At 43.6% G+C, this 177,545-nt stretch carries 137 protein-coding genes, 7 tRNA genes, 2 pseudogenes and 1 CRISPR repeat array (1 of these 147 only partly in view); of the genes and pseudogenes, 46 read left to right on the top strand and 100 right to left on the bottom strand.

Going from position 1 to position 177,545, the window contains the following annotated elements; all coding sequences use genetic code 11:
* The 10 genes from FPL27_RS03970 to FPL27_RS03925 form a co-directional block, all read right to left on the bottom strand.
* The coding region (locus FPL27_RS03970; RefSeq protein ID WP_221936579.1) for an IS1634 family transposase at positions 1–1,218 on the bottom strand (1,218 nt) is incomplete at its 3' end.
* 299 nt (positions 1,219–1,517) lie between these two features.
* Positions 1,518–2,450, bottom strand: a complete 933-nt coding sequence (gene ctlX, locus FPL27_RS03965; protein WP_235893364.1) for a citrulline utilization hydrolase CtlX — start codon at positions 2,448–2,450, stop codon at positions 1,518–1,520.
* Positions 2,451–2,506: 56 nt separating this feature from the next.
* Positions 2,507–3,436 carry a hypothetical protein gene (locus tag FPL27_RS03960; RefSeq protein WP_143959852.1) on the bottom strand — a complete coding sequence of 310 codons (930 nt, stop codon included), beginning with the start codon at positions 3,434–3,436 and terminating at the stop codon, positions 2,507–2,509.
* 96 nt (positions 3,437–3,532) lie between these two features.
* The gene (locus FPL27_RS03955) at positions 3,533–4,099 is read right to left on the bottom strand and encodes a hypothetical protein (RefSeq protein WP_143959851.1); all 567 of its coding nucleotides are present in this window, start codon (positions 4,097–4,099) and stop codon (positions 3,533–3,535) included.
* 86 nt (positions 4,100–4,185) lie between these two features.
* Positions 4,186–5,127, bottom strand: coding sequence for a hypothetical protein (locus FPL27_RS03950; RefSeq protein ID WP_143959850.1), 942 nt, complete (start codon positions 5,125–5,127; stop codon positions 4,186–4,188).
* Positions 5,128–5,185: 58 nt separating this feature from the next.
* Positions 5,186–6,532 carry a hypothetical protein gene (locus FPL27_RS03945; protein WP_143959849.1) on the bottom strand — a complete coding sequence of 449 codons (1,347 nt, stop codon included), beginning with the start codon at positions 6,530–6,532 and terminating at the stop codon, positions 5,186–5,188.
* 19 nt (positions 6,533–6,551) lie between these two features.
* The gene (locus FPL27_RS03940; protein WP_143959848.1) at positions 6,552–9,341 is read right to left on the bottom strand and encodes a TonB-dependent receptor; all 2,790 of its coding nucleotides are present in this window, start codon (positions 9,339–9,341) and stop codon (positions 6,552–6,554) included.
* Positions 9,342–9,650: 309 nt separating this feature from the next.
* The gene (locus FPL27_RS03935; protein ID WP_143959847.1) at positions 9,651–12,173 is read right to left on the bottom strand and encodes an ATP-dependent Clp protease ATP-binding subunit; all 2,523 of its coding nucleotides are present in this window, start codon (positions 12,171–12,173) and stop codon (positions 9,651–9,653) included.
* A 66-nt stretch (positions 12,174–12,239) separates the two neighbouring features.
* Complete coding sequence (locus FPL27_RS03930) at positions 12,240–12,890, bottom strand: WbqC family protein (RefSeq protein ID WP_143959846.1); 651 nt, start codon at positions 12,888–12,890, stop codon at positions 12,240–12,242.
* A gap of 184 nt (positions 12,891–13,074) precedes the next feature.
* Positions 13,075–13,704 carry an L-threonylcarbamoyladenylate synthase gene (locus FPL27_RS03925; protein ID WP_143959845.1) on the bottom strand — a complete coding sequence of 210 codons (630 nt, stop codon included), beginning with the start codon at positions 13,702–13,704 and terminating at the stop codon, positions 13,075–13,077.
* A 158-nt stretch (positions 13,705–13,862) separates the two neighbouring features.
* Here FPL27_RS03925 and mltG point away from each other — a divergent pair, with 158 nt between their 5' ends.
* On the top strand, positions 13,863–14,906 hold the full coding sequence (gene mltG / locus FPL27_RS03920) for an endolytic transglycosylase MltG (RefSeq protein WP_143959844.1): 1,044 nt from the start codon (positions 13,863–13,865) through the stop codon (positions 14,904–14,906).
* Positions 14,907–14,908: 2 nt separating this feature from the next.
* Entirely contained in the window at positions 14,909–15,319 is a 411-nt protein-coding gene (locus tag FPL27_RS03915; RefSeq protein WP_143959843.1) for an acyl-CoA thioesterase, read from the top strand.
* A 264-nt stretch (positions 15,320–15,583) separates the two neighbouring features.
* Here the strand turns inward: FPL27_RS03915 and FPL27_RS03910 are convergent, their stop codons facing one another.
* Positions 15,584–16,723 (bottom strand): DUF4221 family protein, encoded by a 1,140-nt coding sequence (locus FPL27_RS03910; RefSeq protein WP_143959842.1) that lies wholly within the window; start codon positions 16,721–16,723, stop codon positions 15,584–15,586.
* Positions 16,724–16,807: 84 nt separating this feature from the next.
* The gene (locus FPL27_RS03905) at positions 16,808–17,344 is read right to left on the bottom strand and encodes a hypothetical protein (RefSeq protein ID WP_143959841.1); all 537 of its coding nucleotides are present in this window, start codon (positions 17,342–17,344) and stop codon (positions 16,808–16,810) included.
* Positions 17,345–17,574: 230 nt separating this feature from the next.
* On the opposite strand from FPL27_RS03905, the gene FPL27_RS03900 reads away from it, so the two are divergent.
* On the top strand, positions 17,575–18,522 hold the full coding sequence (locus tag FPL27_RS03900; protein WP_143959840.1) for a YihY/virulence factor BrkB family protein: 948 nt from the start codon (positions 17,575–17,577) through the stop codon (positions 18,520–18,522).
* Between the two features lie 114 nt (positions 18,523–18,636).
* Positions 18,637–18,721, top strand: a tRNA-Ser gene (locus tag FPL27_RS03895).
* Positions 18,722–18,835: 114 nt separating this feature from the next.
* Here the strand turns inward: FPL27_RS03895 and FPL27_RS03890 are convergent.
* The 13 genes from FPL27_RS03890 to FPL27_RS03830 form a co-directional block, all read right to left on the bottom strand.
* Positions 18,836–20,164 (bottom strand): TolC family protein, encoded by a 1,329-nt coding sequence (locus tag FPL27_RS03890; RefSeq protein ID WP_143959839.1) that lies wholly within the window; start codon positions 20,162–20,164, stop codon positions 18,836–18,838.
* 1 nt (position 20,165) lies between these two features.
* Positions 20,166–20,840: an ABC transporter ATP-binding protein gene (locus FPL27_RS03885; RefSeq protein ID WP_143959838.1), complete on the bottom strand. Its 675-nt coding sequence runs from the start codon at positions 20,838–20,840 to the stop codon at positions 20,166–20,168.
* A 167-nt stretch (positions 20,841–21,007) separates the two neighbouring features.
* On the bottom strand, positions 21,008–23,413 hold the full coding sequence (locus FPL27_RS03880) for an ABC transporter permease (RefSeq protein ID WP_143959837.1): 2,406 nt from the start codon (positions 23,411–23,413) through the stop codon (positions 21,008–21,010).
* A 208-nt stretch (positions 23,414–23,621) separates the two neighbouring features.
* Positions 23,622–26,018, bottom strand: coding sequence for an ABC transporter permease (locus FPL27_RS03875; protein ID WP_143959836.1), 2,397 nt, complete (start codon positions 26,016–26,018; stop codon positions 23,622–23,624).
* Between the two features lie 93 nt (positions 26,019–26,111).
* Positions 26,112–28,535 (bottom strand): ABC transporter permease, encoded by a 2,424-nt coding sequence (locus FPL27_RS03870; protein WP_143959835.1) that lies wholly within the window; start codon positions 28,533–28,535, stop codon positions 26,112–26,114.
* A gap of 99 nt (positions 28,536–28,634) precedes the next feature.
* Positions 28,635–31,052 carry an ABC transporter permease gene (locus tag FPL27_RS03865; protein ID WP_143959834.1) on the bottom strand — a complete coding sequence of 806 codons (2,418 nt, stop codon included), beginning with the start codon at positions 31,050–31,052 and terminating at the stop codon, positions 28,635–28,637.
* 306 nt (positions 31,053–31,358) lie between these two features.
* Complete coding sequence (locus tag FPL27_RS03860; RefSeq protein ID WP_143959833.1) at positions 31,359–32,051, bottom strand: head GIN domain-containing protein; 693 nt, start codon at positions 32,049–32,051, stop codon at positions 31,359–31,361.
* A 146-nt stretch (positions 32,052–32,197) separates the two neighbouring features.
* The gene (locus FPL27_RS03855) at positions 32,198–34,621 is read right to left on the bottom strand and encodes an ABC transporter permease (RefSeq protein ID WP_143959832.1); all 2,424 of its coding nucleotides are present in this window, start codon (positions 34,619–34,621) and stop codon (positions 32,198–32,200) included.
* 185 nt (positions 34,622–34,806) lie between these two features.
* Entirely contained in the window at positions 34,807–37,254 is a 2,448-nt protein-coding gene (locus tag FPL27_RS03850) for an ABC transporter permease (protein WP_143959831.1), read from the bottom strand.
* A gap of 101 nt (positions 37,255–37,355) precedes the next feature.
* Positions 37,356–39,722 carry an ABC transporter permease gene (locus tag FPL27_RS03845; RefSeq protein ID WP_143959830.1) on the bottom strand — a complete coding sequence of 789 codons (2,367 nt, stop codon included), beginning with the start codon at positions 39,720–39,722 and terminating at the stop codon, positions 37,356–37,358.
* Between the two features lie 73 nt (positions 39,723–39,795).
* Positions 39,796–40,494 carry an ABC transporter ATP-binding protein gene (locus FPL27_RS03840; protein WP_143959829.1) on the bottom strand — a complete coding sequence of 233 codons (699 nt, stop codon included), beginning with the start codon at positions 40,492–40,494 and terminating at the stop codon, positions 39,796–39,798.
* 82 nt (positions 40,495–40,576) lie between these two features.
* Positions 40,577–40,930 (bottom strand): four helix bundle protein, encoded by a 354-nt coding sequence (locus tag FPL27_RS03835; protein WP_143959828.1) that lies wholly within the window; start codon positions 40,928–40,930, stop codon positions 40,577–40,579.
* Positions 40,931–41,149: 219 nt separating this feature from the next.
* Positions 41,150–42,400 (bottom strand): efflux RND transporter periplasmic adaptor subunit, encoded by a 1,251-nt coding sequence (locus tag FPL27_RS03830; protein ID WP_185974294.1) that lies wholly within the window; start codon positions 42,398–42,400, stop codon positions 41,150–41,152.
* A gap of 366 nt (positions 42,401–42,766) precedes the next feature.
* Between FPL27_RS03830 and FPL27_RS03825 the strand changes: the two genes are divergently transcribed.
* Together FPL27_RS03825 and FPL27_RS03820 are read left to right on the top strand one after the other, a co-directional pair.
* The gene (locus tag FPL27_RS03825; protein WP_143959827.1) at positions 42,767–44,155 is read left to right on the top strand and encodes a sigma-54-dependent transcriptional regulator; all 1,389 of its coding nucleotides are present in this window, start codon (positions 42,767–42,769) and stop codon (positions 44,153–44,155) included.
* Complete coding sequence (locus FPL27_RS03820; protein ID WP_143959826.1) at positions 44,145–45,497, top strand: sensor histidine kinase; 1,353 nt, start codon at positions 44,145–44,147, stop codon at positions 45,495–45,497. Before FPL27_RS03825 ends, FPL27_RS03820 begins: the two co-directional genes overlap by 11 nt.
* 14 nt (positions 45,498–45,511) lie before the next feature.
* On the opposite strand, the gene FPL27_RS03815 is transcribed toward FPL27_RS03820, so the two are convergent.
* Entirely contained in the window at positions 45,512–47,914 is a 2,403-nt protein-coding gene (locus FPL27_RS03815) for an ABC transporter permease (RefSeq protein WP_143959825.1), read from the bottom strand.
* 448 nt (positions 47,915–48,362) lie between these two features.
* Between FPL27_RS03815 and FPL27_RS03810 the strand changes: the two genes are divergently transcribed.
* From FPL27_RS03810 to FPL27_RS03800, 3 genes are all read left to right on the top strand, one after another.
* Complete coding sequence (locus FPL27_RS03810; protein WP_143959824.1) at positions 48,363–48,857, top strand: hypothetical protein; 495 nt, start codon at positions 48,363–48,365, stop codon at positions 48,855–48,857.
* Positions 48,858–49,004: 147 nt separating this feature from the next.
* Positions 49,005–49,427 (top strand): VOC family protein, encoded by a 423-nt coding sequence (locus FPL27_RS03805; protein ID WP_143959823.1) that lies wholly within the window; start codon positions 49,005–49,007, stop codon positions 49,425–49,427.
* A 236-nt stretch (positions 49,428–49,663) separates the two neighbouring features.
* On the top strand, positions 49,664–52,060 hold the full coding sequence (locus FPL27_RS03800) for an ABC transporter permease (protein ID WP_185974293.1): 2,397 nt from the start codon (positions 49,664–49,666) through the stop codon (positions 52,058–52,060).
* A 21-nt stretch (positions 52,061–52,081) separates the two neighbouring features.
* Here the strand turns inward: FPL27_RS03800 and FPL27_RS03795 are convergent, their stop codons facing one another.
* A complete protein-coding gene (locus tag FPL27_RS03795; RefSeq protein WP_143959821.1) occupies positions 52,082–52,387 on the bottom strand; it encodes an RNA polymerase alpha subunit C-terminal domain-containing protein in 306 nt (101 codons plus the stop codon).
* A 51-nt stretch (positions 52,388–52,438) separates the two neighbouring features.
* Entirely contained in the window at positions 52,439–52,912 is a 474-nt protein-coding gene (locus tag FPL27_RS03790; protein WP_143959820.1) for an OsmC family protein, read from the bottom strand.
* A gap of 229 nt (positions 52,913–53,141) precedes the next feature.
* Between FPL27_RS03790 and FPL27_RS03785 the strand changes: the two genes are divergently transcribed.
* Positions 53,142–53,678 carry a GNAT family N-acetyltransferase gene (locus tag FPL27_RS03785; RefSeq protein ID WP_143959819.1) on the top strand — a complete coding sequence of 179 codons (537 nt, stop codon included), beginning with the start codon at positions 53,142–53,144 and terminating at the stop codon, positions 53,676–53,678.
* Positions 53,679–53,697: 19 nt separating this feature from the next.
* On the opposite strand, the gene FPL27_RS03780 is transcribed toward FPL27_RS03785, so the two are convergent.
* From FPL27_RS03780 to FPL27_RS03755, 6 genes are all read right to left on the bottom strand, one after another.
* Positions 53,698–54,876: a Kelch repeat-containing protein gene (locus FPL27_RS03780; RefSeq protein ID WP_143959818.1), complete on the bottom strand. Its 1,179-nt coding sequence runs from the start codon at positions 54,874–54,876 to the stop codon at positions 53,698–53,700.
* Positions 54,877–55,052: 176 nt separating this feature from the next.
* Positions 55,053–57,497: an ABC transporter permease gene (locus tag FPL27_RS03775; RefSeq protein ID WP_143959817.1), complete on the bottom strand. Its 2,445-nt coding sequence runs from the start codon at positions 57,495–57,497 to the stop codon at positions 55,053–55,055.
* 143 nt (positions 57,498–57,640) lie between these two features.
* The gene (locus FPL27_RS03770; RefSeq protein ID WP_143959816.1) at positions 57,641–58,408 is read right to left on the bottom strand and encodes a LytR/AlgR family response regulator transcription factor; all 768 of its coding nucleotides are present in this window, start codon (positions 58,406–58,408) and stop codon (positions 57,641–57,643) included.
* Positions 58,409–58,416: 8 nt separating this feature from the next.
* Entirely contained in the window at positions 58,417–59,520 is a 1,104-nt protein-coding gene (locus FPL27_RS03765) for a hypothetical protein (protein WP_143959815.1), read from the bottom strand.
* A complete protein-coding gene (locus FPL27_RS03760) occupies positions 59,510–60,559 on the bottom strand; it encodes a sensor histidine kinase (RefSeq protein WP_143959814.1) in 1,050 nt (349 codons plus the stop codon). The genes FPL27_RS03765 and FPL27_RS03760 overlap by 11 nt, the downstream gene beginning before the upstream one ends.
* 32 nt (positions 60,560–60,591) lie before the next feature.
* Positions 60,592–62,016: a hypothetical protein gene (locus FPL27_RS03755; protein ID WP_143959813.1), complete on the bottom strand. Its 1,425-nt coding sequence runs from the start codon at positions 62,014–62,016 to the stop codon at positions 60,592–60,594.
* 525 nt (positions 62,017–62,541) lie between these two features.
* Between FPL27_RS03755 and FPL27_RS03750 the strand changes: the two genes are divergently transcribed.
* Positions 62,542–64,902 (top strand): ABC transporter permease, encoded by a 2,361-nt coding sequence (locus tag FPL27_RS03750; protein WP_143959812.1) that lies wholly within the window; start codon positions 62,542–62,544, stop codon positions 64,900–64,902.
* A 28-nt stretch (positions 64,903–64,930) separates the two neighbouring features.
* Complete coding sequence (locus FPL27_RS03745; RefSeq protein ID WP_143959811.1) at positions 64,931–65,551, top strand: thioredoxin family protein; 621 nt, start codon at positions 64,931–64,933, stop codon at positions 65,549–65,551.
* Between the two features lie 131 nt (positions 65,552–65,682).
* Here the strand turns inward: FPL27_RS03745 and FPL27_RS03740 are convergent, their stop codons facing one another.
* The 5 genes from FPL27_RS03740 to FPL27_RS03720 all read right to left on the bottom strand — a co-directional run bounded on the left by FPL27_RS03740 (position 65,683) and on the right by FPL27_RS03720 (position 71,240).
* Positions 65,683–65,973, bottom strand: coding sequence for a hypothetical protein (locus FPL27_RS03740; RefSeq protein ID WP_143959810.1), 291 nt, complete (start codon positions 65,971–65,973; stop codon positions 65,683–65,685).
* A 46-nt stretch (positions 65,974–66,019) separates the two neighbouring features.
* Positions 66,020–67,336, bottom strand: coding sequence for a S41 family peptidase (locus tag FPL27_RS03735; protein ID WP_143959809.1), 1,317 nt, complete (start codon positions 67,334–67,336; stop codon positions 66,020–66,022).
* Between the two features lie 70 nt (positions 67,337–67,406).
* Complete coding sequence (locus tag FPL27_RS03730; protein ID WP_143959808.1) at positions 67,407–67,844, bottom strand: nuclear transport factor 2 family protein; 438 nt, start codon at positions 67,842–67,844, stop codon at positions 67,407–67,409.
* A 245-nt stretch (positions 67,845–68,089) separates the two neighbouring features.
* Entirely contained in the window at positions 68,090–68,656 is a 567-nt protein-coding gene (locus FPL27_RS03725) for a protein N-terminal glutamine amidohydrolase (RefSeq protein ID WP_185974292.1), read from the bottom strand.
* Between the two features lie 70 nt (positions 68,657–68,726).
* Positions 68,727–71,240, bottom strand: a complete 2,514-nt coding sequence (locus tag FPL27_RS03720; protein ID WP_143959806.1) for a TonB-dependent receptor domain-containing protein — start codon at positions 71,238–71,240, stop codon at positions 68,727–68,729.
* 266 nt (positions 71,241–71,506) lie between these two features.
* Between FPL27_RS03720 and FPL27_RS03715 the strand changes: the two genes are divergently transcribed.
* The 5 genes from FPL27_RS03715 to FPL27_RS03695 all read left to right on the top strand — a co-directional run bounded on the left by FPL27_RS03715 (position 71,507) and on the right by FPL27_RS03695 (position 76,587).
* On the top strand, positions 71,507–72,586 hold the full coding sequence (locus tag FPL27_RS03715) for a sensor histidine kinase (RefSeq protein ID WP_143959805.1): 1,080 nt from the start codon (positions 71,507–71,509) through the stop codon (positions 72,584–72,586).
* Entirely contained in the window at positions 72,583–73,314 is a 732-nt protein-coding gene (locus FPL27_RS03710) for a LytR/AlgR family response regulator transcription factor (protein ID WP_143959804.1), read from the top strand. Before FPL27_RS03715 ends, FPL27_RS03710 begins: the two co-directional genes overlap by 4 nt.
* A 251-nt stretch (positions 73,315–73,565) precedes the next feature.
* Positions 73,566–74,516, top strand: a complete 951-nt coding sequence (locus FPL27_RS03705) for an NmrA/HSCARG family protein (RefSeq protein ID WP_143959803.1) — start codon at positions 73,566–73,568, stop codon at positions 74,514–74,516.
* Between the two features lie 545 nt (positions 74,517–75,061).
* A complete protein-coding gene (locus FPL27_RS03700; protein WP_143959802.1) occupies positions 75,062–75,724 on the top strand; it encodes a DUF6266 family protein in 663 nt (220 codons plus the stop codon).
* Between the two features lie 80 nt (positions 75,725–75,804).
* A complete protein-coding gene (locus tag FPL27_RS03695) occupies positions 75,805–76,587 on the top strand; it encodes a hypothetical protein (RefSeq protein WP_143959801.1) in 783 nt (260 codons plus the stop codon).
* A 127-nt stretch (positions 76,588–76,714) separates the two neighbouring features.
* On the opposite strand, the gene FPL27_RS03690 is transcribed toward FPL27_RS03695, so the two are convergent.
* Positions 76,715–77,863, bottom strand: coding sequence for a DUF4221 family protein (locus FPL27_RS03690; protein ID WP_143959800.1), 1,149 nt, complete (start codon positions 77,861–77,863; stop codon positions 76,715–76,717).
* 213 nt (positions 77,864–78,076) lie between these two features.
* Here FPL27_RS03690 and FPL27_RS03685 point away from each other — a divergent pair, with 213 nt between their 5' ends.
* Positions 78,077–78,415 (top strand): P-II family nitrogen regulator, encoded by a 339-nt coding sequence (locus tag FPL27_RS03685; RefSeq protein WP_143959799.1) that lies wholly within the window; start codon positions 78,077–78,079, stop codon positions 78,413–78,415.
* A gap of 33 nt (positions 78,416–78,448) precedes the next feature.
* The gene (locus FPL27_RS03680) at positions 78,449–79,681 is read left to right on the top strand and encodes an ammonium transporter (RefSeq protein WP_143959798.1); all 1,233 of its coding nucleotides are present in this window, start codon (positions 78,449–78,451) and stop codon (positions 79,679–79,681) included.
* Between the two features lie 264 nt (positions 79,682–79,945).
* Here FPL27_RS03680 and FPL27_RS03675 read toward each other — a convergent pair whose 3' ends face one another.
* From FPL27_RS03675 to FPL27_RS03635, 9 genes are all read right to left on the bottom strand, one after another.
* Positions 79,946–81,001, bottom strand: a complete 1,056-nt coding sequence (locus tag FPL27_RS03675; protein WP_143959797.1) for a hypothetical protein — start codon at positions 80,999–81,001, stop codon at positions 79,946–79,948.
* 6 nt (positions 81,002–81,007) lie between these two features.
* Positions 81,008–82,066: a hypothetical protein gene (locus tag FPL27_RS03670; protein ID WP_143959796.1), complete on the bottom strand. Its 1,059-nt coding sequence runs from the start codon at positions 82,064–82,066 to the stop codon at positions 81,008–81,010.
* Between the two features lie 11 nt (positions 82,067–82,077).
* Positions 82,078–82,749, bottom strand: a complete 672-nt coding sequence (locus tag FPL27_RS03665; protein WP_143959795.1) for a hypothetical protein — start codon at positions 82,747–82,749, stop codon at positions 82,078–82,080.
* Positions 82,750–82,795: 46 nt separating this feature from the next.
* Positions 82,796–83,041 carry a hypothetical protein gene (locus tag FPL27_RS03660; protein WP_143959794.1) on the bottom strand — a complete coding sequence of 82 codons (246 nt, stop codon included), beginning with the start codon at positions 83,039–83,041 and terminating at the stop codon, positions 82,796–82,798.
* Positions 83,042–83,403: 362 nt separating this feature from the next.
* Positions 83,404–84,858, bottom strand: a complete 1,455-nt coding sequence (locus tag FPL27_RS03655; RefSeq protein WP_143959793.1) for an alpha-L-fucosidase — start codon at positions 84,856–84,858, stop codon at positions 83,404–83,406.
* Positions 84,859–84,866: 8 nt separating this feature from the next.
* Positions 84,867–87,158 carry a GH92 family glycosyl hydrolase gene (locus FPL27_RS03650; protein ID WP_143959792.1) on the bottom strand — a complete coding sequence of 764 codons (2,292 nt, stop codon included), beginning with the start codon at positions 87,156–87,158 and terminating at the stop codon, positions 84,867–84,869.
* Positions 87,155–89,503: a glycoside hydrolase family 3 N-terminal domain-containing protein gene (locus FPL27_RS03645; RefSeq protein WP_235893363.1), complete on the bottom strand. Its 2,349-nt coding sequence runs from the start codon at positions 89,501–89,503 to the stop codon at positions 87,155–87,157. Before FPL27_RS03645 ends, FPL27_RS03650 begins: the two co-directional genes overlap by 4 nt.
* Before the next feature lie 14 nt (positions 89,504–89,517).
* Positions 89,518–91,434, bottom strand: coding sequence for a beta-N-acetylhexosaminidase (locus tag FPL27_RS03640; protein WP_235893362.1), 1,917 nt, complete (start codon positions 91,432–91,434; stop codon positions 89,518–89,520).
* A 253-nt stretch (positions 91,435–91,687) separates the two neighbouring features.
* On the bottom strand, positions 91,688–93,289 hold the full coding sequence (locus FPL27_RS03635) for a sodium:solute symporter family transporter (protein WP_143959791.1): 1,602 nt from the start codon (positions 93,287–93,289) through the stop codon (positions 91,688–91,690).
* Between the two features lie 150 nt (positions 93,290–93,439).
* Between FPL27_RS03635 and FPL27_RS03630 the strand changes: the two genes are divergently transcribed.
* The 3 genes from FPL27_RS03630 (at position 93,440) to FPL27_RS03620 (ending at position 96,855) form a co-directional block, all read left to right on the top strand.
* A complete protein-coding gene (locus FPL27_RS03630) occupies positions 93,440–93,967 on the top strand; it encodes a dihydrofolate reductase family protein (protein WP_143959790.1) in 528 nt (175 codons plus the stop codon).
* Between the two features lie 121 nt (positions 93,968–94,088).
* A complete protein-coding gene (locus FPL27_RS03625; protein ID WP_185974291.1) occupies positions 94,089–94,871 on the top strand; it encodes a carboxypeptidase-like regulatory domain-containing protein in 783 nt (260 codons plus the stop codon).
* Positions 94,872–94,926: 55 nt separating this feature from the next.
* A complete protein-coding gene (locus FPL27_RS03620) occupies positions 94,927–96,855 on the top strand; it encodes an alpha-amylase family glycosyl hydrolase (RefSeq protein WP_143959788.1) in 1,929 nt (642 codons plus the stop codon).
* A gap of 2 nt (positions 96,856–96,857) precedes the next feature.
* Here the strand turns inward: FPL27_RS03620 and FPL27_RS03615 are convergent, their stop codons facing one another.
* Positions 96,858–97,082 carry a hypothetical protein gene (locus tag FPL27_RS03615; protein ID WP_143959787.1) on the bottom strand — a complete coding sequence of 75 codons (225 nt, stop codon included), beginning with the start codon at positions 97,080–97,082 and terminating at the stop codon, positions 96,858–96,860.
* A 42-nt stretch (positions 97,083–97,124) separates the two neighbouring features.
* Entirely contained in the window at positions 97,125–98,432 is a 1,308-nt protein-coding gene (locus tag FPL27_RS03610) for a M20/M25/M40 family metallo-hydrolase (protein ID WP_235893361.1), read from the bottom strand.
* A gap of 81 nt (positions 98,433–98,513) precedes the next feature.
* Here FPL27_RS03610 and FPL27_RS03605 point away from each other — a divergent pair, with 81 nt between their 5' ends.
* On the top strand, positions 98,514–99,326 hold the full coding sequence (locus tag FPL27_RS03605; RefSeq protein ID WP_143959786.1) for a cyclase family protein: 813 nt from the start codon (positions 98,514–98,516) through the stop codon (positions 99,324–99,326).
* A gap of 233 nt (positions 99,327–99,559) precedes the next feature.
* Here the strand turns inward: FPL27_RS03605 and FPL27_RS03600 are convergent, their stop codons facing one another.
* Positions 99,560–99,751, bottom strand: a complete 192-nt coding sequence (locus FPL27_RS03600) for a cold-shock protein (RefSeq protein ID WP_143959785.1) — start codon at positions 99,749–99,751, stop codon at positions 99,560–99,562.
* A 175-nt stretch (positions 99,752–99,926) separates the two neighbouring features.
* On the opposite strand from FPL27_RS03600, the gene FPL27_RS03595 reads away from it, so the two are divergent.
* The 3 genes from FPL27_RS03595 (at position 99,927) to FPL27_RS03585 (ending at position 103,439) form a co-directional block, all read left to right on the top strand.
* Positions 99,927–100,589 (top strand): DUF2306 domain-containing protein, encoded by a 663-nt coding sequence (locus FPL27_RS03595; RefSeq protein ID WP_143959784.1) that lies wholly within the window; start codon positions 99,927–99,929, stop codon positions 100,587–100,589.
* A 67-nt stretch (positions 100,590–100,656) separates the two neighbouring features.
* On the top strand, positions 100,657–102,480 hold the full coding sequence (locus FPL27_RS03590) for a DUF885 domain-containing protein (RefSeq protein ID WP_143959783.1): 1,824 nt from the start codon (positions 100,657–100,659) through the stop codon (positions 102,478–102,480).
* 185 nt (positions 102,481–102,665) lie between these two features.
* Positions 102,666–103,439, top strand: coding sequence for an Ig-like domain-containing protein (locus FPL27_RS03585; protein ID WP_143959782.1), 774 nt, complete (start codon positions 102,666–102,668; stop codon positions 103,437–103,439).
* A gap of 58 nt (positions 103,440–103,497) precedes the next feature.
* Here FPL27_RS03585 and FPL27_RS03580 read toward each other — a convergent pair whose 3' ends face one another.
* Positions 103,498–104,547, bottom strand: coding sequence for an MBL fold metallo-hydrolase (locus FPL27_RS03580; RefSeq protein WP_143959781.1), 1,050 nt, complete (start codon positions 104,545–104,547; stop codon positions 103,498–103,500).
* A gap of 218 nt (positions 104,548–104,765) precedes the next feature.
* Between FPL27_RS03580 and FPL27_RS03575 the strand changes: the two genes are divergently transcribed.
* Complete coding sequence (locus FPL27_RS03575; RefSeq protein ID WP_185974290.1) at positions 104,766–105,623, top strand: SH3 domain-containing protein; 858 nt, start codon at positions 104,766–104,768, stop codon at positions 105,621–105,623.
* 30 nt (positions 105,624–105,653) lie between these two features.
* Here the strand turns inward: FPL27_RS03575 and FPL27_RS03570 are convergent, their stop codons facing one another.
* Genes FPL27_RS03570 through FPL27_RS03560 form a run of 3 tightly spaced genes read right to left on the bottom strand, consistent with a single transcriptional unit; the run spans position 105,654 to position 111,451 of the window.
* The gene (locus FPL27_RS03570; RefSeq protein WP_143959779.1) at positions 105,654–106,886 is read right to left on the bottom strand and encodes a PepSY-associated TM helix domain-containing protein; all 1,233 of its coding nucleotides are present in this window, start codon (positions 106,884–106,886) and stop codon (positions 105,654–105,656) included.
* 10 nt (positions 106,887–106,896) lie between these two features.
* On the bottom strand, positions 106,897–108,384 hold the full coding sequence (locus FPL27_RS03565; RefSeq protein ID WP_143959778.1) for a SusD/RagB family nutrient-binding outer membrane lipoprotein: 1,488 nt from the start codon (positions 108,382–108,384) through the stop codon (positions 106,897–106,899).
* 10 nt (positions 108,385–108,394) lie between these two features.
* The gene (locus tag FPL27_RS03560) at positions 108,395–111,451 is read right to left on the bottom strand and encodes a SusC/RagA family TonB-linked outer membrane protein (protein WP_143959777.1); all 3,057 of its coding nucleotides are present in this window, start codon (positions 111,449–111,451) and stop codon (positions 108,395–108,397) included.
* A gap of 81 nt (positions 111,452–111,532) precedes the next feature.
* Here FPL27_RS03560 and FPL27_RS03555 point away from each other — a divergent pair, with 81 nt between their 5' ends.
* Positions 111,533–112,534: a helix-turn-helix domain-containing protein gene (locus FPL27_RS03555; RefSeq protein ID WP_143959776.1), complete on the top strand. Its 1,002-nt coding sequence runs from the start codon at positions 111,533–111,535 to the stop codon at positions 112,532–112,534.
* 211 nt (positions 112,535–112,745) lie between these two features.
* On the opposite strand, the gene FPL27_RS03550 is transcribed toward FPL27_RS03555, so the two are convergent.
* The gene (locus tag FPL27_RS03550) at positions 112,746–113,837 is read right to left on the bottom strand and encodes a quinone-dependent dihydroorotate dehydrogenase (RefSeq protein WP_143959775.1); all 1,092 of its coding nucleotides are present in this window, start codon (positions 113,835–113,837) and stop codon (positions 112,746–112,748) included.
* 172 nt (positions 113,838–114,009) lie between these two features.
* Between FPL27_RS03550 and FPL27_RS03545 the strand changes: the two genes are divergently transcribed.
* The gene (locus FPL27_RS03545; protein ID WP_143959774.1) at positions 114,010–115,389 is read left to right on the top strand and encodes a hypothetical protein; all 1,380 of its coding nucleotides are present in this window, start codon (positions 114,010–114,012) and stop codon (positions 115,387–115,389) included.
* Here the strand turns inward: FPL27_RS03545 and FPL27_RS03540 are convergent.
* The 4 genes from FPL27_RS03540 to FPL27_RS03525 are packed head-to-tail and all read right to left on the bottom strand — an operon-like array spanning position 115,386 to position 118,852.
* Positions 115,386–115,967, bottom strand: coding sequence for a uracil-DNA glycosylase family protein (locus FPL27_RS03540; RefSeq protein ID WP_143959773.1), 582 nt, complete (start codon positions 115,965–115,967; stop codon positions 115,386–115,388). The genes FPL27_RS03545 and FPL27_RS03540 overlap by 4 nt on opposite strands.
* A gap of 43 nt (positions 115,968–116,010) precedes the next feature.
* A complete protein-coding gene (locus FPL27_RS03535) occupies positions 116,011–117,408 on the bottom strand; it encodes an NAD(P)(+) transhydrogenase (Re/Si-specific) subunit beta (protein ID WP_143962075.1) in 1,398 nt (465 codons plus the stop codon).
* A complete protein-coding gene (locus tag FPL27_RS03530) occupies positions 117,408–117,725 on the bottom strand; it encodes an NAD(P) transhydrogenase subunit alpha (RefSeq protein WP_143959772.1) in 318 nt (105 codons plus the stop codon). The genes FPL27_RS03535 and FPL27_RS03530 overlap by 1 nt, the downstream gene beginning before the upstream one ends.
* A 2-nt stretch (positions 117,726–117,727) precedes the next feature.
* Entirely contained in the window at positions 117,728–118,852 is a 1,125-nt protein-coding gene (locus FPL27_RS03525; RefSeq protein WP_143959771.1) for a Re/Si-specific NAD(P)(+) transhydrogenase subunit alpha, read from the bottom strand.
* A gap of 219 nt (positions 118,853–119,071) precedes the next feature.
* On the opposite strand from FPL27_RS03525, the gene FPL27_RS03520 reads away from it, so the two are divergent.
* Positions 119,072–119,527 carry a PA2169 family four-helix-bundle protein gene (locus tag FPL27_RS03520; protein WP_143959770.1) on the top strand — a complete coding sequence of 152 codons (456 nt, stop codon included), beginning with the start codon at positions 119,072–119,074 and terminating at the stop codon, positions 119,525–119,527.
* Between the two features lie 70 nt (positions 119,528–119,597).
* Here the strand turns inward: FPL27_RS03520 and FPL27_RS03515 are convergent, their stop codons facing one another.
* Positions 119,598–120,440, bottom strand: coding sequence for a hypothetical protein (locus FPL27_RS03515; RefSeq protein ID WP_143959769.1), 843 nt, complete (start codon positions 120,438–120,440; stop codon positions 119,598–119,600).
* Between the two features lie 221 nt (positions 120,441–120,661).
* Positions 120,662–121,474 carry a DnaB-like helicase C-terminal domain-containing protein gene (locus FPL27_RS03510; protein ID WP_143959768.1) on the bottom strand — a complete coding sequence of 271 codons (813 nt, stop codon included), beginning with the start codon at positions 121,472–121,474 and terminating at the stop codon, positions 120,662–120,664.
* 562 nt (positions 121,475–122,036) lie between these two features.
* Here FPL27_RS03510 and FPL27_RS03505 point away from each other — a divergent pair.
* Both FPL27_RS03505 and FPL27_RS03500 read left to right on the top strand, forming a co-directional pair.
* Positions 122,037–123,257 carry a DUF4960 domain-containing protein gene (locus FPL27_RS03505; protein ID WP_235893360.1) on the top strand — a complete coding sequence of 407 codons (1,221 nt, stop codon included), beginning with the start codon at positions 122,037–122,039 and terminating at the stop codon, positions 123,255–123,257.
* Positions 123,238–126,279 carry a GH32 C-terminal domain-containing protein gene (locus FPL27_RS03500; RefSeq protein ID WP_143959767.1) on the top strand — a complete coding sequence of 1,014 codons (3,042 nt, stop codon included), beginning with the start codon at positions 123,238–123,240 and terminating at the stop codon, positions 126,277–126,279. The genes FPL27_RS03505 and FPL27_RS03500 overlap by 20 nt, the downstream gene beginning before the upstream one ends.
* Positions 126,280–126,350: 71 nt before the next feature.
* Here the strand turns inward: FPL27_RS03500 and FPL27_RS03495 are convergent, their stop codons facing one another.
* The 6 genes from FPL27_RS03495 to FPL27_RS03470 form a co-directional block, all read right to left on the bottom strand.
* The gene (locus FPL27_RS03495) at positions 126,351–129,086 is read right to left on the bottom strand and encodes a hybrid sensor histidine kinase/response regulator transcription factor (RefSeq protein WP_185974289.1); all 2,736 of its coding nucleotides are present in this window, start codon (positions 129,084–129,086) and stop codon (positions 126,351–126,353) included.
* A gap of 106 nt (positions 129,087–129,192) precedes the next feature.
* Positions 129,193–130,719 carry a glycoside hydrolase family 32 protein gene (locus FPL27_RS03490; RefSeq protein ID WP_235893359.1) on the bottom strand — a complete coding sequence of 509 codons (1,527 nt, stop codon included), beginning with the start codon at positions 130,717–130,719 and terminating at the stop codon, positions 129,193–129,195.
* 98 nt (positions 130,720–130,817) lie between these two features.
* Positions 130,818–132,494 carry a RagB/SusD family nutrient uptake outer membrane protein gene (locus tag FPL27_RS03485; RefSeq protein WP_143959765.1) on the bottom strand — a complete coding sequence of 559 codons (1,677 nt, stop codon included), beginning with the start codon at positions 132,492–132,494 and terminating at the stop codon, positions 130,818–130,820.
* Positions 132,495–132,512: 18 nt separating this feature from the next.
* A complete protein-coding gene (locus FPL27_RS03480; protein ID WP_143959764.1) occupies positions 132,513–135,569 on the bottom strand; it encodes a SusC/RagA family TonB-linked outer membrane protein in 3,057 nt (1,018 codons plus the stop codon).
* Between the two features lie 34 nt (positions 135,570–135,603).
* The gene (locus FPL27_RS03475; RefSeq protein ID WP_143959763.1) at positions 135,604–136,500 is read right to left on the bottom strand and encodes a carbohydrate kinase family protein; all 897 of its coding nucleotides are present in this window, start codon (positions 136,498–136,500) and stop codon (positions 135,604–135,606) included.
* Positions 136,487–137,845 (bottom strand): sugar porter family MFS transporter, encoded by a 1,359-nt coding sequence (locus tag FPL27_RS03470; protein WP_143959762.1) that lies wholly within the window; start codon positions 137,843–137,845, stop codon positions 136,487–136,489. The genes FPL27_RS03475 and FPL27_RS03470 overlap by 14 nt, the downstream gene beginning before the upstream one ends.
* A gap of 53 nt (positions 137,846–137,898) precedes the next feature.
* Here FPL27_RS03470 and FPL27_RS19770 point away from each other — a divergent pair, with 53 nt between their 5' ends.
* Positions 137,899–138,036 carry a hypothetical protein gene (locus tag FPL27_RS19770; RefSeq protein ID WP_185974288.1) on the top strand — a complete coding sequence of 46 codons (138 nt, stop codon included), beginning with the start codon at positions 137,899–137,901 and terminating at the stop codon, positions 138,034–138,036.
* A gap of 72 nt (positions 138,037–138,108) precedes the next feature.
* On the opposite strand, the gene FPL27_RS03465 is transcribed toward FPL27_RS19770, so the two are convergent.
* Complete coding sequence (locus FPL27_RS03465) at positions 138,109–140,382, bottom strand: GH32 C-terminal domain-containing protein (protein WP_143959761.1); 2,274 nt, start codon at positions 140,380–140,382, stop codon at positions 138,109–138,111.
* Between the two features lie 207 nt (positions 140,383–140,589).
* Here FPL27_RS03465 and FPL27_RS03460 point away from each other — a divergent pair, with 207 nt between their 5' ends.
* Positions 140,590–142,122 carry a M20/M25/M40 family metallo-hydrolase gene (locus FPL27_RS03460; RefSeq protein WP_143959760.1) on the top strand — a complete coding sequence of 511 codons (1,533 nt, stop codon included), beginning with the start codon at positions 140,590–140,592 and terminating at the stop codon, positions 142,120–142,122.
* Here FPL27_RS03460 and FPL27_RS03455 read toward each other — a convergent pair.
* From FPL27_RS03455 to FPL27_RS03445, 3 genes are all read right to left on the bottom strand, one after another.
* Positions 142,106–142,861, bottom strand: coding sequence for a hypothetical protein (locus FPL27_RS03455; RefSeq protein WP_143959759.1), 756 nt, complete (start codon positions 142,859–142,861; stop codon positions 142,106–142,108). The genes FPL27_RS03460 and FPL27_RS03455 overlap by 17 nt on opposite strands.
* 76 nt (positions 142,862–142,937) lie before the next feature.
* On the bottom strand, positions 142,938–143,309 hold the full coding sequence (locus FPL27_RS03450; RefSeq protein ID WP_143959758.1) for a SpoIIAA family protein: 372 nt from the start codon (positions 143,307–143,309) through the stop codon (positions 142,938–142,940).
* Positions 143,310–143,475: 166 nt separating this feature from the next.
* A complete protein-coding gene (locus FPL27_RS03445; RefSeq protein WP_143959757.1) occupies positions 143,476–143,862 on the bottom strand; it encodes a nuclear transport factor 2 family protein in 387 nt (128 codons plus the stop codon).
* Between the two features lie 123 nt (positions 143,863–143,985).
* Between FPL27_RS03445 and FPL27_RS03440 the strand changes: the two genes are divergently transcribed.
* Positions 143,986–144,621: an HAD family hydrolase gene (locus FPL27_RS03440; RefSeq protein WP_143959756.1), complete on the top strand. Its 636-nt coding sequence runs from the start codon at positions 143,986–143,988 to the stop codon at positions 144,619–144,621.
* Between the two features lie 235 nt (positions 144,622–144,856).
* Here FPL27_RS03440 and FPL27_RS03435 read toward each other — a convergent pair whose 3' ends face one another.
* Positions 144,857–146,554: a DUF885 family protein gene (locus tag FPL27_RS03435; protein ID WP_143959755.1), complete on the bottom strand. Its 1,698-nt coding sequence runs from the start codon at positions 146,552–146,554 to the stop codon at positions 144,857–144,859.
* A 107-nt stretch (positions 146,555–146,661) separates the two neighbouring features.
* Here FPL27_RS03435 and FPL27_RS03430 point away from each other — a divergent pair, with 107 nt between their 5' ends.
* From FPL27_RS03430 to FPL27_RS03420, 3 genes are all read left to right on the top strand, one after another.
* Positions 146,662–147,744, top strand: coding sequence for a Gfo/Idh/MocA family protein (locus FPL27_RS03430; RefSeq protein ID WP_143959754.1), 1,083 nt, complete (start codon positions 146,662–146,664; stop codon positions 147,742–147,744).
* A gap of 170 nt (positions 147,745–147,914) precedes the next feature.
* Entirely contained in the window at positions 147,915–148,874 is a 960-nt protein-coding gene (locus tag FPL27_RS03425; RefSeq protein WP_143959753.1) for a UDP-glucuronic acid decarboxylase family protein, read from the top strand.
* A gap of 81 nt (positions 148,875–148,955) precedes the next feature.
* The gene (locus tag FPL27_RS03420) at positions 148,956–149,996 is read left to right on the top strand and encodes a hypothetical protein (RefSeq protein ID WP_143959752.1); all 1,041 of its coding nucleotides are present in this window, start codon (positions 148,956–148,958) and stop codon (positions 149,994–149,996) included.
* A 28-nt stretch (positions 149,997–150,024) separates the two neighbouring features.
* Here the strand turns inward: FPL27_RS03420 and FPL27_RS03415 are convergent, their stop codons facing one another.
* Entirely contained in the window at positions 150,025–150,438 is a 414-nt protein-coding gene (locus tag FPL27_RS03415) for a CBS domain-containing protein (protein ID WP_143959751.1), read from the bottom strand.
* A gap of 244 nt (positions 150,439–150,682) precedes the next feature.
* Here FPL27_RS03415 and FPL27_RS03410 point away from each other — a divergent pair.
* Positions 150,683–151,423 (top strand): annotated as a pseudogene (locus tag FPL27_RS03410) (NAD-dependent epimerase/dehydratase family protein); the annotation flags it as partial.
* A gap of 8 nt (positions 151,424–151,431) precedes the next feature.
* Here the strand turns inward: FPL27_RS03410 and istB are convergent.
* Positions 151,432–152,169, bottom strand: a complete 738-nt coding sequence (gene istB, locus FPL27_RS03405) for an IS21-like element helper ATPase IstB (RefSeq protein ID WP_143959262.1) — start codon at positions 152,167–152,169, stop codon at positions 151,432–151,434.
* Between the two features lie 43 nt (positions 152,170–152,212).
* Positions 152,213–153,751: an IS21 family transposase gene (gene istA / locus FPL27_RS03400; protein ID WP_143959261.1), complete on the bottom strand. Its 1,539-nt coding sequence runs from the start codon at positions 153,749–153,751 to the stop codon at positions 152,213–152,215.
* Between the two features lie 220 nt (positions 153,752–153,971).
* Between istA and FPL27_RS03395 the strand changes: the two genes are divergently transcribed.
* The gene (locus FPL27_RS03395; RefSeq protein WP_317129423.1) at positions 153,972–154,271 is read left to right on the top strand and encodes a Rossmann-fold NAD(P)-binding domain-containing protein; all 300 of its coding nucleotides are present in this window, start codon (positions 153,972–153,974) and stop codon (positions 154,269–154,271) included.
* Positions 154,272–154,499: 228 nt separating this feature from the next.
* On the opposite strand, the gene FPL27_RS03390 is transcribed toward FPL27_RS03395, so the two are convergent.
* The 9 genes from FPL27_RS03390 to FPL27_RS03350 all read right to left on the bottom strand — a co-directional run bounded on the left by FPL27_RS03390 (position 154,500) and on the right by FPL27_RS03350 (position 156,416).
* Positions 154,500–154,565: transfer RNA gene (locus FPL27_RS03390), tRNA-OTHER, on the bottom strand.
* Between the two features lie 47 nt (positions 154,566–154,612).
* Positions 154,613–154,837 (bottom strand): GIY-YIG nuclease family protein, encoded by a 225-nt coding sequence (locus FPL27_RS03385; protein ID WP_235893358.1) that lies wholly within the window; start codon positions 154,835–154,837, stop codon positions 154,613–154,615.
* Between the two features lie 66 nt (positions 154,838–154,903).
* Positions 154,904–154,969, bottom strand: a tRNA-OTHER gene (locus FPL27_RS03380).
* 28 nt (positions 154,970–154,997) lie between these two features.
* Entirely contained in the window at positions 154,998–155,240 is a 243-nt protein-coding gene (locus FPL27_RS03375; RefSeq protein ID WP_143959750.1) for a GIY-YIG nuclease family protein, read from the bottom strand.
* A gap of 160 nt (positions 155,241–155,400) precedes the next feature.
* Positions 155,401–155,643 carry a GIY-YIG nuclease family protein gene (locus FPL27_RS03370; protein ID WP_143959750.1) on the bottom strand — a complete coding sequence of 81 codons (243 nt, stop codon included), beginning with the start codon at positions 155,641–155,643 and terminating at the stop codon, positions 155,401–155,403.
* Between the two features lie 64 nt (positions 155,644–155,707).
* Positions 155,708–155,780: transfer RNA gene (locus tag FPL27_RS03365), tRNA-Lys, on the bottom strand.
* A 179-nt stretch (positions 155,781–155,959) separates the two neighbouring features.
* Positions 155,960–156,033, bottom strand: a tRNA-Arg gene (locus tag FPL27_RS03360).
* Between the two features lie 181 nt (positions 156,034–156,214).
* Positions 156,215–156,288 (bottom strand) — tRNA-Pro (locus tag FPL27_RS03355).
* A gap of 55 nt (positions 156,289–156,343) precedes the next feature.
* Positions 156,344–156,416, bottom strand: a tRNA-Lys gene (locus tag FPL27_RS03350).
* A gap of 856 nt (positions 156,417–157,272) precedes the next feature.
* On the opposite strand from FPL27_RS03350, the gene FPL27_RS03340 reads away from it, so the two are divergent.
* A complete protein-coding gene (locus FPL27_RS03340) occupies positions 157,273–157,890 on the top strand; it encodes a tetratricopeptide repeat protein (RefSeq protein ID WP_235893357.1) in 618 nt (205 codons plus the stop codon).
* Here FPL27_RS03340 and FPL27_RS03335 read toward each other — a convergent pair.
* Positions 157,887–158,513 carry an LON peptidase substrate-binding domain-containing protein gene (locus FPL27_RS03335; RefSeq protein ID WP_143959748.1) on the bottom strand — a complete coding sequence of 209 codons (627 nt, stop codon included), beginning with the start codon at positions 158,511–158,513 and terminating at the stop codon, positions 157,887–157,889. The two genes, FPL27_RS03340 and FPL27_RS03335, sit on opposite strands and share 4 nt — an antisense overlap.
* A gap of 73 nt (positions 158,514–158,586) precedes the next feature.
* Between FPL27_RS03335 and FPL27_RS03330 the strand changes: the two genes are divergently transcribed.
* Positions 158,587–159,378, top strand: coding sequence for a dienelactone hydrolase family protein (locus FPL27_RS03330; protein WP_221936578.1), 792 nt, complete (start codon positions 158,587–158,589; stop codon positions 159,376–159,378).
* A gap of 18 nt (positions 159,379–159,396) precedes the next feature.
* On the opposite strand, the gene FPL27_RS03325 is transcribed toward FPL27_RS03330, so the two are convergent.
* The 6 genes from FPL27_RS03325 to FPL27_RS03300 form a co-directional block, all read right to left on the bottom strand.
* Positions 159,397–160,122 (bottom strand): hypothetical protein, encoded by a 726-nt coding sequence (locus FPL27_RS03325; protein WP_143959747.1) that lies wholly within the window; start codon positions 160,120–160,122, stop codon positions 159,397–159,399.
* A gap of 77 nt (positions 160,123–160,199) precedes the next feature.
* Positions 160,200–161,090, bottom strand: a complete 891-nt coding sequence (locus tag FPL27_RS03320; RefSeq protein WP_143959746.1) for a sugar phosphate isomerase/epimerase family protein — start codon at positions 161,088–161,090, stop codon at positions 160,200–160,202.
* Between the two features lie 12 nt (positions 161,091–161,102).
* Complete coding sequence (locus FPL27_RS03315; protein WP_143959745.1) at positions 161,103–161,663, bottom strand: gluconate 2-dehydrogenase subunit 3 family protein; 561 nt, start codon at positions 161,661–161,663, stop codon at positions 161,103–161,105.
* Positions 161,664–161,675: 12 nt separating this feature from the next.
* Complete coding sequence (locus tag FPL27_RS03310) at positions 161,676–163,355, bottom strand: GMC oxidoreductase (RefSeq protein WP_143959744.1); 1,680 nt, start codon at positions 163,353–163,355, stop codon at positions 161,676–161,678.
* 27 nt (positions 163,356–163,382) lie between these two features.
* Positions 163,383–164,243, bottom strand: a complete 861-nt coding sequence (locus tag FPL27_RS03305) for a hydroxypyruvate isomerase family protein (RefSeq protein WP_185974287.1) — start codon at positions 164,241–164,243, stop codon at positions 163,383–163,385.
* Positions 164,243–165,487 (bottom strand): nucleoside permease, encoded by a 1,245-nt coding sequence (locus FPL27_RS03300; RefSeq protein ID WP_143959743.1) that lies wholly within the window; start codon positions 165,485–165,487, stop codon positions 164,243–164,245. Before FPL27_RS03300 ends, FPL27_RS03305 begins: the two co-directional genes overlap by 1 nt.
* A 329-nt stretch (positions 165,488–165,816) precedes the next feature.
* Here FPL27_RS03300 and FPL27_RS03295 point away from each other — a divergent pair, with 329 nt between their 5' ends.
* The 3 genes from FPL27_RS03295 (at position 165,817) to FPL27_RS03285 (ending at position 168,296) form a co-directional block, all read left to right on the top strand.
* Positions 165,817–166,977, top strand: coding sequence for a Gfo/Idh/MocA family protein (locus FPL27_RS03295; protein WP_143959742.1), 1,161 nt, complete (start codon positions 165,817–165,819; stop codon positions 166,975–166,977).
* Between the two features lie 155 nt (positions 166,978–167,132).
* Positions 167,133–167,561: a c-type cytochrome gene (locus FPL27_RS03290; protein ID WP_143959741.1), complete on the top strand. Its 429-nt coding sequence runs from the start codon at positions 167,133–167,135 to the stop codon at positions 167,559–167,561.
* A 3-nt stretch (positions 167,562–167,564) separates the two neighbouring features.
* Complete coding sequence (locus tag FPL27_RS03285; RefSeq protein WP_143959740.1) at positions 167,565–168,296, top strand: 3-keto-disaccharide hydrolase; 732 nt, start codon at positions 167,565–167,567, stop codon at positions 168,294–168,296.
* A gap of 145 nt (positions 168,297–168,441) precedes the next feature.
* On the opposite strand, the gene FPL27_RS03280 is transcribed toward FPL27_RS03285, so the two are convergent.
* The 5 genes from FPL27_RS03280 to FPL27_RS03260 form a co-directional block, all read right to left on the bottom strand.
* Positions 168,442–169,479, bottom strand: a complete 1,038-nt coding sequence (locus FPL27_RS03280) for a hypothetical protein (protein ID WP_143959739.1) — start codon at positions 169,477–169,479, stop codon at positions 168,442–168,444.
* Positions 169,466–169,864, bottom strand: coding sequence for a hypothetical protein (locus FPL27_RS03275; protein ID WP_143959738.1), 399 nt, complete (start codon positions 169,862–169,864; stop codon positions 169,466–169,468). The genes FPL27_RS03280 and FPL27_RS03275 overlap by 14 nt, the downstream gene beginning before the upstream one ends.
* Positions 169,861–171,015 (bottom strand): DUF4221 family protein, encoded by a 1,155-nt coding sequence (locus FPL27_RS03270; protein WP_143959737.1) that lies wholly within the window; start codon positions 171,013–171,015, stop codon positions 169,861–169,863. The genes FPL27_RS03275 and FPL27_RS03270 overlap by 4 nt, the downstream gene beginning before the upstream one ends.
* A 57-nt stretch (positions 171,016–171,072) precedes the next feature.
* Positions 171,073–171,258 (bottom strand): hypothetical protein, encoded by a 186-nt coding sequence (locus tag FPL27_RS03265; RefSeq protein WP_143959736.1) that lies wholly within the window; start codon positions 171,256–171,258, stop codon positions 171,073–171,075.
* Between the two features lie 380 nt (positions 171,259–171,638).
* Positions 171,639–173,864: an NADP-dependent isocitrate dehydrogenase gene (locus FPL27_RS03260; protein WP_143959735.1), complete on the bottom strand. Its 2,226-nt coding sequence runs from the start codon at positions 173,862–173,864 to the stop codon at positions 171,639–171,641.
* Between the two features lie 354 nt (positions 173,865–174,218).
* On the opposite strand from FPL27_RS03260, the gene FPL27_RS03255 reads away from it, so the two are divergent.
* Complete coding sequence (locus tag FPL27_RS03255; protein WP_143959734.1) at positions 174,219–174,749, top strand: CAP domain-containing protein; 531 nt, start codon at positions 174,219–174,221, stop codon at positions 174,747–174,749.
* Between the two features lie 66 nt (positions 174,750–174,815).
* On the opposite strand, the gene FPL27_RS03250 is transcribed toward FPL27_RS03255, so the two are convergent.
* Positions 174,816–175,946 (bottom strand): AAA family ATPase, encoded by a 1,131-nt coding sequence (locus FPL27_RS03250; protein WP_235893356.1) that lies wholly within the window; start codon positions 175,944–175,946, stop codon positions 174,816–174,818.
* A 100-nt stretch (positions 175,947–176,046) separates the two neighbouring features.
* A pseudogene (locus FPL27_RS03245) lies at positions 176,047–176,241 on the bottom strand (DUF3024 domain-containing protein); the annotation flags it as partial.
* Positions 176,242–176,549: 308 nt separating this feature from the next.
* Positions 176,550–177,545: a CRISPR direct-repeat array (repeat unit 37 nt; unit sequence GTTTCAATCCTTCTTATGATGGAATAGGCTCTGGAAG); it runs 1,814 nt beyond the window's last position.

Here is a 177,545-nt window from a genome sequence, read left to right as displayed (position 1 = left end):
TATTTTCCACAGATTGTTGTAGTTTTCTATTATTTGGTCTTTCCCCAGTCGTGTATTGGTGATATAGCCTTTCAGGCCGTCCCACCTGGAATCCTGTTCAAATCTTGCCCGGTCGATCTCAATTTTGATTTCGCCCTCCATTTTTAGGTACTTGTTGTAGCCCCTGTTGTTGATGTGCGATTTATTGAGCTTTCCCGACCTGAGCTGCTTCTCCAGCTTCTTCAGGCCCCTTTCCCTGTTGGACCGGTCTTTTCTGGCCCGCTTCTCAGAATAGCTGACAACCATTTTGAGCCCTTCTTCCCAATCCAGGATGGTGCTCTCCCCGTTGCACAGCTCAAGTGAAAGAACCTTTGATTTTTGGCCCTTACCGCCGGTCTTCAGCCTGGCTCCCAAAATGAACTCATATCCCTTTTCAACGAGGTCTTCAATATTCTTTTTTGAAAGCAGGCCCGAATCAGCTATGATGACGGGGGCGGGCAGGTTATATTTAGTCTTGAACTTCTCAATAACCGGGATCATCGTGTGGCCTTCAAACTTGTTTCCCTCGAAAATTTCATAGGCCAACGGATATCCCTCCAGCCCGACAAGAAGGCCCAGTACGATCTGTGGATTCTGATGTTTTCCCTCTTTCGAAAAACCTGTTTTTCTAAGGTCATCTTCCTGGTCTATTTCAAAATAGAGAGTGGTCACATCATAAAACACGACATTGATCGATCCCCCGAGTATTTTCCTGGTATGCTCAAAGCTGATCAGCTGGACGGTTTCTTTATAATTGTTGTACAGCTTGTCCATATACCTGTACAGGGCATGGACCTCGATGGAAAGCCCATGGAAATTGAAGAGGTACTCAGTGGTCTTGAGTTTACTGCCCGGAAAACACAGCCTTGAAAAAACCAGCCACCTGAATAGTTCATCCTTGACAGCGTTAAAGCCAATCATGTCAAAAATTTTCCCCAATAAAAGCTCTGTTCCGGTTACCGTAATTCCCGCAATATTGTCGAGAACGTTTTGAACAGCCTGCTTTTCGTTGTTGAATGGGAGCTCCAGTAGCCCACGTTGGGACTTAATCCACTGTTCTCCTTCCTTGACAAGTCTTTCTACTGTGTCCAAATCCGGGCTGCTGCCGACGGTTTTGACGACTTTATATTTACCAGATTTTTTCTCGATTACCTGGACACTGATTTTCCCGCTTTTATTGGGTTTTTTCCGGACAAACATGGGTGAAAATAAGGAAAAAGAAGGCTGGGACACCCATTGTCAACCACTAAAAATTATGATTTAATTGAAAATCAATTATTTAATCAAAAATGGGACTGACGACTGTCGAAAACAGGAAGGGTACTAAGTACGAAGTACACAGGCAACAAAAAATCGTTGTTCCAAGTCCAGAGCAACTTGCGCTGGACTCAGTGTTCAACCTATTCTTTGTGTCTTTCTTTTCCTTTGTGGCCATTGTGACCATGTCCTTAGTGCGGCTTCTTTTTTTAAACTTATGCTACTTCGTGACCTATTTAATTCTACGAGGGTTGTAAAAATACTTCTGCTATCATACACCTTGCACTTCCTCCACCCAACTTCTCTATCGTGGGGATATCAAATATGATCAACTCTGTGAATTTCTCCAGCAACTGCCGTTGCCCTTTCTTCAAACTATTATAGGCCGTTTGGGATAGGACCGTGAAATGCTCCCCCTCCTCATTCCGCAACTCCAACATATTGCCGGCAAAGGCAAATTTTTGATGAACACTAATCGGAAGCACGAGTTTGCCGGATTGCTGTAGTTTTTCCTTAATCCTCATCGCTACACTGGGCTGATCTATACAGTCTAGGCAAACGACTGCTACCTTGCTTCCCACGTGCATCATGACGTTGGTATGGTAAATGGGGACCTTTCTATCCTCATGTCTCTGAGAGGCAGAAAAACTCACCAACTCATATCCCAGCATGTCAGCGGCATAGTTTAAGGGTAAGGTATGGGTTCTGTCTGATAGACAAGCATAAATCACTCTATTCTCTCTATCCAGCACCATGCTTCCGGTACCTTCCAAATATTGACCATCATTTTCAAAAAAAGTAAGGTCTATAATTTCCTCAACCTTATAACCCTTGTTCCCAAGCATTTCGATTATATCCTTTCTCCTTTCCAATCTCCGCATGGGAGAAGCCATGGGATAAAGCAAAACTTTGCCATCTGCATGGGAGGAAAACCAATTGTTGGGAAACACAGCATCTGTGGTCAAAGGCTCTGGTTTATCTTCCACTACCATCACCTCAATCCCTTTCTGCTGAAGCTTGGCTACACTGCAGTCAAACTCCAGCGATGCTTGGCATTGGATACTCTTCGCAGACCTACCGTCCCTTTGCTGATAAATATTGGACTCCTCCGTTTCAGGATTAAATCCAAAAGCGGCAGGACGAACCATCAAAACAGTAGAGGTAGTTTGGGGCATAGATAGGGTTTGAAATATGAGATTTCGAAATAACGCAATTGTGGGAAGACAGCCAACTAATTGATGGAAGACTTTCGGGTGTATTTGTAAAGGATGGGGTCAACACGGAATCTCTTTTCACTTAAAGTGTAATAAGAACTTCCATCAGGCGAAAAGCCAATTGCCTCCCCTTGGGGTTCCGGCTTATAGGGCAACTGGGTAGCCTTTCTGGACAGGGCCTCTTGCAGAGTTTCTCCTTCTTCTCTTACCCAATAGTAAACTACCCAGTAATTTTTAATCAGAATCTGCTTTCCATCAGCAGATATGTCACCCCCGGTAGACATAGTTATGGGAAGCTCCATTACTTTTTCCAACACAAAAGGTTCTGGTCCAAGTTTTTCATACGGCGCTCTATAAAGGGCATTACTGGAATCACGCTTAGACAGCAAGTACAAATCTCCGTTCCAAGGGTCAACCATCATGGTTTCTGAGTCTTTGGCCCCATCTGGATATGTAAAAGTGAAAGTTTCAGGTTTTACGGAAAGCTTCTCCTGAATAACTTCAGGCTCGGGGAACCTATGCACCTGCAATTCTTTATACTCAGCAAGGTTGTCCCCTATTTCACCTACATAAATGTAATTTTTGTCTTTTTCCGGTCCTGGGCCAATAGCAATATCCTCCCAATCCCGGTTTTTCACACCCTCCAAACGGATCACTCCTTTATGCTGCCCCATACTGTCCAGCATGTGCACATCGGGCCTTCCCCCCCTGTCGTTGTGTGAATATATTAGACCCGGGTGGATTCTTGACACCACCAACCCACTGGCCTCTGCAAGCATTTTGGAATCCACTTCACCCACTTTTTCACCAGATGTGAAGATAGAATCTTCCACCAAGGGATTGAGCCTGACGTCAAAACGCTGTTGTACTTTCTCAGAAATAACAAAAGGGACCAGCGAAAACAAAAAGAAAAGCTTAAGAATGAGGTCCGTAATAAACAGTTTCATATTTTCCAGTTATGCAAAATCAACGCCACCTTTCTGGGTCTAGTTTCCTTTGCAAGGATTAAAAAACGTTAAGCCTCACGAGATTAACAACATCCTCTACTCAAACCTCCAAGCAAGAGACAAACTGTTGATCCTATAAAACTGCTCCCCGTCAAAGCTATACTTGACCACAAACGGCAACCTCCCCGGCAAGTAATAACCCACCGTCAAGTTAAGCATCAGAATCCTTCCGCTAATCAATCTGCTGGGATCATCATGTTCATTAGTTTCCAGATTATTGGCTCCAAAATAATGCTTGGCACCTATGCCTGCGTAAATAAGATGCTTATCCAAAACCAGCAAGTCCCGCTGCAAGCCTACTCCTCCCCAGACCGGTGCCATAAACCACATCGAGCGGCAGTTAGCATCACAACCCATGGTCTTGTCCACCCCAAACTGCAAACTGGCATTTACCTCGCTTTTGCGAAGCAAAGGTAGAATGGCCTCGCCATACATGCCCAAGGACTCGTTATAAGTATCCCGCCATGTATTATTGATATAAGAGGCTTTGGCCCCAATCAAAAAAGTAGGGCCTGACTTTTCCTGCCCATAGCTGATTTGTGAGAAAAATAGCAGCAATACTGTTATCAATGTAACTTTGGAAAAGTCTTCAGGAATTCGCATTTCAAATAAATAGGATCAGGGCGTAATATTAGAGAAAACTTTTCTGGTTATAAACACCTGTGGAGTTTTCTCTTAAACATCCCGACTTATTTTCTTTGATAATGATAGAGTACAGGCACTATCCCATTGCTAAATTCACTCAAGGTGTAATATCCACCATTTGGGTCAAAGCAGATAGCTTCCCCTTGTGGTTCTACTGGCTCGTAAGGGGCTAACTTTGGTGTCCTTGCTAAAATATCCTCAAAACTTTCTCCCTCATTTCTTTCCCAAAAGAAAATCCTGTCATCATTCTTAATCAACACTTCATTTCCATCTGCCGAAACAGTTCCAGCCAAGGCTCTTGTAAATCCTAAATCCCCAACATGGGTTAATGTAAACTTCTCATTGACAGGCTGCGGATATGGAGCTACAAACACCATAGACCTGAAGTCTCTTTTTGTTGCAATAAAAATATCCTTAGTAAAAGGGTCCACCATAAGTGCCTCCGCATCATGGCTTTTGTCTGGATAGTCAAATTCAATCAAGTCAAATTCCCATTCCAAAGTGACCACTTCACCCCTGTGGGCCTCCTCAAAAATAGGTTCTTCAAATCTGTATATCCTATAAGAGGAAAAAACTTGCCTATTGTCTCCTATCTCCCCTAAGTACAAATAATCCACCCCATCCACAGGACCAGGACCTATCTCCATATCTTCCCAATCCCGATTATTGACCCCAGGTATCCTATAGGCTGCTACCGTTTCGGCAGTATTGGCGTCCAGTAAGAATATAAGGTTATCATTGCTGCTGTCTTGATGTGACCAAACATGTCCAGGGTTTTTTCGGCTATAGGCCAAACCGGAGGCCTCAATCAAGGTGGACTCCCCTTTGTCTATGCCAGGCGATTCAAAATTCTGAACTCTTTCCAGATCATTTATTGAATATTCGGAGGAAAAAGGCTCCCATTGCTCCCACTTGTCAATTTGCGGTTCGGATGACTGCACACAAAACTGCAGGAGGATTAAGAATAAAATTGATAACTTTTTCATGATATAAAAAAAGAGGCTCTATAGATATAGAACCTCTTTCATTTTAGTTTGATTACGTTTAATTACCCTGTCCAAAAGCACCGAAGAATTCAGTTGGTCGTGGAGTTTCGTAAGTTTTACCATTCACTTCATAAGAAGCATATCTAGGCTCGAAACCTGTGTTTCCACCAGTCAAAGCTGGAGAACCTGCCTGCAATCTGAAATCTGCATTGCCCATTGGAGCAGTAGAACTTCCTTCTCTTGCAGCTTCGATGTCGAAACCTTGACCTAACTGATAGTTGACGAACATTGGGTCATTTTCAGCTACACCGCCAGCAACATCAGAGGTAGGGATTGCCTGTCCACCTTCTCTACCAATAGTACCATTAGAAGGATAAAACTCTTCTACTATGATATCCTCATCACCATAATAAAACTGGTGTCCATAAGTGGTGTTAGCCATGTCAGGCTGATTATCTGGTGGAACCATTCTCAAACCGTATCTAGAGTTTACCACCAAGTTATTGAAAGCAAGCCCTCTAGAACCATTTTCAAAGTTTAAAGAACCACCTCTACCAGCTTGAGATCTTCTCCAACCTGAATTTACAATGGTATTGTTGTAATAATAATTGTCAGCCTGAGGCTCTCTACCTTTAGAGTTAGCCACTTTCAAACCGTTAGTTGCTACTCCGTACATCAAGTTGAAGCAGAAGTCACCCACTGTTCCAGACTTGGCGTTCATAGCTTCTCCACCAGTTTCACCATTAAGTTCAAATACACTGTGAGCGATCAAAGTTTTGGCTCCGTTCAATCTGATTGCATCATCCTTAGAATAAGCAATTCTTGTGTGCCAAAGGATAAGATTAGAAGTCAACCCATCGTCCTGCATGTAAATTGCATAACGTGGCTCTCCTTCATCGATTTCCCCTTCCTGTACGATCGGGTTGTGTGCTTCACCAGCAGCTCCGGCAAATTCAATGTCAGTATATTCAAAAACCAAGTCTTGCACGGTTTCGGTAGTGGAGATTCCACCCCAAAGGCCAGCAAAATGATTGGCAGGAACTCTTTTATCTTCAGCTACAGTAATACTTACTCTGTTACTTTCAGTTCCGTAAGAATAAAGGCTACCTCTAACTACTATTTCAGGGCTACTTCCTTGACGGCCATCACCATCCATGATAACGGTAACACCTTCTTCCAATGTAAGACTCTCACCTTCTGGAATCACAATGTCTCCGGTTACAATGTAAGTTTCGTTCGCAGCCCACACGCCGCTCACCTCACCAAACATATTGTCTTGGGTCGGGTCTACATTTTCATCGTTGTCCTCGGAAGGATCTACGATTGGGTTTTGCTCATCACTACAAGCCATGAAGCCTGTAAAAAGAACACCCAGCATCCAAAATTTCAAAATCGACTTTTTCATTAGGTATTATTTATATTGGTTATTGATTCATTCTAAAGCGAAGTCCCAGTCTATAGGATTGACCAAATCGATCACTCCTCACCACTGTTTCATTCACGTTGTTTTGGTATGGGAAGACAGCATCTTCACGGGCCAATGGGCTTTTCACAAATAGCTCATATGGAGTGTCTAGTATGTTGTTGACTCTTACGAATACCGTCAAGGACTTGCCAATATTTTTGTCTATAGACAAATCCAGTTGGGTAATTGGTCTGGACCAGTGATCATTGTTGAGGAAAGGCGATACAAACTCGATTCTTTCACCTGTGTAGACTGCTGATATCTGTGCGTCAAGGCCCAAAACCTGATCCTTATACATCAAGCTAAGGTTACCAATATGGTCAGCTTGCCCTTGAAGTGGACGTGTTTGATCCACACTCACCTGCACGAGCTGGGAAGAAGGGTCTTCAGGATTTTCCCTTCTTCGCTCAATCTTGCTGGTGGTTATTCTTGAATTAGTATAGGTGTAGTTGAACCTGATACCTATTTTATTATAATACTTGATAAAATCTGCCTCAAGACCCCAATTGACCGCATTTCCAAAATTGGTAGGCTGAAGGGAAAGTGGCCCTGTGAAAATATTGGTTCTCGCTAGTGTATACTCTATTGGGTCCCGCAAGTCTTTCAGGAAGGCCCCAACCAAAACCTGCTCTGACAGGGTTGGAAAAAACTCATATCTTACATCATAATTATGGGCTCTCACCCTTTGAAGATTTGGGTTTCCACGCTCATCAAAACCGTCCTCTTCAGCCATTCTGTAAGGAACAATTTCGTGAAAACCTGGCCTGGAGAGGGCTTTATAGTAGGATCCCCTAAGATTCATTTTACTGTTTAAGCGATGCTTAAAAGAGACTGAAGGCAGTACATCAATATAAGTTTGGCTACTATCTGGGTTTACACTTTGCGACGCCACTGCTAGTGTGTACCCTTGATCTGTGTGCTCCACTCTAACCCCGGCATTGATTTCGGTATTGAAAACATCCCATTTGGTGTTAAGATAACCGGCAGCAATCCTTTCATAGGAATCGAAATTCAAAGGGTCAGATGTTCCTCCTCTTGGATTAAGTAAATTCCAACTCACATCTTCAAAACTTTCCCAGTGAACTCCTTCAACTTGGTAAGCTGGATTTGCGGGATCGAATATATATCTATTGAAAAAGCTATTTCTTTCTTTATCCCTGTACATCCCTCCAAATTGAATTCGGGTTTCTTCGTTGATTATGCCAGGAGCATAGCTGAAATTCAGAAATCCGGTCAGATCTCTATCGGTATTGTTCAGCCATTGTCTAAAGTTTCTTCTTTCGATATTTTGAGGTTGAAATTCAAAATTCCGCATCTCGCCGTTTCTCTTAAAAATCCCATCATCAGGGCTTTCACTTGTAGCCAGGCTGTAGACCCCAGACCAGTCCATTGTGAATCGGCCCCTGCTACCAAAGGAATGTTCGCCACCCAATGTAGAGGTCTGAATGTTTTGATATCTCGACGTAAATCTAGTGATGTGGGTAAGAATCCCATTTCCCGCCAAATAATTAAAATTCCTTCCATCGACATCCGTATCCAGCATTTCCCTCACCCTGAAGTCATTCAGGAAATAATTTCCAGCATATAAATAAAGCTTATGCTCGGGGTTAAAAACATAATCTACTTTGCTGTGAAAAGCTGCTCGCTGTTGTTGTGTGGAAGAAACCCTTTCTTGTAGTCTAGTCAAGGTAGGCCTTCCTGAGCCAAAATTGTCCACATCAGCTCTATACCAATTACTATTGGAGCCTCGGTAACTATTTTGGAAACTACCCCCCAACATTACCCCAAGTCTATCATTAAAAAATCTGTCACCATAGGTAAGGCTCCCCAAAATATCCGGAAGCGGTGTCTTATTTCTCAACATCATATTGGAGGTGCTAAAATCCTCCATATTAGCAGAGTAATCTGAACCAAACTGCTCATAGGGCGATCTCATATTAAGATTTGATCTATCGTAATGATAGAAGCCTCTGTCCAGATTGATTTGGTTATAACCCAATTGTATGTCCCCTTCTAGCATAAATTCCTCAGGGGCATCCTTCATGACCATGTTGACGGCTCCACCTATCGCGTCCCCTTCCATCATAGGAGTTAGGGATTTGGACACTTCCAGTCTTTCCAATAGCTGCGCCGGAAAAATATCAAGAGGGATAAACCTGTTTTGATTATCCGGAGAAGGGATTTTTACGCCATTCACTAAAGTATAATTATAGCGCTTATCCATGCCTCTTACGATGGCGTGCTGGGGATCACCACTTGCGTTTCTTTCCACCGAAAGACCCGATACACGTTGAACTATGTTAGCAACCGTAATATCTGGAGATAACTCAATAGCCTTTTTGGAGATTACATTGATGGTGTTTGCGGCATTTCGCTCGAGAGTTCGGGCCTGCATTTCCGATCCTTTTATGGCACTCCCACTCACCACCACTTCAGCCAGATCATTGTTGTCTAACTCCATATTAAAGTCTCGCTTTATATGCTGGCCGTTGACTGATAATGTCTCATTAATCTTTTGATATCCAACAAATGAAACCTCAACATCGTAGGTTCCTTCCGGAAGATTTTTCACACTATAAGAACCATCCAAACCAACTATCGCATAATAATCAGTACCTTTAAATTGAACTGTAGCCCCTATCAAGGGCTCTTGGGTTTCTTTATCAAAAACAAAACCCGAGATATTGGCGGCCTGCACAGCAAAAGAGAGAGCCACTAAAATCGAACTGAATATGAACCTTGCTTTCATACCCCAAAGGTGGGCAATACATGTTACTCCATAATTTCCCTACTATAATCTAAAAATTACCATTCTCTCAGCAGGTGTTAACCAAAAGTTACCCGTCTTCATCACTATCTTTCAACAACCTAGCTACCAAGACAGAAGGTCTTAACATTGAAAGAATAAATAGAATATTCAAATTTCCAAATTGGAAAAAGTAAAAATGAAATAAAGTAAAAAAGCGGTTTAGTTTCTTATTTTTTTTTAACAGTAATAAAAAAACCTCCCTAGCCGAAGCCAGGGAGGTTTTCCAACAATCAATCAATCTATATTCTTTTAATCCGCTTTTTCTTGCTTGGTCACCTTGATGCTGAGCTCATCACCTTCGCCAGGATAATCGGCTACGATCACATCGCCTTCAGACAACTCCCCTTTCAGGATCTCCTCAGCAATGGCATCCTCCAAGTATTTCTGGATTGCCCTATTCAAAGGCCTTGCACCATACTGCTGGTCATAACCTTTCTCTGACAAGAAATCTTTTGCCTTATCGGTAAGCTCAATTTTATATCCCAAGTCAGTGATACGCTTGAACAATTTAGCCAAGCTGATATCGATGATCTCATGGATATGCTCCTTAGTAAGCGAGTTGAATACTACCACATCGTCCAGCCTGTTAAGGAATTCCGGACTGAATGCTTTCTTCAAAGCACTTTGTATGGTGGCTTTCATCACATCATCTTGGTTGTCCAATTTCGCCTTGGAAGCAAACCCGATTCCCGAACCGAAGTCCTTCAAATCTCTTACCCCAATATTGGAAGTCATGATGATAATGGTGTTCCTAAAGTCCACTCTTCTACCTAGCCCATCTGTCAAGATACCGTCATCCAGCACCTGTAACAATAAGTTGAAAACATCAGGGTGAGCCTTCTCGATTTCATCAAGCAACACTACAGAATATGGTTTTCTTCTCACTTTCTCTGTAAGCTGTCCACCTTCCTCATACCCAACGTAGCCCGGAGGTGCTCCGACAAGTCTGGAAACACTGAATTTCTCCATATATTCCGACATATCCACTCTGATAAGAGAATCCTCTTTGTCAAACAGATAAGTTGCCAGCATTTTGGCAAGCTCGGTTTTACCCACACCCGTTGGACCTAGGAATATGAAGCTACCAATTGGTTTTTTAGGATCCTTCAAACCAACTCTGGTTCTCTGGATAGCCTTTGTCAACTTCTTGATGGCATCATCCTGACCTACCACTTTGCCTCTCAACTCTTGGCTCATGTTTAGCAACTTGGCGCCTTCGTTTTGAGCAATTCGCTTAGCTGGAATACCGGTCATCATGGCGATTACTTCAGCCACGTTTTCCTCTTCCACTGTATAGCGCTTGGTTTTGCTTTCCTCTTCCCACTTGGTCTTTGCTCGGTCAAGTTGTTCAAGAAGTTTCTTCTCACGATCTCTCAACTGAGCAGCCTCTTCATATTTTTGACTTTTGACTACCCTGTTTTTCTCGACTTTGATTTCTTCAACCTCATTTTCCAACTTGATGATTTCATCAGGCACGTGGATGTTGTTGATGTGAACCCTTGCCCCGGCCTCATCGAGAATATCGATGGCCTTATCCGGCAAGAATCTATCGGAAATGTATCTATCAGAAAGTTTCACACAAGCCTCTATAGCCTCAGGGGTATAGTTGACATTGTGGTGATCTTCGTATTTATCTTTGATGTTGTCCAATATTTGAATGGTTTCCTCTGGAGAGGTGGCATCCACCATCACCATTTGGAACCTTCTTGCCAAAGCACCATCTTTTTCGATATACTGTCTGTATTCGTCAAGGGTTGTCGCACCAATACATTGGATTTCGCCCCTAGCCAAAGCAGGTTTGAACATGTTACTGGCATCTAGGGATCCACTCGCACCGCCTGCGCCCACAATAGTGTGAAGCTCATCGATGAAGAGTATTACGTTCGGGGATTTCTCCAGCTCGTTCATTACAGCCTTCATTCTTTCCTCAAACTGCCCTCTATATTTAGTCCCAGCTACAAGGGAGGCCAGATCCAAGGTCACCACGCGCTTATTAAACAGCACTCGGGATACTTTTTTCTGAATAATCCTCAAGGCTAGGCCTTCCGCTATGGCGGTTTTACCGACACCTGGCTCACCGATTAGGATAGGATTGTTTTTCTTCCTTCTAGAAAGAATTTGTGCTACCCTTTCGATTTCTTTTTCCCTACCGATGATAGGGTCTAGCTTGTCTTCTTCAGCCATCTTGGTGAGGTCGCGACCAAAGTTGTCCAACACTGGTGTCCTGGATTTCTCGGCGCTACTCTTGGATGAACCGGAGGAACTACTGGATCCAAACAGCTTGCTTCCTTCCTCATCTGGGTCGTCAGCTTCAGCTCTGGATCTCGGGGTTTGGTCGGATTGGTATTCCAGCATTTCTTTTACGGCGTCATAGTTAGTATCAAATTTCTGCAATATCTGTGTGGCTATATTATCCTCATCTCGAAGGATAGAAAGCAGCAAATGCTCAGTTCCAATCAATTGGCTCTTGAATATCTTCGCTTCCAAATAAGTGATTTTCAATACTTTTTCAGACTGCCTAGTAAGGGGTATGTTGGCCAAATTCTTCACGTTGTGATTGGCCGTACCCTTCACCGCCCTTTCGATAGCGGTGCGAAGCTCGTCCAGAGGTACGCCAAGCTTCTTTAATATGGAAACAGCAACACCTTCTCCTTCACGAATCATACCTAACAAGAGGTGTTCCGTTCCAATGTAATCATGCCCTAACCGCAAAGCTTCCTCACGGCTCAGAGAGATCACCTCTTTGACTCTATTTGAAAATTTTGCTTCCATTAAATATCCTTTCTTAAATGTTGTTTCTCTTGCTTCAATGTAATCCAATTTGACTTAAAAACACAATCATTCGGGGCTTTGTTCAATAGTTTTTTTTGACTGTGAAATAATCTTTCCGGCTTGGGGGCCTTCGCAAAACAGCAAATCGATTACACTTAGGTTGGGTACAAAGTCTAAGCCAAAGAGCTGCATGTAAGACACCGGTCTATAAATCCCCCTAGCATCATAGGGTTGCTTGGGTTGAATCACCCCCCGTAGATCCTGAATTTCCACATTTGATTGGTATTCAGTACTTACGACTAATCTGACAGGATGTTGTAAAAATCTGAGACAAAGTGTCAGTAATTCCAGATTCAAATCAAAAAGCCTTGCCGGTTTGCTTTCGAATACGCTTTCATAATTTGGAAAAAAATATTCAAAAAACGCTGCCTTACCATAAGCACTTTTTATGCCACGAAGGTGAATGTTCACCCATTTCTGCTCATAATCTATTTCCACTTCCTTATAAAGCTTCCCTTTCCCCCCTTTTACAGGAATAGAAAGACTCTCTACTTTATTGGCCAGCCTTATGGATGCCCTGTTTCTATAGGTCTGTTTCTGGTAATTGTCCTGCCCTTCGATTATTAATTTTTCAAATCCATCTATGGCTGCAAAATACTCTATGGGAGGCAGGTATAGTAGATCGGTGATTATAGTCTTTTCAGTATCAGACTTCATTATTCATCATTCATCATTCGGTATTCATTATTTAATTGTACCAAGTACTAGGTACCATGGACTAAGTACACCGCAGGACAGACCATTTTTTCTTTCCATTTTGGCCTTCCCAGGACATTTAGTGGATGAGTTGGGTGTCGTACTTACGCTCCTTCGTCCTTCGTACTTCGTATTTCGTACTTACTCAAAGCACTTCCTCCACATTCCCCAACCCTTCTCTCACGATCAGTATTTCGTCACTGGTGCAGTCCAGGATAGTCGAGGCCACGTTGTTTCCATAGCCACCATCGATGACCACATCCACAAGGTCTTTGTACTTTTCATAAATCAGCTCGGGATCGGTACTGTATTCGATTACCTCATCCTCATCGCGTATGGAGGTAGTCACGATGGGTTGGCCAAGTTCCTTCACCAGGGCTCGGGGTATGGAGTGGTCCGGCACCCGGATACCCACGGTTTTCTTTTTGCTGTTGAGCAGCTTGGGCACGTTGTTGTTGGCATTGAGGATAAAGGTGTAGGGACCCGGCAAGGCTTTTTTCATCACTTTGAAAACCGGCGTACTCACCGTACGAGTATAGTCCGCAATATCACTTAGGTCATAGCAAATGAAGGAAAAATTCTGCTTTTGAGGTTTCACTCCCTTGATCTGGCAGACCTTTTCTATGGCCTTTTGGTTGAAAATATCACAACCGATACCATATACGGTATCCGTGGGATAGATGATTACCCCGCCGTTGCGCAGGACGTCCACAATGTGCTGTACTCTTCGGGGATCTGGATTTTCGGGATAAAGCTTGATGAATTCTGCAGGCATAAGCTGATAGGTTTTTGGCTGAAAAAGATTTATTAAAGATAAGTGATATTATTGGAAAAATGTTTACCCAGACAAAGTGGATGGCCTTTTCTCCTTCGCCTTTGCTCTTTTTTGACTACTTTTGAAAAAAATCAACCCATCCTGCGTTAATAAAGGATATGATCCCAGACAAAAAGACCAAACGTTATCTAATTGCCGTCATTGCCGTCACCGTATTGATGACCTCCATGACGTTTTATTTCTATCAGGCATTCTTCTCTCCAAATGCCCTGGTAGATAAAGAAGAACCAGCTCTGCTCAAAATTCCAAGAGGTGCCACGTTCAAAACCGTCTCTGACAGCCTGACCAAAAAAGGCATCGTCCACGACGTAGTCACCTTTTCATTTGTCGCCAAAGTGCGCGGCTATCAGGAAGCAATCAAACCGGGCCTTTACGAAATCAGACCCAAGATGAGCAACAAGGATTTGGTTGCCCTGCTTTCTTCGGGAAGGCAAACTCCTGTTAGATTAACTTTCAACAACGTCAGAACCAAGGAAGACTTGGCGGAAAAAGTAACCAGAAACCTGGAGATGGAGCAGGAGGAATTTGAAAACCTACTTACCGACAGCGTCTACTATTCCAAATTTGACCTCAGGGATGAAACGGTTATGAGTATTTTCATCCCAAACACCTACGAAGTATATTGGAATGTGACCCCAGAGGGCCTTTTCGACAGAATGTACAAGGAATATGAGAAGTTCTGGAATGAGGAACGCACCACAAAACTCACTCAGCTAAATTTGGACCGCAAGGAAGTCAGCACTTTGGCCTCTATTGTGCAGGCCGAGACGCAGATGTCGGATGAAAGACCACGCGTTGCCGGAGTGTACCTCAACCGCTTGAGAATGAACATGCCTCTTCAGGCCGATCCTACCTTAGTGTTCGCTCTGCAGGACTTCAGCATCAAAAGAGTGCTCAATGTGCATAAGGAGATTGACAGTCCTTATAATACTTATAAATACACCGGTCTGCCTCCAGGCCCGATCAACTTGCCGGATATAAGCTCTATCGATGCCGTATTGGCCGCTGAGGACCACAAATATATTTATTTTTGTGCAAAGGATGACTTCTCCGGATACCACGCCTTTGCCACCAACTACAACGAACACCTCCGAAATGCTCGCCGTTATCAGCAAGCGTTGAACCGGGCCAAAATCTACTAACCATGTTCACTACCGAAACCCAGATAAGGGTGCGATATGCCGAGACAGACCAGATGGGTTATGTCTATTACGGAAACTATGCTGCTTACTATGAAGTGGGAAGGGTGGAAGCCATGCGCAACATTGGCTTTTCCTACAAAAAACTTGAAGACGAAGGCATCATGATGCCGGCATTGGAAAATTACAGCCGATACTACAAGCCCGGCCGCTACGACGAACTCCTCACCATAAAAGTAGAAGTAAGGGAGATGCCTGGCGTTCGTATCAGGTTTGACTGCACTATTACAAATGAGGCAGGCGAAACCATCAATGAAGGATACACCTTGCTAACCTTCATTCGGACCGACAACCACCGCCCCTGCAGACCACCAAAGGACTTGTTGGAGCTGATGAGGCCTTATTATGAGGGGTAATAGTGTTTATGGTTTAAAGTTTAAGGCTTATGGGGTTAGGAGTTTTTATTCCCGCCGCTTCGCGGGGCGGGAGGTTTAGGAGTTTATAAAAAATCTTTGCGTCCTTTGCGGAGTTTTGGCGCTCTCCCGATTCGCTTCGCTGCTCGGGACAGGTTTGCGTGAAACTTTCCAGTTTAGTTTCTCGCAGCGTCGCAGCGAAAAACGCCGCGCCCGCTGCGAGAACATATTTTTTTCCTCTGCGTCCTTTGCGTGAAACTTTTTCTCCTACTCCACAGTGAATCTCACAAATCCCAGTTCGTCATCCATGTTTTCAAACATCCAGATCTGTCCGTCTTTGACGAAATGGTGGGCGGGTATTTTGGTCAGCCCTTCCAGGAACGTCTCCCCCAGCAGGTTCAAATCCGTATCGAAAGCACTCAGCCAAACCTTACTAGATGACTTGTTATTGCCCTCAGCGTCCTGTTTGGATTCGGTCAGATAACTGAACCTTAGAAATCTTTCATTTTTCTCATCCCACACCGGCTGGCTAAAAGCAATTTCCTTTTTAAAATCCGTCATGGCTTTGTTAAATTCCTCCTGCGAGTCTATGGTCTTTTTATATTTGCCGGTTTTCCTATGAGCAAAAAGCTGGTTGTCCATTTCCTTTTTTTCCACCAGCCCGTCCTCTGGGTTGTAAATATGAATGCTGTTATCCACATTGTTGGTAATAAAAATCTTATCCTTGGCATGGTTGACAAAATAGTTGGGACCCATCATGACCATGGGCATGCCCTTTTCATTTACCCAGCTGAAAAAATAATCCTTTTGGTATTCTTGCTCGGGAAAAGTGACCTTTTTCAGGGATTTTTCCTCCATGTCAATCACCCCAAAATAAAATTCCTCCTCATGGAAATTCGAAAAAGTACCATATAGCTTATTGGGGGCAGAATTTGGGATTATTCCACTGAACAGGTTTTCATTTACCTTCAACTCATCTCCAGTTAAATCCTGGGGCTTGAGGGATACTGATTTCTTTTTATTGCCCTGCTGATCAAAGATGCCGCCCCGGTCAAAAGAAAGAATGAAAAATTCATCAGAAGGGGCGCTAAAAATCCTATATACATATTGCCCCACACCCTTAGGACCTTCTTTTTCATATGGCGTGGCCCCCACCAACTTCAGCTCCTCCAAGTCAATCTTTTCAACTTGGCTCCTGTCGGCGTCAAAATTATATAAATATCTACGATCCTGTGAAAGCACAGATTGATACAAGCCCGTTTTCAAATACAAAATATCCTCTCCTGCATCCACCATTACGGTATCCTGACTGACCGCCAAGCCTCCATCTGGCCTCTCTCCTTCCTCGGACTTGCTGCAGGCCGCCACTATAAAAAACAAAAACATTAGCACTAAAACATTCTTCATAATTATTGGGATTTAAGATTTAAAAAACTCTCACTACCAATTTATGAATAATAACTTTATGAACTAATGTTTTTGTAAACAATCTTACCTGGTATAGGTAAGTTGACCTTCGAGTTTATTCTGTTGCGGAACTCCAGCATAATCCGTCTCTGTGATCATATCAATATGCAGCACGAGGAGCTGGTCAGTCATCTCTACCCGATAATCTTCATACTCTTCACCGTCCGGGCCAAAAACCCTCAGGATGTTTCCATTTCGTAGTTCATAAGCCCCACCATTCAAAAATGGCGGCATCTCCATCTCGGAGATCCTGCCTTCTTCAGATGGATCTTCACCATGGGACCACACTTCCATCCTTGCGACATAAGAGCCCCACGTGTTAAATTCATTAGGATTGGAATGAAATGCGGCACCCGAATCTATATCCTTGCCGGTCACCACACTGTTTGAGTTTAGGGTCTGACCCTGCACATCAAGAGTACTTTCGGTGGTATAATGGATACTTTGAAGCACCCACTCCCCCAAAAGCTCATCCTGGTTGATGGTTATTTCCTCATCCGAGTTACATGAGGTGAAAAGCAGCATTCCTGCGGCTGCACATAATAGAAAAACTTGTTTCATATATAAATATTTAAAGAGTTAATTGGTGATTTTAACCAATTAACTGATCAAAACAAAATATAAACTACATTTTAAACCAGTTAACAATGATTGACACCTAAAAATGATTTACTAAATTCATTACTAACAGCATTTTAGGGAAAATCGAAAGCGTTTTACTGGACTTGAACCATTCTTACCCCCTTCTTGAAAAATTTTCTTAATTTTAGCCTCATTTTTATTATTTTTCCATGGTGAAGCAAAAGTTTAAAGACTACGTCAATATCGCGGACAAGAGGGCCCAAGCACTGCGGCATGTGCATTTCGGCAATCCTGACCAAAACCTCTACGATGTAGGCAAGCTTTTCATTCAGCAGATTCAAAAGGATGAAATCACCGAAAGAGCCTATGCGGTGGCCTTCAATTTTACAGTGGCCATGTTTCCGCTTTTGCTTTTTCTGCTAAACATGATTCCCTACATACAGTATTTTTTTCCTGACGTGACTACTGGTAACATCCTGATGTTTATCCAGGAGATTGTGCCTCCGAGCATTTATCTAGAGGCAGAAGGTACCATCATGGATATTGTGAGCCGGCCCAGGCAAGGATTGTTGTCCTTCGGTTTCTTCCTTGCTTTATTTCTTGCCACCAATGGCGTCGTATCCCTCATGAACGCTTTTAACGCCTGCTATAGGACCAAGGAAAACAGGGGGTATTTCACGACCAGACTTTTAGCCGTGGGCATTGTGATGATCTTGGTTCTAGATCTCTGCGCGGCGGCCCTGGTAATGATTTTCGGTAACCAATTGTTGGGCATGCTTTCCGACCAAGGTTTTGTTTCTAGCGGTTTCAACTATTACCTAGTTGCTTCCCTGAGGTTCTTTGCGCTTCTGTTCCTGTTTATGATCGCTACTGCTTTCATATTCCGCTTTGCCCCCGCAGTGCATGACAAGTGGCGTTTTTTCAGCACTGGCTCAGTTACTGCAGGTCTTTTGATTACGCTGGGTTTCTACCTTTTTTCCTTCTACTTAAATAATTTTGCGACTTATAACAGACTTTACGGTTCGATTGGCACTATGATCGCGGTAATGTTGTGGCTATTGATCACCAGTTTTATTATTCTGATCTGCTTTGAAATCAATGTGGCTTTGGACAAGGCTGCTGAGAAGCGCAGCGTAACCAAATTTATTAAGCATTAAATCAATGATTTACAAAAAAGGAGTAGATTTTTCACCCTATACCATTTGCAAAAACAAAACTTAGCACTACCTTTGCAATCCGTTAAGACATAAAACGGAAACGCAAATAGACCCAGAGGAGTGGCAGAGTGGTCGAATGCGGCGGTCTTGAAAACCGTTGTACCGCAAGGTACCGGGGGTTCGAATCCCTCCTCCTCTGCAAAACAAAACCCTAACTTCAAATTTGTAAGTTAGGGTTTTTGCTTTTTTATTAGTTGGGATATGAGTTGCTAAACTTCGTATAATATATAGCAATTGTAATGTTTTTAAGGTATCAAATCTCCAAAACCCCTAATGTATATCTCAATATCACTTCTTGAAAATAGTGAGTATACTTCGCCTGGGCATGGTCGGACTGGGCCGTCACCAATTGCTGGTTGGCTTGGGCAAGGTCTACGAAGTTGCTTACACCTAGCCTAAACCTTTCTTCTATTACCTGCTGGGCGACTTCTGCCGCTTCTAGTTGAACTTTGGTGGCCTCTTCCCTCTTAATTGCCGCACGGTAGTTTTCATAGGCCAGCTTTGTCTCCTGAGTTAGCCTCCGTTCAATGGCTACCAATTCCAGTTCCTGATTGTTGTGCTCCACTTTACTCCTAGCCACGGCGACCCTGTTTTCAAAATTGTTGAAAACAGGAATAGTAATAGAGAACCCAAACGTTCTTTGAGGATAAATTACCATGTATTGATCTCGGAAGTTTCGTTCATCCAGAGAGGTGAAAAATGTATTATAATTGAAGAACCCATTAATTTGTGGGTAATAGAAGGATCTTGCTACAGAGATCATATCCTTTTGACCTGCCACAATCATTTTCTGGGCACGAAAATCCCTCCTGTTATGCACCGCAAGGTCATACAGCTCCTCTAGACCTAAATCTAAAAATTCACTTGGAACAGTTTCCAAATCTAGGGGAAGAAGCTGCGGCAGCGTATTAGGATCCAATTGAAGGGTTTCGGCAAATTGCCAAAGATCCGTCTCAAGTTGAATTTCAGCATCCAAAACAACGGTGGTTAACCTAGCGACTTCTGACTGCTGGTTATACTGGTCAGAAAGAGTCCTAAGTCCTGCCTCAACAAATCCTTCAATTTGCCTGAGCTGTTGTTTTTGGTTCTCCAGATTTTGAACAGCAATTCTATAAAGCTCCTGGTCTAGCAAGATTTGTAAATATTGTTGAGCCACATCAAAAACCACATCTTGGGACGCTCGATGAAGGTTCAGGTGACCTGCCTCCTCAAATTGTCTTGTGGCCCTAGTGGTAAAAAGCCTTCGTCCTGAATTGAATATGGGAAGATTGGCATTTAAACCGGTGGTCAAAAGGTCATTGGTCACATTGGTCACTACTAACTGCCCCTCTAACTGCTGGTATTGTTGCCCCATTTGCCGGAAAAGATTGTTGTTAATGTTCACCTTAGGCAGATGGCCCAAAGTAGCGGCCTGTCTTTCCCTTTTGAGGATATGTTGTTCATTTTTCCTCATCTGAAACGCCTGGTTCTGCCCTAGTCCGATCTCTACTGCATCCTGAAAGGAAACCAGCAAAGTATCCTGCGAATTGGCAGGAAAAACGATCCAGGCTACCGCGAACAGAATAAAAACTATTTTTTTCATCTTAAATACTTACTTCTTGATAAATTTTCCCATCCATCATTTCAATTAGACGGTGTCCATAATCGGCATTTTCCCGGGAATGAGTGGCCTGAATTATAGTTGTTCCTTCCCTATTCAATTCTTGGAAAACCTCCATGATTTCCTTGGCTTGAGCAGAATGTAAATTTCCTGTTGGTTCATCCGCAAGCAACACCTTAGGCTTACCGGCGATAGCTCTTGCTACACCTACTAGCTGCTGTTGCCCACCTGAAAGCTGTTCTGGAAAAAGATCTTTTTTGGCCACCATGTTAAAGCGATCCAAAAGTTCCGCAATTATGGATTTGCGTTCAGCTGAAGAAACATTCCTATAAAGCAGAGGGGTTTCAATATTTTCATACACTGTCAGCTCATCGATTAAGTGATAGGCCTGAAAAATGTACCCAAATTCACTTTTATGAAGAGCGGACCGCTGCCTATCCTTCATGGCCTTTATCGATTTGCCCTCAAAAGTATATTCCCCTTCATAATCTTCATCCAGAAGCCCAATAATGTTCAGTAAGGTGGATTTCCCCACGCCCGAAGGTCCCATCAAGGTCACAAAGTCCCCCTGTTCTATCGTAAGTTCAATTTCCTTGAGAATAAAAACCCGTTGGAAACGGGAGTCGATGTATTTGTTTATGTTTTGTAGGTGGATCATTTGATTTTGATGTTAGGTGTCGGATGACGGTTGTCCGATGTAGATGATATATTCTACATTCGTGCCATGGAAAATAGGCTCACAATGCCTCTATCAAGGCTTTTTATCGACCTGACAGGAAATTGAATCGAACACCTTTGTTCGCCAGCGGACGAATTATAAAATCTCTATTCACTCTTTAGCACATCTGCTGGATTCTTTTGCATGGCTTTGTAACTATGGAGCCCCACAATAGCTAAACATGCAAAAAGGGCTGCTATTCCTGCCAGAAAATATAAATCATAGGGCATGTTAATCTTGAAATAAAATTCTTTGAGCCAATTATTCAACAGATACCAAGTAGGTATAGCCGCCAACCCAAAGGCCACCGCCATCAACACCACGTACTCCTTAGAAAGGCTTACCAAAATTTCCATTGTCCCTGCTCCCAATACCTTGCGTATGCTGATTTCCTTTGTCCTCTGGGCAATAGTAAAGGATGTCAAGGCAAAAAGGCCAAGAAAACTTATCACCAAAGCTATCAAAGTGGCCAATCCCAAAACCTTCATCACCCTGAAGTCAGATTTATAAAAATTGGCAATGGTCTCATCAAAAAATTTGAACTCACCGTCCTCGAAGGGAAAATGCGCCTGGTAGATTAGCCCAAAATCCTCTTTGGCCTGCTTCAGATCTGTATTCGCTTCCATTTTTACGCTCAATAAAGTCGCGTTCCTTTGGGCGGGCTGAAGGATCAATGGCCTGATTTCCTCCCTTAAAGTCCTGGAATGGAAATCCGGAACCACCCCCACCACCTCTCTTTCCGCTTGGTTGAAATCCAGGGAATAACCTATGGCATCCCTAGCGTTATCAAAACCCAACCTTTCGACAAACTTTTCATTGATCAGAATTTCATTTGATGCGTCTCTAACATTTCTCCCTGCCTTGGGCTTCACTTGGTAAACATCCAAAAACCGGGAATCAATCATTTTTACCTGCACACTGATTTCCTTTTTTTCGGTGGGGGTAGTTACCTCCACTGAACTTGTCCACAAGCTGGAAGAAGCCAGAATATCACTTCCAAGGCTGGTATTACGCACCCCAGCCTGTTGGCTGATGACATGTTTAAATGTTTCCCGCTGACTGGAGTCTGACAAAAACGGAAGCCGGATGTACATCACCTGCTCTTTGTCAAATCCCAGCTCCTTGTTCATCATATATTGGATCTGACTGGAGACGACAAGAACAGAAATGATGAACCCTATGGACAGGGTAAATTGGATTACCGTAAGGTTCTTTTGAAGGAAATAAGTCCAGGAAAAACCGTTTATCTGTTTGAAATCACCCTTCAATACTTTCTGGGCCTGTAATGCCGAGAGCATTATGGCAGGCATAATGCCAGCAAATAAGGTCAAAAGCATTCCCATTGCAACCAAAAAGGCCACTCCCTCCGGTGCCAGGTAGTTGATCACAAATCCATCGGGCAACAGATCCTGCAGCCCCCTAACCAACAAATCACTGAAAACCAACCCTCCTGCAATAGCCAAAATGACAATGATGGCTGTCTCTGCCAAAAACTGGAAAATTAATTGGCTTCTGCTTCCCCCAAGTGTCTTTCGGATCCCGACTTCTTTGAATCTCACAAAGGACTGGGCCGTTTCCAGATTGATAAAGTTTAGGCAGGCCAGCACCAATATAAATAAGCCCACCAGAATCAATCCCTGCAATACTGACTTGTTGGCTGCAGGTCGGTCAAAATTTTCATGAAAATGAAGTTCCACTAAAGGTAAAAGTGAAAATTCGGTAAAGCCTTTTTCGCTCTTTTCCATGTACTTGTCAGGAATTGCTCCTAACTTCTCATTTACATGCTCCAGATTCGTATCAGCATGGAGCTTGACGAATAGTTGGGAAGAGGAATTCACCGATTGCCAGTTATCTACGGCATAGAAATCCTCACCATTTTCCTTCCGTGCATTCTGAATGGAAAGAAAATCGGTAAAAATAAAATCCGTATTGCCTGTGTAATCCTCAACTACACCCGCCACGGTTACCTGAACTGTGTCCAAGAAATAATAAGTCAGTTCCTTGCCCAGCACTTCCGGGGGAGGCAAACCCTGGAAATATAATTCGGCAGCCGCCTGGGTCAAGACCACCTGACCGGGTTCATTCAGGGCTGTGGAAGGATTTCCGGCAAGCCACTGGCGCTGAAATATCCTAAAGTGCTGATTATCGGTCATCACGGTGGGACGTTCCTTATAGATGCCCTTATCCTCTTCCAGATGGACTCTTACTCCCTCCAGCTGGTAAAAATGTGTTTTTGTTTCCACATCCGGGATTTCATCCTCGATTACACCGGCCATCGGAAAGGGAACACCCCCGTTCAACCAAGACTCTTCCTGATAATGGGTGTGGGTCATCACTTGGTAAATCCTGTCCCCATCCTCATGGAATTTATCGAAGCTGTTTTCATACCAGACCACATGAAAAACCAACAAACACACAGCCACCCCCAGCGAAAGCCCCAACACATGGACCAGCGTCCTCAATTTGCTCCTCAGGATGTTCCTATACCCGATGATGAAATAGTTTTTTAGCATAACGCCTAGGTTCAAAGCTTTTCCTATTTATTAGCAAGCTCAAAGCAATGAGCTTAAGTGATTATCAATCCGACCCTCCATAATTTTATTTTTATTTCGCGAAGTGGCTCTGTGAAACTCCTTTTTTAAACTCAGTGTAACCCTGCCTGCCATCCGCTAGCGCTTTGGCAGATCAGGCAGGTCTGTGTCCCTTTTGCTCCATCCCGCATCAATCATCCTTCAGCGTCTCCGCTGGCCGCCTCACAAAAACCGTCACCGTCCTGTACCCTATGGTCAGGAAGGAAATTAAGGCTACGACCAATATTGCCGCAGGGTAAATCCACAGCGGAATCACTGCCCGGTTGGCAAAGCCGGAAAGCCATTGGCCGCTGAACCATAAACCGAATGCCACTGCCAAGCCGGCCGACAGGGCCAGCAGGACAAAGAAATCGGCTGAGAGGAGTTTCAACACATCTGAACCCGAAGCCCCCAGGACTTTGCGGATACTGATTTCACGTGTTCTTCTCAGGGCTACATAAGATACCAGGCCGAAGAGACCCATACACGCTATCACCACCGCAATGCCCGCAAACAGGCTAAAAATCGTTCCCACACGCGCCTCGGATTGGTAAAGCTGGGCGTATTCCTGATCTACAAACCTGTAATTGAAGGGTCTGTCCGGCACTAGTCTCTTCCAGGTTTCCTCAAGATTTGCCAAATGCTCAGACGGGTTTCCTTTAGCCAATCGTACCAATAATAGATTGGTCTGCCCCTGATCTATAAAGATCATCAAGGGACCAACTTTATGGTGAAGGGAATTGAAATAAAAATCACCCACTACCGCTTTGACCCTCGCAGGAGTACCTGCTTGCACCTTCTTACCCACAGCCTCCTCAGGTGTCCAACCAAGCTCCCTCACCGCAGACTCGTTAAGGATAATGTTCAACTCCTCCCCTGTCTCAAAGGCTGTATTCCTATTAATGTCCTGCTCGGTAAAATCATTGCCAGCTATTATTTCAGCCCCTATGGTCCTGACAACATCCGCATCTACTGCATAACCGGTGATGCTAATTTCTTTGGTGTTATCGAAACCAGCCTGAATAGCATATCCACCCTTAATATATATGGGCATATCGGCTGCCAATGAAGCAGAACTTGCCAGTCCTTTCCTGGTCAATTCACTTTTAAGTGAAGGAATAGTTTCCATCATTTTATGATGTGTGTTGATAGAAATCAGCTGTTCCTTATCATATCCTAAGTTAACGGACTGCATATAATCCAGCTGCTGCTTGACAATCATGGTCGCGATCAACAGGCCAATGGAAATAAAAAACTGAATGACCACAAGAGACTTCCTCAGCCAGGCACCACCTCCGAGTTTGGTTTTCTTACCCAAAGCCTTGAGCGGATCCATCCCCGAAAGGATCACCGCTGGGTACATTCCGGCCAATAGGGCTACCATGAGCAAGAGCACCAGAAGAAAGCCAATTCCCCAAGGGGTGAAAAGAAGCCCAATCTGCATAGGCACTCCGGATATCTCTTCGAATTTATACCCCATCAAAGCCAATAATGCCAAACTGAAAACCACCCCAAAGGCTGAAAGGATAAAAGATTCTGAAATAAATTGATTGAAAAGCTGTCCCCTTTCTGCACCCATCACTTTTCTCAACCCCACCTCTTTATTCCTCTCGGTGGCCTCTGCCGTGGCCAAATTGACATAATTGATGATGCCGATAAAAATCAAGAGGATGGCCACAATTCCAAAAATGTAAATGTACTTAATGTCCGACCCCGGCTTTACACCTTGCAGACCATCCCCTCTCAAGTGGATATCGGTCACAGGCTGTAAATGCATCGCGGTCTGGAAATTGTAGTTTCTCTGTGTTTCTCCCAAGTATTTTTCCACCAACTGTTCCATTTTGGGATTTAGACCAGCGGGATCTGCTCCTTGGGTAAGCTTGATATAGGAGTAATAATTACTTGGAGACCATTCCGGCTCCCTGCCATGTCTGTGGGATTTGAAAGATGCTAAAAAATCAAAGTCCAAATGGCTGTTGGACGGGAAATCCTCCATAACTGCCGATACAGTATATTCACCACTTTCCACTTTCAAGGTTTTGCCTACAGTCCCTCTGGAGTCCCCAAAATACCGACGGGCAGTAGTCTCTGTAAGCACCAGCTGGTTGGGCTCGGCCAAAGCAGATTCTGGACTTCCTTCCAAAAGTCCAAAGTCAAAGACATTAAAGAAATTGTGGTCTGCATAGGCAAATTTCGACTCTTCCACGCTCAGTTCCTCTCCACTGATCAATACCGTGGAAAAAATACTGATGTCAAAAATAACCGTCCCTGTCTCCACCTCCGGAATATCCTCCAGGACTGCAGGTACCAAGGCGGAAGGAGATGTACTGACCATTTGCCCTTCACCACCTGAGGAAAATTCCTGGTTGACTTTGTATATGCGGTCATGTCCAGAGTACATTTTATCATAATTCCACTCATGGTAAATGTAAAGTGAAATTGCCAAAAAGCTTACGATGGCTATGGTCAAGCCCAAGATGTTGATCCCGGCATAAAGCTTCCGCTTGGCCAGATTCCTAATGGAAATGGTGAAATAGTTTTTCCACATGGCTTTCGTGATTATGTTGTATATATTGCTGTCCGATGACCGATGTCCGATGTCCGCTCATCCCGTCATCCGTCATCCGTCATCCGACCTCCGTCATCCCTCCTTAAAAGTATCCACTGGATTCACCAGTGCTGCCCTGATTGATTGGCTGCTGACCGTGATGGCTGCGACCAGAAAGGCCACCAAACCTGCCACTACAAATACCCACCAGCTTACCCCTACAGAATAGGCAAAATTGCCCAGCCATTGGTTCATGCCATACCAGCCTATTGGAATGGCGATTAGAAAACCTATCAGTACCAACTTGAGGAAATCCTGGCCGAGCAAGGTGACAATATTGGTCACACTGGCCCCCATCACCTTTCTGATGCCGATTTCTTTCGTCCTTTGCTCTGTGGAATATGCCGCAAGCCCGAAAAGGCCCAATACAGAAATCACTATGGCCAGCCCGGCAAAAAAGCCGAACAACTGCCCAACTTTTTCCTCAGTTTCATATTGCTCAAGAAATCTGTCTTCAATGAAAAATGGTGAAAAGGGAAAATCCGACTTCATGGCTATCCACTCATCCTGCAGAAATGCCATAGCTTCGTCCTGACTGTCAGGGTGGAGTTTGACAGCTACTTGGCTGAAACGGTCATCGGGCACCATGAAAACCATGGGACTGATGGGCTGGTGCAGGGATTCAAAGTGGAAATCTTCGATGATTCCCACCGCATAACCGCGGCGGTTGCCATAGTGGAACTGCTTTTCAACAGCCTCCTCAGGACTGGACCATCCAATCGCCCTTACAGCCGCTTCGTTCAAAAGAAATGCACCTGTGGAATCGCTGGCAAGGTTGAAATCCAAGTTCCTGCCGGCCACCAGGTTCATCCCGAAGGTATTCAGGAAGGAATGGCTCACGTGGATGTCGGCGATTCGCACATTGATAGGCAACAGCTCCCCGTTTACCTCCGCCTGGGTGCCCTGGGAGTCCAGTAGCCTGCCTGAGGGAACCCTGCTGGCCAGGGAAACCTCTGTTATTCCAGGGTGCTGAAGGAGCCTTTCCCGCATCATTTCATAATTGCCGGTGAACTCGCTATATGCCGGCAAGACCGCAATCTGTTCCTTGTCAAAACCCAAATCTTTGCTCTTGATAAAATTGAGCTGGTCCAACACCACCATTACGCCCACAATCATTACAATGGATATCGCAAACTGCCCCACCACCAGTACTGACCTGAATTTTTCGTGGGCAGAGCCGATTTTGAAGGTTCCTTTTAAAACCCTCACCGGCTGGAAGCCAGATAGAAAAAGGGAAGGATAACTTCCTGCCAGTGCCCCTACAAGCAGCACCAGTACGCCCATCCACAACAAAAGCTGTGGCTCCTCGGCGAGATTCAGGCTTAACTCTTTACCGGTGAAATTCCCAAAAGTAGGCAACGCTACCCACACGATCACCAAAGCGAACAGCAGGGCCAGAATTACCAGGAACATGGATTCGCTCATAAACTGCTTTACCAAAAGCATTTTATCCGCGCCCATCACCTTTCTGAGACCGACCTCCATTGCCCTTTTGGCGGATCTGGCAGTGGCCAGGTTCATGAAATTGATACAGGCGATCAGTAGAATAAACAAGGCAATGGCCGAGTAGATATAGACATTTTCTATGCTGCTATTTGGCTCAATTTCCGAATCGAGATTGGAATGCAGGTGGATTTCTGTCACCGGCCACAAATTGAGCTGGGTTTCCCGAGAAACGGGCACCTGGCTTTGGCTGGACATATGCCTGTCGATAAATGCGGGGAATTCACTTTCCAGCGCTTGGGGGTCTGCACCTTCAGCCAGTAACAGATAGGTGGAAAAAGAGTTGTTTCCGAAATTCTGCATCATTTGATCCAGGCTTCCATAGAAACTGATGACGGGATTCATGGAGGCCAGGAATTCTACGTTGAAGTGGGAATTGGCAGGAATGTCCTCCATTACTCCCCTTACCTGTAGATCCCAGGAAAACTCGCCTACTTTCATCTCAATGGCTTTTCCCATAGGGTCTTCATTTCCGAAATACTTTCTGGCCATACTTTCGGTAATCACCAATCCATCCGGAAAAGTCAATGCCTGCTCAGGATCCCCTTCCAGTAGGTTCCATGAGAACACATTGAAAATCTCCGGGTCTGAGAAGAAGAAACCTTCCTCCTGAAATGACCTGCCCTCGTAGATCAGAATGGGATTGTTGCTCAGCAACCTGACCGCCTCTTCCACCCTGTCGCCGAAGTCGGATTTGATCAAGGGTGCAAATGGCGGAGCGGCATGGCCCAGGTGAAGACTGATTTGCCCATCCTGGTTGACCCACTGCCTTGAAACCCTATAAATCCGGTCGGAATTCTCATGGTACCGGTCATAGCTGAGTTCGTGCTGTACAAAAAGGAAAATCAGAATACTTGCCGCCATCCCCACTGCCAGACCAAGTACATTGATCAACATGTAGGTGGGGTTGCGTCTCAGGTTTCGAAGAAAGATTTTGAAATAGTTGCTGAACATGTTTTTTTATGTTTGGATGTCGGATGACGGATGTTTTAATGACGGATGTCGGATGACCGATGTAGACCGAATCTAGTTTCCGTCTTCCGTCTCCCGTCTTTACTCAGATTTAAGGGAGTTCACAGGGTTTGCAAGGGCGGCTTTGAGGGCCTGGAAGCTTATCGTCCCATAAGCGATCAAGACAGCCACTAAGCCTGATATGATAAAAACCCATATGGACAGTTCGATTTTATAGGCGAAGCCCTCCAGCCACCTACTTGCCGCATAATATCCCAAAGGCGCCGCAATCAGGATGGCAATGCCCACCAAGACCAGAAACTCCTTGGACACCAGGGCTGTAATACTCCAGGTGCTTGCTCCTAATACCTTCCGAATCCCGATTTCCTTTGTCTTTTGCTCTGCGGTAAATGCAGCCAGACCAAACAGGCCAATGCAGGAAATCATTATGGCTATCGCTGTGAAATAAAGAATGATGGTGGAAGTTCTCTGCTCCTTTTCATAATTTCTCTGAAAATCAAGATCAAGAAATGAATAGGCAAATGGCGTGGCTTGATTAATGTTCTTCCAGCTGCTTTCGGCATAGGCCAAAACATCTCCCACTTGGGCAGCGTTGATTTTTGCAATGAGGTAAGGTGGACTTTGGGTTCTGACAAGTGCGAAAGGCTTAATTACCTTATGAAGGCTTTCAAAATGATAGTCTTTTACCACTCCTACAATTTCATATTCGCTGATTTGACCCTGCCATTCCATGATCAACTTTTTGCCCAATGCTTCTTCTTCACCCTCAAACCCATAGGTTTTTACGGCAGTTTGATTGATCACAATGTGAAGTCCTTCATCAGAAAATTGGTCAGTAAAAGGTCTCCCGGCGACCATCTCCAACCCCAACGTTTGTACGTAATCGTTGGCCACACGCGCAATATGGATCTGCACCACATCCTCCTTGGTTTTTCCCTCCGCATACAATAGCCAATCCTGCAATACCTCAAGTCCAGGATAGACTGAGCCGCCGGTTACAGATTGAACGCCTTGATGATTTTCCAGGCTGTTTTTCAGGACCGTAAAGTTTGCTAGCGATTCACTGCTCTGAAGGGAAAGAATAAGCTGCTGTTGTTTGTCAAAGCCTAGAGAAGTATCCTGCATGAAGGTCATCTGATTACGTATCACTAAGACCATGGCTATAAGGGCCACCGAAATGATAAATTGGAAAACAACTAGCCCTTTCCGTATCCCCGCAGCGGAATATCCATTCCCTTTGCTACCTTTCAATATCGAAACTGGCTTGAAGGCCGACAGGTAAAATGCCGGATATAGCCCGGCCAATAGACCTGTCAATACCGTTAATCCCGCCATAGTGATCAGAATCACCGGGTCCCCTAACAGTTCCAAAGATTTTCCTGAAAAATTATTGAAGAATGGGATTAGGGCCAACAAAATTAAGAAGGCAAGAATCAATGCCACAAAACTCATCAGAATTGATTCTCCAAGAAACTGCCGTACCAACTCGTTTTTCTGGGCGCCAATGACTTTTCTTACACCTACTTCCTTTGCTCTCTTTTCTGACTTGGCCGTGGAAAGGTTCATAAAATTAATACAGGCAATCAAAAGGATGAAAAAGCCGATGGAACCAAAGATATATAGGTACTTTATATTTCCATTGGTACCGATTTCATACCCCAAATCCGAAGTGAGATAAATGTCCCTGACAGGTTGAAGAAACATGCTGACGGATTGACCCATTGAGCGGGCGTCCTCTATGGTTTGTTTGGTGTAATAATCGTTGAGTTTTTGCCCCAACAGCTCTTGATCTGTTCCGGGCTGAACCCTAAGGTAGGTAAAGAACATATTGTTGCTTGTCCAGGAGGATTCCCCGGCCACATACTCGCCAATGTCGGTATTGGCCATGGAAAGAAAATAATTGGCGTCAATATGGGATTTAAGGCCTTTGTCCTCAAATACCCCATCCACAGCATAATCAAAATTCCCCTCGGGAAGTCCTACACTTATGGTTTCTCCCACAGGGTCCTGTGCACCAAAAATCTTATGTGCCAGAGAAGCTGAGAGGACAATGGTATTTGGCCTCCGTAGGGCTGTTCGAGGATCACCGGCTAGGAATTCATAGCTTAAAACATCAAAAAAAGTAGAATCCACATAGTATCCATTAGTCTCATTAAAAGTTCTGGTTTCCCCTCTTTCATCATAACTGAGAATCATAGATTCTAGCATAGGGTAAGGGAATACCCTTGAGGATTGCACGACCTCGGGAAAATTAGCTTTGAATGCCTCAGCCATAGGCGCCGGTGACGACGCTGCTCTCATATCATTAAATTGCATCGCCGCTCGGTAAAGCTCATCTTTATGTTCATGATGTTTATCATAGCTAGCTTCATCCCAGATGTATAGCATCATCAAAATACAGGTAGCCAACCCCACCCCCAAACCTACCACATTTATAAATGTGACCGTTTTGTTTTTCCAAAAACTGCGGAAGGTTGTTTTTAAAATATTTTTAACCATGCTTATAGATTATTAATACAATACTGCCAGGAAGCAATTCCCCTTTCCCTGCTTTGACATTCCCATCTTTATGCCATATAAAACCCCTTTAAAACCAACATTTACTGCATTTTCAGAAACTCACCCCGAATATTATCGAACACCTTTGTTCGCTGACGGGCAAAGTTTTCGTACACTAGGCTGAAAAAAAATGCCTATCCAAATAGATAGGCACTTTCCGAATTGTTTAAACCTTTAAAGAAAAGTCTGAAGACTAGAGACCATAGACCAAAAAAATGCATGGGGTCAAATACTGGTGACCAGTAACTATTTTTTAACAAGTTTGCCCGAGCCGGCAATCTTAACTTGGTTGATGCTAGGGTTGCCTTGGTAAGCAATATTTCCAGATCCAGAGGAAGAAACCTCCAGAGAACTGTTTGCCGTTATTTCGGTATTACCGGAACCGGCCTTGGTAATGTTCACTCCATCAGCCTGAAGGTTCATACCCTTAAAATTCCCCGAGCCGGATTGGTTGACTTTCAACTCGCCAACAGTTCCACCAGCAATATGTACATTACCTGACCCGCTCATTTTCAGGCTAAGGTGGTCAGCACGGATATCTTGAAAACGAGCATCTCCTGAGCCACCCAACGCTACTTTCAATTCGTCAGCAACAATATCACCTTCACTTATCAAATTCCCAGAACCACCAAAAGTTAGGCTTTCTAAGTTTCTAAAAGTAATGAAGACCGTCAGGCGAACATTATTATAGTTGCCTTTTTCCAGATACACATTCAGTTCGTCGCCTTGCACTTCAGTTTTTATTTTACTCAATTCAATATTTTTGGACTCCAAGCGCACCTCTTCCCGGTCCCCCTGCTGTATGTATACATTCCAGCTGCCACCGGTTTTTATTTTGGAAAATGATTCAACTTGCCTCGTCTCGGTTCCCTGGGCAAAACCAACCGATATTAAAAAGGTAAAAATCAATGCTAAAGAACTTGTTATGAGAGTTTTCATGATCAGTGGGGTTTTGTTGTCTAATATGGTTTCTACAAGCCTAATTGTATGCCATAGTCGAAAACTGGCATTCAGCCCTCAGGGGCATCATTCTTCCAAATCACCTGTCCGATATCTTCAAAAAATTGTCCAGCAGCGGTCAAATGTTATTCGTTTTTTAAGATCTCTGCAGGGTTGACAAGGGCTGTCTTTACTGTTTGAAATACAGTAGCGAGAGAAAAAATCAGAATTACCACTGCCGCCGGTAGCAGGTAAAACCACCAACCCAAAGTTATTTTGATAATAAAGGTATCAAGCCAGTTGGAAAAAAGGTAATAAGATGATGGTATCCCAATAACGAAACAAACTCCTAACCATGATATATATTCCTTGGATATGAGATAAAATACGTCCTCAAAACTTGCTCCCAATATTTTGCGAATACTCACCTCCTTACTTCGTTGAGCCAACAGTTGTGAAGTCACTCCTAAAATCCCCATAACAGCTATAAGAATGGCAACCATGGCCGCTAATCCAAACAATCGAACGAATAGTATTTCACTCTTATACTGCTTATCAAAATGTTCATCAAGAAAATAATACTCGAAAGGAGAGTTTGGAAAAAGTTGTTGAAAGGTGGCCTTTATTGAGGGCAAGGTGGTGGCCATCTGTCCTTTTTCTACATCCACCACATAGTAATTTAAATCCCCTGGAGAATAATTCAATACCATTGGATTCACCTCCACATTTACACCTTGTTGACGATAATTTGACACCACACCAACTATGGGCACACCTTGACTACTTCCCCGTCCGCCAAAAATGAGTTTTTCACCAATAGCGGCCTGATTGTCTGAAAAACCTAAAGCTTCCCGAGCCTTCTCATTGATAATGGCTTCCTCACCTTCATCTAGAGTTGTATTGAAACCCCTGCCGGACCTAATTTCAATGTCAAATAGGTCAAAATATTTTTTACCTACATGAAGCATAGTATACATTTCCCCACTCTTTTCCCCACCTTCGCGATAAAATTCACTTGACCTCCAATAAACTTCATTGCCGGGTATCTCATTGGTCACTCCAACATTTTTTACACCAGTCAATTCATTAAAATGATGACTGATTTCACTTTGATAATTGCCACTATCTTCTACAAAAAGCATTGGAGTTCTTACAACCAATTTATCCTGTATGGACAATCCAAGCTTCTGCCCTCTCATATGGTCTAGCTGCAGATAAACTGTAAAAATCCCGGACAAAATCAATAAGCAGAATACTAGTTGAACTACCAGTAAAGGACGTGAAAATGTGGTATTTATCTTAAATTTTAAAGTACCCTTCAGGGCATGCGCGGGGGAAAATGATGTAAGGACCATTGCAGGATACAGTCCAGAGGCCAAAGTACCTAAAACCCACAGTGCTAAGAGTGGAATGAATAGCACTGAAAGGCTAAAAACATCCTCTGGAAGACCCAAACCCATCAATTGAACCCATAGTTTACCAAACGCGTGAATCACTATTCCTGCAACGCAGACTGCTAATAGGTTGATTATGGCTGATTCCAGCATAAACTGGAAAAGGAGCTGTTGTTTATTGCCTCCGGAAGCCTTCCTTACCCCGATTTCCTTCGAACGGTTTAAAGCTTTAGAGTTAGCAATATTGATACTGTTCAGGTACACCATCAAGAGGACAAAAGCGGCAATCCATAAAAAATACTGAAGCTTCCTCCCGTCCACTCCTTTTGCAAACTCACCCACCAGATCAGGAGTAGTATGTATTTCTCCTATCGGTTGCAAAAAGAGTTTCCAATCGGTACCGGAGGAGGCTAATTGCTTTCCATAGTGGTTTTGCAAGACATTATTAATCTGGTCCTCTATATAAGCATGGGAAGTATTTTCTGAAATTTTTAGGTAAGAATAGAGGTTAAGCCAATCAAAAGACTCATCAATTTCTTTACCTATAAAATGGTGCAAGGTAGCATAGGAAATCAGGATTTCAGGCTGAAGGTGACGGTTAGCTGGCAAAGACTCGTATACTCCCACCACCTCGAACTCAACCGATCCATCAAAATTTGTACTGTTGATATCAAGCAATTTTCCTAAAGGATTTTCATCTCCAAAAACTTTAAGGGCCACTACTTCAGAGATCATTACTTTAAGGGGATCTTCCAACAAAGCCGAATTCCCTGTTTTAATATTAAGATCAAAAAAATCTATGTATTGAGGGTCTACTAAGAAAATATTTTCCTCTCGAATATAATCCTTTTCATAACCCGCAATTACCTCCCCAAGGATGACGACTCTACTCAATGCCTCCACTCCCGCAACCTCTCTTTCTATAACCGAACCTATTCCGGGAGAAGTTCGAGTGGAACGCTCAATCACTTGTCCTTCGGATTGAGAGTGAAGATTTACCCTAAAAAGTTGTGAGGAATGGCGCAAATCCCTGTCAAAGCTGAATTCAAAACGGAAATAAATCATGATGAGCATCACGGCCATTATCCCAATTGCTAAACCACCTATGTTCAAAAAAGCATATGCCTTATTTTTAAAAAGCTGCCTAAAAATAATTTTAAGGTAATTGTAAATCATAATGAAAAGGTTTTGCTAAAAATTAAATATAAATATTCTACTTTCATGCCAGTGAATACCCTATCATAAAGCCCACAGGGGGAGTTTATTTGAGTTTGGAACATCAACAACGACCAATTTCGTCCGTAAACGAACAAGGTTAAAAAGTTTTACCGGCTCTAAGAGGAAATGAATAAAAATGGCGATTACTCACTTTTTAATGATTCAACCGGATTGGCCAGGGCCGCTTTGAAGGTCTGGAAACTCACCGTCAACCAGGCCAACAACAGCACAAGTAATCCTGCTGCCAACATGACCCAACCGTTTACATTTACCCTAAAGGCAAAATTTTCAAGCCACCACTTGTCCATCAGCCACCAAGCTACCGGAGCCGCAAGCAGAAAAGCCAGCAATATCATCTTAGAGAAGTCCTTGTTCAGCATCAGAATAACCCCATAGACCGATGCCCCCAACACCTTTCTGACCCCTATTTCTTTGGTGCGGAGGCTGGTAACATAGGCAGAAAGTCCAAACAAGCCAATGCAGGACACGAATATGGCCAACCCGGAAAATATAGAAAAAATCTGCCCCACCTGTTGTTCTTGCCTATACTGATTGTTGAGGTTTTCATTTAGAAAAGAATACTGAAAAGCTTGCTCAGGTCCAATTTGCATCCATTTGGTCTCAATAGCAGAGATAGCATTAGGGATCTCATTAGGATGGATCCTAGCGACTACAAATTGACCACCTACCCCAAACAGCTCATTGCTCTGCAATACCAAAGGTGTGATTTCATCCCTCAGGGAAAGAAAATTAAAATCTCTAACGATGCCGATGATAGTGTGTTGAAGCACCTGAGTTTCATCCTCTTCATTTCTCACCTCGATCAACTTGGCGCCGATAGGATTTTCTATATCCATCAACTGCACAGCTGTCTCATTTAGAATTACATACAGGGAATCGTGGGAATTCTCGGAAAACCACCTGCCCTCTACCAGCTCCAATCCCAGCGTTTCCGCCAACCCATCAGCCACAACCATCGACTTCGTAGTCAATATTTCGGAGGATCCTTCCGGTTGAAAATGTATACCAAAAAATGCCCCTTCCCTACCGGGTAGGGCAAAAGTGGCCGCAGCCTCTTTCACTTCCGGCAACCCCCTGATTTCTTCCACAAAGGTCTGCAATTTCTGGGGTTCAAAGTTAAATCCGGTCTCAAGTACAAGAACATGTTCCTTGTCAAACCCGAGCGACACCTCCTGCATGTACTGCATTTGGTTTCTAATAACCAAGGTTCCGATTATCAAGATGATTGAAATCCAGAATTGAAAAACTACCAGTCCGTTTCTGATCCATTGGCCATTTTGACTGCCGGTAAACTTCCCCTTCATCACTTCTACTGGTTTGAAGGAAGAAAGCACAGTAGCCGGATAAATGCCCGCCAAAAGCCCCACTACCAGTACCAGACCCACAAATCCTATCACTGTCAAAAGGTTAAAAGGCAGCTCAATCTGCTTTTCCGTCAGCTCATTAAAGGCAGGCATCAGCAATACGGTGAGGGCCAAAGCTATAATCACACCCAGGGCAGCCAGACAAAACGCCTCCGTAAGAAACTGTCCCATCAATTGTTGTCTTAATGAGCCCATAACTTTCCTCACTCCGATTTCCTTGGCCCTTTCTGCTGATCGGGCAATGGAGAGATTCATAAAATTCACACAGGCTATACCCAAAATTAAAATAGCCACCCCTATTAAAATATAAATGGAATTGATGTTTCCAGAAGGCTTCATCTGGGCTTCAATGTTCTGGGGATCCAAATGGATGCTACTTAGAGACTGGAGAAAATATCGATAGCCATTGCCGGCTGCCTTATACTCTGTCCAGGACTTATTCAATTCCCGCTCTATTTGCCCGGCGGCATAAGTATCCACCAATTGCGGCATCTTGGATTCAATCACTTTAGGATCCACTCCTTCCCTAAGCTTGAAATAGGTATAAGCCGAGAAGGTAGTGTAATTTTCCCTAGTGATCATAGGATGGGCAAGGATGGAGATCAAGGCGCTGAACTTCATGTGGGAGTTTTCAGGCAAATCAGGGATTACCGCCGAAACGGCAAACTCCATTTCCTCCCCCAGTTTAATTACCTTCCCAATGGGATCTTCGCTTCCAAAATAACGTCCCGCAAATTCTTCCGAAATGACTATTTCATCCGCCTTTGTCAGCAGGTTTCCATATTTACCCCCAACAGGATCCATCGGAAAAACCTTGAGAAATGAGCTATCTGCTGCCAAAATAATTTCCTCGACAAACCGGACACTCTCCTCCCTTTCATTGATGTAAGTTAATTCCTGATTCGTGACTCTTGCGGCGATAGTGGCCTCCTCTATTTCACCGAAACTTTCCTTTGCCCTGGCAGCAAAGGAATGCGGCACCACTGCATAATAAGTGGAATGGTTAGGGTAAATCCTCTCCAGAGGCATGCGGTAAACCCGTTCGTGATCCTTGAAAAATCTGTCATAGGAAAACTCATGCTGGATGAAAAGCACAATCAACAGGCAGCTGGTTATACCTACAGCCAAACCAAGAATATTAATGAGGCTATAGGCTTTTTTCTTGGCCAGGTTTCGAAGGGAAACCTTGATGTAGTTTCGGATCATAATGTCTTTACAAAATGATGGTGGAAATGGGCAATTTTGATTATTCCGATTTAAGGTTCCCTTTGTAGGGGACGGAGAATTTTCCGCCCCTACAAAGTCCCTTATTCCGTTTTCAACGATTTCATAGGGTTGACCCGTGCTGCCTTGAAGGATTGCAGCGTCACAGTTAGATAGGCTATAGCCAGAATTACGGCTGCGGCTAATGGAATGAACCACCACTCAAAGTCTATCCTATAGGCATATCCATTCAACCAATTCTGCATAAACCAGTAGGCCACCCCAGAACCAATAGCTATTGAGACCAACACGATAATCAAAAACTCCCGATTGATGACATTTAAAATCGAAAATGTGGAAGCTCCCAACACTTTCCTAATGCCGATTTCTTTGGTCTTTTGTTCTGCAATATGCGCCGACAGACCAAGCAAACCCAGACAGGAAATCAGGATGGTTAGAATACTAAAATATTTAGCCAAATCCCTCAATCTGACATCCTCGCTATACATTCTGGCATAATTCTCATCCATGAAACTGTACTGAAAAGGGAAATCAGGATTTATTTCTGCCGCAGTTCTTTCCAAGGATGCGATGGTATTGTGTATATCGCCCGTTCCCAATCGAATAAAGCCCTGCCAGGCAAATGCCGGATCTAATAGGAAAATCGCAGGCTCCACAACTTGGTGAACACTCTGGAAATGAAAGTCGGCCACCACACCGGTGATGTTCCTCTCCTTGTCCCAAAGTTTAAAGGAAGTGGCCCCGGGGTTGTCCTGTGTGATGAGTTGGTAGGCTTTTTCATTGATTATGGCTCCTTGCAAAGAATCTGCTCCTTTATTTATATTGAAGTCTTCACCTTTAACTAGTTTCAGCCCTACTGTCTCCAAAAAACCATAATCTACCCGCATGATTTCAAACAATGCTGTAAAATTTGGATCTTTGCCTTCCCAGGCCACATCACCGGTATTGGAATTTCTTCCAAGCATACTGTGAGTAGATCTGCTTACCGCCTGGATTTCCGGATTTTGTTCCAATCTGTTTTGAAAGGTTTCATAGTTAGTGAAAAGTTGACCTTCAAGAGGCATCACTAATAGCTGCTCCTTTACATATCCTAGATCCTTCTTTAGGGCATAATTTATCTGCTGGTAAACCACCACCGTAGAAACGATCAACATCGTGGCTAAGATAAATTGCACCAACACCAAGCTTTTACGGGCCAAAACCACACTCTTCCCAGCTTTCATATTGTTCCGGAATACTGCCACTACTTTTGTCCCTGAAAGGTAAAAGGCAGGATAACTACCCGCAACCACCCCTGTGAAAAGAATAATGATCAGCAAATAGAGCCAAAAACCTCCATCTCCATAAGGAATGAACAGGGTTTTCCCAGTCAATTCATTGAATATCGGCATGGTCAATTCCACCAACAAAATGGCGAAGATGGAAGCCAAAAAGGTCAGCAGTAGAGACTCGCTCAGGAATTGGAAGATCAGGCTTTTGTTTTCAGCACCCACTACTTTTCTAACCCCCACCTCCTTGGCCCTTTTTTGGGATTTGGCTGTGGAAAGGTTCATGAAGTTGATACAGGCGATCAGCAGCACAAAGAGTCCGATGATGGAGAAAAGCCGGACATATTCAATTCTTCCACCCTGGAGTTTGCCATCCACAAATTTGCCATGGAGATAAAGCTCCTTCTGCGGATAGGCAAACAAGCTGACATTGCTGGTTTCGTGGCGTTCCTTGATAAAATCGGTAATACCATCAGAAAAAGCACTTCCGTCAACGTGAGGGTGTAGTTTAACCAGGGTGTTTGGCCCGTTATTTCCCCAATGTTGCAGCCATTGGTTAATTTCTTGATCAAACATAACCTGATATGGTAGAATGTATTCAAACTGCCAAGTGGTGTTTGTGGGAAGGGTTTCCAGAACAGCCTGTACAAAAAAAGTAGTCTCTCCCTCCTCTTTCATCACTACCGCTTCTCCGACTACATCCGTTTTCCCAAACAACTTGATTGCAGCCTCTTTGGTCAAGACCACATTTGATTTATCAGTTAGAAGGTTTTCCCTGTCTCCGTGGAGCAGATCGTACTGCAGGATATGTAGGTAGTCCGGTTGGGCATAAAAGCCGTTGAGTTTTACCCTATTTTCTCCCTGTATAAAAAGGTTGTTGTCAATCCAGGTAAAAGTGGCTGCGCGTTCCACCTCCGGCTGAACTTCTTTCAGCTCTCTGGCCAAAATGCCCGGGGTGGAAGTGAAAGTGAAAATCTCAGGACCATAGCTCTGGTGACCCATCACTCTATAGACCTGGTCAATATCCTTAAAATCTTTGTCCATGGACAATTCGTCCTTGACCCAAAGGCCGATAATCATGGCAACCCACAACCCTAAAGCCAAGCCAAAGAGGTTGATAAAAAAGGTCAGCTTGTGCTTCACAAAGCCCCTTAGTGCGATTTTGATGTAGTTTTGGTACATGGAAGAAAGTCCGATGTCCGATGTCCGGTGTCAGATGAGGTTACATCTGACATCCGACATCCGACATCCAGCATCAAACGTGAAACTGCTCCTTAATATTCTCTGTTACCACCTTTCCATCAAACAAGTTGATGATGCGGTGGGCGTAGTTGGCGTCGTGGGGAGAGTGAGTCACCATCACGATTGTGGTACCTTCATTGTTCAACTCCTCCAAAAGCCTCATTACTTCTTCCCCGTTGGCAGAATCCAGGTTACCTGTAGGTTCATCGGCGAGTATCACTGATGGACGTGCCACTATGGCTCTGGCTATTGCCACACGTTGCTGCTGACCACCTGAAAGCTGCTGTGGGAAGTGGTCTTTTCTGTGCATGATGTTCATACGAGTCAGCACTTCCTCCACTCTTTTCTTGCGCTCATCACCTGGGATTTTGAGGTAAAGCAAAGGCAACTCAACGTTTTCATAACAGGTTAGCTCATCGATGAGGTTAAAGCTCTGGAACACAAAGCCAATGTTGCCTTTTCTCAGTTGTGACCTCTGCCTTTCGGAGAATTTTGCCACTTCCTTGTCCAAAAAGTAGTATTCCCCTGCATCCGGGTTGTCCAAAAGTCCGAGAATGTTGAGCAAGGTGGATTTCCCACAGCCCGATGGGCCCATAATGGCCACAAATTCCCCTTTTTTAATTTCCACCTGGATATCATCCAAGGCAGTGGTCTCCACCTCCTCAGTGGTGTAGAGCTTTTTGAGATTGACAGTTTTGATGATGTTTTGCATATTGATGTAGATTTGTCGGATGTCAGATGTCCGATGTTTGAAGTCGTGTGACCGATATCCGATGACCGATGTTAGTTTTCGTTTATTTAATTTTTGATTTAAATGAGCCCATCATATTCATGAGATGAAAGGCTTCTGCGTATTGTGTTTCAAATTCTTCAAAGGTTATATATTTTCTCAATTTGGCTTTGTGAAGGCAGGTTACAACTTCGGCTAAAGACCGCATGGCATAACCCAGGAATTTTTTAAACTCAGGGTTGGACTGGCCAATGGAGCCTTCAGCTATATTTAGTGCAATTGAATCACATGCTCTTCTCATTTGAGATACTAAATTGAATAATTCTGCCTTCGGAAAACTATCACTTAACCTAAATATCTCTTCACCAAACCCCATTGCCTTCTGCCAAATCTGTAATTTCTCGAATTTAAATTTCATGTCAAAAAAGTTATATGAGAAAAAAATTAATACCTAATTTACTCTTTTTCAGCATAAAAACCTGTTGACAACAACTTTTTTCCAACTATCTTTTTTAATCTATTTCTGTCATCCGACATCCGACTTTATTTACAGACCTCTCCATTCCGTTTCGCTTCAGTCGAGATGACGGCGTCAACAACAGTCATCCGACATCTGTCATCTGACACCCTACATCCGTCATCTCAAGTTCAACACCTCATTCCTCCCAAAATTCTCATACCCGGACACGATCACCCTTTCTTCGGGGCTGAGGCCGTCGAGAACTTCGTAGTATTCTGGGTTTTTGCGGCCAAGGCGGATATTTCTTCGTTCAGCTTTGCCGGATTTCTCGTTTACTACAAACACCCAGTTTCCACCGGTGTCCTTATAGAAGCCTCCAGTAGGGAGAAGAACCGTCCTTTCGCTTTCCCCGAGTTCTAGCCTGATCCTTACGGTCTGACCTCTTCTGATGCCAGATGGCACTTCATCGGGAAAAACCATGTCGACTTCAAATCTACCACCGCTCACGTTAGGATAGATTTTACTGATTTCAAGGTCATAACTATTACCGGAAAAAGTAAAGGTTCCTTTTAGCCCGATCCCTACTCGAGGTAGGTATAGCTCGTCGATCGGCACCCTCACCTTAAATTTATCCAGAATATCAATCTGTCCGTAGCGCTCTCCAGCGTTGATGGATTGCCCAACTTCGATCTGCTCGGTAGAAAGCTGCCCGTTAATAGGTGCCTTCACTACAAGATTGTCCAGAATATGACCCACACCCTCAAGAGACTGCTGCATGCGGGACTCTGAGGCACTCAGCTGTCGTTTTTGAATATCACGCGCCATGGAATCATTGCGGTACGATTCATATGTAAGCCTTTTCCGCTTTACATTATATTCATACTGCTCTTTTACTTCCTCAAGTTCCCTGTCAGAGATCAGCTTTTTCCCATGCAGCTCCTGAAACCGTTCGTATTGTGGTTTTAAAAGATTGATCTGGTAGTCTATTTCTGCAAGAGCCGCCTGCTGGCTGAGGTCATTTTGATCCAACATCAGTCGGGTCTGTCTCAAGTTATTAATTTGAAAATAAAGATCCGTCTCCCTCTGCATCACATCCAGCTGTAGGTTGGAGTTAGTTAAAATCAGGATGGTGTCTCCTACTCCAACCATAGCCCCTGATTCGCGGACAATTTTTTGAATATTACCACGCTCGATGGCATCTAAATAAAAGATTTCGGCCGGCTCTATAATCCCGCTCACGGGAATGTAATCGGTAAACTCCCCTTCTCTTACGGTTGCAATGCTAATCCTTTCCTTTTCCACATTCATCGAAGACCGGGAGTCCGCAAACACCAACTGATAAAGCACAAAACTTATGAGCAGAACCCCAAATGCAATCATTGCTATCAACTTTGGCGTCCAGGTCTTCTTTACTAATTTTCTATCCATTATTTATTATGTATATATCTTTCCGTCTTCGGTCTTCGGTCTTCTACACAAAGCCAATTAATATGCCATGCCAAAAACAGCTCATTAAGGGCCAATTTGCCCATCAACGACAAATTCTTCATAGAAAATCCGAACAGAATTGTCCGCAAGCGACCAAAATTGTAAATTAGTGAACAAGCACGAGTGCCCCCTAATTCTTTTAAGATAAAAATAATCGCCCCACCAATGCCATATAAGTCTATTCTATAGAATTAATTAAACTTACAGTACATCAGGAACAAGTTTTGGCTTATATAATTTGTATCAATGCCATCAAACAACTAACATCGGACTTCGGACATCCAAAAATTTTGACTATTTTCATCCATGAAAGAACAGAAACCCGGTAAGATCCTCATTGTGGACGACAATGAAGACCTTTTAAAAGCAGCTAAAATCTTCTTGAAACGAAACTTCGGGCAGGTGGACACAGAAACCAACCCTGACTTGCTGCCCATCCTGATCGTCAACGAGCAGTATGATGTGATCATGCTAGACATGAACTTCACTAAAGATGTCAGCAGCGGACAGGAAGGTTTTTATTGGCTCGACAGGATTCTGGAACTGGACTCCTCTGCCGTAGTGGTAATGATCACCGCCTATGGCGATGTTAATACGGCAGTAAAAGCCATAAAAGAAGGGGCTACCGACTTTGTGCTGAAACCCTGGGAAAATGAAAAACTGCTTGCCACCATCAATTCTGCATTGAAACTGCGACAGTCCAAATTGGAAGTTCATGAATTGAAAAACAAGCAGCAACAGTTTTATCAAGACATTGACAGCAAGTTCAAGGATATTATCGGACAAAGCGATGCCATGCAGCGGGTATTTGAGACCATCGAAAGGGTAGCAGTGACAGACGCTAATGTACTTATCCTAGGAGAAAATGGCACTGGCAAAGAACTTATAGCTCGGGCAATTCATAGAAATTCAAAAAGACACCGAGAAGCTTTTGTAGGTGTTGACCTAGGGTCTATCACAACTACACTTTTTGAAAGTGAACTCTTTGGACATAAAAAAGGCTCCTTTACCGACGCCAAAGATGATCGGGCAGGCAGATTTGAGCAGGCTAATAAAGGAACGCTTTTTCTGGATGAAATAGGCAACCTTCCCCTTCCCCTTCAGGCCAAGCTTCTGGCTACTTTACAAAACAGGGAAGTTACGAGGGTTGGAGCCAATAAAGCCATCCCGGTCAACATCCGACTGATTTCGGCCACCAATATGCCCGTTCATAATATGGTGTATGATAGCACCTTCCGGCAGGATTTACTTTACCGGATAAACACAATTGAGATTACACTACCACCATTGAGGGAGCGGATTGAAGATATCCCCTTATTGGCAAATCATTTTATCGCCACCTATTCGCAGAAATACAACAAGGATATCCGCAAAGCGGGTGAAGGTCTGATCAAACGGATGCAAAAATACCACTGGCCAGGCAACATCAGAGAACTTCAGCACAGTATAGAAAGAGCCGTCATCATGACCAACCACAGCGTTCTCCAGCCAGAAGACCTGTTTTTTCAAAAAACATTGATGCCTGAAAAGCAAGAGGAAATGGTCAGTCTGGACCATTTGAACATTGAAGATGTGGAGAAGATTCTTATCCGAAAGGCACTCCAAAAGCACAACGGTCACATTACACGTGCGGCCGAAGAACTGGGTCTTACCCGCTCCTCCTTATATCGAAGACTAGAAAGGTATGGGCTTTAAATCTTTTGCCCTTGGTATAATATATAGGGTGATTGTATTAGTCGCCTTGGTTTTTCTGGGGGTCTCCATTTTCATAAGAGACAATTCCTATATGATGGGAATTGTATTTCTTTTTGCTATAGCATTTCAAACCTATAACCTGATCCAGTATGGCAATACCACAAATCGAAAAATAACCAAATTCCTGGAATCCATCCGATTTGCAGATTTTTCATCCTCCTTTACCAAGGACAGCAGTTTGGGTAAGTCCTTCAAAGAGATGAACATGTCCTTTAATGAAGTCATTGAAGCATTCCGGAAGACCAGAGCGGAAAAGGAGGAGCAGATGCTTTTCCTCCAGATTATGATCCAACATATCAACACCGGGATCATTTCCTTCGATCATACTGGCAGGATCGGAGTAATCAATGGTGCTGCCAAGCAGTTGCTGCAGATTCCCCAGTTTAAGGACATCAATGATTTAGGCAAGCTTTCTAAAGAGTTCCTCGTCAAAATCCTCCACCTGAAGCCTGGCGGGTCTTTTGCGATTAAAATCAACTCCGAACTCCACCTCAATGTGCAATCTGCCTCTTTTAAGATGGGGGGAAACAGATGGACCTTGATTTCCTTTCAGAACATTAAATCCGAATTGCAGAAAAACGAACTGCAGGCTTGGCAAAACCTTACCAAGGTACTTAGGCACGAAATCATGAATTCCATGACGCCAATAGCCAGCTTGGCCAATTCCCTAGGTATAATTCTAGAGGAAGATGTTGAGGAGACTTCAGAAGCTCTTGTTATTGAAAAGGACAGTTACCTAGATTTAAAAGAAGGCTTGACCACCATAGAAAAAAGGAGTTCCGGACTTATCCATTTTGTCAATGCTTACCGGGACTACACCAATATTCCCCAACCTGAATTGCGCACCTTTTCGGTCAAACTGCTCTTTGACAATATTGGAGTTCTTCTAAAAGAAGACCTGGCCTCAGAAGGGATTTGCTTGCAGTGTGAAATACTTCCCATTGAACTGGAACTTACAGCTGATCAGGACCTGATTCAGATGATATTGATCAATTTAGTCAAGAATGCCAAAGAGGCACTATCTAAAAGTGAAAGGAAAGAGATTCTCATGAAAGCAGGGCTCAATAATCACTCTTATCCCTTCATCCAAATTATAGACTTTGGGGAAGGCATAGTTCCAGAGGCCTTGGAAAGAATCTTCGTCCCTTTCTATACCACCAAGAAAACCGGCAGTGGCATAGGGCTAGCCATTTCAAGACAAATTATGAATCTGCACAAAGGCAACCTTCAGGTTCAATCTATTCCAAACGAAAAGACAATATTTACGCTGAATTTTGGGTGAGAGAAATGTGAATTCTATTCACTCCTCAAAGCCCTTACGGGGTTCATCAGGGCGGCCTTGATGGCCTGGGAACTTACCGTCAGCAGTGCGATCATGATAGAAAGTAGGCCAGCCACTGGGAAGACCCACCAGCTTATGGATATCCTATAAGCAAAACCCTCCAGCCAACCGTTCATGGCATACCAGGAAATGGGCGAAGCGATCAGAATGGCTACCAATACCAGTTTGATGAAGTCCTTTGAAAGCAAGCCCACTATCCCGGGAGTTTCGGCCCCCAACACCTTGCGGATACCTATTTCCTTTGTTCTTTTTTCTGCCGTATAGGTCGCCAATCCTAACAGTCCCAAACAGGCAATAAAGATAGCCAAAACAGAAAAGACCGTGAAGATTTTCTTAAACCTGAAATCGGAATGGTATTGTCGATCAAAATCCTTGTCCAAGAAGCTATATAAAAACGGACGGTGCGGAACCAGGCCGGACCAGATCTCCTCCACTTCGCTGACGGCTTGCTGCAAGTTGTCGCTTTTGACCTTGAGCGAAAGAAATCTACTTGCATAAGGTACTAATGGCAAAGTCATGGGTTCTATGCCCCGGTGCAGGGAAGTAAAATTGAAATCCTTCACCACTCCAATCACTTCGCCTTCCCTACCCCATTGGTCGAATCTCTTGCCGATGATGTCTTCCGGGTTGGCATAACCATATTGACGTGCCGCTGCTTCGTTGATGACAAGCGCCCCTTCCATATCCGAGGGATAATCCCTGGAATAGGATCTCCCTGCAGCCATCTCCAGTCCATAATGGGTGATAAAATCCTCCCCCACCTGGAACACCGGCTGTCCATCCCTTATCATTTCGCCGTCCTCGCTCTCGATGAAAGTCTCAGCATTGGGAAAATAGCTGCCCGGCACGCTCCTAGAAAATGCCGCCGACAATATCGCAGGATTGGCCTCCATCTCATTTTTCAACACCTCCCTTTTATCGTTTACCTCTTCATCATGGTTATAATCCAAGACCAGCATCCTTTCCTTGTCAAAACCCATGTCCTTCGTTTGCAAATGGTCCATCTGCTTGTAGACGATTATGGTGCCCGCTATGAGGGCTATTGATAAGCTGAACTGGAAAACCACCAGCCCCTTTTTGAGTCGCTCGCCATGGGAAGCGGAGCTGTTTATTCCTTTTAGAACAGAAACGGGTTTAAAGCTTGATAATACTAAGGCAGGATATGAACCGGCCAATAGCCCTATCAACAACAAGCCACCAATCAAAAGCGGGGCATTTCCCCAGTTGAGCATGTTTTCCATTGCCAGCTCCTTGGCAACCAGATCCGCCATGAGCGGCATAACAACAGACATGATGATCAAAGCAATCAGGGCAGCAAAGGCCACAATAATATAGGACTCCCCCAGAAACTGGAAAACCAGGCTCTTTCTATTTGCCCCGATGGATTTTCTGATACCTACTTCCTTAGCCCTTTCCATGGATCTGGCTGTGGAAAGGTTCATGAAGTTGATCACGGCCAGCACCAGGATGAAGATCCCGATGACCGAAAAGACATACAAGTTGGAAAGATTGCCCGTCTCACCTGGTTGCCGCTGTGCCTCTGATTGTAAATATAGGTCACTCAAAGATTCAAGCCTTATTTCATAATTGGGACGATCCTCTGGTCCCCTTCTATCTATAAATCCTTGCAATTTGTCCTCAAATGACTGTCTGTCGAAATGCTCATTGCCCTTAAAATATGTGTAAAAATCGGCATAGCCCCACATTTCGAATATTTGGGGATTGGACTGTCGGTAAGTATCTAGGCTGATGAGGGCATTGAAACTGAAATGGGAATTGGCAGGTACATCTTCCATGATGCCGGTGACGGTATAGTTTCCCTCCTCTGCTCTACCAGGGGAAGCGCTTCCAATCAGCGTTTTTCCCAATGCCTCCTCCTCCCCGAAATATTTTTTGGCAGTGGAGGCTGTCAGTACAATACTGTAGGGATTAGTTAAGGCCGTTTTTGGATCGCCAGCCAGCATCCTCCAGCTGAAGACATCAAAAGCGGTGGAGTCCATAAAAAACACCCCATCCTCTTGAAAAAACTGTTCTCCATACTGCAATAGCAAATCTGCTGTTCCAGAAAACTGCACCACTTTGTCGATCTCAGGAAAGTCACTTCTTAACCCTTCACCTATTGCAGCATTTTCCCAAACCCAAAATTGTGAGCTTTCCGAATTTTTTGAACCATGAATTATCCGAAATATTTTATCCTGATGCTCATGATAGCTGTCATAGGAAAACTCCTCCTGTACAAACATAAAAATGAGCAGGCAGCAGGCCATTCCTATTCCTAAGCCTAAAATATTAATGAAAGAATAGACCTTCTTTTTAACTAGGTTTCTCCAAGCAATCTTGAGGTAGTTGAGTAGCATACATCCCCTATTTCCCAATCATGTGCCAGTCTAAAATATCAATTAAGGGGCTCTCGAAACCATCTAAACTAAAAACCATTTCTAAAATCGACCAATTCTGACCGTCTGCGGACAATAGCCGCGATCATTAAGCTGTCTGCTATTTCATTGTTTCCCTATTTCGCGAAGGGTATTTGAGAATTAAAAGAAATAATGAAATAGGGAAATATCGGAGTCGACAGACCCAGATCGTTGGCTGTCTACTATTTCATTGTTTCCCTATTTCGCAAAGCATATTTCAGAATATTTCCATATTTCGCGAAGCATATTTCCTTCCAGTAAATTTACAAAAACATCAAGACATTTACCTTTATAATACGTTTAATATTAAGTAGTTACAAAACATTAAAAGGCTTAAAAATGTGCAACTTCACTTCCACTTTAAATGAAATCCTAATATTCAATTACCATGAAAACACCAATAAAATACCCGGCTCTAATCCTGCTCCTTTTGGGAGCCCTTTTCGTCATCGGTTGTAATGATGACGATGATTCTCCCCGACAAGAAGCTAAAATTTACACTTTGACGGCAGTTTCCGATCCTGCAATATCTGGAAATGTAATCTTCAGAAAAGAGGGACCAAATTCCACTCGAATAATGATTGAACTGAATGGCACACAAGATGGAAACATCCACCCTGCTCACATCCACTCTAACTCTGTTTCTCAAGGTGGACCCATTGTGATTGACCTGGCCCCTGTTGATGGCAATACCGGTCGAAGCAAAACTCTTGTCACAGCTTTTGACGATGGCAATTCAGTCACCTATGAACAGCTGATCAATTACAACGGCCACGCAAATGTTCACCTAAGCATGGAAGTACTTGATACGCTTATTGCTCAAGGAAATATTGGTAGCAATGCACCATCTGCCCCTTCACCACCAAATGGTGGAGGATATTAAAAATCACCAACCTTGAAAAACATTTAAGGTTGGCACATTCAGATTTTAGTAGGTTATTCCGGAAATAATATCCGGTATATAAATTATCTTTGTGTAAACAGATGAATTCATCATGAAAATTTCATTAAACTCTTTAACCTCTTCAATATGACAACTGTAAATGTTTATCTCAATTTTAATGGCAACTGCAAGGAAGCCTTTGACTTCTACCGGTCTATATTAGGTGGTGAATTCGGTTATGTGGGTACCTTCGGGGAAATGCCTCCCCAGGAAGGTATGCTGGATGTTTCCGAGAATGATAAAAACAAAATTATGCACATCAGCCTACCCATCAGTAACGAAACATCCATAATGGGAAGTGACACATTTGAGGGTCAGGAAATTACGAAAGGAAACAACTTTTCCATTTCCATCAACGCAGAAAGTAAGGAAGATGCCGACCGATTTTTCAATGGCCTCTCTCAAGATGGTGAAGTAACCATGCCTATGGAAAAAACATTCTGGGCAGCCTATTTTGGGATGTGCACAGACAAATTTGGCATTAATTGGATGGTGAATTTTGATGAGTAGATGAGGGAGGTTGGATGACGGATGACCGATGTTGGATGCCGGATGGCCGATGACCGATGATGGATGGTAGCGGGGCACTTGTGGGCTCAGTGTGAGAAGTCTTTTTGATCGCTCTCGAACAAAATCGTTCACAGGCGAATAGGACCCTGGGAAAGTATTGCCTTTTCAGCACTCAATAGCAGATTTTGATTGGTATATGAATGGTATTACCCATTCCAAGTCATACCCCATTCACCATGTTCAAAAACTACCTGCTCATCGCCTTTAGAAACCTACTGAAATACAAATCCTTTTCCGCCATCAACATTATCGGTATGGGCATCAGTTTGGCATCCTTCATTTTGATCTCTCTTTATATCTGGGATGAATGGCAGTTTGACCGCTACCATCCAGAGAGTGAAAAGGTTTTCCGGGTCTACAGTCTCATGAGTTCACCCGAATCTGGGGAGCGGTATGCGGCCATGGTGCAGCCGGCCCTGGCTACCAAACTACAGGAGGAATTCCCCGAGGTAGAAAAAGCCGCAAGGATCCTGGGAACAATCAGCGAAAAGCAGGTTCAGCTGGATGAGCAGCTCTATAGTGAACTACAGGGAGCCCATGGTGAAGGCCAGCTGTTTGACATCATGGCCATTCCTATTTTAGAGGGAGACCCTAATCAGGTATTGACAAAAGCCAATGCTGTGGCCCTCTCAGCAAGCCTTGCCGACAAATATTTTGGGTCCTCTAACCCTGTGGGTCAAACCCTAAAAATTGACGGGGCAGACCACGAAGTAACCCATGTATTCCAGGATTTCCCTTCCCATTCACATTTGCAGTTGGATTTTTTAATATCAATGGAAAGCATCCCTTGGCTAGCCGAAAGAATTGCCTCCTGGACCTGGCACCAGATGTATACTTATTTTAAGGTTAGAGAAGGAACCAATGTCGAAGAACTGGAAAGCAAATTTCAGGCTTATGCGGAAAAGGAATCCGCTCCGCTGAATGCCGATTCCGGGTTCAAATCCGTACCATATTTTCAAAACCTCCGGGACATCCACCTTGAATCTTCCCACTTACAGTATGACCTTGCAGTCATCGGCAACAAGGACACTGTCCATATCCTGATGGTAGCTGCAGGTATGATCCTGCTGATTTCCTGCTTTAACTTCATAAATCTTTCCACAGCAAGAGCCGTGAAGCGCATGAAGGAAGTAGGTGTGCGAAAAGTCATCGGGGCGCAAAAATCCAACCTGCAGGTTCAGTTCCTACTCGAATCCTATGCCTTTACCTTTTTCGGCCTTCTGCTTGCCCTGCTTTTGGCCCAGCTTTCCCTACCCTTCCTATCTGAACTTACAGGCAAGGAACTTTCCTTACCTTGGACATGGAACACCCTTGCTTTGATCTCCGGCACCCTTCTGATATTGGGAATATTTGCAGGGGCATATCCGGCGTTTTTGTTGTCCAGCTTCAAACCTGCAGCCGTGATTTCAGGAGCTAAGGACACAAAAGGGGGACACGGTAGCTTCAGGAAAGGGATGGTTGTACTGCAGTTTGTCCTTTCCTTCTTCCTCATCATCGGCGCATGGATCGTGGTAGAGCAAAACAACCTGTTAAAAGGAAAAGACATGGGTTTTAACAAAGACACCTTGATGTCGGTATATGGACGCGGCGTCCAAGCCTCTCAACTTGAGGTTTTAAAGTCAGAGGTTTTGAATCGTACAAATATAGAAAATGCCACTTGGAGTTACGGAATCCCAGGAGACATCTTTGCCCAGGATGGGGTGATCAATCCGACTACAGGGGAGAGGTTAAGCACCATTATGTTTCTAGTCGATTATGATTATATTCAAACCTTCGGAATGGAAATGGTAGCCGGAAGGGATTTTTCAAGGGATTTTGGAACTGACCCTCACAAAGCATTTATCATCAATGAGACCGCTGCACGGAATTTCGGCTTTGGAAGTCCTGAGGAAGCCTTGGGCAAAAACCTAAACTGGGATATGTGGACTGCCGATTCGGTCAAGCAAGGCGAGGTCATCGGCGTGGTCAGGGATTTCCATGCAAACAGCCTAAAAGAAGCTATCACACCATTGGTGATGCACATCCAAACGGAAGTGTTCTATACCCTTACCATGCGCCTGGACAAGGAAAGTGCCCCGGCCCAGATCAAACAGGTAGAGGATATCTTTACTGCCCAAGTACCAGGACAGCTTTTCAGTTACAGCTTTGTCGATGACAATTTTAACAAGATGTACCGCTCGGAGCAGAACCTGTCCACCTTGCTCAACATATTTGCGGGTCTTACGGTACTAGTCGCCTGTATGGGGCTTTTCGGCTTGGTGGAATACCATGTGCACCAAAGGGCGAAAGAAATCAGTATCAGAAAGGTCTTTGGTGCCAGGCTTGATTCCATCCTGCTTGCTCTTACTAGGCAATATTTTGGAATGATAATGCTTGCCTTTGCCATTGCCATCCCGTTAATTTGGTATATATCGCAAGGTTGGTTAGACAACTTTGCCTACAGGATAGAAATCACTCCATTTCTTTTTCTCAAGGCGGCCTTGCTTGTAGGGTTAATAACCCTAGTCACTGTCAGCTTCCAGTCCATCAAAGCAGCGATGGGGAATCCGGCGGAGGTGTTGAAGGGAGAGTGATTACAGGAAGTGAATTTGTATTTATTTCCCGTGACCGTCATCTTTAAACCCCAATCCCTCCTTAGCCAAGGCTTGATGTAAAGCAGGAAGGGATGCCTTGCCCATACCATGAAGTGCCAATATTTCCTTCTCGGTGTATCCGGCGAGCTTTTGAACAGTATCAATCCCGTGATGGAGTAAAGTATTTCTGGCAGGATTGCTCAAATGAGCCAAAAAACCTGAAGCGGGCTCTTTCAGTTTCTCACAGATCGGACAGGTGAGACAGTCAGTGCTTTTATAGAATGTGTGCCCAAACTTGCAGGTCTTTTTTGTTTTTTGGTTTGTCATATTTTGTAATAATTAGAAATCCAATTGGTACGTGAGCCTAATTAAGTTTTTTCAACTTTCTGATTTAATCACAGGGTTGTGAAAAATGGGGAAATTAACGGAGTTGGCAATAAAGCAAAGTTCATGAGCTCTATGGTGTAAGGCTTTAGCTTTATCAACCATACTCTGGTCATTAACGGTAACAGTAGGATTAAGGGTAACTTCTTTAAATTTCCCTCCTCCGTTAATTGTTTCGGTCAATATGCCTGTAGCCTCATCCATATATTCGGTCACGACTACTCCTGCCTCCGCACATAAATGCAGGTACCAAAGCATATGGCAGCTTGAAAGGGAGGAAACAAGCAGTTCTTCCGGGTTGTATTTGGTCTTGTCTCCACGAAACGCCGGATCAGATGAACCGGGTATACCGACCTTGTTTTCAACAGATATGGTGTGGGCCCTTTCATATCCAAGGTAATCTATTGTCCCCTGTCCTAAATTACCTGTCCATTTTATTGTGGTTTTATAATTATGTTCTTTACTCATCTTTAAACTGGAAAGCCCATACAGGTTCGTTCAGTATTTTTATTTTCTATTTATATAAAGTTAGAGGTTTTTAAGGAAAATAGAAGGAGTTAAAAAGGGTGGTACAAATGTAAAGGGGGCTCTTTTTTAAGGATGGGATCCGGCTTTAAACACATTTACTTAACTTGTGGGGACGTAAACTTTGGGACCAAACCCAAGTTTCTCCTAGCATTATTACGAAATACCATCAATGGACAACATTAAGATCAAAAAAGCTGATGAAGCCGATGCAGCTATCATCTGCCTATTGGCAAGGATTACTTTTAGCGAAACCTTTGGCATGCACTTCCGAGATCCCTTGGATATACAGGAATACTTTAATAAGACATTTTCAGTGGCAAAAATTCGGGACAGCATCAAAAAAGACAACAACAGGTACTGGCTAATCTATGTCAACGAACTGCCTGTGGGTTATTCGAAACTTAAGCTTTTCTCCCCTTCCGATTTTTTGAAAGAGAAAGAAACCTGCCAACTTCAGAAAATATATATCCTCCGAGATTTTCTAGGCAAAAACCTTGGCCATATTATGGTAAAGGAAATGCTCAAAGAAGCATTTCTTCAAGCCAGGCAAACCATGTGGCTATCCGTATTGAAAGAAAACCAACGAGCAGTGAGGTTTTACAAAAATCAGGACTTTGAAATTTGTGGGGAACATACCTTCCAGATAGGAAAAGAGTTATTTGATTTTTATGTGATGAAAAGACGGCTTTCTTTAGAGCTCCGATAACGTTGTAAACCTATAATCCTTATTTCTTTACAAATAAACTTGCCCCACTAATTGCTCTAATATTTTCATCATATCCGCCGGTAATCAAAACCTCCCCGTTATCTAAAAGTGTTGAACAGGAGAACAGACGAGTTGCCCCCATGCTGCCTTGAAGCGGAGAGAAATTACCGGTTTTGAAATTGTAAATCTCCGCCTTGTCAGAACCGCCCCCTATTAAAACATTATTGTCCGACAGTAATACACTCGTCTCTTTGTGTTTGAATCTAGGGAAATTCAGGTTTGAAATAGAAGTGAACTTGGCCGTACCCGGATCATAAATTTCAGCGGAAGAATAAAGGGAATCCCGACTGTCAGCACCTCCATTGACCAATACTTTACCATCAGAAAGTAATATTGCATCATGCTTATGTCGTGGGAGATTCAAAGCACCTGTTTCAGAGAACCGGTTTGATTTGCTGTCGTAAATTTCGGCAGAAGAATAGACTGTTATATTTTCTCTTCTATCCCTGTGGCCTCCCGTTATCAGCACATTGCCGTTTTTCAAAAGAGTTGCTGTATGCGATTCACGGGCAACCGTCATTGAACCGGCCGGCCTAAATTGATTTGCTCCTATATCATATATTTCTGAAGAAGACAAAAATGTCCATCCACTTCCTACCCCTCCTGTAAAGAGTATTCTTCCGTCATTTAGAGGTGTTGCAGTATGCCCATATCTGGCGGTATTCATATTTGGCCCATGTGAAAACACCTTTGTTTCAGGATCATAAATCTCTGTAGTGAAAAGTGAATTGCCATCGTAACCACCCGCAATCAGAATTTTTCCGTTCGGCAATAGCGTAGCTGAATGGCTTACGCGTGATGTATTTAAATCATTAAGTTTTGTAAATGATTTTGAAGTAGGATTGTAAAGTTCAGCACTTGACAAACTATTGGTACTACCTGCAAAACCTCCGCACACCAAAACAGTCCCGTCTTTTAGCAGTGTTGCTGTATGTGCTGCCCGTGCGGTATGCATTTTTGAAACTGGAATAAATGAGCCCTCCGCAATGGTGCCACTGAAAACATCACCCGACGATTCCGAACCTAACATTTGAGCCAAAAAACTTGACTCTTTCTTACTGTCAAGTTTGGAATTTATGTTGTCACAGGAAGAAATTGCCAATCCGAATGCAACGCCGATAATTAGTAGCTTTTTCATTTTAAAGAGGCTTTAAATTAAACTCAATCCTAATTTTTAATTCCTAATTCAACATTATTAATGATGAATTTCGATTGAATTCGTAGCGGGAATGATAAATAATAAGAACCCAGCCATTAACTACCGGCAGCCTTCATCTTACTTGGTACATGGTACTTGGTACCTAGTACAATCCCTCACTCACTCTTAATCGTTTTCACCGGATTTATCCACGAGGCCGACAGGGACTGAAGACTAACCAACAATGCGGTGAGCGCCAATCCGGCCAAAATGGTAAGACCGATGGTCAAAGCACTGGGCCATTCTCTCACCGCAAACTGCTGAAGCCAGTCCTGCATCAGCCACATACCCGCAGGTATGGCCAATAAAATCCCCACGATCGTAATGGCCAGAAATTCCTTGTTGAACATCCAGGTGATGGAACCGGAGGAAGCTCCCAGCACTTTCCGGATGCCTATTTCCTTCAGCCTTCCGGCAATGGTCATGGCCGTAAAGGCAAGCAGGCCCATCACCGCTATCAGCACCGCCAGCAGTGCGGTGTAGGTGACCATTTGGCTCAGCCTTTCCTCATTTTGATAAGCCTCAAACACAAACTCATTGAAGGGATAATAATCAAAGTTTTCCCCGGGATAAATCTTTTGGTATTCCTCTTCCAGCATGGCAAGAAACTGTTCTGAATCTGCCAGGTTGCTTCTGACCAGCACCATGGCGCTGGTTCTGCTGATTTCGATATCATTGATCCCTTCCAGGATCAAACGGGGGTTCTTGGAAATCAAAACCGGGTTGATTTCCTCATACAAAGACGCATGGTTGAAGTCTTTGATGATGCCGATCACCTCATGGGAATCAAAATTGGCACTGGGAGGCAGCTGGGCATTTTCCAGGCCATTCCAGCCCATTTGTTCGGCAAACTTCTGGTTGACCATAATGGCCCCGGAATCCAAGTTGATGTTTTCGTAAAAATTCCTGCCTTCCGCCAATTCCATCCCCATGGTATTGAGATAATCCCCCGCCACAAAATTGAGCTGAAAGAAAAACTGTTTGCCGTCTGTGTTGGTGAACCCGGCCCTCCACCAGTCACCGTTACCGAAAAGTGAGACCGATAGGGCAGCATCCGCCACATCCGTCCTTTCCAACAGTCTTTCCCTATAGATATTGGCTTTCCCAAAGGTGGTTTTCATGCTGCTACTCAGCCCTTGGGAAGATTCCGCCACCACCGGCACCACAAATACCTGATCGGCCTGGAATCCGAGGTCATGGTTTTTCAGCACCTTCATTTGATTGTACATGACCAACGTGCAGGAAATCATCAGGAAGGAAAGGAAAAACTGGAAACCCACCAAGGCTTTTCTTAAGCCCTGCTTCCCGAAGCTGATGGAATAATTCCCTTTCAGCACCTTTATTGTCCTCATACCAGACATGTAGAATGCCGGGAAGCCACCGGCCATCGCAGTGAGCAATACCAATAGGACAATCATCAAACCCAACTGCTCCCAGGAATTGCCTATGGCAAGAGTAGTATTGAACAGGGTATTGAAATGCGGCAGGAGCAGGAATGCCAGGACGATCGCCACCAAGAACGATAAAAGTGTAATCACCATGGATTCAAAAAGAAACTGTATGGCCAGCTGCTTTCTTTCCGCACCAAGAGATTTTCTTACCCCCACTTCCTTGGCCCTTACCACGGCTTTGCCAATGGCCATGGTGGTGAAATTGATGGATCCCAAGACTAGGATAATCACTCCCAAAGCCAGCAGCACATACAACATCTGAGGATTGGTGACCCGGATATTGCCGGGATTTTCCCCGGTATGGAAGTGGATGTCGGCCAAAGCATAGGGTTCGAAATAATAGTTTCCCGATCTGTAATTATCCCCTAAGGCCCGTTTCATCATGGGTTCCATCCCCGATTGCAAAGCCTCTTTGTCCTCGGGAGAACCGGTCATGACATAGGTTTCGGTGTTGACATTGAACCAGTTGTTCAGGGCAGCCTCAGACTGCATATCCCTCACCAAAGCATCCGACACCAATGTCTCCACCACAATACTGGAATTGGGGGGAACATCCTCCATTATCCCCCTCACGGTGAAGGGGATGAAGTCATCCATCAACTGCATCTCCACAATTTTGCCTATAGCGGGCTCCTTTCCGAAATAGCGTTCTGCGGCCGTTTCGGAAAGGATGATGTCATATTTTCCTGTGAAAAGCGGAGATCTTATACCTTCCTTGAGGCCAAAATCAAATATTTCCAGGAACTCGGGGCTCACAAAGGTGATGGCCTGCCGGTATTCGGTATTATCCGGGAGTTTGAAGGCCCTGCTGGTCTGCATCAGCCGTGTGGATTTTTGGACCTGTGGAAATTCATCCTGAACCACGTCCTTGAGCAAAAAGGGGGTGGAAAAGGACTGGGCCATGCCGTCATCAAACATCTCAAACCTTTTGAGCCTGAAGATCCGGTCCCCATCTTCATGGAACTTATCAAAACTCCATTCAAACTGCACAAACAGCAAAACGATGATGGAAATGGAAAGGCCGACGGATAAACCCAAAAAGTTGATCATGGAAAAGCCGAGATTCTTCCTAATGTTTCTGAGCGCGATGAAGAAATAGTGTTTTAGCATGGAGTAAATGATTCATTTGGGATACCAAAAAGCTATTCCAGATTAATGCCGAGATTAACCCTGTCCTAACATCTATAAAAGTCCTTTTGGCAAAAGACAAGCAGGAATTTCGAACAGTTTTGTTCGGGTACGGGCAAAATTATTTATGCCATCCTCTCCCCTCCAAACCATTCTTTAAAGCGATTGACTTTTTCCCTGCTGACGATGAGCTCTTCCTCAAACGGAAAATTGATATTTATCTTCAATCGACTATTAGAGTAAATAAGAACATCTTTGATCCCTGTCAAATTGATGATATAACTCCGATTGACTCTAAAGAAGCTATCAGGGGGCAGGATTTCTTCCAGGGATTCCAATTTGTAGTCTGTAATGAGCCGCCTCCCATCTTCCCTCACCAGATAAGTATTGCGGCCTTCTGCATAGAACAACCGGATCTGATCAGTGGGCACGGAATGGATATGGTCCCCTATTTTGATCATAAAACGCTCCTTATATTGAGGTTTACTGAGTTGCTTAAAAACCTGCTGTACCTGGGAAAGCTTTTGATAGGTTCCACTAAGCTGCTTTAGCTTGTCCAAGCTTGCCGCAAAATCTTCAAATGTGAAAGGCTTCAACAAATAATCAATCCCGTTGGCTTTAAATGCCTCTAACGCGTACTGATTGAAAGCAGTAATGAAAATCACCGGTTTTTGGAGAGAGACTTGATCCAAGGCATGGAAAGATAAACCATCCGCCAATTGTATGTCCATTAGTAAAAGGTCCGCCTCTTGCCCACATCTTTCGAAGAGGACCACTGATTCGGCTATGTTTTGGGCCGTGCCCAAAATCTCAATTTGCTCGTCATACCGGTTCAGGAAAAAAGTTAACCTTTCCAATGCGGGTTTCTCGTCTTCTACTATAATAACTTTCATGGTAGCATTCATTGGGATTGGGCGGAATAAGTCCCCAAATTAATATTGAGTTTTGATAAATTGGGCTTTGGTTCTTTCATTTCTTCCATTTTCCAGATTGGGACGTAAATCCTAAATTTCCCGGCATTTTCCCAATGGAAGTTGTTGCCCAACCATTCGTGCTGACGTCCTACCTGTTCCAGCATGTGAAAAAGCTTACTCTTCCGGGTTAAAGAAAAATTAGGCTGAAAACTTAACATTAGCTTACCGGATTGTTGCTGAATAGAAATCGACACTGGTGTATCTTTGGAAGAAATCTGGGAGCTTGAGATGGATTCCACTATCCGGACCAAGGTTCCAGGAATGAGCAAATAGCTTTCGTTTTGGATAGAGAAGTCTAAGTGTATATGGTAAGGGCTATAGCGACAGAGAAAATCTTCAATCTTCCTTACCACCGCAATCTCGTTTTGGATAGATAACAATTCCTGACGCTGGTTTAAGAAATACTGATAAATCCCCGAAAGCAGCAAAATCCCCTCATCCGCAGCTTCTCTTTTTTCCTCTTTCAGTTTGAGCAGTATATTTTCAAAACCTAGGAGTAGAAAATCGGGATGCAACACATAATGGAAAAAGTGAATATTTTGATCAAGGAGGCTGCTCTGATAATTTTCGTATTCGATCTTCTGATCCAATTTGAGTTGCAACCAAAATAACCCTACAAAATAGGAATGGTAAAGGAAAGCTACAAAGAGAAATACCCCATTGAAAACCCGCAATTCTGTACCAAAGCTTTCGAGACTGTACATCCCCTCCACCTGCCAGAAATACAAAAATAGTAGACCAGTGATAAGACTGACAGTTAAGCCCATACCCACTAAAATGAGGACTATACTCCAAATCCAAAATTTTCCTGAATCCAAAAAATGCTTCCTGAAAGCTAAGGCTAACAGGCGGTTTCCTTCCAGCACTAAATATGCCATACCTATACACACCAACAATTCCTGGTTAAAGAAATCCTCCAGCACCCTATTGACGGTATCGAAGGCTAACAGAACCAGCAGGTAAACCATACCACCCACCAATATGGGCAGTAAAAGTCGGATAAATGGTTTCGTAGCAGGATTATGATACATCGTTCTTCTTTTTAAGCTCTTTGATATATGGAAGCCTTACCTGATAATGGTTATTGGGTCTGGATATGATGATAGGCTTATTGGAAAAATGGTTATACCTAGCCTGTAAATTTTTAAGCCCTATACCTTTAGAGTCTACCTTGGAAGGTCTGAAGGTCAGATTGTTTTCTACTACAATGTATTTCTTTTCAGCTTTGATGGAGATGGTTACAGGGGAGTCCTCAGTGGCCACATTATGCTTAAAGGCATTTTCAACCAAAAGCTGCAAGGAAAGCGCCGGTAGGTGTTTGGTAAGAAATTCTGGGTCAATATTTTTTTCCAAAATCACAGCTTGTTGGAACCTGACCTTCATCAGGTGAAAATAATTATCCACCACTTCTAGCTCCCTTTCCAAGCTGTTTGTCGGAGCACTGGTATTTTCCAGGAGATAGGTGAAGTTCTCAGCCAACTTCCTAAGAAACTCCTCCGACTTTTCTGGTGCTACGTGGGTGAGGTTAGAGGCAGTATTGAGGGAATTGAAAAGAAAATGGGGAGTCAACTGTGACCGAAGAGTCTGGAATTGGAGTTCCTTCTGTTTTCGGTTGTTGTGAAGCACAGTGAAAGCTTCAGAGGCATACCGGTTATAATTGTACCAAGAAAAATCTCCCCAAGTTATCAGCACACTGAAAATCAATCCTACAATTGCTCCTTTCAACATAAAAGCCTCCATTTCAAAGTCAGGAAAAACTTCAGGTGTAGCAACCCATTGCAAAAGCTGAAAGGCCAACATATAAACTCCAATAATACTTGCTCCCCACAAAACTCCCAAGTTGAGTACCGCCCTGATTCCAAGGAATTTCCTCCATTTAAATTGGTCAATGATAAAGTGGTAAATCACCATAACAAGAAGACTAACTGCCAAGAGGTTGACCACCAATATCCAAATCTGGCTGGAGCTCAATTGTTCAGATGCCATCCGGTCCCCCTCGCTATACAGCAGGTAAATGAATAGGCATGCAAAACAGAAGAATATACTCCCAAAAGCCATCATTATTTTCATTGGAAATTATTATTGCTCAAAAATCACTTTATTTAGCTAGCACACCTTAGCACCTCATTGGAGAAATGTGTGGATTTTATTGATTTTGCCGCTTCACGAATAGCGGCCTTCACCTTTTGTTCTCCATTTGCCTGACAGGATTTTTTCAAAACTTCTGCCTTGAAATGGTCACTGCTCATATTACTTACACTACTGATAAGTGTTAGCAGCTGCTCTTCCGAAAGTTTTACTTTACCCAAAAGGGAAAGGAGAATTTCACTCCTATGAAAATCACTTTTAACCTTGGAGGCCTCTTGGATAAACTGTCCATAATTCTGAAGGTGCTTACCTTCCTTGACCATCAATTGCATAAACTCTGATTTATAGTGATCAGAGTTATATCTGCCAAGTGTACTGAAAAGAGTCTCATAGTTTTGGGCTGAAAGGCTCTGGCTCTTCACCAAATCCTTTAGAGTATTGTTGCGGTAATGGTCGGAATTGATTCCTCCCGTAGCATGAATCATTGCGTCAATGTTTTTGCTATTTAGCTTATCCCCTCTTTTCATAATCCTACCTAACACCTCACTTTTGTAATGGTCAGATTTGATCTCAGGAACCAACTGCCCCAGTAAGAAATCCATTTCCCTATCGGAAAAATCGTTTGGAACCTGATTCAGTATCTCTGCACGGTAATGGTCACTTTGGATGGTTCCTATAAGTTGTAGCAACTGTTGTTGCTGACCGGAAGTAGAATGGTTCTTAACCAATAGCTTTACCAATTCAGTCTTGTAATGATCTGATCCAATGGTTTCCACTGCTTTGAGAAAAGCACCCTGGTTCCTTGGATTTGAAAGCAACATTTGGTGGTGCTGCTTAAATATTTCGGCGCGGAAATGGTCGGAACGGATGTTTTCACCTATCGCATCGATCACCATCGGAACCTCGCTATCCCTTAAATTTTTACCCATTAGCAATGTAGCATATTTTGCCTTTACATGGTCGCTTTTTAGATTCCGCAACTCATTGACGACTCCCTTTGCCCCACCAGAACTGTAGATTCTATCTACCCGGGCCTCAGCAGCGATAGTTGTGCTCTGCAACAGTTCAGGCAACAGATCCGCCAACCAAGCCTTACCGGTAGGATCAAAGGGCTTTTTTCGGCCACCCTCCTTGTACTCATAATCCAATTCATTTCCTCGGCTGCTTATGAACAATTCCCGCTTGTTGCCGAAAGTGGTTTTCTCTATTCTTATATAGCCTCCATCAGAGATGCTGGTAATATATCGGTCATCCGGCCCCAGACTGATCTCCCCTTCATATTCCACTTTTAGGCTTTGGCTTTTTTCTTCTATAATATGATGGTTTGTCCCCTTGGATGTTATTACTGTCTGAGCCTCCACTATAGGGGTCACCAACAAAGCCATCAGTAATAAAACCCAACCTAAATGTAACTTTCTAAAGTGTATATAATGATTCATAGCCGATATTATAATGTTTAAATGATATTCCAAAAATCTATTTTATACGGTTCAATTAAAAATGGATTGTCTTCAACCGTTTATTGAAAGACATGAACTGTATATTTGCTGTATTTAAACGAAAGCGGAAAAACGAACCTCTTGTTAATTTTGTCCCTATCTATTCCCGTACCTGCACAAAGACACATGGCGAATTAAACTTCTTTACCGCCATTCCAGTACCGATTTCAAATGGCTCCTGAGTGCTCGTATCAAGGCATCATCCACTGGGTCCAATCTAAAGACGAACAGTTTTGACCGTATGCGAACTAATCTGAAACCACACTTTTGAAAACCGTATTTAAATTTACTTTTTGCCCGATCACGAACAAAAATGTACGGTAATTATTTGTTTCACTAGCCCAAACAGCCATTCTTTACTCCCAAAAGCAACTTTTCAATGGCATATAAATTGGCATTTGGTCAAAGATGTCAACAACTATTTGAAGCGAAAGCAAATATTTTTAACCCCTAAACTCTCTTCCTATGTTAAAAAGCTATTTTCTAATAGGGCTCCGAAACCTTGTGAAGGAGAAGTGGTTTTCACTCATCAAAATTCTTGGACTTGCCCTGGGCCTGGCTGCCACATTTATAATAGGTTTATATATACAGGAGGACCTTTCCTTTGACAGGTTTCATCAAGATTCTTCCAGGATCTATCGTGTCCTTACTTTGGACATGGCCGAAGGGGTGAGCAGTAAGCTTGTGGGGGTGACCCCTGGCCCATTGGGACCAGCCATGGAAGCCGAACTTCCCGAGGTTACAAACTCGGTAAGGTTAAGGCCTCAAGGACGGCTTAACATCAATTATGGGGATAAACTTTTAAGATGTGACGGTTGCTTTAGGACTGAGTCTTCCTTTTTTGAAGTGTTCAACTTCCCGGTTTTGGAGGGGAAAAAAGAAGGGATATTGGACGAGCCAAACACGATTGCCATTACCGAAACCCTATCGAAAAGGATTTTTGGAGAAGAAAGCCCCATTGGTAAATCCATAAAGATCAACCAAACTCTTGAGCTTTATGTAGTGGCACTGCTGGCTGATCCACCGGCCAACTCCCATATTCAATTTGACCTGCTCAGATCTTTGGTTCCTGGCCAGGATGAAGAGAACTATCTGCAATCCCTCCTACAGTGGGGAGGGCTCAATACTTTTACCTATCTGAAATTTGACAGGAACATAGACAAGGATGAAGTAGATGCCAAGATCCAAGGCATAGCACGAAAAAATGAGGCCGTGGAATTCTTCGTCCCCACGTTGCAGGCGTTAGAAGATGTTCATTTGGGTTCAAAGGAAATTCTTTTTGAAAGCAACTTCAACAAATCTGACATGCAAAACGTGGTAGCACTATCGATAGTAGCGGTACTGATATTGTTTTTAGCCATAATTAATTTTGCCAACCTGGTCACTGCTAAATCCACTTCCCGGGCCAAGGAAGTGGGGATAAGAAAAGTTGTGGGTGCCTACCGTACCCACTTGATCTGGCAACACCTTTCTGAGTCCATTCTAGTGGTATTACTTTCAGCAGTCATCGCCTATGTTTTTGTTCTGACCCTCCTACCGGTTTTCAATGATTTATACCAAAGAGGTGCGGGAATAGAAGGGCTTTTCGAATTACAGAATCTGTTGGTCATTGGGGGACTCATCCTTGCTGTGGGAATAATTTCTGGCCTGTATCCCGCCTTTGTGCTTTCGTCCTTTAATCCGCTTTCCGTGCTGAAAGGGGCCTTCAAAAATTCCGAAAGCGGCAAATCACTTCGAAAATCTCTGGTGGTAGTCCAGTTCACCATTAGTATAGCCCTGATAGTGGGGACGGCCATAGTTTACCAGCAGATGGATTTCATCTTTACCACAGATCTGGGTTATAACAGGGACCAGATCATTACCCTTTCCCAAAATACCAGCAACAGTGAGTTCCTGAAAAATGAGCTTTCACGGGATCCTAACATCAATTCAATTGGTACTTCTTCCGCCCAAATAGGGCAACAGCTTCCTCGGGGAGGGGTCTTGCCTCAAGGCTCTACAGAGGACGAGTCTGCCTATATCGTTAGCGAGATGAGCATTGATGAGTCGTTCATTCCCACCATGGGTATGACTATAAAAGAAGGTCGTAACTTTTCACCGACATACTCAGACTCCTTATCTGTGATTATCAATGAGGAAATGGTGAAACTGTTCGGTTGGGATGACCCTATTGGAATGAAGCTCGAAGCTGGCCCGGAACCCCTGACCGTGGTCGGGGTCGTCAAAGATTTTCATTTTGCTACCATCCGCCATAAAGTGGAGCCTTTATTGATGTTTTACAGTCCCCAGAACAGCCAAATGGCCATAAAGGTGGATGCGCAGAACCTTACTCAAACCTTGGAAAATATTGAAGCGACTTGGAAAACGGTAAACCCAGAGATTCCTTTTGAATTTAACTTTCTTGACGCAGAATTTGCCAATCTATATCGAAACGACCAGGCTTTTGCGGCCATGTTCCTGCACTTTGCCATACTTGCAATTGTCATAGCTTGTTTGGGCTTATTTGGCCTATCCGCCTACACTGCGGAGCAAAGGCAGAAAGAAATCAGCATCAGGAAGGTTTTGGGAGCCACACCGGGAAATATCCTTATGAAGCTTTCCCTGGAGTTTATATCATTGGTAAGCATTGCCTTTATCATCGGAGCAATTCTATCCTACTTTGTGATGGGCCAATGGCTGCAGGATTTCCAGTACCGAATCCAGATCGAACCTTGGGTTTTTCTGATGGCTGGAATCATTGCGCTGCTAATCACAGTGATGACCATTAGTTTCCAAACTATTAAAGCTACGTTCAGTAACCCGATACGCTATTTAAAAAGTGAATAAGAAAGAAAAACTTTAAATCAATAAACCCATGAAAAATTTTAGAACCGTATACTCGCTATTAGGAATGTTTCTCCTTATGATCACCTTTGTAAATGCCCAGAACAAGGATGGTTATAAAGTTGGGGACAAAGCCCGAGACTTTAATTTAAAAAGTGTCGACGGCAAAATGGTCTCTTTGAGTTCGCATGAAGATGCCAAAGGATTTTTAGTCATATTTTCTTGCAATACCTGCCCCTATGTAGTAGCCTACGAGGACAGGATGATAGAACTTCACAACAAATATGCCCCACAAGGTTATCCTGTAATTGCCATCAATGCCAATGACAAAACCCAGTCTCCAGGTGACAGTTTTGAAAAAATGCAGGAAAGGTCCAAAGGCAAGAAATTCCCTTTTGCCTATATCTATGATGAAAGCCAAGAAATCACCCTTGCCTATGGAGCCACCAAAACCCCCGAAGTTTACCTGCTGGAAAGGGAAGGCAATGACTTCGTGGTCAAATACATTGGTGCAATTGACAACAACTTCCGTGAAGCAGATAAAGCCAATGATAAATACGTGGAAAAAGCCATGGATGATATCCTAAACAACAGACAGGTGGCAGTAAACAATACAAAAGCCGTCGGCTGCACTATAAAATTTAGAAAATAGATCATACACTTGAAAAAAACTACCCCCCTTTCCTGGATTGCACGGCAACAGTAAGCCTTATGATCAGGAGAAATATAAATTGAAATAGTAGAAAAGGAAATAGGGAAATATTTCGCCCCAGGCATATTTCCCTATTTCTCCGAAACTGGTAAAGATTTGAACCTAGCCCCCTTCTCTACAAAGGTGATGGGCACAAACTTATCCGTAGGAGCCCCAATAAAATACACTGTCCAGTTAGGGTCGTGTTTGGCGAGCATTTCACTCAAACAGTCAGCCCTATGTCCCTGAGGATTGCTGCAGTCGTCCCAGTAAAACAATTCCACCCGATAATGGAGTGTTTGTTTCTCATTGTTGATGGTCACTTCCACCTGAATGTCCTGCTTACCAGGAGCAGTGGGTATAGGAATGGCTATGTGTGTCATGGCTGTACAGTTAAGTTAAAAATAACGTTTAAATCTAATTTATTCCTTAATTTCCTTTCGTATAGGTTTCTTCATTTCCATTGAGGTAAATACCAGTCATTGCCTTTACTTCATTGTTTTCCTCATGAAATTTGACCCTGAAGTTGGACATATCCTTAATCCCGAAAAGCCCTCTGTCCAAAGGAATCAACTCGAACTTGGGACTGCCGGATCTTTTGTAAAACAACTTCCCGTTTTCCACTGTGACTTCCCTTGGGCCATAGACCCCCGTGTATCTTACCAGTTGGGAACCTTCAAGTTGCAGGGGCTCTTCTTGCGCCTTGAAATTTGTGAGATGCCACTCATATAGCTTTTTAGTTTCAGGGGACGCTTTACCGGCGAGCGTCTCTAGTGCCATGATCTGAGCAGTGAGCAATGCCTCATCGCTTTCCACCTTCATATGTGGTTCAACCCCTACACCTTCCCAGTTCGTTTTTGTAATCGGATTTATTGCCCTGCCTGTGGGCAAAGAAATCATGAACCGGTCTGCAACCACCATCCTTTGGACAGGGTGGGCACCTCCTCCGGTAGTTTCACCCACAATAGTGGCCCGGTTGAGGTGGCGAAGGTTGTATGCAAATTCCTCGGCAGCGGAAAAAGTATAATTGCTCGTCAATATATAAAGGTCAACATCCGGCATCCGTTTACCCGGAATCTCTTCCAATGTCCAGGTTTCCCAGGTTTCATCATTTGGACGGTTATAAAAAGTATTTAAATGAATAGGGTCGCCTTTAAAGAAATAGCTTGAAATAAGCTGGATCATTGTAGGTGAACCGCCTCCGTTTTCCCGCAGGTCAATGATCACGGCATCTGCATTGGCCAAAAAATTCATAGCGGCCACTGCTGTTTCTTTGGCAAAGTCAGCGTGTACAAATCCCTTTAGGTTCAGATAGCCTATATTGCCATCCAATATTTTCAGTTCTTTAAACCCAAAGTTATCCCTCCTCTGGTTATCTAGGTAGTTTCTCTTGGCGTCAGGACTGCCTGATGAATTTTGCCCCATTACCGGCTTCTGTTCAAAGATTACACTTAGATGGCGGTCATTGCTGATAGACCTTAGATCCTCAGTCAGGCACTCGGCAAATTCTTGCGGCCACTCCAGGCTCTTATAATTATTTTTAAGGCCTTCTTTAATGAGTTCAGCCATTTCTTCAGCCACTTCGGGAAATATATAATTATCCCTCAAGAGTTGACTGACCTCCTCGACCACCTGGGCTCGTTCTTCCTCCGTCAATTTAGTGGCATGGCTTTGGGCCTTAATATCTAAAATGGATGCTGCAAACAGAATCAGCAACAGAAAGGTAAATTTAATATCAAGTGCCATCGCTTATATCTTAAAGGTGATTTTTTGCCTACTCTGCCCACCGACAATGCGGCTTTTCTTTATTTTCTTATCAGTCCTCAACTGTCTGCCAAAGTACGTTCACCACTTTCCACTTACCATCCAATTTGGCCAGATGGAAGTAATCAATTCCCCAGTGGGCTTCCACTTTTGCAGAAGCAGTTTGGTCTAAAATCTCAAATATGGTTATCTTTTTCGGTGATTGGTCTGTAACCCCGGCACTGGTGTTCCAGTCTGAGGCCATTTCCAGAAACTGCTCAAATGTCATAAAGGCCTCCACATAATCGCCATCCTGATCTTTGTAATAGCCCCTTTTATGTAAATCCTTTGCCACCCCTCGATGGGCTTTGGAAAGATCCGCCTCGTAGAAAGCCTCCACATAATCCAAGATGGCCCTTTCAATGGCATCTTGGTCTTTAGGCTTATAGGCCAGGCTTCCAATCAAGAAAGCACTAAGCGTGAGAAAGAAAATAATTTTCAACGGTATCATAACATAAAATTTTGGTTTTATTAACCATAACCAAATGGATACCAACTTCTTTCGATGAAATTGCGCGAAAAATAAAGGAAATGACTGCTAGCAGTTTTAAAAAGCGGACGTTTTTGCCCGACTGCGGACTAAAAAGAAGGGCCCAAGATACTTCTCGGGAGGCAGGGGACCTAATCAATCCTAATTACATGATAGGATTTTTTCTTTGGGAGTCGTTATTGGATCTACAAGGGGAATAGTCCAATTCAAATGTCAAAAACCGAAGAAATCATGTTTTTTCCAATCATTTGCATTTCGCCCAGAGTAAGGCGTTGTTCTTTGCATTCTGCTGTAAAATCCCTTAAACCCTGAAGCAGGAGTTTGCCATCACTGGCTATAGGTGACCATATAGGTGGCGTGAAGATCCACTCTCCACCAACATCTTTCATATGGCTTCTGTCAGATGAAAACGAACGGATATAATCGGCTGCAGGTATGGATTTGAAGAGCGGCAGATCTTCAGTCAGCCAGTTGACTGAATTTGGAAAAGTGTGCTTTAAATAATCTTGTAAAGATACAGGGAAAGTCAGGGTAGTATCAAAGTCAAAAATCAGCTGATCCCCATCCTTGTCCGCCAGCAGGACCACATGATAATCCCACCATACCGGATCATTCCCATGTGCTGATTGCTGAGCATACAAAGGGCATTTCTTTTCCTCATTTGATATGATCAGGACATGCTTCAGTAATCCCTCCATGCTAGGGTGTAGGCATAGATGCCAAATGTTTTCCTCACAGTAATTGGCTGTATAGCTGAAGGTTGATCTTTCCATAGGGGCGCAATATAAAAAGAAAAATCCACCGAGCATACCCGGTGGATTCTATTATCTACAATATTAAAACTTAATTATTTATTATCGCCTCCTGAGCTCCGCCGCCCCCTTGCTTCAAATCCTCATTAGTTACTCCACGCTTTCTTCTCCTAGGACCATCTACACTAAGTTTTCCAATTCTATAAGAGAAATTGATCTTGAAGTTCATGTTTCTCATTGTATTGGTACTTTGTTGCATAATGGTTGGCGTGATCAACTCGTTGTGGATCCTCATTTCAGTGGCCAAGAAGTTTTCGGCTCCGAAACCAATACTTCCTCTTTTCTCATTAAACTGCTTATTCAAGTTCAAGCCGTACATTCCAAATCCGCCGGAAGTACCCTGAAGCTGCACCTGTCTACCTCTTGCAAAAGTAAAGGCCTGGATCTGCCAGTTTTTAGGCAAGGTATAGTTGGCAAATAACCTACCACTGACTACAAATCCCTCATTGGAAGCAGCGTACAATGGATCCTCAAGTCCGTTGTCCAGCATGGCGTAGTAACCGTCAACACTACCGTTCATGGAGAATTTGCCTGAAAAGTTGATGTTCGTAAAGACACTCAAACCATAAGCTCTCTCCTGCCCAATATTTTCGAAGGTCGTAAAGATCACATCATTATCCTGAATGGTTCTTACCGGCTGAATAGATCCGGTTGTATTTCTTACGAAACTGGTAAAGTTCACTGAAGAACCTTTCACAAAGGTGCTATAAGATAATTCATAATTGTCTGTCAACTCAGGATCCAAAAGTGGGTTACCCTGGGAAATTTGCTGAGGGTTTGCAGCATTGATGTTGGGATTCAAGAACTGCAAAGATGGTCTTTGTACCCTTCTGTTGTAAGCGGCCTTGATCATGTTGCCGTTTTTTAACTTCCTGCTCAAGTTCATGCTTGGCACAAACAAGCCATAAGAAGGAATGTCAGCTGGCAATTCAGAGTTTCTGAAATCCGCATCGATAGTGGTATATTCATATCTCAATCCAGACTTCAAGGTGTAGTTATCCCAGAATCCTAAAGTATAGGACATGTATGCGGCTGTTACATTTTGATCATAATTGAAGGAGTTGGAAAAAGCCACATCCTCGACTTGGTTAAAAGGTCCATCAGAGCCTTCCGCGGTAAAGTAACCGAAATCACTGATTGCTTTTCTCAAAATATTCTTAGCACCATATTCCAAAATCTGATTCGTGCCGCTACCTAATGGAGTGACATAATCTAACTGAATGGTAAATTCCTCATTGATGCCACGGTTTTCGTTTCTGATTCTGCTGGCAACCTGGTCAAAACTCTCAGTAAACAGACTGTTCACAAAGTCATTGTTCCTTGTGTTTTTGCTATATAAACCTGACACACTAAATTCCTTAAGCTTTTTCTCGTAGGTTTTTGTATAGTTGAAGTTCAAATCCACATTATTGGAAAGGTCATCAACATTTACATTTCGAAGGAGGGCATTTACGAACTCATCTTCCACAAAAGTCTCTGTCAAGAGGTTGTTCTGACGGTTTCTCATATTCCTCAAGCCCACACTTACAGAAGCCGTCATAAAGTTATATTTGTTGATCTCGTAATCCCAACCAAGATTATATCTACCAAAAAGCATATTGGTTCGGGTGTCTGCAGATTGGTTAATCTGTACATCGGCACCTCCGGGATTAAGAAGGGTTTGTTGGTTTTCAAATGCTCCCAAAATATTATATCCGCTTCTTCCAAAACCTCCCAATGTCCAGCCCATTTTGCCTCTTTTCAAACTTGCATTTAGGCCAAGGTTTGATCCACGTACACCTGCACTGGTATTGATGTTCAATGAAGCACCTTGCAGATTGTTCTTTTTGGTGATGATGTTGATCACACCACCGGTACCTTCGGCGTCATACTTGGCCGATGGAGAGGTGATGACTTCGATTGATTTGATTTCCTCTGCTGGAATCTGCTTCATGGCATCTGAAATGTTAGAAGCCACAATGGCAGATTGCTTACCATCGATAAGCACAAGGATATTGGCACTACCTCTCATGGAAACATTTCCGTCAAGGTCTACAGAAAGCATTGGGACACGTCTTAAAACATCAGTCGCGCTTCCACCCACCGTAGTTTTGTCAAATTCTGCATTATAGATAGTTCTGTCCACCTTTTCTTCAATAAGGCTTCTCTGTCCCATTACAGTCACTTCTTGAAGGTTTACACCCTCCTCTTCCAATCTCAAATCTCCCATATCGAGTGACTTGTTGCCATCTGTAATGGAAATAGTTTCGGAAGTGAGTGCCGCAAATCCCATGAATGCATATTGCAATACATAGTTTCCGTTTTTGAACCCAGTGATATAAAACCTGCCTTCCACGTCGGCTACTGCTCCAGTTACTTGCTCTTTGGTTTCCGCATTCAACAGCACAGCTGAAGCATATGGAACAGGTTCTCCGGTGGATTTCTCTAAGATACGACCGGTAATACGGTAGGTTGCTTTTTCTGTGTCAGCATTCTGCGCAAGCAAAACTTGAAACGAGGTGAGAACCAAAAGTAGGGATAGCAAAAATTGCTTTAAAATTTTCATGAGTATTGTTAATTGAAGAAGTCCGATTTGGACGTTTTACAAAAGCAAAGAAACTCCTGATTTCTATTATTAAAAAATGCGATAGACCGAAAGGAGCTATTCATCGACCAATTCCCATTTCGGACGGATGAACGGTTTTGTGGAATTAAGGTGCTGACTTGGTCTAGTAGATTAAGCCTTTCGCCGTCAAAACTCCCAGGTTGGTAGATAGCATTAGGTTGAAAGATTATTTTTATCTTAGTTTATCCGAAATACCATTAATCCCCATGCCTGTAGAAAGTCCTTTAAAAAAGAAAATTGCCATCCTCATCCATATTTTGGGCTGGTTTCTTTTCGGTTCCTACCTCTTTATCATCACCCCACTGTCCTGGAAAGCAGATCTACCCCTAGAGTTTTGGGCCAAACAATCCCTTATGCTTGGGCTGTTATTAGGTGCCTTTTATTTCAACCTTTTTTACCTGGTACCTAGGATCCTTTTCAAGAACAAAACCTTCTTGTTTCTTATCATTGCCCTGGCCATGGGTGGCATATATACCGGGCTTTTGATTGCCTATGACATTTCCTTTAATATGCAGGAAATCATGCATAACATCTTCCGCCCCGACACTACATTTGTACCACGACCTAGGTCCTTTTCCAATTATGACTTTTATAACCTTATGGTGTTTTACATGGGAATAGGCATCAGTACCAGTGTGGGGGCGGTCCGAAAATGGCAGAAAGATGAAGCGTTGAGGTTAGAAATGAACCGGCAGCAGGTTGACTCGGAGCTTACTTATCTTAAAGCTCAGATTAACCCCCATTTCTTCTTCAATACGCTCAATAACATTTATTCCCTGACTAACCTGGACATACAAAAAGCGCAGACCGCGATCCTCAAACTGTCCAGAATGATGCGTTATGTGTTGTACGAAACTGAAAAAGACAGCACCATGCTGAGTAAAGAATTGGACTTCATCAAGGATTACATAGAGCTCATGCGCCTTCGGCTTTCAGACAAGGTGCAGGTAAACATTGAAATCCCACAGCAGTTTGAAGATGCCAGATTAGCTCCTATGTTGCTATTGCCTTTCCTCGAAAATTCTTTCAAGCATGGAGTAAGCTCACAAAGGCCTAGTGCCATTTCGGTCAAGATTTGCGTAAAGGACAAAATGCTAAAAATGGAGGCGGTCAACACTATTTTCCAATCGAACCAAAACACACCCGAAGGAAGTGCCAGTGGCATTGGGCTGGCCAACACTAAACGAAGGCTTTCCCTTTTATACGGGCAAAAACATGAACTTAAAATAGATGACCAAAACCCTGAAAATGAATATAGGGTAGATTTGAAAATTAATTTGTCATGAAAATCAATTGCATTGCCGTAGACGATGAGCCCCTGGCCCTTGACCTTGTTAGCAAATTTGTGGAGCAGACGTCATTTTTGACTTTGGTGGGAAAATTTGAAAACGCCATAGAGGCCCTTGGTTTCGTTAACCAGAACGAAGTGGACCTAATTTTCCTTGACATACAGATGCCTGACCTTTCGGGCATGGAACTGGCAAGGGTGCTAGATGCAAAAAATTCAGTCAAAAAACCTAAAATCATCTTCACCACCGCTTACAATCAATTTGCTATCGAAGGGTATAAAGTAGATGCTGTTGATTACCTCCTCAAGCCCTTCAGTTATGAGGAGTTCCTTAAAGCCTCCTCCAAGGTTTTACACCATTTTGAGCAGCAAAATAACACCAACCCCTCAAACAGCAACAGAGAGGAATACATTTTTTTAAAGGTAGAATATCAGCTCGTAAAGGTAAAACTGAACGAGATCACCCACGTGGAAGCCTATAAAGATTACGTAAAGGTCTACTTGGTCAACAAACCCAATCCCATACTCTCCCTCACCAGTCTCAAGAACATGGAGGAACTCTTGCCTACCGACAGGTTTATGAGAGTTCACCGCTCCTTTATCATCGCCCTAGACCATATCGACTCCGTCTCCCGCAACATCGTCCACATCGGCAAAACCCAAATCACCGTCAGCGAAAACCACAAGGATGCATTTCTGCAATTTTTGAGTAAGTGGATGGGGTGAGACTCGCACACCTGATCCCCGAAGACAGAAAAAAGATGGGACATCTGGATGAAGTAGAGTTTGGGAAGGGGAGTATGAGGCTGTATTTGCCGGAGTAAGATGTTTACGTTTTTATATTCCAATCAACATGCATTTTTCAGGCTATTTATCTGTATATTAGATGTTTAAATGATTTTTGACAGTTCCTTTCCAATAATTACATCCCAGGTAGCTGTCTGTTAAACAAATTTTTAAACCAAATTCCTCACATCATGGCACAAAAGAAAATCATCACTGTATTTGGCGCCACCGGAGCCCAAGGCGGTGGATTGGCAAGGGCAATCTTGAACGACCCTGATAGCGAATTCTCGGTTCGCGCGGTAACGAGAGACCCATCTTCTGAAAAAGCCAAGGAGTTGGCCGACACGGGGGCTGAAGTGATCCAAGCAGATATAGACAAGCCTGATACAATGGAAAAAGCCCTACAGGGAGCGTATGGTGCTTATTTCGTCACTTTCATTTGGGATCATTTTTCCCCGGAAAAAGAGATTGAGGAAGTAAAGCAATTTACGGAAGTGGCAAAGAAAGCAGGCTTGAAACACATCATCTGGTCTACGCTTGAGGACACACGCAAACTGGTGCCCTTGGAGGATGACCGAATGCCCACTTTACAGGGTAAATATAAAGTGCCCCACTTCGACGCCAAAGGGGAGGCTGACCACTTCTTCAAAGAAGCCAACCTGCCTACCACTTTTATGATAGCCTCTTTTTATTGGGACAACTTCATCCATTTTGGAGCGGGACCCAAGAAGGCAGAAGACGGCAACTATTACCTCACCTTTCCCCTCGACGATAAACGTATGAGCGGAATCGCCTCCGAGGACATCGGCAAATGTGCCTATGGCATATTCAAAAAGGGAGAGGAACTTATCGGCCAAACTATCGGGATCGCAGGTGAACACCTTACGGGACAAGATATAGCAGACGGGCTTTCGGACGCTCTGCAATTGAAAATAATCTACAATAACGTATCACCTGATACTTACAGGAGCTTTGACTTCCCCGGAGCAGATGACTTGGGAAACATGTTCCAGTACTACAGGGATTTTGAAAAGGAATGCATGGCCGTACGCGATGTGGATTTCTCCAGACAGCTGAACCCTGAACTGAAGTCCTATAAAAAATGGTTAGCGGAAAATGCCACCAAAATCCCATTGGAGTAGCCTGAGAGCCTACGTTGCCAAAAGAAAGGTAATTCACACCGCAACCGGGCATAGAAACATTCATCTCGACAAAAGCCTACCTAGATCGACAGGCGGGGTCTCTCGGACTCTTAGCTGCCAATCTAGGTAGGCTTAATTCTTTGTGCGCCCAACCCCTTAACCGACATTCCTATCACTGCCCCCACTGGGTGATATAATCTTCGGCGAAGGGCCAGGCTAAGAAATCATGTTAATTTCGTAAGTTAGACTTGTCATGATCAAGATTAGAATATTCTACTGTTTTTACATATATCATCAGCGTATCAAGAGCGTATAAAGCACCATATTTAACGTTGATGAACCGAAGATTATTTGTTTTTAATTTTGCAGTAAAAAGAAAAAAATCTCTACCTCTATTTGGTTTTATACTTTTTAAGTGTAATTTACTATGCCTTAAGCATATAGAAATGGTAAGCCGGTAATTTTTAGGAGGGAAAAAGCTGCTTTTGGTAAAGTGATCGCGTTTTTCAGTACATCATTTATATCCACTTTTAAACAACCATTTTATGGCAAGAGTCACAAGCACCCATGCGGATTTGCAGGGCACAATCGGCAACACCATTATCTATGAAGTAAATGGGGAAAAATTTGCCCGCAAGACACCCAGAAAACTAACCTCAAAGGAAAAGGAGAATAGGCCCCCTACTGAGCTTCAGCTGTTTCACCAACAGAAGCTTTCCTTGGCCAGTGACTTCCTGTTTCCTATCATGGAGGTCATAGAGTTTGGCTATCACAACTTTAAATCCGGAATGAAAAGGGGCATCCACCAAGCCACAAGCAACCTGATGAACAAGGCCCTATATTTTAATGAAGAAGAGGAACTGCTGGTAGATCCCGCCCAAGTAATGATTAGTCAAGGTAAGCTAACGGGATTTTCCAACCCATCCGCTGCCTGGACCGAGGAGGGAAAAGTGCGGCTGCAATGGGACAACAACACCGGCATCGCTGATGCCAAGGCCAAAGACCAGGTGGTGATCCTCCTTTACCACCTTCGCTCAAAGCTCTCCTTTGCGGTCCTGCAAGGCAACTTCAGATCCCAACAGCAGCAAGAAATCCTTGCCCCTTTGCAATTTCAAGGGGAGTTACACATTTATATTGCCTTTTCACGGCACATTAAAAGAGGCAGGAAGTTCGACATTTCCGACAGCGAATATCTAGGGGTAATTTAAATGGGTTGAACTGTTGAACTGTCGAATCGACGAACTGACAGTTCAACAGTCAAACAATCTCAAAAAAAACATCAACAAAAATGGCAAAACAAGAAGGACCCATATTTTTTACGGGCAATATTGGCAAACTGAACTTTTACAAGGATAAGGATGGCTATCAGGTCAGGGATAAAGGTGGTGTGACGGCTGAGCGGGTAAGCTCTGACCCAAAATTTGCCCGGACAAGGGAAAACATGGCGGAGTATGGTGCTGCCTCTACCAACGGCAAGTACATCAAGCAATTATTGAAAAAGGTGGAGCATAGAACAAAGCTGACAGACCTTTCCACGCGCCTGCAGAAAATCCTGATGCAGATGGCAAAAGAGGATCCAAGCCACTCTAGAGGCCATAGAGTGGTAGAGGGCGGGAATTGGGACCGCTTCTTAGATTTTGACCTCAATCCGCACACCCGACTTAGCAGCATTTTGAGGTGGCCTTATGAAATTTCTACTGACACCGGAAAATTGAAAGTAAGCATGCCGCAATTCCATCCTTCGCACATGCTGAGGTTTCCAGATAATGCCACGCACTTCAGGCTCCACCTCCACCGTTTGGACATCAATCTTGATGAGGAAAATGATAATGATTGCATCATGCAGGAAACACCACTAATCCCAGTTGAGACTTCCCCCATTGACTTGCTATTGGAGGTTCCAATGGGCGCTCCGGCATTTCGGTATTCGTTGTGTACGCTTGGCGTGGAGTTCTTTCAGGTCAATCTAGGCAAGGCATTCGCCCTGGCCAAAGGAAAATCCAACCCCTGCAGGATCATCGGATGGATCAAGCAGAACAAAGAAGAAAGCAAGGTATCCACCACGCAATAATACTTCCAAAAGGTGATAATCATAGGTTTTACAAGCCCTTAAACGTACGAGTACGACGGGAAAAATTCGCTTTGTGCGACTTCCATTTAACTTGGTGTTACTTTGTGACCCATTGCAAATTATATCGTTATCCGCCCAATTCCAAACACTCAAACACCATCCTATCTTCTTCATTATCCGGATTCTCAGGATGCTGGATGGAGAGGTAAAGGCCATCTTTGCCTACAAATAGGTTGTTTGGGTGGTACTTTCCCTTGGGGAAATAGGTTTCACCCAAAAGGTCAAGGTTTTTGTCAATGACCATTATCACGAAATACCCAGGGGTATCCCTCAAATGGGCAAGCTTTTCGGGGTCGGTCTCCTCTGTGGTCGGGAAGGCGAATCTGTAGTAGACCTCCCGGTAGGGGTCATAGACCAGGTGCTCATAGCGTGATGATCCGAAGATGTATTGTTGGCTTTTTTCCGGGGCTGGAAATACTGGCAACTCCCTGTCCAAATACGAACTTGGCAAGGAAACGCTTTCCAGCTTTTGATCTACACCTTCACTGTAATACACGCGGTGATCACCAAAGAAACTGTATACAAACTTCTCCCCGTCAAATGCCATACTGGGCTCGATTTGCTTTGGGCCTTTATCCATATAATCTGCCGGGTAGGTATGGGAAATAAATCTCGAACTGGACTCCTTCAGGTTAATCGCAAAGGAGACCTGGCTATCTTTCAGTTCCTCGCTACCCATCTCTCGAATATTGCCAAATACTCGGGTTCTGGCAATCAATTCATCCCCAATCAGTACAGGAGGGGACAAAAAGTAAGCACCGTGCACAAATGCCGGGGAATAGCGGTCCGGCACCTCATAACGGATCTTTTCCTTAATTACCCCAGTGATATCTGTCAACACAATAACCGGACTTCGCTGGCTAAACAGGAAAATGCTATCAGGATTGTGGACGTGAAATCCAAAAAGTTCTCCGGCTGCCTCCGGTCCTTCCTTTTCAAATTTTAGGTTGCGGGTTATTTTGCCATCTTTGGCATCATATACCTGTAGGGAGTTCATTTCCCAGTTGATATTGAATACCAATTCGTTCCCTTGATCCTCAAAATATCCCAGCCCCATACTGAAATTAGGGGTAGTCTCGTCCAATTCCAGGCTGATCTTTTTACCCATATACTGCAAAGAAACCGGCATTGGCTCTTCCGTGGATGCACCTCCACAGCTAAGTAACATCATTAGAGGGGAAAGCAGCGCTAGTGGTTTCAAAAGATGTTTATTCATAAAAGCAACATTAATTCACTAACAATTTAAGAGATACATTTGGAAAGGCAAAATTTACCAACCTCAGAAACCGACCTACATTAAAAAGTAAACCTTATTATTAAACCTTATTTTAATAATTTTCATTATTAATCTTATTATCATGTTGTTTTTTAAACCTATTATAGATAAATTAACATAATATTCAATAAAACACCTTTATTTTTAAGCCTAATGAAAAAAATAGAAGCTTTGATTAGAACTTCAAAATTTGAGGAAGTCCACGCTTGCTTGACCGAGCTGGATGTCAAATTCCTCACCTTTTTTGAAGTGAAAGGAATTGGGATGGAAAATGCCAAAACCCAATCCTACAGGGGTTCCGATTTCAATCCCGGCTACATTCCCAGGACCAAACTGGAGATGGTGGTCACCGATGAGCAGGTGGACAAAATTGTGGACTGTATCCTTCATCATGCCTGCACCAAGCAGGTGGGGGACGGGAAAATATTTGTCAGCCCCATCGAAAGCGCCTACCGCATTCGAAACAAGGACCGGGACCACGCCGCACTTTAGAACTAACCAAACACTACAAACCTATTAAACACCATGCAACAAGAGCTTTTCACCATCAATAACCTATGGATGATGGTGGCTACCATATTGGTATTCATCATGCACCTGGGGTTTGCCGCCCTGGAGGCCGGGCTTACGCGAAGTAAAAACACCATCAACATTCTTTTCAAAAACACCATCATCCCCGGCCTTGGCATTCTCACTTATGGCTTGATCGGGTTTAACCTTATGTACCCGGGAGAAATCTTTCAGGGTGCATTTATCGGACTGTCAGGCTTTGGAATCAACCTTCCTGCAAACTGGGACAACGCCGGCTACAATGAAGGATATACTTTTTACACTGATTTTGTATTTCAGGCCATGTTTGCAGCCACAGCGGCTACCATCGTATCAGGCGCCGTGGCCGAAAGGATAAAACTCAGCAGTTTCATGTTTTTTTCCCTCATGTATGTGGGCATCTGCTACCCAATAGTAGGCATGTGGAAATGGGGCGGCGGGTTTCTGGACACCCTGGAAACACCCTTCTACGATTTTGCGGGATCTACCATCGTGCACTCAGTTGGTGGATGGGGAGCATTGGTTGGGGCCATTCTCCTTGGGCCGCGAATTGGGAAATACACCCCACATGGCATCCGCCCCATTCCCGGACACAACATCCCCATGGCCGTGATAGGCGTGTTCCTGCTATGGTTCGGCTGGTTTGGTTTTAATGGAGGCAGTGTCCTTTCGGCCAATCCGGGAGAAGTTTCGAAAGTATTTGTCACCACCGCCATGGCCGGGGCTGCGGGATCCATAGGTGCCCTTAGTGCAGCCTACTCCTTCACGCGCACTTTTGACATCACCATGGTACTCAACGGGATTTTGGCAGGACTGGTGGGCATCACTGCAGGGGCTGACGTGATGGGCCCCTTGGATGCAGTGATCATCGGCAGCATAGCCGGGGCACTGGCTGTGGGCGGGGTGATCTTTTTTGACCGCCTGAAGATCGATGACCCGGTGGGAGCCATTTCGGTGCACCTTATCTGTGGCATTTGGGGCACCCTGGCCGTAGGGATCTTCGGTTCCCTCGCCGGCTGGCCCCAGATTGTCAGCCAACTGACAGGTATTGTGGTAACGGGCTTGTTTTGCTCAGTATTTAGTTTCATTCTCTTTTTCGGGATGAAAAAAGCCCGCGGCATCCGCGTCCTCGCCCGGGAGGAAATCGAAGGCCTAGACGTGAACGAGCACAGCATGCAGGCCTATCCGGACTTTGCTTCGAAGGAGTGATTCGCGGAAAGAAAAGGGACACAGAGGGACACAGAGTTTCTCAGAGTTTTAAAGGGAGTTTCGCAGAGTTTCTTCTTCGCGGAAATTGATTCGATAGCTAAGTACGAAGTAAGTGTACACGAAAAAAAACCTTCCAAGTCTATGATTTTTACGAGTCCTGGAAGGTTTTTTATGCTGTCGACTGCCGACTGTCACCAGTGGAGTATTGAAGGAATAAGGAGGGAAGCAGGGTTTTAGGCAAGCCGTTTGAATTGGCCATTTCCCTCAATTCCTATCTTCCAAAACCATTTCATCTACTGCTTCCAATCCCTTATCTGGAGCTAAAATTCGGCTATTAGGGGACTCATAATCTTCCATATCAAACTGATAAATGACAGCCTGATTTCTTATAATCCTGACATCTCCAAAAATAATATCTCTATAATTACCCGTTTCGTCTTCATGCTCAAAATATCTTATACCCACACTAAATGCGGTATTTAGAGGGGTCCCGGAGGCTTCCTCCCTACTTCGAGGCCTCCTTATTGTCGATCCTCTATTATTAATGATATCATATATCAAATCCCCTCTGTAATCGTTCCTGACGTGAATGGCGGGACGTAAATCTGCTTTCTCATGCTCCTCTGGCAATAATTCAACCGTAAAAACCGTGATATTCCCCGCCGAACGATTCTCTTCACCTACATAAATCACCACTTTTCCCTCTTGGAGATTCAGTGCTCTGAACCCTATGCTTCCCGAAAGCCTATGCATTTCGATTTCGATTTCGGCAGGATCTTCTCCAACTCTAAATTCAGCTTCTCCCACAAATTTGTCGGAAGGCGGGTATTTTTCATTAGAATAAGACCCATTGAAATGGGTGTTTATTGCTGTGTGAAAGGGATAGATTTCTAATGAACTGTTCAAATCATAGGGGTAATAATCAACAAACTCTTGCAATCCCGCAGAAAAACGCCTATCAAAAATCCTAGGGTCTTGCGCCAAATCCACCTCTTCACCCAAGCTTACATATGATAGCATTATCTTGTAATCAGCACTTGGGTCAAATTCCAGCTCAAGATTTTCTATATTCTTTGCCACTCCCCTGGCATATTTTTGCACTTCCCCACCTACAAGTTTTTCTATCCTATAGGCAATTACTTCCTGCTGCGTTTGTCTTGCATTGAGTGGGGAGGATTTTACTGAAAACCCAGGGCCAGATAACTTAATATTTCCCTTTACCTTTTCTTGTACTTCAGGCAAAAAATCTGCCTCTATTCCATCCAGTTTACAGGATGCGACCATGACTAATATTATAATAAAAAAAACAACTCGACTCATAGCTGATTAATTTAACCTTATCGTTTCGCCCTCAATCAATTCTTCATCTACATAATTTAATCTAGGACCACTCCCTAACTCACTATCCTCTTCCGAAGTTAAATCAAAATCGGACATGTCAATAACATAGGTGAGATTGTAATTCCTTCTTACAATTAAGGAAGTATTTAAAATGCGCTTTGACGACACTACGTTTCCTTCCTCATCTTCAATAATATAATATCCCAAAACCGCATATTCCATTTCATTGCTGTCGGGATCACTTAAGATTTCCTCAATGTATCTCTCATCAAAGTTTCTGACCTCTTTATAAGGTCGCAAATCGTATATAGATGTACTATCAGGCGAAAAGGAAAATCTTACGCTTCCTCCTTCTATATACTCCCCTACATTATTAGGATCTAGCACCAATTCCACTTTTCCTTCCTGAAGGTTTTCAATTTCAAAATTCAACCCTGCTGAAAACCTATACAAATCAATTTCCAATACTTCTGTTTGCTCCTCAATCACTAGCTGTTCAAGCCCAATAAACTTGTCTGACTCAAACCTCCAATGGGTAATGGTTGACCCATTTACTTGCGCGTCTCTTACACGGGTACCAAAAGGGTCACTCGTCCTGGTATTTCCTCTGGATTCCGCAGGTGTATGTTTTCGGAAGACAGGCCACCTATACACCGGTTCTCTAATCTCAAAAATACGAGATGGGGAAAGGTCATATTTGTCCTCAAAAGTTGCACTGGATAATCTAATTTGATACTCCTGTCCAATGTTAAATTCTATTTCCACCTCATCAATATTAGTGGTCACTCCACTTTCGGTTAATACATGACCATGTTCATGCACTTCCACAACACTGTATCCATAATAAACGGTTGTTTCAACCATTTTCAAACTTTCATCACTTATTCGTGCATGCCCCTGTAGCCAATCACTTCCTCCGGGCTTTATTCCAAGCGTAACGGTTTTGTTTGTATCTGCATTTTCGATTTGGTCAGGCTCTAATGGCCCTTCCACTGTGCAGCTTAAAAACCCTGCTGCAAAAACTATCATTAAAAACTTTTTCATATCGTTTAAATCTAAAAATTCTCTACTCCCCTATCTATTAGTTCATTATCAACAAAATCTAACTTTAATACTCCTCCTTCTCTTTCAGGCTCTTGGTAAAATGGATCCATATCTAATTCGTAGGTAGTCATGAAATTCCTTCTTAAATAAATCTCCGAATTTAGAAGTATCCTTTCCTTTACTTCACCAATGTCATCTTCCTCATGTAGTTTAACCGTGATATTATAATGATGCCTGACATTTTCGGGAGAATCTAGTAGGTTGTTAGTAAATTGATTTGAGGAAAAAACACTATTTACAGGTCTAATTTCTCTTATTTCAGAATTTTGGCTATCTAAGTAATAAGAAAAACTATATTGGTGAAGGTTAAAGGTAATTTCAATTGTCCCAGAAGCAAGGTTTAAAACCCTAAAACCAATTCCTGCAGAAAACCTGTACATATCCACATCCACATGATCTTCCTTCCCGTCAATAAAAAATGTACTTTCACCAATAAACTTGTCTGAAGGAAAATACGGGTCACCTCTCCCAATATATACATATGTACTGAAGGGATATAGGGTCACATTTGACACCACACGAGGATAATACACCTGATAATCCTCATAGTCATCACTACTTTCAACACTAAAATTGTATATAGATCGAAGGTGGGCAATATCATATTCACTTGGAATTTTCATTGAGCTTACCTCAATTCGATAGTCGCTATTAACCACATAGTCGATATTAACTTGATCTATGGAGGTGGTGATACCCCCAACACAACACCTTATAACTGAAATAAGTATGTCCATCTACTAACCTTCCCCCAATAGGAGAAGCTTTATTGGCTTTCCATTCACTACCCTTAAGATTTATCGCTAGTGAAACAGTTTCAGAAGCAGGTAGTAAATCATCCAAAGCGGGGGAATTATCCAATTGGCATGCAGACAAAAATGCTCCTGCTATGGCGGCAAATACAAAAATCCTCATAATCAAAAAAAGAATGTAAAAGGGGATCAACAACCAATAACTAGACCAAACCACCTAAATGGTTCAGTAAATTATTTTTTTTTCCAGGTTTTTTATCCTGCTCTGTACATTCAGTTTTTTTTATGCAGCAACCATTTGCTTCAGAAGTAGACCTACCCAGACTTTGCTTCGAAGGAGCGAGGTGATTCGCTGAAAGAAAAGGGTCACCGAGTTACGCGGAGTTTTAAAGGGAGTTTCGCAGAGTTTCTTCTTCTCGGAAATTGGTTCTAAAGCTAAGTACGAAGTAGGTATACACGGAAAAAACCTTCCAGGTCTATGATTTTCACGAGACTTGGAAGGTTTTACCTACTATGGACTATGGTCTATCGACTATGATCCGCAAAAAACACCTTAACATGCGAAATCAGCGGCGGCTCCAAGTAATCGTCCACACGGAATCGAATGGCCGTGGCCTGGGTATCATCGAACCTGAGGATTCTTTTATAACCAATGGTCGTCTCGGAGGCAAGGGGCTGCCATTGGCCGTTTTGCTTGGCTTCGAGGGTAAAGGATTTTACTCTTTGGCCCAGAGGTATGTGCTCTTGCACCCAGAAGCGGTTGAAGGTGATTTCTTGGCCAAAATCGATCTCTAAGGCCTCCTCATTTATTATCCAGTAAGTGGCCATGTCGTTGTCCAACACATTTTCAGGGCCATTCTGGCCTTTGGAGGGGGAGAGAATTTTCACCTGCCTACCTTGGAGTAAGTCATCAGAAAAGTCCCGCTCTATGCGGGCGGCCATTTCCCGCAGCGCCTGTACATCATTTTCGTGGATCAGACCCCGCGTATCGACGGGGAAATTCAAAAGCAGAGCACTGTTTCTTCCAATGCTTTTGTAGTAAATATCCATCAGTTCCTCAAGCGTTTTGACCTTATCGTCTTCTGCTGGATGATAGTACCACCCCGGGCGGATAGAAACATCCGCCTCTGCTGGTACCCAATGGCTCCCATCCTCCTGCCCTGAGGCATATAAGTCGGCATACTCGGGCATTCCGGCATATACGGAGTCGCGCATCAGATAGGACCAAGTCGTGGGATAAGCATGCCCCTTTTCATTTCCAACCCAGCGCACATCCGGCCCGGCATCTCCAAATATCACCGCATTGGGCTGCAGCTCCCTTACAAGGGCATAGGTATTTTCCCAATCATAATAAGACCTCTTATCCACCCTTCTTTCCTCGTTTGCACCGCCATAATATCCAGTACCGCCATTTGCACCGTCAAACCAGACTTCGAAAATGTCCCCGTAATTGGTAAGCAGCTCCCGCAGTTGGTTGCGCATGTAGGTGATGTATTCTGGTTTCCCATAGTCGGGATGGTTGCGGTCCCAAGGGGAATAGTATAGTCCCAGTTTTAACCCATATTCTTTACAGGCCTCAGCAAGCTCGGCAACCACATCCCCTTCCCCATTTTTCCAAGGGGAATTTTTCACCGAATGTTCGGTGTATTGGCTTGGCCAAAGGCAAAAACCATCGTGATGCTTGGAGGTAAGAATCACCCCTTTCATGCCCGCATCTTTCATTTCCTTCACCCATTGTCGGGTATCCAGTTCGGATGGGTTGAATTTCTCAGGACTTTCATCGCCCATACCCCATTCCATATCAGTAAATGTATTTATGCTAAAATGGACAAACCCGTAAAACTCCATTCTTTGCCAATCCAGTTGCCGCTGGGATGGTAAGGGTAAGTCAGTTTTTGCTACGTTTGCCTGTTCCTCACAGGCGACCAATCCAAGTAGCAGGCAAATGCTGAATATTCGAATGGGAAAAAGGTATTTCATAGTTGGCTTCAATTAACGTTGGACCTGGCACGGTCGGAGGTTTGGGTTCCCCAATCAGCAGATGGTTCTGAACCCATTTGGATTTCCAAAACGCCACCTTTCATCAGGTCTTTGTGATGGAAATAATTCTTGGTATAATCCTGCCCGTCCCATTGCATGGCTTGCACATAGAGATTTTCTGGACTGTTGTTCCTGACTCTGATTTCAAACGTCTGGTCATTTCCCACTTGGATTTTGGCATGGTTGACCAAGGGGCTGCCGAAAACATAGGTTCCGTTAGCCGGATTGACCGGATAAAAGCCCAGTGAGGACAATACATACCAGGCAGACATTTGGCCCACATCTTCATTGCCACTCAGCCCGTCGATCTGATCTGAATAAAGGCTGTCCATGATATGACGGGTCTTTTCTGCTGTCTTATAAGGCTGCCCCACATAGCCATAAAGATAGGTCACATGATGGCTGGGTTCGTTTCCATGGGCATACTGCCCTATCAAACCGGTAATGTCGCTGGAGGCCTCCTCTCCCATGTCACCCTCCACCAAAAACAAGCTGTCCAACTTGTTGGCAAAAGCCTCTTCACCTCCCAACAATTCCATCAAACCTTCCACATCATGGGGAACCAGCCAGGTATATTGCCAAGCATTGCCTTCGCAAAAATCATCTTTCATGTGGCGGGATTCAAATGGACTGAAAGGGGTCCGCCACTCATTTTCTCCCACTCTTCCCCTCATAAACCCGGACTCTTGGTCAAAATAGTTTTTGTAATTGGAGGCCCTTTCCATAAAGTAATGATAATCCTCCTCCTTGCCCAGGTCTTTGGCCATTTGGGCAATGCTCCAATCGGCCAGAGCATATTCCAACCCGCTGGCCACTGTTTCCACATCTTCATCCGCAGGTATGTAGCCCCGAGATTTTAAGCTACCCAAGCCATCCTCATCCCTCATGGCGGTGGCCTTTATAGCTTCGTAAGCCTTGACTTCATCCATCTTAATCCCTTTTCTATAAGCATCCACCAATACAGGTACGGCGCTATAACCCACCATCGTATTGGTTTCATTGCCCATGAGGTGCCAAACCGGAAGTTTGCCCTGTTGCTCATAAATATTCAGCATAGTCTCCATCATGTCCGCAGCTCTCTCCTGCTGGATGATGGTATATAGCGGGTGCGCGGCCCTATAGGTGTCCCAAAGGGAAAAGGTGGTGTAATTGGTGAAGCTCTTATCCTCATACACTTCACCATCGGCCCCACGATAAGCGCCGTTTACATCGTTGAATATGGACGGGGCAATCATTGTATGATAAAGGGCGGTATAAAAAGTCCTCATTTGATGAGGCTCACTGAAGTCCGCCTCAATCAACCTCAGCTCCTTTTCCCACTTTTCATCAGCCAATGCTACTGTCTGGTCAAAATCCCAATGGGAAAGCTCTTCCTCCATATTCATAAGAGCGTTTTCAGCACTGACAGGTGAGATTGCCACTTTCATCAAAATCTGCTCGCCCTCTTGGGTATCAAAATGGGCTACTCCCTTGACCTTTTTGCCCTTTCTGGAATTTTCGGATTGGCCATCCCCATCTTCATACGTTTCCCAGCTTTTGAATGGCTTGGAAAACTTTGCTGCGAAAAAGATCTTTTGATCCTTGGCCCAGCCGCTGGAGTGCCTATGTCCTATCAGGGTTTGCTCATCCAGCATTTCCACATAGGTATCGGTAGACCTGTCCCAGCCGATCCCCTCTTCCAGGTCAATGATCAGCTTGGCATCATCTGCCTGCGGAAAAGTGTAGCGATGGAACCCCACTCTTTCGGTAGTGGTCATCTCGGCATCAATAGCATATCGATCCAGGTGCACCTGGTAATAACCAGCTTTGGCTTTTTCCCTATCATGGGAAAAGTAGGAAAAATAACCCGTTTCAGGCTTTTCGGCTTCCCCTTTTTGGATTTTTACATCTCCGGTGGCGGGCATGACCAAGATGTCTCCAAGGTCACCGATTCCCGTCCCGCTCAAATGGGTGTGGGAAAATCCTATAATTGTAGAATCAGAGTAATGGTAACCTGAGCACCAATCCCAGCCCTCGGTAATATTAACCGGCCCCAACTGCACCGCACCAAAAGGCACATTGGCCCCCACGAACACATGGCCGTGAAATCCTGACCCAATGAACGGGTCAACGTAATCCGTTAATCGGGCTGAGGAAAAGGAACTGCCCTGGTCCCTAACTCTCTCCTGGCAGGCAACTATACTAGCCAGGAACATAGAGATCAAAAGGGCTGAAAATAGGTTAGGTTTGATAATCATCATTTTATGGTAAATTTTTCTTTCAATCTAATATCTCTGGAGGAAGCGCCGACCATGATTTCAAAATCACCTGACTCCACCACCCAGTTCATCTCCATGTCCAGCAGTTCCAGGTCTTCCTTTTCCAATTGGAAGCTGAAAACCTTTGTTTCCCCAGCCGCTATGGGCCTTCGCTCGAAACGGACCAGCTGCTGAACGGGGGTGACGGTGGAGCTGATTAGGTCGTTGATATAAAGCTGCACGACTTCTTCTCCATCCAATTCCCCGGTATTGGTCACCTCTACCTCAATAGAAACCTTTGGATCACCTACTCCACCCGTCACTTGGACAGACAGATTTTGGTACTCAAAAGCAGAATAGCTCAGGCCATGGCCGAAAGCAAAAAGAGGCGCGGCACTTTCCTCCACGTAATCGTGCTTGACCGGAGCTTTGTAATTATAATAGACAGGCAATTGTCCAACCGACCGGGGAACGGAAACGGGCAGTCTTCCTGCTGGGTTGTAATCCCCAAAGAGCACATCTGCAATAGCGCTCCCGCCCTCCTGCCCTGGATACCAGGCATCCAATATGGCAGGCACATTTTCATCTGGCCAATTTAATAGCAGCGGCCTACCTTTTATCAAAACCAACACGGTGGGCGTACCAGTAGTCTGTATGACCTTTAGCAGGTCCAGTTGATTCCCCATGAGGTCAAGCGACATTCTGTCAAAGCCCTCACCGCTTTCCATATCGCTAAGTAGCCCTTCGGTTTCGCTTACCTTTGCGGCCCCAGTATCCTCATGTTCAATGCTAAAATCCCGTGCACTGCTGCCGCCCAGCACTACCACCGCCACATCAGAATTCCTGGCCAATTCAACAGCCTCCTCTATTTCATCCTGAGAGGTTTCCCTTATGGCCGTCCCTTTCACATAGCTTACTTTTTCGGCACCGAGTTTTTTTTGGATACCCTCAAGTACAGTGGTTACATTTGATTCTTCTTGGGGAGCGGTATAATCCCCAAGTTGGTTGTAGATATTATGCGCGTTGGGACCAATTACAGCTACTTTTTGCAGATCTTTACTTAAGGGTAAAAGCCCGTTTTCATTTTTCAAAAGCGTGATGGACTCTCTTGCCACCTGAAGTGCCAATTGAATATGCTCCTGATTTCTCACCACTTCCCAAGCCTTGGCAGGAACCACAAAGGGATTTTCAAACAAGCCCATTTCAAACTTCAACCGAAGCACATTACTGACAGCCTCATCTAGCAGCTTTTCGTCCACCATACCTTCATTAACAGCATTGACAAGATTCCGGTCAAAGCCGTTTCCACCCAAATCCGAATCCACCCCAGCCAGCAGCGCCAACTTGGCGGCCTCCTCACCAGTAGCGGCCACCTTATGACGTCCCCTTAAGCCGCTGATACTTCCCAGATCGGAAACCACAAAGCCCTCAAAACCCCATTCATCGCGCAAGATTTTACGGAAAAGGTAGGGATTGGCGGTACTGGGAATGCCGTCGATGGAATTGTAGGAAGTCATGATGGATTTTGCCCCGGCCTGTATGGCTGCTTTGAAGGGAGGAAAATAACTGGAATGAAGTTCCCTCTGCCCGACACTCAGACCTGATCCATTATGGCCGCCCTCAGGCACTCCATAGGCAGCAAAATGTTTTAATGTGGAAGCCACGTTTACACCGGAATGAAGGTCTTCTCCCTGAAAGCCTTTCACCATGGCCACTCCCATGCGGCTATTTAAATAAGGGTCTTCCCCATAGGTTTCCTCCACTCTGGACCACCGGGGTTCGCGCGCCAGGTCCAGCACGGGACCATAACCAATGTGACCGCCTTGTAGTCTTACTTCTTCTGCTATGACTGCTGCCATTTCTCTGATCAAATCAGGATTCCAGGTACTGGCCTGCCCAATAGAAGTCGGAAAAACCGTCGTTCCTATAGCCATATGCCCATGGGGAGCTTCCTCAGCCAACAACAAAGGAATTCCCCAGCGGCTTTCTTTAATTACAAATTCCTGAATTGCATTAGTAGCTTCTGCGGCAGTTTTGGGATTTAGACCGTTTTGCAGGGTTTTCTGGGTCCAGGGATCGGCTCGCAAGGTGGCCCAAAGGGAGCCAATGTGTCTTTCGCGGACAGCTTCTTTCAAAGCATCACTGAGTTGGGTGATTTCCTGGCTATTGTCATACATTTCCCAGCCCAGCAAAGTGGAAAGCTGACCGACTTTTTCTTCCAAACTCATCTTTCCCAGAAGATCCCCCACCCTTTTTTCCATTGGTTGACCGGGGTCCTGGTATAGGTGTTGGGCATTTCCCATCAAGGGAAATAATATGGAAAACAGTATCAGTAACTTCTTTTTCAAAACAGGAATAGCTTTTAATCTTTTTCAATTTTTTTGGGCCCATCAGCTGTCAATTCCATGCTGTACATGGCGCTAACTCTATTTTCAGGGGTAACTACTATGTAATTTAAGAGGGTACTTTGGGAGCCGGTGAGGTAATAGGGCAGGGTAAATGGCCCCTCATACAAAGTAGCAGTCTGATCAGCCCTCTGCCCATCTATGGTATAAAATATTTTAGAACCTTTTACAGGAACCCGCATCGCAACAGTTTGCCGCCCACCACTTGCCTCCTCCATGGAAACTTTAGCCTCCGGAATCCTGAAATGGATTCCCAACCTTTCCAGTTCATAAAGCCTTATTGGCAAACTCACCTGAGCAAATCTCTCATAATCTTTCCGCTCCTTACCAAGCCAGGCAATTTCAGAAAGGGCAAGCAGTCTCGGAAAAATCATGTACTCCATTTTGGTGTCGGAGGGGATGTATTCCGTCCATAAATTGGCCTGCACACCCAAAATATACTTTTGCTGTTCTGCTGTGAGTGACTCAGGGCGGGGCGAGTAATTGTACACTTTCTCCAAAGGAAGATAGCAGCAAAAATTCAAAGGCTCGGTAGATTTTCCCCCTTGGGCATGATCAAAGTAGAGATGGCTGTTGGGGGTCATAATCACATTGTGGCCCATTTTGGCCGCCGCAATACCCCCTTCCTCACCCCTCCAGCTCATCACAGTGGCATTTGGCGCAAGTCCACCTTCCAATATTTCATCCCATCCGATAAGGTTTCGGCCGTTTTCATTCAAAAATTTCTCTATCCGGGTGATAAAATAGCTTTGCAATTCATGCTCATCGGCCAAGCCCTCCCTCTCAATCACTTTCTGTGCTATAGGTGAAGTTTTCCAGTGATCTTTGGGCACTTCATCCCCTCCGATATGGATAAATTCACTAGGGAAGATATCCATCACCTCAGTCAGCACATCCTCTAAAAACTGAAATGTTTCCTCCTTTGGGCCAAAAATATTGTAATGTACACCCCAGTAGCCAGGCACGGCATCTGAGATTTGATTATTCAATGGTTTATTATTTTTGTCAAAAGCCGGAATGCTTCCTTTTTGTGGTTTCCCATTTTCCATTGGGAAGCTTCCAAATTCCGGATAGGCAGCCAGTACGGCTGAACTGTGGCCCGGAAGCTCTATCTCGGGAATTACAGTAATATGGCGCTTAGCTGCATAGGCAACCAGCTCTCTGGCTTCCTCTTGGGTATAATAACCTCCATGACGTTTTCCGTCGTATACAAAAGGTTTACTGTAGGGACCCACGATGGTACTGTCCCGCCAAGCTGAAATTTCAGTTAATTCGGGGTACTTTTTGATTTCAAGTCGCCAACCCTGGTCATCAGTAAGATGCCAATGGAGGCGATTGAGCTTGAAGTAAGCCATAAGGTCTACCACCTTCTTCATTTGATCCAATGACCTAAAGTGTCTGACCACATCAATCATCAACCCCCGGTATTGAAATTCTGGTTTATCTTCTATCTCTAGGGCTGGAATAAGCAGTTTTCCGTCCTTTTCCTGCATAAGCTGCAACAAGGAAAAAAGACCATATAGCAAACCACTTTCTGAACCGGTGATTTTGATCTCCCCGTCTTTTGCCGAGAGGTTGTAATTGCCTTCCTCCAAAGATTCCTCCTTAATTAATCTCACCTTTTTAGAAGAATTTGAATCGGACACACCAAGTTGAAAACCATAGAGATTTTGGATAAAATCATTGAAAACCTCAACGGTTTCCACCTCCACCCCATCACCTGAGGCTATCCCCCAGCTGCTGTCAATTTCAATGAACCCGCCTTGAAGTTCATAGCTGGAAGGGTGAGGGGTAATGGGCATTTGCTGACAGAATGCATGGTGAGCAAGCATTTGTACTATGCCAAAGAGCAAAATGAATCTGTTAATTAACACTGAGTAGGTTATAGGGTTGCTAAAAGCTTTTAACAATTTAAATATCAGGGAAATTGTGGATTTTAGCAAGGGGAATGAAAAATTGTACTATATACAATGTACTATGTACTAAGTACACCGCAGGACATAGCGCTTTGGGGTTGGATTTGATAACATATTGGTTTAGAAGTTTATTTCCCGGCGTAGGCGCGCAGCGGGAGGTTTAGGAGTTTAGGAGCGAGGCGACGCGGGGATTCACGCTTTCCCTGCCATATTATCTCAGCCAGATGACCATTGCCAAGGTGAGAGCCAGGATGGCAGCAGCCCAAAACCTGAAGTCTTTGTACCAGGGCAGTCCTTCCATTTTACGGAGCTGCTCCTTCCAGTCACTCGGGTGAATGATGTTGGCTTGGAGTTTTCCTCCCTCCGTTTTGGGTGTAAAGAAGCTAATCGTGATAAACAGGCTGAGACTGAGGAGCAACATGAGACCAGTGGAATAGAGAAACTGAATGTCAATAACCTCAAATATTTCCCCTATAAAGAAAACAGCCAATCCAATGGGGGCGCCTATAATTAGGGTGTAGAAGGCAGCCTCTTTGGTGGCCCTCTTCCAAAACAACCCGCCCAGATATACCACCACTACTGGCATGGTGATGTGCCCGATGAAGGATTGGAAGTATTCCACTATGCCGTCAAACATGAATATAACCGGGGCCCATAAGGCCGCCACCACCATAAAAACCCCCACAGTAACTTTACCATAGATCAACAACTTTCCTTCATCCTCTACGATTTTTTTCCTTTTGAGGAAATCATTTACCACCAATGAAGAGGCTCCATTCAAAACAGAGTCCAGGGAGGACATGAGGGCGGCGGCCAAAGCTGCAAATACCAGTCCCCTGATGCCCGTCGGCATAAAGTCAAAGGCCAAAATAGGCCATATTTGGTCGGCATCATCCAAATCGGGATAGATTGCCCTTCCCATAAGTCTTGGAAGGATCAGCAGGAAAAGAAAGGGAAGTTTCATAAAAGCGGCAAACAGCACCCCTCCCCTGCCGTGGTTCAGGTTTTTGGCGGAGAGCACTTTTTGGACCACCACATGGTTAGTAGCCCAATAATAAATCCCAATCCAGAAGACTCCTGAAAATACTCCCGGCCAGGGCAAAAACTCATCATCGGCAGGCTTGAAAAGCTTAAAGCCATCTACTGGGGCTGCATCTACCACCGCCTGCCAGGAACCAAGTTCCTGGAAACAGAAATAGAAAATGATCCCCCCGGCAATCAGGAGCAGCACTCCCTGTATGGTATCTGTGATCATCACAGCCCTCAGCCCACCCAAAATCACATATATCCCTCCTAAAAATGTCAGTCCGGCGATCAAAACCCAAGTGGGGGCAGCCGGAAAAAGTAGTCCCAGGGTGACCGTGCCGGCGAAAAGGGCTCCCGCGCTATCAATAAAGAGAGCCGTAAATATGGTAAAGCCGGAAAACAGATACCGGGTTTTGGGGTCGTACCTCCGCTCTAGGTATTCGGGGATGGTTTCCACACCGGACTTGAGGTAAAAGGGCAGTATGAAGAAGGTGAACAGGATCAAAAGCAGGGAGCCCATCCATTCATAATTCCAGACTGATATGCCATCGTAATACCCGGCTCCGGCCAGCCCCAGGTAAGATGCCCCAGAAAGATTAGCTGCCATCAGCCCAAACCCCACCAACGGCCAAGTAGAGGCCCTTCCCCCCAGGAAAAATGACCCTGATGACTTCTCCTTCCTTCCCACATAAAAACCAAGTCCAAGGATGAAAACTATATACACCACTACTACTATATAGTCGATGGTCGCTAATTCAAAACTTGGAGCAGAGGTTAGAAATATCATAGGCGGTTTCGGTTGTACTAGGTACTATGTACTAAGTAGTATTTACTAAGTAGATAGATGAATGTTTGGTAGGGATAGCATGTTTGTATGACATTTTATGCGACTTATTTTTTAATTTAGTGTTAGTAGTTCGTCACCATTCCATAAAGTATGCGCAAGATCATCCTATTCATCGCCATGAGCGTCGATGGCTATATAGCCGGGAGCGACGACAACTTAGCCTTTCTGCAGATGGTCGAAAGGCCAAATGAGGATTACGGCTATGCCGACCACCTCCAAAACATTGACACTATCATCTGGGGCAGAAGAACATTTGAGAAAATCTTGAGGATAGAACAGAAAGTACCCCACCCAGACAAAAAGATATTTGTGGTTTCCAAATCCTTGACGGGCAAAAAAGAACATGCCGAATACCACCCAGACGTGGTCAACCTAGTCCACTTCCTGCAAAACCAACCTGGCAAGGACATCTATTGCGACGGCGGGGCCCAGATAGTAACCGAGTTACTCCGTCACAACCTCATCGACCGCATGATCATCAGCATCATTCCCCATCTTCTCGGCGACGGAATTCGGCTATTCAAGGAAGGAAATCTAGAGCAGGGGCTGGTATTTAAGAGGAGTATTACTTACCCTTCAGGATTGGTACAGGTGTGGTATGATGTTAAAAAAGAATAATTAAATTCATGCTCATTTAACTTACCTTTTATTATTTGTATGTTTAGGCATGAGATCTTGGATCATAATTGGCTTTTTGAGTTTTTTTACTTTTTCTGCATACTCACAAACAACTGAAATTGTGGGGATAATTTTTGACCGCCATTCGGAAGAACCTATTCCTTTTGTGAACATTGCACTTCACAGCTTCCTTCTGGGAACTGTCTCAGACTCCTCTGGTCAATTTACTTTAAACATTCAAAATACTTCACATTATGATTCCATTGAGGTCAGCAAACTTGGTTTTAAACCAAAAAAGGTTTCAATTCAGTCATTTTTGACCAATGAAGAAAGCGGAGTTACAGCTATCTTCATGGACCAGCAAGCTTTGGAAATGAATGAATTTGTAGTTACTGCCAAACCTGGAACCAAGCTTAGACAAATAGGTAGGCTCAAATCAAAATCCAGATTTGGATTCGCTTTTAACCCTATGAAAACAAATGCATCTGAGAATTTGGGAAGAGAGGCAGGAATCAAAGTGGATAGTGAAAATTTCCCTTTTTCATTACTTCAAGTCAAATTTTATCTTGCCAATAACCAATTAGACCATGTGGTTTTTAGATTAAATATCTATAGAGAAAGTTTAGAGGAAAAGGGACTGCCTGGAGAAAAAGTACATGAGAAATTATTTGATGTAATCAACAAGGAGAAAGGTGAAATTACCGTGAAACCCAAAGACCTTCAATTTTCAGAGACAATCTGGGTAACTATTGAGTTTGTAGGTTTTAATAATGATCAAAAAGCTGGTGTCCTCACTATGCCGGTCGCCTTTCCATTTGGCAAGACAATCACTCGTCAAAATAGTCTAGGGGAATGGGCAATAATTAGTGGTGCTCCCAGTATAATGGTCGAAATTGAAGGTTAGATCGAGTTTTATTATAGAAATCTTTATCTTCACTTTTCAAACCACACCTATTGACATGATAAAGATTTCACGATTATTCCCCCTATTCCTAATCCCCTTGCTTGCAGCATGTGCTATTGACAGTAGCAAGAAGGAAATTGCAGAATCCTCCTCCACCCCCTTCGACGCTCCTCCCGACTGGGCCAAGGAGGTGGTGTGGTACCAGATTTTTGTGGAGCGATTTCGCAATGGGGATCCGGATAATGATCCCACTCCGGAGGATATGGAGGGGGCATATCCGGGGTTTGTGCCCGAAGGGTGGAAGATTACACCCTGGACGCAGGATTGGTTTAGGCCCGACGATTATTTTGCCAATATGGATGGCAAGCAGGGCATAGGGGGCCACCCCATCACCGGGTTTGACCAGAAACTTCAGGCGCGTAGATATGGCGGTGACCTTCAGGGAGTGCTCGACCAGATGGATTACCTGCAGGATCTTGGGGTGACGGCCATTTATTTCAACCCGCTCAATGACGCCCCCTCTTTGCATAAGTATGATGCAAGGCATTGGAGACACATAGACCGCAACTTTGGTCCCGACCCTGCCAAGGACAGGGAAACAATGGCCAATGAAGACCCCACTGACCCCAATACTTGGGAGTTTACGGAGGCCGATAAAATGTTTCTCAAAGTGATTAAGGAATTTCACAAAAGGGGCATCAAGGTCATTCTGGATTATTCTTGGAACCATACCGGCCATACTTTTTGGGCCTGGAAGGATGTGCTGGAAAAACAGCAGGCCTCCCAATATGCGGAATGGTATGAAGTAAAAAAGTTTGACGATCCTGACACGCCCGAGAATGAATTTGAGTTCAGCGGCTGGGCGGGTGTTCCTGACCTGCCGGAAATCAAAAAAACACAGTACATGGACCATGCTGATGGCATCCGCGCCTATGAGGGCAATCTTTACAGCGAGGAAGTGAAGGAGCACATTTTTGCCATCACCCGTCGCTGGATGGACCCCAACGGTGACGGTGACCCGTCTGATGGGGTGGATGGTTTTCGGTTGGATGTGGCAGCCGAAGTTCCTTTGGGCTTTTGGAGGGAATATAGAAAAGTAGTGCGCGAGGTCAATCCGGATGCCTTGCTGCTCGGTGAGGTCTGGTGGGAAAAGTGGCCGGAAACCATGATCGATCCCGAACCATTCCTGAGAGGGGACATCTTCGACTCCAACATGAATTACCGCTGGTACCGCGCCGCCAGGCATTTTTTCAACGAGGCTCCGGACGAACTGTCTGTTTCAGCTTTTGTGGATAGCCTGGAGTTCTTCCGCGCTAATCTGAGGGAGGAAAGCAATTACGCCATGATGAACCTGACGGCCAGCCATGATGTGCCCAGAACCCTAACTTCTCTCTTCAACAAGACGAAAAACAAATATCAAGCAAAGCCGGAGGACAACCCGGACTACAAAATTCACAAACCCGACGAAGCTACCTATCAAACTTTAAGATTGCTTTTGGCTCAGCAGTTTACCTACATCGGAGCCCCGCATATCTGGGCGGGTGACGAAATGGGCATGTGGGGACCGGATGACCCAGGCAACAGGAAACCTTTGATCTGGAAAGATTATGAATTCGAACCTGAGACTACACATCCTTTGGGCGCGGATCGCCCCAAAGATGAAGTGAAATTTAACGATGAGCTTTTCAATTATTACCGTAAACTCATCAACTTGCGCAAAGAGTATCCGGTATTGATTCATGGAGACATAGACTTTATCCATAAAGACGACGGCAAAAAACTACTTGCTTATAGCCGTTTTGATGAATCCAGGGAGGCTATCGCTATTTTTAATGCAGGGGAAAGCACTCAGACCATCGAGCTTCCAATAAAAACCGGCAGCGACTACAGTGAAGTGCTTGGGGGTATAATTGTGGAAAGAAAGGAAAATAGCTTAAGCATAGAGTTACCTGGAAGAAGTGCGGCGATTCTAGTAAGCCAGTAGTATCAACCATTTCTTCCATTCTTTTCACCTTCGCCATCATCCTCTCCACTGACATGATCAGCAAAGTAAGCTCCACGCTCACCCATTGGTTTTTTTTCACCGCGCGTGGTGTCATATTTTGTTTGGTGCTCAAGTTCAGCGTTGACTTGAGCACCAATCCTTCCTTGTTTTTCATCCCCTGAGTCCTTTTGATTAGATATTGAAGCTGGGCTATTCCCAAATGTCAATTAAGAACAAGGGCAAATCTGTTTTGTTACGCCATCCAGTTCCTATTTACCCGTCAATCTATATAGAAGAATAGCCGTACGCTTGACGATATCCTCTACAGTACTCAAATCGATTGTCTCTCCTGATGCATGGGCTTTGGTACCCATGACGCCCAGCCCATCCAGTCCGTCCACATATTCGGCGATGAAGGAAATATCCGCAGCTCCACGCCTTCCGGGATCGAAGGCCTTCACTTCTCCCTGTCCCAATTCTTGACTTATTTGGCTCAGTGTGGCCAGCAAAGCCTTATTGCCCTCTGTGGGAGGCATGGCGGGGTAGCCATCCTCAAATGTAATCTCTGCTTGGGTCTGAGGCAGGTTTTCTGCTACGATTGCTTTCATTTTCTCTCTAGCACGCTCTTTTTGTTCTTCAGACAAAAACCTGAGATCACCTTTGACTATGGTGGTGTTGGCCACCAAGTTGGTTTTCCCAGAAGCCACCCCGGCTGTTCCCCCATCTTTTAGCTCCACTTGGGTGCCGCCCAGAATAAGCCCTGGATTGTAAGTCAAGTTTTCCTCCTGCAGTTCCTCATAAAAGCTGCTCAATATCCTAGAGGCCTCATATACCGCTCCTGCTCCGCTGCCTTCCCTGAAAATCCCCGAGGAATGGGCTTGCTGCCCTTTCACCTGAAGTTTCCAGCTACTGCTGCCCCTTCGGGCTACGGTAGCATAATTGAACCCAGTGCCGGTCTCAAAACCCAAACCTATATCACTCCGTTGGGCCAGCTCCACAATATCCTTTCTGGTGACTTCCAAGGGCTTTCCTGGAGCTTCTTCATCTCCATGAAAAATCACGATGATGTTGCGGTTTTTCAACTCATCTGCTTCCTTTATGGCTTTTAGGGCATATAGAATGACCATATTTCCGCCCTTCATATCGTTTACTCCGGGGCCAGTGGTCGTGTCTCCCTCCCTAGCCCATTCCTGAAACGGGCTATTAGGTTCAAATACAGTATCGATATGGCCGATCAGCAGTAAAGTCTTCCCTTCCCCGCCTTTGATTTCCCCGATCAAATGCCCTCCACGCTCCATCCCTTCAGGCATATCCACCCAGCGGGTGTTAAATCCTAGCTCATCCAGCATTTCCCTGTAAATGGCTCCGACCTCTTGAACCCCTGCAGGATTATAGGTACCACTGTTGATGTTGACCGTCTTTTCCAAAAAGTCAATGGAGGCTTCATGGTTTACCTCCACCCGATCCAGAATCTTTCTTTCTTCCGGACTTATCTGTTGCCCTTGGACCAAAAAAGGTGAGACACAAAACACAGGCAAAAGCATCATTTTCAGGAAATTCAATGGGAGTTTGATCATCGGGTTGTGCGCTTTAATTTGTAAATTGAAGTACTTAATCTAGTCAAAGTTTCTCAAAAGTAGAAATCAAATCCCCTTTCTATGAAAACACAGTATTATCTTCTCTTTCTGCTTCTCTTCTCCTGCATGCAGCAGCAGGGAGAGCAGGCTTCCGATATTTTCCCCAAGGATGGACAATGGATTGACCTGAGCTATGAATTTTCTCCGGAAACGCTTTATTGGCCGGCAGAACCCCAAGGTTTTCATATGGACACAATCTCTGAAGGAATAACAGAAGGCGGTTACTATTATTCAGCTTTTTCCTTTTGCGCTCCAGAGCACGGGGGAACACATCTCGATGCTCCAATTCATTTTGCCGAAGGCCAAAAAAGCGTGGAAGAGTTGACATTAGAAGAACTGACCGGGTCGGCAGTAGTGGTGGATGTTTCTCAAAAGGCAATGCAGGATAGAGACTATTTGATTAGTAAAGAAGACATAGAGGGGTGGGAAGAAGAAAATGGTAAATTACCCGAAGACATCATTCTGCTAATCAGAACCGGTTACGGACAGTATTACCCGAATGCTAAGCAGTATTTCGGCACTGAACTAAAGGGAGAAGAGGGAGTGGCCAATCTGCATTTTCCAGGCTTGGGAGGGGATGCTGCCGCTTGGCTAGCGAAAGAAAGGAAAATCAAAGCTGTCGGAATAGATACCCCGAGCATAGACTATGGGCAGTCCAAAGACTTCCGTGCGCATCAGGAACTCATGAAGAAAAACATCCCCGCATTTGAAAACGTGGCCAACCTCGACCAGCTCCCAACAAAAGGAATCTACGTAGTAGCTTTACCCATGAAGATCAAAGGCGGCTCAGGCGCCCCACTACGCATTATCGCACGAGTACCGGTAGAACAATAAAAGGGGACTCGGAGAAAATGGCCACAAAGTCGAACGAAGTTCAAAAGAAGTCGCACTAAGACTCGGCCATCCTAAAAAAAGGTTAAAGCAATCGAACACGATTAAAATGGTAGCAAAAAGCGGTCGGTGCTGAAAGTACTTGGTACATGGTACTTCGTACAAAGTATTTCTTGTACAAAGAAAAAGGCCATCTCCTACTGGAAATGGCCTTTTCAATTAATGATATTTATAAATTATACACGGCTTACATTAACCGCGTTTAATCCTTTTCTTCCTTCTTGAAGGTCGAAAGTTACTTCATCATCTTCTCTAATCTCATCTATCAAACCTGATACGTGTACGAAGTACTCTTTGTTTGAATCTGCTTCCATAATGAATCCGAATCCTTTCGTATCATTAAAAAATTTTACTGTTCCTTTGTTCATAATATTTGTTATTTATACCCAAATCTACACATACTTATCGACATAAGTTCACCCTTTTTTTAATTAATTTAAAAACCCCGCTCATTATCGGTTAAACGCGCTTTATTTATAAAATAAATATTTTTATAATTTCCAATTTTCGTAAATTAGTAGTCTTCTTCCAATTTCAGACGGTATGGAAAAAGTCTCAAAATTTGGTCTGATTTTACTGACCTTGTTTTTGGTTGGCCTGCTCATTTTTGCAGCCATCACGGAATTGCGCCTTATGATTGCCGTTCAATCCGATGGAGAACTGAAGGCTTCCAGATCTTTCCAGTACCAATATCCACTCTTTAACATTCTAGCCTTTCTCCATATCATTGTCGGATTGATTTTTCTATTGACCGGAGGCTATCAATTGATCCCCTTTTTTAGAAAAAGATTTTACAAAACACATAGAGTGGTGGGGAGGATATTTTTGGGAGCCAGCCTAATCGTAGCCAGTACAGCAATACTTCTGGGAATTTTTTACCCCTATGGCGACATTCTGGAAAGCGTGACAAGTACGGTTTTCGGTTTTTATATTTTGGTCGGAACATACTGGGCCTATACTCATGCGCGAAAAAGAAATTTTGTGCACCACCAGAAATGGGTCATCCGGGTTTATTTCATCGCCCTTTCGGTAGCCACTATACGAATCGTGGCAGGGCTGGGCATAGCCATCACGGGAAGAAGTTTGGAGGAAGTGCTGGGCATATCCTTTGTCATAGCCTTCTTGATCCATTTACTGGCAGTGGAAAGCTGGATCAAGTTACGCCGAAGCCAATTGAGAACGCCATTGGGGATGGGCCAGCACTAAAATTTTGTAGCAAATTTCCTGATTATTCGGTAAATTTCTATTTGAAAAAACAAAACTGCTAAAACCTATGCGAAAATTTACTTTTATATTTTTGACGGCCATGGTTTGCCTAGGACTACAAGAGGCCTTTGCTTTCCAGGGAAAAGATGCCGAGCTCAACAATTGGCTTGATGAGCAATATGAAGAGCAACTCATGATGAGTCCTCTTCAATTGACTGCCCAAGGCAGAAAAGAGCGCTACGACGAAATCGACGACCTGAGCGAAGAAGCTGAGGAAAAGGAGTTGAAGTGGATGGAAAACAGCGTCAGGGAGATGGAGTCCAAATTTAACAAGGATGAACTCAGCCCTGAGGCGCAGGTTTCTTATGAGCTGTGGAAGTACCAATATGAAATGGCCAAAGAAAACGCGGAGTTCCGACGCCATCCCTATGTTTTTGAGCAAATGCGGGGGAGCCATACCTTTTTGCCAAACATACTTATCAATTACCATAAGGTGGAAAGCCTTTCCGACATGGAAGCTTTGATTTCCCGAATCAGGGAGTCGGGGAGGGCTCTGAGCCAATTGCTTGAAAGAGCGATCATGCAGGCCGACATGGGCATCCGACCGCCTAAATTTGCCTATGAAACAGTAATAAAGGAAGCCAAAGGACTAATTTCAGGGCAACCGTTTGAGGAAAATGGAGAGGACTCACCTTTGTATAAGGATGCTTTAGGAAAAATTGAAGCTTTGGAAGAGAAAGGAAAAATCGACAGCGATAAGGCTGAGGAATTGCGTGAGCAGACTGCCGCGGCGTTGAAAGAGGATTTTAAACCTGTGTACGAGGAAGTAATTGCTTGGTTGGAAACAGAACTCCCAAATCTGGAGGAAAAGCCTACCGGGGTCAGCCGTCATCCCAATGGCGAGGCCTTTTATCAGAATCGTTTACGTGCGGCGACCACCACGGACCTTACCGCAGATGAGATACACCAAATAGGTCTCGATGAGGTAGCTAGGATCAAGGAAGAGATGAAGCAGATCATGGAAGATGTGGAGTTTGATGGTGACCTCCAGGAATTTTTCGAATTTATCAACACCGATGAGCAGTTTTTCTTCCCAAACACAGATGAGGGACGACAGGGATATATCGACGAGTCAAAAGCCTATCTGGATGAACTTACTAAAAAGCTGCCCGATTATTTTGGCATTTTACCAAAAGCAGAACTGGAGGTAAAGCGGGTGGAGCCATTCCGCGAGCAGGACGGAGCACCTCAACATTATAGCAAGGGCACGCCTGACGGCAAAAGGCCTGGTACTTACTATGCTCACCTTTCGGACATGAGCGCCATGCCCAAATCCACCATGGAGGGGGTGGCCTATCACGAAGGCAACCCTGGCCACCATATGCAGATTTCCATTGCCCAAGAGCTTGAGGATATCCCTAAATTTAGAACCCAGATGGGCTTCAATGCCTATGTTGAAGGTTGGGCGCTATATTCTGAAATACTAGCCAAGGAGATGGGTGGCTACGAAAACCCCTACTATGACTTTGGCCGATTGGTAAATGAAATTTGGAGAGCTATTCGATTGGTAGTGGATACCGGCCTTCATAGCAAAGGATGGACAGAGGAACAGGCCATCGAATACTTCAAAGAAAACAGCTCCATCTCCGACGGGGCCATCAAGGCGGAAGTTCGCAGATACATGGTAATCCCAGGCCAAGCAACTGGCTATAAAATCGGGATGTTGAAAATCCAGGAACTCCGCAGCATGGCCGAGGAAGAGCTTGGTGACGATTTTGACATCAAAGGCTTCCATGACACAGTCTTGGGCGGAGGCGCCATGCCACTCGACATGCTTGAGAGAGAAGTGAAACGCTGGGTTGAGGAGAAAAAGTCAGCGTTACACGAGTGATTATTGATTGTAGGGATAAAAGATTTTGTCCCTACAATTGTTTTATAGATTAAAATTACCAAATTTTTCGGATGTTAATTTCTCTGAGACCTCTGGTCCTCCCGATCCGCTTCGCTTCTCGGGACAAGTTCTGTGGTTTTTTTCCATTAATTCCCTATATTGAAACACACTTTTAGAACACAACCATGAAAAAATCACTATATCTACTCGCACTGGGAATCGTTTTTTTTGCCTGTGGACCCCGGGAGGAGCCCCAAGATAGCACTATCAGGTTGAGTGAGCAGGAGATTGAAATTGATTTTGACGACACTTACCAGCTCTCCGCAGAATTCCGTAGGGATGGATATAGCCCAGCTGACTTTGTTTGGGATTCCGACGATGAAGGAATTGCAGGTGTTGAAGATGGATTGATAACCGGCAATCGAGCAGGGATCACCCAGATAAATGTCAGTACCAATGATCAGGCTTTCACTTCGAGCGCCAGGGTGATGGTGGTGCCTACGAATATGATGCTCCTGGAGCCCTTGCTGGATTTCAGGCAAACCCGTCAGTTTGTTCGGGACAACGAAACCCGTGAATTCTCCATGGAGGTTGATGGGTTTTTGGTGTTTGATGGGGAAAATGATAAGATTGAGTTCGTGGCTTATTTTTTCGGAGACATCGGTTATCAGGAAGCCTTGATCTCCATAGAACCCACTCAGCAAAACTTAGACGAAGGGTTTGAATTTCTGATGCAGCGGTATGAGATTTTTGAGGCGACTCCCAATGCCGTCCTTTTTGGGAACGATGAATATTATGTCATCCTAGAAGTAACTGAGGATTCCAGGATTTTCATGGTTTATCTAGAGATTCCTGGAAATAGCAACGGTCGCATGGATTTGCCACGCTTGGAAAGATTCGAAAACATCATGAAATCAGATGATAGCGGGGTGGAGTTGGAGTTGAAAATTAAAAAATGAGTAGTGAGGGGCGGGATCGGAAAACTGTAAATAAAGACCTGTCTTTCACAGGTCTTTTTCATTTTATTTTCAACACCTCCCCTTCTCCAAGCACAACAAATTCCCCATCATCGACTCCCAGTTTCTCACGGGCGACTTTTAGGTCCTCGACCGGTTCGGCCTGACCGTCATCAGCCATGGGAAAAGTGCCAAAGTGCATACCAATGCTTTGGGTAGCTTCGAGGTCTAAGTGAGCCATTACCGCTTCCTCTGGCGACATGTGAATAGGCTGCATAAACCACACAGGCTTATATGCTCCTATTGGCAAAAGTGCCACATCCGGCGACCCAAGCTTTTCCTTTATTAATTTATAAAAAGCGCCATAACCTGTATCCCCTGCAAAATAGACTTTCTTACCCTGCAGCTCCATCACGTATCCGGCCCATAGTGTCTGATTGGTATCCCCAAGACCCCTGCCCGAAAAGTGACGCGCAGGAGCGCAATGAACGATATTCCCTTGGGACATCTCAATATTCTCAAACCAATCTACGGCTTTTACATTTTCAATCCCATTATCTTTCAGCAACAAATCAACTCCCAATGGCACTATAAAAAGTGGATCATAATCGTTTTTAAGATTTATTAGTGTCTCTAAATCCAAATGATCATAATGGTTGTGGCTGATCAAAACCACATGAATCGGTGGAAGATCTTGATATTTTACTCCAGGTTTGCGGAGTCGCTCAGGTCCGGCAAATGAAATGGGGCTTGCTCTTTCTGACCAGATCGGGTCGGTAAGAATATTAACTTTCCCACCCTGAATCAAAAGTGAGGCATGATTGATAAAGGTAATTTCAACCCCTCCTCCCACACTGACCTTAGGAACAGTCGCCGAGACAGGTTGCTTTTCCTCCGGCCATGGCCCCTGATCCCTATTGAGTTGCCAACGTAAAACATCGGGCAAACCTTTCATCTCCATGGGTTCCAGGTTATTAAAAATATTTCCATCAAAATGATCGGATTTAGGTCCTTTGTAGGCCGGGCCTGACAAAAACTTATAGGCATAGACATACACCCCAGCTCCACCCATCAATAATACTCCGACCAAATAAACAGCCACTTTTTTCATAGCTATAGAACTTGAAGATACCGGGAAGGTTTTTTGGGGAACAATGTACTAGGTACTATGTATTAAGTTAGTTGCTAAATCTGAGGTCTATACCAATGACATCTTTCTTTAAACATTTCACAATTTTATTCCCCTGAGTTCCAAACACTAGACTCCATTCCTCTCAAAAAACACATTTAGACGCTTATTGTAAAATGAAATATTGCCGTTACAGAAACATGAAAATAACGATTACCTTACATAGGCTGCTATTGGCGGTCTTTTTAATGTTGAGTACTTCTGCTTTTGCGCAGAACTATTATGCGAAATCCGGCAATGGAATCAACCTCCGAACCGGTCCAGGCACCGGCTACCCGGTGGTATCCACAGTCCCTTTCAATGGCCAAGTCAAATACCTGTCAGATGCCGATGAAAGCTGGATCAGAGTTGATTATCACGGCCAACGAGGCTATGTGCATCGTTCCTACCTTTCGGAGGAAGAAAACAAAGCCCAGCAAACTTCCACCCAGCGGCAAAACAGCAACACCCAAAGTCGAAATAATAACAATTACCAAAGAAACACCCAGCAACGGCGAAACAATACCAGAAACTACACCAGTAGACGGTATGGCTACACTACCGCTTTGGGATTGAGAGGCGGATTTACCTCAGGGGTTTCCTTGAAGCATTTTGTGAACAACAACGGAGCTCTGGAATTTGTACTGGGATCCAGATGGCACGGCGTATCCTTGACAGGCATGTATCAATGGCATAAACCCAATGCCCTGGAAGTGCCAGGACTTTCATGGGAGTACGGGCTAGGTGCAAGAGTTGGTTTCTACGATGGTCGATATTATTATCGCCACTACTACAAAAAGCCCTGCAACAATCCAAACAACCCCAACTGCTATAGCTACTACTCTCACCGCGAACCGGGTATCAGAGCCGTTGGTCTAGTGGGCATTGGTGGTTTAGAATATCAGTTCCCAAGCGTCCCTTTGACATTCAGCATAGACCTCATGCCCCATATGTACCTCCCTCATTATTGGGGTACTTTCTGGGATGGCAGCGTGTCGTTGCGGTACGTTTTTAAATAAGTACGAAGTAGTGAGGTACGGGGTACGAAGTTATTTTACTTTGTGTTTCGTGCCTCGTACTTTATTTTTCTTCTTCAGTTTATTAATCCAAATGATCGTGCCAGTGATAGGTAGCGAGGTCGCTACAAGACAGGCCAGAAAGTAGAGTAGCTTTGTAAATTGCCCATAGACATCTCCTATATGCAGCGCTTTTATGGATCTGGACATCCTCTCATTCCATGGCTTTTCACGAAATATCTCAACTGAACTTACCATTCCTGTGGTTTGATCAAGCTCCACTTTGTCTCCTGCGGATGGAGCAAAAAAGCCCATCCTGTTTTTCTGAATACTTACCGACTGACCAACAGACGAAGGCAAATTAATTCTATAATCACCCTTGTAAGCCAATACTTCATCGGCTTTTCCTACATACAAATTTAAGGGTAAAAGCTCAACCGCCTCTGGAGAATTGGCTTCCCCTCGACCATGACCTCCACCGTTTCTAGGCCCAGCGTTTTCCTGGTAAGTACCCCAGAACTTCTGCCAACCGTCTTTATACCAAGGAAAAGACCAAAAAGGCCCCGTCAATCCCATACATAGCAAAAAAATCAAGGAATAAAATGCTAAGGTGTTATGAAGGTCAAAATTCAACCTCTTCCAGTTTGACTTCCACTTCACCTTTAAACCTTGTTTCCAAGCCTTCAATTTTTGAGGAAACCAAATCACCATCCCAGTAATCAATCCTAATGTAAAAAGTATCGTAGCAGTCCCGGTAATATAGCTCCCCAATGTTCTATTAGGCAAATCCTCAAAGACCGGCTCCTCTATTTTATCTAAGAGCAACCATCGATGAAGGCTAAATAAACTTCCCATAAATTCATCTATCCAATGCTTCTCTTTCGAGGTTCCCAGGATTTCAGCCGTATAGGGATTTAGAAAATAAGTGGTCCCAAATCGACTCTTGTCCCCTTCCTCTCTTACATTTATCTGGACGCTTTTGGAAGGGTTGCTAAATATTTGAATAGTATTAATGCTGCCCGAACTGGCCTCTGTTACTGCTTCAAGGAGAGCTTCGGCCTCTACGGTTTCCATATCCCTATTATATTCCACTTTGTACAAGTGGGATTTAAAAGCTTCCCTAATCTCTGAATTATAGGTATAAATCGTTCCAGTAAGGCAAACAGGAATAATGACTAGCCCCCCGACTAACCCAAGCCAGAGATGTATTTCGTTAAACACCGTTCTCACAGACTTCCAGGTATTGTTTTTCTTTTGTTTTGACATAGTTAAATACTTATCTGTTCCACCAGATTTTTTGGTTGATCATATCATTTCCTTGTGCAAGTACCTGCTCGATGTTGGTCCCTCTCTCGGTTTCCGGATACATCAGCCGGAAAGGCCTACCAATCACCCCTGAGGCAGCGGTGGCGGGATACTCCGGCCAGCCCAGCCTTCGGTAATCATTCCAAGCCTCTATGCTGTTGATACTATTCAGTGCAAGCCATTTCTGCCCTATGATCCTGTGGAGTGGATTTTCGGCAGATTCCAAGGCGACTTCAGCTTGGCCTATATATTGTGAAGTTTCATTTGCAGAAACCGTCAGCAACTGGAAGGATTCTAAGATAGCTCGGTTGTAAAAGTCAGCAGGCGAACCACTGATCCATCCTCGCTGAGCAGCTTCAGCCTGAAGAAATAGACTTTCAAAGGATGACATCATCATGCTTGCCTGATTGTGGGAACGAAATAAACCTGTCGGGCTACCATTTTCCGCAGGTCCTAAAAACGCAGATGTATTCACCCTCTCAAATGCTGGGTCTCCAGCATCGGAATTCCCAAAAATGACACCTTTAAACTCTCCATTTACGGGCTGAAAAAGTTTGGTCAACCGGGGATCATTTCGATCCTGTAATTGTGAAATAAGGAAGGTCGTTGGCCGGATGTTTTGATGGTTGGCGGTGGCGTTTCCCTGAACATCTCGATAATATCTTTCCCAAAAGGGGTTCATTTTCCCAGCAGTATTTAAGTAGCCGGGATCGACTTGAGCATGTTGGTTCAAAAAGCCACTACCTTCCTGTGAAATCAAGGCAAGTTGCTCCTGCACATACGAGTCATTCCCCACTTCGCTCTGCCGGACCAAGGCCCTCAGTTTGACTGTATTGGCAAACCTGATCCAGTTATCCACATTGCCTTGGAACATCACATCCCCATTGGTAGCCGGTATTGGCCCCGACTGTTTAAGGTTCAGAATGCCTGAGGTGATCAGGTTGATAGCTTTTTGATAGACAATCTGCCCATCTTCATATCTGGGCTGAAGCTTTTCATTGCCTTGTGCCGCATCATCAAACGGAATATTGCCATAAAAATCCACAAGTCGGAGAAAGAGCCAGCCTTGCATGATTTTCGAAGTACCCATATAGAAGTGATTGTTGGCAAGTTCGGCTTCTTTTTGAATAAGTTTGAAATACAGGACATTATTAAACCCATTTTCCCAAACGGGAATACCTTCTCGCTGGCTACGAATGGCTGGACCATTGTAGGTTTTGAGATCGAAATAGAGGTTTGCTCCGTCATTATTAGTCCCCCAGTAGCCACCCCAGAATCCGCCTATTTGGTTGATTTGTAAAGTTTCCTGATTGACAGTCGATACGAGGGCCCCGGAAAGCTTGGCGCTCAATGGTAGATTGGTAACAATAGGAGCATTTGGGTTTTCATTCACATCAAGGAAACCTTCGCAGGAAGCCAGGATGACAAGCAAAAAGATATAACTGATATAACGTTTCATAATAATAAGCTTAGAATTGTAGGTTGACATTGAATCCAAAGTTTCTCATAGGGGGCAATTGACGGAAGCTGTAGTAACCGTCAGTATTATTGTAGAGATATTCAGGATCACCGATAGTATTTGAGGAATGGGTGAGGACGAATAAATTATTTGCAACAAATGCAATGGAAGCCTCCTTGATAGCTTTCTGCCCTCCAAGCAAGCTGGATGGCAAAGTATAAGCGATATTCAACTCTCTTAACTTAAAGAAATCTCCCCGTGCGGCGGTGTTGCTCTGAACGGCCCCCTGGTGTGTCCAGAACTCCTTTCCTCCACCAGAAGTCCGCAAGTAATCATTTTCCACAAAACCTCCACCTTCAGTGGCCACTACTGAATTGGGCCAAATAAATGGTTCCCGGCCATACTTTACGGTTTCAGGGTGTGTCCCGTGCTCATACATAGGTGGTACCGTTTCGGAGTAAAACCAGCTGCCCATTCTCCAATCAAACTGAAGCCCAAAGCTGAAGCCTTTATATTCCACCAAAGAATTGATTCCTATCATATGGGGTGGCACCAAAGTTCCCAAAAGAACATTATCTGCAGCCACAATCGGATCACCTGTGTTTGCATCCACCACTACACTTCCATTTGGGTCACGCTTATAATCACTCAACCAAAGGCTAGGAAAAGCCTCCCCAACAATAGCATAGGATTGACGGAAATTCTGCCTAAACTGTGCATCCCCATACAATTCCCTGACTATATTTTTGGTATGGGTATAATTCACCCCCAAATTCCACCTGCTATCCATAGTCCGGATCACGTCTCCTTGAACGCTCAATTCCAACACTTCGCTGGTCATTCTACCGGCATTTACCAACATGGAGTTATACCCAGTCGCTCTGGAGACATTGGCATTGGAAATCTGCCCATCGGCATCGGAAAATACATAAGTAGCATCTATATAAACTCGGTGCTTAAAAAGCCCCAAATTCACCCCAGCCTCATAAGAAGTCACAAATTCAGGCCGGATATTTGGGTTTGGGTTAGCCAATCCAGGCAAAAAACCAATCGCGTTTCCAAATGGAAATCCGTTGTTTTGAGTGTAAGGGTTGTTAAGTTGATAAGGATTGAGCGTGACATTCCCTGTCTTATTCCAGGAAGCATAGAATTTGGTATAGGAAATCTGTGGCACCCGCTTTAGAACCCCCCAAGCTTCACTCGCGATTAAAGAAGTGCTCACGCCTGGATAAAAGTAGGATCGGTTCTGAGGGCTCAAGACGGAAACCCAGTCATTCCTTCCTGTAAGATTTAAATAGAGATAATCCCTGAAGCCCAAAACTGCCTCCCCATACACAGCAAATGCCCTCTGCTCCATCAGGGTGGATCCTCCTGCAAGCTCCCCTACTCTGCTGCTTTGATTAAAAATATCAGAGTAAAGTAAATTGTTAGCCGCTATATTATGCTGCTTTCTGGAATCTGTCCTGAAATTCTGCCCCACCAATGTTTGCAGGCTAAAATCCCCAAATTTCTCCCTGTACTGAAGAATCAGGTCCCCGTTCCACCTGCTATATTGATCTGTGAAATCATTGACAGAGCCATTGGTATTTCTGGTACCTTCTGCCTGAAACTTATTGACTGTATTTCGCCCGTTAGTATTGGATGTATAATGTCCCAAACGGTAAATCACATTCACCTTTTCGCTTAACTGATAGTTAAAGTCAACCTTAAAGTTGAGGATTTGCTGCTCTGAGGTATTCCGGATATTGTCAATCATGAAATAGGGATTGCGAAGCCAGCTACCATTCGGGATGAAATAATTATTAGGGTTACCAGGCGCATTGGGGTCCTGCCATTCCCTGACCATTCCAAAATCAAAATTAGCGGGATACCTATATGCTCCTATCCATGGACCATCAGGTGTTACATCATTTTTGTTATTGATATAATTGACGTTGTAAGAAGTGTGTAGTTTGCCAAACCTTCTAGTACCATTAAACCTTAGCCCCAAGCGGTTATTTACATCTTCAGGAATTATTCCTTGCTGATGGACATGTTGAGCCGACATAAGATAGGTGCTATTTTCATCACCTCCGGAAAAACTGATATCGTTTTGAGTATTCACACCGGTTTGAAATAGATCTAGACGGTTGTCCCGAGCTGGGGCAGAATAAAGCAGTTGAGGCTGAGTACCGTCGGGCAGAGGGTTCCCAAAGTCTCGCATACTTCCATCAAAAGTAGGCCCCCAGGATTCAAAAGTGGTTGGGTTATACACCCCATTCATCCCTTGTCCATATTGATTCTGGGCTTCAGGAAGCATAAATACCTGTGAAAACATCGTAGTATTGCTTACACTTACTGTCCCAGCGCCCTTCTTACCGGTTTTGGTGGTAATCATCAAGGCCCCGTTTACACCCTCCGAACCGTACAGCGCTGCGGCATTGGCTCCTTTTAGGACAGTGATGCTTTCAATGTCATTCGGGTTAAGCCTGGAAATGTCCGGTATGGGCACCCCATCCAACACATAAATAGGTGCATTGGGATTTCGACCATCAATCCCGCTGGTTCGCTGAAGCGATCGAGTTCCTCTCAGCATCACCTGAACATTAGGGTCAACTTTACTGTCATACATATTAATCCTCAACCCAGCCACTTTACTACTGAGACCAAGAATGGGATTAACAGGCTTGCCCTGATTGAGGCGTTCATTTTCTACCACTTGGGCTGAGGCTCCCATTTCCCTAGCGGCTCTTTTTATCCCCAAGGCACCGGTCACCACTACTTCATTGAGGATTGTTGCATCTTCACGTAAGGTGATTTCAATGAGCTTCTCGTCGGCAGGAGCTTCAAACATATGGGGCAAAAAGCCCATATATCTAATTATAAGCTCCTGCCCAGGCTCAACGTACATTCTAAAAAGGCCATTGTGGTCAGTGACCGAGGTAGTAGGTGTGCCCTTAATCTGAATAGTTGCTCCCGGAAGTGGAAATCCATCTTCACCCATGACTTTCCCGTTAACATGGGTTCTTTGGGCATGGGATAGGCCCAATTGAAAGAAAAGGAAAGCAAATAGTAAAATATTTTTCATGTGATACCTTCTATTATTATTTAGACTTAATCTAAAAAAGCGTACTTTTGATGCAAAAGTAACAAGGTTAGCCTTACGGCAATGACCCGAAACGGAATGGAAATGACGTCAGAAGGAAAAAGTATAAATCATTTTTTAACGCTACTGGATGCAGAAGAGGGAAACGGTGTGGTAACCGGTTATTCTATTACCCCCTTTTTCAAGGAAAGAAAGGAGGAAGGCCACCAATTCTATGAATACCTTTCGGAGAAAATATATTTTGCTCATTGGAAATCCCAAATGGGGCTGCCTATTCCTATGCTTACTTTCCCTCACCCGGAATATGTACAATTGAACTTTTGCCTCAAGGGAAGTTTGGTCTATATGGATGGGGAAAATGGTGAGAAAATATTTAGCAATAAATCAGGCTTTCAGAACATATTATATAAAGGCTGTAAAAAGCTTCTTATCCAAACGGAGTCCAGTCAATCTGTCGAAATTCTGATTATCTACTTGAGAAAGGATTTCTTTCATGATTATAGCCATTTAGGACAAAAAATGGGAAAAGAGTTTTTGGAAAACCTAAAATGCCTGAAATGTTCCGCACTTTTCAGTCAAAACCTGCCTATCAGCAACCGGATGTCTTCCATTATTCATATGTTGATCAATAGCCAAGAATGTGCAGGATTTAAAAAAAACCTAGTAGACGCTAGGGTTATCGAACTACTGACCTTGCAACTTGAGGCTTTCGAACAAAACCTACTTAAAGACAAGCAGCAAAATCTTAAGAAAGAAGATATTGCCCGAATGGAGGAGGCAAGATCATATTTACTGGCCCGCTTGGATAATTCTGTCACCTTGAAAGAGTTGGCCCACCAAATTGGTACAAATGAATTCATCTTGAAAAAGCATTTCAAGATGATGTATGGAAAATCAGTTTTCGCTTATCTTTTAGAGTATAAAATGGAAAAGGCCCGCACCATGCTGATGCAGACCTCTGTACCTATCGCTGAAATCGCCCTTGAATTAGGCTATAAACACGCCACACATTTCTCGGCTGCTTTCAAGAGGCACTATGGTTATTTACCAAAAGAACTGAGGTGAATTTAACCGCGAAGGCCTCAAAGTACCGCAAAGTTTAATAAACCGCAGAGTACCAGAGGCGCGGAGATTGTCTTATTTTCTCTGGCCTTCTGCGTATATGGTTATTTCTGTAATCAGCTAACTTTGCGCTTCTTCCTTTGTGGTTTAAATTCTTACTTCTAAGCTCTCACTTCTCACTAAATCTCTCTGCGTCTCTGCGGTTAATCCCCCCTCAACCTGTAGCGGGGATGAATACCGAGGCGGATTTTTTCTCGGCCCTAGAGGCGTAGGCGGCGCAGATATCTCCCATCAAGTGCGGTCCTTCGAAAATCATCCCGGTGATCAACTGAAGCAGATCAGCGCCAGCATCCAGTTTTTCCATCGCATCCTCAACGGTCAAAATCCCGCCGCAACCGATTATGGTAAAGCGATCTCCCCAGTACCTCTTGGTCTGTCTGATCAAATCAGTGGAGAGACGATGGCAAAGTTTGCCACTCAACCCTCCCCTATACTCCGCAGGGGCCTCTTCGGGATAATCAGCATCTGAATAGTTCTTATTAAGATTACCAATGACGACCCCATGAACTCCCGCCTGATCCAGCACGTGTAGCAGTTCATTGAATTCTTCCCAGGGTTGGTTGATTGGCATTTTGGCGTATACAGGTTTGTTATGCTCTACCTCCATGAGTTTGTCCATCAGCTTTTTCAGCCTCTCTGGTTCTGCAAAATTCTCACCTCCATGCACATTGGGACAGGATATGTTAATTGTATAAAAGTCACCGATGTTTTCTTCTGCCAATCGGCTCAGACTGTAGTGATAATCCTCAATCCCACCCTCAAATGTGGACCCACCGGGGTCATTGGTTTTGGCAATACTAATTCCCCAAACAAAACCTTCAGGCTTTGTGGTGCTTTTCAGCCGCTCAATAATTCTGTCCACTCCTTGGTTTTTCAATCCTTTATAAACCACCAAGGACTGAGACTTGATCATCCTTTTGAGTCTCGGTTTTGGATTTCCCTCACAAGGCCTGGCCGTCACCGAGCCAATCTCATCTCCTCCAAAAGAAAGACAATCCAGCACATGGGCCAATTGCCCATTGTAATCAAAACCGGCAGCCAACATCACAGGAGATTTGTATTCAATTCCGTCCACGGTTATAAATAGGTCTTTCCGGGTGTACTTATACATCATTCCCAGCAAGATTCTCCCCGCCTGGAATTTTCCCAGATTGGCACCCAACACTACAAATGCATCGTGAACAAACTCGGGATCTAATTTGAACAAAACCGGTTTCAGCACTTTTTTATACAAGAATTTGATCATCGCCAATGAATTTTGGTGTTCCTAAATTTACAAAAAAAGTGGTGAGTTTGGAAGCGTAAAACGCCTATAGCCCTGCCCTTTTAAAAAAAAAGAAGGAATTAATCGTTTTTTTTTATTATCATTACTTTTAGTTTTGCTTAGTCTCTTTTTGACATTGACAACCCCTTTACCTATGAAGAAATCATTATTAGTTTTTTGTGTATTGGCAATTGCCACTATGGCATGCGAGCCCACCGACGACAGACCAGTGGTCACTGAAGGCATGGAGCTTAAAATGGACAAGCAGGCGGTCTGTCTGGATGACATCACCACCTTGACCCTAACTTTAGGTGATTCGGTAGTCAGCCCAAGCAGAATCAAGTATGAACTCAGCCCACCAATTGGATCGGTAAATGAAAATGGCCAATACTTAGCCCCTAGCGATATTCCCAGCTCCACTGAAGTTACGATTACTGCAAGACCGGATTTTGTGATTGGATCAACCTCTCAATCTATTTTGGTCGAAAATGCCCGTTTAGATGAATACATTACTACCATCGAGCCTTGGACAGATGTAAGTTATGGTTCTTACAATGTTATAAAGGAAAAAACTCATGACGGGTATGTTATGCTCAAGGAGCAAGACGACGAGTTTCAGGTTATAAAGTTCAACAACGAAGGGCATGTGGCCTGGGTGACAAGTTTTGGAGAAGGGTATCCTTGGAGTTTGAGTGTAAGAAATGACCAAATCTATGTAGCCGGCATTCAAGACAATGTAACCAAGGTATTTAAGCTAGATCGGGATGGAAACCAACTGTGGGAACACCAGACTTCATTAAGAAGGATACAAGCCTTAACTGTAAACGACAATGGGGAGGCTTATTTGTTTTTATTTAGCACGCAAACTAATTCTTACTACCTGGTCAAAATAGATAATCGAGGGAATGAGATTCAGGAGACTATTTTGGAAAAGAATATTCTACAGGCAAAATTTGACAGTGAAAATGATTTAATAATAAAATACAGATCTGATAATCAATTTTTGCTAAGCAAGACAGATTCAAGCCTCAATACAATTTGGGAAGTCCCATACGCAGATAATTATTCACCCAGCGTTATTGATCTATATTCAAACAACGATATGATTATTGGAATTAGAGATAATAATGGAAGAAGTTTTTCATTGAAGAAGATCTCCACTGATGGCAATGTGGTTTTTGAAGGAGATTATCAACTATCTGAAGAGGATCAATACGGAAGTCTTCCACTACTTTGGATGTCGGACATTGCTGTTTTGGAAAATGGTGAGGTTCTTATCGCCGGGAATGAATCCAGACGTCCTATTGCTGCTCTAGCTGACAATACCGGACATTTGAAATGGATCTGGAAAAGTGAAAATATACTGAGCGGGCATAACTCAACGGGCTGGACGGCTTTTCCTATTGAAACTGGTTATATGTATTTAGCTACTTACCCCCGTGTTACGGAAAACAATATAGTATTTATGGAAATGAGATCGATTTTAATAAGACCTGACGGAACCTTGAACCCTTGTGCCCAAGCCAATTCCTAAATAATCTCGGAGAGTATCTGACGAACCATTTCCTTCAACAGTGGCAGCACATCTGATTCAAACCAGGGGTTCTTTTTGCGCCAGATTAAATTTCTGGGGGAGGGGTGGACCAATGGGAAATATCTGGGAAGGTATTCCTCAAAATTCCTGACCGTGTCTGTAAGGGTCTTTTTAGCAGATTTTCCCAAATAAAACTTTTGGGCATAAGCACCGATTAGAAGGGTAAGCTGAACCTGGGGCATTTTCTCCAGAACTTTGCCATGCCACAACGGGGCACATTCAGGCCGGGGAGGTAGATCGCCTCCCCTGCCCCGTCCCGGATAGCATAGCCCCATGGGCAAGATTCCAAATATGCTTGAGTCGTAAAATTCTTCACCCCCTACCCCTAGCCATCTTCTCAATTCTTTGCCACTGGCATCGTCCCAAGGAATCCCAGAGGCATGAACCTTGGTACCTGGGGATTGTCCGACAATTAAGATTTTGCTGAGAGGGCTGATACTCAAAACCGGCCTCGGACCTAAGGGTAGATGGCTTTCACAAACACTGCATGACCTGATTTCGGTAAGTAGTTTTTTCACTTGAAAGGCTGATCGTTAATTCCAACCTTTGCCTGTTCAATTGTCACACCATTTTCACTTCGCTCGCCAACTTTTGAAGACTGTCCTTGGCATCACCAAAGAGCATTCTGGTCTTGGGATAGAAAAACAGTTCGTTCTCTATACCAGCATACCCAGCCGCCATGCCTCTTTTGAGAATAACCACTGTTTTGGCCTTGTCCACTTCTAAAATGGGCATACCATAGATCGGGGAAGTTGAGTCATTTTTTGCAGCCGGATTCACCACATCATTTGCACCTATCACTACCACCACGTCGGTATTGGCCAGGCGGGGATTGATGTCATCCATCTCCTGCATGCGCTCATAAGGCACATCGGCTTCGGCCAGCAGCACGTTCATATGTCCCGGCATCCTTCCTGCCACAGGGTGGATGGCATAGTTTACTTCCACACCTTTTTCTTCCAGCAACTTCTCCAACTGATGGCAGATATGTTGGGCTTGGGCAACAGCAAGCCCATAACCGGGTACGATTACGATATTTTGGGAGTAAGACAATAGCACAGCCATATCTGGTATACTGATCTCTCTTACAGTTTGATCCCCTTCTGCAGCTTTTCCCCCGCCACCTCCAGCAGAACCAAAAGCTCCAAGAAGTACATTGGTAAGAGAGCGGTTCATTGCCTTACACATCAATATGGTTAAGATCGTGCCTGCCGACCCTACAAGGATCCCGCCTGTAAGCATGGCCTTGTTACCGTAAAGGAAACCACCAAAAGCAGCCGCCATACCCGTAAAGGAGTTTAGAAGAGAAATTACCACAGGCATATCCGCCCCTCCGATTGGCATCACAAACAAAACCCCATAAACAAGAGCGATCACGAATAGACCATAAAATAACACTGGATAGGCCGTTCCAAAAAGCTGATAAATGATAAGTCCTACAATTACTAAAAGAAGCATCATGTTGCCCGCCTGATTGAACGGCAAGGTTTTATCTTTGATCTTTCCTTCCAGTTTACCATAGGCAATCATGGAACCACTAAATGAAACACTTCCAATTACCAAGCCAAGCAACATTACCAAAAGCGCCCCATCAAATCCTGCGGTTGCAATAGGGTGCTGTTGATATTCAATAATAGCAATAAGGGCCGCGCAGGCTCCTCCCATACCGTTGAAGAAGGAAACCATCTGGGGCATAGCGGTCATCTGAACTCTTTTGGCCATAACAGTACCTATCAAGGTTCCCAGGGCAAGCCCCAGCAGGATCAACCCGTAGTTGAAAAGCTTATTTGGGTCATAGCTTTGATACAAAAACAAGGTGGCTAGTATGGCCAATAGCATCCCCGCTGCAGCGATCAGGTTACCCCTACGGGCGGAATCAGGGTGACTTAGCATTTTCAGCCCTATCACAAAGGTCAGGGAGGCCACCAGATAGGTGATTTCCAATATAGGCAGGCTCATCATGACTTCTTAGGTTTTTTCTTGAACATCTCCAACATTCTGTCCGTAACCACAAATCCCCCTACCACATTCAGCATCCCCATCACCACGGCTAGGAAACCAATAGAAAGAGCCGCATAATTGTCAGGAGAGGCATGTAACATCACTATAATGGCACCAACTACCACTACTCCGTGAATAGCGTTTGCACCAGACATGAGTGGGGTGTGTAAAATTGCCGGGACATTGGAAATCACCTCCACCCCTAGCAGGATTGCAAGCAGAAGGAAGTAGATCATTTCCATGTTGGCGGAAAGATAAAGTAAGATTTGCTCCATGGTTATATATTTATGAGTTGGGCGATTCTTGGACTGACAGCTTCGCCCTGATGACATACACAGGTGCCCTTGACGATATCATCCTCGAAATTGAGATTGAGTTGGCCATCCTTAATAATAAGCTTGAGAAAATTGAGGTAGTTTTTGCCATACATTTTGCTGGCATCCTGGGGGAGGGTGGCTGCTAAATTGTCCACTCCTACAATCCGCACCCCGTTAATCTCCACGGTTTGGGCGGGTTTGGTAAGGGCACAGTTCCCCCCCGATGATGCAGCAAGGTCTATGATCACCGAACCTGGCTTCATTGCCATCACCGTCCGCTCCTCCACCAATAAGGGAGCTCTTTTCCCAGGAATCTGTGCAGTGGTGATGATGATGTCTGATTTGGATGCTTGTTCATGTATGGCGTCTTTTTGGCGCTTAAGGAAATCCTCATTCTGCTCAACGGCATACCCCCCAGCTCCCTTATCTTCTTTGGCTCCTTCCACTTCCACGAATTTTGCACCCAAGGAAAGCACCTCTTCTTTGGCAGCAGTACGCACATCAAATGCGAAAACGGCTGCCCCAAGTCTTCTGGAAGTAGCAATAGCCTGAAGCCCCGCCACTCCGGCTCCCAAAATTAAAACCCTGGCGGGGGAGATGCTTCCAGCGGCTGTCATGAACATCGGAAAAAACCTGGGAAGAAGATTAGCAGCCATAAGCACAGCCTTGTATCCCAAAACAGTGGCCATGGAAGAAAGTACATCCATCGACTGGGCACGCGTGGTACGGGGTACCAACTCCATACTGAAGGCTGTACGGTTATTCTGGATAAGATGCTGGGTTAGCTCTTGGTTGAAAAGTGCATTAAACTGACCTAATAAAACCGCGTCAGATTTCATCGTGTCTATTTCCCCAATTCCAGGTGGGTGTATTCCCAACACCATATCACATTCACCCAGGATCTCCTGACGGGTTTTGACCTCAGCACCTGCTTCTTGAAATAATACGTCTGAAGAATATGAATTCACTCCTGCCCCATGCTCCACATATACCAACACCCCCCAAGAGACGAGACTTTTAACCGCTTCCGGCAAAAGGGCTACCCGTGCTTCCCCAGCCGGTTCTTTTAAAACTCCAACTACCATAAATCTATTTTATAGTTAAAAACGACCAATATCCTGTTAACATCACCTCAAAATATAAAATTATACGGAATAAACTTCGATCTATCGCAGGGAATGTTCGATTTAAATTAAAACACCAAACAAAATGAGTTTAAGCACACTTATAGATAAGTATAATCATGTAAACAACTGGCATTTAAGCGTGTTATACTTAATACTACTAATTAAACTACCATTAATATGCATAATAAAAACAACGAGATTTTGAAACACCTTCATGACCTCCTCCAAACCAACGAGGATTCCATTAAGGGTTACAAGGACGCCGCTGACCATTTGGAAGAAGGGGAGCTGAGTACAATTTTTTATCGACTCTCTCAACAGAGGGCTCTATTCAAAGAGGAACTCAAAAAATGCATAAGGGAACTTGGAGGGGAAGAAAACGAGCACACAGACTTATCTCATGAGGTTCAAAGGTTGTGGATGAATTTCAAAGCAGGACTGAACGGCAGTGACACTAAAAAAATCATAGAAGACTGTAAAAAAGCCGATAAGCAAGCTTCTGAGAATTATGAAAAAGCATTGAAAGCCGATCCACCTGCATATATCAAGGAAATCCTTGCCAACCAGCACCGGATGATCAAAGGTGCAGAGGTTCAGCTTGAGGAGTTTAAAAAGCATCCGGAAGGGAGATAAGTTTACTAAAAGAAAAAAGCCCTGGATCTAAAATCCAGGGCTTTTCATATTCCAAAATTGAATTGCTAATTTATCTCAAGCCTTCAAAAGTAAAAGTGTGAGCATATGTGCGATCCTCCTCGATGGTGATCATCACCTCATTGTCGCAGGTACCGTTTCCGAAGTCAATATTTGCTTCCAGGTGTCTACCAATAGTCCTCTTCTTTCCTGAAGTTGGAGTATAATTTCCTGCTTGCAAGCACTCTCTTTCAAAAAGTAGCCCCTCTGTAATTACGGTATAATAACCCACCCCAGATCTACCAACGCCATTAGCATTGCCATTCTGTATCCAAGTCACTGGGTTTTCTGGAGCCCAAGACAAGTCTTTGATCGCTTGGGAGTTTCTGGTAGCAGAGGTTCCATCAGGCCAAGTTACACGTCCCGAGTATTCCACATAAGAAAACAATGTCTTCGCTTCCACATCTACCTCATGTTCAGCCAACAAATTACCTTCGATACGAACACCGTTGATGGAATAATTTTCAATGGTCAACCTGCCTGTGTTGTTAGAGTATTCTTCCAAGGTTGAAACTTCCAAATGAAGCCTTCCGGTCCGGATGTTACCTTTAACATCAGCAGTGCCCTCACCGAAATCCACGATTACAATGGCTGGCGTGCTTGTTTCGGGAGTTTCCAAATAAATGTTTGCGTTGACCATTCTTGGGTCATCCAAAAGCACATCGACACCGTTGCTGGCAATCGTGTTTTCGGAGAGAATCACCTCGATCATATCATCGATATCAAGGAAATAGGCCTCAATTTCAGTATCATCTGTTCCAACAATATTGGCGCTTGGAGCAATGTCGGGAAACTCTGTACAAGAAGAAATTAAAAAGGCAATCGCAAATAATGGGAGTAAGTAGAATTTTTTCATATAAAAATTGATTTATTCAAACACTAAAATACAATTATTAGACCAAATCTAATATTAATTTCCTTTTCATAAAACAATTCTTATTATAATTAGTTGATCCTGACTTAAATTTAACTTCGCTATCTAAAGGTAATTTGCTCGAAATAAAAGAGTTATACAGAAATTATAACTGGTAAAAAAAATTATCACGAAATAAAGATTATTTAGAAAAATGAGAGGTTTTAGATAGATCTTTCCTCCCAGCGACCTGATGGCTGGATTTCGAAGCTGAGCATTCCGGTTTTGCCTATGCTGTTTTTTTGAAGATCAAGGTTCACCAAATTGTCTGTGGGCTCACCCTCCATATTCCACTCAATCCCATAAGCCATAGGACGATAAAGCTGTATTACTTTATGGGCATATTGGCAGAGGATATCGGAACGAAAAAGGTCTACTAACTCAGGCATGCGATCCCCACCACGTTTATCGACTGAACTTGCACTCATAAGGCCTATAAATACCGGGATTTGGGTTTCTTTTGCAAAGCTGTGCACCATTTTTAAAGATTCATGGTATAACTTGTAACCATATAAAAAGTCAATAACCTGGAAAAAATCATCCAACATCACATATGATGCATTCCAGCTTTTGGCCATTGTCAGCACTTCTTTGAGGTTTGCGGAACGATGAAGTACTTTTAACCTGTTTTTCAACATGTCTTTTAGGTCACTCATGCCGTCAAGAGCCAAGTCTTCTGGCAGGGCATTCACATCTTCTTCCCTCCCAGTAATCAAGGAAAACATCTGCCGTGCAAAATACTCGCTGTTTGCCATAGGCATCACGACAAAACCCTTCTGTTGCTGCATATAGGAAAAGCGTAGAATTAGATTCAGCATCAAGGCAGTTTTCCCGTGGGTCGGTCTACCGCCGATTACCACCAATTCATCCTTGAATCCCCCAATGGCCAATTGGTCCAGTTTCCTATATCCGCTTGCCAAGATGGGACTCTCCTGATCGGTAGCTAAAAAATGTTGAAAGAGCTCTGAAAAATTCATAGCCTTTAATATCCACAATAAACCGGGTAAATCCAATTTTATAATCAAAAAATTGCACTTAAACTTATTTTTAACCCTTTAAGATCAAATTCCTAAGAAGTATTGTTTAATTGGCTGTACCCTAGAGATCATAATCATTATTGATTGTAATTTTTCATTTAAAATCTGCGCGATAATATAAAACAAAACCATCCAAAATATTGTCCTCCTCGACCTATACAACCTATTGTTACATTTTTACAGGATTTCGATACAAGAGTAACATCAGATTCTTTTAGCTGACCTTAGATTGGGTTTAACAATAACCCAAATGCAAAATGCTATCAATTTTTACTTCTTCTATAAGGAGTAGTTTGTCTCCTTGCTTTAAGCCGAAGTTAAAGGCGGACTTTCTAAAACTCTTGGCCTTTTCGCTCTTTGTCGAAAGCGTAAGACTTTTATTCTCTTCAATTACACTCTTTAAAATATTTAATCCGCAACGGATGAGCCATCAGTTCATCCCTTGGAGAAAATATTTATATCTAACCAAAATAATCAGTCCAACAATTAACAATTAAAAACTATGAGAAAATTTATTACTAACCCCCTACTACCTATCATGTTGCTCTTTTTAGCAATATTTAGCGGCTGCTCAGAAGACACTGATCCATCACCAGTGAGCGCTGAGTTACAGAGCTTTCGAATAATTGCACCTGTGGAAGCGTCCGGGGAAATCAATCATGACGAAAATACAGTTACTGTTTATGTGCCAAGTGGTACAGCTCTTAGTGCGGTTCAGTATGAAGCAGAAGTTCCTGAAGGAGCCAGTGTAAATCCCGCCTCTCATACTTCTGTAGACCTTTCCAACCCCCTTCAAATCACTGTTATTGGAAGAGGCGCTGAGGGTAGAGAAACGTCTGAGGTTTATACTGTTTCGGCATTTTATACGGCACCATATGCTTTCGTGGGAAAAGCTGCGACTATCAACGATCTGGAGGAGGATGCCAGAGCCGCTGCTAACTGGATGCAAGAAACCTACGGGGATGATTTTGTCTATCTTCCAGCATCTGGCATCAATGAAAGTTCCCTTAGCAACGTAAGAGTAATCTTCTATTACCAGTTAGAAGTGGGCAACAATGTTAATTTGGGTTCAATGAGTGATAATCGAGTTTCCGAAGCTATTTCAAACTTTGTTCGCAATGGAGGGCAGATGTTATTGGCAGGTGATGCATCACAATATGTATTCAACATCAATCGAGTACCATCCTCATTTGCCTTTACAGAAACTAACGCTGCTGCCGGAGTTGAGGAAGATAAATCTCCTGATGACAGATGGGGCTTTAGTGTAGTGCCAAGCGCAACTTCAGCCGACAGGACGGGACACCCTATTTTTTCAGGGCTTCTGACTGAAAACAACCGTGTTTATTTGAATAACTCGCCTACAAGAGAAGTTCGTCTAGTGTGGTGGGCCACTGGTCCTGCAGGTGGAGAGTGCTGTGGTGAAATCGAGATGGTAACCAACTTTGAAGAGCAATTGAAGGCAGTAAAGCTTGCCACGCTGAGACATGTGGAAGATTACTTTGGATTTGCAGCTATTGAGTTCGGAAGAACCGATCAGGACACACATGCTGACTTGCATTCTAATGTGCCTACAGACTTCCAAGGCAACATCTTGGTTTTCGCAAACACTATCATAGGTTATGAGTGGGAAACTCAGGACGGTTCGCCAAATGAATATGTAGATAATATCAAGCAATTAACTCAGAACGCTATCAACTACCTCGATGGTTTATACGAAGATTAAAAATATATTTGGGTATGAAAAAGTAAAAGGACCGGGTTTTGCCCGGCTCCTTTTCTTGTTTTTCATTTTATGTATTGAAATTGCCGAAGCGGCAGATCCTCCTTTTATGCACTTTAGGTTTGATGAAGAGCCTGGTGTCCCTTTTGCTCAGGAGGAATTTGGCAACCAACAGTTCCCCATACATAACCTTTTTTCTTCCCCACCAAGAATCCCTGGTCTTCAAGGCAATGCCTTGAGGTTTGATGGTTATTCCACTTATGTTGAAAAAGAACATACTATAAATAGTGTCACCAACCAGATGACCATTGAAGCCTGGTACGCCACTGAGGCTTTCAGTCCTTCTACAGATCTGGACAGGAACCCAATTGAGGGCGGGGCTATCATTAGCCAAATAGACCAAGGTTCAGGATTTGCCCTGAAAATAGGCCCCTATGGAAATGTCATTTTGGATTTTTTTGCCAATGGCAACAAGCACACTATAGCCACATCCCAGATGATTCAGAAATATGCCTGGAACCACATCATGGCAACTATTGACCTCTCCACACAAAATGCCCAGATATTTGTAAACGGGACTTTGTGGAAATCCCTTCCTTTAGAAGAGGCGGGCAACATCACTTTTGCCAATGTTCCGATGCGGATTGGGCAACACAATTCATCCGCCACAATTGAAGGCTTTAACATCAACACACTTAACGGTGCTATTGATGATCTTAAAATCTATAACGTAGCGCTGACAGCAGCAGAAGCTCTGGAAAACTATACCAGATTTGCTCCTGCTCCACAGGAAGAAATAATTTTTGAGGATTTTGAAAGGGAGGACTATGGAGATTGGGCAGTAGAAGGCACAGCCTTCGGTGCTAGCCCTGCATCAGGCACTTTGCCAGACCAAATGCCTGTGACGGGATACATGGGTAGCCAGCTAGCCAACTCCTTTCATAATGGGGATACTTCCACAGGTAAACTCACCTCCCCTTCTTTCACCATTCAATATGACTTGATCAACTTCTTGGTAGGTGGGGGAAACCATCCAGGAAGAGCGGAGGTCAGGTTGGTGATCGATGGACATACCGTACGCTCGGCCACGGGAAATAATACGGAACATTTACGCTTTGATACATGGGCCGTCGAGGAATTCCTGGGGTCAAATGCCCACATAGAGATTGTGGACCAAGAGACCGGAGGCTGGGGGCATATCTTGGCCGACCACTTCACCTTTAGCAATAAACAGGAACTAGTTGAAGCGGATTTGAGCATCAACCCCGCGGAGCGGCATGGACATGATTATTTAAGGCCACAATTTCACCCTATGCCTAACACAAGTTGGACCAATGAGGCATATGGACTCACTTATTACAATGGAAAATATCATTTGTTTTTTCAGAAAAACCCCAATGGACCTTACCTGTTTTTTATGCATTGGGGCCACCTGACCAGCACGGACATGGTGCATTGGCAGGAGGAAAAAATCGCACTGGCTCCCTCTTCAGGCTTTGATGATTTTGGAATCTGGTCAGGTACCACTATCATGGATCAGAACAACGAACCGGTAATCTTTTATACTGGGGTAAATGTCGGAAGAGCCGCTATAGGCTTGGCACGTCCTAATGATGACGACTTGATTGAATGGGAAAAGCATTCGGAAAACCCTGTCATTCCCCAAAGCCCTCCTGGACTACTGGATTTTAGGGATCCTTTCTTATGGGAGGATAACGGCATTTATTACATGATTGTGGGTTCCGGCCAGGCCAATAATGGCGGGGGAACCATCCCTACTTATAAAAGCACGGATTTACTTAACTGGACCAAAATCCCAGATTTATACAGCAATCCTAATATAGAAGAAACCGGCTTTTTTTGGGAAATGCCTCTGTTTTATCCTATAAATGATGAAGGAGATTATATTCTATCGGTAACACCGCTATTCCCAGACAAACCTGCAAATGTGGTGTATTGGATCGGGAAATTTGAAAATGAAAAGTTTGTGCCCAATTCTGAATCAGCCCAGCTACTTGAGCCTGTAAGAGACAATATGCTCGCTCCCGCAATAGGTTCAGATGAGTTGGGAAGGGTTAACTATATTGGAATAATCCCTGAAACAAGGAATGTACCGGATCAGCTTAAGGCCGGTTGGAGGCATGCATTTGCCTTACCAAGAGTTATCAGATTACTTGAAGACAATAAGATAGGTCATTACCCTCATCCTAACCTTTGTAGGCTAAGGTCCAATGAGATTTCCATAGAAGATCGTATTATTGAAGAGAATACAGAAAACAATCTGATTGAATTCGGAGGAAACCAATCAAACCTAATCTTCTCCGTGAAAGCAGAAGAAAATTCTCGTTTTGCTCTTCAGCTTCTTAAAAATGCGGATGGAAGTCAACATACTTCCATCATCTTTGATTTGGAAAGGAATCAGATAGCTTTGGATACTAGGTATTCACATGAGAGAGAAGCTTCCAGATCCTATAAAACCTTTGAGTATGTTTTTGACCATCAGGAAGAGATTAACCTTGAAATATTCATTGACCGCTCAATTGTAGAAGTCTTTATCGACAACCTGCTAGTTATTTCCACCCGAAGCTATCCCTCAGAGGCAAGCCAATTGGTAGATTTGCTGGTCACCCAAGGCGAGGTGGTTATTTTGGACGCCTCTCAATATGACATGCAGGCAATTGGCAGTCCTACCGGCATAGAGGTATGTGAACCTGGGTATTTGCCCACAGGGTTTCGCAGCGGGGAAGAGGATATTATCACCAGCGTAAGAGAAAATGAAAACCTTAGGAAGCATATAAAAGTGTACCCGAATCCAGCATCCACCACTCTACAGGTAGACCTTTCGGAAAATTTGGGTGCATATGAACTCTCCTTGTACTCCACTAGCGGGACCTTGATCAGTTCAGATTCCTCTGAACACAGCCAAAAAGTAATCAACGTGGAGCATCTACAGGCAGGTATTTATGTGGTGGTATTAAGAGGAAAATCCTTTATGGAATCTTATAAAGTTATCATCAATAGATAATCGTCATTTCTACAGTAAAACTTCAGGTAACCGGAAGGGTCAAGGGACCATACAGCCTTGCCGGTTTACTTTTACACCTCACTTGGTGTATAGCCAAAATGCTTCTTAAAACATTTGCTAAAATATGAGGGATTACTGAAACCTACCTCCATGGATATTTCATTGATGTTGTAGTTTTTCTCTTCCAGCAGCTCTTTGGCTTTCTTGAGCCTGAAGGTCTTTATGAATTCATTCGGGGTATAATTGGTAAGACTTTTCACCTTCCTATATAGCTGAATCCGGGAAATTCCAACCAGATTGGACAACTCTTCCACACTGAACTGTGAATTGTCCAGGTTTTGGTTAAGGATGTCGATTATTTGGTTGAGGAAGTTAACATCCGTTTTGGAGAGTTTTCGGTTCTCCGCCTCACCTTCCTTTTTCTCTGTCAAAAGCAGATTGTTCTGGAAAGACTTCTTCCATTTTTCACGGTTCTCCACCATTTTCCGAAGTCGAAGAGATACCAGGTTCATGTTAAAAGGCTTACTGATATAGGAATCGGCACCTAGGCCAAAGCCTATCTCCCTGCTTTCAGCCTCCGACTTAGCCGTAAGCAGTACCAAAGGAATATGGCTAAAATTAATATCTTTTTTGATTGACTCACAAAGCTGGAAGCCGTCCATTTCCGGCATTTTAACATCTGAAAGGATAATATCTGCAGTCTCTCCATTCAGCAACAATAAAGCTTCTCTACCATTGGTTGCTTCCAAGATTTTAAAATCCTTAGATAAGCTTCCTTTTAAGTAGGTTCTTAAGTCGTTATTGTCCTCCACTAATAAAAGTACTGGCTTAGCATCATCCACAAGTGGTGTTGCACTTTCTTTTTCACTGTACTCAAAAAGTGAGTTTTTTGCATATAACTCCTGCAGACCCTCACTTTCTGGAAGGTTACTCTGCATGATATTTACACCTTCCATGCCCTTATAGTGTTCTTTGCCTTTGAGGAAGCTAACGGTAAAGACAGTACCAACATCGGTTTGGCTTTCCGCCTGTATTTTCCCTTTATGCATCTCGGTAAACTGCTTACAGAGAGAAAGTCCTATTCCCGTTCCTAAGGCACTAGAATTGACCTGGTAGTATCTTTCAAATACTGCTTCTACATCAGCTATGCCTTCTCCATTGTCCATAATTTCTATATGGACATTTTCTTGGTCTTCAGAAATTTCCACTGAAATGGTTCCTCCTTTATCTGTAAATTTAAAGGCGTTGAAAATAAGATTGTAAAAAACTTTTTCAACTTTATCTTGATCCAACCATAAAAGATCCTCCCTCAGGTCAGCCCGGAAGGAATAATTGATCTTCTTCATCTTTGCATGATGCGAAAATGAATTAAATATATTTTGAAGAAATGATGAGAATGAAACAGGAGTGATAGTCATACACATCTTTCCATCTTCGATCTTTCGGAAATCTAAAAGCTGGTTGATTAGCCTCTGGAGTAGATTTACGTGTTTGTATACGAGCAGATACGTCTGCTTATCCTGATAGGACAGGTTTGGTTTGGAAAGCAGCTTCTCCACTGGACTCAAGATCAGCGACAGTGGAGTTTTAAATTCGTGAGAAATATTGGAGAAAAAGGCCATTTTTGCTCTAGTCACTTCCTCAAGCCGGTTGTTCAGATCAATTAGTTTTTCATGTTTTTCGGCAAGTTCTCTACGCTGCTTTTCTATAGCCAGATTCTGTCTATTAAGTTTAAAATTAGCTTTTAATTTGGATCTGTAGGCCTTGACACTGATCAGTGAAAGGATGAGAAAAATGATTAGTAAGGCACCGATCAAAAGCAAAATTGTTTGCTGGGCATTGAAGCGAAGTAGTTGTTCACTGATCAGTTTGTTTTGGTGCTCAATCTTAGATTGCTGGCCAAATAGCTGTTCTGACTGCAAGGCAAGTACTCTGGCATTGGTAGAGTCGATAGCAGCTGTCTGTAGAATATTTTCTCTCTTAAAGGGTTGCTTCGAAAGAATATCAATGGCTGTTTTAATGGCCAAATCACCACCAGTAGGGTATAAAAATGTGGCGTCAATTTCTCCGTTAAGAACAGCTGCTACACCACCATTTGGACCAGGCAGTCCATCAACGCCGAGCACTTTAACTTGCTCATACCCAGAATGGCTTGACAACACTTTCTTTGCGGCTCTGGCCATCACATCATTGTGGGCATAAACGGCGTCAAAAGGACCTTCACTTTCCAATATTAGAATTTCCATGGCTTTTTCAGCACCATCCTTTATCCAATAACCATTGGCCTCTCCTACTATTTCAATTCCAGAAATTTCCTTTAATTTTTGTTCAAATCCGTACTTTCTTTCCTGTGCTGCAGAAGCTGCTGGATCGCCGGTAATCTGGACCACCCTTCCATTTCTGCCCAGCAAAGACACAAGATAATTGGCCGCTATTTCGCCTATGGCAAGATTGTCCCCACCTATGTAAGAAGTGTATTGGTCACTGTCTATTTTTCTGTCAATAAGAATTACGGGTATGCCTTTGCGATAAGCTTTTTCCACCGCTGGCGTGATAGGTTCAATGGCATTCGGAGAGACGATAAGAAGATCAACCTCGTCTTTAATAAATTGCTCGACATCTGCAATCTGTTGTTCGTTGCTGTAGTCCGCATCACGGATGACTAGGCTAGCTCCAGGATAAAAAAGCAATTCCCCTTCCATTTCTTTATGCATCGTCTGCCTCCAAACATCCCCACCGGTAAGCTGGGAGAATCCGATTGTATACGGAAAATCCTGATTGTCTTCATCCTCTGAGCAACTTAACATGCCCATTATAATTGCGACAAGAAATATGTACTTTGAAAATAAGCCGCCGAAAACCTTCATGTTTAACTATAAAAAACAAGGTGGACAGAGGTCCACCTTGCCGTTATTATCTTATGGTCGGAGCTTCATAAATCCTTACCATTCCTGACTCCTCTACCTCTTCTTCACTTGAATGGACCTCAAATTTAGTAAAAGGTTTTGTATTAAACACCTGAGCTGTCATCACATATACTCCATCATTGATAAAAACCTCCACTGAAGAGGCGTCTACCACGATATCCATATTTATTTTATTTAATTTTCCTCTGACCGGCATTTCCTGCACATTGGAAAATTCATCATGGAAATCAACTTTTCCGGACTTGCTTCTATCCAGATATACCTTTTGATTAGCATTGTCAATTTTTAAAGTCAGCTCCTCTCCGCCCTCATTGCTAAGTCTGATAACATCAGTTGCTTCACCAAGGCCAAGGTCCTTCAAAGAAATTACATAACCCTTATCCCCGGGAATTTCAATGGCTTGGTTTCTTTTTAGTGTAGTTTCACTTTTCAACTCATCCAAAGATTCATAAAATTCCTTTACTGGCACATTGGCAACAATATTTTCACCTGTGTCACTTACAAGCCTAAGTTCTCTAGCCAAAGTCATGGCACTTCTCCATCTTTCAGTAGGTGTAACAGTGGCATAAGTCCAATTGCTCATCCAGCCGATAAATAGCTTTCTACCATCCTCTTCGGGAACATTAGCCCATGTAACACCGGCATAATTGTCTGTACCCCAATCCAGCCACTTCTCTTCCTGATGTTCTGGAGTAAAGGTGGTGCCATCAAAATCTCCAGTGAAGTATTGGGTTCCGCTTCCTCCATTTGGCGCGCCTGGATTAATACTAATAAACATCACCCATTTGGACTCCCCATCTTCCCCTTTCAATTCAAAAAGATCCGGGCATTCCCAAACGCCTCCCTTGGCTCCTATGCCCTCTCCAAATTCACTTTCCAAGGTCCAATCTTTTAGATCTTTGGAAGAGTACAAGTGGATCACATCCTTGACAGCCAAAGCCATTACCCATTTCTCACTTTCCTCATGCCACATAACTTTTGGATCCCTGAAATCAGCCATTCCTGGATTTGGTAATACTGGATTCCCCTCATATTTCTCCCAAGTTCTGCCCTTGTCATTACTATAAGCAAGGCTCTGCACCTGACCTTTTTCGTCATGATGATGGGTGAATATCGCCACCAAGGGTGTTTCATCTCCTGATTTAAAACCTGCAGTATTGTTGTGATCAGCTACAGCACTTCCGGAGAAAATAAACCCCAGGTCATCCGGATACAGTTTCACCTCCTGCTCCTCCCAATGTACCAAATCGGTACTGATAGCATGTCCCCAGTGCATTGGTCCCCATACTGTACTGTCTGGATAGTATTGGAAGAAAAGGTGATATTCTCCATCATAGTAGACCATCCCATTTGGATCGTTCATCCAGTTTTCCTCAGGGGTGAAGTGAAACCGTGGACGAAAAGCCTCTTCTGAAGCTTCGGAAATCTGATCCTGCTCGGATTGATAACACCCGAATCCCAAAGTAGCAACAACGAGCCCAAGCACGGTATTTTTAATAATTTTCTTCATCATGCTTTAATTTACGATAAAAAAGGGAAATCACGGGAATTCACAATAGGTCAATAGGTTATAGCAATACTTTTTTCCCGCAACCTCCCTTATTTCATCCATTATCTATAAAAACGATTTTGTGTGTACACTCCCTGGCTTCTATCAATTTCGCTTTGAGGCACAGGAAGGTATTCGTTTCGGTTTGGTGTAAACTGAGCTGCATTCAGGTGCGGTCTGATGTTTCTTTCTTCAGTAAAGAAAGTGTTCAACACCTGATCTGCCACTCCCCATCTCACTAGGTCATAAAACCGGTGACCTTCTAGGCAAAGCTCAAGTCTCCTCTCAAACCTAACAGCCTGGGTAGCAAATACAGGATCAGCAAAATCGCCGCCTTCATACAATCCAATCCTATAGTTTGCGGCCAATTCATCGCTGCCCAATTGAGTGACAAACGGAGCATTCGCGGCTCTTTCCCTGATTTGGTTAACATACATCATAGCCTCAGTAGTGTTACCAAGCTCAATTAAAGCTTCTGCTTTCCACAGCAACACATCAGTAAACTTGATCAAAGGAAAATCCATTGCTCCAAGGGCCCATGGGAAACCTGCAGTTGCCCTGTAGGAGGAATTTGGAGAAATGATATTTTTCTTTTTACTGTAAGGCCCATAAACATTGGAAGATCTGGCCCAGTTTTCAACATATACGCTTCCTTCAAAATCTTTCCAAGGTATGCCTGGACGTCCAATGGCATGATCCAAACGAGGGTCCACAAAATCGTCTGCAGTTAATTCACTGTTATTGAACGTGGTAAACATTGGCAAACCTCTCTCGTCCGTTTTAAAGGCATTCACCAAATTTTGGGTAGGCCGATGAAAGCCGTCACCCCCACCGTAGGCAGGGCCCATAGGTGAAGTAAGCAAATCTCCCCAGTTGATCACACCAGCCTCAGAGCCATCTCTTACTGAAAACGATATCGAGAAGATGTCTTCAGGACTATTGTTCCACTCAGGCATGGAATAAAGCTTTTCATAGTCATCCAATAAGCTATACAAGCCAGAATTAATCACTTCTGATGCCTGCTCCGAAGCCTGCTGCCACTTTTCCTGGAAAATATAGGCCTTGGCCAGATAAGCATGGGCTACAAATTTATTCGCACGATTCACTTCATTTTGTACCGTTGGAAGGATATCCAGTCCATAGGCAAAATCCGCTTCAATCAATTCCCAAAGCTGCTCTGAAGTAAGGTCATTCGCTACATTCCCAATATCGGTAAACGTATGGCTTTCGTCGATATATGGGAAAGAATAGAAATTCTTTTTGAGGTCGAAATAAAAATGCCCTCTCAAAACTCTCATCTCTGCAATTCTCACCTCTTTATTGGGATAAGCTCCCTCATCGATTCTTTGCAAAGCCCGGATTGCACTGTTTACATTTCCTATTGCGATATAGGATGCCCTCCACTTTCTTTCGAAAACGAAAATGTCCGGGGTGTTATTAAAGGTTTCCATCTGGTTATACTCAATGATATCCCCAGGCCCCCCACCGCCTTTGTAGGCGTCGTCGGATCTTACGTCTCTATAACTCCAATTAGTCGGAGGGTGAAAAAAAGTAGGATCAAGACCTGGAAAATGCGCTTTCATAGAAGCATAAGCGGCAGTTACCAGACCATCTACTGCCTCAGCAGTATTGAGCTGCTCGTCAGTCAAAAGCCCTTTAGGAGTGGTTTCCAGTACGCTTTCGCAACCTACGGAAGCCCAAACCATTAGACCTAATATTGTTGATTTTATATATTTCATCGTTACTTGGATTTAGAATTAGAATATCACGTTTACACCAAAATTGATGGCTCTGGCCTGTGGATACAGTTGGGAGTCAATCCCAAAATTGAAGGGTCCACCGGGGCCTATTTCAGGATCTAAGCCACTGTAACTGCTGAACACAAACAGATTTTCACCCTGAACATAAACTCTGATTCTTTCCGCTCCGAGCGAGTTAAGCACAGAAGGTGGCAGAGTATAACCCAAGACCAAACTTTGAAGCTTTAGGTAAGAACCGTCTTCTACAAAATAACTGGAGTGTCGTAGTTCATCATTCGGGTTGGTCACATTCACACTTGGAATCGTTGCCCCTGGGTTTTGAGGAGACCAAGAATCCAAAATTCTGGTACTGAAATTAAAGGGGAAGTAAGCAAAGTCCGTCAATCCTCTCATGGTGTTGTATATGTCGTTGCCGTATACACCATTGAAGAAAATAGAGAAATCAAAGTTTCTGTATGACGCACTTGCATTTAATCCGTAGATGAAATCCGGGTTTGGATCACCTATCCATGTTCTATCCTGCTCATTGATTACTCCATCACCATTTGTATCCTGATAACGGATTCTTCCCACGTCTTTACCGGACTGAACTGCGTGACTGGACACTTCCTCCTCGCTAGTGAAAATACCATCAGCTACATAACCAAAGAATGACGAAACCGGTCTCCCAACCTGAATTCTGTTCGCATTTTCACCCAAGTAGAACTCTTCGCCACCTAGGCTTTCCACTCTATTCCTATATGATCCCACATTGAAATCAACGGTATACCTGAAGGCTTTTGAAGGGTCGCTTCTATAACCTATAGCAATCTCAAGCCCTCTATTACTCAGTTCGCCAGAATTGACAAAAGGAGGAGCGCCTGCTCCAAAGGCTGCAAGCAATGTTGGGTTGAGCAACATCCCTGTGGTGTTTTTGAAGAAATAATCAGTGGTCATTTCCAATCTCCCATCAAAGAGGGACAAATCAAAACCAAGGTTGGTCTGCGTCTGGGTCTCCCATCTTAAATTAGGATTACCCATAGTTCCTCTATAATAACCTGGGAAAATCGAAGTATTTGTTCCAGCTAAGTCATAGCCCCCAAATTCAGGACTAGTTTGATAGAAGTTCAATGCTCCAAAGTCGCCGATCTGTTGGTTTCCAGTTTGTCCCCATGAGGCTCGTAACTTGAAATCATCAACTGCAGGAATGTTAGCCATGAAGTCCTCTTCTGAGATTCTCCACCCCCCGGAAACGGCAGGGAAAACACCGTAGCGATTTTCGGGACCAAATCTTGAAGACCCATCTCTACGGATTGTTCCCGAAAGGTAATATCGGTCATTATAAATGTAATCCACTTTACCGAATTGGGAAGAAAGCCCCCATTCGGTACCGCCGCCCCCATTGGTCTGGAGTCCGGTACCTGCACTTAAGTGAGCATAGGAATAGTCGTTGAGAATAAATCCCATCCTTCTGGCATTGAAAAACTCACTGTCAAAACTGATTAATTCAGTACCACCCAAAACATTGAGCCTACTACGCCCAATTTCTTTGGTATATTCCACCGTGTTTGACCACGTCAATGTCATATTTCTGGAATAGCTGTTTGTCAAGTAGTTGTCCGTATTATTGACATTCCCTTCTCTAAAGCTTGGCTCAAACCTTCTTAGGCTACTGTTATTATAATCTACACCCAAGGACGTTCTTGCATTTAATCCCTCGATGATTTTCAAATCCATAAAAGCATTTCCGAAGACTCTCCAGTTCTCACTCCAGTTGGTGCGGTTTCTATGTAGCTCCCCTAGTGGGTTTAGCAAATCTCCCAACCCATCAGTAGGCCCGCCAAAATTTCCCACATTATCTCTAACGGGGATTAGTGGATGCTGTCTTAATGCTGAAGAAAGTTGATTGGCTCTTAATTCTTTGAAATACGTCACTTGAAGATTTTCACCAACAGTCAACCGGTCCTTAATGGTATAGCTGGTATTTAATCTGGCATTGTATCGCTGATAACCTGTATGCTGTTGAATCCCACTGTCATCGGCAAAGTTCAAACCGGCATAAACACTGGATTTTTCAGTAGCCTGAGTAATTCCCAAACTGTAGTTTTGGATCATAGCAGGTTTGAAAACCTCATTCATCCAATTAGTATTGGCAGCAGGAATATTCCCTTCCGCATCGATAAACTGAGGAATCACCGGTTGGGAGCCACTCCCATAAAGTGGATGGGAAGGTGTGATGCCCGAATTTCTCTGAGCTTCCCAATATACATCGCCCCACTGTTGAGCGTCAAGCATATCCATGCTGTTTCGGATTGTCTGTACCCCTACAAAGGAATCAAATGTGATTTGAGGCTCACCGGTTGTTCCTTTTTTAGTCGTGATGACGATAACCCCATTGTTTGCTCTAGATCCATAAATGGAAGCGGCTGCGGCATCTTTCAACACTTGAACAGACTCAATGTCATTTGGGTTTAGCGGCCCGATATTGTCTGTAGGTACACCATCGATTACATATAAGGGACTGGTATTTCCAATTGTGGAGAAGCCCCTGATCCGGACGTTTGTATTTCCACCTCCCGGAGTCCCATCCGCAGTTATTTGAAGCCCAGGAATTCTTCCCTGTAAAGAATTCAAAATATTAACATTGGACTGCTGAAGTGCATCATCAAGCTTTACTACAGAGACAGCTCCCGTGATATCTGCTCTTCTTTGGGACTGATAACCCAAAACAACCACTTCATCAATCTGCCTGACATCCAGGTCAAGTGTCACATCCACTGTATTGGCATTGCCTATCCTGATTTCCTGAGTAAGCATACCAACGAAGGAAAAGATCAAAACCTCCTCACTTGTGGCGTTAATTTCATATACACCGTCAATATCAGTAACGGTACCTCTAGAGGTTCCTTTCACTCTAACACTTGCCCCCGGTAAAGGAAGGTCATCTTCTGCGCTCAGCACTGTACCCCTGATGGTATTCTGCTGACCATACGCGTTCAAATTGCCTAAAAGCAACAGCAGCAAGCTGAAACAGCAAACTTGCAGAAACTTTTGGCTTGTAAATGTTCTTTTCATTTAGGATTTATTTTGGGGGTTATACACTAATTATTTAACAATTCCTTTTCAGGATTTCGTCAATTTCTATAGGATTATAATTGGGAGTGGCACCTTTTTTTGAGGCGATAAGAGCCCCTAAAGCGCAGGCAAAATTCAGAGCTTCCATAGGTTCTTTTTCAGATAAAAGACAGCTGACCAAACCTCCCAGGAAAGCATCTCCAGCACCAACAGCATCTTCCACTTGGACTTGATACCCCTCATGTGAATAGATCTTTCCGCCAAATCTCAAAATAGCGCCGTTTCCTCCTCGGGTTAGGCAAACTATCGGACAATTAAATTCTTCTTCCAGCTGTATAAGGGCTTCTTCCTGATCTTCCGATAACTGAAACCACTTGATAAGCAATTCCAACTCCTCTTGGTTAAGCTTGACAAAGTCTGCATAATAGAGCAGACCCTCAATATTCTCTTTTGTATAGTGGGGAGCTCTGAGGTTAATGTCAAATACCTTTTGAGCATTAGGAGCAGACTCCAAAAAATGGAAAAGGGTGTTTTTGGAAACATCCTGTCTGGCCATCAAACTCCCAAACACCAATGCCTCAGCTTTTTCCACCAAGTGGATATTTTCAGATGTTAATTGTAGGTCATCCCAAGCTACAGGCTCCAGGATCTTGTACGAGATTTCATTTCCTTTACCTACTACTTCCACTTCACTGGTCGCTAAAACTTCACTTTTCTGTACAAAACCCTGTGAAAAACCCGCATTTTCCAGAACCGAAAGCAACTCCATACCGAGGTCATCATTGCCTACACCACTGATAAGATCAACGTCCTCTCCAAGTTGTTTGAGGTTTTTGGCCACATTAAAGGGAGCACCTCCGGCGACTTTATTTTCACCGAATTTGTCCCATAGGATCTCTCCAATACACACGATTTTTTTAGACGTGCTCATAAGTTGTTTTAGCTTTTGGTGTCACGTATTTTTTCTCCAGATTCTCCAGAGTCATCCCTTTTGTTTCCGGTACGTATTTATAAATAAAGATGAAGGTGAAGAGGCTCAGCACGGCAAATATCCCAAAGGCAAAAGCCCCGCCCATAAAGGCCAGCAGCCAAGGGAAGGTCTGAACTACCACAAAGGTGCAGGTCCAGTGAAAAAAGGTAGAAAATGACATTGCCGCTCCGCGAAGGCGATTGGGAAAAAGCTCAGAAACCACCACCCACATGACTGGGGCAAGGGATGCGGCAAAAGAAGCAATGTATCCCAATATGAAAACCAATACCCAGTAGCCCTCTAACATATCAAAGAAGAAGGCCCCTACAAGAAAAGTCAAAGAAATGCCCATTCCTGCAGAACCATATAGCATTAGTGTTTTTCTTCCCACCTTTTCTATAAGGGAAATGGCCACTATAGTGAAAATAAAATTGATCGCCCCTATCATCACCGGCTGCCAAAACGAGGAGGCAAGACTAGCCCCTGATTTTAGGAATATAGTGGGAGCATAGTAAATCACAGCATTAATTCCAGTCACCTGCTGCAAACAGGCCAAGACTGTTCCGATCAGAAGGATCTTTTTCATATTCCCCTCAAAGAGTTCGCTGATCTTTACTTTATTAATATTGGTAAGTGATTCTTTAATTTGACCCAATACTTTACGACTATCGGTAGGAGTATATAATTTATCCAACACCGCAACAGCTTCCTGTTCCTTGTTTTTTTTGACTAACCATCTTGGACTTTCTGGAATAAAAAATAGCGCTATTATGAAAACCAATGCCGGCAAAGACTCCGAAGCAAGCATATATCTCCAGTTATCTTCTCCTACCCCCAAAAACATGTAGTTGGTGAAATATACAATCAGGATACCTGAAACAATGGCCAGTTGGTTGAGAGAAACCATTTTGCCACGGATGGCTGATGGAGAGATTTCGGCAATATAGGTAGGAGACAGAACAGAGGCTGAGCCAACTCCTATACCACCAATAATCCGCATGATGATAAATACGGTGAAATCATTGGTCAAAGCAGTCCCTAAGGCGGAAGCGATAAACATGATGCCGGTAACGATGAGCACCTTTCTTCTCCCAAACAAATCCCCAAAATAACCGGAAGTCAATGCCCCTAACATACATCCAAGGATCACGCAGCCAACAGCCCAACCTTCCAAGGTTTCGTTAAGTTGAAAATGTTCTTTTATAAAAGGAATGGCACCTGAAATTACAGCTGTATCAAAGCCGAACAAGAAGCCTCCCAAGGCGACCGTACTGATGATGGTCAACAAATATTTATTACTGGTCATTAACCTGATTATTTTGGGTTTCGAAATCGATTAAATCTAAAAAAACCCTTTATATGCCAGCTAGAGTAAATGTATCAAAATCTGATAAAAATGTTACACACAGAATTTATCCCCATCAATTGGCTCAAAACACCATTTTTGCAGTATATAAAAAGCCAGTAAAAAACATCTTTTTAATGGGTGAAATTTAAGGGCAGAAAAAACCCTTACCTATAAAAGGTAAGGGTAAAGCGATTATATGAATGTGGATAACTTATCTTTACTCAATCAACACACTGCCAGTCTATGGGTTTCATCCTCCAAATCTTCAGGGACTGGACAATTAGGTCATCCTCCCCAATCAAGGTCAGACCAGTAGCGTCTTGCTCAGCATACACTCTTGTGGTGATGGATTTTCTCTTATTGGCATAAATTTCCAGCATGGACTTATCCAAAAACACCCGAAGCTCCAAAGCCTCACCTTTCAGATCCAATTCACCCTCATCTATGCCCAACTTCTGCAGTTTACTTGATTTTGTCCTGTCTACTCCAAACATGCTATTTTCAGGATTGTAATAAATAAGGGTCAACTCTTCTTCATTTGGGGATTTGCGTACTGTAATACCCTTCTTTTCCTTGGAGGAAGCAAAATTCAGCAGAATCTCAAGGTCATCACCAGCAATTTCTGCAAGTCGCTCATTAGCTTCTTTTATAGGAACATTTTCAAGCTCCAAGAGTAGATCTCCTCTTAAAGATTCTATCGCCGGCACAGGTTCAAATGCCAAGTCACCATCATCGTCAAGGTCCAATACTACCGGTAACCCTGCATTATGTGCCCAGCCTAGCTCAAATGGGTCAATCCCATTATGCTTACCTTGTGCAATAGTAAATACAACCGGCTTCCCACTAGCTGGATCCATCATACCACTGGGTCCTGTAAATCCGAAATCCCCATAATCCATCAATTGTGGGGCCTCTTGGTCCGGAACAAACTTTTGCTCCTCCTTATCAAACCTTCCCAACCAGTAAAACACCTCCACATCGGCAGGATCCCTTACAGGAGAAATAAGAAAAATAAACCTATCTTCTCCAGACTCATATTTTCCGATTGGAAGAAATACGGGCAGTTCCCATACAAGACCTAAATAAGGATACTTATCAAAATCAGAAATGTAAAAAGGGTTGAGATATTCCCATTGGTAAGCATTATCGGACTCAAAAAGACTTGCAGAACCACCTCTACCTTCCAAGCCGGTTCCCACCAGCATATACCATTTATCCTCATCCTGCCACACAAATGCATCTCTGAATTCATTCTCCAGATATTCTTCCGGCTTTTCCGCTACCAATTCAGGATGCATTTCCCATTCCTTTAAATTTGGATCATCCAAGTCCTTGGGAAAAGCGATAGCGACTGCTTGGTTAGGCATCAAATCATCATTGCCTGCTGTAAAATAAAGTAATGGATTGCCATCAGGGTCAAAACCTGCCCCGCCCGACCATATGCCGTCAGGTGTCAATTCACCTTTTTCAGGAGCTAAGGCTATTGGCGCATGCTTCCAGTTGATCATATCATCACTCACCCAGTGCCCCCAATGGATTTGTCGCCAATAGGGACCGGTTGGATTGTGTTGATAAAAGAGATGGTATTTTCCATTAAAAAAGAAAGGCGCATGGGGCTCGTTCATCCAATGTGCCGGTGCTATTGCGTGATAAAGTGGCCGGAAACGGTCTCCTTCATATTTGTCGTAATCCAAGAAAATATCAGCATCTGCTATCTTTGGGGCTGTGTCGCCATTGAGATAGGTTTGATAGCTCTCCTTTATTTCAGCATCTTCTCTAGAATCAAATTCAATTTTCAGATCATCCATAAGCCCATTAAACATATTAACCATAAACTCGCTTCCTGGATAGAGCGGGTTTGGGTCATTATGCCTTCCTACAATCAATGGCTCATCAGCTGGACTGAACACAAAAGGCTCTTCAAAAACCTTCTCCTGTACTTTTTCCCCATTCAGAAAAAGGGACACACTCTCCTGGTTTATTGTAGCGGTTAGATAGGACCATTCATTTTTAGGCAGTAGCTTTTCCACTTCCCATAATTCTATCCACTCCTGGCCATTCCCCACATGGAACGACCAACTGCCATGCCTATGCATGCCCATGGCAAAACCTTGTTTTGTCTCCAGATCCTGTTGGTTTACAATTGAGGAAAGCTTTCCATCCCTTCCCCATTCAAATGCCCGTGGTGCCACCCAAACTGAAACGGTAAAACCTTTCCCTTCATTAATGGCAAAGTCCTCATTGACTATATAAGTGGAGTAGCCATCAAATAGGAGGCTTTGGCCACTAATGGAGCTTTCTCTCCATAAAGGTTCGGAATTGGGTTTGTACTTGGCATCTGTAAAGACATATTCTACCGTATAGTCTTTTCCTGACACTTCCTCGTGAAGGACCTCCCCTCCTGTATGGTCGAATTTGTAGTGCAGTTGACCCTGAGCAGAAATGGAGATCAAAAGCAATAGGAACAAACTGCCCCACCTGTTTATATTTAACATGCTGATATTGGTTATGGGTTATTGAATCAACACTCAATGTATCGGCTTAATTTCAGGCCAGCTGTTACAAATCCTTCATAAATTGATAAAATTGGGTCATTAGAAACCCTAAAACATCAAGAGCTATGATCATGGCCTTCTTAAACAGAAAATTTTGATTATCTTTTATTAAATTTAAAAAATCACCATCCACTAGCATATTAACTTATGAAATACAGCTTTTTCATTATGGCGATTTTATCAACTTTACCATTTTCTAATAAAGTTGCCGCCCAATCCCAAATTGATTTGCAGCAACTAAGTGAAGATTATTTTCATCACGGCATCCAAATCCTCACAGACCTAGTCTCCATCCCTAACGACTCCCACCACCCCGAGCAGTTGCAACAAAACCTGGACTGGTGCAAGGAGAATTTCATACAGAGAGGCTGGGAGGTATCTGAATTGGAGACGGAAGGCTTTCCTTTAATGCTGGCTGAATTAAGCCAACCTGACGCAGAAAAGACCGTGTTGATGTATTTCCATGTGGATGGGCAGGCCGTGGACCCTTCGAAGTGGAAACAGGAAGATCCATATAAGCCGATATTGAAGCAAGAAAATGAGTTCGGAGAATGGGAGGAAATATCTATGGAACGCCTTAAAGATGAATATGACCCCGAATGGAGAATCTATGGACGATCCACCTCTGATGATAAGGGACCGCTGGCCATGTTTCTCACCGCTTGGGATGCTGTGGAAAAGGAAAGGCTTTCCCCTAATTATAACATCAAAGTCATTCTTGATTTTGAAGAAGAAATAGGTTCCCCAAACCTCCCTGAGGCGGTCAATAACCATTCGGACAAACTCAACGCCGACATGATGCTTATAATGGATGGCCCACGCCACCTAAGCAATGAGCCCACTTTAAGTTTTGGGGCAAGGGGAATCGCCAGGGTCACCCTGACCACCTATGGACCTAAAAATCCGCAGCATAGCGGCCATTACGGGAATTACGCCCCAAACCCCGCCCTTCACATGGCCAAATTGCTCGGTAGCATGAAAGATGAACAGGGACGGGTAATTATAATGGGGTTTTATGATGGGGTAATTATTTCGGAAGAGGAAAAGGAAATCCTGGCCAATGTGCCTGATGATGAGGATAAGCTTAAGGAAAAGCTTGGAATTGCCGCCCCCGACCAAGTAGGTGAATCGTATCAGGAATCCCTGCAGTTTCCTTCACTTAATATCCGGGGGCTTTCTTCCGGTTGGGTGGGACAAGAGGCACGCACCATCATCCCCTCAGAGGCAAGGGTGGAACTGGATATTCGCTTGGTTCCAGAAAGTGACCCTGAAAAACTGTTTACTCTCTTGAAAAATCATATCAAAAACCAGGGTTTTCAATTGGTGGAAGAAGACCCAACCGACGAGGAGCGAAAGCAATACCCAAGAATCGTAAAATGGGAAGGTGAGATATCCTATCAGGCTTTCAGGACACCCTTCGATTCAGAACCAGGCATTTGGTTGGAGAAAGCTTTTCAAAGTGCATTTGGTAAAGACCCTATCTTGATCCGAATGGGTGGAGGCTCCATCCCCATAAGCCCATTTATTGATGCATTAGAAATACCGGCGGTGATCGTGCCAACCGTCAACCCTGACAACAATCAACACAGCCCGAATGAGAATATCAAGTTGAGGAATTATATTGAGGGAATTAAAACCATGCTATCCATATTGACCCAACCACTTAGAGAAGAACTTTGAGACCAAAATGCATAATTGGCCTGGTGAAAACAGATGAAAACCCGTCTCCTTGCTGATGAACAGGACGATAAGAGGAACGTTCCGGATTAAGAAGCATTCCTGGAGGAAAAAATGATCGGTGGGTTTCATATTGAAACATATTCACACTACCCTGAAGCGCCAAACTTGAGTTCAAGGCATAAGACAATCCAAGGTCTAGGCCTGCATAGAAATTTCTTTCACGCACCTCCCGATCCAGTATTTTATTATCCTGTATGAGTCTAAAATTGGCTCCCGGGGCAAAACATACAGGGCAGTTGAAATCAATAAGTTCTACCTCATAACTTCCACGGCCCTGCTCATATGTGGCATAAGGTGTGACCTGAAGGTCAAGCCTAGATGTCAGTTGAAAAAATCTGGTTGCAAAGATGCCCCCTTGCCAAAGCGTATTGCTAACCTCGGCCATATAATCTGAACGAAAATTATTGTTTTCCACGCTGACTTGCTCAGTTGTATTATAGGTCCGCACGCCGGCAGAAACACCCAAAGCCCAGTTTGGAGTCACCATTTTACCAAACCTGTTGCGCCATTCCCAACTGCTCGCATTTTGAGCCTGTGGAAGTTTTTTGTAAGCATTTGTACGGGATGTTGGGCTCAGTTCAGAAAACAACAACCAACGTCCAGCCCACTCATCCTGTCCCAGCGCAATCGGCAAATTTAGCAGCCACAGCAAAATCACTAAAAATAAAACTCTTTTCATTCCGTATTTTCATCCGTTCTAATCTCAGGACGTCCTGAAAGGAAAAAATGCCACAGCTGGAAAGAAATTTTCTGTATTAAATCCCTATCCAGCCTTTGGCCTTAGCTTTTTCAGTTGTGGAAAAAGACTGAAAATTGATGTTACCAATGATAGAGTAAATCCCATCCGATATTTTTTGCACCCAATCCTTATCTGTGACCAAAGCAATTTTATCGATCTTTTGAAGCAAAACTTTAAAATCGGGAACAAGCTGCTTGACCTCTTCCCATATTGCTCCCATTGTCATAGTTGGGAATTTCTCCATTTCTATATAGATATTCACAGCATGTCCTTCATCTACCCTCGCCTTGATCAGGGTATACATTTGCTGCATTTCGGTTTGGGAGATTTTGTCTCCTACTTTAAACATCAATGTGTTTTCATTAGGGGAGGGAATTTGCTCAATCATTTTGGGTTGGGGATTTAGGTTATCAATTACTATTTTAACCTTTGGGGTGGCATATAGTTTAAATGGGCACCAATTACCATGTATCAAGCACAAACTACACCGCAGGGGACCACTGCTTCATTCTTCCATTTTACTTCGTACCTCGTACTACTAACTTCATTGGTACCTATTCGTTCACATTTTCCTTCAGTGTCACCACATAGGAGGTAAGTTCAATGATCCTACCATTTTGGATCAAGTAGCTGTCAACATAGGCAGCTCGGAAGATTTTTCCTTCCTTATCCAAGCCCTTCATCACCCCTTCCGAGACAATCCTATCCTCTTCAGCTACTTTGGTGCCTGGCCAGATTTCTGGCAACCCCATATCTTCCATTGACTTGAACATTTCGGCAATGTCATTTTTCCCTTTTAGGTGAAACTCACCCAGCATTTTCCATTCCACATCTTCGCTCATCATTCCCAGGATAGTCTTATGATCCCCCCGAGCAAATGCATCGTCAAATTTTTCTACCAGCGCCTTATTTTGCTGCTGCACATTGTGAATAGTTTCCATGATTTTTAGTGGTTAAAGGTTGAGTATAAATGAATTACAAAGGTACGAGGATTTTTCCATGCATTTTTCGTAATTTAAAGGATTATAAGCACCTATCATTGATATTAACCCCTCGAATACTATATGGATTTTCACTTCAAAAAAGCCATGATTTATGACCTCGACAATACCCTTTATTCGGTAAAGACTATCGGGGACAAGCTCTTTGCTCCAGTGTTGGAAGTGATAGGGCAAGAAGAAAAACACCAGGCAAATATGGAGGATATCAGGAAGGACATCATGCGGATCCCTTTCCAGAATCTCGCCCAGAAATATGACTTTGGGCCAGCCTTGACTCAAAAAGGGGAGGAAATACTTCAAGAGACAACCTACGACGACCATATCTCCCTTCATGAAGATTATCCGGCTATCCTTGAAATGCCCGGGCATCGATTTCTGGTAACCACCGGGTTTTATAAAATGCAGAAAAGCAAAATAGACCGTATGGAACTGGAAAAAGACTTCCAAGCCTGCCACATTATCGACCCCATGCAAACCCAACAGACAAAAAAAGATATCTTCCTACAAATAATCAAAGACGGAAACTTTGAACCTAAAGATGTCATGGTAATCGGCGATGATCCTGAATCAGAGATTACCGCAGGAAACGAAATAGGAGTAGAAACAGTCTTATATGACAAACACGATCAATATCAAAGTCATCCGGCAAGCCATAAAATCAGGGACTTTCGGGAGCTGGTTACTATATTGATAAATTAATTAACAAAAGACGGGAGATTGAAGACCGAACATTCCCTTGAAGTATTAAAAAAAGCGCTTTCAATTAAATTGATAGCACTTTTCTGATTTTATGTATATACGCAATTGCACCAGTTTACAGGCTAAATTCTAAAACTAGATTGGCCGTGTGACTCGGTCTTCGGTCTTCTGACTTCCGGCCCAATAATCAAAAGAAAATTGGCTATAGGCATCATTACGGATATTCATATCTGTTTTACTCTTTATCGTAGAATTTCCAGTCATTCCCAAAATCCCTGTCCAGATCTTGATCTATTAGTATCGCCCTCACCAAGGCCACAGGAATGCTGTTTTCCTGCATTATGCGGTCATGAAACTCCTTCTCCTCCATTTTTCCGCTGTCCACCAATTCCTTTTTAAGGTGGTAAAACTGCAAACCGCCGGTCATATAGGCAATTTGATACAGAGGCCCATATCGTCCCTCAAAGGACCTTCTTACCTCCGCCTCGGCATTGGCTCGCTCATGGCCCACCCTATCTACCAAGAAGTCAATGCTTTCCTGTGGAGTCATTTTTTCCATGTGATAATTAAGGGAGAAAATGATACGGGCGCTGCGATGCATTCTCCAAAACATCATCCCCACCCTGTCCTCGGCATTTCTAGGAAAGTCCTTGTCCCAAAGATTAAACTCCCAGTACAGGGCCCAGCCTTCCGTCCAAAATGGCGTGTAAAACATCCTTCTATGGGTTTGGAAGCGTTGATTCATAAACTGCTGAAGGTGATGCCCAGGAATGAGCTCGTGATGAACCACAGCTCTTGAAAAATGGGGATTGTTGCCTCTGAGGCTCATCATTTTCTCCTCATGAGTCATCTCATCAGTTGGGTAAGCAATCTGAATCACCTCACCGCCAAGGAAAAAGGGCGCAAACCGCTGCTCTGCCGGACTCATCATCCGCATCCTCCAAGTCTCCTTAGCCAACTCCGGCACGGTGATCAGGTTTTTCCCTTCGATAAACTCCACCGCTTCCTCTGCCATCCTATTGATTTCTTCTGGCCACTCCCCTATTGGAAAATACGTTCCTTTGACATGCTCCAAGGCGGCTTTCCAGTCATTGCCAAAACCAAGTTCTTCGGAGGCTTTTAGCATCTGCTCCTCGCTCCATGCAAATTCTTTCTCAGCAATTTCCACAAGTTCTTCCGGTGTATACGGAATAAACTCATGCTTCAAACTCTCCATAATAGCGTCCCTTCCGATTGGCCGGCCACTGATGCCACTTCCGTCATCTTTTACCGAGCTGGTGCTGTAATAGTCTTTTATAAATTCACTATAATCCTTCAGGCTTTCCTTCAGTTTTCCATACGGTTTTGCCACCCACCAGCTAAATTCCGCATCATAACCATCATAAAAACCATAGGCCTCCTCCAGATTTTTTTGCAACTCCTCTACCATTCTGGAGGCTTTCTCAGCAAGCTGCCACCTTTCCATTTTTTCATCAGAATCAGTTAGCCTCTCCATTTGAATTTTCACCTCTCCGCTTAATTCCTGAAAAGTCTTAGCTACTTCTTGTGGGTCGGGCCGATTGCCTCTTCTTCTATCTTTAATGAATATTCTTAAGGGCTCTGCAAATTCCCCAAACCCTTTCACCTTATCAAAGTCCCCCTTTTCTAAACCCAATTGATACAGTTCCTTGTCCAATTGGTTTTTTAACAAAATATAATCCACCTGCTGGCTGGAGGAAAGGGATTCAAAATCCACCTTGTTCAACTTTGTTTGGTAGTCTTGGTAAAGTTGTTGAAATCGGTCATAGTACTCCTCTGACTCTCTCAAAGTATATTTTCTGCCCAAAGCAGATTTATCAGCCTGAAGCTGCCAAATAAGAGCTGGTATATCTCCTGCTAAGGATTGGAAAGTAATAAAAAGTGCAATTAACGAAAGGGTAAAATTTCTAAACATATAAAACATGGTTAATCTGATGGCCTAAAATGCAAAAACAGAGGCATTTCTCAAAGGAATATTATATTGTCACCAATTTTATTAATTTTATCTAAAAGCATTCAACCATGAAATATCAACTCTTTTTTACTTTTTTAATGTTACTCAACACCCAATTTTCATTCTCCCAAAGCGCCAATCCAGTTCGGATGGCAGTGGCAGGACTTGCCCATGGCCATTCTCATTGGATATTTAATGATCTGGGTGAAGAGACCGTCTTGACGGGGATCTATGAACCAAACGAAAGCTTGAAAAATCAATTCAAGGATCAATACAATTTGGATGATAGCCTATTTCATAATTCTCTGGAAGAATTGTTGCAAAATACCAACGCTGAAGGTGTCTTGGCTTTTGGACCAATTTCCGACCACTTGGAGGTAGTAAAAGCAGCCGCACCCCGAGGCATCCATGTAATGGTCGAAAAGCCTTTGGCTCTAGATATTGAGCAGGCAAAAGAAATGGCAGATTTGGCAGTTAAACACAATATCCATGTGCTGACCAACTACGAGACCTCTTGGTATCCTAGCACACAGGAAACAGCTAATAGGCTTGAGAAACATAAAGATCAGTTTGGACCTATCCGTAAGTCCGTTTTCCACCATGGCCACAAAGGTCCAATAGAGATAGGCGTAGGTAAGGAGTTCTTGGACTGGCTCACCGATCCGAAGCAAAGTGGTGGGGGAGCACTCATGGACTTCGGTTGCTATGGCGCTAATATCATGACCATGCTAATGAATGGCGAAAGACCTGAATCCGTTACTGCAGTAACTCAAAGCTTCAAACCTGACATCTACAAAGAAGTCGAAGACGAGGCCACCATCATTTTGACCTACCCATCTTCTCAAGCCATAATCCAGGCATCTTGGAACTGGCCAATTGACCGAAAGGACATGGAAATTTATGCTGAAAAAGGTCAAATTATCACCCCTAACCGAGATGAGATGATTATCAGAAAGGGTTCAAAGAAAGAAAGCATTAAATTGAAAGAAGAAAATGAAAATCCTTTTACCTTTTTCGCCAAAGTCATCCGTGAAGACAGAAGTATCCAACCATTCAGTCTATATAGCTTAGAAAACAATCTCATTGTTATGGAAATATTAACAGCCGCAAGGGAGTCTGCTGCAAATGGTAAAACTATCCAAATGAAGTAACCCTTCAAATAACAAAGTTAAAATTATTATCATCTGCATTTTTGGATATTCAAAATGCATTTAGTAACTTCCAAGCAGAATTAATCAATTGACCTTCAGCCTTCCTTTCTAATTTTTTGAAAAAGGACCGGTCATTTTTCTAGCAACGCTTATTTTTAAATTGTTTTTTTATGAAAAGGATTCTTGTTACCGGTGGTTCCGGATTTTTGGGCTCTCACCTTTGCGAAAAATTACTTGCCGAAGGAAATGAGGTTTTATGCGTGGATAACCTCTTCACAGGCAGAAAATCAAACATTCAACACCTATTGCAAAAGGATAACTTTGAGTTCCATAGGCATGACATCACCTTCCCTCTTTACGTGGAAGTAGATGAAATCTACAACCTAGCTTGTCCAGCCAGCCCAATTCATTATCAGTTTGATCCTGTTCAGACCATCAAAACAAGCGTAATGGGCAGCATAAATATGTTAGGATTGGCCAAAAGGCTCAAAGTTAAAATCCTTCAAGCAAGCACCTCTGAAATATATGGAGACCCTGAAATTCACCCGCAGCCTGAAACCTACCGGGGTTGTGTGAATACTACTGGGATACGGGCTTGCTATGATGAGGGTAAAAGATGTGCAGAAACCTTATTTTTCGACTATCACAGGCAACATCAAGTAGCCATCAAGGTCATGCGGATTTTCAACACTTATGGCCCCAGGATGCATCCCAATGATGGCCGAGTGGTCAGTAATTTCATTGTGCAAGCTTTAAGAGGCAAGGATATAACCATATTCGGCACAGGACAGCAGACTAGAAGCTTTTGCTATGTAGATGACTTGATTGACGGTATGTATAGGATGATGAATTCGCGAGATGATTTTCAGGGACCGGTTAATATTGGGAATCCATGTGAGTTCACCATGCTGGAACTGGCCGAAATGATCATTGACTTGACCGGTAGCAGCAGTAAACTGGTATTCCTTCCACTCCCTCAAGATGACCCTATGCAGCGCAAGCCACAAATCGATATGGCCAAAAGAGAACTTGGTTGGGAGCCCAAAGTCAAATTGGCCGATGGTTTGAAGAAGACCATTAACTATTTTGAAAAAACTTTAACCAAGCCAGACGTAGCATTAACTGTTTAGACTATTGTGAAAACTGATAAGATTACTATTCTTTATAACCCAAAGAAAATTACACTTTTATACAGCCTTTATCCTTTTTGGATGGCAAGATTTGCTGAGGGATTACATTTTACCACAGACCTTGACTGGGTCAAAAACAAGGACACAAACGAGTTGCTTCTGATAGTAGGGTGGTTTTGGGGGCAAGATAAAGACGGCACCCAACTCCACCTAATTCAAAATCTTTCATCAAAATATCGCCGCCTCGCGTATTTTGACGATAGTGACGGTTCCGAATCCAGCTTTTTGGACATACTTCCGTATGTGGATCTCTTTTATAAAAAACAGCTATTCAAGGATCGGAGCCTGTATTCCAAAAACTTCTACGGAAGAAGAATATTTTCAGATTTCTATCACCAGAATTTCGGGATTGAGGAAAATCCCAGCCCCCCGCCTTTACCCAAACCTCAAAATGAATCCGATTTAGCCAAATTGAGAGTTGCATGGAATATTGCTATGGGGCAATACCCAAACTGCAAAGTAAAGGAAAAGTTGGCTGGAAAACTTCATGCCTGGATAGGCCAGACAGGCATGGGCCTCTTGCTGGATAAACCTAACCCAAATAGATCTTTACCCAATCCAACTTTGGCAAAATGTCAAGCACGATTTGATGCAAAATGCTATAGGGATACTGTTGGTTATCAAAGGGAACATTTTCAGAAATTGATTGAAAACCACCCATCCTTCCTTACAGGAAGGATACCTTTAAAGCAATACAACAAAGAATTAAGCCAGGTGCAGGCCATTCTGAGCCCCTTTGGTTGGGGAGAAATCTGTTTTCGGGACATCGAGGCCATTCTAAATGGGTCGGTCCTAATCAAGCCTGACATGGGGCACCTGGAAACTTGGCCCAATATCTATGAGGCAAACCAAACTTATGAAAGTGTCTCTTGGGACGGCACGGATCTGCTCGATAAAACTGAAAAGCTCTTGGAGGATACAGAAAAGATGAATGAATTGAGAACGAATGCCTTTAACAAGTTAAAGGAAGCATACGGGACACTGGACATACGAGTAAAAGGAGTCCTAGCGGAAATCAGAGGCATTTCCCTGAAAACAAAAAAAGTGGCTTCCATGAAGTAATTACTATCGTCAAACCTTAGTCGAAAAATCATTTTGGCAACATATACCGAATCAAATCGGTAGTAGTTACTATTCCAAATAGATCTCCATCTTCCACTACAGGGAGGGCATGAAATTCCTCAGTCAAGAATATTCTAGCAACTTCCTCTATAGGCTGATTCTTGCTTACCACTCTTGGCTTGGCCGACATAACTTGAGGAACAGAAAGCATTTCTAGAATAGTATCATCCGCATCCTCTTGATTATCCCATAAAGCGCCAAAGGTCAACCTATTAATGTCTGTTCGACTGAGGATCCCCACAATTTTAGGGCCGTTCACCACAGGAAGATGCCTAACCTTATGCTTTCTCAACAATACCATTGCTTCCTTCAAAGTGGACATTTCATCCAAAGTCACAACCTGGGAGGTCATAATGCTAGAAACCGGCGCTCTTAAGTCCATAACCATATTGATTTTAAGCCTATCACAAAGATACGCAATTATTCCACCGAAAAACTGAGCTAAGTCAGCAGTTTTTATGATTATACCAGCCTAACATCTTAACTATCAATTCCATCGACAGATTTACCTAATTCAAAGATTAATTATTAAACTGACTTAAAAAGTTTATTTTTTTGAATATTCATTTGGCCTTTTAGCTTCCAGGTGACTCTCATATAATTCCGACTTTTAAACAAAGCTCATTATGAAAAGAATTTTGGTAAGCGGGGGTTCCGGTTTTTTGGGATCCCACCTATGCGAAAAACTGTTGAAAGAGGGCAATGAGGTGTTGTGCGTAGACAACCTTTTTACCGGCCGTAAGGACAACATCCACCATTTACTGGAAAATAAGAATTTTGAATTCTTAAGACATGATATCACATTCCCACTTTATGTGGAAGTAGATGAAATATACAATCTAGCCTGCCCTGCGAGCCCTATTCATTATCAATTTGACCCTGTTCAAACCATCAAAACAAGTGTCCTGGGCGCCATCAACATGCTGGGATTGGCTAAAAGGTTAAAGGTCAAAATTCTTCAGGCCAGTACATCTGAGGTCTATGGTGACCCCGAGATCCATCCCCAACCTGAAAACTATAAAGGATGCGTCAACACCATAGGCATTCGTGCCTGTTACGATGAAGGAAAAAGATGTGCAGAAACCCTGTTCTTTGATTACCACAGACAGCACAAGGTCAAAATCAAAGTAATGCGGATCTTCAACACCTACGGCCCACGCATGCACCCCAATGACGGCAGGGTAGTGAGCAATTTCATCATCCAGGCCCTCAAAGGGGAAGACATTACCATTTTTGGCACCGGACAGCAAACTAGAAGCTTTTGCTACGTGGATGTCTATTACGGCGATGATGGGCCAGTGATTACGGAGCATGCCGGGCCAGTGATTACGGGAATAACTGGGCCACTTTCCATGTGCAATTATGGGATTATATTTTAATTGTCCAACTTCTTTCTACTTCTCATAGATTCCCCTTCCAGTTCTATCCTGTGGGAGGAGTATACCAGCCTGTCAAGAACGGCATCTGCAATGCTGTCATCTCCGATGGTAGCATGCCACTGGGCCACCGGGATCTGTGAGGCTATGATGGTAGAGCTTTTCCCATACCTGTCCTCCATAACGTCCATCAGGGCATGCCTGGCTTGGGTGTCCATGGGTGCCAGTCCAAAATCATCCAGGATCAATACCGCGGTTTTTTCCAGCTTTTTAAGTAGGTTATGGTAGGTGCCCTCCAGCTTTGCAAGCCGGACCGTGTCAAAAAATCTCGAGGTATTGTAATAAAGTGTTTTGTACCTGAACTGGCATGCCTTTACGCCGAGGCACTGGGCTAGGTGACTTTTTCCGCAACCTGTGGCACCGGTAAGTATGATGTTTTCCCTGTTGCGGATGAAGCCAAGCCCTAGCAGCCTTTCAAACACCGACCTGTCGAGATTACGTGAGGCATGGTAATCGATGTCAGTGGCGGCGGAAGCCTGCTTGAAACCGGCCTGGCGGATTAGGTTGTCAATCGTCCTGTTTTGCCTTTGTTCCCATTCGCTGTCGACCAACAAGGTCAACAGCTCATCGGCAGAAAATTCTTTGTAAAGGTTTTCGGTGAGCCGTTTGTGGTAAAGTTCGGCCATGGCCCCCATGCGCATCTGTTTCAATTTTTCGATTGTGTTGTATTCGTTCATAGTTTATATGGATTGGTTTTTAATGTAGATGGGTTGAAGCCGCTCAACTGAAAAGCCCCCTGATGTTTTTGTGTTCAGGTGTCACTCGGTCCTCCGGAAAGGGGATCTCCTCCATATCCATTTTGTTCTGCAACACCCTTTCAAGGGTATGGTAAGAGGCTTTTTCGAATCCCAGAGCCCTTTTACAGGCCCTTTCCAGGCGCTCCGGTTCGTAGCTTTTCAAAAAGGCAAGGATCCCCTGGGCCTGCTTGTAGCCAATTTCGGGATAGTCATACTGCCCGATCAGCCTGCCGATGTACTCTTGGGTGTGGGGACCGACCTTTTGGGCTCTCCGGTGAAAAAATTCGGGGCTCCATTCATTGAAGTATTGGTGGCTGCTGGGCATATGGTCGCCCACTGTGATGTAGTGACCTGCTTTGAAGCTCCTTTTGTGGAAGGCTATCCTTTCCTGCCTGTGGAAGATCTCCACTATGTCCTGATTGTACTGTACTTCCACGGCCAGCCCGATATAGCGGTGGGGACAGCTGTAATAGTTCTTGTCCTCTCCCATGAAGACGTGGGAGGTTTTCTGGACTGTGGCTTTTTTATAGTTCCTGATACTATAAATACCACTTGGCAGGGGCTGAAGGAACTCTTTTTCAATATCGATGAACTGGCTCCTCCTGCTGCCCTGTCCGTGGCTCAACAGATAATCGTTGAACTCCACCAATTTGTCGGCAATGGCATCGTTGAGCTCGGCCAGGCTGAAAAAGGTGTGGTTGCTCAGGGGGTAGTATATCCGTTGATAGACAATGGTTACCGTCCGCTCGACAAGGGCCTTGTCCTGTGGGCTGTAAGGGCGTGTGGGGTCAAGTGCACAGCCATAATGTTGTCCAAAATCGGCAAAAGTCTTGTTGAGTATGGGGGCATATTTTGAACTTTTGCTTACGGCAGACTTAAGGTTGTCCGGCACCACCGCATAGGGGACGCCTCCTATCCATCCGAGGCAATGGACTAGGCAGCTGATAAAATCTTCACGGTTCTGGCTGGCCACGGCCTTGACGTAGGTATATTGGCTACAGGGCATGATCCCCAAAAAAACCTCAACATCGATCTGTTCGCCGGTATGCCTGTCCACATAAAAGAGTTTCTTGCCGCAAAAGTCCACAAAAAGCTTTTCTCCGGCCCTGTGGGTCAGCTTTCCGCTAACATGGTGGCGTTTGCTCCATTGCCGGTAATGCCAGGTAAACTGGCTGTATTTATAGCCTTCCGGATGTTTTGCAATATATGCCTTCCAAAGTGCCTGCAGGGTGCACCCGGGCTTTTTCATCTCTTTCTGGAAGTGTGGGAACTGTCCGGAAAGCTGTTCGTACCGTTCCTTTTCCGTCTGGCTGTTTTGGGTGAAAAGTTCCTCAAGATCCTTTCCCTCAAGAGTCAGGAGCTCCCCGTACCCCAAGCCGAGTTCCTTGAACCGCTTGATGTACTCGTCTACGGTTTTCCGGTTGACACCCAAAAGGGCGGCCACCTTTCGGTTGCTCAAGCCTTTTTGCTTAAATGCTATCAAACTTCTTAATTCCATGATGTTTATTCTTTGTCCTGCCATGTAGATTGTTTTTAAAAACTACAAGGCTAATAATTATCATGGAAAGTGGCCCAATGACCTCCGGAATTCGAATGGGTTGCCGTAATTAAATGGCCCAATGACCTCCGGAAACAACGCCTGATTTTTGGCCCGTTGATTCCCGGAATGGCTGGCCCAGTATCAGCGTAAACTATGGCCCAGTGACCTCCGTTTTAGACACGTGGACGACAACATTGAAGGTATGTATAGATTGATGAACTCCAGAGATGGTTTTACAGGACCTGTGAACATCGGAAACCCATGTGAATTTACTATGCTTGACCTGGCCGAAAAAATCATCGACCTAACGGGCAGCAGCAGTAAACTCCGGTTTATGGCTTTGCCCCAAGATGACCCCTTGCAAAGAAAACCTTGTATTGAACTTGCCAAAAGAGAATTAGACTGGGAACCGCATGTAGGTATTGATGATGGCCTAACAAAAACGATAAGGTATTTTGAAAACATACTCAACTACGATAAGCAGGTATTTGAAAGAGCTTAAAGTTTATGGTTTAAAGTTTAACTGCCAATTAACGATCTTGGTTTAGAAGGTTATATCCCGGCGCTGACGCTCGGCGGGAGGTTTAGAGGGTTAGAGATGAAGGTAGGTGAATTCTTCATAATAACGATTGAGTTTCTCAGAATGGAGGATATAGAATTGATCCATAATAAAAAAAGTAAGCATGGGTGAAAAATAAAAAAGGCCTCCTTAAAAAGGAGGCCTTCGTGATCCCGCTGGGGCTCGAACCCAGGACCCTCCCGACTTTGCAAGTCGGGATGCTCTACCAGCTGAGCCGAATTGATTTTTCCCCTCACTATCAGCCTTATTTCTGGATAAGTGATTCAATATAGATTCTTGATTTTTTCCATTTGACAGTCAGTTCTCTCTATTTTTGCTTCTCGCAAATCAGAATAGGACTCCGTGTAAACAACTTTCCAAGGAACCCCTGTGGATGTATATTTGGAATGACCAATATTGTGTTCGTACAGCCTTCTTTCAAGGTCAATACAGGCTCCAACATAATAACGATTGAGTTTCTCCGAATGGAGGATATAGAAATGCGCCATAATAAAAAAAAAATTAAGCATGAATAAAAAATAAAAAAGACCTCCTTAAAAAGGAGGCCTTCGTGATCCCGCTGGGGCTCGAACCCAGGACCCTCCCGACTTTGCAAGTCGGGATGCTCTACCAGCTGAGCCGAATTGATTTTTCCCCTCACTATCAGTTCTATTTCTGGATTAGTGATTCAATATAGATTCTTGACTTTTTCCGCTTGACAGACAGTTCTCTCTTTTTTGCTTCTCGCAAATCAGGATAGGACTCCGTGTAAACAACTTTCCAAGGAACCCCTGTGGATGTATATTTGGAATGACCAATATTGTGTTCGTACAGCCTTCTTTCAAGGTCAATACAGGCTCCAACATAATAACGATTGAGTTTCTCCGAATGGAGGATATAGAAATGCGCCATAATAAAAAAAAAATTAAGCATGAATAAAAAATAAATAAGACCTCCTTAAAAAGGAGGCCTTCGTGATCCCGCTGGGGCTCGAAACCAGGACCCTCCCGACTTTGCAAGTCGGGATGCTCTACCAGCTGAGCCGAATTGATTTTTCCCCTCACTATCAGTTCTATTTCTGGATTAGTGATTCAATATAGATTCTTGACTTTTTCCGCTTGACAGACAGTTCTCTCTTTTTTGCTTCTCGCAAATCAGGATAGGACTCCGTGTAAACAACTTTCCAAGGAACCCCTGTGGATGTATATTTGGAATGACCAATATTGTGTTCGTACAGCCTTCTTTCAAGATCAATACAGGCTCCAACATAATAACGATTGAGTTTCTCCGAATGGAGGATATAGAAATGCGCCATAATAAAAAAAAAAATTAAGTATGGATAAAAAGTAAATAAGGCCTCCTTAAAAAGGAGGCCTTCGTGATCCCGCTGGGGCTCGAACCCAGGACCCATACATTAAAAGTGTATTGCTCTACCAGCTGAGCTACGGAATCGGTAATTATTTTTTCGACATCCTTATGACGTCAGACCTCAAGATTTTTCCAGATTGAGCTCGAAACCAGGACCCTCCCGACTTTGCAAGTCGGGATGCTCTACCAGCTGAGCTACGGAATCGGTAATCTTAATAAATAATTCTTCGTACTTCGTCCATCCGACTTCGTACTTCCCAATGTGATCCCGTCAGGACTCGAACCTGAAACCTACTGCTTAGAAGGCAGTTGCTCTATCCAGTTGAGCTACGGGACCAATCTTCATTAAATTCTATAACTCGAACCTGAAACCTTCCCGACTTTGCAAGTCGGGATGCTCTATCCAGTTGAGCTACGGAACCTAACCTAATTAAAATTTCCATCTTGCCGTGGGCAAGCTTATTTTCTGGACCCTTACCTGACTTTACACCCAGCAAGCTTCAGAAAAGGAAATTTTGTCGGGGTGGCAGGATTCGAACCTACGACCTCCTCGTCCCAAACGAGGCGCGATACCGGGCTACGCTACACCCCGAACAATCAATCTCCATACTTCGTACTTCTAACTTCGTACCTCGTACTTCAACCTGTGATCCCGCTGGGGCTCGAACCCAGGACCCATACATTAAAAGTGTATTGCTCTACCAGCTGAGCTACGGAATCAGTATTATCAATATTTCTATTTCGATATCCTTTCGACATCGCACATTATTATCTCCCGCTGATGCTCGAACCTAGGACCCTCCCGACCAAAAGTCGGGATGCTCTACCAGCTGAGCTACGGAATCAGTATTATCAATATTTCTATTTCGATATCCTTTCGACATCGAACATTATCATCTCCCGCTGACGCTCAAACCTAGGACCCTCCCGACCAAAAGTCGGGATGCTCTACCAGCTGAGCTACGGAATCAGTATTATCAATATTTCTATTTCGATATCCTTTCGACATCGCACATTATCATCTCCCGCTGATGCTCAAACCTAGGACCCTCCCGACCAAAAGTCGGGATGCTCTACCAGCTGAGCTACGGAATCAGTATTATCAATATTTCTATTTCGATATCCTTTCGACATCGAACATTATCATCTCCCGCTGACGCTCAAACCTAGGACCCTCCCGACCAAAAGTCGGGATTCTCTACCAGCTGAGCTACGGAATCAGTATTATCAATATTTCTATTTCGATATCCTTTCGACATCGCACATTATCATCTCCCGCTGATGCTCAAACCTAGGACCCTCCCGACCAAAAGTCGGCATGCTCTACCAGCTGAGCTACGGAATCAGTATTAAATCATTTTATGCCTTTAAAGCCCTTACAGCTTTAAATTTTTACGATTTGAGACTTGCTTTTTGCTATATCTTTGTCGTAATTGGACTGCAAATTTAAGCGGACTATTTTAAAATGCCAAACTTACAGCGAATCTTTCTTGCAATATTATTAATATTTTTGACGACCATATCACAAAGTATTAATTGTCAAGCCAATACAAACAATCAAAATTTAGCAGATTCTTTGTTTAATACTCAAAATTACAAAGAAGCTCTTGCAGTCTACGAAAATCTGTACTTTGAGCAGCAAACCTACTCTCCTGCCATGCTACTCAAAATGGCTTTCATCACCGAAGGTATGGGCGACTACCCAAAGACTACTCTATACCTCAGCAAATATTATGAACACAACCCTAACCAGCGTGTCACTACTAAAATCCGCAACCTCACGGAGCAGCCTTATCTTATCGGCTATCAGGTATCAGATCAAGAACAGTTCTTCAAAATCCTGATAGACAACCGCATAGAAATCACCGCTCTTCTCACCATTTGCTTGGCCATTTTTCTGGTTTTATTTGTCCGAAACCGAGATAAAGCATCTAAACCGGCCTTCTTCATTCCTAGTTTTGTTTTGATAGTGATGATTTTTTTGAGCAATAACTATCTAAAGCCGCCCAATAGGGCTATCATTACCGGCAGTCCTACCCTGATCATGGACCAACCAACCGCGGGAGGCAACCTGATCAGCAAAGTAGATGTCGGTCACCGCATCCAAATTAATTCCACAAAAGACACATGGTTTGAAATCACGTGGGAAGACCGCAAAGCTTATGTTAAAAAACAGAACGTCACCAAGCTTTAAAAGTCTAAGGGATCTAAATATTTGAAATGCCCATTCATTCGGATTTTCTCCTTAGCGTGTTGCAGATCCTTCATCACAGGTATCATCTTTTTGAAATGCAGGATCAAATATTCCTGCCTTTCAGACTCCTTTTGCATCAACAACAGTTCAAACTCCTCCTCCAGCTTTAGTCCAACCACATGGGCAAAGGTGAAGGAAGTCACCTGAAACTTGCTGATATCTGCATCGTATTGCAGCAGCCTCAACATTTCTTTAAGGTAAAACAAAAACTGCTGATAGATGACCTCTGAAACGTGCGGATCGTTTTCTAGATATGCTATCTCCCCACCAGGATATAGTTTGCCTTCCTGGGGATTCTCAAATCTCAAAATCTCAAATGGCTGGATTGCTTTTGTCTTTATATCCATCCGCCCATCTTCATAAGTCTGAACAATCTGCACCAATTCGACCTCAGTACCAAATGTGGTCAGTTCTTTTAAATAAACCCCTACTCCAAAATTACTACCCGTCTCCTTGCAGTCATTTATCAGCTGTTTATATCTAGGCTCAAAGATGTGAAGACTGAGATCCTCTCCTGGGAAAGCAACAAGTTTTAAGGGGAATAATGGCAGATATGCGTCCATAGTCAATAAACTCTACTTTCCGGAATTAGTTGTAAATTACTGAACAGTATCATTAACCGCTAGTTGGAACTCTATGAAAAAACTATTCTTATTTTGCGCAGCACTTTTATTTGCTGGGGCTCTGAAAGCACAAGACAGGGATCTTGAAAGACTTGAAAACTCCCCACGACACCACGAGTGGATCAATATGGATCAGGACGGCAGAAATGTCCGCGGATTCCTAGTTTTCCCCGAAAAAGCTGAAAATGCTAAAACCCTCATTGTCATACATGAAAACAGAGGTCTCACCGATTGGGTAAGGGCCATGGCCGACCAATTGGCAGAAATGGGCTACATTGCCCTGGCTCCGGACCTATTGTCCGATTTCGATAACTCAAAAAAATCCACCCGTGATTTTGCCAATCAGGATGACGCCAGAGAGGGCATCTATGCCCTGGACAACCAACAAGTCATGAAAGACCTAGACTCTGCATTTGAATATCTTCAAACAGTGGATGGAGGCAGCGGAGAGGTATCAGTGATAGGATTCTGTTGGGGTGGGTCCCAAACTTACAATTATGCCACGCATCAACCAAACATCAGCGAGGCATTAGTCTTCTACGGCACAGGACCTAAAGACCCCGAGCAAATCGCCAAAATCAATGCCCCAGTATATGGATTTTATGGGGAAAATGACCAAAGAGTTAACGCCACTATTGAAACCTCTGAAGAGATGATGAAGGAAAAAGGCAAGTCCTTTGAATATGAAATCTATGATGAAGCCGGACACGCCTACATGAGAAGCGGTGAAGGACCTGATGCCAGTGAGGGAAACAGGTTGGCGAGAGAAGAATCTTTAGAAAGAATAAAAGCAATTCTAAATTAATACAAAAAAAGAGGATGATTAAGTATCATCCTCTTCTTCTTCAACTTCTACTAATGTCATAATCTCCCCAGGGGACATATACAATTCTCTGATCTTGTTCCTATAATCTTCAGGAAGGCGGTCGTTGCTTAATATAAAGTTTTTGGTATCTACCAGGTAGTTACCTAACCCACTTGCAATGGCATGACTATCCGCGGTGATTTCCGCTTTCGTCACAAAGTTATTAGAAGTAACATACCTAGCGCCAAAGATGATCATCCCCACACGGCTACGGTCAAGGTAATCCATCACATGACCAAGCTCATGGCCAATCCAACCAAGAAGAACGTTGTCCGGCACCTCTTCTATAGGAAGCCATTCATCATCCAACTCAAGCTGTCTACTGATTTTTACTCTGTATTTCCTGTTAGCCTTGCTGTTAAAAAGCAAAGACCCAAATTTAGGTTGGGCCTGCATCACCGAGCCACGGATATTGTCAAGTAGCTCAAAATGAATTTCCACATCCTCAAGTTCCGGGTAATGTGATAAGGCCCTCAGGGTAACTTCTCTTATCTCTTCGGGAATTACTTTATTCTCTGCCAGTTTCTCTAGGTCTTCAGTATCTGATTTATTTATTTCTACGGTGTCTGATTTTGACATGGGAGTAGCCTCTACAGCTTCCATGACTGGGGTTTCGTATAGCATAAAACTGATAACGGATAAGAAAGGTATAAATGTATAAACAACGCCTGCGATCCAATTCATACTTAAAACAACGGGCACCTATATGCAAAAGTTCGGGCCATCAATTATTTAGGTTCTTATCACCAAATATTAGTACACTACCCCAAACGGAGATTTTTCAAATATTCCGCATTTTTCATTGCACTTTCCATGGGTGTACTGTTGTCATATCTTTCCTGTTCTGCAAAGAAATACTCTAACCCATTATCCTTTCCAACTCTCAAAATAGAAGAAAAATCAATCGATCCTTCCCCAATAATTGTTGAGGCATTAGCCTCATCTGCAGGTGCGTCAATCATCCTGTCCTTTATATGACATAGCTTAAACCTGTCAGGATACTTCTCAAAATATGCTTTTGGATCCTTACCGGGTGTTTTAACCCAATAAATATCCATTTCGAAATCAACAAGCTCTGGATCCGTGTTTTCCAGCAGGTAATCCTGAGGCATCTGACCTTCAAGCTCCTCAAAGGTATAACCGTGATTATGGTAAGCAAACCTTACCCCTTCCTCTTTGCAGACTTTGCCTACCCTGTTAAACTCATCAGCAAGGCGCTTAAATTCCTCCATGCTTTCTTGAGGACCTACCCACGGACAGATGAGATACTTCATGCCAATCTCACTAGCTTGACTGGCTTGCTGTTCCAGGTTTTCAAATACATTCGCATGGGAAGCCACAAATTCCAACCCATTGTCTTCGACTACCTGTTTGAATTCCGTGTTTTTCATCCCCCAGAATATGCCCTTGCCTCCATCATACCCTTCCAGATAATGGTACCCATAGGTAGATAGCTTGGAAATGGTCTCCTTTACATCTTTAGCCATTTCATCCCTGACTGAATAAAGCTGTATCCCAAACTTCTCCAAACTTGCTTCTGCGGCGTTACCGCCTCCAATTACCTTATCTGGCTTTCCACAAAACTGTAAGGGCAAAAATGCCCCTGCAGCCATCAGTGAACTCAATCGTATAAAATCTCGACGGTTGCTCATCTATCGTTTGATTTAAAGTGCAAATGCTCTATCCCCCTTTTTGTAATCCATGCAGCCGTCATACTTTCCTGGCGTCTCCACATACCTCAAGGCTTGGGTGGCACCTATCTCAGAGGTAAAATACCCCAACACAGTAAGGTCTTTAAGCATACTTATATATTTCGGACCATTTTCACTGTCACCACTCCTCAATTCCTCGTTTAAGGAATTGAGATAATTGAGCCTTTGCTCGTGAGAAGCATCCATAAAGGCCACACCTATTTCAGATTTGAAATTTTTCTTGAGGGAATTCAACCCATTGACAAATGTCTCTTGTTGTTCTTGGTTGTAGGTTTCTTTTACCATCACCACCATGAAGGAACCCACTCCAGCCTCTTTTGCACCAGGGGTATCGGTGGTTGGAATGATAGTTTCACCAATTTCATCCATGTAAGCAATATCCTCCTCGGAAAACTCCAACCCTTCAATCCTATCTTCGGGAGCACAACCCGTCAGGATGACATTGGCTCCGATCATGGTGCCTCCCATCATCAAAACCATGCTCTTCAATGCTTCTCTTCTATTTATAGCCATTTTTATCTGGTTTTAAAGGTTTCTTCTATTCAATTCCTTTACAGCAAAATCCACTGCTCTGGCTGTTAGAGCCATATAAGTCAACGAGGGATTCTGAGCCGCTGCCGAGGTCATACAGGCCCCATCGGTTACGAATACATTCTTAGCATCCCAAACCTGATTATTACCATTGAGAACCGAGGTCTTAGGATCACGGCCCATCCTGGCGGTTCCCATTTCATGGATACCCTGTCCGAAAGTGTAGCCTGCATCGTAGGTGTTGACATTTCTAAGTCCGGCTGCCTCAAGCATTTCGGCGGCATCGTCCATCATGTCCTTTCGCATCTTGAGCTCATTTTCTTTGATCTCAGCATCCATCTCCAACACTTCCATACCCCACTTATCCTTAGTATCCTTGCTAAGCTTGATAGTGTTTTCATGATATGGAAGAATCTCCCCAAATGCCGTAATTCCCATACTCCATGGCCCCGGTTCGCTGAGGGCTTCTTTTAACGGCGCCCCGAAATTAAGTTCGGCGATCTCTCTACTCCAGCCGCTTCTGCTTGCCGCACCCTGGTAGCCAAAGCCTCTCAGGTAATCACGCTTATCACCATCGATGTTCTGGAATCTAGGAATATAAATCCCATTTGGCCTACGGCCAAAATAATACTTATCATCATATCCATCCACCATTCCGTTGGCTCCAGCCCGGAAATGATGATCCATCACATTATGGCCCAATTCACCGGAACTGCTGCCCAATCCACCTTCCCACACATCGGTGGCGCTTCTCATTAGAATTGCAGTTGAGTTAAAAGCTGAGGCGCATAAGAATATAATTTTGGCATTATACTCAATCGTTTCATTGGTTTCGGCGTCCAACACCTCCACACCAGTAGCCTTTTGGGCATCCTTGTCGTACAATACCCTCGTGACAATAGACCATGGCCTCAAGGTAAGGTTACCCGTCTTCATGGCTGCAGGCAATGTAGAAGACTGCGTACTAAAATACGCTCCAAACGGACAGCCCAACCAACATTTGTTTCGGTATTGGCAATTGGTACGGCCCTCCAATGGTTGGGTTATATTAGCTACCCTACCCATGGTAATCACTCTTTTTCCTTCAAAGTGGTTTTTCACTCGCTCAGCAACATCCTTCTCTACACAATTCATCTCCATTGCTGGCTGAAAATCCCCGTCAGGCAACTGGGCGAGCCCATCGCGGCTTCCGGAGATACCAGCAAATTTTTCCACATATGAATACCAAGGCGCAAGGTCCTTATATCGAATAGGCCAATCCACAGCTATTCCCTCTTTCAGATTTGCCTCAAAATCTATGTCACCGATCCTGTAACTCTGACGGCCCCAAAGCAAGGATCTTCCACCCACTTGGTAGCCCCGAAACCAATTGAAAGGCTTTTTCTCAACATAAGGAGACTCGGATTCCTGAGCCCACCAGTCTACATTCAGCTCGTTCAGCACATAATCCCTTCTTAGGACAGGGTGGTTTTCGATCATCTCTATTGACCTACGCCCTCTATAATTGGTCTCCCAAGGAGCCTGCGTCGCGGTCTTATAATCCTTTACATGTTCTACATTCTGGCCTCTTTCCAGCATCAACACCTTCAGACCCTTTTCTGTCAATTCCTTTGCGGCCCAACCTCCACTGATTCCGGACCCGACGACGATTGCATCGTACTCTTGATTTGCCATATATTTTGAAAATCTTTTAACTTATTATTAAACGTCACATATTTGGATAGCTTCCCGCAGGGATTCCACCCTATCTTTCCGGGTGATGATAAATTCTTGGGCTACATAGCCTTCAAATCCCGTTTCCACTATCGCTTTCATAATGGCAGGATAATAAAGTTCCTGCGTTTCATTGATTTCATTTCTTCCCGGGTTTCCAGCCGTATGGTAGTGGCCAAAGTATTGGTGGTTATCCCGTATGGTTCTGATCACATCGCCTTCATTGATCTGCATGTGGTAGATATCATACAATAGCTTGAAGTGCTCAGAATCCAACCGCTTTGCTAACTCTACTCCCCACGGGGAATTGTCAGCCATATAATCGGGGTGATCTACCTTGCTGTTAAGCAACTCTAGCTGAAGTACCACACCATGCTTTTCGGCCAAAGGCAAAAGGCGCTGAAGCCCCTCCACAGCATTATTCAACCCCTCTTCTTCATCCATTCCATCCCTATTTCCGGAAAAGCAAATCAGATTTTGATATCCAGCTTTGGACACAAGTGGAATAATTTCCTCATAGTTTTTCCAGAGCTGGGCATGATACTCCTTGTTGTTAAAGCCGTGTACCAGGTTAATTTCGGCGCCGTTACACATGGAGCTGACCACTCCATACTCCTGTAAGACCGGCCAATCCGCTGGACCCACCAGATCAATAGCATTGAAGCCGAGCCCCTTAACCACTTTACACAATTCCGGCATGGACAGATCATTGAATACCCACCTGCAAACTGAGTGGTTTATTTTCCCCTTTATATCATTGTTCTTTTCAGCAAATACACCCGTTACCGGCAAAGCTCCAAACAGAGCCGTACCTGCTAATTTTTTGAGGGCTGTTCTTCTGGAATCCATCAGGCTACTTTTTCCATGACTTCCTCCTTTGCCACTCCTTCCTCCTTGAAAAGCACTAAGAACAATAAGGTTACTACCGCTGCGATACCTGATGGGATAAGCCAGATGGTCTGCCAATCCTTGGTCTGGTCGGCATTGACGAAATGGTCGGTCACCAAACCGGCAACCCAGAACCCGATCAGCATACCGACACCATAGGTAGCAAGCGTGATCATTCCCTGGGCAGCACTTTTATAGCGCTCCCCAGCCTTGGAATCCGTGTAAATCTGTCCGGAAACAAAGAAAAAGTCATAACATATGCCATGAAGGGCTATCCCCAACAAAAGCATGTACATACCCGATCCGGCATCTCCAAACGCAAACAGGGCATATCGGGCTACCCAAGCCAGCATCCCCACTAGAAGCGTTTTTTTGATACCATACTTAGTAAAGAAGACTGGAAGTAAAAGCATAAACAATACTTCAGATACCTGTCCAATTGTCATTTTTCCCGTAGGATTGGGCATACCTACATCAATTAGGAAAGGACTGGCATTCTGATAGTAAAACGCCAAGGGAATACATATCAAGATAGATGAAATAAAGAATATCAGAAAATTACGGTTTTTTAACAGGCGCAAAGCATCCAAACCCAATACGTCGGAAACACTTAGCTTCTCCCCTTTAGGGATCTTAGGAGGAGTTTTTGGGAGAGTAAAACTATACACACCCAAAACAGCCGAAGCTATACCAGAAAGCATGAAAGTATTTCTTAATAGCCCTTCCTGAAGACCGGCAGTGCTATCCCAGCCGAAGTAACTGATCAGTACGCCTGCCACAATCCACCCGATGGTTCCCCATACCCGGATCACAGCAAATTCCTTGGCAGGATCGGTCATCTGGTTGAAAGACACCGAATTGACCAAAGCCAAAGTAGGCATATAGGCCACCATGTAGGCAAATATGTAGGGGTAAAATTCAGCAAAATTATCTGAGCGGAACATCATAAACATCAATGCAGCTCCAAAAAGGTGCAATACACCCAGGATCCTTTCAGCATTGAAGTATTTGTCAGCAATCAGACCAATAATAAAAGGTGCAATTATGGCCCCGAAAGATTGAGTAGAAAAGGCCGCGGCAGTCTGCGTACCAGTGGCTTGAAGGTTTTGGGGCAAAAATGCCCCCAAGGTCACAAACCATCCTCCCCAGATAAAAAACTCCAGGAACATCATGAAGGATAACCGAGCTTTGGTTTCGATTTTCATAAATAATAAAAGGTTATAATAGGCTGTATTAATCGGAAGACCCAATTAATTTTTAACATTAATCACTTAAATTAGTAAATCCAAATGAAAAAGTAATTAAGCCAATCTGGAATAAATATCCTTTACCACTCATATAATTAACGGTGGCACAACAATTTAATGAATTTGGCACAACCAAAGAAGAGTTAATCAAAACTTTTTCATCTGAATTTTTGACCAAACAAAGATCTCATTATATGATAATCCGCAATAATTACCGCTAAATCACATCGGACACCGGACATCCGACATCAAACATATTTTCCATCAAACCACAATAAAGCAAACCTATGAGTAAAAGAAAATTAAAAATGGGCATGATCGGGGGAGGACCCGGAAGTTTCATCGGAGCCATCCACCGCATAGCTGCCAACCTGGACGGACAGATCGAACTTGTTGCGGGCGCCTTCAGCAGTGACCCTTCCAAAAGTAAGCAGGCCGGAGAAGAACTTTTCCTTTCCCCTAACCGCGTCTACCGTTCCTATGACGAAATGTTTGAAAAAGAAAAAGCTCTGCCCGAAGGTGAGCGAATAGATTTTGTCAGCATTGTCACCCCCAACCATGTGCACTTTGACCCAGCCATGAAGGCTTTGGATAATGGTTTTCACTTGGTCCTTGATAAGCCCATGACTTTAACCTTAGACGAAGCCAAGCTACTTCATGCTAAAATAAACGAAACTGGAAAGCTATTTTGCCTTACCCATACCTACACCGGCTACCCTATGGTCAAGCAGGCCAAGCAGCTTATTGCCAAAGGTGAACTTGGGAAAATTAGACAGGTTTACGTAGAGTACCCGCAAGGTTGGCTCAGCGAAATGCTGGAAAGCGAAGACAACAAGCAGGCCTCTTGGCGGACCGACCCAGCCAAAAGCGGGAAGGCCGGAGCCATGGGCGATATAGGTACCCACGCCTTCAACCTTGCCGAATATATCACTGGCCTCAAAATCACCAAGCTTTGCGCTGACATCAACATACAAGTAGAAGGGCGCCAGCTAGATGACGATGGCAACGTGCTGCTCAAGTTTGACAACGGCGCCTCCGGAGTATTGATTGCTACCCAAACAGCCACAGGAGCTGAAAACAATATCAATATCCGGGTTTTTGGAGAAAAGGGAGGTTTGGAATGGCAGCAAGAGGATGCCAACAGCCTCATCATCCGCAACCATAACCAGCCCGACCATATTTTGAGGGCAGGTTCACCGTATCTGGATGATTTTGCACAAGCCAACACCCGAACTCCCGCCGGACACCCAGAGGGCTACCTAGAGGCCTTCGCAAACCTTTACCGCAATTTTGCCCGCAACCTGCAGGCCCAATTGAGCGGACAGCAAGTAGAAAAGGCTTGGAAAGATTTTCCGGGAGCTGATGACGGGCTGAGAGGCATGGCATTTGTTCATCATGTAATAGAAAGTGGTAAATCTAACCAGAAGTGGACTGATTTTACCGTTTAAAAAACCATAATCCACTGGATATCCCCTCGGTTATGGATTATTATTTTATATCCTTAAATTGTATCAAATCGATCATCGGACATCCGACATCGGACATCAGACATCGGTCATCCGACATCCGACATCGATCATCATCAACCTTTTAACCTAGAAACATGAAACTAGTCAAACCTTTTACCCTCGGAGTGGTAGCGATGACTGCCCTATTGTACGCCTGTGGAGACGGTGGTGGGGACAGCGCGAGAAAAGAAACCACTTCCTCCATTCCCCAAAATGAACCTAAAAAAGAAGCAAGTTTTGAGGACCAACATGGAGATAATCCAGACTATGTACAAGGCCTTGCCTTGATAAAGGACTCTGATTGCCCAAGCTGTCATATGGCCGAGCGTAAAATCGTCGGGCCTTCCTATGCAGAGGTAGCTTCCAAATATGAAAACACAGAAGAAAATGTTGACCTATTAGCCTCCAGAGTAATAAAAGGCTCTGTTGGGGAGTGGGGGGATGTTCCCATGCCTTCCCACCCAGGACTCTCTGAAGAGGATGCCCAGCAAATGGTCAAATATGTATTATTACTAAGAAGATAAATCATGAAAAAAACATTATTATGCCTCACCTTGGCAGGTGCGTTGACCGCATGTGACACGGATGAACGCAACACGGAAACGACAGAAACAACAACGACAACCGAAACCAACGACATGGATCAACAGTCAGAGTGGATAAGCCTTTTCGATGGACAAACGCTTAACGGCTGGTCCAATTATGGCAAAAACACTATTGGAGAAGCCTGGAAAGTTGAAGATGGTGTACTTTTCTTTGACTCCTCAGAAGAAAATGGTGGAGACATTGTGACCGATGAAACCTTTGACAACTTCCATCTGGAACTGGAATGGAAGATTTCCGAAAACGGCAACAGTGGAGTTATATTCTATGTGCAGGAATCTGAAGAATATCAATACCCTTGGCAGACAGGTCCAGAAATGCAGATTCTCGATAACGATGGCCACCCTGATGCCAAAATCAGAACCCACCGTGCCGGAGACCTTTATGACTTAATCGAGTCAAGCGAGGAAGCTGCCAACCCAGTCGGAGAATGGAACAAAGCTGAAATCAGAGCCAACAACGGTAAACTTGATTTCTACTTAAACGGAGTCAACACCGTATCCACCACCATGTGGGATGAGCAGTGGGATGAGATGGTTGCCAACAGCAAGTTCAAAGATATGCCTGGATTTGGCCGCTATCAAGAAGGCAAAATTGCCCTCCAAGATCATGACGATGATGTATGGTTTAGAAATATCAGGATAAAAAGACTGTAAATTTATAGCTTATAAAACTGCGGTCTTGTTTAGAGTTTAAGGGGCTTCGCATATGGGGGCCCCTTCTTCACCTCATACTTAATACAAAAAAAATCCCTCGGGATATTGACAAGCCACTCCTTAAATAGAGTTTGAAAAAATATTATTACCCCTCCTCAATCACATCCTCTTCAAGTAAGGGAATCTGCTGGAGTTTTAAAACCTTATAATCATCACAATCCTTAACTCCAATATAATAGCCTGACTCTCCTAACAATTTTACAAATGAATGTTGTTCAAATAAATATTCCTTAACCTTAACACTATCGCCATATGTTACTAGGAATGGTGAAAACGCCTTCTCTCCACGATCACGTAATTTACTCAAAACCAATAATCTCCCATTTTTAGAATAGAAATCTAAATACTTGTCCGGAAACATATTGTTCTTTTGACTTTTAGACAATCGATACCAATCCTCAATTGTTGAGACTCCTTTATTGATTTCTCCTTTGTATCTTATATTTGAAACTGGTAGACAATAATGTAATTCTACCGTATCATCAATATTTATTTTGAAGGGATAATTCAATTCTGGATGAATAGCTATTATGCCAGATGAATCGGATATATTTAGCTGAATGTATTTGGAATCTATTTCAAGTTTAACATCAGAAGCTAGTATTATTGAAGCATCCGAAAGGTTTATTTCAAATAAAATAAAACGATTTATATATTTACCTGGATTATAAACTTGAATATATATCTTGTTTTCTTTAAAATATTTCAAATAATGCAATCCCTCAAATCCATAATCTGGCTTAATAACTTTTATTATTTCACCATTTAGATCAGTAACTAAGATATCACCTGGATTTTGACCTATAAAATACACTTTATCTTCCCATATATAAAAAGATGAAAAATAATTTCCTTCATAAAATTTCACAGTACCATCAGGATTAATAGGAGTAGGCCATATCTCGCTAACTGAAAAAACCTCTTCGTTCGAATTTAAAACATACAAATTATGATGATTAGTTAATACAAAAAAATTATCATTATAAAAATCAATATCTATTACCTCCTCATTTTGGGCTAAAACTTTGAACACCACTTCTACATCTCCATATTTAATACCCTTTTTTGATTCGCAATTAACTAGAAATAACGCTAAGGCAATAAATATACTAATTACTCTCATTAATATACCCTTCAATAATAAATGGAGAAACAACTTCAATTACTGGATGATCACAAAAATAAATTCTAGGGAGAGAGTGTAAAATTTTAAGTTCAAAGGACAAATCACCCGAGTCATAATAAACATTAGAAGAATCAAGATTCACCATTAAATTAGCTTTCTTCCTTTCTTTAGAAATTATTACTACATTAAATCCTTTATCTTGAAACTTTCTAACAGAACTAGCAAACTCATTAAAACATGCAGAACAATTATCTGGATTTATTATAAGTGTAGGCTTATCAAGGCTAAAACCAACCGTACGAGAATAAATATCTATAGGAAAACTGGTGTTTTCGCATGAAAAAAACAAATTTATCAATAAAAACACCCCCAATACTCTCATTTTGCAAATTCAAATATATCAAAAATTAATTTATCTTCATCTTGTGATGCAAACATATGATTATTTTTTGGCAAATACACTCCTTTTTTACCTACAAATACTCTATACATATTATAAATACCACCATTAAATAAAACTTCTTTCATCACATTAAACTCCTTATCTAGAATAATTATAGAAAAATCTCTAACAGCATCGATATCTTTAGGATTAATGGAATTCGTATACTTTCCAGGTAATTGAACAGTTCTATAATAAAGTTGACGATATTTATCATAATAAATACCGTAATATTTTAAATTAGTCAAGGTGTACTCCATCTTTTGTTCTCTGGTAGGAATGGAGGCTAAGGGTTTAATCTCATTTGATTTAAAAATACTTTTTACAACTTTTCTGGATTTTTCACCATTCTTAATATTAACAATATCCAAAGTATCTGAGAGATTCCAAGAGTAAATCCTTTCTTTCTCATTAAAAACCCTAGAAACTTGCAGATGATTTGAAACCCAAATTTGATCATGATAAAATGAAGGAAACCCGCTTTCGCTAATAAAAATAAAATCATTTTCTAAAACCCTATAGGTAACTTCAAATAAAAATTCATCATTAATATTTGAAGGATTTGACATATCAAATAAAGGATATCGAATTAGATGTAGCTCACCTCCCCTATATTCTGATTTTTGAGCACCAAAAGAAATATGATTGATTATCGATTTTTCAAAATCTATTTCTTCTTTTGGATTATATCTATGGATAAGCTGGCCATTATCATCTATTAGTATCATCCCCCTTACTTTTAAAGATGGAATTACAAAGATTGAATCCTCATTTACGACACTTATTCCCTGAACCAATTTAATCATGTGAGGTTCTTCATTAGGATAAGATATGGTCTTAATTAATTCACCACTACTAAGACTAAACTTATCTATACCAGATTTAAACTGATTAAAATGATACAAATAATCTTCATCTCCTGAATCTAAATATTCAATCAATCTAAATTCATTTGAAGTAGAATCATCTAAATTAAAAGATATTGAATCAATTTTATATTGATTATAATCATAAAGAGAGCTTTTCTCATTCTGACTACACGAAAAAAGAAGATAAATAGCAAGAAGAATAACAGATAAATAAATTTTCATAATATGTTAAAACTTAGCCGAGATACTCGGCCAAGTTTTATTTATAGTTTCAATAAATCACAAGGGACGAGCACAGTTCCAATCACAATCTGAACAGGATCCATCAAAATTATCTCCTGAATAAACATAGTTATTCTCGTCAACATAAATCAAACCAGCTCCATCCGTGCAAATAGCTTCAACTGATGTTACAGAACCTAATAAAATAAAGGCCGCCCCAAAAATCATAAGAACTTTTTTCATAATAATATACATTTAAACCCATAACAAAACGTAGGCTGGGTTAATAAAGCCCAATCATCTGTTGTCTAAAAATGATTTCCCCAAATAAAAAAAAAAAATAATAACAACCTAATTTTTTAGATGATTTTTTTTTTGATTCGGATCTTTGAAATGGGATTATGGGTGTTACTAACTTCTCATTGCAAGTTTATCTCCATACATCATACCCTGAACCTACCCTGAAAAGTTGATCGGTTTATGTTTGTTGTAACAATAATGCATGAGCTCGGAATTTTATATCACAGACAGGTCATATTTCTGGTTTTTACGTATAGAAAAGCCCCCATTAAGTGTCCAACTTTATGGGGGCAGTTCAAAAATTCGGAGCGATTGTTTTTATATTATATCCTGCTCAATATCGAGTTAAGCGTCTCACTCGGCCTCATGGCCTTCGAAGTCTTTTCCTCATCAGGCTTAAAGTATCCCCCGATTTCAACAGCACTTCCCTGAGCTTCATTAAGTTCATTTACAATCTTCACCTCATTTTCCTGAAGTTCCTTGGCTACCTTGCCGAACACCTCTTTCAAGGCTGCGTCCTTGTCCTGGTTGGCCAAAGCCTCAGCCCAGTACATGGCTAGGTAGAAATGGCTGCCTCGGTTGTCAAGCTCCTTCACCTTTCTGGATGGTGACTTGCCGTTTTCAAGAAATTTACCGGTTGCCTGATCAAGGGTCTCCCCTAGCACTTTGGCTCTCTCATTGGAGAAAGTATTACCCAAATGCTCAAGTGATACCGCCAGGGCCAAGAACTCACCCAGCGAATCCCATCTCAAGTGACCTTCCTCCACGAACTGCTGCACATGCTTTGGTGCGGAACCACCAGCTCCTGTCTCAAACAAACCACCACCATTCATCAAAGGTACGATGGAGAGCATTTTGGCACTTGTTCCTAATTCCAAAATAGGAAAAAGATCAGTCAAGTAATCTCTCAACACGTTTCCTGTTACAGAAATAGTGTCTTTACCGTCCTTGGTTCGTTCAAGGGTATATTTTGTTGCCTCTTCTGGGGACATGATCAAAAGCTCAAGGCCTTCCGTATCATGGTTAGGCAAGTAGTTCTTCACTTTAGTAATCAACTGGGCATCATGCGCTCTGTTTTCGTCCAACCAGAATACGGCAGGTACTCCAGTGGCTTTTGCTCGGTTCACGGCAAGCTTCACCCAGTCCTGGATAGGCGCGTCTTTGGTCTGACACATTCTCCAGATATCGCCTTTCTCCACAGGGTGTTCAAAGATAACTTCTCCTGCAGAATTGATTACTTTTACATTGCCATTGGTCGGAATTTCAAAGGTCTTATCATGGGAACCATATTCCTCAGCCTTCTGCGCCATCAAACCTACATTCGGTACACTACCCATGGTGCGTGGATCGAAAGCACCGTTTTTCTTACAGAAATCAATAGTTTCCTGATACACACTGGCGTAAGATCTATCAGGAATTACCGCCTTGGTGTCTTGCAGTTGGTTGTTTTTGTTCCACATCTGGCCAGAAGTTCTAATCATGGCAGGCATGGAAGCATCTATAATCACATCACTAGGGACGTGAAGGTTGGTAATCCCCTTATCGGAATTCACCATAGCCAGGTCCGGGCTTTCGTTATAGCAGGCCTCGATATCCGACTCGATTTCTTGGCGCTTTTCAGCTGGAAGTTTTTCCAAAGAGCTGATCAGATCCCCAAAACCGTTTCTGACATTCACACCAAGTTGGCGCAATGTTTCTTCATGCTTTTCAAAGACAGGTGCGAAAAACACACTTACTGCATGTCCAAAGATGATAGGGTCAGAAACCTTCATCATGGTTGCCTTCATGTGCAGGGAAAACAATACCCCTTGCTTTTTGGCTTCAGCTTTCTGCTCTTCCAAGAATTTTCTCAACGCCCCTACGCTCATCACCGCAGCATCGATCACTTCACCTTCCTGAAGAGATAATTTATCCTTTAAAACTACATTGTCACCAATACTGGTTTCCAACATAATCTTCACCTCATCGGCTTTAGCCAAAGTGTGGGATTTTTCGCTGCCATAGAAGTCACCTTCACTCATACTTGATACATGAGACTTGGAGTCTGCACTCCACTTACCCATGCTGTGAGGATTGTTTTTGGCAAACTGCTTCACCGCCTGAGGAGCCCTCCTATCAGAATTACCTTCCCTTAATACCGGGTTTACCGCAGAACCTTTAATTTTATCATATTTAGTTTTGATTTCTTTTTCCTCTTCACTCTTTGGCTCATCCGGATAGTTTGGAAGCTGGTAGCCTTTCCCCTGAAGTTCCTTGATGGCCGCCTTCAACTGAGGCACCGAGGCACTGATATTAGGAAGCTTCACGATGTTTGCCTCAGGAGTCTTGGCGATCTCGCCAAGTTCAGCAAGCGCATCGCCGATCTTTTGGTCTTCAGTAAGGAATTCCGGGAAGTTGGCGATAATTCTACCTGAAAGTGAGATGTCGCGGGTTTCCACGACCACTTCGGCAGAGTTGGTGAAAGCTTTGATGATGGGCAAAAGGCTATAGGTAGCCAATGCTGGTGCCTCATCGGTGAGGGTATAAAGAATCTTTGCTGTTTTTGTCATAAGTGCTATGTTTCGCTTCCCCTAAATTGGAAGGTGTAACGTTAAAGTCCGGTTTATGTGATTGTGGCCAAAAGGGATAGAAATAACAGACCAAAAATCCGGGCTAAATTAAGGAAAATATCGGGGAAATGTAAATACACCGCGAAAATGAAAAAACCACACTCATTCCTAATTCCACATTCTCCATTAAAATTTACGGTGTTTAAGGTTTATCGCTCCTGCGGAGCGTTTAAGGTTTATAAAATTAGCTCACTCTGAATCCATAAACTTTAAGCCTTAAACCATAAGCCTTAAACTGTAAAACAACAGAACTCTTCTATTAACCGTTAACAAAAGACAACTCAAACTAAACAAATGCATTATTCCTTCTTATTTTCCCTGATTCTCCTGATAACTCAGTTGTGGACCGCCCCCACCTCTCCAACTGCAGAAGAGAAAACCCTTCACGAGATCATCAATAGCTATCGGCAAAGCAAAAATCTTCCTGCTGTTGCCTATTCGGAAAAACTGAGCAAAGTGGCCCAGGCCCATGCCAAGGACTTGCAGGAAAACTACCAGAGGAGCAAGCGCTGCAACATGCACAGCTGGTCCAAGAAAGGGGACTGGAAAGGTTGCTGCTACACCGACAACCACAAAAACCCCGAATGCATGTGGGACAAACCGCGTGAGATCGCCGGCTACGAAAGCCCAGGCTACGAGATCGCCTACTGGCATTCCGCCAAAGCCCAACCCGACGACGCCCTGGAAGTCTGGAAAAAAAGCCCCGGCCACCACTCCGTCATCGCCAACCTCGGCCCCTTCAAAGACGCCAACTGGAAAGCGATGGGCGTAGGGATTTATAAAGAATATGCAGTGGTGTGGTTTGGGGAAATGGAGGATTTGTAGTTTAAAGGTTTAACGCCCTGCGGGCTGATTAAAGGATTAACGTTAAACCTTTAATCCATTCAACCCTTAAACCCTAACCTGCATCCACCTCTCAAAAAACACGTCATACACCTCATAATAAGGCTCCCCTTCCGGTCCATATTCCTTATAGATCATCTCCTTGTCCAACAGGGCATCAAGGGATTTGAACACTGTGGCCGGGCTGCCAAGGTTATTGGAAGACACGAAAGCCTTGGACGTAGGGGCATAGACAGTTCCCGTGCGGGCGATGGCTGAAAGCAGTTTCCATTGCTGTGGGCTGAGCAAGGTGCGGTAATGGATGAAGAACGTCTCCTGCTCCTGAAGTATCTCATCCGCGCAAGACTGCCAATTCTCCCGCACATACTTTTTAATTGGTTTTTGATAAAGCCTGTTGCACAAGAGTTGCACATAATAAGTATGGCATTTCGCCCATTCCAAAATCTCATCCACCAAGGCAGCCTCTATTGTTTTGCCTCCATTTTTAAAATGCCTCACCACAAATTCCCGATAATCATCCTGTCCGATCTTGCCGATCTTAAGGGGGGAAGCACTTCTGAAAAACGGCCTTGAGGGATCGCTGAACAGTTCGTTCAGGATAGACTGCCGGCTTCCCGAAAACAAGAAATAGACATTCTGCAAACTCTGGATCACCGTCCTTAGCCAGGCATCCGTATTCTTTTCCGGGTAATGTGCAATCTGCTGGAATTCATCAATGGCAACCACGGTAGGTTGTTCTAGCTGGGCCAAAAACTCCAGGATGTTCTTAATGGGTTTCTCCACATGGGCGCTATGGATGCTTACTTGCGGGATGCCACTGAGTTGGTCGAAGCTAATGGTGGGATGCAGGCTTTTCATAAAGTCCCAGACCCTTTTCCCGACTTTGCTTTTCTCTGGAAACCCCTGCAGCAGAGCCGCCCCCAGCGCATTGAGCAGTTGCTGTTCATTTTCGGTGGAAAGGATATCCAGATAGATAAAACCCCAATTCTCGGGCAGCATTTGCCGCACATGATGAATGAGCGCCGTTTTACCTAACCTCCTGTTACCCATCAACAGACAGGACTGTCCATTCTGCAACAGTTGGCTGATTTTATTGCTCTCCTCCTCCCGGTCGCAAAAATACTCCGGACCATAATACCCCGTGGTGGGAAACGGATTGGCTGGCATCTTATACTTCATACCCAAATTTACAAAAAGTAATTTACTAAAAGTAATTTACTAAAAGTAAATTACAAAAGGTGAATTGGGGATGGAGAATTAGATGAATGTCTCACTCTATTTAACCAAAAAAGCAGGCAAAATCATCCTGTATTACCAGATCAAAAAACCCTTCAACTGATTCGACAATAGGGTTGGGCGAATAGCTTTGCCATTTAAGGTTTCCACCCATCCAGTACACTTTCCAGTGGGAGTGGGTCTTGACGAAGGTGGCTTTGGCCACAGGCATTTCAGAGGTTTCAGCCGGCTTATCCCACTTGGGGCGCCTTCATGGAGGAGCACACTATTCCCCTCCACCCGATAGGTCACCTCCACCTGCCCCCTGAGATCCTCGGGCGATTCACATGAGAGTAAAAAGGCTTCTCCAGCCTTTTTTATTACTTCAATTTGAATGTTTGAAAAAGCCATGGTGTTGATTTTATTTCCATGCAATTTAGGGATAATTATACTAAAACAAATTGTATCGTAAGGCAAAATTTGGTGAGGTTTGCAGGCGTGAACTGCTTTCAACTAGCTATCTTAGGATAGGAATCACAGCAGACGAGTTCGACTCTCGCCAACTTCGCTTCAATCCTTCTTATGATGGAATAGGCTCTGGAAGTGACCTTGTTTTTAAGGGTGGACTGGCGTGCACGTAAGTTTCAATCCTTCTTATGATGGAATAGGCTCTGGAAGACCTGGGTGACTCGTGCCGCTCCCCCCTGCTGTCGGGTTTCAATCCTTCTTATGATGGAATAGGCTCTGGAAGAAAAGGGCTAATTCAATTCTAACACTTCAAAATTAAGTTTCAATCCTTCTTATGATGGAATAGGCTCTGGAAGTTCAAGCTCCTTCAAAATACCGAGCTCGGCATCGGTGGTTTCAATCCTTCTTATGATGGAATAGGCTCTGGAAGCTTTGGCCAAACCCAAAAATGAGGTTCTGTTTTCAAGTTTCAATCCTTCTTATGATGGAATAGGCTCTGGAAGCACCAGAACCGCCATCTCCACCGGTACCGTTTTTGAGTTTCAATCCTTCTTATGATGGAATAGGCTCTGGAAGTATTACTACCTTAGTAAAACAATAAGGGATTAACTTTGTTTCAATCCTTCTTATGATGGAATAGGCTCTGGAAGTCGATCATCAAATGGTTCATAGTGCTGGGATTAGAGGGTGTTTCAATCCTTCTTATGATGGAATAGGCTCTGGAAGCTGTCTTGGTCTACCTCCTGGCATGGTGTAATGGGTGTTTCAATCCTTCTTATGATGGAATAGGCTCTGGAAGTACGACAATGCAGTACACAAGAAACACTTTGGATTAGTTTCAATCCTTCTTATGATGGAATAGGCTCTGGAAGCAGGAAGTCCCAGGAACCCTCTTTGGCTCCATTCAAGTTTCAATCCTTCTTATGATGGAATAGGCTCTGGAAGGGGGATCACCCCAGAAGCCCGTAAGGTTCCTCTTCGAGTTTCAATCCTTCTTATGATGGAATAGGCTCTGGAAGATCAAGAAATTAGAAAAACATGCAGCAGCAAGCGTAGTTTCAATCCTTCTTATGATGGAATAGGCTCTGGAAGTTT

This window comes from Litoribacter populi (assembly GCF_007483685.1).
GTDB lineage: Bacteria > Bacteroidota > Bacteroidia > Cytophagales > Cyclobacteriaceae > Litoribacter > Litoribacter populi.
Note: the sequence above shows the minus strand (reverse complement) of the source record. Positions and strands in the feature narration are given on the sequence as shown.

Coding starts and splice junctions, on each gene's coding strand:
- ctlX (WP_235893364.1), bottom strand. CDS start 2,450: ATGCCCCAAACTACCTCTACTGTTTTGATGGTTCGTCCTGCCGCTTTT.
- FPL27_RS03960 (WP_143959852.1), bottom strand. CDS start 3,436: ATGAAACTGTTTATTACGGACCTCATTCTTAAGCTTTTCTTTTTGTTT.
- FPL27_RS03955 (WP_143959851.1), bottom strand. CDS start 4,099: ATGCGAATTCCTGAAGACTTTTCCAAAGTTACATTGATAACAGTATTG.
- FPL27_RS03950 (WP_143959850.1), bottom strand. CDS start 5,127: ATGAAAAAGTTATCAATTTTATTCTTAATCCTCCTGCAGTTTTGTGTG.
- FPL27_RS03945 (WP_143959849.1), bottom strand. CDS start 6,532: ATGAAAAAGTCGATTTTGAAATTTTGGATGCTGGGTGTTCTTTTTACA.
- FPL27_RS03940 (WP_143959848.1), bottom strand. CDS start 9,341: ATGAAAGCAAGGTTCATATTCAGTTCGATTTTAGTGGCTCTCTCTTTT.
- FPL27_RS03935 (WP_143959847.1), bottom strand. CDS start 12,173: ATGGAAGCAAAATTTTCAAATAGAGTCAAAGAGGTGATCTCTCTGAGC.
- FPL27_RS03930 (WP_143959846.1), bottom strand. CDS start 12,890: ATGAAGTCTGATACTGAAAAGACTATAATCACCGATCTACTATACCTG.
- FPL27_RS03925 (WP_143959845.1), bottom strand. CDS start 13,704: ATGCCTGCAGAATTCATCAAGCTTTATCCCGAAAATCCAGATCCCCGA.
- mltG (WP_143959844.1), top strand. CDS start 13,863: ATGATCCCAGACAAAAAGACCAAACGTTATCTAATTGCCGTCATTGCC.
- FPL27_RS03915 (WP_143959843.1), top strand. CDS start 14,909: ATGTTCACTACCGAAACCCAGATAAGGGTGCGATATGCCGAGACAGAC.
- FPL27_RS03910 (WP_143959842.1), bottom strand. CDS start 16,723: ATGAAGAATGTTTTAGTGCTAATGTTTTTGTTTTTTATAGTGGCGGCC.
- FPL27_RS03905 (WP_143959841.1), bottom strand. CDS start 17,344: ATGAAACAAGTTTTTCTATTATGTGCAGCCGCAGGAATGCTGCTTTTC.
- FPL27_RS03900 (WP_143959840.1), top strand. CDS start 17,575: ATGGTGAAGCAAAAGTTTAAAGACTACGTCAATATCGCGGACAAGAGG.
- FPL27_RS03890 (WP_143959839.1), bottom strand. CDS start 20,164: ATGAAAAAAATAGTTTTTATTCTGTTCGCGGTAGCCTGGATCGTTTTT.
- FPL27_RS03885 (WP_143959838.1), bottom strand. CDS start 20,840: ATGATCCACCTACAAAACATAAACAAATACATCGACTCCCGTTTCCAA.
- FPL27_RS03880 (WP_143959837.1), bottom strand. CDS start 23,413: ATGCTAAAAAACTATTTCATCATCGGGTATAGGAACATCCTGAGGAGC.
- FPL27_RS03875 (WP_143959836.1), bottom strand. CDS start 26,018: ATGTGGAAAAACTATTTCACCATTTCCATTAGGAATCTGGCCAAGCGG.
- FPL27_RS03870 (WP_143959835.1), bottom strand. CDS start 28,535: ATGTTCAGCAACTATTTCAAAATCTTTCTTCGAAACCTGAGACGCAAC.
- FPL27_RS03865 (WP_143959834.1), bottom strand. CDS start 31,052: ATGGTTAAAAATATTTTAAAAACAACCTTCCGCAGTTTTTGGAAAAAC.
- FPL27_RS03860 (WP_143959833.1), bottom strand. CDS start 32,051: ATGAAAACTCTCATAACAAGTTCTTTAGCATTGATTTTTACCTTTTTA.
- FPL27_RS03855 (WP_143959832.1), bottom strand. CDS start 34,621: ATGATTTACAATTACCTTAAAATTATTTTTAGGCAGCTTTTTAAAAAT.
- FPL27_RS03850 (WP_143959831.1), bottom strand. CDS start 37,254: ATGATCCGAAACTACATCAAGGTTTCCCTTCGAAACCTGGCCAAGAAA.
- FPL27_RS03845 (WP_143959830.1), bottom strand. CDS start 39,722: ATGTACCAAAACTACATCAAAATCGCACTAAGGGGCTTTGTGAAGCAC.
- FPL27_RS03840 (WP_143959829.1), bottom strand. CDS start 40,494: ATGCAAAACATCATCAAAACTGTCAATCTCAAAAAGCTCTACACCACT.
- FPL27_RS03835 (WP_143959828.1), bottom strand. CDS start 40,930: ATGAAATTTAAATTCGAGAAATTACAGATTTGGCAGAAGGCAATGGGG.
- FPL27_RS03830 (WP_185974294.1), bottom strand. CDS start 42,400: ATGGATAGAAAATTAGTAAAGAAGACCTGGACGCCAAAGTTGATAGCA.
- FPL27_RS03825 (WP_143959827.1), top strand. CDS start 42,767: ATGAAAGAACAGAAACCCGGTAAGATCCTCATTGTGGACGACAATGAA.
- FPL27_RS03820 (WP_143959826.1), top strand. CDS start 44,145: ATGGGCTTTAAATCTTTTGCCCTTGGTATAATATATAGGGTGATTGTA.
- FPL27_RS03815 (WP_143959825.1), bottom strand. CDS start 47,914: ATGCTACTCAACTACCTCAAGATTGCTTGGAGAAACCTAGTTAAAAAG.
- FPL27_RS03810 (WP_143959824.1), top strand. CDS start 48,363: ATGAAAACACCAATAAAATACCCGGCTCTAATCCTGCTCCTTTTGGGA.
- FPL27_RS03805 (WP_143959823.1), top strand. CDS start 49,005: ATGACAACTGTAAATGTTTATCTCAATTTTAATGGCAACTGCAAGGAA.
- FPL27_RS03800 (WP_185974293.1), top strand. CDS start 49,664: ATGTTCAAAAACTACCTGCTCATCGCCTTTAGAAACCTACTGAAATAC.
- FPL27_RS03795 (WP_143959821.1), bottom strand. CDS start 52,387: ATGACAAACCAAAAAACAAAAAAGACCTGCAAGTTTGGGCACACATTC.
- FPL27_RS03790 (WP_143959820.1), bottom strand. CDS start 52,912: ATGAGTAAAGAACATAATTATAAAACCACAATAAAATGGACAGGTAAT.
- FPL27_RS03785 (WP_143959819.1), top strand. CDS start 53,142: ATGGACAACATTAAGATCAAAAAAGCTGATGAAGCCGATGCAGCTATC.
- FPL27_RS03780 (WP_143959818.1), bottom strand. CDS start 54,876: ATGAAAAAGCTACTAATTATCGGCGTTGCATTCGGATTGGCAATTTCT.
- FPL27_RS03775 (WP_143959817.1), bottom strand. CDS start 57,497: ATGCTAAAACACTATTTCTTCATCGCGCTCAGAAACATTAGGAAGAAT.
- FPL27_RS03770 (WP_143959816.1), bottom strand. CDS start 58,408: ATGAAAGTTATTATAGTAGAAGACGAGAAACCCGCATTGGAAAGGTTA.
- FPL27_RS03765 (WP_143959815.1), bottom strand. CDS start 59,520: ATGTATCATAATCCTGCTACGAAACCATTTATCCGACTTTTACTGCCC.
- FPL27_RS03760 (WP_143959814.1), bottom strand. CDS start 60,559: ATGAAAATAATGATGGCTTTTGGGAGTATATTCTTCTGTTTTGCATGC.
- FPL27_RS03755 (WP_143959813.1), bottom strand. CDS start 62,016: ATGAATCATTATATACACTTTAGAAAGTTACATTTAGGTTGGGTTTTA.
- FPL27_RS03750 (WP_143959812.1), top strand. CDS start 62,542: ATGTTAAAAAGCTATTTTCTAATAGGGCTCCGAAACCTTGTGAAGGAG.
- FPL27_RS03745 (WP_143959811.1), top strand. CDS start 64,931: ATGAAAAATTTTAGAACCGTATACTCGCTATTAGGAATGTTTCTCCTT.
- FPL27_RS03740 (WP_143959810.1), bottom strand. CDS start 65,973: ATGACACACATAGCCATTCCTATACCCACTGCTCCTGGTAAGCAGGAC.
- FPL27_RS03735 (WP_143959809.1), bottom strand. CDS start 67,336: ATGGCACTTGATATTAAATTTACCTTTCTGTTGCTGATTCTGTTTGCA.
- FPL27_RS03730 (WP_143959808.1), bottom strand. CDS start 67,844: ATGATACCGTTGAAAATTATTTTCTTTCTCACGCTTAGTGCTTTCTTG.
- FPL27_RS03725 (WP_185974292.1), bottom strand. CDS start 68,656: ATGGAAAGATCAACCTTCAGCTATACAGCCAATTACTGTGAGGAAAAC.
- FPL27_RS03720 (WP_143959806.1), bottom strand. CDS start 71,240: ATGAAAATTTTAAAGCAATTTTTGCTATCCCTACTTTTGGTTCTCACC.
- FPL27_RS03715 (WP_143959805.1), top strand. CDS start 71,507: ATGCCTGTAGAAAGTCCTTTAAAAAAGAAAATTGCCATCCTCATCCAT.
- FPL27_RS03710 (WP_143959804.1), top strand. CDS start 72,583: ATGAAAATCAATTGCATTGCCGTAGACGATGAGCCCCTGGCCCTTGAC.
- FPL27_RS03705 (WP_143959803.1), top strand. CDS start 73,566: ATGGCACAAAAGAAAATCATCACTGTATTTGGCGCCACCGGAGCCCAA.
- FPL27_RS03700 (WP_143959802.1), top strand. CDS start 75,062: ATGGCAAGAGTCACAAGCACCCATGCGGATTTGCAGGGCACAATCGGC.
- FPL27_RS03695 (WP_143959801.1), top strand. CDS start 75,805: ATGGCAAAACAAGAAGGACCCATATTTTTTACGGGCAATATTGGCAAA.
- FPL27_RS03690 (WP_143959800.1), bottom strand. CDS start 77,863: ATGAATAAACATCTTTTGAAACCACTAGCGCTGCTTTCCCCTCTAATG.
- FPL27_RS03685 (WP_143959799.1), top strand. CDS start 78,077: ATGAAAAAAATAGAAGCTTTGATTAGAACTTCAAAATTTGAGGAAGTC.
- FPL27_RS03680 (WP_143959798.1), top strand. CDS start 78,449: ATGCAACAAGAGCTTTTCACCATCAATAACCTATGGATGATGGTGGCT.
- FPL27_RS03675 (WP_143959797.1), bottom strand. CDS start 81,001: ATGAGTCGAGTTGTTTTTTTTATTATAATATTAGTCATGGTCGCATCC.
- FPL27_RS03670 (WP_143959796.1), bottom strand. CDS start 82,066: ATGAAAAAGTTTTTAATGATAGTTTTTGCAGCAGGGTTTTTAAGCTGC.
- FPL27_RS03665 (WP_143959795.1), bottom strand. CDS start 82,749: ATGAAAATTCCAAGTGAATATGATATTGCCCACCTTCGATCTATATAC.
- FPL27_RS03660 (WP_143959794.1), bottom strand. CDS start 83,041: ATGAGGATTTTTGTATTTGCCGCCATAGCAGGAGCATTTTTGTCTGCA.
- FPL27_RS03655 (WP_143959793.1), bottom strand. CDS start 84,858: ATGAAATACCTTTTTCCCATTCGAATATTCAGCATTTGCCTGCTACTT.
- FPL27_RS03650 (WP_143959792.1), bottom strand. CDS start 87,158: ATGATGATTATCAAACCTAACCTATTTTCAGCCCTTTTGATCTCTATG.
- FPL27_RS03635 (WP_143959791.1), bottom strand. CDS start 93,289: ATGATATTTCTAACCTCTGCTCCAAGTTTTGAATTAGCGACCATCGAC.
- FPL27_RS03630 (WP_143959790.1), top strand. CDS start 93,440: ATGCGCAAGATCATCCTATTCATCGCCATGAGCGTCGATGGCTATATA.
- FPL27_RS03620 (WP_143959788.1), top strand. CDS start 94,927: ATGATAAAGATTTCACGATTATTCCCCCTATTCCTAATCCCCTTGCTT.
- FPL27_RS03610 (WP_235893361.1), bottom strand. CDS start 98,432: ATGATCAAACTCCCATTGAATTTCCTGAAAATGATGCTTTTGCCTGTG.
- FPL27_RS03605 (WP_143959786.1), top strand. CDS start 98,514: ATGAAAACACAGTATTATCTTCTCTTTCTGCTTCTCTTCTCCTGCATG.
- FPL27_RS03600 (WP_143959785.1), bottom strand. CDS start 99,751: ATGAACAAAGGAACAGTAAAATTTTTTAATGATACGAAAGGATTCGGA.
- FPL27_RS03595 (WP_143959784.1), top strand. CDS start 99,927: ATGGAAAAAGTCTCAAAATTTGGTCTGATTTTACTGACCTTGTTTTTG.
- FPL27_RS03590 (WP_143959783.1), top strand. CDS start 100,657: ATGCGAAAATTTACTTTTATATTTTTGACGGCCATGGTTTGCCTAGGA.
- FPL27_RS03585 (WP_143959782.1), top strand. CDS start 102,666: ATGAAAAAATCACTATATCTACTCGCACTGGGAATCGTTTTTTTTGCC.
- FPL27_RS03580 (WP_143959781.1), bottom strand. CDS start 104,547: ATGAAAAAAGTGGCTGTTTATTTGGTCGGAGTATTATTGATGGGTGGA.
- FPL27_RS03575 (WP_185974290.1), top strand. CDS start 104,766: ATGAAAATAACGATTACCTTACATAGGCTGCTATTGGCGGTCTTTTTA.
- FPL27_RS03570 (WP_143959779.1), bottom strand. CDS start 106,886: ATGTCAAAACAAAAGAAAAACAATACCTGGAAGTCTGTGAGAACGGTG.
- FPL27_RS03565 (WP_143959778.1), bottom strand. CDS start 108,384: ATGAAACGTTATATCAGTTATATCTTTTTGCTTGTCATCCTGGCTTCC.
- FPL27_RS03560 (WP_143959777.1), bottom strand. CDS start 111,451: ATGAAAAATATTTTACTATTTGCTTTCCTTTTCTTTCAATTGGGCCTA.
- FPL27_RS03555 (WP_143959776.1), top strand. CDS start 111,533: ATGACCCGAAACGGAATGGAAATGACGTCAGAAGGAAAAAGTATAAAT.
- FPL27_RS03550 (WP_143959775.1), bottom strand. CDS start 113,837: ATGATCAAATTCTTGTATAAAAAAGTGCTGAAACCGGTTTTGTTCAAA.
- FPL27_RS03545 (WP_143959774.1), top strand. CDS start 114,010: ATGAAGAAATCATTATTAGTTTTTTGTGTATTGGCAATTGCCACTATG.
- FPL27_RS03535 (WP_143962075.1), bottom strand. CDS start 117,408: ATGAGCCTGCCTATATTGGAAATCACCTATCTGGTGGCCTCCCTGACC.
- FPL27_RS03530 (WP_143959772.1), bottom strand. CDS start 117,725: ATGGAGCAAATCTTACTTTATCTTTCCGCCAACATGGAAATGATCTAC.
- FPL27_RS03525 (WP_143959771.1), bottom strand. CDS start 118,852: ATGGTAGTTGGAGTTTTAAAAGAACCGGCTGGGGAAGCACGGGTAGCC.
- FPL27_RS03520 (WP_143959770.1), top strand. CDS start 119,072: ATGCATAATAAAAACAACGAGATTTTGAAACACCTTCATGACCTCCTC.
- FPL27_RS03515 (WP_143959769.1), bottom strand. CDS start 120,440: ATGAAAAAATTCTACTTACTCCCATTATTTGCGATTGCCTTTTTAATT.
- FPL27_RS03510 (WP_143959768.1), bottom strand. CDS start 121,474: ATGAATTTTTCAGAGCTCTTTCAACATTTTTTAGCTACCGATCAGGAG.
- FPL27_RS03505 (WP_235893360.1), top strand. CDS start 122,037: ATGAGAAAATTTATTACTAACCCCCTACTACCTATCATGTTGCTCTTT.
- FPL27_RS03500 (WP_143959767.1), top strand. CDS start 123,238: ATGGTTTATACGAAGATTAAAAATATATTTGGGTATGAAAAAGTAAAA.
- FPL27_RS03495 (WP_185974289.1), bottom strand. CDS start 129,086: ATGTTAAGTTGCTCAGAGGATGAAGACAATCAGGATTTTCCGTATACA.
- FPL27_RS03490 (WP_235893359.1), bottom strand. CDS start 130,719: ATGATGAAGAAAATTATTAAAAATACCGTGCTTGGGCTCGTTGTTGCT.
- FPL27_RS03485 (WP_143959765.1), bottom strand. CDS start 132,494: ATGAAATATATAAAATCAACAATATTAGGTCTAATGGTTTGGGCTTCC.
- FPL27_RS03480 (WP_143959764.1), bottom strand. CDS start 135,569: ATGAAAAGAACATTTACAAGCCAAAAGTTTCTGCAAGTTTGCTGTTTC.
- FPL27_RS03475 (WP_143959763.1), bottom strand. CDS start 136,500: ATGAGCACGTCTAAAAAAATCGTGTGTATTGGAGAGATCCTATGGGAC.
- FPL27_RS03470 (WP_143959762.1), bottom strand. CDS start 137,845: ATGACCAGTAATAAATATTTGTTGACCATCATCAGTACGGTCGCCTTG.
- FPL27_RS19770 (WP_185974288.1), top strand. CDS start 137,899: ATGCCAGCTAGAGTAAATGTATCAAAATCTGATAAAAATGTTACACAC.
- FPL27_RS03465 (WP_143959761.1), bottom strand. CDS start 140,382: ATGTTAAATATAAACAGGTGGGGCAGTTTGTTCCTATTGCTTTTGATC.
- FPL27_RS03460 (WP_143959760.1), top strand. CDS start 140,590: ATGAAATACAGCTTTTTCATTATGGCGATTTTATCAACTTTACCATTT.
- FPL27_RS03455 (WP_143959759.1), bottom strand. CDS start 142,861: ATGAAAAGAGTTTTATTTTTAGTGATTTTGCTGTGGCTGCTAAATTTG.
- FPL27_RS03450 (WP_143959758.1), bottom strand. CDS start 143,309: ATGATTGAGCAAATTCCCTCCCCTAATGAAAACACATTGATGTTTAAA.
- FPL27_RS03445 (WP_143959757.1), bottom strand. CDS start 143,862: ATGGAAACTATTCACAATGTGCAGCAGCAAAATAAGGCGCTGGTAGAA.
- FPL27_RS03440 (WP_143959756.1), top strand. CDS start 143,986: ATGGATTTTCACTTCAAAAAAGCCATGATTTATGACCTCGACAATACC.
- FPL27_RS03435 (WP_143959755.1), bottom strand. CDS start 146,554: ATGTTTAGAAATTTTACCCTTTCGTTAATTGCACTTTTTATTACTTTC.
- FPL27_RS03430 (WP_143959754.1), top strand. CDS start 146,662: ATGAAATATCAACTCTTTTTTACTTTTTTAATGTTACTCAACACCCAA.
- FPL27_RS03425 (WP_143959753.1), top strand. CDS start 147,915: ATGAAAAGGATTCTTGTTACCGGTGGTTCCGGATTTTTGGGCTCTCAC.
- FPL27_RS03420 (WP_143959752.1), top strand. CDS start 148,956: ATGGCAAGATTTGCTGAGGGATTACATTTTACCACAGACCTTGACTGG.
- FPL27_RS03415 (WP_143959751.1), bottom strand. CDS start 150,438: ATGGACTTAAGAGCGCCGGTTTCTAGCATTATGACCTCCCAGGTTGTG.
- istB (WP_143959262.1), bottom strand. CDS start 152,169: ATGAACGAATACAACACAATCGAAAAATTGAAACAGATGCGCATGGGG.
- istA (WP_143959261.1), bottom strand. CDS start 153,751: ATGGCAGGACAAAGAATAAACATCATGGAATTAAGAAGTTTGATAGCA.
- FPL27_RS03395 (WP_317129423.1), top strand. CDS start 153,972: ATGTATAGATTGATGAACTCCAGAGATGGTTTTACAGGACCTGTGAAC.
- FPL27_RS03385 (WP_235893358.1), bottom strand. CDS start 154,837: ATGGCGCATTTCTATATCCTCCATTCGGAGAAACTCAATCGTTATTAT.
- FPL27_RS03375 (WP_143959750.1), bottom strand. CDS start 155,240: ATGGCGCATTTCTATATCCTCCATTCGGAGAAACTCAATCGTTATTAT.
- FPL27_RS03370 (WP_143959750.1), bottom strand. CDS start 155,643: ATGGCGCATTTCTATATCCTCCATTCGGAGAAACTCAATCGTTATTAT.
- FPL27_RS03335 (WP_143959748.1), bottom strand. CDS start 158,513: ATGGACGCATATCTGCCATTATTCCCCTTAAAACTTGTTGCTTTCCCA.
- FPL27_RS03330 (WP_221936578.1), top strand. CDS start 158,587: ATGAAAAAACTATTCTTATTTTGCGCAGCACTTTTATTTGCTGGGGCT.
- FPL27_RS03325 (WP_143959747.1), bottom strand. CDS start 160,122: ATGAATTGGATCGCAGGCGTTGTTTATACATTTATACCTTTCTTATCC.
- FPL27_RS03320 (WP_143959746.1), bottom strand. CDS start 161,090: ATGAGCAACCGTCGAGATTTTATACGATTGAGTTCACTGATGGCTGCA.
- FPL27_RS03315 (WP_143959745.1), bottom strand. CDS start 161,663: ATGGCTATAAATAGAAGAGAAGCATTGAAGAGCATGGTTTTGATGATG.
- FPL27_RS03310 (WP_143959744.1), bottom strand. CDS start 163,355: ATGGCAAATCAAGAGTACGATGCAATCGTCGTCGGGTCCGGAATCAGT.
- FPL27_RS03305 (WP_185974287.1), bottom strand. CDS start 164,243: ATGGATTCCAGAAGAACAGCCCTCAAAAAATTAGCAGGTACGGCTCTG.
- FPL27_RS03300 (WP_143959743.1), bottom strand. CDS start 165,487: ATGAAAATCGAAACCAAAGCTCGGTTATCCTTCATGATGTTCCTGGAG.
- FPL27_RS03295 (WP_143959742.1), top strand. CDS start 165,817: ATGAGTAAAAGAAAATTAAAAATGGGCATGATCGGGGGAGGACCCGGA.
- FPL27_RS03290 (WP_143959741.1), top strand. CDS start 167,133: ATGAAACTAGTCAAACCTTTTACCCTCGGAGTGGTAGCGATGACTGCC.
- FPL27_RS03285 (WP_143959740.1), top strand. CDS start 167,565: ATGAAAAAAACATTATTATGCCTCACCTTGGCAGGTGCGTTGACCGCA.
- FPL27_RS03280 (WP_143959739.1), bottom strand. CDS start 169,479: ATGAGAGTAATTAGTATATTTATTGCCTTAGCGTTATTTCTAGTTAAT.
- FPL27_RS03275 (WP_143959738.1), bottom strand. CDS start 169,864: ATGAGAGTATTGGGGGTGTTTTTATTGATAAATTTGTTTTTTTCATGC.
- FPL27_RS03270 (WP_143959737.1), bottom strand. CDS start 171,015: ATGAAAATTTATTTATCTGTTATTCTTCTTGCTATTTATCTTCTTTTT.
- FPL27_RS03265 (WP_143959736.1), bottom strand. CDS start 171,258: ATGAAAAAAGTTCTTATGATTTTTGGGGCGGCCTTTATTTTATTAGGT.
- FPL27_RS03260 (WP_143959735.1), bottom strand. CDS start 173,864: ATGACAAAAACAGCAAAGATTCTTTATACCCTCACCGATGAGGCACCA.
- FPL27_RS03255 (WP_143959734.1), top strand. CDS start 174,219: ATGCATTATTCCTTCTTATTTTCCCTGATTCTCCTGATAACTCAGTTG.
- FPL27_RS03250 (WP_235893356.1), bottom strand. CDS start 175,946: ATGAAGTATAAGATGCCAGCCAATCCGTTTCCCACCACGGGGTATTAT.